Origin of the sequence: Leptolyngbya sp. Cla-17, from assembly GCF_016807185.1 — a bacterium.
Lineage (GTDB): Bacteria > Cyanobacteriota > Cyanobacteriia > Leptolyngbyales > Leptolyngbyaceae > ULC077BIN1.
In genome coordinates this window covers 805,860-1,036,545 of sequence record NZ_JAEVYN010000001.1, presented here as the reverse complement: position 1 = coordinate 1,036,545, position 230,686 = coordinate 805,860, and the positions used below count along the sequence as shown (strand labels likewise).

General features: G+C 47.6%; 203 protein-coding genes, 1 tRNA gene and 2 pseudogenes (2 of these 206 only partly in view). 89 read left to right on the top strand and 117 right to left on the bottom strand.

Going from position 1 to position 230,686, the window contains the following annotated elements:
• Together JOY44_RS04705 and JOY44_RS04700 are read left to right on the top strand one after the other, a co-directional pair.
• A protein-coding gene (locus JOY44_RS04705) for an Npt1/Npt2 family nucleotide transporter (RefSeq protein WP_171572551.1) crosses the window boundary here: on the top strand, positions 1-2,873 show its 3' portion. Its footprint begins 175 nt before the window's first position; 2,873 of the gene's 3,048 nt are visible here — the last part of the coding sequence; its start codon lies beyond the left edge, outside the window; its stop codon occupies positions 2,871-2,873.
• A 124-nt stretch (positions 2,874-2,997) separates the two neighbouring features.
• Complete coding sequence (locus JOY44_RS04700) at positions 2,998-3,486, top strand: Crp/Fnr family transcriptional regulator (RefSeq protein ID WP_171572550.1); 489 nt, start codon at positions 2,998-3,000, stop codon at positions 3,484-3,486.
• Here the strand turns inward: JOY44_RS04700 and JOY44_RS04695 are convergent.
• A complete protein-coding gene (locus tag JOY44_RS04695) occupies positions 3,483-3,686 on the bottom strand; it encodes a DUF2949 domain-containing protein (protein ID WP_171572549.1) in 204 nt (67 codons plus the stop codon). The two genes, JOY44_RS04700 and JOY44_RS04695, sit on opposite strands and share 4 nt — an antisense overlap.
• A 245-nt stretch (positions 3,687-3,931) precedes the next feature.
• Here JOY44_RS04695 and JOY44_RS32310 point away from each other — a divergent pair, with 245 nt between their 5' ends.
• The 6 genes from JOY44_RS32310 to uvrC all read left to right on the top strand — a co-directional run bounded on the left by JOY44_RS32310 (position 3,932) and on the right by uvrC (position 10,015).
• Positions 3,932-4,066 (top strand): hypothetical protein, encoded by a 135-nt coding sequence (locus JOY44_RS32310; protein ID WP_281063278.1) that lies wholly within the window; start codon positions 3,932-3,934, stop codon positions 4,064-4,066.
• A gap of 426 nt (positions 4,067-4,492) precedes the next feature.
• Entirely contained in the window at positions 4,493-5,563 is a 1,071-nt protein-coding gene (locus tag JOY44_RS04690; protein WP_171572548.1) for an Mrp/NBP35 family ATP-binding protein, read from the top strand.
• 72 nt (positions 5,564-5,635) lie between these two features.
• Entirely contained in the window at positions 5,636-6,892 is a 1,257-nt protein-coding gene (gene rodA / locus JOY44_RS04685) for a rod shape-determining protein RodA (RefSeq protein WP_171572547.1), read from the top strand.
• A 121-nt stretch (positions 6,893-7,013) separates the two neighbouring features.
• Complete coding sequence (locus JOY44_RS04680) at positions 7,014-7,211, top strand: NAD(P)H dehydrogenase subunit NdhS (RefSeq protein WP_171572546.1); 198 nt, start codon at positions 7,014-7,016, stop codon at positions 7,209-7,211.
• 83 nt (positions 7,212-7,294) lie between these two features.
• Positions 7,295-7,963: an HAS-barrel domain-containing protein gene (locus JOY44_RS04675; RefSeq protein WP_171572545.1), complete on the top strand. Its 669-nt coding sequence runs from the start codon at positions 7,295-7,297 to the stop codon at positions 7,961-7,963.
• 45 nt (positions 7,964-8,008) lie between these two features.
• On the top strand, positions 8,009-10,015 hold the full coding sequence (uvrC, locus tag JOY44_RS04670) for an excinuclease ABC subunit UvrC (RefSeq protein ID WP_171572544.1): 2,007 nt from the start codon (positions 8,009-8,011) through the stop codon (positions 10,013-10,015).
• A 35-nt stretch (positions 10,016-10,050) separates the two neighbouring features.
• Here the strand turns inward: uvrC and JOY44_RS04665 are convergent, their stop codons facing one another.
• Complete coding sequence (locus JOY44_RS04665) at positions 10,051-10,596, bottom strand: GIY-YIG nuclease family protein (RefSeq protein ID WP_171572543.1); 546 nt, start codon at positions 10,594-10,596, stop codon at positions 10,051-10,053.
• A gap of 82 nt (positions 10,597-10,678) precedes the next feature.
• Positions 10,679-11,902, bottom strand: coding sequence for a geranylgeranyl reductase (chlP, locus tag JOY44_RS04660; RefSeq protein ID WP_171572542.1), 1,224 nt, complete (start codon positions 11,900-11,902; stop codon positions 10,679-10,681).
• Positions 11,903-12,181: 279 nt separating this feature from the next.
• On the opposite strand from chlP, the gene JOY44_RS04655 reads away from it, so the two are divergent.
• The 3 genes from JOY44_RS04655 to JOY44_RS04645 all read left to right on the top strand — a co-directional run bounded on the left by JOY44_RS04655 (position 12,182) and on the right by JOY44_RS04645 (position 15,033).
• Positions 12,182-12,499 (top strand): hypothetical protein, encoded by a 318-nt coding sequence (locus tag JOY44_RS04655; protein ID WP_203031933.1) that lies wholly within the window; start codon positions 12,182-12,184, stop codon positions 12,497-12,499.
• A 149-nt stretch (positions 12,500-12,648) separates the two neighbouring features.
• Complete coding sequence (locus JOY44_RS04650; RefSeq protein WP_171572540.1) at positions 12,649-13,839, top strand: sigma-70 family RNA polymerase sigma factor; 1,191 nt, start codon at positions 12,649-12,651, stop codon at positions 13,837-13,839.
• Positions 13,840-13,854: 15 nt separating this feature from the next.
• Positions 13,855-15,033, top strand: coding sequence for a DUF1822 family protein (locus tag JOY44_RS04645; protein WP_197984954.1), 1,179 nt, complete (start codon positions 13,855-13,857; stop codon positions 15,031-15,033).
• Positions 15,034-15,094: 61 nt separating this feature from the next.
• On the opposite strand, the gene JOY44_RS04640 is transcribed toward JOY44_RS04645, so the two are convergent.
• Positions 15,095-16,273, bottom strand: a complete 1,179-nt coding sequence (locus JOY44_RS04640; protein ID WP_171572539.1) for a glycosyltransferase — start codon at positions 16,271-16,273, stop codon at positions 15,095-15,097.
• Positions 16,274-16,785: 512 nt separating this feature from the next.
• Here JOY44_RS04640 and ahcY point away from each other — a divergent pair.
• The gene (gene ahcY / locus JOY44_RS04635; protein ID WP_171572538.1) at positions 16,786-18,072 is read left to right on the top strand and encodes an adenosylhomocysteinase; all 1,287 of its coding nucleotides are present in this window, start codon (positions 16,786-16,788) and stop codon (positions 18,070-18,072) included.
• A gap of 607 nt (positions 18,073-18,679) precedes the next feature.
• On the opposite strand, the gene JOY44_RS04630 is transcribed toward ahcY, so the two are convergent.
• Positions 18,680-19,228: a hypothetical protein gene (locus JOY44_RS04630; protein ID WP_171572537.1), complete on the bottom strand. Its 549-nt coding sequence runs from the start codon at positions 19,226-19,228 to the stop codon at positions 18,680-18,682.
• A 263-nt stretch (positions 19,229-19,491) separates the two neighbouring features.
• On the opposite strand from JOY44_RS04630, the gene JOY44_RS04625 reads away from it, so the two are divergent.
• A protein-coding gene (locus JOY44_RS04625; protein WP_171572536.1) for an IS1 family transposase occupies positions 19,492-20,321 on the top strand; the annotation gives its coding sequence in 2 pieces (ribosomal slippage) (positions 19,492-19,833 and positions 19,836-20,321; 828 coding nt in all).
• A 108-nt stretch (positions 20,322-20,429) separates the two neighbouring features.
• Positions 20,430-20,813, top strand: a complete 384-nt coding sequence (locus JOY44_RS04620) for a DUF4346 domain-containing protein (RefSeq protein ID WP_171572535.1) — start codon at positions 20,430-20,432, stop codon at positions 20,811-20,813.
• Positions 20,814-20,844: 31 nt separating this feature from the next.
• On the opposite strand, the gene JOY44_RS04615 is transcribed toward JOY44_RS04620, so the two are convergent.
• From JOY44_RS04615 to JOY44_RS04585, 7 genes are all read right to left on the bottom strand, one after another.
• The gene (locus tag JOY44_RS04615) at positions 20,845-21,969 is read right to left on the bottom strand and encodes a glycosyltransferase family 2 protein (protein WP_171572534.1); all 1,125 of its coding nucleotides are present in this window, start codon (positions 21,967-21,969) and stop codon (positions 20,845-20,847) included.
• Positions 21,970-22,168: 199 nt separating this feature from the next.
• Positions 22,169-23,221: a glycosyltransferase gene (locus tag JOY44_RS04610; protein WP_171572533.1), complete on the bottom strand. Its 1,053-nt coding sequence runs from the start codon at positions 23,219-23,221 to the stop codon at positions 22,169-22,171.
• Positions 23,222-23,291: 70 nt separating this feature from the next.
• Positions 23,292-24,386, bottom strand: a complete 1,095-nt coding sequence (gene rfbB / locus JOY44_RS04605) for a dTDP-glucose 4,6-dehydratase (protein ID WP_171572532.1) — start codon at positions 24,384-24,386, stop codon at positions 23,292-23,294.
• Between the two features lie 222 nt (positions 24,387-24,608).
• The gene (locus JOY44_RS04600) at positions 24,609-25,643 is read right to left on the bottom strand and encodes a glycosyltransferase family 4 protein (protein WP_171572531.1); all 1,035 of its coding nucleotides are present in this window, start codon (positions 25,641-25,643) and stop codon (positions 24,609-24,611) included.
• Between the two features lie 361 nt (positions 25,644-26,004).
• Positions 26,005-27,078, bottom strand: a complete 1,074-nt coding sequence (locus JOY44_RS04595; RefSeq protein ID WP_171572530.1) for a glucose-1-phosphate thymidylyltransferase — start codon at positions 27,076-27,078, stop codon at positions 26,005-26,007.
• A 51-nt stretch (positions 27,079-27,129) separates the two neighbouring features.
• The gene (gene rfbC, locus JOY44_RS04590) at positions 27,130-27,675 is read right to left on the bottom strand and encodes a dTDP-4-dehydrorhamnose 3,5-epimerase (RefSeq protein ID WP_171572529.1); all 546 of its coding nucleotides are present in this window, start codon (positions 27,673-27,675) and stop codon (positions 27,130-27,132) included.
• A 577-nt stretch (positions 27,676-28,252) separates the two neighbouring features.
• On the bottom strand, positions 28,253-29,362 hold the full coding sequence (locus JOY44_RS04585) for a D-alanine--D-alanine ligase family protein (protein WP_171572528.1): 1,110 nt from the start codon (positions 29,360-29,362) through the stop codon (positions 28,253-28,255).
• A gap of 356 nt (positions 29,363-29,718) precedes the next feature.
• On the opposite strand from JOY44_RS04585, the gene JOY44_RS04580 reads away from it, so the two are divergent.
• Positions 29,719-30,168 (top strand): tetratricopeptide repeat protein, encoded by a 450-nt coding sequence (locus JOY44_RS04580; protein ID WP_171572527.1) that lies wholly within the window; start codon positions 29,719-29,721, stop codon positions 30,166-30,168.
• A gap of 3 nt (positions 30,169-30,171) precedes the next feature.
• Here JOY44_RS04580 and argF read toward each other — a convergent pair whose 3' ends face one another.
• The 3 genes from argF to JOY44_RS04565 all read right to left on the bottom strand — a co-directional run bounded on the left by argF (position 30,172) and on the right by JOY44_RS04565 (position 34,321).
• Positions 30,172-31,098: an ornithine carbamoyltransferase gene (argF, locus tag JOY44_RS04575; protein WP_171572526.1), complete on the bottom strand. Its 927-nt coding sequence runs from the start codon at positions 31,096-31,098 to the stop codon at positions 30,172-30,174.
• 333 nt (positions 31,099-31,431) lie between these two features.
• Entirely contained in the window at positions 31,432-33,741 is a 2,310-nt protein-coding gene (gene glgB / locus JOY44_RS04570; protein ID WP_171572525.1) for a 1,4-alpha-glucan branching enzyme, read from the bottom strand.
• Positions 33,742-34,021: 280 nt separating this feature from the next.
• Positions 34,022-34,321 (bottom strand): 30S ribosomal protein PSRP-3, encoded by a 300-nt coding sequence (locus tag JOY44_RS04565; RefSeq protein ID WP_171572524.1) that lies wholly within the window; start codon positions 34,319-34,321, stop codon positions 34,022-34,024.
• A gap of 170 nt (positions 34,322-34,491) precedes the next feature.
• On the opposite strand from JOY44_RS04565, the gene JOY44_RS04560 reads away from it, so the two are divergent.
• Positions 34,492-35,364: a TIGR01548 family HAD-type hydrolase gene (locus tag JOY44_RS04560; RefSeq protein ID WP_171572523.1), complete on the top strand. Its 873-nt coding sequence runs from the start codon at positions 34,492-34,494 to the stop codon at positions 35,362-35,364.
• A gap of 3 nt (positions 35,365-35,367) precedes the next feature.
• Here JOY44_RS04560 and JOY44_RS04555 read toward each other — a convergent pair whose 3' ends face one another.
• Both JOY44_RS04555 and ruvB read right to left on the bottom strand, forming a co-directional pair.
• Entirely contained in the window at positions 35,368-36,219 is an 852-nt protein-coding gene (locus JOY44_RS04555) for a tetratricopeptide repeat protein (protein WP_171572522.1), read from the bottom strand.
• A gap of 85 nt (positions 36,220-36,304) precedes the next feature.
• A complete protein-coding gene (ruvB, locus tag JOY44_RS04550) occupies positions 36,305-37,462 on the bottom strand; it encodes a Holliday junction branch migration DNA helicase RuvB (RefSeq protein WP_171572521.1) in 1,158 nt (385 codons plus the stop codon).
• 88 nt (positions 37,463-37,550) lie between these two features.
• Between ruvB and JOY44_RS04545 the strand changes: the two genes are divergently transcribed.
• Positions 37,551-38,084, top strand: coding sequence for a hypothetical protein (locus JOY44_RS04545; protein WP_171572520.1), 534 nt, complete (start codon positions 37,551-37,553; stop codon positions 38,082-38,084).
• A 208-nt stretch (positions 38,085-38,292) separates the two neighbouring features.
• Here JOY44_RS04545 and JOY44_RS04540 read toward each other — a convergent pair whose 3' ends face one another.
• From JOY44_RS04540 to JOY44_RS04495, 10 genes are all read right to left on the bottom strand, one after another.
• A complete protein-coding gene (locus tag JOY44_RS04540; RefSeq protein WP_203031932.1) occupies positions 38,293-38,526 on the bottom strand; it encodes a hypothetical protein in 234 nt (77 codons plus the stop codon).
• A gap of 366 nt (positions 38,527-38,892) precedes the next feature.
• Positions 38,893-39,084: a transposase gene (locus JOY44_RS32770; RefSeq protein WP_415881104.1), complete on the bottom strand. Its 192-nt coding sequence runs from the start codon at positions 39,082-39,084 to the stop codon at positions 38,893-38,895.
• 41 nt (positions 39,085-39,125) lie between these two features.
• Positions 39,126-39,425, bottom strand: a complete 300-nt coding sequence (locus JOY44_RS04530) for a transposase (RefSeq protein ID WP_171572518.1) — start codon at positions 39,423-39,425, stop codon at positions 39,126-39,128.
• Between the two features lie 20 nt (positions 39,426-39,445).
• A complete protein-coding gene (locus JOY44_RS04525) occupies positions 39,446-39,862 on the bottom strand; it encodes a helix-turn-helix domain-containing protein (RefSeq protein ID WP_171571820.1) in 417 nt (138 codons plus the stop codon).
• Positions 39,859-40,185 (bottom strand): hypothetical protein, encoded by a 327-nt coding sequence (locus JOY44_RS04520; RefSeq protein ID WP_171572517.1) that lies wholly within the window; start codon positions 40,183-40,185, stop codon positions 39,859-39,861. The genes JOY44_RS04525 and JOY44_RS04520 overlap by 4 nt, the downstream gene beginning before the upstream one ends.
• Before the next feature lie 31 nt (positions 40,186-40,216).
• Complete coding sequence (locus JOY44_RS04515) at positions 40,217-40,855, bottom strand: hypothetical protein (RefSeq protein WP_171572516.1); 639 nt, start codon at positions 40,853-40,855, stop codon at positions 40,217-40,219.
• Positions 40,852-41,340 carry a hypothetical protein gene (locus JOY44_RS04510; protein ID WP_171572515.1) on the bottom strand — a complete coding sequence of 163 codons (489 nt, stop codon included), beginning with the start codon at positions 41,338-41,340 and terminating at the stop codon, positions 40,852-40,854. The genes JOY44_RS04515 and JOY44_RS04510 overlap by 4 nt, the downstream gene beginning before the upstream one ends.
• 400 nt (positions 41,341-41,740) lie before the next feature.
• Positions 41,741-44,377 (bottom strand): CHAT domain-containing protein, encoded by a 2,637-nt coding sequence (locus tag JOY44_RS04505; RefSeq protein WP_171572514.1) that lies wholly within the window; start codon positions 44,375-44,377, stop codon positions 41,741-41,743.
• Positions 44,378-44,637: 260 nt separating this feature from the next.
• Positions 44,638-45,987: a glutathione-disulfide reductase gene (gene gor / locus JOY44_RS04500; RefSeq protein WP_171572513.1), complete on the bottom strand. Its 1,350-nt coding sequence runs from the start codon at positions 45,985-45,987 to the stop codon at positions 44,638-44,640.
• Between the two features lie 100 nt (positions 45,988-46,087).
• Positions 46,088-46,633, bottom strand: coding sequence for a peroxiredoxin (locus tag JOY44_RS04495; RefSeq protein ID WP_171572512.1), 546 nt, complete (start codon positions 46,631-46,633; stop codon positions 46,088-46,090).
• A gap of 208 nt (positions 46,634-46,841) precedes the next feature.
• Between JOY44_RS04495 and JOY44_RS04490 the strand changes: the two genes are divergently transcribed.
• The gene (locus tag JOY44_RS04490) at positions 46,842-47,261 is read left to right on the top strand and encodes a Fur family transcriptional regulator (protein ID WP_171572511.1); all 420 of its coding nucleotides are present in this window, start codon (positions 46,842-46,844) and stop codon (positions 47,259-47,261) included.
• A gap of 19 nt (positions 47,262-47,280) precedes the next feature.
• On the opposite strand, the gene JOY44_RS04485 is transcribed toward JOY44_RS04490, so the two are convergent.
• The 4 genes from JOY44_RS04485 to JOY44_RS04470 all read right to left on the bottom strand — a co-directional run bounded on the left by JOY44_RS04485 (position 47,281) and on the right by JOY44_RS04470 (position 52,281).
• Positions 47,281-48,144 (bottom strand): DUF928 domain-containing protein, encoded by an 864-nt coding sequence (locus JOY44_RS04485; protein WP_171572510.1) that lies wholly within the window; start codon positions 48,142-48,144, stop codon positions 47,281-47,283.
• A 25-nt stretch (positions 48,145-48,169) separates the two neighbouring features.
• Positions 48,170-50,650, bottom strand: a complete 2,481-nt coding sequence (locus tag JOY44_RS04480) for a CHASE2 domain-containing protein (protein ID WP_171572509.1) — start codon at positions 50,648-50,650, stop codon at positions 48,170-48,172.
• 66 nt (positions 50,651-50,716) lie between these two features.
• The gene (locus tag JOY44_RS04475) at positions 50,717-51,628 is read right to left on the bottom strand and encodes a DUF1822 family protein (RefSeq protein ID WP_171572508.1); all 912 of its coding nucleotides are present in this window, start codon (positions 51,626-51,628) and stop codon (positions 50,717-50,719) included.
• A gap of 23 nt (positions 51,629-51,651) precedes the next feature.
• Positions 51,652-52,281 (bottom strand): sigma-70 family RNA polymerase sigma factor, encoded by a 630-nt coding sequence (locus JOY44_RS04470; protein ID WP_171572507.1) that lies wholly within the window; start codon positions 52,279-52,281, stop codon positions 51,652-51,654.
• 298 nt (positions 52,282-52,579) lie between these two features.
• On the opposite strand from JOY44_RS04470, the gene aspS reads away from it, so the two are divergent.
• The 11 genes from aspS to JOY44_RS04415 all read left to right on the top strand — a co-directional run bounded on the left by aspS (position 52,580) and on the right by JOY44_RS04415 (position 65,032).
• Positions 52,580-54,373 carry an aspartate--tRNA ligase gene (gene aspS, locus JOY44_RS04465; RefSeq protein WP_171572506.1) on the top strand — a complete coding sequence of 598 codons (1,794 nt, stop codon included), beginning with the start codon at positions 52,580-52,582 and terminating at the stop codon, positions 54,371-54,373.
• Between the two features lie 113 nt (positions 54,374-54,486).
• Positions 54,487-55,404: an abortive infection family protein gene (locus JOY44_RS04460; protein WP_171572505.1), complete on the top strand. Its 918-nt coding sequence runs from the start codon at positions 54,487-54,489 to the stop codon at positions 55,402-55,404.
• Between the two features lie 394 nt (positions 55,405-55,798).
• Positions 55,799-55,939, top strand: coding sequence for a BrnT family toxin (locus JOY44_RS32135; RefSeq protein ID WP_197984953.1), 141 nt, complete (start codon positions 55,799-55,801; stop codon positions 55,937-55,939).
• 118 nt (positions 55,940-56,057) lie between these two features.
• The gene (locus tag JOY44_RS04450) at positions 56,058-56,276 is read left to right on the top strand and encodes a hypothetical protein (RefSeq protein WP_171572504.1); all 219 of its coding nucleotides are present in this window, start codon (positions 56,058-56,060) and stop codon (positions 56,274-56,276) included.
• A gap of 502 nt (positions 56,277-56,778) precedes the next feature.
• Positions 56,779-58,230 (top strand): xanthine dehydrogenase small subunit, encoded by a 1,452-nt coding sequence (gene xdhA, locus JOY44_RS04445; RefSeq protein ID WP_171572503.1) that lies wholly within the window; start codon positions 56,779-56,781, stop codon positions 58,228-58,230.
• Positions 58,227-60,557, top strand: coding sequence for a xanthine dehydrogenase molybdopterin binding subunit (gene xdhB / locus JOY44_RS04440; RefSeq protein ID WP_171572502.1), 2,331 nt, complete (start codon positions 58,227-58,229; stop codon positions 60,555-60,557). The genes xdhA and xdhB overlap by 4 nt, the downstream gene beginning before the upstream one ends.
• Positions 60,558-60,677: 120 nt before the next feature.
• Positions 60,678-61,007, top strand: coding sequence for a hypothetical protein (locus JOY44_RS04435; protein ID WP_207211156.1), 330 nt, complete (start codon positions 60,678-60,680; stop codon positions 61,005-61,007).
• 181 nt (positions 61,008-61,188) lie between these two features.
• A complete protein-coding gene (rpsP, locus tag JOY44_RS04430; RefSeq protein WP_171572500.1) occupies positions 61,189-61,449 on the top strand; it encodes a 30S ribosomal protein S16 in 261 nt (86 codons plus the stop codon).
• 5 nt (positions 61,450-61,454) lie between these two features.
• On the top strand, positions 61,455-61,859 hold the full coding sequence (locus JOY44_RS04425) for a KH domain-containing protein (RefSeq protein ID WP_171572499.1): 405 nt from the start codon (positions 61,455-61,457) through the stop codon (positions 61,857-61,859).
• A 47-nt stretch (positions 61,860-61,906) separates the two neighbouring features.
• The gene (locus tag JOY44_RS04420; protein ID WP_171572498.1) at positions 61,907-62,863 is read left to right on the top strand and encodes a PhoH family protein; all 957 of its coding nucleotides are present in this window, start codon (positions 61,907-61,909) and stop codon (positions 62,861-62,863) included.
• A gap of 207 nt (positions 62,864-63,070) precedes the next feature.
• Entirely contained in the window at positions 63,071-65,032 is a 1,962-nt protein-coding gene (locus JOY44_RS04415) for a CHASE2 domain-containing protein (protein WP_171572497.1), read from the top strand.
• Positions 65,033-65,071: 39 nt separating this feature from the next.
• On the opposite strand, the gene JOY44_RS04410 is transcribed toward JOY44_RS04415, so the two are convergent.
• The gene (locus JOY44_RS04410; RefSeq protein WP_171572496.1) at positions 65,072-65,239 is read right to left on the bottom strand and encodes a hypothetical protein; all 168 of its coding nucleotides are present in this window, start codon (positions 65,237-65,239) and stop codon (positions 65,072-65,074) included.
• Between the two features lie 554 nt (positions 65,240-65,793).
• Between JOY44_RS04410 and JOY44_RS04405 the strand changes: the two genes are divergently transcribed.
• Positions 65,794-66,771, top strand: a complete 978-nt coding sequence (locus tag JOY44_RS04405; protein ID WP_171572495.1) for a DUF1517 domain-containing protein — start codon at positions 65,794-65,796, stop codon at positions 66,769-66,771.
• A 9-nt stretch (positions 66,772-66,780) separates the two neighbouring features.
• Here the strand turns inward: JOY44_RS04405 and JOY44_RS04400 are convergent, their stop codons facing one another.
• The 11 genes and pseudogenes from JOY44_RS04400 to JOY44_RS04355 all read right to left on the bottom strand — a co-directional run bounded on the left by JOY44_RS04400 (position 66,781) and on the right by JOY44_RS04355 (position 79,150).
• Positions 66,781-67,506, bottom strand: a complete 726-nt coding sequence (locus JOY44_RS04400) for an SH3 domain-containing protein (RefSeq protein ID WP_171572494.1) — start codon at positions 67,504-67,506, stop codon at positions 66,781-66,783.
• 162 nt (positions 67,507-67,668) lie between these two features.
• A complete protein-coding gene (locus JOY44_RS04395; protein WP_171572493.1) occupies positions 67,669-68,274 on the bottom strand; it encodes a DUF3318 domain-containing protein in 606 nt (201 codons plus the stop codon).
• 619 nt (positions 68,275-68,893) lie between these two features.
• Positions 68,894-68,974 (bottom strand): annotated as a pseudogene (locus tag JOY44_RS32765) (hypothetical protein); the annotation flags it as partial.
• Between the two features lie 279 nt (positions 68,975-69,253).
• Complete coding sequence (locus JOY44_RS04385) at positions 69,254-70,813, bottom strand: NupC/NupG family nucleoside CNT transporter (protein ID WP_171572492.1); 1,560 nt, start codon at positions 70,811-70,813, stop codon at positions 69,254-69,256.
• Positions 70,801-71,592: a polysaccharide deacetylase family protein gene (locus JOY44_RS04380; protein ID WP_171572491.1), complete on the bottom strand. Its 792-nt coding sequence runs from the start codon at positions 71,590-71,592 to the stop codon at positions 70,801-70,803. Before JOY44_RS04380 ends, JOY44_RS04385 begins: the two co-directional genes overlap by 13 nt.
• Positions 71,585-72,493, bottom strand: coding sequence for a glycosyltransferase (locus JOY44_RS04375; protein WP_171572490.1), 909 nt, complete (start codon positions 72,491-72,493; stop codon positions 71,585-71,587). Before JOY44_RS04375 ends, JOY44_RS04380 begins: the two co-directional genes overlap by 8 nt.
• 137 nt (positions 72,494-72,630) lie before the next feature.
• A complete protein-coding gene (locus JOY44_RS04370; RefSeq protein WP_171572489.1) occupies positions 72,631-74,382 on the bottom strand; it encodes a DUF2079 domain-containing protein in 1,752 nt (583 codons plus the stop codon).
• Between the two features lie 85 nt (positions 74,383-74,467).
• A complete protein-coding gene (locus JOY44_RS04365) occupies positions 74,468-76,108 on the bottom strand; it encodes a DUF2079 domain-containing protein (protein WP_171572488.1) in 1,641 nt (546 codons plus the stop codon).
• 24 nt (positions 76,109-76,132) lie between these two features.
• Positions 76,133-76,264 carry a hypothetical protein gene (locus JOY44_RS32305; RefSeq protein ID WP_281063277.1) on the bottom strand — a complete coding sequence of 44 codons (132 nt, stop codon included), beginning with the start codon at positions 76,262-76,264 and terminating at the stop codon, positions 76,133-76,135.
• Between the two features lie 574 nt (positions 76,265-76,838).
• Complete coding sequence (locus tag JOY44_RS04360) at positions 76,839-77,240, bottom strand: hypothetical protein (RefSeq protein WP_171572486.1); 402 nt, start codon at positions 77,238-77,240, stop codon at positions 76,839-76,841.
• 224 nt (positions 77,241-77,464) lie between these two features.
• Positions 77,465-79,150: an NAD(P)H-quinone oxidoreductase subunit 4 gene (locus JOY44_RS04355; RefSeq protein WP_171572485.1), complete on the bottom strand. Its 1,686-nt coding sequence runs from the start codon at positions 79,148-79,150 to the stop codon at positions 77,465-77,467.
• 182 nt (positions 79,151-79,332) lie between these two features.
• Between JOY44_RS04355 and JOY44_RS04350 the strand changes: the two genes are divergently transcribed.
• The 5 genes from JOY44_RS04350 (at position 79,333) to JOY44_RS04330 (ending at position 86,504) form a co-directional block, all read left to right on the top strand.
• The gene (locus JOY44_RS04350; protein WP_171572484.1) at positions 79,333-79,782 is read left to right on the top strand and encodes a hypothetical protein; all 450 of its coding nucleotides are present in this window, start codon (positions 79,333-79,335) and stop codon (positions 79,780-79,782) included.
• Between the two features lie 514 nt (positions 79,783-80,296).
• Positions 80,297-83,491, top strand: coding sequence for a GAF domain-containing protein (locus JOY44_RS04345; protein ID WP_197984952.1), 3,195 nt, complete (start codon positions 80,297-80,299; stop codon positions 83,489-83,491).
• Positions 83,492-83,557: 66 nt separating this feature from the next.
• On the top strand, positions 83,558-84,871 hold the full coding sequence (locus tag JOY44_RS04340) for a response regulator (protein ID WP_171572483.1): 1,314 nt from the start codon (positions 83,558-83,560) through the stop codon (positions 84,869-84,871).
• Between the two features lie 301 nt (positions 84,872-85,172).
• Positions 85,173-86,084: an allantoinase PuuE gene (gene puuE, locus JOY44_RS04335; RefSeq protein WP_171572482.1), complete on the top strand. Its 912-nt coding sequence runs from the start codon at positions 85,173-85,175 to the stop codon at positions 86,082-86,084.
• 177 nt (positions 86,085-86,261) lie between these two features.
• Positions 86,262-86,504 (top strand): hypothetical protein, encoded by a 243-nt coding sequence (locus tag JOY44_RS04330; RefSeq protein ID WP_171572481.1) that lies wholly within the window; start codon positions 86,262-86,264, stop codon positions 86,502-86,504.
• A 95-nt stretch (positions 86,505-86,599) separates the two neighbouring features.
• Here JOY44_RS04330 and hisG read toward each other — a convergent pair whose 3' ends face one another.
• Positions 86,600-87,244: an ATP phosphoribosyltransferase gene (hisG, locus tag JOY44_RS04325; protein WP_171572480.1), complete on the bottom strand. Its 645-nt coding sequence runs from the start codon at positions 87,242-87,244 to the stop codon at positions 86,600-86,602.
• Between the two features lie 186 nt (positions 87,245-87,430).
• On the opposite strand from hisG, the gene rppA reads away from it, so the two are divergent.
• Both rppA and JOY44_RS04315 read left to right on the top strand, forming a co-directional pair.
• Positions 87,431-88,117: a two-component system response regulator RppA gene (rppA, locus tag JOY44_RS04320; RefSeq protein WP_171572479.1), complete on the top strand. Its 687-nt coding sequence runs from the start codon at positions 87,431-87,433 to the stop codon at positions 88,115-88,117.
• A gap of 161 nt (positions 88,118-88,278) precedes the next feature.
• Positions 88,279-88,740, top strand: a complete 462-nt coding sequence (locus tag JOY44_RS04315) for a hypothetical protein (protein ID WP_171572478.1) — start codon at positions 88,279-88,281, stop codon at positions 88,738-88,740.
• Between the two features lie 114 nt (positions 88,741-88,854).
• On the opposite strand, the gene JOY44_RS04310 is transcribed toward JOY44_RS04315, so the two are convergent.
• The 7 genes from JOY44_RS04310 to JOY44_RS04280 all read right to left on the bottom strand — a co-directional run bounded on the left by JOY44_RS04310 (position 88,855) and on the right by JOY44_RS04280 (position 97,830).
• Complete coding sequence (locus JOY44_RS04310; protein ID WP_171572477.1) at positions 88,855-90,642, bottom strand: glycosyltransferase family 2 protein; 1,788 nt, start codon at positions 90,640-90,642, stop codon at positions 88,855-88,857.
• 50 nt (positions 90,643-90,692) lie between these two features.
• On the bottom strand, positions 90,693-91,679 hold the full coding sequence (locus JOY44_RS04305) for a glycosyltransferase family A protein (RefSeq protein ID WP_171572476.1): 987 nt from the start codon (positions 91,677-91,679) through the stop codon (positions 90,693-90,695).
• Positions 91,676-92,659, bottom strand: a complete 984-nt coding sequence (locus JOY44_RS04300; RefSeq protein WP_171572475.1) for an NAD-dependent epimerase/dehydratase family protein — start codon at positions 92,657-92,659, stop codon at positions 91,676-91,678. Before JOY44_RS04300 ends, JOY44_RS04305 begins: the two co-directional genes overlap by 4 nt.
• 33 nt (positions 92,660-92,692) lie before the next feature.
• A complete protein-coding gene (locus tag JOY44_RS04295; RefSeq protein WP_197984951.1) occupies positions 92,693-94,036 on the bottom strand; it encodes a UDP-glucose dehydrogenase family protein in 1,344 nt (447 codons plus the stop codon).
• 23 nt (positions 94,037-94,059) lie between these two features.
• Positions 94,060-95,025 (bottom strand): hypothetical protein, encoded by a 966-nt coding sequence (locus JOY44_RS04290; RefSeq protein WP_171572474.1) that lies wholly within the window; start codon positions 95,023-95,025, stop codon positions 94,060-94,062.
• A gap of 207 nt (positions 95,026-95,232) precedes the next feature.
• The gene (locus JOY44_RS04285) at positions 95,233-96,924 is read right to left on the bottom strand and encodes a hypothetical protein (protein ID WP_203031931.1); all 1,692 of its coding nucleotides are present in this window, start codon (positions 96,922-96,924) and stop codon (positions 95,233-95,235) included.
• Between the two features lie 171 nt (positions 96,925-97,095).
• Positions 97,096-97,830, bottom strand: a complete 735-nt coding sequence (locus tag JOY44_RS04280) for a class I SAM-dependent methyltransferase (RefSeq protein WP_171572472.1) — start codon at positions 97,828-97,830, stop codon at positions 97,096-97,098.
• A 399-nt stretch (positions 97,831-98,229) separates the two neighbouring features.
• Between JOY44_RS04280 and JOY44_RS04275 the strand changes: the two genes are divergently transcribed.
• A complete protein-coding gene (locus JOY44_RS04275; protein WP_171572471.1) occupies positions 98,230-99,033 on the top strand; it encodes a class I SAM-dependent methyltransferase in 804 nt (267 codons plus the stop codon).
• Between the two features lie 182 nt (positions 99,034-99,215).
• Here JOY44_RS04275 and JOY44_RS04270 read toward each other — a convergent pair whose 3' ends face one another.
• From JOY44_RS04270 to JOY44_RS04240, 7 genes are all read right to left on the bottom strand, one after another.
• The gene (locus tag JOY44_RS04270; protein ID WP_171572470.1) at positions 99,216-100,463 is read right to left on the bottom strand and encodes a hypothetical protein; all 1,248 of its coding nucleotides are present in this window, start codon (positions 100,461-100,463) and stop codon (positions 99,216-99,218) included.
• 115 nt (positions 100,464-100,578) lie between these two features.
• Complete coding sequence (gene rffA / locus JOY44_RS04265) at positions 100,579-101,718, bottom strand: dTDP-4-amino-4,6-dideoxygalactose transaminase (protein WP_171572469.1); 1,140 nt, start codon at positions 101,716-101,718, stop codon at positions 100,579-100,581.
• Positions 101,706-102,326, bottom strand: coding sequence for a class I SAM-dependent methyltransferase (locus JOY44_RS04260; protein WP_171572468.1), 621 nt, complete (start codon positions 102,324-102,326; stop codon positions 101,706-101,708). The genes rffA and JOY44_RS04260 overlap by 13 nt, the downstream gene beginning before the upstream one ends.
• Positions 102,327-102,464: 138 nt before the next feature.
• Positions 102,465-102,866 (bottom strand): DMT family transporter, encoded by a 402-nt coding sequence (locus JOY44_RS04255; protein ID WP_197984950.1) that lies wholly within the window; start codon positions 102,864-102,866, stop codon positions 102,465-102,467.
• 112 nt (positions 102,867-102,978) lie between these two features.
• Positions 102,979-103,746: a class I SAM-dependent methyltransferase gene (locus tag JOY44_RS04250; RefSeq protein ID WP_171572467.1), complete on the bottom strand. Its 768-nt coding sequence runs from the start codon at positions 103,744-103,746 to the stop codon at positions 102,979-102,981.
• Positions 103,743-104,675, bottom strand: a complete 933-nt coding sequence (locus JOY44_RS04245) for a glycosyltransferase family 2 protein (protein ID WP_171572466.1) — start codon at positions 104,673-104,675, stop codon at positions 103,743-103,745. The genes JOY44_RS04250 and JOY44_RS04245 overlap by 4 nt, the downstream gene beginning before the upstream one ends.
• A gap of 19 nt (positions 104,676-104,694) precedes the next feature.
• Positions 104,695-105,510, bottom strand: a complete 816-nt coding sequence (locus tag JOY44_RS04240; protein WP_203031930.1) for a phytanoyl-CoA dioxygenase family protein — start codon at positions 105,508-105,510, stop codon at positions 104,695-104,697.
• A gap of 467 nt (positions 105,511-105,977) precedes the next feature.
• On the opposite strand from JOY44_RS04240, the gene JOY44_RS04235 reads away from it, so the two are divergent.
• The 5 genes from JOY44_RS04235 to JOY44_RS04215 all read left to right on the top strand — a co-directional run bounded on the left by JOY44_RS04235 (position 105,978) and on the right by JOY44_RS04215 (position 109,901).
• Positions 105,978-106,670 (top strand): WbqC family protein, encoded by a 693-nt coding sequence (locus JOY44_RS04235; protein WP_171572464.1) that lies wholly within the window; start codon positions 105,978-105,980, stop codon positions 106,668-106,670.
• 49 nt (positions 106,671-106,719) lie between these two features.
• On the top strand, positions 106,720-107,355 hold the full coding sequence (locus tag JOY44_RS04230; RefSeq protein ID WP_171572463.1) for a class I SAM-dependent methyltransferase: 636 nt from the start codon (positions 106,720-106,722) through the stop codon (positions 107,353-107,355).
• Complete coding sequence (locus JOY44_RS04225) at positions 107,352-108,017, top strand: acetyltransferase (RefSeq protein WP_171572462.1); 666 nt, start codon at positions 107,352-107,354, stop codon at positions 108,015-108,017. Before JOY44_RS04230 ends, JOY44_RS04225 begins: the two co-directional genes overlap by 4 nt.
• Before the next feature lie 11 nt (positions 108,018-108,028).
• Positions 108,029-108,937, top strand: coding sequence for a hypothetical protein (locus tag JOY44_RS04220; RefSeq protein WP_171572461.1), 909 nt, complete (start codon positions 108,029-108,031; stop codon positions 108,935-108,937).
• A gap of 91 nt (positions 108,938-109,028) precedes the next feature.
• Complete coding sequence (locus JOY44_RS04215) at positions 109,029-109,901, top strand: class I SAM-dependent methyltransferase (protein WP_171572460.1); 873 nt, start codon at positions 109,029-109,031, stop codon at positions 109,899-109,901.
• A gap of 112 nt (positions 109,902-110,013) precedes the next feature.
• Here JOY44_RS04215 and JOY44_RS04210 read toward each other — a convergent pair whose 3' ends face one another.
• The gene (locus JOY44_RS04210) at positions 110,014-111,822 is read right to left on the bottom strand and encodes a hypothetical protein (protein ID WP_171572459.1); all 1,809 of its coding nucleotides are present in this window, start codon (positions 111,820-111,822) and stop codon (positions 110,014-110,016) included.
• A 225-nt stretch (positions 111,823-112,047) separates the two neighbouring features.
• Between JOY44_RS04210 and JOY44_RS04205 the strand changes: the two genes are divergently transcribed.
• Together JOY44_RS04205 and JOY44_RS04200 are read left to right on the top strand one after the other, a co-directional pair.
• On the top strand, positions 112,048-112,608 hold the full coding sequence (locus JOY44_RS04205) for an NUDIX hydrolase (RefSeq protein WP_171572458.1): 561 nt from the start codon (positions 112,048-112,050) through the stop codon (positions 112,606-112,608).
• A gap of 119 nt (positions 112,609-112,727) precedes the next feature.
• A complete protein-coding gene (locus JOY44_RS04200; RefSeq protein WP_171572457.1) occupies positions 112,728-114,731 on the top strand; it encodes a DUF3747 domain-containing protein in 2,004 nt (667 codons plus the stop codon).
• Between the two features lie 86 nt (positions 114,732-114,817).
• Here JOY44_RS04200 and JOY44_RS04195 read toward each other — a convergent pair.
• The 3 genes from JOY44_RS04195 to JOY44_RS04185 all read right to left on the bottom strand — a co-directional run bounded on the left by JOY44_RS04195 (position 114,818) and on the right by JOY44_RS04185 (position 116,388).
• Positions 114,818-114,890 (bottom strand) — tRNA-Arg (locus JOY44_RS04195).
• Between the two features lie 64 nt (positions 114,891-114,954).
• Positions 114,955-116,163: an 8-amino-7-oxononanoate synthase gene (gene bioF, locus JOY44_RS04190; protein WP_171572456.1), complete on the bottom strand. Its 1,209-nt coding sequence runs from the start codon at positions 116,161-116,163 to the stop codon at positions 114,955-114,957.
• A 6-nt stretch (positions 116,164-116,169) separates the two neighbouring features.
• On the bottom strand, positions 116,170-116,388 hold the full coding sequence (locus JOY44_RS04185; RefSeq protein WP_171572455.1) for a hypothetical protein: 219 nt from the start codon (positions 116,386-116,388) through the stop codon (positions 116,170-116,172).
• A gap of 315 nt (positions 116,389-116,703) precedes the next feature.
• Here JOY44_RS04185 and JOY44_RS32300 point away from each other — a divergent pair, with 315 nt between their 5' ends.
• Positions 116,704-117,282: a substrate-binding domain-containing protein gene (locus tag JOY44_RS32300; RefSeq protein WP_197984948.1), complete on the top strand. Its 579-nt coding sequence runs from the start codon at positions 116,704-116,706 to the stop codon at positions 117,280-117,282.
• Between the two features lie 7 nt (positions 117,283-117,289).
• On the top strand, positions 117,290-117,943 hold the full coding sequence (locus JOY44_RS32295) for a sulfate ABC transporter substrate-binding protein (protein ID WP_197984947.1): 654 nt from the start codon (positions 117,290-117,292) through the stop codon (positions 117,941-117,943).
• A 110-nt stretch (positions 117,944-118,053) separates the two neighbouring features.
• Here JOY44_RS32295 and opcA read toward each other — a convergent pair whose 3' ends face one another.
• The 6 genes from opcA to JOY44_RS04150 all read right to left on the bottom strand — a co-directional run bounded on the left by opcA (position 118,054) and on the right by JOY44_RS04150 (position 125,778).
• A complete protein-coding gene (gene opcA, locus JOY44_RS04175; protein ID WP_171572454.1) occupies positions 118,054-119,394 on the bottom strand; it encodes a glucose-6-phosphate dehydrogenase assembly protein OpcA in 1,341 nt (446 codons plus the stop codon).
• Between the two features lie 90 nt (positions 119,395-119,484).
• Positions 119,485-121,017 (bottom strand): glucose-6-phosphate dehydrogenase, encoded by a 1,533-nt coding sequence (gene zwf / locus JOY44_RS04170; RefSeq protein WP_171572453.1) that lies wholly within the window; start codon positions 121,015-121,017, stop codon positions 119,485-119,487.
• A 370-nt stretch (positions 121,018-121,387) separates the two neighbouring features.
• Positions 121,388-123,469 (bottom strand): NACHT domain-containing protein, encoded by a 2,082-nt coding sequence (locus JOY44_RS04165; protein WP_171572452.1) that lies wholly within the window; start codon positions 123,467-123,469, stop codon positions 121,388-121,390.
• A gap of 81 nt (positions 123,470-123,550) precedes the next feature.
• Complete coding sequence (locus JOY44_RS04160; RefSeq protein WP_171572451.1) at positions 123,551-124,012, bottom strand: hypothetical protein; 462 nt, start codon at positions 124,010-124,012, stop codon at positions 123,551-123,553.
• Positions 124,013-124,120: 108 nt separating this feature from the next.
• On the bottom strand, positions 124,121-125,320 hold the full coding sequence (locus JOY44_RS04155) for a 1-acyl-sn-glycerol-3-phosphate acyltransferase (RefSeq protein WP_171572450.1): 1,200 nt from the start codon (positions 125,318-125,320) through the stop codon (positions 124,121-124,123).
• Positions 125,321-125,448: 128 nt separating this feature from the next.
• Entirely contained in the window at positions 125,449-125,778 is a 330-nt protein-coding gene (locus tag JOY44_RS04150; protein ID WP_171573691.1) for a hypothetical protein, read from the bottom strand.
• Between the two features lie 171 nt (positions 125,779-125,949).
• Between JOY44_RS04150 and JOY44_RS04145 the strand changes: the two genes are divergently transcribed.
• Both JOY44_RS04145 and aat read left to right on the top strand, forming a co-directional pair.
• Positions 125,950-126,510, top strand: a complete 561-nt coding sequence (locus tag JOY44_RS04145) for a DUF2059 domain-containing protein (protein WP_171572449.1) — start codon at positions 125,950-125,952, stop codon at positions 126,508-126,510.
• An 11-nt stretch (positions 126,511-126,521) separates the two neighbouring features.
• Positions 126,522-127,106 (top strand): leucyl/phenylalanyl-tRNA--protein transferase, encoded by a 585-nt coding sequence (gene aat, locus JOY44_RS04140; protein ID WP_171572448.1) that lies wholly within the window; start codon positions 126,522-126,524, stop codon positions 127,104-127,106.
• Positions 127,107-127,263: 157 nt separating this feature from the next.
• Here the strand turns inward: aat and JOY44_RS04135 are convergent, their stop codons facing one another.
• On the bottom strand, positions 127,264-128,937 hold the full coding sequence (locus tag JOY44_RS04135) for a tetratricopeptide repeat protein (RefSeq protein ID WP_171572447.1): 1,674 nt from the start codon (positions 128,935-128,937) through the stop codon (positions 127,264-127,266).
• 440 nt (positions 128,938-129,377) lie between these two features.
• On the opposite strand from JOY44_RS04135, the gene purD reads away from it, so the two are divergent.
• Positions 129,378-130,700, top strand: coding sequence for a phosphoribosylamine--glycine ligase (gene purD, locus JOY44_RS04130; RefSeq protein ID WP_171573690.1), 1,323 nt, complete (start codon positions 129,378-129,380; stop codon positions 130,698-130,700).
• Between the two features lie 347 nt (positions 130,701-131,047).
• Positions 131,048-133,057 carry a two-component system sensor histidine kinase NblS gene (gene nblS / locus JOY44_RS04125; RefSeq protein ID WP_171572446.1) on the top strand — a complete coding sequence of 670 codons (2,010 nt, stop codon included), beginning with the start codon at positions 131,048-131,050 and terminating at the stop codon, positions 133,055-133,057.
• A 6-nt stretch (positions 133,058-133,063) separates the two neighbouring features.
• Here the strand turns inward: nblS and JOY44_RS04120 are convergent, their stop codons facing one another.
• Genes JOY44_RS04120 through JOY44_RS04110 form a run of 3 tightly spaced genes read right to left on the bottom strand, consistent with a single transcriptional unit; the run spans position 133,064 to position 134,908 of the window.
• The gene (locus JOY44_RS04120; RefSeq protein WP_171572445.1) at positions 133,064-133,417 is read right to left on the bottom strand and encodes a zinc ribbon domain-containing protein; all 354 of its coding nucleotides are present in this window, start codon (positions 133,415-133,417) and stop codon (positions 133,064-133,066) included.
• A gap of 53 nt (positions 133,418-133,470) precedes the next feature.
• On the bottom strand, positions 133,471-134,355 hold the full coding sequence (locus JOY44_RS04115) for an S-methyl-5'-thioadenosine phosphorylase (protein WP_171572444.1): 885 nt from the start codon (positions 134,353-134,355) through the stop codon (positions 133,471-133,473).
• A gap of 52 nt (positions 134,356-134,407) precedes the next feature.
• On the bottom strand, positions 134,408-134,908 hold the full coding sequence (locus JOY44_RS04110; RefSeq protein ID WP_171573689.1) for an FAD-binding domain-containing protein: 501 nt from the start codon (positions 134,906-134,908) through the stop codon (positions 134,408-134,410).
• A gap of 51 nt (positions 134,909-134,959) precedes the next feature.
• Between JOY44_RS04110 and JOY44_RS04105 the strand changes: the two genes are divergently transcribed.
• Positions 134,960-135,853: a transposase family protein gene (locus JOY44_RS04105; RefSeq protein ID WP_171572443.1), complete on the top strand. Its 894-nt coding sequence runs from the start codon at positions 134,960-134,962 to the stop codon at positions 135,851-135,853.
• A 48-nt stretch (positions 135,854-135,901) separates the two neighbouring features.
• Here JOY44_RS04105 and JOY44_RS04100 read toward each other — a convergent pair whose 3' ends face one another.
• Positions 135,902-137,068, bottom strand: coding sequence for a deoxyribodipyrimidine photo-lyase (locus JOY44_RS04100; RefSeq protein ID WP_197984943.1), 1,167 nt, complete (start codon positions 137,066-137,068; stop codon positions 135,902-135,904).
• A gap of 142 nt (positions 137,069-137,210) precedes the next feature.
• On the opposite strand from JOY44_RS04100, the gene JOY44_RS04095 reads away from it, so the two are divergent.
• Positions 137,211-137,378, top strand: coding sequence for a hypothetical protein (locus tag JOY44_RS04095; RefSeq protein WP_171572442.1), 168 nt, complete (start codon positions 137,211-137,213; stop codon positions 137,376-137,378).
• On the opposite strand, the gene msrA is transcribed toward JOY44_RS04095, so the two are convergent.
• The 7 genes from msrA to JOY44_RS04060 form a co-directional block, all read right to left on the bottom strand.
• Complete coding sequence (gene msrA, locus JOY44_RS04090; RefSeq protein ID WP_171572441.1) at positions 137,372-138,094, bottom strand: peptide-methionine (S)-S-oxide reductase MsrA; 723 nt, start codon at positions 138,092-138,094, stop codon at positions 137,372-137,374. The two genes, JOY44_RS04095 and msrA, sit on opposite strands and share 7 nt — an antisense overlap.
• 207 nt (positions 138,095-138,301) lie before the next feature.
• A complete protein-coding gene (locus JOY44_RS31260) occupies positions 138,302-142,357 on the bottom strand; it encodes a glycerophosphodiester phosphodiesterase family protein (protein WP_171572440.1) in 4,056 nt (1,351 codons plus the stop codon).
• Between the two features lie 400 nt (positions 142,358-142,757).
• Positions 142,758-145,160: an alkaline phosphatase gene (locus JOY44_RS04080; RefSeq protein ID WP_171572439.1), complete on the bottom strand. Its 2,403-nt coding sequence runs from the start codon at positions 145,158-145,160 to the stop codon at positions 142,758-142,760.
• A 546-nt stretch (positions 145,161-145,706) separates the two neighbouring features.
• Positions 145,707-146,843 (bottom strand): glycosyltransferase family 4 protein, encoded by a 1,137-nt coding sequence (locus JOY44_RS04075; RefSeq protein WP_171572438.1) that lies wholly within the window; start codon positions 146,841-146,843, stop codon positions 145,707-145,709.
• 23 nt (positions 146,844-146,866) lie between these two features.
• Positions 146,867-147,151: a hypothetical protein gene (locus JOY44_RS04070; RefSeq protein ID WP_171572437.1), complete on the bottom strand. Its 285-nt coding sequence runs from the start codon at positions 147,149-147,151 to the stop codon at positions 146,867-146,869.
• 5 nt (positions 147,152-147,156) lie between these two features.
• Positions 147,157-148,308, bottom strand: a complete 1,152-nt coding sequence (locus tag JOY44_RS04065; protein ID WP_171572436.1) for an NAD-dependent epimerase/dehydratase family protein — start codon at positions 148,306-148,308, stop codon at positions 147,157-147,159.
• A gap of 205 nt (positions 148,309-148,513) precedes the next feature.
• A complete protein-coding gene (locus JOY44_RS04060; RefSeq protein WP_171572435.1) occupies positions 148,514-149,200 on the bottom strand; it encodes a class I SAM-dependent methyltransferase in 687 nt (228 codons plus the stop codon).
• Positions 149,201-149,502: 302 nt separating this feature from the next.
• Here JOY44_RS04060 and JOY44_RS04055 point away from each other — a divergent pair, with 302 nt between their 5' ends.
• Both JOY44_RS04055 and JOY44_RS04050 read left to right on the top strand, forming a co-directional pair.
• Positions 149,503-150,018, top strand: a complete 516-nt coding sequence (locus JOY44_RS04055; protein ID WP_171572405.1) for a helix-turn-helix domain-containing protein — start codon at positions 149,503-149,505, stop codon at positions 150,016-150,018.
• Positions 150,015-150,581, top strand: a complete 567-nt coding sequence (locus JOY44_RS04050) for an IS630 family transposase (protein WP_171572406.1) — start codon at positions 150,015-150,017, stop codon at positions 150,579-150,581. Before JOY44_RS04055 ends, JOY44_RS04050 begins: the two co-directional genes overlap by 4 nt.
• 152 nt (positions 150,582-150,733) lie before the next feature.
• Here the strand turns inward: JOY44_RS04050 and JOY44_RS04045 are convergent, their stop codons facing one another.
• The 3 genes from JOY44_RS04045 to bioU form a co-directional block, all read right to left on the bottom strand.
• Positions 150,734-152,011 (bottom strand): aspartate aminotransferase family protein, encoded by a 1,278-nt coding sequence (locus JOY44_RS04045; protein WP_171572434.1) that lies wholly within the window; start codon positions 152,009-152,011, stop codon positions 150,734-150,736.
• A gap of 180 nt (positions 152,012-152,191) precedes the next feature.
• Complete coding sequence (locus JOY44_RS04040; RefSeq protein ID WP_171572433.1) at positions 152,192-154,099, bottom strand: serine/threonine protein kinase; 1,908 nt, start codon at positions 154,097-154,099, stop codon at positions 152,192-152,194.
• Positions 154,100-154,271: 172 nt separating this feature from the next.
• Positions 154,272-155,291: a (S)-8-amino-7-oxononanoate synthase BioU gene (bioU, locus tag JOY44_RS04035; protein WP_242541711.1), complete on the bottom strand. Its 1,020-nt coding sequence runs from the start codon at positions 155,289-155,291 to the stop codon at positions 154,272-154,274.
• A gap of 481 nt (positions 155,292-155,772) precedes the next feature.
• Between bioU and JOY44_RS04030 the strand changes: the two genes are divergently transcribed.
• The 4 genes from JOY44_RS04030 to JOY44_RS04015 all read left to right on the top strand — a co-directional run bounded on the left by JOY44_RS04030 (position 155,773) and on the right by JOY44_RS04015 (position 157,450).
• Complete coding sequence (locus JOY44_RS04030; protein ID WP_171572431.1) at positions 155,773-155,982, top strand: DUF2997 domain-containing protein; 210 nt, start codon at positions 155,773-155,775, stop codon at positions 155,980-155,982.
• A 59-nt stretch (positions 155,983-156,041) separates the two neighbouring features.
• Positions 156,042-156,428 carry a DUF1257 domain-containing protein gene (locus JOY44_RS04025; RefSeq protein WP_171572430.1) on the top strand — a complete coding sequence of 129 codons (387 nt, stop codon included), beginning with the start codon at positions 156,042-156,044 and terminating at the stop codon, positions 156,426-156,428.
• 137 nt (positions 156,429-156,565) lie between these two features.
• Positions 156,566-157,012 carry a ferredoxin gene (locus tag JOY44_RS04020; protein ID WP_171572429.1) on the top strand — a complete coding sequence of 149 codons (447 nt, stop codon included), beginning with the start codon at positions 156,566-156,568 and terminating at the stop codon, positions 157,010-157,012.
• A 117-nt stretch (positions 157,013-157,129) separates the two neighbouring features.
• Positions 157,130-157,450, top strand: a complete 321-nt coding sequence (locus tag JOY44_RS04015) for a hypothetical protein (RefSeq protein WP_171572428.1) — start codon at positions 157,130-157,132, stop codon at positions 157,448-157,450.
• Between the two features lie 85 nt (positions 157,451-157,535).
• Here the strand turns inward: JOY44_RS04015 and JOY44_RS04010 are convergent, their stop codons facing one another.
• The 3 genes from JOY44_RS04010 to JOY44_RS04000 form a co-directional block, all read right to left on the bottom strand.
• Positions 157,536-158,291 (bottom strand): hypothetical protein, encoded by a 756-nt coding sequence (locus tag JOY44_RS04010; RefSeq protein WP_197984942.1) that lies wholly within the window; start codon positions 158,289-158,291, stop codon positions 157,536-157,538.
• Between the two features lie 85 nt (positions 158,292-158,376).
• On the bottom strand, positions 158,377-158,703 hold the full coding sequence (locus JOY44_RS04005; protein WP_171572427.1) for an MgPME-cyclase complex family protein: 327 nt from the start codon (positions 158,701-158,703) through the stop codon (positions 158,377-158,379).
• Positions 158,704-158,842: 139 nt separating this feature from the next.
• Complete coding sequence (locus JOY44_RS04000; RefSeq protein WP_171572426.1) at positions 158,843-159,565, bottom strand: pyridoxine 5'-phosphate synthase; 723 nt, start codon at positions 159,563-159,565, stop codon at positions 158,843-158,845.
• Between the two features lie 190 nt (positions 159,566-159,755).
• Between JOY44_RS04000 and JOY44_RS03995 the strand changes: the two genes are divergently transcribed.
• Positions 159,756-160,622 (top strand): hypothetical protein, encoded by an 867-nt coding sequence (locus JOY44_RS03995; protein WP_171572425.1) that lies wholly within the window; start codon positions 159,756-159,758, stop codon positions 160,620-160,622.
• An 88-nt stretch (positions 160,623-160,710) separates the two neighbouring features.
• Here JOY44_RS03995 and psaK read toward each other — a convergent pair whose 3' ends face one another.
• Positions 160,711-160,962 (bottom strand): photosystem I reaction center subunit PsaK, encoded by a 252-nt coding sequence (gene psaK / locus JOY44_RS03990; RefSeq protein ID WP_171572424.1) that lies wholly within the window; start codon positions 160,960-160,962, stop codon positions 160,711-160,713.
• A gap of 399 nt (positions 160,963-161,361) precedes the next feature.
• Here psaK and JOY44_RS03985 point away from each other — a divergent pair, with 399 nt between their 5' ends.
• The 3 genes from JOY44_RS03985 to JOY44_RS03975 all read left to right on the top strand — a co-directional run bounded on the left by JOY44_RS03985 (position 161,362) and on the right by JOY44_RS03975 (position 164,672).
• Positions 161,362-161,841 carry a tetratricopeptide repeat protein gene (locus JOY44_RS03985; protein ID WP_171572423.1) on the top strand — a complete coding sequence of 160 codons (480 nt, stop codon included), beginning with the start codon at positions 161,362-161,364 and terminating at the stop codon, positions 161,839-161,841.
• 27 nt (positions 161,842-161,868) lie between these two features.
• The gene (locus JOY44_RS03980; protein WP_171572422.1) at positions 161,869-163,431 is read left to right on the top strand and encodes a DASH family cryptochrome; all 1,563 of its coding nucleotides are present in this window, start codon (positions 161,869-161,871) and stop codon (positions 163,429-163,431) included.
• 197 nt (positions 163,432-163,628) lie between these two features.
• Positions 163,629-164,672 (top strand): adenylate/guanylate cyclase domain-containing protein, encoded by a 1,044-nt coding sequence (locus JOY44_RS03975; protein WP_171572421.1) that lies wholly within the window; start codon positions 163,629-163,631, stop codon positions 164,670-164,672.
• Positions 164,673-164,715: 43 nt separating this feature from the next.
• On the opposite strand, the gene JOY44_RS03970 is transcribed toward JOY44_RS03975, so the two are convergent.
• From JOY44_RS03970 to JOY44_RS03955, 4 genes are all read right to left on the bottom strand, one after another.
• Positions 164,716-165,846, bottom strand: coding sequence for an ATP-binding protein (locus tag JOY44_RS03970; RefSeq protein WP_171572420.1), 1,131 nt, complete (start codon positions 165,844-165,846; stop codon positions 164,716-164,718).
• Between the two features lie 273 nt (positions 165,847-166,119).
• Positions 166,120-167,004 (bottom strand): hypothetical protein, encoded by an 885-nt coding sequence (locus JOY44_RS03965; protein WP_171572419.1) that lies wholly within the window; start codon positions 167,002-167,004, stop codon positions 166,120-166,122.
• A gap of 12 nt (positions 167,005-167,016) precedes the next feature.
• Positions 167,017-167,517 carry a hypothetical protein gene (locus JOY44_RS03960; RefSeq protein WP_171572418.1) on the bottom strand — a complete coding sequence of 167 codons (501 nt, stop codon included), beginning with the start codon at positions 167,515-167,517 and terminating at the stop codon, positions 167,017-167,019.
• A 30-nt stretch (positions 167,518-167,547) separates the two neighbouring features.
• Positions 167,548-168,168, bottom strand: a complete 621-nt coding sequence (locus tag JOY44_RS03955; RefSeq protein WP_197984941.1) for a hypothetical protein — start codon at positions 168,166-168,168, stop codon at positions 167,548-167,550.
• Between the two features lie 486 nt (positions 168,169-168,654).
• On the opposite strand from JOY44_RS03955, the gene egtC reads away from it, so the two are divergent.
• Both egtC and JOY44_RS03945 read left to right on the top strand, forming a co-directional pair.
• Positions 168,655-169,440, top strand: a complete 786-nt coding sequence (egtC, locus tag JOY44_RS03950) for an ergothioneine biosynthesis protein EgtC (protein ID WP_171572417.1) — start codon at positions 168,655-168,657, stop codon at positions 169,438-169,440.
• Positions 169,409-170,698: an SUMF1/EgtB/PvdO family nonheme iron enzyme gene (locus JOY44_RS03945; protein ID WP_197984940.1), complete on the top strand. Its 1,290-nt coding sequence runs from the start codon at positions 169,409-169,411 to the stop codon at positions 170,696-170,698. Before egtC ends, JOY44_RS03945 begins: the two co-directional genes overlap by 32 nt.
• Positions 170,699-170,719: 21 nt before the next feature.
• Here the strand turns inward: JOY44_RS03945 and JOY44_RS03940 are convergent, their stop codons facing one another.
• The 4 genes from JOY44_RS03940 to JOY44_RS03925 form a co-directional block, all read right to left on the bottom strand.
• A complete protein-coding gene (locus JOY44_RS03940) occupies positions 170,720-171,229 on the bottom strand; it encodes a helix-turn-helix domain-containing protein (RefSeq protein ID WP_171572416.1) in 510 nt (169 codons plus the stop codon).
• Positions 171,230-171,338: 109 nt separating this feature from the next.
• A complete protein-coding gene (locus JOY44_RS03935; RefSeq protein ID WP_171572415.1) occupies positions 171,339-171,695 on the bottom strand; it encodes a BON domain-containing protein in 357 nt (118 codons plus the stop codon).
• A 165-nt stretch (positions 171,696-171,860) separates the two neighbouring features.
• A complete protein-coding gene (locus tag JOY44_RS03930; protein ID WP_171572414.1) occupies positions 171,861-172,913 on the bottom strand; it encodes a threo-3-hydroxy-L-aspartate ammonia-lyase in 1,053 nt (350 codons plus the stop codon).
• Between the two features lie 152 nt (positions 172,914-173,065).
• Entirely contained in the window at positions 173,066-173,887 is an 822-nt protein-coding gene (locus JOY44_RS03925) for a hypothetical protein (RefSeq protein WP_171572413.1), read from the bottom strand.
• A gap of 266 nt (positions 173,888-174,153) precedes the next feature.
• Here JOY44_RS03925 and JOY44_RS03920 point away from each other — a divergent pair, with 266 nt between their 5' ends.
• From JOY44_RS03920 to JOY44_RS03900, 5 genes and pseudogenes are all read left to right on the top strand, one after another.
• On the top strand, positions 174,154-174,981 hold the full coding sequence (locus JOY44_RS03920) for an ABC transporter permease (protein ID WP_171572412.1): 828 nt from the start codon (positions 174,154-174,156) through the stop codon (positions 174,979-174,981).
• A gap of 2 nt (positions 174,982-174,983) precedes the next feature.
• A complete protein-coding gene (locus tag JOY44_RS03915) occupies positions 174,984-175,382 on the top strand; it encodes a DUF2809 domain-containing protein (RefSeq protein WP_171572411.1) in 399 nt (132 codons plus the stop codon).
• 126 nt (positions 175,383-175,508) lie between these two features.
• A complete protein-coding gene (locus JOY44_RS03910) occupies positions 175,509-176,114 on the top strand; it encodes a glutathione S-transferase family protein (RefSeq protein ID WP_171572410.1) in 606 nt (201 codons plus the stop codon).
• A gap of 522 nt (positions 176,115-176,636) precedes the next feature.
• On the top strand, positions 176,637-178,016 hold the full coding sequence (locus JOY44_RS03905) for an oligosaccharide flippase family protein (RefSeq protein WP_171572409.1): 1,380 nt from the start codon (positions 176,637-176,639) through the stop codon (positions 178,014-178,016).
• A 181-nt stretch (positions 178,017-178,197) separates the two neighbouring features.
• Positions 178,198-179,068, top strand: a pseudogene (locus tag JOY44_RS03900) (IS630 family transposase).
• Between the two features lie 175 nt (positions 179,069-179,243).
• Here the strand turns inward: JOY44_RS03900 and JOY44_RS03895 are convergent.
• Positions 179,244-180,440 (bottom strand): glycosyltransferase, encoded by a 1,197-nt coding sequence (locus tag JOY44_RS03895; RefSeq protein WP_171572408.1) that lies wholly within the window; start codon positions 180,438-180,440, stop codon positions 179,244-179,246.
• A gap of 301 nt (positions 180,441-180,741) precedes the next feature.
• Here JOY44_RS03895 and arsS point away from each other — a divergent pair, with 301 nt between their 5' ends.
• Complete coding sequence (gene arsS / locus JOY44_RS03890; RefSeq protein ID WP_171572407.1) at positions 180,742-181,806, top strand: arsenosugar biosynthesis radical SAM (seleno)protein ArsS; 1,065 nt, start codon at positions 180,742-180,744, stop codon at positions 181,804-181,806.
• 120 nt (positions 181,807-181,926) lie between these two features.
• Here the strand turns inward: arsS and JOY44_RS03885 are convergent, their stop codons facing one another.
• The 6 genes from JOY44_RS03885 to JOY44_RS03860 all read right to left on the bottom strand — a co-directional run bounded on the left by JOY44_RS03885 (position 181,927) and on the right by JOY44_RS03860 (position 186,967).
• The gene (locus JOY44_RS03885) at positions 181,927-182,493 is read right to left on the bottom strand and encodes an IS630 family transposase (protein WP_171572406.1); all 567 of its coding nucleotides are present in this window, start codon (positions 182,491-182,493) and stop codon (positions 181,927-181,929) included.
• Positions 182,490-183,005, bottom strand: coding sequence for a helix-turn-helix domain-containing protein (locus JOY44_RS03880; protein ID WP_171572405.1), 516 nt, complete (start codon positions 183,003-183,005; stop codon positions 182,490-182,492). The genes JOY44_RS03885 and JOY44_RS03880 overlap by 4 nt, the downstream gene beginning before the upstream one ends.
• A gap of 30 nt (positions 183,006-183,035) precedes the next feature.
• Positions 183,036-183,953, bottom strand: a complete 918-nt coding sequence (locus JOY44_RS03875; protein ID WP_171572404.1) for an FTR1 family iron permease — start codon at positions 183,951-183,953, stop codon at positions 183,036-183,038.
• A 7-nt stretch (positions 183,954-183,960) separates the two neighbouring features.
• On the bottom strand, positions 183,961-184,989 hold the full coding sequence (locus tag JOY44_RS03870) for a helix-hairpin-helix domain-containing protein (protein ID WP_171572403.1): 1,029 nt from the start codon (positions 184,987-184,989) through the stop codon (positions 183,961-183,963).
• A gap of 148 nt (positions 184,990-185,137) precedes the next feature.
• Complete coding sequence (locus tag JOY44_RS03865; RefSeq protein WP_171572402.1) at positions 185,138-186,145, bottom strand: multicopper oxidase domain-containing protein; 1,008 nt, start codon at positions 186,143-186,145, stop codon at positions 185,138-185,140.
• A 90-nt stretch (positions 186,146-186,235) separates the two neighbouring features.
• Positions 186,236-186,967 carry a pantothenate kinase gene (locus tag JOY44_RS03860; RefSeq protein ID WP_171573686.1) on the bottom strand — a complete coding sequence of 244 codons (732 nt, stop codon included), beginning with the start codon at positions 186,965-186,967 and terminating at the stop codon, positions 186,236-186,238.
• 144 nt (positions 186,968-187,111) lie between these two features.
• Here JOY44_RS03860 and JOY44_RS03855 point away from each other — a divergent pair, with 144 nt between their 5' ends.
• The 3 genes from JOY44_RS03855 (at position 187,112) to JOY44_RS03845 (ending at position 191,634) form a co-directional block, all read left to right on the top strand.
• A complete protein-coding gene (locus JOY44_RS03855; protein ID WP_171572401.1) occupies positions 187,112-188,839 on the top strand; it encodes a diflavin flavoprotein in 1,728 nt (575 codons plus the stop codon).
• 363 nt (positions 188,840-189,202) lie between these two features.
• A complete protein-coding gene (locus tag JOY44_RS03850; protein ID WP_171572400.1) occupies positions 189,203-189,772 on the top strand; it encodes a phosphate-starvation-inducible PsiE family protein in 570 nt (189 codons plus the stop codon).
• A gap of 77 nt (positions 189,773-189,849) precedes the next feature.
• The gene (locus JOY44_RS03845) at positions 189,850-191,634 is read left to right on the top strand and encodes a diflavin flavoprotein (protein ID WP_171572399.1); all 1,785 of its coding nucleotides are present in this window, start codon (positions 189,850-189,852) and stop codon (positions 191,632-191,634) included.
• Between the two features lie 73 nt (positions 191,635-191,707).
• Here JOY44_RS03845 and JOY44_RS03840 read toward each other — a convergent pair whose 3' ends face one another.
• Both JOY44_RS03840 and JOY44_RS03835 read right to left on the bottom strand, forming a co-directional pair.
• Positions 191,708-192,244, bottom strand: a complete 537-nt coding sequence (locus JOY44_RS03840; RefSeq protein WP_171572398.1) for a phycobiliprotein lyase — start codon at positions 192,242-192,244, stop codon at positions 191,708-191,710.
• Between the two features lie 295 nt (positions 192,245-192,539).
• On the bottom strand, positions 192,540-194,690 hold the full coding sequence (locus JOY44_RS03835) for a polyribonucleotide nucleotidyltransferase (protein WP_171572397.1): 2,151 nt from the start codon (positions 194,688-194,690) through the stop codon (positions 192,540-192,542).
• Between the two features lie 249 nt (positions 194,691-194,939).
• Here JOY44_RS03835 and JOY44_RS03830 point away from each other — a divergent pair, with 249 nt between their 5' ends.
• Positions 194,940-198,401: a DEAD/DEAH box helicase gene (locus JOY44_RS03830; RefSeq protein ID WP_171572396.1), complete on the top strand. Its 3,462-nt coding sequence runs from the start codon at positions 194,940-194,942 to the stop codon at positions 198,399-198,401.
• Between the two features lie 421 nt (positions 198,402-198,822).
• Here JOY44_RS03830 and JOY44_RS03825 read toward each other — a convergent pair whose 3' ends face one another.
• From JOY44_RS03825 to JOY44_RS03815, 3 genes are all read right to left on the bottom strand, one after another.
• Positions 198,823-201,975: a UPF0182 family protein gene (locus JOY44_RS03825; RefSeq protein ID WP_197984938.1), complete on the bottom strand. Its 3,153-nt coding sequence runs from the start codon at positions 201,973-201,975 to the stop codon at positions 198,823-198,825.
• A complete protein-coding gene (gene thiL / locus JOY44_RS03820) occupies positions 201,947-202,960 on the bottom strand; it encodes a thiamine-phosphate kinase (RefSeq protein WP_171572394.1) in 1,014 nt (337 codons plus the stop codon). Before thiL ends, JOY44_RS03825 begins: the two co-directional genes overlap by 29 nt.
• Positions 202,961-203,061: 101 nt before the next feature.
• On the bottom strand, positions 203,062-204,177 hold the full coding sequence (locus JOY44_RS03815) for a peptidylprolyl isomerase (RefSeq protein ID WP_171572393.1): 1,116 nt from the start codon (positions 204,175-204,177) through the stop codon (positions 203,062-203,064).
• Between the two features lie 217 nt (positions 204,178-204,394).
• On the opposite strand from JOY44_RS03815, the gene efp reads away from it, so the two are divergent.
• The 5 genes from efp (at position 204,395) to pyk (ending at position 209,401) form a co-directional block, all read left to right on the top strand.
• Complete coding sequence (gene efp / locus JOY44_RS03810; RefSeq protein ID WP_171572392.1) at positions 204,395-204,952, top strand: elongation factor P; 558 nt, start codon at positions 204,395-204,397, stop codon at positions 204,950-204,952.
• Between the two features lie 58 nt (positions 204,953-205,010).
• On the top strand, positions 205,011-205,505 hold the full coding sequence (accB, locus tag JOY44_RS03805) for an acetyl-CoA carboxylase biotin carboxyl carrier protein (protein WP_307821843.1): 495 nt from the start codon (positions 205,011-205,013) through the stop codon (positions 205,503-205,505).
• 130 nt (positions 205,506-205,635) lie between these two features.
• Positions 205,636-205,986 (top strand): ArsR/SmtB family transcription factor, encoded by a 351-nt coding sequence (locus JOY44_RS03800; RefSeq protein WP_171572390.1) that lies wholly within the window; start codon positions 205,636-205,638, stop codon positions 205,984-205,986.
• Positions 205,987-205,999: 13 nt separating this feature from the next.
• On the top strand, positions 206,000-207,298 hold the full coding sequence (locus JOY44_RS03795) for a HEAT repeat domain-containing protein (protein ID WP_171572389.1): 1,299 nt from the start codon (positions 206,000-206,002) through the stop codon (positions 207,296-207,298).
• Between the two features lie 312 nt (positions 207,299-207,610).
• Positions 207,611-209,401 carry a pyruvate kinase gene (gene pyk / locus JOY44_RS03790; protein ID WP_171572388.1) on the top strand — a complete coding sequence of 597 codons (1,791 nt, stop codon included), beginning with the start codon at positions 207,611-207,613 and terminating at the stop codon, positions 209,399-209,401.
• Between the two features lie 37 nt (positions 209,402-209,438).
• Here pyk and JOY44_RS03785 read toward each other — a convergent pair whose 3' ends face one another.
• The 4 genes from JOY44_RS03785 to JOY44_RS03770 all read right to left on the bottom strand — a co-directional run bounded on the left by JOY44_RS03785 (position 209,439) and on the right by JOY44_RS03770 (position 213,981).
• Positions 209,439-209,933 carry a GNAT family N-acetyltransferase gene (locus JOY44_RS03785; RefSeq protein WP_171573684.1) on the bottom strand — a complete coding sequence of 165 codons (495 nt, stop codon included), beginning with the start codon at positions 209,931-209,933 and terminating at the stop codon, positions 209,439-209,441.
• Positions 209,934-210,235: 302 nt separating this feature from the next.
• The gene (locus JOY44_RS03780) at positions 210,236-210,814 is read right to left on the bottom strand and encodes a Uma2 family endonuclease (RefSeq protein WP_171572387.1); all 579 of its coding nucleotides are present in this window, start codon (positions 210,812-210,814) and stop codon (positions 210,236-210,238) included.
• Positions 210,811-212,718 (bottom strand): tRNA uridine-5-carboxymethylaminomethyl(34) synthesis enzyme MnmG, encoded by a 1,908-nt coding sequence (mnmG, locus tag JOY44_RS03775; protein WP_171572386.1) that lies wholly within the window; start codon positions 212,716-212,718, stop codon positions 210,811-210,813. The genes JOY44_RS03780 and mnmG overlap by 4 nt, the downstream gene beginning before the upstream one ends.
• Positions 212,719-212,886: 168 nt before the next feature.
• Positions 212,887-213,981: a sensor histidine kinase gene (locus JOY44_RS03770; RefSeq protein WP_171572385.1), complete on the bottom strand. Its 1,095-nt coding sequence runs from the start codon at positions 213,979-213,981 to the stop codon at positions 212,887-212,889.
• Positions 213,982-214,141: 160 nt separating this feature from the next.
• Between JOY44_RS03770 and JOY44_RS03765 the strand changes: the two genes are divergently transcribed.
• Positions 214,142-214,333, top strand: a complete 192-nt coding sequence (locus JOY44_RS03765; RefSeq protein ID WP_171572384.1) for a heavy metal transport/detoxification protein — start codon at positions 214,142-214,144, stop codon at positions 214,331-214,333.
• 47 nt (positions 214,334-214,380) lie between these two features.
• On the opposite strand, the gene JOY44_RS31255 is transcribed toward JOY44_RS03765, so the two are convergent.
• Positions 214,381-215,160, bottom strand: a complete 780-nt coding sequence (locus JOY44_RS31255; RefSeq protein WP_197984935.1) for a peptidoglycan-binding domain-containing protein — start codon at positions 215,158-215,160, stop codon at positions 214,381-214,383.
• A 183-nt stretch (positions 215,161-215,343) separates the two neighbouring features.
• On the opposite strand from JOY44_RS31255, the gene JOY44_RS03755 reads away from it, so the two are divergent.
• Positions 215,344-216,273, top strand: coding sequence for an ADP-ribosylglycohydrolase family protein (locus JOY44_RS03755; protein ID WP_171572383.1), 930 nt, complete (start codon positions 215,344-215,346; stop codon positions 216,271-216,273).
• A 138-nt stretch (positions 216,274-216,411) separates the two neighbouring features.
• Positions 216,412-218,946 carry an HD family phosphohydrolase gene (locus JOY44_RS03750; protein WP_171572382.1) on the top strand — a complete coding sequence of 845 codons (2,535 nt, stop codon included), beginning with the start codon at positions 216,412-216,414 and terminating at the stop codon, positions 218,944-218,946.
• 29 nt (positions 218,947-218,975) lie between these two features.
• On the opposite strand, the gene JOY44_RS03745 is transcribed toward JOY44_RS03750, so the two are convergent.
• On the bottom strand, positions 218,976-219,194 hold the full coding sequence (locus JOY44_RS03745) for a DUF2945 domain-containing protein (protein ID WP_171572381.1): 219 nt from the start codon (positions 219,192-219,194) through the stop codon (positions 218,976-218,978).
• Between the two features lie 144 nt (positions 219,195-219,338).
• Positions 219,339-220,541 carry an alanine racemase gene (alr, locus tag JOY44_RS03740; RefSeq protein WP_171573682.1) on the bottom strand — a complete coding sequence of 401 codons (1,203 nt, stop codon included), beginning with the start codon at positions 220,539-220,541 and terminating at the stop codon, positions 219,339-219,341.
• Positions 220,542-220,733: 192 nt separating this feature from the next.
• Here alr and JOY44_RS03735 point away from each other — a divergent pair, with 192 nt between their 5' ends.
• The 3 genes from JOY44_RS03735 (at position 220,734) to sixA (ending at position 223,435) form a co-directional block, all read left to right on the top strand.
• Positions 220,734-221,231: an HNH endonuclease gene (locus tag JOY44_RS03735; RefSeq protein ID WP_171572380.1), complete on the top strand. Its 498-nt coding sequence runs from the start codon at positions 220,734-220,736 to the stop codon at positions 221,229-221,231.
• A 272-nt stretch (positions 221,232-221,503) separates the two neighbouring features.
• The gene (locus JOY44_RS03730; RefSeq protein WP_197984933.1) at positions 221,504-222,796 is read left to right on the top strand and encodes a DHH family phosphoesterase; all 1,293 of its coding nucleotides are present in this window, start codon (positions 221,504-221,506) and stop codon (positions 222,794-222,796) included.
• Positions 222,797-222,940: 144 nt separating this feature from the next.
• Positions 222,941-223,435, top strand: a complete 495-nt coding sequence (sixA, locus tag JOY44_RS03725; protein ID WP_171572379.1) for a phosphohistidine phosphatase SixA — start codon at positions 222,941-222,943, stop codon at positions 223,433-223,435.
• 123 nt (positions 223,436-223,558) lie between these two features.
• Here sixA and JOY44_RS03720 read toward each other — a convergent pair whose 3' ends face one another.
• Together JOY44_RS03720 and JOY44_RS03715 are read right to left on the bottom strand one after the other, a co-directional pair.
• Positions 223,559-224,041 (bottom strand): glutathione peroxidase, encoded by a 483-nt coding sequence (locus JOY44_RS03720; protein WP_171572378.1) that lies wholly within the window; start codon positions 224,039-224,041, stop codon positions 223,559-223,561.
• 110 nt (positions 224,042-224,151) lie between these two features.
• Complete coding sequence (locus JOY44_RS03715) at positions 224,152-225,648, bottom strand: hypothetical protein (protein WP_171572377.1); 1,497 nt, start codon at positions 225,646-225,648, stop codon at positions 224,152-224,154.
• Positions 225,649-225,855: 207 nt separating this feature from the next.
• Between JOY44_RS03715 and JOY44_RS03710 the strand changes: the two genes are divergently transcribed.
• The 3 genes from JOY44_RS03710 to JOY44_RS03700 all read left to right on the top strand — a co-directional run bounded on the left by JOY44_RS03710 (position 225,856) and on the right by JOY44_RS03700 (position 229,901).
• Entirely contained in the window at positions 225,856-226,494 is a 639-nt protein-coding gene (locus JOY44_RS03710) for a hypothetical protein (protein WP_171572376.1), read from the top strand.
• 70 nt (positions 226,495-226,564) lie between these two features.
• On the top strand, positions 226,565-227,365 hold the full coding sequence (locus tag JOY44_RS03705) for a pentapeptide repeat-containing protein (protein ID WP_171572375.1): 801 nt from the start codon (positions 226,565-226,567) through the stop codon (positions 227,363-227,365).
• 322 nt (positions 227,366-227,687) lie between these two features.
• Positions 227,688-229,901 (top strand): ATP-binding protein, encoded by a 2,214-nt coding sequence (locus tag JOY44_RS03700; RefSeq protein ID WP_171572374.1) that lies wholly within the window; start codon positions 227,688-227,690, stop codon positions 229,899-229,901.
• A gap of 207 nt (positions 229,902-230,108) precedes the next feature.
• Here JOY44_RS03700 and JOY44_RS03695 read toward each other — a convergent pair whose 3' ends face one another.
• A protein-coding gene (locus JOY44_RS03695) for a N5-glutamine methyltransferase family protein (RefSeq protein WP_171572373.1) crosses the window boundary here: on the bottom strand, positions 230,109-230,686 show its 3' portion. Its footprint extends 166 nt past the window's final position; only the last 578 of its 744 coding nucleotides appear in the window; its start codon lies beyond the right edge, outside the window; it ends in the stop codon at positions 230,109-230,111.

Below are 230,686 nucleotides of genomic sequence, written 5' to 3'. Positions count from 1 at the left end.
AGTATAAGGCAGAGGGATTGCCCTGGATTTATATTGCCAGTGCGGGAATTGGCTCAGGGCTAAGTTTTATTTATTCTCAACTTCAAAAGATATTACCGCTGCGCCGTGTAATTGTAATTATTGCGCTGCTGATGGCGGCTCCATTGGTGCTATTTTGGCTAGGATTAAGTGCCCAGGCAATTTACCCGCTTGAATTTTGGAAGGTGAGTACGGTTGGTATCACCATTTTTTTGATGCGGCTGTGGGTAGAAGCGCTGAATGTCCTGAATGATCTGAACACCGCAATTACTGCAAATCAGTTATTCAATATCCGGGAAATTAAGCGCACCTATCCGTTGATCAGCAGCGGGATCTTAGTGGCGGATGTGATTAGTGGCTTTTCCCTGGGTTTCATGATCAAGCTGGTGGGCAACCTGCAAAATATGGTGCTGTTGTCGTGTGTGATGATGGCGATCGGGGCAGGGATTCTTTTTTACCTGAGTAGTGCGTATCAACAAGCGTTTCCAGATTTTTTGCGCCGGAGATCGGGATCAGAGGAGCAAGCCTCGGAATTTTCAACTAATCGCTCGGTGCAAGGCTCTCTGCGCCGCTATATCATCCTGCTGTATTTATTTTTTATCTTGTCCCAGATACTGTTCCTGTTGATTGATTTCCGCTTCTTAGGAGCGCTAGAAGAGTTTTCAACTTCAGAAGGGCAAATAGCTGCATTTCTGGGCGTTTTCAACGGCATTCTGGGGCTTTTTGAGGTCGCAATGCAGTGGTTGGCTTCAAGCCGTCTAATTGAAAGGGTTGGTGTATTTTTTGCTTCGCTGCTATTACCAGGTGGAATCGGCATTTTAAGTGCTTTTGCAATTTCTAGTTTGGCATGGCAAGAGCCGTTAGTTAGCCAGTGGGCATGGACATTACCACTGTTTCTGATTCTGCTTGCCCTAAAATTTTATGATGAATTACTGCATTACACGTTATTTGCTAGTGTGGGTCCAGTGTTATTTCAACCCGTCCCTGATGGGGTTCGGAGCCACGTACAAGCAATGGTGCGGGGGGTTGCGGAGCCGTGGTCTACGGGTGCGACTGGGATAGCGTTATTAACGTTGGGCTGGTTTTTGGGCGATCGCCAGCTCGATATTTTGTTTCCAGTCATGCTGGTTTTGGCATTGGTTTGGGTTGCAGTAATCCTCCTTCTGCGAGCAAAGTATGTCAACCTCCTAGTGATTAGTGCCGATCGGGGACAACTGACCCGGGATGTCGATGAGCTAGAACTGCGGCGAAAACTGCTGGAAACCCTTGAAAAGCCAGGATCAGAAAAACGTAAGGAATCCTGCATTGATTTTTTAAGTAAGGTTTATCCCAAAAGCGCGTGTGAATTGCTGGCAACCCGATTGGTAGATTTCTCACCTGCCTTACAGCGAAAAAGTCTGGAGGCAATGCTGCTTTATCCCAGTGCTGTATCTCTGAGTCAGGTAAAAGACCTGATTGAGCAAGCTCCTTCTGCGAATGTTCTTGCTTTGGCGTTGCGGTTTGTTTGGATTACGGAAGAAGACCCCGATATCCGCCGCTTGCGAGTGTATTTGAAATCGGAAGTTGATCCAGTGGTACGAGGAACCGCTTCCTCTTTGATGATGCGTCAGGGTGATTCCACACAAAAGGCAGAGGCAACCAATACTTTGCGGCGAATGCTCACCCATAAATCTGAGAAAGAGCGGGTGATGGGCTGTCGGGCATTGGGCGAGGCGGTCTATTTACAAGCGCTGCGAATTTACATTCCTAACTTGTTGCAGGATGAATCACTGCGGGTGAGGTGGGCAATTTTGGATGCGATCGCGGCGACACATTTAGAAGAGTTTTATCCATCATTACTGCGGGGATTGCAGTACAAATCCACGCGGGAGGCTGCGTTGAAAGCAGTGGTACGGTTGCACAATGAAGCATTGCCCATGCTAGTTAAACTGGCAGAGGACATACAAAAGCCAGATATTGTTAGGCTTCATGCATGGCAAGCGATCGGCTTAATCGGTACTCCAGAGGCGTTGGATGCCCTGATTTCCCACTTAGTAATGTCATGGGGCAACAATCGCCGCAATATTCTCAGAATCTTGCTAGAGATACCTGAAGAAACAGGCATTGAAAGTACCTTAAAGCAGATGGGGCGACGTGGCGTAGAACAGTTTATTGACCAAGAACTGATGTTTATGGGTCAGATATATGCTGCATTGCTAGATTTGTCGCCCCAAACAATGTGGATGCGAGAGGCAGATTTACTGAAACGGGCGCTAGAGGGTTTGCTGTTGGATGCTCAGGAACGACTATTTTTGTTGATGCAGTTTCTGTATCCAATTGGGGCAATTAAGGCGGCGGCGTTTAATCTCCAGTCTGCTTCTCGCAGTAATATGGCGCGGGGCTTAGAAATTTTGGATAACACTTTGGATATTCCCAATAAACGAGCGTTGCTCAGCCTTTTGGATCGCAATTCTGAGGAAGAAAAGCTGAGGAATTTATCAGAAATTTTTGACGATCAGAGATCGCTGCCCAGCGATCGTTTGCGCCAATTACTAGAACTGCGCCACTTTTTATCTGATTGGGCGATCGCCTGTTGTTTTCATCTGGCAAAGCAAGCACATTGGAGTTTGACAAGCGAGCAAGTAATATCGTGTTTACGTCATCCCAAAGGGTTTGTTCGAGAAGCGGTGCTATCCTACCTATGGATGGCTTCTCCAAGGGCAATACAAACCTTACTGCCACTTTTACAAAAAGACCCTGATCGTTTAGTAACAGCCCAAGTTAAAAAGATGCTCAGAGAACTTGAGCTAAAAAGAGGAAATTCTGCTGAAGTTGCTGGAAACCCCTCAACAAAGTTACTAAATATCTCAAGTTAGCCTGGATTTGAGACAATTTAGTAATGCACTCTCCTGGTTTTGGGAATTCTGCTAACAATGGCTTTATTGCGTAGGTTATCGCTCTTAAAACCAGGCAATTGCTCGCCTCATTTGCATCGCCGTTATGCTTTCTAGTTTTGAACGAGTTCTATTTATCCGAGAAGTCCCGATCTTCAAAGAACTGCGGGAAGAGTTTTTAGTGCGCTTAGCCTCCGTAATGGATGAGCTTGTCTTTCCAAATAGCCATACTATTTTTACTCAAGGGCAAGAAGGGCGATCGCTTTACATTGTTGTGTCGGGTAAAGTGCGCGTTCACATTGAAAGTCAAGAACTTGTGCAGCTTGAGCAAGGGGCTTGTTTTGGAGAAATGTCTTTGTTTGATGCCGAACCTCGCTCTGCATCAGTGACTACGCTTGCTTCCTCAGAATGCCTCATACTCACCCAACAGCAGTTGTATGAGGCAATTGAAGAAACTCCAGGAATCGCTGTGAATATTATTCGGTTGCTATCCCGCCGGATTCGCGAACTCAATCAAAAAATGAACGCCATACAAAGCTCAATTGGTGCGCCACCGCCACCAACCCGGCTTTATAAGCCTGCTCAAATGCGTTAAGCAGTTTCCATCCAGTCAAAAATTCGGTCTAAGTCTTCTAAGGTGACTAGCCCGTATTGCCACAAGATCATTGGCAATAGACTTGGGGTAAATTCCTGATGACGTTGCGCGATCGCGATCGCACTCTCTGAAACCGACAGCTCTTCCTGCAAAAACTGGATCAATCGAGCATTCACAATTCCTCCTTTCTTTACTTCCATTTTTTAATCAAGATAACAAATTTTGTAAAATTATGTAACAAACTCTCAGTTTTCTTTTTTGTCTAATTAGCTTACTCGAAGGTTTACCTTAAAAACAGCAGAATGCTATGAATTTTCGTTAAATAAATGTGTTTACTGTAGTGCTTCTAAGAGTGCTCTGCTTGGTAATGGGCAACATCAAGTTGAATAGCAATCTATTTTCCAAGAATTAAAGCAACTTCAGCTGGTGCAAACCGAAAAAATGTTTGCCCTTGGTCAACCAGTGGCAAGCATTGCCCAAGAAATTGATGCTGCCATCAACTTATATTTATGGCAGCATCAACTACGTGGATACTTATACTCGCGACTTGTTGGAAGTGTTGCAGCTTTATGCACAGTAAGATACTTCTGACAGCGTAGAAGGCAGGAAAAACTGAAGTTGATGGACCTCGCTATCAGATGGTTGAGCGCCATAGTGGTACACCTAAACGTTTTTCGCGGCCTATTTGGTGCCTAATTGAGGAGTGGATTTTCTAATCAAAGATTCCTATTCGGCAGAAGCCTTCTGGCTTAAAAGATGGCTTACATATAGGAGCTCCAGCAATGCCAGTATTAATAAAGCAATAGTTCGCGACATCTTCATTCAAGTGATTTTACTTAAAATACTGCGTCAGGGCGTTTTACAACATGCTTTAACCATCAGTCTAATCAATTAAGTCAGTCGGGCGATCGCGGAAATACTCAGCAGTTCTACCAAAATGGCTAACGACTGGCTCTAAGATCGAAGAAACCGATCCGTCTCCCGTTGCTTTAGTCAGAGTGAAGAAATGCTTGATACCTTAAGTGCCAGTTCTGTTTTAGAAGTTTTAAAGCCTGTGCAAGATCCCGAACTGCAAAAAAGTTTGGTGGACTTGAACATGATCCGCAATGTTGAGGTTGATCAGGGCATTGTTCGCTTTACCCTCGTGCTCACAACTCCAGCCTGCCCGTTGCGCCAGTTCATTGTGGAAGATTGCGAGAAAGCAGTTCGCACGCTGCCTGGAGTGAAAGAGGTGCTTGTAGACGTGACGGCTGAAACGCCTCAGCAAAAAGCGTTACCCAATCGCCAAGGGATTAGCGGTGTGAAAAACATTTTGGCAATTTCCAGCGGCAAAGGGGGCGTGGGCAAAAGCACGATCGCCGTCAATATCGCGGTAGCTTTGGCACAAACAGGCGCAAAAGTAGGTTTAATTGATGCCGATATCTACGGTCCTAACGCTCCAACAATGTTGGGTTTAGCAGATGCTACGGTGACGGTACAACAAGGCGCTGCTGGAGATATTCTGGAACCAGCCTTCAACCACGGCGTAAAACTGGTTTCCATGGGCTTTTTGATTGATAAAGATCAACCTGTGATCTGGCGAGGTCCGATGCTTAACGGTGTGATTCGCCAGTTTCTCTATCAAGTGGAATGGGGTGATCTAGATTATTTGATTGTGGATATGCCACCTGGAACAGGCGATGCTCAACTGACGATGGCGCAGGCAGTTCCCATGGCGGGGGTTGTAATTGTAACGACTCCTCAAACAGTCGCTTTGTTGGATGCGCGGCGGGGCTTAAAAATGTTTCAGCAGCTTGGAGTTTCAGTTTTAGGGATCGTGGAAAACATGAGCTACTTTATCCCGCCGGATATGCCAGATAAACAATATGACATTTTTGGTTCGGCAGGTGGCAAGAAAACCGCAGATGAGCTTCAGGTGCCTTTGTTGGGCTGTGTGCCGCTGGAAATCCCTCTGCGAGAAGGCGGCGATCGCGGGGTGCCCATTGTTTTAGCTGATCCTGAATCTGCTTCAGCAAAAGCGCTAACGGCGATCGCCCAGCAAATTGCTGCGAAGGTTTCCATTGCCGCGTTGACATAGTTTTTTTTTCAGACTTAACTGAGGACGAGAGACTTCAAGAAATGTGACTGATTAGTGGGTTCTTCCTGATTCATGCTACAAAAAACGCTGCCCAAAATTCGCTGGAAAGACCTAGTTCAGCCCTGGCAAAATGTAGACTGGTGGCTGTTTGTATTACCCCTTGGACTGACCATTTTGGGTGGTGTGATGATTCACAGCATCGAGTTGAGCCAAGAAGGAGCAAACTGGGCATTTCAACATTTGATCACCTGTGGAATAGGACTTGTGCTGGCATTGGCGATCGCCCGTTGCCGATATGATCAATTGCTTCAGTGGCACTGGATCATCTATGGCGTAACCATTTTGCTGCTGCTAGCGGTCAAGTTCTTTGGCACCGAAGGGTTAGGCGCTCAGCGCTGGATTACGATCGCAGGCTTCAATCTACAACCTTCAGAATTTGCCAAACTGGGAGCAATTATCACGATCGCGGCCTTACTCAGCGATCGTCCTGCTTCAACGATTCCGGCCGCTTTACGCGTTATGGCAGTGGTAGCCGTTCCTTGGATGCTCGTTTTTTTAGAGCCCAACTTGGGGACCTCCCTAGTCTTTGGTGCTATCACGATGGGCATGTTGTACTGGGGCAACGCAAATCCGGGCTGGCTCTTGCTTCTCCTTTCTCCATTTATTTCTGCAATTATATTCAACACTTTCCTGCCGTTTTGGTTCGTTTGGATTGCAGTGGTTGGAGTCGTTGCATGGCGCAGTCTTCCCTGGTATCGCCTAGGAACCTTGGGTGCCGTGGTCATCAATCTGGTATCGGGAGGTCTAGGGCATTTACTGTGGGGGTTGCTCAAGGAATATCAAAAAAAACGCCTGATTCTCTTTCTCGATCCAGACCAAGAACCCCTGAAAGGGGGCTATCACCTAATTCAGTCCCGCATTGCCATTGGTGCCGGGGAAATGTGGGGCAGAGGGCTGTATAAAGGAACGCAAACGCAGTTGAGCTTTATTCCAGAACAACATACCGACTTTATCTTTACAGCTATTGGCGAAGAGTTAGGCTTTGTGGGCGGTATTCTGGTTCTATTTGCCTTTTGGCTGATTTGCTTGCGGTTGGTGATCATCGCTCAAAATGCGAAAGATAATTTTGGCTCACTGATTGCGATCGGCGTTTTCTCAATGATTGTTTTCCAGGTTGCCGTCAATGTTGGCATGACGATTGGCTTGTCGCCAGTGACGGGTATTCCTTTACCCTTTTTGAGTTATGGAAAATCTGCCCTACTGATGAATTTTTTAGCGCTCGGCGTCGTGCAATCTGTTACCAATTTCCGACAGCGGCTGAAGTTCTAGCTAAAAAGATTATCCATTGCCAATTTTCTGTTTTAGAGATAATCACAAAATAAGCAAACGACATACCATTCTTGTCTTTCACCTTGTAAGCTGGTCTAGTGAATACATCTGAGCAAGCGCTATGATTTTTCCGGGTTCAGTGGTTCGAGTGACCAACTCTCAAGATACTTACTATCAATTTCAAGGGTTAGTGCAGCGGATGAGCGATGGCAAAGCACTGGTTCTGTTTGAAGGCGGCAATTGGGATAAATCAATCACGTTTAAGCTTTCAGAACTGGAGGAAGTAGACTTGGCAGCCGCAAAGAAAAAAGCGAAATAACTCAGGTTTAATCTTTAAGGTTAAGCTTAGGATTAAGCTATAAATGAACGTAGCTTAGAAGTTAAAGCTTTCCTGCTTGCCTCATGCGTCTTCCTCTTCCTCAGTTTACTGCCCAAAATCGCCAGCCCAATCATATTGCAGAGGTGATTGAAACTTCCACAGCCGAGTTTTTGGCGCAGTGCTTAGATCCAGATGATCTAAGCTTTCCTATCATGCCGCCTTTTGGCAGTTGGGTGAAATCGGCCGAAGAAGAGTCAGGCAATCAAGTTTATGCGATCGTATACTACGCTTCCACCAGCCCAATCGATTCGGTGCATCGGGCGCGGGCACTAGGTTTATCGCTGCAAGAATTGCGAGAACAACAGCCTCAAATTTTTGCCATGCTGAAGACTGAGTTTCGGGCGGCGATCGTTGGGTTTAAACCGTACTCAGCAAAAAGCAATGGCGTAAAGCCAGATGCTGCCCTAATCTATCAACATTTGCCGCCCCGCCCACCTCAACTTCACCAAGCGGTTTATCAATGTGACTCTGATGAAATTCTTCGCTTCACTGATCGACTAGATTTTCTGCGAACCTTGCTGCAAATGAACGGCGTGCCTGTGGATGCATTGGTCGCTGCGATGCTGCGGGAAGTGTATGGGTTGAGACGGGCAGACCGAGAATGGTTGGTGCGGGCAGGACGGATGTTGAGTCTTTACTTAAAGGATGATTACGATCGCCTTCGCACAATTTTGAGTCAAGTACATATTTAAAATTCGCACTAAGATCGAAGAGTATAGTGCGTTGTGTGCCTGCGTGTGACTTCAACCAAGATTTTGCCTTTACTTCACGATCCAGAGCGCTTAGAGAATCGCTTGAAAGAGATTCCTCCAGAGCCGGGAGTCTATTATATGAAAGATGCCACCGATCAGGTGCTCTACATTGGCAAGTCGAAAAAGCTGCGATCGCGGGTGCGATCGTACTTTCGCGATGATCATCACCACAGTCCCCGGATTGCAATGATGGTGCGGCAAGTGGCAGATATCGAGTTCATTGTGACTGATACTGAAGCCGAAGCCCTTGCCCTAGAAGCCAACCTGATTAAGCAGCACCAACCGTACTACAACGTGCTGCTGAAGGATGACAAAAAATATCCCTGGCTCTGTATTACCTGGTCTGAACCCTATCCGCGTATTTTTATTACGCGCAAACGCCATTTAAGTAAAAAAGCCGATCGCTTTTATGGACCCTATGTGGATGTAGGCTTGCTGCGCCGTACACTGCACTTGGTGAAGCGGGTGTTCCCTTTGCGGCAACGTCCTCAGTCGCTGTTCAAGGATCGCCCTTGTCTAAACTACGATATTGGGCGCTGTCCGGGTGTTTGCCAGCAGCTGATTTCCTCGGAAGAGTATCACAAGATTGTTCGCAAAGTGGCGATGGTGTTTCAGGGGCGAATTGATGAACTGGTCGATATTTTGTCGATGCAAATGGAAAAAGCGGCGGATGAGTTGAATTTTGAGGTGGCAGCCCGAATTCGCGATCAGATTGTCGGAGTAAAAACCCTAGGAGCGGATCAAAAGGTGGATCTGGCGGATGATACCGTGTCGCGGGACGCGATCGCCCTCGCTGCTGATGAGAATCATGCCTGCATCCAGCTATTTCAAATCCGCACAGGTCGGTTGGTGGGTCGTCTTGGTTTCGTTGCCGATGCCCAATCGGGTACTTTTGGAGAAATTCTTCAGCGTGTTTTGGAAGACCATTACCAACACATTGACCCGATTGAAATTCCGGCAGAAATCTTGGTGCAGCATGAACTGCCCGAAACAGAAATGTTAGCTGAGTTTCTCAGTACGGCTAAAGGGCGCAAAGTGACGATTATTCATCCTCAGCGTCAAACTAAGGCTGATTTGCTCGAAATGGTAGAACGCAATGCTGGTTTTGAGTTGGCACGCGCTCAACGCTTTGCAGATCGCAACACCCAGGCAATGCAAGATCTAGCGGAACTGCTGGATATGCCCGATTTTCCGCGTCGGATTGAAGGCTACGATATCTCCCATATTCAAGGGTCAGATGCGGTTGCCTCGCAGGTTGTTTTCATGGATGGAATGCCTGCTAAACAGCACTATCGTCATTACAAAATCAAAAACCCTAAGGTGATGAGCGGGCATTCAGACGACTTTGCATCGATGGCAGAAGTGATTACTCGTCGCTTCCGCAAGTATGCTGCCCTCAAAGAGCGGGGAGAACTAGTGAAAAGTGACGAGGCCTCGGTACTCGATCGCCATGTGAGTGCCACCTCAGATTTTCCCGATTTGGTGATGATTGATGGGGGCAAAGGTCAGCTATCCGCTGTGGTCAGCGTTTTGCGAGAAATGAACCTATTAGAAGATGTGCGGGTGGTCAGCCTCGCGAAGCAGCGGGAGGAGATTTTTTTGCCGGGTGAATCGCTGCCGCTGGAGACGGAGGCAGAACAGCCTGGAGTTCAGCTTTTACGCCGCTTGCGAGATGAGGCGCATCGATTTGCGGTCAGCTTCCATCGTCAAAAACGCACGGAACGGATGCGGCGATCGCGCCTCGATGAAATCCCTGGATTGGGTTTCCATCGTCAAAAGCTGTTGCTCTCCACCTTTCGGTCGATCAATTACCTGCGCGAGGCTAGCCCTGAAAAAATTGCCACAGTTCCGGGGATTGGTCCCCGATTAGCCCAGCAAATTTATACCTACTTCCATCCTGCTCACGATGACAGTCCCATTGAAGAGCCCCTCGTTCGTCCACTGGAGCACCACGCAGCAACCGACACTGAGGAGAATGCGGCAATCCCTTAGATTCACCACCCGTAATCTTATGAAAGATGCCGATACTACTTCAAATCCAACAACCCTGATTCCTTTAGCTTGGGGTTAAACCGAATGTCCTCTTGCACTCCGCGAGTCTTTAAAAGCTCAAGCACACTTGATTCCACCCGACGCGCTACCTGCTTCAAAACTTTAACTTGAGCAGATTCATTGATGGCATTGGCAAAACTTGCTTGTTCCTCAGCAGTCATCATTCCTTTCACATCAATCGGCTGATTCCATCCATCAGCAGCATCCCCGTTCCCTGTAGGCAACGAGTTATTCTCGGTAATCCAGGCATCCCGAATGCCTTCTAATACGGTGCGACTGGGGCGATCAATGGTCTGCACTTTCAGCCAGTGGCAAGACTGTGGTTGCCGCACGAGATGCTGCTTCAAGCTCAAGTAAATGTCTCGCGAATAGCCGATATATTGCAAAATCTGGTAGGCGTCGAAAATGGCATAAACCCCAACTTTGCCCTGAAATTGGTCGGGCACCAAGCCGTTATCGCTCAAATAGCTAACAAATTCCAAAGTGTTTAAGGGGCAGATATCAGTCTGAGAAGTGGTCATTGTGATGATTCAATTAACCCTTAAAAGGCAGCAAGGGCGCAGAAAATACGCCCTTGCGATCGCATGAAACCAACCAACCCGCTTAAGGTGCAAGTGCGTTGCCGCGAATTAGGCTACCAATTGTTTTTGCCGTAATTTTCAACTGCACCAACGGATTAGCTGGAACAACAGTCTTGTAGAGGTAGCTATCAAAGGTGAGCTTTTGCACATCCATATCAGCGCACATTTCTACAAAAGCCTCGCGGGTAGCATCGGTGCGATAAAAAACCCGTTGAAGCAGGTCTAGCACTAGGTAGGTGATGCCGTATTGCTTATCCCACCGCTGAATGTAAACCTTGAGGTCTTTCTCAGTAGGGGTGCGAGTGCCTTGTTCTGAAAACTCGACGATCGCCTCAGCGCACATCCGACCCGACTTCGCCGCAAAATAAATACCTTCGCCAGAGGATTTGGTCACGGTGCCAGCCGCATCGCCAACCAATGCCACCCGACCCACTACTCGGCGAGGTCTAGGATGTTCAGGGATGGGGTGTGCTTCTACCCGAATGATTTTGCCGCCGCGCAGTTTTGCGGCTGCCCGGTTGCGGATACCCTTTTGTAGCTCCTTAATCCGAGATTGATTCGGCTTCATGGTGCCAGTTCCAACGGCAACATGGTCGTACTTAGGGAACACCCAGGCGTAAAAGTCTGGGGAGACATCATCACCCACATACATTTCTGCCAGGTCTTCGTAATACGCCATTTTGTCGTCGGGAATGCGGATGCGTTCTTGAAAGGCGATCGCGTAGTTGTAATCTCCCGCATCAATCGCTTTCGCAATTCGCGAGTTCGCTCCATCTGCGCCCACGACCAAATCCACTTTCAGTTTCTTATGTTCCCCTTCCAAAGTGCCATTGGAATGGTCGGCATAGTGCAACACATAGGGATCTGTATCGTTGCTGGGAATTTCAAGCTTGTGTAGAGTACCGTTAATCACCTTGGCACCCAGTTTTTCTGCGCGATCGCGCAAAAAGCCATCCAGCACTTCCCGACGGCACATGCCAATGTACTCGTCATCCTTCAAAGTGCTACCAATGTTCACTTCAACATTGGAGGGAGAGATCATCTTCATCTTTCGCACGCGGCGATCAATGATCTCTGGGGGCAAGTCAAACTCGCTGACCATACACAGCGGAATGGCACCACCGCAGGGTTTCACATTGTCTAATTTGCGTTCAATTAAATAGGTTTCAATCCCAGCTTTTGTTAAAACTTCCGCAGCGGAGGAACCCGCAGGTCCGCCACCGACAACTGCAACGCGTAGTGCCAAAGCTTTTCTCCTAAATCGTTGTAAAAGCTACACAGCATACTATCACGGACTTTTCATTCAAAGGGCGCTGTCAGCACTAGATTCGACCATTTGAAATAGAGTTTAACAATTACCGTAACGCAGCTTAATGAAAAGATAGACAAGATACCAGATAAAGCTCATGTGCAGATTGCGGCTGATGGAGATTCCTAGCCATATCGTAGTGATTTACGCAATTTTACGGCTGTGCGGTCTTCACCCAAGAAGGGAAGACTGGTTATGTATCCCACAGGAGCTTCTATGCGTTCCCCACTTTCTCAAAATCTAAATCCTCCTAAAATCAGTACGATGCCTCGCCCAAAGACAGAAGCGGCGGCGTACTTGGATATTTATAAGCTGATTACTGAAAAAACTCGACTAGAGCGTGAACTAGAAACCCTGGAACAACGACGCGATCGCATCGTTCAGCGTCTCGAAATTTTAGATACTCAAGTGGAAACTCTTGAAAATAGCGCCCACCAATTGCGGAACATTATGTCTCCTCAGCCGATTTGCCCGCTGCCGAAACCTAAAACGGTGCAATCAAATGATTTCAAAACTGTGATTTTGGAGTATTAAAGTGCTATTTACCCCAAGCGACCTGGGATGAGATAAATAAACTTCGTTAAATATAGAAACTAATTTTGTGAGCGGAGCGCCTCGCGAAACGTCCTATCATCTAGATCAGCTTTGATGGATAGCTGAAACATACCTGATTAAGACGACTCATGCGTTCTCGCCAGACCCTAGTTGACCTTTTCTCAACATTTGTTCAATTTGAAGCAGATGCCTTCAGAGGTTGGATCAGCGACCCAAAATTGCGACGCAGCATGGAGCAGTTAATAAAATCGGCAACGGAGGACACCTCAGAACGATTCTGGGTGTTGTACTGGCATAAATCATGGCATACTCAGCCGACCCATTTGGCGACCAATCACATTACGGCATACTTGCAAGAAACCTGTTATTGGGTAGCCCGCAAAATGACGCTGAATCTAGCGAGTCGTCAATCTACCGCAGATTTGTTTCAAACAGCGATCGCCCGTATCAGTCATGTGCTGAAGGGTTTTAATCCTCAATTTAGTTCCAATTTAAAAAGCTATGCCGAATTTGCCTTTAGCAACGTAATCAAAGACACGCTGCGTCAGCAACAAGAGGCAGATATTTGCACCGATTGGGCGCTACTGCAAAAGGTAAGCCAAAAACGGCTGGTAGACTCTCTGACACATGCTGGAATTGATGCTCAAACGATTGCGGCTTATGGGCTAGCGTGGAAGTGCTTTAAGGAAAAATATGCTCCCAATGACCGTGGCACCGCTCGTAAATTGGTCAAACCTGATGGGGCAACCTGGCAAGCGATCGCTCAGCTTTACAACGCCGAGCGCAGCAGCCAACTCAATTCAAAAATAGTAGGTAGCCCCGACCAAGTGGAACAATGGCTGCTAAGTGCTGCCCGTGCAGTGCGAGTTTTCTTGTATCCTGCGCCAATCTCGATCGATGCACCCCTTGCCGGACAGGATAATACTGAACTTGTCGATTTCTTACCCAACACAGCGCAAGAATCGTTACTCGCCACAATGATCGCTCAAGAAGAGGTGAGCGATCGCCAAATGCAGCAGATCCAGTTGAGTCAGGTCATATCAACCGCGATCGCCCAATTAGAAACTCCCATGCAAGAAATTTTGCAGTCCTATTACGGGCAGCAAATGACCCAGCAGGAAACCTCCCAGTTGTTAAACGTGCCGCAATATACGATCTCTCGTCGTCTTGCTAGCCTTAAAAAAACCTTGCTCATAGCCCTGGCACGTTGGAGCCAAGAAACCCTGCATATTTCCATTACATCAGACGTACTCAGTAGTATGAGCGCTGTGCTAGAGGAATGGTTGACGGTTCACTACCAGCCTTCCGACCGTTCTTGACCTCGGAGTGTATCTATGATGTCTTTTGATTCTGCACCATCTACCTATTCAAACCGCCAGGTGCTTCACTTGGAAATTCCGCCAGTGCCAACCACCGCCGCTGCATTCTCTACGCCTGGTTGCCGATGGAGAGCGGATCTTAACCAAATGGTGATCGCTGCTTTTTTGCCTTGGCTACGCGATGAATTCGCTGCTAACGCAAAAGTGTGGATGGAGACCACTCTGCCCAGCATTTGGGAATTTGCAAATGGGACTGCGATAGCTTTGCACCCAGAGTCGGCGATCCGAGAAGTGCGACTGGTGCTGATTCCAGCAGAGACACTTGACACCGACGAATTGCGTGTACCCCAAGAATGGGTAGACCTTCCCTCTTGGGCAGCAGATTACTATGTGGCAGTACAGGTCAACCCCGATGAAAGCTGGATAGAAATTTGGGGTTACGCTAGTCACGAACGACTTAAAACACGCGGGGTGTATGATGCCAGCGATCGCACCTACTCCCTTGCTGAAGAAGATCTGGTTCATGATCTAACAGTGCTTCAGGTGGCCCAAGAGTTATGCCCCACGGAAACTCGCCGAGCCGCGATCGTCCCTATTCCGACAATAGAACTAACGCAGGCAACCAACTTGATCGAGCGGCTTGACAATCCCGACCTCTCTTTTCCACGTCTGGCAATTCCCTTTTTACTCTGGGGCGCATTGCTGGAGCATGGCGGTTGGCGCAAGCGGCTGTATGAGCACCGTCAAGGTCTGGCTGAATCTTGGTCAGTCGCTCACTGGTTACAGGCAGGAGTCTCGAATTTGGCAGCACAAGTTGGCTGGCAGCAAACTACACTTCAGTTCGCCACGGTCCGCGGGATGCGAAGCTTACCTATCACTGGTTTGGTGCGATCGCTCACTATTGCAGGAGCAGCCTATCAACTTCAGATTGCTCCTCTGGGCGATCGTTCCACTCCGGAAACCGCTGTTTGGCAGTTTGAGCTACGGTCTGCTGACCCCAGAGGCACCATACCCGCTGGAATCACACTGCGCTTGCTGACAGAAGATTTACAGCCCTTTGAAAACAATGAAGACATGGCACAAGACGCTGTGGAAAGGCTTTATATCAATGTGGCAATACAAACCGCAGAAGGTTTAGTGTGGGAAATAGAGCCAACTCCAGAGGGATATGATCGCGAAGTGCTGAGATTTTAAGCAATCATTTTTGACTAATGTTACACCCTAGTTCACCAGTTGCGGAGAGTAAGAGGGTCTATCACCCGCGATCGCTCAGTGAGACTACTTGGTGCATATCTCTTAATCCAGTACGTTCCACTTCGACTCCCCTCATCATCGTATCCAATTGACTTCTTTCTGACGGATGCTGTCTATACCGTTGCAACTGTTCAATTTGCTCGACTAGTCGGTCAGGAAGCGGTAGATTTAACACGTTGAATAGATCTCGAAAGCGATACCGCCAATCATGGCGTAGGCGACATTCCACATAGTTGCGCCTAGAAATTTCTTGGATACGAGGCTCATCTTGTAACAACGCTTCAAAAAACGGAATCACTTCATCAGGGTCATCGGGAACATCTATGGCGCTATCTTGCCAATCCATTAACTTTTCAATTCCCTTACCCGAAGGCTTTTTGCCCGCAATTACACAGCCTGCCGCCCAGCCTTCAAACCAACGATATAAGAGCGGCGATCTCCCTCGAAATCGCTGTAGGTAGCTTCCTTCAAAACACAAGCTAATTCTAGATCGGTGTAATAGGCGGTTAAGTAGCGCACGGTGTTCTCCCACGTCATGCACCTCAGCCCCACAAAAGGTGGAGTGCATATAGAGTCGTTGACTCTCTGGTTTGTTGAACTGCTGTAACTGAGCATGAACTTGTTCGTTCGTCCTGCCATAACTCAGAATATCGATTGAGCGGTGAGGTTGATACTCATTTAAGGGAAACGTATCTGTGGCTAACGACAAAAATGATGAATTGATCGAATGAAGCTGACATACTTCAGTTGCCAAGCTAGGGGTAATCACAAACAGATGATCAAGCTTTGGCAGAGCAGGACGATTTAATTGACTCGGATCAAACCCGTCTAATAAATAACCCACCCGCAGATCGAACTGATCCAACAAATGCCCCAACGTAAATATAGACAACAAAAAACGTGGTTTCATCCCTATTACCAGCAAGACATTAGGACCCTCTCCTAAAGTTGGTAACTCATCAGGCGTATACCAACTCTTAAAAAGAGACTGCCGGGTACGAGTAATCATGTCTGGGCGATCAGGTTCCTTAGGCTTAAGCCAAGCAATTCCTTCATTTTGAATTGGGTATAAAAAGTGAACGTTACAAACCGCTGATAGGGCTTCCTCCAAGCTATGGCTTACTGACCAGCCAACATGATTATGGTTTGGATGAAGCTCTGATAGAACAAACAGATTCATAAGACAGTAAATGCGCTAAGTGAGTGAGATTTTCTAATATTGGAACTCATCTATGAAACGTTGAGGATACAAGAAAACACTTAGGAACACACACTTTTGAAGACGCAGTTTATGAAAACGTTAAAGAAAACTAATGTGAAGTTAACTAAATCTGGCGAAAATGAGAAATGCGCTTTATGAAATCATTAAAATAGCGGAAGTCAACTAAATCTATATAAAAAGAGGCTTGGATCGTATAATAACTTTTGCTCTACCTAAGCCAACAGCGTAGGATTAACGGTCTTTGCTAGTAATGTATCCTTGGTAATAGTTCTTTGCGATCGCAGTCTAACTGAAGTTTCCCTTTTAAGCAGTTGTTAACTACAAGCATAAAATTTTGGAATTCCATACCAGCTACACTATAAGCTTAAGGCTGTTTTGTGCAGTGTAAGAGGTTGCTCATAAAACACCTTAGGTCCATAGTCAGTATTCTAAGGTTTTCATCAGTTCACTCGTTTTGAGGAAGTCCATTCATGACCGTTACTCCCATTCGTGCCAAAGAATTAAAACACGAAGTCAAAGATTTATCCCTTGCACCGCTTGGACGGCAACGGATTGAGTGGGCAGGGCGGGAAATGCCTGTCCTCCGCCAAATTCAAGATCGCTTTGCCAAAGAAAGACCTTTAGAAGGGCTTCGTCTAGTAGCCTGCTGCCATGTCACGACTGAAACGGCTCATCTAGCGATCGCAATCAAAAATGCTGGAGCTGACTCTCTGCTGATTGCTAGTAATCCCCTCTCTACGCAGGATGATGTAGCGGCTAGTTTAGTTGCTGATTATGGCATTCCTGTTTTTGCTCAAAAGGGGGAAGACAACGATACCTATCACCGTCATGTTCAAATCGCGCTAGATCACCGTCCCAATATCATCATTGATGATGGTAGCGATGTCGTCGCCACGCTAATTCAGCAGCGCCAACATCAAATTGCTGATCTAATTGGCACTACTGAAGAAACCACCACAGGCATTGTTCGTCTGCGTGCCATGTTTAGAGATGGTGTACTTACGTTCCCTGCGGTCAACGTCAATGATGCAGATACCAAGCACTTCTTTGACAACCGCTATGGCACTGGGCAATCCACATTAGACGGTATCATTCGCGCCACCAACATTTTGCTCGCCGGTAAAACCATTGTGGTATCTGGTTATGGCTGGTGTGGTAAAGGGACTGCTCAACGAGCTAGCGGCATGGGTGCTAATGTGATTGTGACTGAAATCGATTCCGTGAAGGCAATTGAAGCGGTCATGGATGGGTTCCGAGTATTGCCAATGGCGCAAGCGGCTCCTTTAGGCGATATCTTTATCACTGTGACTGGAAACAAGCATGTAATCCGGGCAGAACACTTTGAGGTGATGAAAGACGGCGCGATCGTTTGTAATTCAGGACACTTTGATATCGAGATTGATCTCAAGTCTTTGGGTGCTCAAGCCACCGCTGTTAAGGATGTGCGGAACTTCACCCAAGAATATCGTTTGAAAAATGGTAAGTCAGTCGTTGTGCTGGGTGAAGGGAGATTAATCAACTTGGCGGCAGCAGAAGGTCACCCTAGCGCGGTCATGGATATGAGTTTTGCTAATCAGGCGCTTGCCTGTGAGTACTTGGCTACCAACAAAGGAAAATTGGCACCTGGGCTACATTCCATTCCGGCTGAATTAGACAAAGAGATTGCTCGCCTAAAACTTCAGGCGATGGGAATTCAGATTGACACCCTGACTTCTGAGCAAATTGAATATATCAACTCTTGGACTGCGGGTACTTAACTCTATCTGATAGTTGCAATCAAAAGGGGAGAGGCGATCGCCTCTCCCCTTTTGATTGTTAGATGAAAATTAGTCAGTGTAAGGCTGAGATGTGCAGGGCATTTTCAAGCAACGCTCCAGTACTTCAATTCGATGCGATCGCCAAAAGTACTGAGGATTTAAGCTCACTCTATATCGTGCGTCAAACACTGGTTGAGTCAAAAACTTCCACACAGGAAACCGAATAGAACAGTGCTTTGAATACATAACTAAAACTTTGGGGTTACTAAAGTGGGCAACATCAAAACCAAATAGGAAGCCTAATTAGCGCTCAATTATGCCGATCTAAGGACTGTATTCTCAAGAACGATGCAGATCCGTACGAGAAACTCCAGTTTTAGAAATTGAGTGCTGGGCAATCTGCTATTTATAAAATGACAAACCTAAAAGTAAAAACCCTGGTGAAGATTGCGGATTCTTTGTCCACACTATAGCGGTGGCATCGGTAATTCTATGGAGGACATACAGATCTACTTAATCGTCAAGTCTATTTAAGAGAAAACTGCTCTTTTTCATCGCATTTTGTAGAGTGATGAGCATGTCTTTGGTAGCAGTGCTACGGACACCACTAGGCATAGCGCATTCCAACTGTGGCAGGTGAGATCACCTTAGTTGTTGGTTGCCCATAGGTAATTGATAAATGAATTGGCAAAGTTTTAACACTGTAGCCGCGATCGCTCTGATTTAGTTCCAAAAAGAAACTTTGCCAGGTAGACGGGCGAATAGTCCAAGCATTTGGCATCTCATCCTCGCTATTAGTTGGCAAGATTGCTTGGGGATGATACTCTACTGCGATCGCATCAAACCGCATTTCAGCCTGACACATCGAATTAATTAAACTGCGCCAGTCATAATACTTCTCTTGAGAATGAACAGAATTATGAATATATAACGCTGCCCCAAAAAGCCAGGTCAACTTGCCGCAAATCTCTTCTAGGCGGGGGCGATCGTCCATTAAGACCTGAGCTTCTTCAGGAATTAAAATACTCTCTTTAGCAGGCATCCATAGTTCGAAGGATGTAAATGCATCAATCGGAATTGTTCTTAGCATCAGGCTGGAGGCAAGCCCAAACGGATTTGGAGCAACTGCCAAATCTGGTGGAATAAAAGAATTCATCGTTTGATTCATTAATCTTTTAAGTATTTGTAAAGGGGCTAATTTAGGTTTCCAGGAACGCTCTTCTCCCAACAGAATGCTTCATCACCAAACAATTATGCAATCTGTTGTTCACCCTCACTTGTTAGCACTTTGTTATAGAAAGTTCAAGATACGCTCCGACGATTAAAGAAGCTTAATATCTTCGTAAGCTAAAAAAGGTAGTAAATCAAGATGTAGTGGGTTGGGTAAAGTAGAGGGATAACTACTCCCCAGCAAGACTTATGGAATGCCGTCTGTGCAGTCATCCCAGCACTCATAAACATGGTAGAGCACCCAATGGTAGCCAACGGTATTTCTGTCCGCAATGCAAGCAAACATTCAATGAACGGTTTGACACCTTGTATTATCATCGCCACATCACGCCTGAACAGATTCGGCAGGTGCTACAGGCGCATAGTGAGGGTAGTAGTTTGCGAGGAATTAGCCGAACGAGCTTGCTTGCCTACAACACTGTCGTGAGCATTGTTCGCGCTGCGAGTCAGCAGGCTCAGTTGGTTCACAACGCCGAGGTGCAAGCTGTACAAACCGGGGAAGTAAGTGCGGATGAGTTGTGGTCGTTTGTTTCAAAAAACAGAAGCAATGCCTGCCCCAGGAGCTAGAAGCGGGAGATTGTTGGATTGCAGTGAGCTTGGCAGATTCGAGTGGGCTAATTCTGGCCGCTAGAGTAGGAAAGCACACGGATGAATTGATCGAAGAATTAGTGGTCAGCAGTGAAGGAAAAACCGCTTGTAAACGTTTCAATAGCGATGATTGGGGAGGCTATGTGCGAGTCTTGCCTCCCGAAATTTTGCACCATATTGGCAAAGACAAGACCCAACGCTTGGAGAGAACCAATGGCATTGTTCGACAACAAACCGGACGATGGCATCGCAGACAGAATAAGTTTGGCAAGCTGTGGGAGCAAACGAAGGTAACAGCGCGATTAGTGGTGAGTTATTTCAACTGGATTTGGCAGCATAGCCGATTGAAGACGACCGCAGCGCCACGAGCAGGATTAGCCCACACATCTTGGACGTGGCACGAACTCGTTACCTACCCCACCATTATTTGATGCACTACCCTAAAAAACTTCTAACTCTTTTCTCAAGCTTGCCTCGATGTCGTTTTAGAAACGTCTAAGATAAGAATCAATGACACAGCGACAGAGTTACTAGAAATTATGAATCAGACGCTTGCAGAGGCAACTGCAATTGATCAAGAGCTTTCCAAACGTTTCATTAATCTTGATCCCAGCGGTTATTTTGTGATTCACGTAGATGTGAACGAAAAGTTAATCTGCGCTAGATATTACACAAATTTCATTAATGAGCATGGGCTAGCGTGTGATCCTGAGACAGGTAAGCCAATCCCATGTGATGGCAGCGTTTCACGTCTACCTACCTGCTTGTTCACTGGCAGAACTGCAAAAGAAATTTGCGTCCAAATTTTTGAACAATCAACTATTCGCTCAGTCACACAGCTTGACCATGCTGCTTATCTGGGGCGTGAATTTCAGCGGGCAGAAGCGGCAATGATAATGGGGCGGGACTATATTCAAGATTAATAGGGTGGTTGGGACGTGGATTCACCGATGGCTAAAGGTTTTCGGTGATAGGCTGAGCAACAGCAGTTTGAGCTAGGGTAGGTGGCTTACCTGAGACGATTAGCTCTTGTTGAAAATGTGGATACCAGTGAGTAAGTTCTTCATCAGACAGGTCAAACACGTGAGACGCATATTTGAGGGCAAGCAGCAGTCCGCGAACTTGAGGAAAGCTCCAGCGGCGGCTCAATGCATCTTTGAACACTTCGGCAACAACGCGCCTTGCTGTGAGTTGATAAAAGCGATCGCGATCTCGCTTTAAATCATTAGAATATCGTCGAAGACAAACCGCCTGATTCATTGCTGATAGAACAGACACTACATACCGAGAAAGCCTGCCACTGTTGCTTTGAAAATGATGGAGCTTCGCGTCAGAGGCTTCTAGTAACATGCCCTGCCGTGAAACACGGTAGCTAGCATCCATATCTTCAAGCAGTGCATAGAACAACAACAAAGGTTCAAACTGCTCTTGGGCGATCGCTTCTCGTCGGAAAGTCATCCGGCAGCCATGAAATATCTTGACTGGGCACACATTCAGGTGATTCATAGAACTGGGAATGGTATAACTAGGAAAATGCCCATCGTAGGGGATGCACAAGAAGTCTGAATCCATCAAAAAGAGATGTCTCCAGATAAATCGTTGGAAAGGCGCAATTCCTGGAATCCATTGGTCTCGATAGGAACCGACTGCTTTACGCACATCGTCTACAGTAATGTCTGAAGGCAAAGTTGAAGCTAGGGCACTTTGAACCCCTTTAACAAGCCCTTCAGTATCTGTCTCATAAACGCGCATAATCTCTTCAGCACAGGTTGGATACATCAGCGAATCATCATCAAAAAGGAATGTGATGTCTGCGGTTGCTAGTTCCAGCCCCTGATTACGTTGCAAAGTTAACCCTCGCTGAGAAGCCGCCTGATATGTCCAGCGAATCTCTGGATATTTTGAGGCAATTTCACCTATGACCTGACTGCGAGTGCTTTGCCAATCATCACTGGCATCGATCACAATAATCTCACTAGGCCTCTGGGTTTGCTCTACCGCCAATTGAAGACATTGGGAAAGAATCTTTTCCCGCCGGTAAGTTGCAATTACTAAGCCCCAAGAAAGTGGTTTATTCATCGCTATCAATCAACTCCAAGAGCATAGGAAAGATGGGTTGACTTAGTATTGCCCAATGAATAAAGTTTAGTAACTGTACTTTTGTTAAAATTTGAAGCAAAAAGAGCTAACTCTTGCGAAACAGGTGGGTCTAACTCACTCATCAATCCTGAGTAAGTAGATCATCAGCAGTTTATTCATTGCAGGGGTAAATCTCTATTTATCGCTTGCGACCAGTTACCCTGTTGAATCGCCGTCTTTCTGTTTCCTGCTGAATCATGCGATAGCCAAATTGTAGGGGGCGTCCGGTTAGTTTCCACAGGAGCGATCGCTTTTGCCACTGAGTGTAGCCTGTAGAAATAGAGCCAGCCAGTAAATTACGCCAATTGAGCGAGATTTGATCGGGTGTAAATTCTTGGGAGCGCTTCCAGCCATTTTCAACCATTGCTTGGTAGAGGTCTGGATTGTTGCGTAAGTTTTGCAGAGCGGCAGTCACATCATCAGGATTGTGAACTTCAATGTAATCAAGACTGGACTTTCGCAGGGCTTGATAGGCAGGTTCAGGACCTAATAGGGCAGGGCAACCCGCAAACCAAGCATTAATTAGCTTAGAAGCAGGCTTTGATTCTAAGTATTCTCGGTTTGAATACCGAATTGCCAGCACAACATCTGTTTCAGAAAACTCGCTCCAGTCTGAGAGACTCACCTCATAATCTGGCAAGGTTGTGAAAGTAAATCCCTGTGAGCTTAGCTGGGAGACAAACTCAGAGTTTTTAAATGCTTCGGGCAAGTAGTACCAGCGCCCTTTGAATGCAAGGGTGCTGACTTGAGTGCCACGCTCAGGATTGCGCGATCGCAACTCTGGTTGAACCCAAAACTGCATCAGGTGATCCGTTGAAGTCAAAATATTCAGTGGATTTTGCACAATTCGATGGGCGCAAATTTCGGGGCGCGGTCGATCTTGTTGACACACTACTAGATAGCTACTGTAAGGTAACGATTGCCAAAGACTGCGCTGCATCAACTCTTCTCGCGACACTACACAGATGCAATTAGGAATGAAGTGATCAACTAAATGCACATCTAATCCACGCAGCTTTAACTGTAGATAAGTTTGAACAATCCACGAACTGCTGCCGCCCCACTCAGGACGATAATAATCAGCAAACGGCGGCATTTCAGTAATGGTCTGAAACTGCTCACACAGAGCTGCATCATTGCGTACAAAATAAACCGGATAGGGAAGGGCATCGAAAGTTAAATAGGTATTCATATGAAGACGGCAGGGGCGTTTTGAGAGGTAAAAGTCTCTCAAAACACCGATAGTATTTTAAGCGTGAATTTTAGGCGTAGACTTTGCGGTAGTAGGCTTGATATTCCTCAGAAAGCAGAGGTTTCCACCAATCTTCGTGGGCTAAAAACCATTCCACTGTTAGCCGCAACCCTTGCTGCACAGTGACCGAAGGAGTCCAGCCGAGTTCGGTTTGCAGTTTGGTAGAGTTGATTGCGTAACGGCGATCGTGTCCTGGACGATCTTTGACATAGGTGATTAACTCTTGGGCAGGGCGAACAGGCAATTTGGGGGCTAGTTCATTCATCAAGTCGCAAAGCATGTGAACGAGGTCAATATTTTTCACTTCGTTGTTGCCGCCTACATTATAGGTTTCGCCTACTGTTCCTAAGTGCAGCACAGCATCAATCGCACTGCAATGATCACCCACATACAGCCAATCCCGAATGTTCTGTCCATCCCCATAAACGGGCAAGGGCTTACCCATCAAGATATTGATGCACATTAAGGGGATCAGCTTTTCGGGAAAGTGGTATTGACCGTAGTTGTTGGAACAGTTGGTGATTGTGGTTGGCATTCCATAGGTGTGATGATAAGCCCGAACAAGGTGGTCGCTTCCAGCTTTAGAAGCAGAATAGGGACTGTTGGGAGTGTAGGGAGTGGTTTCAGAAAAGGCTGGATCGGTTGGGCTCAAGCTGCCGTAAACTTCATCGGTGGAAACATGGTGGAATCGATAATCAGTCGGTCGTTCTGCTGATTGACAATGCTGACGAAACGCTTCTAGCAGAGTGAAACTGCCAACCACATTTGTGCGAACGAAGGCATCGGGTCCCAAAATAGAGCGATCAACGTGAGATTCTGCAGCAAAGTGGACAAGAGTATCGATAGCTTCTTCTTGCAGGAGTGCATCGACCAGTGGGCGATCGCAAATATCACCTTTAACAAAACGAAAATTTGGATGATCATCCAACGCCGCTAAGGTTTGACGGTTGCCTGCATAGGTGAGTGCATCTAGTACCACAACGCGATCAACAGGATATTTTTGACACCAATAGTGAACAAAATTAGCTCCAATAAATCCGGCACCACCAGTCACAATCAGTCTACGGGGCTTTCTCAAAGGCTGATTCGATTCAAAAGAAGTCATTGATCTACCTGTTCAAAATTTGCTAATTACTACAAACCAAAATTAAACGTCAACACCATCTCAATCACGCACATGATCTTCAATGTTGACCATCTCAATCACGCACATGATCTTCAATGTTGGCTTCCCCCTGATCAACTTTACTTCGAGTATTACTGCTGTTATAGAATATTCAGGATGCGAATGAGTTCCGTAAAATCCCTTACAATACCGCCTCTAAGATTACTTCTGATTGATTGAATTCCCTACTTCATCCAGTATTTTGCTCAACGCCACCCCAGCCGCTTCATCTGAAAAATGTTGAGCGGCATATTTCATAGCATTCTGCCCTAACCGATTTCGCAGTTCTTTATCATTCCATAACAAATCCAACGTTTGTACTAAATCTTCAACAGATTGAGGCTCCACTAATAATCCTGTTTCTCCATGAATGATGTAATCCTCAATGCCATTACAGCGGGAAGCAATCACTGCTCGCCCCATTCGCATTGCTTCCACAATCGTCACTTGACCTGCTGCGGTCACCCGCTCATTAGGAATTAGTGGCACTACGTTAATGCAAGCTTCTTGGGCTAATTGAAGACAATCGGCTTTGCCAATGCCTAAAGGCGCTTGAGCACAGGTGGGAAGTTCTAGCCCTGCTAAGGCGCGGGGACCAGACGCAATAACTGTTGATAAATTTAGCTTTGCGATCGCGGTAAATAAGGTTGAAAAATCTCGATGAGCCGACCCAATCGCCGCCACAAAAGGCTGCGTAGTGTTCTCTTGATAAGTAATCGGAATTTCTGAGACTTGATAAGGAAAGAATTCAAACCGCTCTTTAGGTATTCCTAGCCACTGGCTATACATATCGCGTTCGCGACGAGTATGAACAACAAAACGGTCAATATCCTGCAAACTAACCTGTGCTAGCCAACGACGCATTCCATTTGGACAGGTGCCCACGTTAAAAAGCCAGGCTACAACCGGAATTCGCCTACCAGAGAGACGTTGTTGAATGCCTACTGCCGAAGCCAACTGCGGAAAAACGGTAACCACCCCTCCCTCAGAGGCTTTAACAGCATCTTTACCGTGCTGCAAATAGATTAGCCATTCTTGATAATCTGTAGCCGACGAAGACCGAGTATGCCAGTTTGCTAAAGGTTTTGTGCGTGGGATAATGCTGAACTGATGGCGATCGCCATCAATATAAGGAATTAACCATTCTCCATCGATCTTCAAATTATGAATAAAAGGCGCTGCAAGAGTCCAATGCATAGGTGAATTCCAGATGAGACGCACCGAATTAACCGCCAATTCTTTAGCGCGAAGTTCAGGAACTCCCTATAAACGATAACTACAGTTGAGCATTCATTAATAGGGAGTCTTAAACCTGAAAACTGGATTTGGCAAAATTAAGTACGCTGTGTCAGCAGATTACTTAATGATTTAAGTTTGCAAGATATATGTAAACAATTAAATCGTCAATCACGGAGCTGGTAGTGGTGTGGGTAGAAGCACCGCTTATGAGCATCCTCGATTTATAGCGGGCATAAGACCCGCCCCTATGAGTCGTTATCGGTCATTCGGTGATTTAAACATTCGTACAAACAAATATTGCTGGGGGCATAGCATAGATCTATGCCAACTCGATCTGTGAGTCATCGCCAATCATAAAGCGTAGAGCTTTAGGACGTTTGGGCGCTACCTTTAATTGGGCGCGCTGTCCAATTACACTATCTACAATCCGTTGGTGAATTCCAACAATGCTGGCACCGCGTAAAATAACGCTGTGTTCCAGATCAGCTTCAATCAAGGTAACTTGGTTATCAACGCTGCTATAAGGACCAATAAAACAGTTTTCCAGGTGACAATCTTCGCCAATAATCACAGGTCCGCGAACCGTACAGTTGATCAGTTTCGACCTGACTCCAATCTGCACCCGTCCAGAAATCTGGCTTGTGGCATCGACTTCACCCAAAATATTTGGCTGCAGACAGGTATCTAAGACGATTTGATTCGCCTCTAAAAGGTCGTCTTTTTTCCCTGTATCAAGCCACCATCCTTCAATTTGGCGGGCTTCAACCTGCTGCTGGTGGTTAATCAAGTTTTGAATTGCATCGGTGATTTCAAGCTCACCTCGAGGAGATGGCTGGATGCGATCAATCGCATCCTGGATCGTTGGCGCAAAGAAGTAAATTCCTACGAGCGCTAAATTTGAAGGAGGAACTTTAGGTTTTTCAACCAGTTTTATCACCCGACCCTGGTCATCGATTTGAGCAACCCCAAAAGATGTGGGATTTGGCACAGGTCGCAGCAGAATTAAGGCATCTATTTGGCTTTCTTTAAATTGAGTGAGGAAACCACCCAATTCATTCTGAATCAGGTTGTCCCCTAGATACATTACAAAGGGAGAGTCGCCTAAAAAGGGGCGGGCAACCTTCACTGCATGGGCAAGACCTGCAGGTTTGTCTTGCAAAATGTAGGTAATATTGGCACCAAAGCGATCGCCATTTCCAGTTTTCGCCTTAACCTCTTCACCGGTTTCAGGGCTAATAATAATTCCAATATCTGTAACCCCTGCTGCAACAATCGATTCAATTCCATACCAAAGAATTGGCTTATTTGCTACCGGAACTAATTGCTTGGCTCCAGTGTAGGTTAAAGGGCGTAGTCGTGTTCCCTTCCCACCACTTAAAATGATTGCTTTCATTAAAAGATTCTCGATACTGGTGAACAGTTGACTTGAAACAGTTGACTTGAACTATGGATACACATCGGCAAGCTTTAGAGGCTTTCCTACTTGATCTTTCGCAGACAAAATTGGCTCTCCATCTAAGGGCCAATTAATTGCCAAATCTGGGTCATTCCAGAGAATAGAACACTCATGCTGAGGAGCGTAGTAATCGGTTGTCTTGTAAAGCACCTCAGCCACCTCAGAGATCACCATAAAGCCATGGGCGAAGCCTGGGGGCACCCAAAGCATCCGCTTATTTTCAGCAGTTAATGTGCAGCTTACCCATTGTCCAAAAGTTGGAGAGTGCTTACGGATGTCAACTACAGCATCAAAAATAGCGCCTACGGTTGCTCGCACTAACTTTCCCTGAGCGTGTTCGATTTGATAATGAAGACCACGCAAAACATTTTGATTGGAGCGAGAGTGATTATCTTGCACAAACGGCTCTGTTATCCCAGCTTTATCAGCAAATGCTTTACAGTTGTAACTTTCCAGAAAAAAACCACGATCATCTTGAAAAACTCGTGGCTCAATTATTAGGACATCAGGGATTTCTGTAGGTAAAACATTCATTTCAACTTCCTTCGCCGATTAACTAACTAAATTTGGAGTGTTCTAGAGACTTTTCATCCAGCATTGAATTTTTGTTCTCCGTTAACTTCTAAACCCTATTAAGGTTTATAGCGCAAAATGAACTGGGCATCATCTTGATCGAAAGTAGCTTTACCAAAAAATGAAGTACGAGAAGTTGAATAAAGCTGTTGTCTCGGCTCATACCTACTTACTGATATTTTGAAGATGTATCCGGACATAAAATTAATACGTAGACATTAACTGAGAGGCAAAAAACTAGAAGGTTTAGATTGATAGCTTCATGCTTGGAAAAAACTTAAGACTGAAAAATCTAAGGATTTCGCGACTGAAATTATTATAAATAAGTAAATGAATTGACTGACCTTTTTCAATTTGCCTTGGCTTTTTCTAACAGAAAAAAGATCTAGTACTAATGCACCGAGAGTTCAAATTACCCTGCTTTAATCAAAGCAAAATTCTGTTATATGACATTTTTACCTGATAGTTTTATCCGTTAGCAGGGGCAGATTTTTTATTTGAACTCATTCTTCATTAGAGTTCCCATTTCCTTGCATAACTAACTTTGTTTAGGTTTAGAGGTAGAAACTTCTGAATTAGAGGGGCTGTGCCGTCCGATCGCAAATTGAATGAGTTGATGGACTAGCTCAGAAAAGGAAACTCCAGCCGCCGCCCACAGTTGGGGATACATGCTGGTCGCCGTAAAACCAGGCAGCGTGTTGACTTCATTAATCAAAATTTCTTGAGTCGATTCAACGTAGAAAAAATCCACTCGCGCCAATCCGGCTCCATCAATTGTGGTAAAAGCGTGAATTGCCATGTCTTGGATTTGTTGAGCGATCGCAGCCGGTAAAGCGGCGGGAATAATTAATTCTGCTTTGCCAACTGTGTATTTGGTTTCGTAGTCATAAAAATCACTTTGATAGGTGATTTCACCCACCGTAGAAGCTTTGGGCTGGTCGTTGCCTAACACCGCGCACTCTACTTCCCGTGCAAACACCCCTGCTTCAACGATGATGCGACGATCATAAGTAGCAGCGCTATCTAAAGCAGCTTCTAGCTGAGAGCGATCGCGGACTTTTGAAATTCCGACGGAAGACCCCAGGTTGGCTGGTTTAATAAAGCAGGGATAGCCAAGGGTCGCTTCAATTTGATCACACAATTGGGTGTAAACGCAGGGATCAGACCAAATTTGCGATCGCGTGACTGCCATATATTGAACTTGTGGTAAACCAGCTTGAGCAAATATTTGCTTCATCGCAATTTTATCCATACCAACGGCAGCACTCAGCACTCCTGATCCTACAAATGGCACTTGCATCAGCGTGAGTAAGCCTTGGACGGTGCCATCTTCACCATTGGGGCCATGTAGTACTGGAAACCAAACATCCACATCACTCACAGCAGGGGGAAACTGCCAGCGCTGGTAAGCCTCTGAGCTATCGGAAGAAGTTTCAAGTTGGCGTACGGTAACGGATTCAAGCACTTTTTGAGCGATCGCAGTCTCACACCACACTCCGTTTTTCTGAATATAGAACGGCAGCAACTCATAGCGGCTTTGGTTTGCATCGCTGCTTAGCGCTTGTGTGATCGCTCTAGCTGAGATGATTGACACATCATGTTCGCCCGAGCAGCCACCAAACAGCAGTCCAACTTTAAGTTTTTGCATAAGGACGCGATCCTAATTCTGGTTTATAGCGCTGGGACTGACTTTCCCTCATGTGGGACTGACTTTCCCTCATGATTGAGGTTTTTTCAGCGCGCTGTTATGTATGGTTACAATCCTAGTGCGAAAGGGGATGATGGCTACTAGAATTGCTCAGCTAATCTAAAAAAAATTAAAGCAGACTTTAATAGGGTGCAAGTTTAAAAATCGTCTGCTTTTAGTCATTGCTTTCCTATCGTTTGCCTACGCTGTAATAGCAAGGCTGCTCCATGGGCAATCTACAATATTGCTCAATTACTTAATGTGGTGCAGTACGGACAACAACTTATTGCAAAGTAGCCTATCAATATGACGCAAGTATGAGATTGCACAAATCAAAAATCACAGCAAAATCAGAGCTTGATACGGCAAATCCGTTGATTCTTCACGGTATGGCGTTTGTTGCAGATGGCTCTTATCAAGAAGGTTTAACTGTTTTGGATCAGGCGATTCATCTCCAGCAAAATAATGGTGCCACTTGGTATCATCGCGGGGATGCGTTGGCAAACTTAGGTCGCTATGATGAAGCTCTAGAAAGCTTCGATCGAAGTCTTGCGATTAATCCTGACAGCTCCGATGGTTGGGTATTTCGTGGCGTTGTGTTGATTCACTTGGAGCGATATTTTGAGGCACTGGAAAGCTACGATCGCGCGATCATGTTGCAAACAAGCAATCGAGAAGCCTGGACTTTTCGAGGAGTTGCTTTGCAGCGTTTAGGGCAGCATAAGAAAGCCTACGCCAGCTATCGAAAAGCTACAAATACTAGATAGGGATTAACTATCTACTCCTAACAGGCTGGCAATTAGCGCTTGTTGGGCATGCATTCGATTTTCTGCCTGATCCCAAACGCGAGATTGAGCACCTTCCATGACATCATCGGTAATTTCCTCTCCACGATGAGCAGGTAAACAATGCAGCACGATCGCAGATGAATCTGCATGGCTCAGCAGTTCGTCATTCACCTGATAAGGCTGAAAGATAGGAATCCGAGAAGTTGCAACATCTTCTTGTCCCATGCTGGCCCACACATCGGTATAGAGCACCTGAGCGCCCTTGACCGCAGCGATTGGATCAGCTGTCGTAGTAATTTCAACGCGATCGCCTGCAATTCTCTTCGCTTGCTGCACAATTACATCTAACGGTTGATATTCGTTTGGAGAACTGATCCGTACATTGATACCCACCAGCGCACAACCCAATAACAAAGAATGCGCCATATTATTGCTGCCGTCACCCACATAAGTAAGTGTCACGCCCGCTAGACCATTAAACGACTCCTGAATGGTCTGTAAATCTGCCAACACTTGACAAGGATGTTCTAAATCACTCAACGCATTAATGATCGGGATTTTGGCATACTGGGCAAAGGTTTCAAGGTCACGCTGATCAAAGGTACGAATTGCCAGAACATCAAGGTAGCGATCGAGAACCCGTGCAGTATCAGCCAGTGGTTCGCCTCGGCTAACTTGAGTCACACTGGGGTTCAAATCTAGCGCTTGTCCTCCTAAGCGAGTCATTGCCGCAATAAAGCTGACGCGAGTGCGGGTTGATGCCTTATAGAACAGCAATCCCAAAAGCTTTTGACATTGTGGGTAAGTTGCGCCAGCCTTGAGTTGAGCAGCAAGGTGCAACAAATCTTGTAGCTCCTCCGCTGTCAAATCCGCCATGCTGAGTAAATCCCGCCCTTTCAGTGCCCCCATTCTGATTCATCCATAATCACTGTGTAAAACCCTATCAAATTCAAGTAGCTAAGCCTAGCGCGTGTCATCAAACAAAGACCCTAAAATCAAATTGCCCAAGCGAGATGGGTAAATCCAGGAAGGGCAACAGGTCGATTGGGATTGCTGAAGTTGCGGTAAGTCTGCCCTGATATTAACTCGCAGCCTTTGATAGTTAGTCACTAGCCTGTCAACTTCAATTTGAGGGGCAAAAAGGTATAAGAGCGCAGACATAGAAGCAGATGCAGCTGGGCTCCTTAACTTTTACTTCTCAGATTCTTGACTGCTTGCTATCAATTATTGTTCGAGTCACCACTAGGACTCTGCACCTGCCGCTTGCAAAGCGGCCTGAGTCTTCTCCTTATCCAGCTTTAGCACTAGCACTCCTAAAGGGGGCAAGCAGAGATCAATCGAATAAGGACGATTTTGGTATGCCCATTCCTCAGTCCATTTGCCGCCTAAATTACCCATATTGCTGCCGCCAAATTCCCGGACATCACTGTTAAAGATTTCCTTATAGAAGCCTAGGAAGGGCACACCAACTCGATAGTGGGAATGGGGCTGAGGGGTGAAGTTACAGACCACGATCGCAAACTCTTCGTGATTTTTTGACCAGCGAATAAATGACACCACACTATGGCGGTTATCGCTGCAATCAATCCATTCAAAGCCGCCTTGCCCGCCAAAATCCCACGAGTAGAGCGCAGGTTCACTACGATACAACTGATGAAGTGCGATAAAAAAGCGCTTCAACTGTTGATGAGACTCATGCTGAAGCAAATGCCATTCCAAATCTGCCCAAACATTCCACTCGTTCCACTGTCCCAACTCCATGCTCATGAAAATGGTCTTTTTACCTGGATGGGTAAACATGTAAGTAAACAAACAGCGAACATTTGCTTGTTTCTGCCACTCATCACCCGGCATTTTGCCAACAATGGAACTCTTGCCATGCACAATTTCATCATGAGAAAGAGCCAGCATGAAGTTTTCACTGTGGTGATACATCATGCTGAAAGTGAGGTTATTTTGGTGAAACTGCCGGAACCAAGGGTCCATGTGGAAGTAATCCAGCATGTCGTGCATCCAGCCCATGTTCCACTTCAGGTTGAAACCCAATCCCCCCACGTAGGTAGGCCAAGACACCATCGGCCAATCGGTTGATTCCTCAGCAATAGAAAGCACACCAGGGAAGTAGCTGAAAATAACATGATTAGTTTGGCGTAGAAAATCTGCGGCTTCGATGTTTTCACGCCCGCCATATTGATTGGCAATCCATTCTCCATCAGGACGCAGGTAATCGAGATACAGCATCGACGCTACTGCATCGACTCGAATGCCATCGATATGATATTTGTCAAACCAGAAGAGGGCATTGGCAACGAGGAAGTTGCGGACTTCGTTACGTCCGTAGTTAAAGACCAGTGTGCCCCATTCTTTATGCTCTCCATTCCGTGGATCGCCGTGCTCATAGAGGTGGGTGCCATCAAAAAATGCCAGCCCATGACCATCCTTAGGAAAGTGACCCGGAACCCAATCGACTAATACTCCAATGCCGTGTTTATGGCACTCATCTACAAAGTACATGAAGTCTTGGGGGGAGCCAAAGCGAGAGGTGGGTGCATAGTAACCGGTAACTTGATATCCCCAAGAGCCGTCAAATGGATGTTCAGCGACCGGCAACAGTTCTAAGTGAGTAAAGCCCAGTTCCTTCACGTAAGGAATCAGCTTAGCTGCTAATTCGCGATAGGTAAGAAAGCGAGTATCAGGTTTCAACTCAGAAACCACGACAACGGGTTCTGTTTCACCGTTAGGGAGGCGTGCAGGCTCAGAAGTCGCGGCGTGCATCCAAGAACCCAAATGGACTTCATAAACGGAGATAGGTTTAGTAAGCGGATCAACATGGCGGCGTTCTTCCATCCACTCACTATCGTTCCATGTGTAGGTAGTGAGATCCGCGACAATGGATGCAGTTTTGGGTCGAGGCTCTTGATAGAAGCCATAGGGATCAGATTTTTCGTAAATGTGACCTTCCCAATTTTTAACTTCGTACTTATAGTGAGCACCAACACCCGCACCGGGAATAAAGAGTTCCCACACGCCGTTTGTGCGTTTACTCATTTGGTGTTGTCGTCCATCCCACTGATTAAAATCACCCAAAACGGAAACGTTGCGAGCGCTCGGTGCCCAAACTGCAAAATACACGCCTTTTACGTCGTTGAGTTCCGCTGGGTGGGCACCGAGTTTTTCATAAATTCGGTGGTGGTTGCCTTCACCAAACAGGTGAATATCAAGATCGGTTAACCAAGGCGATTGAAAGGCATAAGGGTCGTAGGAAACTCGTTCATGCTCCCCTTCTTTAATGCGAAGTTGATAATTTGGCAGGTTAGCAGTAGTTAGGGTAGCTTCAAAAAAATGGGGATGGTGCGTTGATTGCATTTGCAGTTCTTCCCGCTGTTCTGGAAAAACAATCCATACGGCATCTGCTTTCGGTTGGTAAACTCGCACGACCCAAACGATTTTTCCATCTTGCTCAGCTTGATGGGGTCCCAACACCTCAAACGGATCATGATGTTGATTCCAAACGATCCGTTCAACTTGATCTGGGCTAATCGTTGCTGTCATGAAGCTACCTACCTAAATCCTATAAATCTAATCAGCTAAAAATGTAAAGATACTATCGATAACTGTAGTAAACCGTAGCAAATCATGGGCAAACTCTCAAACAAATAATTTTGCCGCGATCGCACCCAGCACTTTAGAAATGCAGCATCTGTAAACTCTTTAAATTAAAAGCGCCCTAACTACCGTTTGGCTTGTTAGGGCGATAAGTGACTATATGCTACACCATTCACCATAGAATCACGGAATGATTCTGAGGCAATAAATAATTTACGACGCAGCCTTAAGCGCTTCCTGTAAACGCAATGTCAGGAAACTTCGCCTGAGCTTCTGCCATGGGACGTTTTTTGCCTTCCTCTTGCCAATAGTTAATCACTTCTGTCGCTTGATTGAGCAAATCCACTCGATCTACCTCAGAGATCCAGTGTTTTGCTTCCATCTCAGTCTTTAACTGCTCCCAAGCATCATTGCGGGGCCAAAAAAAGTAAGATGTCAGCGGGCTTGCGCCCTTGCCCACCACTTGATCTACTGCTAATGCAACGTTCTCATCTAACCAAAGAACTTTTAATATAAATTGTGCCAACCCAAAAACCTCCAGCGCCAACCCAAATGGTCGATAATCTACAGCCTTCTATAGTACCTCACTGCTTTTAATCATGCACGACCTTGAGCAAATGACGAATTGCAATGTTCGTGGCTGGCAGTTCGCGGCTGGCAAACTGCAAACTTAAAGAAATTATTGGAAAGGAGTGTATGACGATTCAATCGGTTAACCAACTATTGGCGCTGGTGATATTTGATATTGACGGGGTGATTCGAGATGTGGGTGGCTCGTATCGGCGGGCGTTGGCGGACACGGTGGAGCATTTGACCGCTGGAAATTATCGTCCCTCTCAGGAAGATATTGATGGGCTGAAGGCGGAGGGGGTTTGGAATAATGATTGGGAAGCCTCTCAAGAGTTGGTGTTTCGATATTTTGAGGCGCAGGGTGGGGAATGGTTGCCAACGATCGCCCAGATGCACGCCCAGATGCAGGACAGGATTTGGGGGGATGAATGGGGGCGCGGCGGGGTAGCGATCGCCTATGACGAGTTGGTGGCGTTTTTTCAGTCGCGCTACCGGGGCACCGATCCTGATCGGTTCACGGGCTACATTTGCCAGGAGCCGCTGTTGGTTGAACGTGAGTATTTTGACCAATTAACCGCTGCACAGATTGGTTGGGGATTTTTTAGCGGGGCAACTCGCCAATCTGCTAGCTATGTATTGGAGAGGCGCTTGGGACTTCAGGCTCCGGTGTTGGTGGCAATGGAAGATGCCCCTGGAAAGCCTAATCCAACGGGGTTATTTGCAGCAGTTTCCCAATTAGAAGCAGTGGATTCTAAAAGTCCGGTACTATACGTGGGCGATACGGTGGCAGATATGTACACGGTGGTAAATGCGCGTCAGCAACAAGGCGATCGCCATTGGATTGCGGTAGGTATCTTGCCCCCCCATGTGCAAGAGACAGAATCATCAAGCCAGCAATATTCCACTACTTTGAAACAAGCAGGCGCAGATGCCGTTTTGTCGAATGTGCAAGAGTTAACTCCAGACGCGATCGCTCAATTAGTGCAGTCTAGAAAATGATTACTAGCTAGACTTTAGCGTTAAAAATTTCTCCATGGCAGCAATCATTTGGGGAGGCCAGCGACGGGTTTGTGTCAGCCATTCAATGTTTTTGTAGCGAGAATCGATACCCACGGCGGCAACCCATTCGCTTTCTGCTTCGCCTAGCTTGCCCTGTGCCCATAATGCAGCGGTCAAAGCGGCACGCATGTCGGCAAACTTAGGATATTTCCGTACCAGGTTTCGCATCATGCGAATTGCTTCGTCGGTTTGCTCGGTTTGGTAGAGAGCGAGGGCATAGTTGGCACGGGCAAAGGCGTACTCTGGAGCCAAATCGCAGGCGTGCTTAAAGTCAGCGATCGCGGCTTGCCACTGTCCCAATCCGGCTTCAGCATTGCCGCGATTGTTAAACGCCAGTGGATCTTTGGGGTCTAATTCCAAAACGTGATTATAATCCGCGATCGCCTGATCCCACTTGCCTACGCCTTCTAGCGCTGCCCCGCGATTTAGATAAGGATCGGGCGCGTTGGGTGCTAGCTCAATCGATTTATTGTAGTCAGCGATCGCGCCTTCCAGTTTGTTTTGGCTCACCCGCGCATTTCCTCGATTGCTCCAGACAGCCGGATTTTGGGGAAATCGATCCAACATCTGCGTCCAATACGTCTCCGCTGTCCCAAAATCTCCTTGATTTGTGGCATCCAGCGCTTTTTGGTACAGTGCATCCAAATCTTGCATTAAATCCACCACCGAAGGCTCCACTATTTTGGATTGTGCGGGTGGGGTGGGAGAGATCTGTGCAGCAGCTACAGGAGGCACTAACCAGGTAATCATCGTGACAACAAATAAGCTGAGAACCGTGGCGAGAAGGCGAATCATAGGTTAAGGATGGGGTACAGAACGTGGAGTGGGAGTAAGAAGTTATGAGTTTTGAGTTTCTGACCCCTCGCCTCTAACCCCTAGTTTAGAGCATTGAAAGCTGGGCATCAGGGGGCGTGTAGCCAAGATGTTTCCAGGCGGCGGCGGTGGCGATGCGTCCGCGTGAGGTGCGGTTGAGGTAGCCAATTTGCAATAAATAAGGCTCATACACTTCTTCGATGGTTTGGGCATCTTCTCCGGTAGCCGCCGCTATGGTTTCTAAACCGACAGGACCACCATTGAAGTTTTCGATCATCACGGTCAGCAGGCGGCGATCAGTCCAATCTAAGCCGAGCGGGTCGATGTTGTAACGTTCTAAGGCTTCGGCGGCGATCGCTTCTGTCAGGTTTCCCAGGTCTTTCACCTGCACATAGTCCCGCACTCGTTTGAGCAAGCGATTAGCAATTCGAGGAGTGCCGCGCGATCGCCGCGCAATTTCAGTTGCGCCTTCATCAGTCACGGGCATCTTCAAAATGCCAGCCGTTCGCAGTACGATTTGCAGCAACTCATCAATTTCGTAAAAGCGTAGCCGTTGGATTAACCCGAAGCGATCGCGCAGAGGTGAGGTGAGCGCTCCAACGCGGGTGGTGGCTCCAACGAGCGTGAAACGTTTGAGTGGCAGCGATCGTGTGCGGGCACTAGACCCCTTACCCAACGTTACATCTAGCCGAAAATCTTCCATCGCCGCATACAGAATCTCTTCAGTCACTTTGGGCAATCGATGGATTTCGTCGATGAACAACACGTCTCCTGGTTGCAACCCCAACAGCAATCCTGCAATGTCTCTCGGACGCTCTAATGCAGGAGCCGTCGTCATCTTGCAGCCAACGCCCATTTCTTCCGCCAAAATGAGGGAGAGAGTAGTTTTTCCCAAACCAGGCGGTCCATACAGCAGCAAGTGATCCAGGGTTTCCTTACGGACTTTGGCAGCCTGGATGGCAATATCCAGCACTTCCTTTAAATCTTTTTGCCCAATGTATTCTGCCAAGCGACGAGGGCGCAGACGTTCTTCCTGCTGGCTGCGTTCCTCCGGTTTTGCCTCTGGTTCTAGCAGAGGCTCTTTGGCATTGCTTGAGTGCGGCGACTTGCCGTTTGATGAAGTGCGCTTAGCAGAAGGTTCTTTTGGCATTCCATCGGAAAACAGCCCCGGTTGCAACGAATCGCCGGGTTCGAGAGGCTGTGGTTTAGATGAAATGATTGCCATATTTTTGAGGAGCTTGCTAATCGCTAAGCGCTTAACAGCTTATGATTAGTACGAATGCTTTCGTTAATCATACCCAGGATTTGGAAAGATGACGGTGGAGTCTACGTTTACAGTTCCAGAGAAGGTGACGTTTGAACAGGCGATCGCTCTGAGTCAGGCATTGGTTGATCAGATGGCGCAGGGCACGATTGCTGATAGTTCTCTGGAGCAGGCAATTGCAGAGTTGGTTGCCAGCGAAAACGGCGCACGCGGTTTTTTTGTCACCTATCTTAGCGATGAACGTCCGATTGCCGATCCACCCTCCACTTCTGTGATCACAGCGCTCAAAACGGCTCCGGCGGTGGTTGCGCCGCTGATAGTAAAAAATTTGGCGATGTCTACAGCGACAGCAATCGCCCATCGTCGCAATCAGAATGAGGCATTGGCGCAGGGATCGGATCGGGTGAAGGTACGATCGACGTATATTCTTCAGGCAATTCAGTCTGATGAAACTAACGCTCAGATCCAAGCGCTGATGACTAGCATTAATACTCAGGCTGGAGACTACTCCGCCTTCCTCAAACGCTGGGGCTACGACTCAGAGCAACAGCAGGCAATCCAGCAAGCGTTTGAATCGCTGTGACTTTTTGCCGGCGGCGATCGCGTCTTGCTGATTAGGCAACGCTTTCAATGGTGCGATCGCGGTTTAAGTCATTCAGTCACCACGCCTGCTACCGCACCCCCACTTGTAACTGCTAACGATGAAGTTGTAGCGGCGACAGATAGCCTTGAACTCCCACCGATAACCTCTGTACCATCTACACCAACGCGGTGTTAGCTTGCCGATCAGATCACAGATTAGAGGCAGAAGGCTTCTTCCTTGTTGCATCAACAATAATTACCTGACCCTGCAAAGCACCCTGCTTAGACTGGATCTCCTCAAACACTTTTTCTACCCGCTCTAGTTCTTTATTAAAATAGAGGACAACTACGTAATAGCCATGCTTTAACTGCTGTGCCTTTAAGTAAGCAGGAAGCTGATGTTCAAAGCCTTGTTTCAATTTGCTGCTTTTTGCCAACTTCATCTCTATCAAAGCACGGTAGCTGTGACCAGACGAAAACTTAAAGTCAACTGGACCTCTACCAGTCTCAACCTCTCTAGATAAATCAATATTATTAGCCTGACAATAACTCGAAACTATACCTAGAAAGAGACATTGCACAGCACTTTCATCCCGGGGAGTTGGCTCAGCCTTCCCGGAATCACTAGAAATATCATTCCAGAGAAGTTTGTATCCACCCTGCTCCTCTACATATAAACGAAATTGAGCAATTATTGATTCAACACAGTTGTTAAATTCATCTTCAGTAGATGCGGCTAAGTATGGCAGTTTATGGACATTGACAAACTCGTAGGCTTCTTTTTGCGGACGATACGGCGGATTGCAGTGTTAAGAGGGACAGTAACAGCAGTGTGCAAACCAGTTGTGCAAATGTTGAGGATCTATCAAATCCATCGCTGTGGCAATGAGGGTATCTACCCTTTTCGAGGTTGTCGGCGAGAACTGTCTTAGGAAAGCCTTTAACTGTGACCACCAATGCTCAATCGGATTAAATTCGGGAGAGTAAGGAGACAGATACAGAACCTTCGCTCCAACCGCCTCAATTAAAGGTGCAATGGCTTTTACCTTGTGAGCAGGCGGTTATCCATGACCACGACAGCCCCTTTCCACAGTTGAGGCACAAGACACTTTGAGACGTACACCTCAAAGACAACCGCGTCCATCGACTGATCTATCGTCATCACAGCCAGCACCTTTGAGACGGTAATCGCGCCCATGACACTCACCTTCTTGCCCCGATAAAAAGGTTTGAAGTCATACGCTCGTTCCCCAGGTGCAGCACGGGCATGGGTTCGCATGAGTCCCAGTAGAACACCCATCTCATCGAGAAACACTAAATCTTTGAGTTCTATACTCGTCACCTGTGCCCAGTACTCCTGTCTCAGGAGTTGGACTCGTTCGCTGGTGGCTTGGCTGGAGCGGAGCGTTTTTTTTTGCGCGGTAAATTGAGTCTCTGAAAGGTTCGGCACATAGTACTTTGGCTAACCCATAGCCCAGTCTCATCAAAGAGTAGCTCACAATATTCCGCTAAGGTCGCATCGCGCTGGTTCTCGAAGATCGCCACTAACTGGTCTTTGTGCTCCATCACAGGACTCACCGAACCACCCTGCTTATGGGGAACGACGTGACCTTCTGTGCGCTTCTGAATCATCCATCTCTCGACGCAACTCTTGCTGACAGCAAAGCGGGCAGCAACTTTTCGGATCGAGCTATCACCCTTCTCCATAGCACTTACAATCTTCTCTCGAAAGTCTATGGAATACGGCTTCATTTTTGACCCAACGTTGTAATCCTTCATTGTCCTCTATCTGACTGCAATCCGCTGTATAGATTTTTCTCGTCTTTTCCCAAATCATATGGGGCAATAGTTTCATCTTTTTCCCTTTCTTCTACATACTCCTCAACCCAATCTGGGTATCTTTCAGCGATTTCTATAATTGTTTTTCTATCAAGGCTTTTTTCAATCTCGTAATTCAGTTCCGTTCTGAGTTTACTGCTTTTATTTCTAACAACATAGTCAGAAAAGCCATCAGAATTTATCGAATGAATTTTACATATAGCAACGGACGGAAGACTTAGGACAAGGGTCAATTCACAAAGCTCACGGGTGTTGATGTTCATCACCAATCTGTCCTAACACACCCGGCGACAGCTATAAAAATTCTTTTGGGACTAAGATAATACCTTTTTTATCAAGAAAAGGATTTACGGGCAAATCAGGTTTGCCATGATACCATCTTCTATCTTCAAAATCGAAGACAGCTTTTTCAACTGCACAAGGCAAGGAAGGAATGTCGAGTTTCTGACATACCTCTTGTGTGTATTGAATCAGTTCTTCTTTAAGAATGTTAGCTGTTGTGTCACTAATTCCATCTGCTCCAATACCTGATGAAAATATTTGTATTTTTTCAAAATGTTCAAGTTCTTTATATCCCCTGCTTGCAAGTTTAATTAGAGCATTAGTACAAGCCTTAGAAAACTTTTTCCCTGGACCTGCACCATATTTGCCCTCAGACTCTCCTAAACGGATTTCCATTGGTTCAGGAAACCAAAGTACATTCTCTTCAAGCTGCTCCAGGGCATTACTATTTCTTTTACTTTCAAAAACCAATTCTAGAGCTGCTTTAAAGAACTCACGAAACTTTTCTTTTGAGTTTTTGAAAGCTGGAATTTTAGATCTGAAAACAAGGAAGGGATCAATATATAGATGAGTATCTTTATCTAGACGAAGGTCGAACCAACTTTCACTACCATCTATAGAAATATTATAGTGGTGAGAAAAATACTTCATCTATTCTTAATTTCATTAACTACTTCTAGTGCTTGCTCGACAATTAAGCGAGCCGTTTCAGCATCAATTAGTGCCTCTTTATAACGAAGATTAGCTAATCCAAACTCTTTGATTACCTTGAGGCTATCTTGTATTTTTTGGAAATCTTCTTTAGATGTCCTATCCTTTCCAAACAATATATCTATGTGTCTATATGCTTCTAGAAAATTTTCGTGTAAATCTTGAACTGTTTGCCTTGATGTTGCAAGCTTGCTGAGAACTTTAACAGCATCAATTAGTTTATCTTCATTGTTTGCCATTAAGTCTTTCTCTGTAAGCTCGATAAAACTTTTAGAATTAAATTCCTTAAATCTTCCTGAATCTAAAGTCCCCTGATTAATTAAGCTCACAAGTTGTTGTAAGGCTTGAAAAGTAGCCTTATCTCGATTTGAGCCTCGCACATTAAAGATAAACTCAGGATATTGAGGAGTCGTATAAAGTGGCATCTATCATGATTTTTTAGTAACTTGATGCACATCTACGAAGTAGCTCTAAATTCGCTTTAAGCAGACTTACCTTTTCTACAAATATTACCATTTTGTTCTTAAGTGTCTAGATAACGCACAGTTGATTTGTGGGTAGTGTCTCTGCCAAAGCTTAAGGCAAGATAACAACTTGTTCCACTGAAAATTTTCGCACGACGCTCTAGATTAGAGACTTATGCAGAAAATTTCCGTATAACAATCAACCTCAAATTAGAAATAGACGAAGATTGCAGCATTATGCATGGTTTGGCTGAATGGGCACAAACTATGCCACGGTATGGCAAAAGCTAGCAACTGAATTGGTTAGTGCTGGGTGATTTGTGGTGATCGGGGAACGTGCGATCTCCGAACGGTCCAGGCACTACAGCCAGTTGCCAACTAGCACATAGGGTGCCCAAAAGAAGGGATGGCGGAATTCGGGGCGTTGCAGCAGTTTAAGCTGAGATTGGCGCAGGGCTTCGGCTTTGGTAGTGCCCGATCGCGCCAATTCCTGATAAAAACCCACCATCAGCGATGAGGTAGATTGGTCGTCCACTGCCCACAGCGTGGCTAAGGTACTCCGGGCACCCGATCGCACTGCCACTCCTGCCAATCCTAAGGCGGCTCGGCGATCGCCGGCTGCGGTTTGGCAAGCACTCAACACCAGCAGTTCAATCGGGATCTGAGTTTCCTGCGCTCTTGCCTGCAATAGTTCACCCAACTGTTTCACATCGATCCTGCGATCGTAGGTAAGGATAAAAGTGTTGTCGGCATCGGAGCTAAATTGCCCATGAGTCGCCAGATGAACCACCCGAAACGGCGAGCCGCTAATCTGAGTTTGAAAGGTATCCGTGGTAAAAGTTTGATTGAATAGGACTTGGGTGGGTACTTCGGCAGTAATCTGCTGAACCTCAGCTTCTACACCGGGAAGCGCAGAAAATCCTTGCCGTTCTTCGCTCAACCCGCCGATTAGCACTTTTAGCTGCTGACTTTGCAACGGACGCGGATCGAGCAGTTGTAAGCCAGGAGTCAGCGCCACGCTATATTTTTCGATCAGATATTGGCGACCATCGTATAGGGCTGCCATCGGCAAATTTTTGATGGAACCATCCAGCACAAATGCCAGGGTTTTAACATCGCTTGCAGCTAAATCTGCTTCCGCAGGACGGATCAGTAGGTCATATAGTTGGGATGCGATCGCCAATCGTTCGCGGGAAGAAGAAGTGCGCCGGAGCGATCGCTGCATTCGATCAACTAAATTCTCCAGATTTTTTTGAGAAATTTGAGTGGCATAGTGACGGAGCGGTTGCTTGGGAATCGATAGCACCACTTCCAAACGATTCGGCAGAATGATGGGATAGACCACCGCACTTTTAGGATCAACTTGATCAACCTGAGCCGGACGACCTGTGAGGCATGCTTCTTTGAAAAAGTTATCCAGTTCTGCCAGTTGCAATGACTCAATCACTTCCCGCGCCTTTTGCAGATTGGCCTGGTTTACCCCTTGTCCACTTACGGGGTCTAGCAGCAAGGCAACAAACTCGCGATAGACTGGCTCAACGCTTTCTCGAAACGAAAACTGAATATCTGGGCTGCTAGCAACCAAATCATTCCGAATTGAGTTGAGCGTGACGACGGCTTGGCTGTAGGCAGCGATCGCCTTTTCCTGCTGGCCCTGTTCCTTTAATGCGCGCCCAAGTTGCCACTGCCAGCGATAAGCAACATCCGGTGCATTCACAGCTTGCGCCAAAATCAACGCTTGCTCAGTTAGTTTTTGGGCTTCAGTCTGCTGCTCAGTGCGTTCATAAAGTTCCCCCAAGTATCCCAATGCATAAGATTCTGCCCGCTGATCGCCAATTTGCTTGGCATAGTTGACTGCGGTGGCTAACAGTTTAGCTTCTGGAGTTAACGAAGATGGCTGAGCCGTTCCAAGCCCTTTTATCAAGCTTTGAACAAAATTAACCCTCGCATAGATCGTTGTGCGGTTCGGAGGCAGCGTTTCCAGTTGGGGACGGATTTCGGCTGCCAAGGATTGAACCGATTGGGTTTGATTTAGCTCTGCAAGTAACCGCAGTTGGTTCAGCTTCGCCTGCACAGTGGTTGCGGGATTGTTAGAGGTACTGGCTGCCTGCTGATAGTATTGCAGGGCGGCTGCGGAATCTTGACGAGCGCGGGCGGTGTTGCCCAAACCCATCAATGCCAGCGTGATGTCAGAGGGAGATTGTAGCCGCTGAGCAATCGCTAAACTTTGTGCCAGCACTTTTTCGGCTCCTGTCAACTCACCCGCTAAGCGCAACGCATCACCATAATTAAGCAGACCAGCTGCTTTTAGCAGCGAATCAGTCTGAGTGATCAGGGTTTGGTTAACCTGCTCCAAAGTCGATTTTGCACGGGGATATAGTCCTAATGCCCTCAATGCCTGACTTTGATTAATCTGGCTGCGAATAATGCCGTTGGGTTCCTTAGCGCGCTGATAAGCCGCAGTCGCCATTTGCCAGGAAAGTAGCGCAGGTTCTGCCTGCCCTTGCGCCAATTGCAAGCTACCTCGAATATTAAACGCTTGGGCAAGCAAAGCAGGTGCCTCGGTGATACCTACCTTCGCTTGTTCGGTGTTGAGTATCGCTATGCCGTCGGCGATCGCCTGATTGCCTTCGCTCCACTGTCCCAATTGCTGATACGCCAGTGCCAAATTGCTCAGCACCACTGCTTGGTTTACGCGATCGCCTCTACTGGCAAACGCCTGAGCCGCTGGCAACCATTCCCCCACCGCAGCAGTGTACTGCCCAGACTGATAGTAGGCTTTGCCCACCTGCACTTCCTTAAGCGGCTCATCCGTTGCAGCATTGAACTGCACAGAAGTTATGGACGTTGCAGCCTCGAACTCCTGGGGCGAAGCTATCGCTCCAGTTTGAGCAGGTGCAGAAGCAACTTTAATACTAGAAAGTAAGGCTCCCAGCATCACGCAAAGGCTGAAGCGCAGGATTCGCCGAATTATAGGACTCACTCTAGGAACCACCATGAAGATCTTCAAACAGCGTCAGAACAAGCTGTCGCCATTATCGCCTGCATCTTTACCATCGTCGAGAAGTGCATCTGAGCAAAGAAAGAGTTTCACCAAAAGGTCTATTCTTCTCCCCCTCATCTCATGATTTAAAGACCGTCCTGCTGACCTAACTAATTCTGAGCAAACGCTAAAATCTGCTCTGACAAAGTGTTCAAGACAAATATAGCTGAGCTGGACTTAACTCACTTAAAAATTGCTGTAAATCTGCCCCATGATTACCGCATGGTGACAAATTCTTCGGCAGAACTGGGATGAATCCCAACTGTGGCATCAAAGTTAGCTTTGGTAGCTCCCATTTTGAGGGCGATCGCCACGCCTTGGATAATCTCGGCAGCATGATCACCGACCATATGAGCGCCTAGCACCTTATCAGTTTTTTCATCCACAATCAGCTTCATCAAAGTCTTTTCGTCTTTGCCAGCCAGGGTGTAATACATTGGGCGAAACTTCGAGCGATAGACTTTGATTGAGTCGCCATATTGCTCACGGGCTTGGGCTTCAGTCAGCCCAACCGTTGCTGCTTCTGGTGAGGTAAACACAGCTGTAGGGATATTGTCATAGGTTGTGAAACGTGACTTGCCGCCAAATACGGTATCCGCTAAGGCGCGTCCTTCGTTAATTGCAACCGGAGTCAGATTAATGTTGTTGGTGCAGTCGCCAAGGGCAAAAATATTAGCTTCTGAGGTGTGGCTATATTTATCAACCGCGATCGCGCCATCATGCAATTTCACCCCTGTGTTTTCCAATCCCAGGTTGTGCAAATTAGGTTTCCGTCCCACGGCTGCCAAGCTTACAGCATCCGCATAGACGGTCTCTGTAGTGTCTCCCTTGCCCACTGAAACGGCAACACCATTGTCTGTTGTTTCGATTGCAATCAATTGAGCGCCTGTATACAGTTGAATGCCGTGATCAATCATTCCCTGTTGAATTTCAGTTCTAATGTCATCATCAAAGCCGCGCAGGATTTTGTCGCCGCGAATGATTTGGATGACCTCTGTACCCATTCCATTCAAGATGCAAGCAAACTCACATCCAATATATCCACCGCCTATAATGACGAGTCGTTTGGGTTGCTCTTTTAGATTGAAAATATCATCTGATACGATGGCGTGTTCAATGCCTAAAATGTTTGGTCTGTAAGGTCTGCCACCCACCGCAATCAAAATCTTCTCAGCAGTGATTTGTTTGTCGCCGATCGCGACCGTGTGAGATGCGACAAAGCTAGCATGTCCATGAAACAGTTCCACTTTGGAACCATCCAACATGCGCTGATAAATCCCATTGAGACGGGTAACCTCGTCGTTCACCGCCGTGATCATCATGTCCCAATTGAGGGAGCTTTTTACCCCACTCCAGCCGTATCCCTTCGCTTCTTCAAACAGTGCGGGAAAGTGAGAGGCATACACCATCAATTTTTTTGGGACGCAGCCCCGATTCACGCAGGTTCCGCCCAAGCGATCGTACTCAGCAATTCCGACCTTCGCGCCATATTCGGCTGCCCGTCGGGCTGTGGCAATTCCACCAGAACCCGCCCCAATCACAAATAGGTCAAAGTCGTAGCTCATAGTTGTTTCTCTAAAATGACTTTATATAGGAGCGTTTCGTGAAACGCCCCTACAAAATTGCAAAATATCCTTGATTACAGGGTAACGCTACCACTACTGCTTATGCAGCGACTTTGGCAGTCTTCAAATAGTTCAGCATGGTGTCTGCATCAGACACTTCAAATGGATCAAAGAGGCAATTATCGCCAAAATCATCCTCGATGAACATCTTTTCAATCACGCCGTTATCCACAACCATGGAGTAACGCCAAGAACGCATCCCAAAGCCTAGGTTTGATTTATCAACCAGCATCCCCATTTTGCGGGTGAACTCGCTATTGCCATCGGGCAGCAAGAACACACGCTCAGCGCCAATATTTTTGCCCCATTGGAACATGACAAATGCATCATTCACAGAAATACAAATAATGCTATCAATGCCAAGTGCCTGAAATTCGTCATAAAGCTCCTCATACCGAGGCAAGTGACTAGTAGAACACGTGGGTGTAAAGGCACCAGGCAAGGAAAACAAAATTACTCGCTTATTACTAAATAGATCCTGAGTTGTGGTGTCTTGCCAGCGGAACGGATTTGGACCCTCGACCGACTCATCACGAACACGGGTTTTGAATACAACATTGGGAACTTTTTGTCCGATCGCTACCATGAGTACCTCTTTGTTTTGAATTTTCTGGCTAGTGGATCAAGCTGAACAGCTAGTTCTAAGTTCGCTTTTCTTAAATCAGAATAATTCTTATTTAAGAATAAGTAAATTGTAATAAATACCTAAATGAAAGTTTATTTATTACATCAGATAAGTTCTTTTGAGAGAATGGTTACAATTAAGAAGACATTTTTAGGCTGTGGATGTGGATATGCATCAACAAACAAGCGATATTACTCAACTACTCAAATCTAAGGGACTGAGAGTTACGCCGCAGAGATTTGCGGTGTTTGCTAGTTTGCTGAAGCGAACCGATCATCCCACTGCTGACCAACTGTTGCAGGATTTGAATCAAGATTTCCCGGTGTCTTCTCAGGCAACGATTTATAGCTCTCTGCAAGCTTTACAAGCGGCGGGTCTAGTGCGGGAGGTGCTATTAGAAGCAGGAATCACCCGCTATGATGCCCATGTTGAAGAGCATCACCATTTTCGCTGCCGAAGCTGTGGTGCGATAGAGGATATTCCATGGAATTTATTTAGCCCTTTAGATTTTCAACAGTTGCGCCCAGGGCTTCAGCCGGATGGGTATGAAGTGACGATTCATGGAGTGTGCGATCGCTGTAGCTCTTGAAGCCCAAATTGCGCTTCTCTTACTTAGCAAAAGGCTGATCTGCCAGCTCTTCTGGCCTGAACTCCTTAGATGAACCTGACAGCATCATGCTGTCTAATAAACTTTGCCAATCACTTTTTAAGGTAGTGTCTGCGAAGTCCTGTTGACGCAGTTCTGCCAAGATGGTCAAGGCATCATGCCAAAACCCATTCTTTGCGTATATCCCAGCTCTTTGAACTCCCTTGGCAATTGCTAATTCTGCCATAGCCGCAGCACTAGGCGTTTCTCGCACAATCACGCCCTCAGGCTGAATTTTGTCGCTCATAGTGGCATCAGATGCACAGTTTAAAGTCAGCGCCCAACGATAGCGTTTGCCAACTTTTAATTCAGCGGAGGTAGGAATGCGGACTGCCATGATGCCTGGTTTATTGGGCAATTGGATTGGCGTTGAGGGCAGGACGATCGCTAATGAATCGTCATCTACCAAGCTCAATGTAGTTGGGATAGCTTGGGTTTTGGTGTAAGGCATGTAGAACCACAAGGTTGGATGTGCCGCGGTCGTAAAGCTCCACACATTGACTTGAGGGGGAAGACTACCTGAGCGCTCTTGCTCTTCAAAGGGAACTAATGCCGTTAGCGCAGGTTGAACGTTGGGACAAACAAGGGGTTTCTTTGGATCTACAATGTTGCGGGAGCCGCCACCCCGATAACGTCCACCGGGTGCAGGTCCTTTAAGAACTCGTCTGACTAAGCGAACGTTACCGGTCGGTTTTTGAGCGATTTTTACCGACGCTAGCTGGATTGGCTGGATTGGCACAGTGGCGTTGCCGTTGTCTAGTTGAATTGCCATACTGCTGATCAGCGCGATCGCCACTTTCAAGTTCCATCGGTGAATGCCCCTCATGACGCTGCTCCTAAGTATGAGTAATCTATTGCAAAGATCGATCTGAAATACGGCTTAGTACAGTTACACCACTACCTGCAATTAAAAGCCCTAACCCGGACGGAACTAAAGGCATCCAGACAGCCAGAACCATTAAACAGCCAGCGCAGACAGCGTAGAGTACCCCTAGAGAGACTCCCAGCACTACGACAGGCCACAATGGCGCTTTTGAAGACGAACTGCGGAGAGCACCCCATGCCAGCAGCCCTCCAATAGAAGACCAGCTAGCAATCCAAGCCCAATCGCCCCAAGGAGACCATGCCCACAGCAGCGGTCGCCCATCCAGCACAGCGCTAAGCAGTTGACTCAGCATATGGGCATGGATGAAGACTCCAGGGACGCGATCGTCCAGGGTATTGCCATAGGGTGTTTTATGATAATCATCCTTTTCGCGTGCAGTTACGCCGATTAGCACCACTTTTCCTCGGATCAGTTGATTAAGCTCTTGGGTTGAAGGAGGGTTGTCTTGAGAAAGAAACCAACTCAGCGATTTTTGAGTGGCAATACTCCGCAAATCATTTCCGGCGCGGTAGTTGAGCAAAATCTGGCTGCCTTTGCCATCTAACCCTTGTCCTTGATAACCACCTAACCGCAATGGTAAAGATGGAAAAATAACTTCATCCATGGGTTTAGATAAGGCCGTATATCCATGGGGAACCGCGATCCAGTCTTTGGACCGTTGCTTTAGCCGGATTTTGAAGGTTTCGTTTCCGGCAGGTGGAAAAAATCCGGTTTCAGCCGACTCTAAATCGGTGTATAGATACCGCAGCGCTAATTCTATGCTGAAAGCGGTTAAAACCTGACAGCGAGATTCCGACTGAAGCTGAGAGTTCATACCAAGTAAATGGCGACGAACCACTTCGTCTCCATCCACCATAAAGTCGCTAAATCCGACCCGAAAACTTTTGGGAGGAATGTCAGGCGGTGGGGCAATGCCGTAAGGATTGGCTTTGTCGTAGCCCACTTTGCAAATGCTAATTAGGTTTTCGTTATTACGAAATTGGGCAGTCAGGGCAAGCTGTTGAGGAGTACCCTGATTGGCATAACGGTGGAAATAGAGATCAAGCCCGATCGCCCGCGGTTGATGTTTGGTTAACAAATCCAGCAGTTTCGTCAGGTTTTGGTCTGAAATAGAACCTTTCAGGTCTTCTTGTTGGCTCTGTTGTCGCAAGTCTTCATCGTCGATCGCAACCACGAGTAGACGGGAGTCTGGAGGTTCTGGAGGGCGCAGCCGCATCAGGTGATCGAAGGCGGCAAGTTCGATTGGCTGCAACAGTCCGAAAAATCGCACCACTCCAACTAGGGCAGCGGCGGCGAAGCTCGTGAGCAGGGCGATCGCCAAACTGCGATGAGCAGGCATCGATGCGCGCGTTGGCGCTTGAGGGGGTTCTGGCTGCAAAAAGTCTTGCCACATCGGCGGGAAGACCGTGGGGTTTTGGCAAATCAGCGGCAACCAAGTCGCGCAGGGAAAGCGGTCTTCCATGCCCTGCAAGCGTTCTCGTGCCGCACGTACCGCCAGATAAAGGGATTTGCCCTGAGCATAGTCACTCAGGAAATATTCCAAAAACTCTTGGGCAACCAAATCGGGTACCGGTTCCCGCATGACGATAATTTGGGGAATGTTGAGTTCTGCCAGTTCCCGCGCAATATCCAAGCCATCGCAGGAGTTAAAGACGGCCAGCTGTAAACCATTGGCTACCGATTTTTGCAGAGCATATTTAAGCTCACCCATGGTTAAGCTATCGGTTTTGTTAAGAAAAATCCGTCCTTTACCGTCCTGACTGGTGCTGTGTCCGGCGAAGAAAAGAATATCCCAGGCAGTGTTCCAAAGTTGATCGGTCAAGATTTTGCGATCAGGGGCAATCAATCGCTCAATATAGGTTTGAGGCAGTTGATCAAGCAGTACTTGATCAACATTGGTATCAATGCCGTCGCTATTGCCAACAATCGAGAGGATATTAACGCAGGATTTTGGCGCACAGTTCCGCTGTTGAAGTGGTTCCAGGTTCAGCGCACTGAGGGCAACTTCAGCGTTGGGATAGTCTTCTAAAAATTCCAGCAAGTTCCAGGGCAGGGCGCGCATCTGGCTATCTTCGGTCTGAATCAGAATACGAATTTCGTCTTCAGGCGACAGTAGCTTGAGCCATTGCTCTCGAATGCTGCGATAGTCTTCTGCAAGTAGCCAGGTGTTGAGCCGTGCCCGTAGCATTTTTGAGGCGTTGTCGCAATCGTCCAACACCGATACGTTTGGTCTTTGACCTTTTTTGACGGTAATCCGGTAGCGCGACTCTAGCCGCCAGTAGCTTTCCTTCCAACGGCTATAGTACAACGGCATTTCGGGCAAGGGTGGCAGTTTCCCTACGGTGATGCTGGAGGGGCGTTGATTGTCTTCCCCGATTTCCTGCATGACGGTAAAGCCTTGCTCAAAACTGCCGTCGATAATTTTTAGAACGACTAACTTAGCCATATGGAAGGCGGAGTGCGGGACGCGGAGTCAGGTTGATGAGGCTGGGTGGTCGAATTCAATTACCAACTAAATTACAAAGTCTTGGGTGAAATGGGTTTGATGGAGGGAGACTTCGACGGTGAAGCGATCGCCGGGGGTGCCGCCAATCTGCCACTCTAGAAAATCCTCGGTGCCTGTGGCAGTAGTTTCTAGCTCCACTTCACTGGCTTCATTTAAGATGGCAAATCGGGTGCCAATGGGTAGAAAGTAATCAATTGGCGGGTGCAGTTGAATAGCAATATCGGTTGAGCCATCGGATTGAGAACGCGCATCTACTGCTAGAGCTACGGTGATGCCATCCAGCTCAATTTGCTTGGCTGGGCTTTGGGTCGCCAAACGATTACGAAAGGCGATCGCGGGGCTGAGTTGAGCCGGATTCAAAAGTTCTTCTAGAGTTTGCCAGCCTTCATCAATCGCGCCTTGAAGCCACTGGCTGAGGTTTGCAAGAGGGCTAGGCTGGGGATAACGCAAGGCCGCTAGATGATCCAGCAAATCTTCGGGCGATCGCAACTGACTGATGGGCAACTCTTCCGTGCTAGCTCTAGGCACAAATCCCAGTAGGTGAGCCGATTCTGCGGTTTCATCCACCTCTACCACCACATAGCCAATGCGGTCTGTCCAGGTTTCGGGCGGCACCGGGCAGAAGGTTTGATTGGGTAGTACTGGACGACATTCCAACCGTCCTAATCCCGATACCTGCAAATCCGCCACATCTGCACACAGGCGCAACACCCGATTCCAGCTATCGCTTGCAGTCAAACTGCTGGGAATCTCCATTAGCTGAAGATAGTCATGCACCACTAGCACTGCTAGAGTATTTAGCCTTACCTGATCTGATTTTTCAGCATTTGGCTGCTGACTAGCAAACTCTCTCGCTGTTTGAACGGTTGCTTGGGTCAGAGGCAGGGGCAGGGCAAAGTCATCGATTAATTGGGTCATACTGTTTTCTCCGAGGCGAAACCTTACTTACTGTCGATATATCCCTCGGACTCACCAAAGTTACGCAAGCGGGGCAGACATTGTCGTTGATAAAAGCTGCTAAGGGTTGAAATGGTGACTCCAAACTCGTCCGCTAGATCCTTCAACTTAGTTTCTGAGAGCAGCCGCCGTAGAATCAACACCTGAGCATTAATCTCTGGATGTCCTTTAATATGCAGGCTTTTCAGTTCGCCAGTCACATCTGCTCTTGCCCAGTTTTCCACGATTTCTAAGAGTGGCTCTGTGGGAGGTGGTGCGGGAATAGTTTCAATCCGATCAATCAACTCACCATCCCGCTCTGTTTGGGAAGGAACTCGCGTTATTGTGTCGTTTTGCGTGGCATTTCTAAAGTCCAATAGGCGAAACTTGAGAAATGCATTTAACCAGGTCGGCACACTGCCCAATTCAGGATTGTAGCTGCCGCAGATGTGCTTGCAAAAATAAACCCAGGTTTGCTGCACAGCATCTTGATAGTAGGGAACGCTCTCCCGCCAGAGTTTGGGCGACACTAGGCGAATCACCCGCGTTAGGTTGCGCTGCCGGGGAGCGCTTCCTGGAGGGTGCTTGCAGGCTTCGATGACCAGCTCACGGAGTTGTTGATCCAGTTCGCTCATGCTGGTTTGATTAAGAATAAAGTTTGAAAAAGCAGCGCTATTATCTTACCGTTCTATTTTCAGCCGCCGTTATTGTTTTGCCAACTTTTTGCGTTTGAAGTAATGTGATTTCCCAGGAGAAAGGCTGTGCGATTCTCCATAGGAGAGGCTGCGCCAACGCCCAAATTCTCAAATTCTATTGCCATGCGCCCCTATCAGGCATAATGAAATTTGCTTTAGCGCTCAGGTAACCCGGTAGACTGCAATGCCGTGCTTGGGCGTTAGACTGAACCATAATCCCCACTCACGTTCAACAGCCATGCGAACCCATTACTGCGGTCAAATCCGTGCCGAACATATTGGAGAGACAGTGACCCTCTGCGGCTGGGTGGATCGTCGCCGAGATCATGGGGGCGTGATTTTTATTGACCTGCGCGATCGCGAGGGCATTGTGCAAATTGTCAGCGATCCCGTTCGTACTCCTGCGTCTTATAACCAGGCGGGCGATCTGCGAAATGAGGATGTGGTGCAAATTACAGGTCGTGTGACCCAACGTCCAGAGGATTCGCTCAATCCCAAGCTGGGCACCGGCGCGATTGAAATTTATGCCGATGATATTCACATTCTCAATGCCGTTCGCAAACCGCTGCCATTTCAAATTTCCAGTGCGGAAAGCGAAACCGTGCGGGAAGAACTGCGCTTGAAGTATCGCTATTTGGACATTCGGCGAGAGCGCATGAGCCGAAATCTGCGGCTGCGTCATGAGGTAATCAAAACCCTGCGTCGCTATCTAGAAGATGAGCAGGGCTTTATGGAAGTGGAAACGCCGATTCTGACCAAATCCACGCCGGAAGGAGCGCGGGATTATTTGGTGCCGTCGCGGGTGAATCCGAATGAGTGGTATGCGCTGCCCCAATCACCGCAGTTGTTTAAGCAGTTGTTGATGGTGGCAGGCTGCGATCGCTACTATCAGATCGCTCGTTGTTTCCGTGATGAGGATCTACGCGCTGATCGCCAGCCCGAATTCACTCAGCTAGACATGGAAATAAGCTTTTTGGATCAAGAAGCCCTGCTGGAACTGAATGAAAAGTTGATGGCGCATTTATTCAAAGTGGTCAAAGGCATTGATTTGCCGCGGCCTTTCCCCCGCCTCACCTATGCAGAGGCGATGGGTCGCTATGGCTGCGACAAGCCCGATACCCGCTATGGGCTAGAGCTGGTGGATGTGTCGGATGTGGTCACGGGCTGCGGCTTCAAGGTTTTTGCAGATGCAGTATCGAAGGGCGGCATCGTCAAAATTTTGCCGATTCCCGGTGGCAATGATGCGATTTCTAATGTGCGGATTAAACCGGGCGGCGATCTGTTTAAGGAAGCTGAAACCGCTGGGGCTAGGGGGCTTGCCTATATCCGTGTCCGCGATGGCGAAATCGACACCATCGGCGCAATTAAGGACAACCTCAGCGAGGAGCAGAAACAGGAAATCCTCACCCGCACGGGCGCACAATCTGGACACTTGCTGCTATTCGCTGCCGGAGATACGGCGACGGTGAACAAAACCCTTGATCGCCTGCGCCAAGCGATCGCCCGTGAACAAAACCTGATTGATCCTGAGAAAATCAACCTGCTCTGGATCACTGACTTTCCGATGTTTGAGTGGAACGCCGATGAAAAGCGGCTGGAGGCATTGCACCATCCCTTCACTGCGCCCTTCCCCGAAGATTTGCACGACCTCAAGACCGCCCGTGCCCAAGCCTACGATATCGTCTTCAATGGCTTTGAAGTTGGCGGCGGCAGTCTACGGATCTACCAACCTGACGTGCAGCAGCAGGTGTTTGAAACCATCGGACTTTCCACCGAAGAAGCCCACGAAAAATTTGGCTTTTTGCTAGAAGCCTTTGAATATGGCGCACCTCCCCACGGCGGCATTGCCTATGGGGTCGATCGCCTGGTCATGCTGCTAGCAGGAGAAGACTCCATCCGCGATGTCATTAGCTTCCCCAAAACCCAGCAAGCCCGCTGCCTACTGACCACCGCACCCTCTACCGTGGATGATAAGCAACTTAAGGAACTACACGTCGCCTCCACCTACAAACTTAAAAAAGAGCCAACTTGATAATTTGGTTCATCCGTTCTGCACTGAGCAACATCTACATCAACAGGATCAGTGTCTTTCTTGCCAACTTGATAATCTAGTTCATCTATTCTGCACTGTTATTCGAGACTGCAATGGCAATTAAGATATCGGAAGTTACCAGAAGAGATATCGTAGATTCAATCTCTTTAGAAGAAATTAACTTATATGGTCGTCTTGAAGAAATTGATTTTCTCTCAAGGATTTGGGATTTAGATTCTTTGCAATCTTTTGATAGCAGGTTCAAAACTGCAACAGGAGATATCTTGCAACATACTGTAAACAACGAGGACTGGGAACCTGGATGGATTTTCTCTGACTCAAGATTTAACCTATTAAGGGGGGATGATGAAACCTTTCTAAGATTTCTTTGTGAAACAATTCATCCTGTTATAAGGCCTGACGTAACTGAATGTGAAAAGCTCTGCCAACTCTACAACAAATTTCTAAACAATGATGGATATCAAATAGCTGAAAAAACACGACTTTCAGGAAAGCCTGTCTTTATAGGTCGCTTTGTAGGGACTGCAATGTTGCCAGGAATAACTTCGGCTAAAGCAACACTCTCAGGTACAGATGTTGGATATGTTTCACAGCAAATCACTCGTATGGAAACGGCTGTTAATAATGATCCGGAGCTAGCAATAGGGACAGCAAAAGAATTAGTTGAAACTTGCTGTAAAAGCATATTAAACGAATGCAACGTATCATTTTCAAAAAACGATGACCTACCAAAACTTGTCAAGCTTACTGTGAAGCAATTAGAACTAACTCCAGAAGACATTCCTGATAAAGTACAGGCAAGTGATTCAATTAAACGTCTGCTAAGTAATTTAGCGACAATTACTCAGGGAATAGCTGAGTTAAGAAACCACTATGGCACTGGTCATGGCAAATTAAACGCCAGCAAAGGATTGCAGCCAAGACACGCTAAATTAGCAGTTGGTGCTGCATCTACACTTGCAGTTTTTCTGAGTGAGACGCATAACGTAAGAAAATTGAGTGAAAGTTAGCAAGCATTCTAATTGGCTAGAACTACACTGTGTCTCCAAGTCTAGTTTGGTCTGCGTTATCTAACCGTTTGCTGTAATGGACAGGTATGACATTTGGATAGCGATGCAGAAGATACGTGCCGTCGCACAACTCACCGTTAGACCGCTTGGTTGCCTGTCAGTTCCAGTTGAAATATGTATGCGAGTATTACTATTTTTCAGAAAAATTCAGCGTAAATTGGTGCAAACAACTTCTAACTGAGTTTTGTTTCAGTAAATGAATCAAATGGATGAGCGATCCTTGTATCGATTTGAGTACTATGATTTCTTGTTTGAGAATGGGGAGCTATTGATGAGATGGCAAACTTCTGTGCAAGGCTACTACGCTCTTTGAGCCATCAGGTATGATTTAGGCATGGAGTTTGAGTGGGATCAATCAAAAGCAATTGCCAATCTGAAGAAGCACGGTATTAGCTTTGAAGAAGCCAAAACCGTATTCGCTAATCCTCTGGCAGTTATCTTTGATGATGAGGCTCATTCCATAGATGAGCGGTGAGAAATTATCATTGGTCATTCTCAGCAAAATTGATTTCTGTTAATTGCTTTTACTGAGCGATCTGGTCGCATCCGTATCATTAGTGCCCGTCTAGCTACTCGCAAGGAGCGTGAGGATTATGAGCAAAACGCCCTCTGACCAACCACAAAATCTTGAAGACGAGCTTCTAGCTGAATATAGCTTTGATTATCAGAAGGCGAAACCCAATCGATTTGCTGTCCGCAATGAGACGCAAAAGTTAACGGTTGTAGTTTTAGATGAGGATGTGGCTCAAGTTTTCAAAACGCCTGAATCGGTTAACAAAGTGCTGAGAGCATTGATTGAATCGATGCCATAGTCAGAAAGCGGCGAGACAGCCTAACATTGCGGCGCAATGTTAGGCAGAAAATTTTGGTGGTGTCTCAAGGGTTACTTACCACTGTTGAGCTTTGCCGTTAGCTCGCTTGGTTACCTGGCAGTTCCAGTTGAAATATGTATGGGAGTATTACTATTTTTCAGAATAGTTAAGTGTAAGTTGGTGCAAACAACTTCTAACCAAGTTTTGCTTAGTAAATGAATTAAATAGATGAGCGATCGCCCTACGGATTGAAATCTCCTGTGGGTTGAAATGTAACCCAAACCACATAAAGGTGACGCTTGAAGTGTATACAGTATTCAGAGGCTGCGGACGCACGGAGAAATCAGACTTCATCTTCCACAGCCATCTTCAAAGTCTCTTTCAAGCTTGGGAGGCAATTTGGGGCAAGGATTGATACAGTAGCCATTGGTAGGGTTTCTCACACTGATCTTTTTCCTTGCCTTGCTTGTTCCTCTCATCATTCTTTGCATGGACGACAACGGTGACTCACGGAAGTACTAATCAACTCACATTCACGATTAATGGTGAGTTAGTTTGCCTCAAAGATATCGACCCCACCTGTACGCTGCTAGAATACTTGCGGCAGAGCGATCGCATGGGCACCAAAGAAGGCTGCGGCGATGGCGATTGTGGCGCGTGTACCGTTGCACTGATTGGCAAAGGGGCGGATGGCAAACCTCACTATCAAGCGGTCAATAGTTGCCTGATTCCGTTGGGTGCGATCGCGGAACGTGAAGTGATCACGGTGGAAGGTGTGGCAAATGGACAACTGCATCCCGTGCAAGCTGCAATGGTGCAACTGGGTGGTTCCCAATGTGGCTATTGCACTCCTGGCTTTATCATCAGTCTGTTTGCTGCCTATTACGATCGCGCCCTGGATGATATGGCAATTGAAGGAAACCTCTGCCGCTGCACAGGCTATTTGCCCATTCGTCGCGCTGCTCAACAGATGGCGGCCCATTCCAATGAAGTTGGCGATATCTTCAGCCATACTTTAGAACGATCATCGATTGAACTTTCGCCGTTCAACTATGGCAATGGCGATCGCCAGTTTTATCGTCCGGCTCGGCTGGTCGAGGTGTTTGCTTTACTGCAACAGCACCCCAACGCAACTCTGGTTGCTGGAGCGACCGATTTAGGGCTGGAACTGAGTTGGCATCGGCAGCAGTATCCCGTACTGATCTCGTTGGAAGCAGTTGCTGAGCTGCAAGTTCTTGAGCAAACGGATGAGTCGGTTGAAATTGGTGCTGCCGTACCGTTGAGCCACATTGAAGCGATCCTGCACGGCGTGTTTCCCAGTTTGGATGAAATGCTGCACTGGTTTGCCGCGCGACAGGTGCGAAACCGGGCAACGTTAGGCGGCAATATTGGCACAGCGTCTCCTATTGGTGATTTGCCACCGGTGCTGTTGTCGTTGGATGCTGAGTTGCGCCTTGCCAGCGCCCATGGCTCACGGGTCTTGCCCCTAGCAGATTTTTTTAAGGGCTATCGTCAGACCGATTTGCAGCCAGGGGAAGTGATTGTTTCCATTTTGATTCCCAAAGCGATCGCTGCTGGAGCGGTGCGCCGTTTAAGCCAATCCTATAAAGTTGGCAAGCGCGGCACGGATGATATCAGTATTGTGGCGGCAGCATTCACAATTGATTTGGACGATCGCAATCAGATTCTCCATGCTCGACTTGGTTATGGTGGTGTGGCAGCAACTCCTGCACGGGCGATCGCCGTGGAACACTTCCTCATCGGCAAACCCTGGAATATCGCCACTGTGCAACAGGCGAAAACGTTGCTGAACAAGGCATTTACGCCGCTCACCGATTTACGCGGCAGTGCCGATTATCGCCAGCGGCTGATTGTTAATTTATTTGAAAAATTCTTTGTTGAGGGCTGGGCTGATAGTGATTTAACCCGTGATTGGGGAGAGGTTTCGTCATGAATATGCCCAGCAAGCCGAGTCGCAAACGAAGCCATGAAAGTGCTGAACATCACGTCAGCGGTAAAGCTGTATACACCGATGATCAGAGATCGCCCGCCGGAATGCTTTCGCTCTATCCGGTGCTGTCTCCCTACGCCAGCGCCAAAATTCTTAAGATTGACCCTCAGCCTGCCTATACCGTGGCTGGAGTAGTGACCGTGCTGACAGCGACTGATATTCCGGGTGAAAATGACACAGGCACGATTGTTCATGATGAGCCACTGTTGCCGACGGAGATCGTCAGCTACTGGGGGCAAGCGGTGGTCTGGGTCGTTGGTGAGACGGAAGACGCGGCACGCCAGGGCGCAGAAAAAGTGGTGATAGAGTACGAGCCACAAACGCCAATCGCCAGCATTCAGGAGGCGATCGCGCTCAATAGTTTTCACAATCAGCCCCAAGTATGCCGTCGCGGCGAACCAAAAACTGCCTTGCTTAGCGCTAACCATGTGCTAGAAGGCGAACTGGAAATGAACGGGCAAGATCATTTTTATCTGGAAACTCAAACCAGTTGGGTGATTCCTGATGGCGAAGGTAACTATCAGGCATATTGCTCGACCCAACATCCCACTGAGACACAAATCATCCTGGCGCGAGTGCTGGGCATTTCGAGCAATCGTATCGTGGTTACCTGTTTAAGAATGGGTGGCGGTTTTGGCGGGAAGGAATCTCAGGCAAACCCGACAGCCGCGATCGCGGCAATTGCTGCCCATAAAACGGGTCGTCCAGCGCGAGTGCGGCTACGGCGACACCACGACATGATCTTGACAGGTAAACGTCATGGGTTCTTGGGGCAATACAAAGTGGGCTTTGATGCAGAGGGTAAACTGCTTGCCTTAGACCTCGACCTTTATTCAGACGGCGGCTGGAGCCTGGATTTATCGCCACCCGTGTTGTTACGGGCAATGCTGCATGTTGATAATGCGTATTACGTTCCCCATGTCGAAATTCGGGGGCAAATTGCCAGAACTAACCGGGTTTCCAATACTGCGTTTCGGGGCTTTGGCGGTCCTCAAGGCATGTTGATGATCGAGGAAATTTTGGATCGGGTGGCGCGATCGCTCGGTCTGCCGCCTGATGTCGTGCGAGAACGCAATTTCTATCACGGTACGGGTGAAACCAACACCACATTTTATGGACAAGAAGTGCTGGACAATCGGATAGCACGCGTCTGGAATGAAGTAAAAGCGAATGCCCAGTATGCTGAGCGGGCGATCGCCATTGAGCAATTCAACCACGCAAATCCTTATAAAAAGCGCGGGATTGCCATTACGCCCGTTAAATTTGGCATCTCCTTTAATAAGGTGCAATATAACCAGGCAGGCGCGTTGATTCTGGTGTACACCGATGGCAGCATTCAGCTAAACCATGGCGGCACTGAGATGGGGCAAGGGCTGCATACCAAAATGCTGCAAGTAGCAGCTAAAACCTTAGGGGTGAACATTGATCGCTTCCGCCTCATGCCCACTAGCACCGATAAAGTGCCCAACACTTCTGCAACGGCGGCATCCAGTGGTGCCGATCTGAATGGGCAAGCCGTGAAAGATGCTTGCGAAACCCTAAAAAAACGATTGGCACCCATTGCAGCAAAACTACTCAATCTTGATGCAGCCGACGACTTAATGTTTGAGAATGATTGGATCTATTGCCGTACCGATCCTAGCGTTTCCATTTTGTTTAACGCAGTGGTCAGAGAGGCATATAGCGATCGTGTCTCCCTCTCTGCCACAGGCTATTACCGCACTCCAGACATTCACTGGGATTATCAAACTAACCAGGGCAAACCGTTTTACTACTTTTCTTATGGAGCCGCCGTTAGTGAGGTAGAAGTGGATGGCTTTACAGGTACCTTTAAACTGCGGCAAGTCGATATTGTGCATGATGTCGGGGAATCTCTCAATCCCCTAGTCGATCAAGGACAGGTGGAAGGTGGCTTTGTCCAAGGGTTGGGCTGGCTGACCATGGAAGAACTCGTTTGGGATGACCAAGCTCGACTCCGCACCTACGCCCCCAGTACCTATAAAATTCCCACAGTCAGCGAAATTCCAGAACACTTTAAAGTGCATCTGCTGGAACGAACCTCTCAGGATGGCACTATTTACGGCAGCAAAGCCGTAGGAGAACCGCCCTTGATGCTAGCGTTTTCAGTGCGAGAAGCAATTCGAGCAGCAGTAGCGGCATTTGGCGATCGCCCAACCCAAGTAACCCTCGCCATTCCCGCCACACCCGAAGCCACTTTAAAGGCAATTGATCGGGTGCGATCGCTAGCCGCTGTATACATCCAAAAATAGGCTAGAAGCCTTTAACATCATTAAAGACGGCACATTACAGGAACTTCTGTCCATTTCGATTAATGACGGGTCGGCGGCTTAGAGGCACAGATGCGTTGGTATAGATTCTCAGTAAGTTGCTTGCTCATCGGGATTAGCGTCGCCGCCAGCTTTTGGTTTAGTCCATCTGGAACCGGCGAATATCAAACCTCGCCAGATGGCAAATTCACAGCCCATGCCTCAAATATGAGTCGAGGCACGTTCATCGGTCGCCTCCAATATATTGAACTGCGGGTAGTAGAGTCCGTCACTCAGCGTGAAGTTTGGCGCGTGGAGTTCCGCCACGAGGTAGTCACAGTTCCCGATTACGGCGATCGCTCCAAACAGTCATTTGTTGATTGGGCGCAGGATTCGTCTTCAGTTACAATTTCGGTTGGGGGCAAGCGGCAGGTCACGATTCCAATGCAATAGCCGCTAAACTATTACTGAAAGCCAACTTTGGGTTTTACCTGCTGTGGTGCTATTTTTTCCTTAACTCAATCGCTAGCACCATTCTTTAGCGTGATATGATTGTAAATCTGTGATTGCATGCAGAATTTTTGTGTGCCAGTAAAAACTGACCAGATTGTTTACCTAGAAACCTGAAACCAGCATGATCAAATTGCGCCTGAAACGATTCGGAAAAAAGCGGGAAGCTAGCTATCGGATCGTAGCGATGAATAACAGCGATCGCCGCGATGGCAGACCTTTAGAAGAACTGGGCTTTTACAATCCTCGAAAAGACGAAGTTGAGTTAAATGTGCCTGGTATCATCAAGCGCTTGAAAGAAGGCGCGCAGCCAACTGATACAGTGCGTGATATTTTGCGTAGAGCTAACGTGTTTGATCAACTCAAAGCTGAGATTCAAGCTTAAACTTCATGCCTGAACCCGTTGCAGTTAATTCTTCCGCGACAACGCCTCCAGATTATGAGAGCTTGATCCGATTTTTGGTTCAGCCTTTTTTGGAGTCGCCCGATGCTCTGCGACTGGATTGCGAAACTTCCCCCAACAAAACAAAAGTTTGGGTGCGGCTAGCGTTTGAGGGAGTTGATAAAGGGCGCGTGTTTGGTCGGGGTGGGCGTAATATTCAGGCAATTCGTATTGTGTTGTCTGCGATCGCTCAATTAGCAGGTCAGTCCATCCATTTAGATGTCTACGGTAGCCCATCCTCTACGGCGGTGGATGAGCCTGAGCGAGAAGCAAGACCTAGCGCCCCTCGTCGCGTTTTACCTAGCCCTAAGCGAATAGCACCTCGCAACCCAGATGTGCAGGTTGATGAATGAACATGTTAGGATGCGCCCTTACCCCTTAGAATAGCTAACCCGACTGCATGGTAGAGGCATTAAAGATCGAGTTGCCCAGTGCTGGAAGTGCGATCGCCTTAGCAGGCGACCGGGAAGGAAACCTAAAGCTGATTGCTAAGCAAACGGGCGCAAAGCTAGTTTTACGAGGACAAGAGCTTCTCATTTCAGGAACTCCTGCCCAAGTTTCGCTGAGTCAGCGTTTGATTCAAGCATTAGAGCAGTACTGGGGACAAGAAAAACCTCTTTCTAGTGCTGATATTTTGACTGCACAGCAGGCGATCGAAACTCAGCAGCAAGCTGAGCTACAAGATCTGCAAAAAGACGTTCTTGCTAAAACTCGTCGTGGATATGACATTCGCGCCAAAACTTTTAGACAGCGGCAATATGTTCAGTCTGTTCGCACCCACGACCTCACTTTTTGCATTGGTCCTGCTGGTACAGGCAAAACATTTCTGGCGGCTGTTCTTGGCGTTCAAGCTTTACTGAATAATGAATTTGAACGCTTAATTTTGACCCGCCCCGCCGTGGAAGCTGGAGAAAAGCTGGGGTTTCTGCCGGGAGACTTACAGCAAAAAATTGATCCATATCTGCGCCCCCTGTATGACGCGCTATATGAATTCATCGATCCTGAAAAAATTCCTGGCTTGATGGAACGTGGAGTAATTGAAGTTGCACCGATCGCCTACATGCGTGGGCGCACCCTTAACAACGCCTTTGTGATTTTGGATGAAGCCCAAAACACCACACCTGCCCAAATGAAAATGATTGTGACTCGGTTAGGCTTCCGCTCTCGGATGGTGGTGACGGGTGATGTGACTCAAACTGATTTGCCGCAAAATCAAGCATCGGGTCTGGCGATCGCCCAAAAAGTATTGCACTCCGTTGAAGGAATTGCCTTTTGCAACCTAACCACAGCAGATGTGGTGCGTCATCCATTGGTGCAGCGGATTGTAGCCGCCTATGAACAACATGAAACGCCCTAAAATCTTTGCGAAGGCTTGCTGCAATAACCCTAAAAATTTTAGTCCAATAGAGTTAGAACTAAAGAGTTCACTGTCATCTAACGGTGCTGACTATAATTGCAACATTGTTGAGTTAGCGATTGCCTAACTCAATCGGGCTGAGTCAGCCCAAAGAGGATTTCCTTGATAGTTTGGTTTCGTCAAGTTTTTTCACAGTGGTGCAAGTTTTTGCCACAAAGCACTTCTACAGAACTAGGAGTGCTAGTCCTTGCTGGAATTAGCGTTACTGGCTTAGTGTTAGGAACTCGGCAGTTAGGGCAATTAGAATTCTTAGAATTAGCAGTTTACGACGCAATGGTTCGGGTGCGATCAGAGGTACCTGTCGATAATAGGTTGCTGATTGTTGCTATTACCGAAGATGATATCCGCACCCAAAAGCGTTGGCCGCTTCCTGATCGGGTGTATGCAGAAGCACTTAGCCAACTTCAACAGTACCAGCCACGGGTGATTGGGTTGGATGTTCTACGCGACATTCCCGTCGAGCCAGGACATGCGGCTTTAACCAAAGAACTGCGGCGTTCTAATGTAGTTGCCATTCAATCCTTAGGAAATACCCCAGAAGAAGCGATTCCCGCCCCGCCTAACGTGTCTGCTAACCAGGTTGGATTTAACGACCTAATTCTTGACCCCGATGGCGTTATTAGGCGAAATCTCATGTTTGTCTCGGATGGTGCCACAGAGTCCGTCTCTTTTGCCACCCGGCTGGCAATGCAATATCTGAATAATTCTGGCGATCGCTTACCCAAAGGAGACTTTGTATTGGGGGCAACCTTTTCGCCATTGAGAGCCAATTCGGGCGGTTATCAACGGATTGATGCGGCAGGAGAGCAGATATTACTGAACTATCGATCGGCTCAGTATCCTTCAGAAGTGGTCACTTTGAATCAGGTTTTACGAAAGCAGGCCAATCCTGCTCTGATCAAAGATCGCGTTGTTTTAATTGGAACCACAGCTCCTAGCGCCAAAGATTTATTTTTCACTCCTTTTAGTGCTGCCAAAACCGCAAATCCCAAAATGCCAGGAGTGGTTATTCATGCTCAAATGCTTAGCCAAACACTAACGGCTGCAGCAGAAGGGCGATCGCTGTTTTGGTTTTGGTCTGAGCCGATTGAAGTGCTGTGGATTATAAGCTGGGCGATTGCCGGGGGAGTGCTTGCCTGGTGGGTTCAGCGTCCATTGCTACTCATCCTGTCGGGAACTGGGCTGCTGTTGCTCTTGGTGGGTACGGGCTATAGTTTGTTCTTACATCAAGCCTGGGTTCCTGTTGCCGCCCCAGCAATGGCAGCGATCGCGGTTGGCAGCTTTGTCGTCGCCTACCAGACGCAATATGCTCGGCAACAGCAGCAGATTGTGATGAAGCTATTAGGACAGCAAACTTCACCTGAAATTGCGTTAGCCCTATGGAATTCTCGCGATCGATTACTTCAATCAGGCATGTTAGCAGGGCAAACTCTAACGGTCACCATTTTATTTATTGATATTCGCAACTTCAGCGGCATTTCAGAGCAACATCCGCCCGAAGTGATGATGGATTGGCTGAATGAATATATGTGCAGCATGACTCAAGCCGTTCATCAACACCATGGCATTGTCAACAAGTTTATGGGTGATGGACTGATGGCGGTGTTTGGTGTGCCTGTACCCCGTTTAACAGTCGCTGAAATTGCCGAAGATGCAAGACAAACAGTTGCCTGTGCAGTCGAAATGGGCGATCGCCTACAAACGCTTAATCAGGATTGGCAGCAAAGAGGATTACCTGTCGTGCAAATGCGGGCTGGAATTTACACTGGAAACGTAATGGCAGGCAGCTTAGGTGGAAAAAATCGCCTGGAATATGCGGTGATCGGAGATAGTGTCAACATTGCTGCTCGTCTGGAAGCGTGTAAAAAAGACAATCAAATGGGTCTCTGTCGAATTTTGATTGCTCGTGAAACCTTGGATCATTTGCAAGAGCAGTTTTACGTAGAATCGTGGGGACAGGTCCAACTGCGCGGTAGACAAAGCCTGGTTGAGATTTTTCAGGTCTTAGGCTACGCTGATTCGTCGAATCGACCTAATGAACTCGATAAACCACAACCAGAGCTTTATCGCGATCGCCTAATTACAGAAGATACCTTTGAAGCACCTTAAAACTAGAGGTGACAGGGAAAAGTGGTAGGGTCAGAAAAACTAGTCCAAACCCAGCCATGCTAGTAAACCTTGACCACTGGCATACTCGATCGCCAGCATTAGAGCAAAGCCAATCATGGCAGCACGACCATTTAGGCGTTCAGCATACTCGTTAAAACCAAACTTAGGTTCGCCAACTTTAGGCGTTACAGAGGGTTGTTGAGTCATATTAGTGAACCTTGTTATTAATTAGAAAAAATCATGCAATAGAAAAGTGCAAAGCAGAATAGAACCGTTCCGTTACATTTCTTTACTGCAAAACCATTGTAAGGAGAAACTACTTTTCGTCAAGGCTGCACGCAACAGTAAATCTGTCTTTTGCCAGACATTTTTATTGCTTTTCTTTGAGAGGATAGAACTGGAAAAGTTGATTTTTAGAATCGTAAAACTTGATTACAGCAAAGCCAGCAAGCGCGAGTTATGCGACTACAGTGTATTTTGAGTAAGAGAGAGAACCGCCTGTCAAGCTACGGCAATCACCCCTCTTTTACTACTCTTATTACCTCTTCAGACAACGCGAAAGGCGGTAGATTATATAGGTAAGAGAATTTATAACTCTTAACAAAGGGTGAACAAACTTTTGAACTCAGGCGTTAGCCCAGACAATCACATGAGATTGTCTGATGTGCTTACAAGATGGAAATACCAAGACGCTGAGGTGAATAGTTCCCAACACTCCTTAAAATCATTTCACGTTGAATAAAGTCTAGTAGATGCCAGTTATGAAAAAGAAGTTCGTTTCCTATATCAAACCGCTGTTGAAGCCGTTCATTCTCTTAGTTTTGGTGCTGGGTTTAGCGCTAGGTCAGGCAAATGACGCTTTTGCAGCACCTTCGCGGGGTGGCGGCAGAATTGGTGGCGGTTCGTTCCGTGCGCCAATGCCTAGCCGTGGTTACTCATCTCCTCGAAGCTACGCGCCTCCAATGGGGGGTGGCGGCTACTATCCAGGCGGTGGTTTTGGTTTTCCTTTTATTGCGCCGACCTTCTTTTTGGGCGGTGGTGGTAGTTTGGTGTCGATCCTGGTTTTCTTTGCGATCGCCAGTTTCCTCGTTCAGACATTTCGCCGCAGTCAAGTAGAGGGTTCTGATTACGATGCTGTTGCGAACCCAACTGTCAGCGTTGCCCGACTCCAAGTTGGCTTGTTGGCTAACGCTCGTGGGCTTCAGGTTGACTTAGACAAGTTAGCAGCTAGTGCAAACACGGGGTCAACCGCAGGGCTGGCTCAAGTCTTGCAAGAAACGACTTTGGCATTGCTTCGCCATCCAGAATATTGGACTCATGCCAACTCCACAGTGCAGCAGTCGCGTTTGGCAAGTGCAGAAGCAGAGTTTAATCGTCTTGCTTTAAGCGAACGCAGCAAATTTAGCCATGAAACCCTTTCAAATGTAAACAACCAGTTACAGCAAGCGCCCATAGATGCACTATTGATGGGTAGTGATGAAGGTGGCTCTTTAGTAAACCAAGAACTGCAAGACCCTGGCGAATTTATTGTCGTAACGTTGGTGGTTGGTGCTCAAGGCAACCTGAAACTACCTGCTGTCAACAATACTGAAGATTTGCGTCAAGCTTTGGGTATCTTGGGTGGCGTTGCCAGCGATCGCCTCTTGGCTTTAGAAGTTCTTTGGACTCCGCAAGCAGAAGAGGATGTCTTAACCCGTGATGACTTGCTGGTTGAATATCCATCTCTGAAGTTGGTTTAATCGTTCAGGCTAATTAGGGTTTTGAGAAGGAGGCAGTGTTGCCTCCTTTTTAATTTGAGATAACTTTTGCTGAGCGATCGCCTGCTTGACCAGTCCAGTTAGTTTCTCTTTCCAAAAGCGAATAGAAGGGTAATGTTTTACTTGGCTTAAAACATCATCCCATCTGCCATCTCTTAAAGCTTTTTGAGCGCTGTAATATTCTGACTGTGCTCGATTCCAATCCAGTTGCCATTGTGATACTGCACCTATCGCCATTGGGTAAACCGGACTGTCGGAAGACACCGTTTTGGCTAAGGCAATTGCTCCGTCTATGTTGCCAGCTTGATATTGCTGGGTAGCGATCGCCATTAAATAAGTACCAGAATCCGACTGTGACTGAGTAGCGACCGCAGCGCTATTTATTGAACCACAGCTAGTTACCGTCAACTCTTGATAAACCCAACCTTGAAGCGGGCTGCTGATCTTTAACCAGCCTTGATTTTCGTCGGTCACGCTCAACGGCACTCCATTAGGCAACCGACCTATCACATTGTCAGGAGCAACCACTGGGCTAGAGCGCACATTCATGGGTGGCTTGGGATCGGCAATAATTGTTTGACATCCTAGCTCAGGGGCAGTGGACACTAAAGAAGAGGGTTGCTGCCAGCGACTCACTGCTTTTCCTCCAACCGCGATCGCGATCGGCAGCGTAAAGCTAGCCAAAAACCACAGCCACGATATTGGAAGCCGTTTCATTGCTTGTTTCAACGAATGCACCTAGCGCATCTGATTTGAATATCAAAATTCTACTGACATTTACAAAAATGTCCAATCTCGCACCAACCGACTCAAACGAATTGCAGATCGTAGTGATGCCAGTGATCGGAGAAGCTTTGTCAGACTAGGTACTGAGATGAGTTAGTGTTTGCGGAGGTTTGCAGGAATTCCAATGGGAGATATTTGCGCGATCGCCCGCAAATTTTGGCTCCGCAATAAGTCATTCAAGGTAAGGTTTCGCCCTTCAATTTGAGCGACGGCTTCAATGGCGGAAAGCAATGCCTGCACAGCCTCTGTTTCCGTATAACCTCGCCGCTGCGCGACCTGAAGTGCCGTTTCATCCGCATCCAGTTCTTTTTGGGTGCTATGGTTTTCGCGCCAAATCTGTGTCCCTGCGATCGCGCTCAAGGCTCCAGCCGCAATCATGCCCACGGCATCCGCCTGCACCGCCTCCACCGTAATGCCCATCAATCCTGCTAAAACAGCTGCTTGATACCAATTGGGGCGAAACCATTTGATGCTAGTTATCCAACTAACAGTACGCAGCACCAGCAAATCGCATTCAGGACGAGACAATTGGCTAAGCAGATTAAAATTTACCCAAACTGGACGAGCGGTCATCCAGGGCATGGGAAACGGATGATCAATCACATGCCGCTGTTCTGGCTTACTCATCAGCTTCGTCATCATGCGACCAGAAGCTGGCAACAAATCCATTAAACGGCGAATTTCTGAATCTGAGTACATGGGCGGGGACGTGTCGAGTGTTGAGCGCATAGTCAAAGACTTAAAGAAAATCTATCACCTAACTCCTGACACCTGACACCTATTTTTCTGACACCGGACACCACCTTTCTAAAGTGCCTCAAGGCTATTGGCTAAAGCGGAAACCGCACCCGGTACCCGGTTGGCTCCGGCTTGAGTCGCAGCAACTAGCATCAGCAAAACATATTTGGAGGAGGGGCGCACCAAAATTACGCCGCTCACGGGCTGAGTCGCACCTGCCAGAGTGAGGGTGCCTGACCAATTCATCACGGCTCCACCGCCCTCTTCCAATTGGGCAGGAGCAGGCTGGAATCCTTCGCCGCGCTGGAAAGCAGCGATCGCGATTTTAGCAAGGCTATCGCTATTGTCATAGCCAGCGTTCAGCCCGATGGGATTGCCCAAAGGTTGAGATTGAGGCACAACGATATATGCCAAGTTGCTATCCAAGGATTCAACCAGCACAGAACCTGCCAGGGGACTAATTTTATAATCTTGCAAAATGCCAACCCGGAAGCGTCCACCTGGGTCTTGATACATGCCGCCCATGGGTAAGGGCGGCGCAGTCGATGCGGGGGGAGCGAATGAGGGAGAACCCGGTGGATCAACTGGGATAGTAGGTAGAGCACCAGGAGGAGAAGTTAGAGGAGGAGAAGTTAGAGGAGGAGAAGTTAGAGGAGGAGAAGTTAGAGGAGGAGAAGTTAGAGGAGGAGAAGTTAGAGGAGGAGAAGGTGGGGAAGGGATTTGAGCAGGAGGAGCACTAGGGGAAGAGTTTGTCGATGGAGCGACAGGTTGAGCAATCGCCGCAGGTACTTGAAAGGCGCTTTCCGAGGGCTGGTGTTGATGATAGCCGCTGAACATAAAGGCGATCGCGCTAAGGATTGCCAAACTGATCAACCAGAGTCGTTTTCGATTCATACCTATGGTTCCTGTCTCGCTTCAAATCTCTAAATGGCTCAAACTGCTATCTTCCTAAAACGGCTGGGTTTCCAGTGTCATAGACCCCTGCGATACAGCCAATCATCAGCGTTGCCAGAGTCGCAGCCCACAGAGCCTTCCAACCCAGTTCGGTAATATCTCGGCGACGTGATGGCACTAAACTAACCAAGCCGCCGACAAAAATGCCGACTGAGGGCAGATGGGCAAATCCACACAGGGCATAACTCACCACCAGCAAAGCGCGAGGACTGAGAATACCCTGATTTGCTAACACTGCGAGCTGTTGATAGGAAGGCACTTCCGTTAAAATCAGGCGTTGCCCAATCAAAACGGAGGACTGCCACAGTTCTTGCCATTGCAGAGAAACTCCCGTTAAAAATGTCAGCGGCAAAAATAGCGCACCTAAAATATTTTGCAGGCTGACAATCTGAAACACCCGACCGATACCGCGAATGAAGGGTTGAGAACTGGTTGCTAAAGACGCCAGGTTTGCGAAAAAGAGGTTGATCAACGCCACCAATCCCAGAATCGCAATCAGCAACGCGGCGATCGCCGCTGCCAACTTCACTCCATCCAGGGCACCCAACACCACGCTTTCCATCAGATTCAGCGGCGCAGGCGGGTTATGATCTCGCTGATTCACACGGACCGGCTCAATCTCTTCATCACTCAACGCATCACGCCGGTCCACAGTCTCAAATTCCTTCTCTGGCTCTAATTCTTCCTCCACTACCGCATCTGTTTGAGTCTGCTGGCGTCGCAACGATCTCCCCATCGTTTCGGGCACTGCCGTTTCGGGCACCACAATTTTAGAAATGACAAAACAGGCAGGAATTGCCATGATCGACGCTGAAATCAAATGTCCAGTAATGTTTGGGAATACGGGACGCAAGAAGCCCACATACAGCGCTAAGACCGTGGAGGCAATGCTACCAAAACAGGATGCCAAAATGGCACAGAGTTCACTGCGGGTCATGCGCTCTAGATAAGGACGCACTAAAACAGTCGCTTCAATACCCACAAAAATATTGCTAGCGCCACTGAGAGCTTCAGCACCACTAAGGTTCATCGTGTGGCGAAAAATTCGCGCAAATCCGTTTACTAAAGGCTGAATCAAGCCCAGGGTATAAAGCAGTGCCATTAGCGCTGAAAAGAAAATGACGCTGGGCAATGCCCGAAAGGCAAAGATATAGCCCAGACTAATAAAATCGCCGCTGGAGCCGTTGGACAGGAGGAGATCGCCCGGAACAGGCACATAGGGCGGCGTAACGGCACGGGCAATCCACCGACCTGCCAATAAAGGACTAGCTGGTGCGCTGATTGGGTCAGGCACCAATAACGAACCAAAGACAAACCGAGAGCCTGCTTCCGTCGCTTGCAGAATAGAATTTACGCCATCACTCAGCAGTTCCATTAAACTGCGGGTGGCAGGAATCAGAAAAACCAGCAACCCTAGAATGAGTTGCAGCCCAATTCCCCAAAAAATGGTTCGCCAGGGAATGATGCGGCGGTTCTCTGAGGTGAGCCACGCAATCCCACAGAGCGCAAAAATTCCAATAAATGATAAAAAATTTAGCCCAGACATGAGAATTTTGGGTGAACAAACTGCCTGAAATCAGCGTAGGTAACGAAGTCTGCCTGGGAATGCAGCCAGATTAGATAGCGCTCTAAACGCAAAAGCATCGATTGCCCAGAGTGGCGTTTTACATAACTCGGTAGCCCATAGGCTGAAAGGTCGGTAAACTCCCACGGGTGAAAGTATAAACTTAAATAGCGATCGACTCGCAGAGTGAATAGGCTTGCAAGTTTGTAAAGCGGTAGCGGAAGATTTTTGAAGCTCAACCAAAACAGTGGAAATCGAATTAGTGGCGTGACAGATACAGGGATATTCAAAAGCTGCTGCGAGTAATAGGCAGTGCGCTGGGTGAAAAAATTGTTATATCGCCCTGGAAGATAAGTCGGATTCATGGATGAATTATAGGCATATCCGGCGCGCTCAATCGCACAATCATTCACTTTTTGGAGACGCGCCATACGAAACCCGGTGATGGGTACTTGAATAATTTGTTCAAGCGCCTGTTTGGATGCAGCTAGGTCTGCGGGTTCAAACGACGAATGATAGAAGCCATGAGAAGCGATTTCGTGAGTCTGGGCAATCGCTCTAATTAAGGGTTGATGGTGGAGCGCAAAGTTGGCAGTCGTAAAAAAGGTAGCTCGGATATTAAGCCGCTCCAACAAGTGCAAAATCGGTTCTAAACCTTTGAGCGACACCCGAAATTTCTCTCGCTCATCCAACGTTTGACCATATTCCTCGGGAATATCAAACTCTTCCACATCAAAACTGAGCAGAACCACTTTATTCATAACTTCCGGTCACATCATTCCAGCGAATTTTGAACAGGTCGCGCAGCATTTTAAGTGAATCTGCTAACAGGTTCACTTTAGATGGTTTGGTAGCGTGGCTGCTGGAAACATAGGCCGGAATTTCTGCGATCGAGTAACCCAACTTCTTTGCTAAGTAAATTAGCTCCACATCAAAGGAAAAACCAATTAATTCCTGTCGATCGAATATTTCTTTGGCTGCCTTGCCTCGAAAGCCCTTTAAGCCTGCTTGCATATCCACATAGGGCAAGTTCAAAATTTGCTTAGATAGAGCGTTAAAAACTTTTCCAGCGATTTTTCGAGAGAGCCTCAGCCCTTGGTTGCCTTCGGGCATCATGCTTCGGCAGCCGATCACCACATCGTATTGCGTTAATTTCGCTACGAGCCTATCTAAATGATCCAAAGAATAGGCGAGATCTCCATCTAAAAAGCAAACCTGGTCTGCATCTGCTAGATGGACTCCCATTTTGACGGCATGTCCTTTGCCACCGCGATCGCAGTAGGACAGCAGTTGAATTTGCTCAGTTTGGGCATCAGCGATTCGCTGCTCTAAAATCTGCTGGGTGAGATCGCTGGAGCCATCACTAACAAAAATAAAGCAGTAATCAGGATGGCTTTGGCAATACTCCAACACTGCATCAAATGTAGAACCAATACAAGTTTGCTCGTTGTACACAGGCATAATGATCGCCACCTGGTGAGGCTGCTGCCGACTGGTCGCCCTGCTGCCGTACAGATCACTTTCAACCCAATCCATAGCAGTGGATCGATCACTCGCAAACGCTAATCCTGGTTCTCGCCTTTGGTGGGTTGCCTCGCGATCGCGGCTAAACTGAACCCACTTCAACCCAGAGCTTAACGACTTTCTAGGCAATCGACTCATGCTTGTTCTCCTCAACACCACACACCGGGTATCAGACATAACCTTTACCATATAAGACAGTCAAAAATTGAACTATCGCATGGAATGATTTCGGCTTACGTCCAAACTTGTTTTGTCCAGTGAATTTGACACTGCCACTATTTTTTTCGTCGTCTGAGCGTTGTTTTTTCTAAAGACATCAGCAACTTTTGCCGTAGAGGAATCCAGGCTGCTAGGGGCGCGGGTTGAGATGGCACTCCCTTTTGCAGCAGCACGACTTCATCCCTCAATTGCAGCAGTCCATAGGTTTTCTGGGCAAGGATCTGATCTATCGCGGCGATAATCATACTTAAGCGCTGATGTTCTGGCTTAAATAGATTTTGGTACTGATTCAACCGCCATAGATCCACCACGGCATATTCCATCATTTTTACCTGCCCTTGCTCATCTCTTAGCTGTAGTCTTGGAAATCGAATAATTTCGCGTCGGGTTGAAAGGGGTGGAATTAGGTGAGTAGTGGCGGCAACGCTGGCATCGGCAGGAATCATCCGGATCGTCTCGCGCAGCACCTGGCTATGTTCCCATTGGCGTGGCAGGGTGATATGCAGCCAAGGATTAAAGGATTCGGGCAACAAAAAGTAGAATGCCTGATTAGGACTAGAAAGAGTTACCAAGATAACCGACAGGGCAATACAGGCTATCCAAAAGCGGCGAAAGGTGGAAGTTAACTGACGGGTACGATAGGTGAAGCCGAGCGTTTGCCATAGCGATCGCGGGGTCGGCGGGTTAGGAAAAGACCGCTGAGACGGAGATGACCACCATAAGATTGCGCCATAAAAAATGCCAGGAACTACTGCAACCGAATATCGCAGAGTAATCATCAAGGCAGATAATCCCGACTGTATGAATAACGACAGTAAAGGAACCCCCGCAATTACCCAGCTTGCCGGAGATAGAGCTGGCACAAACGCCAACGGTAGCCATTGACCCAGGAGATACCAAACTCTGCGATCGAATGGAAGAAATAGACTTTTCAACACTTCTAAAGGATGGGTTAGCATTCCCCACAGCACTTGTAGCGTAGTAGGCGATTCGTTACCGGGCACATACTGACCAAAGCGTCCTGCCATATAGGGGGGAGGCATGTCACCTGAAAAGTGGAGTGACACCACGCTGGTGATAATTGCCACATAAGCAAAGCTAATCCCGCAAAGCGCCACTCCGACCCAGGGATGGCGACGGCTCAACACTAGATATAATCCAATCCCAAACAAAATAATTCCGGTATCTTCCCGAATGCCTAAGGTGAAAGCGACCATGAGCCAAAATAGTCCCCAGCGCTGTTTTTCCATTGCCAGCAAGGCGATAAACACAAATAGCGGAATCTGACAGTGTTCATAGAAATTGGCAAAAGTGGGACCCACTACGGCATGTGCCCCAAAGTAGCCCGCTGTAATCAGCAGCGATAGGGTCGGTTCCAAATAATGCCGCGCTAAGGCGTATAGCACCACGCCACCTGCCGCCATCAAGCCAATTTGCAAAACGATTAGAGTGACGGGGGAAGGGAAAATCGCATAAATCGGCAGCCAAAGTAAAAAATCAGGGATAAAATGCTGTCCTAAATGATTGAAGTTAACGGGCGGAATAGTGTTATTTAGCTCAACTGCCGTTGAATGTTCCCCTGTGAGAGAGCTTTGAAACCATCGCCCATGCAGGTTGTTCCAAAAAACTTGATTAAATAGCCCGTGATCATAGGACGCATAAAAGGTGTAATACCGATGGAGCGAAAAAATCAGCATGAAGCTGCAAAAAGCGGCGGTTAAAATCAGCAGCCACTTGAGCCCTGCTGGATGATTTCGGTTTAAGCTACTCCAGTCAGATAGTGATTTTTTGGGTGATGTTAGCGCCATAGGATGTGACTACTTTCTCGTTGCGGGGAGGTGGTTTTAACAGGGTTGGGCGATTCCCGTAGGGATCGTTTCACGAATCGCGAAATCAATTGGGTCTAGGCGTTGGCACGTAAGTCGGGCGAAGCGCCTTCCACTGGGCTAAGGCCGCTGGCTGCGACGGTTGTTCGCGCTGCATCAACACAATGCCGTCCTCAAAGGATTGAATGCCGTACTGATTTTGTGCGAGCAAGTCGTCAATCTTAGCGGGCAAAATTTCCATGTAGCCGCGCTCTTCCCGAAACGCAGGCTGATATTGCTGCAAATGCCAAAAATCCGCCACAATATACTCCACGTTTTCCACTTGATCCTGGTCATTGCGAAACTGCAAAAAGGGCATTCGCAGTGTTGTCCGACGACTTGATAAGGGCGGCACCAGATAGGTCGTGGCGGAGACGCTGGCATCGGTCGGAACTTGTCGAAGGAGCGATCGCGCGGATGCCACATGACTCCACTGCCGAAGCAGCGGCACCTGCACCCAGGGTTGAAACGAATCTGGCATGACAAAATAAAACACGCGATGAGGGCTTTTCAAAAGCACAACCAAGAGCGACAGAATAATAAACCCCAGCCAAATCTTTTTGAATCGCGGTCTAAAAGCCTTGGGATGGGCTGACCACCACAGAATCGCTCCATAAAACAAACCGGGCACTAGCGTAATCGCATAACGGATATACACCGAGAATCGAGAATCTCCCCCTTGTAACAGCAGTTGTGCCAAAGGTGCGCTAATCATCATCCAAGCACTGGGTGAGATCAGCGGCACAAAAGCAAGGGAAAGGGTTTGTGCCAGCATGTAGGACAGTTTCAGATCAAACGATGAAAAGACGTGGGCAATTAGCCGCAACGGATTGCTAAGAATGCCGCCCAGAATGTCGAAGGTGGAGGCTTCGTTGCCAGTGGCAAAATGCCCAAATCGCTCCACCATAAACCGCTGAGAAATATCCCTGGAAAACAGCGGCATAAACACATTGGTGGCTGCCATCACATAGGCAAAGCTGACGCTGCACAAAACAATGCCCACGATGGGAAATCGCCGACTCAGCGCTAAATACAGCCCAATGCTAAACAGCAAAATGCCTGCGTCTTCTCGCACCAGCAGGGTTAAACCTGCCGTTAACCAAAAGAGCCACCACCAGCGCTTTTCCAACGCTAAGAACAGGCTAAACAGCAGCAGCGGAATCTGGCTCAGATCGTGAAAGTTGGAAAAAGTCGGTCCAATAACGGCAACCGATCCGTAGTAGCTGGCGGTGATCCAATACGCCAAAGCGGGTTGCAAATACTGACGCGCCAACGCATACAGTACTAACCCTGCGACCGCTACCTGCGTCACTTGAATGACAACCAACGTCGCTGCATAGGGAAACAGCGCGTAAATCGGCAGCCACAGCAGCAACATTGGGTCAAAATGCTGCCCCAATCGGTGATAGGACACAGTAGGCACTTGCTGATCGATCACCACCGCACCTGATAGCACCGACGACAAGGAACTTTGAAAAAACTTTCCGTGAATCCCATTCCAGAAAAGCTGATTAAAAATTCCCTGGTCGTAGGACGCATACAACGTTAGGTGGCGATGCAGGGCCAACAGCAACATCACAACAAAGAAAAATGCTGCCAACCGCAGCACAGGCTGCATTTCCAAATGGCGTTTTGCCCAAAATTCTCTGAATCCCTGGAACTGAAGCATGGATGCAGGCAACGACGAAACCAATTAGAACGCCAGAATACCATGCGCCTGCAAATAGGCGATCGCTCGTCCAGGATTCACCGCTAACGCAGTAGCTGCGATCGACCTATCTGACGCTTGCACTAGAGCGGTCGCGGTTTGAACTGGAACAATCACCTGTAGAGGGACGATTCAACTGCGATCGCTGCGCAAGACCCGCCCTTACCGGGCTATTTCTCGGTTATTCTACGGGTAGCAAAGAATTATTCTTCACCGTTTACGCTCTGAATGCCCCACCGCATGAAAGCCAGCGAAGTATTACGCCGCTATGCCAACGGAGAGCGAGACTTTCGTCGCACCAATCTGCGGGGGTAATCCTTCAAAGGTGAAGATTTGACGGGGGCAGACTTCACGGAGGCAGACATTCTCAGCGCTAACTCTACCAGTGCCATTCAAACGAGGGTAACCTTCACCGGAGCACCAGCAGGAGTGCAAAAGTGCTGGTGGATAAGTCAAATCATCATTGCATTCCTGCTATCAACCCTCATGAATTCCAGTTTGGTATTTATAAATGCAGGTTTTCTAGCCTACTTTTTCAGTCCGGACGGTATCAAACAATTTACGCTCATCCTTGGGTCATTAATGCAACGGTCTTATTCGCGATCACTAAACAAGGGCTTACTGCTAAGGCGGTGGCTACAAGCTGCTTAACTGTCGCTATTGAACACCAAAAAATATGCCGAAAATATGCTTAATCAGAATTTTCGTTTGGGCTATTTTCTGGTAGTTGATTAATAATTTCATCAACCAATTGTGCATTGTCATCAGATCCCTGCCGATGATGCTCGAGTTGCGATCGCATTAGCTGCACTTGGTAGGAATCAAGCGCAATCGGCACAGACTGAGTTAAATTTGGATCCCCACTCCATCCATTCAGCTTGGTTTGCAATTGCACCTCAACTTCTTGAAGGCGACCCTGCGCTTTAGGAAAATCACTTGCTCCGTAAGTTAGTAGATTTTGTTCTTGTTGACCGCTATCGGGGCTGAAATCTCCCGCTGCATTTCTGTTTTTCAGCTCTTCAATCGCTTGATTGATGCTGTTGTGCATCAAGTCAAGCTGCGAGCGATTGATGGTCAGTGGTAAAGGATCCATAAAACTTGCCTGCCAGTCGTGTGCATCCCTAGCTTATCGCCCTGTATTTAGGCAATGCTCCATCCTAAGACAGAAGAGATGTTTTTAAGGCGCAAGCTTCCTAGCAAACGTCATGAAATAGGACAAGCCTATTGCTACGAATACCAAACGTGAAAATGTGGCTTGTTTGAGCTGCCATATTGACTGATTTCACGAAAAGCACGACTGTTAGCTTGAAAAGGCAACTACTTGACTAATCCCAGAACGGGAGCGAGTTCTGGTTCACTAATAGATGGCACCAGAAAACCCTGAGCATAAACATGAGGATTGGTTTGAGCCAGTTGAGAGTAAGACTGCTGTACATGATCATTCACTGCAACCATCTTCGCGTCATACAAGTCGGTAGTCAGCTTAGGATAAACTCCAATACCAATAATCAGAGCAATAAAGCAAGCAGCGATAAACACTTCACGCGGCTCTGCGTCTCTAAATACAGCATCAGCTGGCAACACACAACTGGTACCAAAACAAACGGCTTCCTGTTGCGCTGTGCCAATCAGATCATTCTCAGTCACGCCTGCGAAAGGCACTTCGCCAGAGTTGTAAAACACCTGACGCAGCATCGAAAGTAGATAAATGGGGGTGAGAATTAAGCCTACAGCGGCAAGCAAAATGGTTCCGGTGCGAAAGATTGAACTATAGCTGTCGCTGGTTGCCATGCCGACAAAGATTGCCAGTTCGCTTGCAAAACCGCTCATCCCAGGAAGCGCTAATGATGCCATTGAAGCGACAGTAAACAAGGCGAATACTTTAGGCATCGCCTGACCCAATCCACCCATTTCGGTCATTGTCATCGTATGAGTGCGATCGTAGGTGACTCCAGCCAAGAAGAACAACACGGATGCAATCAAGCCATGAGAAATCATTTGCAACAACGCACCGCTAATCCCCAAATCAGTAAAGGAGGCAATGCCCAACAATACAAACCCCATATGAGAGATGGATGAGTAAGCGAGACGGCGCTTCATGTTAATTTGGGCAAAAGAGCTAAAGGCTCCATAGATGATGTTAACCACTCCCAAAATCGCCAAAACTGGAGCGAAGTAAACGTGAGCGTCGGGCAGAAGTTCCAGGTTAAGGCGAATCAGCCCGTAGCCACCCATTTTGAGCAGCACGCCCGCCAAAATCATTGACACAGGCGCAGACGCTTCACCGTGAGCATCGGGCAGCCAAGTATGCATCGGGAAAATAGCCAGCTTGACCCCAAAAGCAATCAATAGACCCGCATAGAGCGCCAACTCTAGCGGTAGGGGATAATCCTTTAACCCTAGCTGCACCATATCAAAGGTAATGGTGTCGCCAGAAAATGCCATTGCCAATCCAGCAATCAAGATGAAGATGGAAGCAGCAGCCGTGTAAATCAGAAACTTAGTAGCGGCGTAGCGGCGTTTCTGTCCACCCCAAATGCAGATGAGTAAGTAGACGGGCACTAGCTCCACTTCCCACATGATGAAGAGAAGGAGTATGTCTTGGGCGACAAAAACCCCTATCTGAGCGGCATACAGTACCAACATCAATGAGTAGAAAAGACGGGGGCGGCGATCAACGCGCCAAGTGGCAAAGATTGAGAGAGTAGTCACTAAACCTGCCAACAACACAAGTGGCATCGATAAGCCATCGACTGAAACAGACCAATTCAGCCCTAATTGGGGTATCCAGGCATAGGTTTCAACGAGTTGGAGCGAAGCACTACTTGCGTCATAGTGATTCCAAAAGGTGTAACACATCAACATAAAGTCTGCGAGACCCACACCAAGGGCATACCAGCGAACATTTTTGCCTTCTTTATCAGGCAATACTGGAACAAGCGCAGCAGCAATGAGGGGAAGCAGGATGATCGCGGTTAGCCAAGGAAATTGATCCGCTTGCATGGTAATAAGAATAAATACTTAGTTGTGAATGACTGTATCTTACTAAACTCTGTAAAGTTTTGTGCATCGATATTTACTTAAACTCAGCGCTCAATGGATCTATATTTCAGATTTATCCAATGATTTTTTAAGTTGAAATACTGAATTAGGAGTTAACTGAGGGCGAATCGCTCACTTTCACGATGGATTTTATCAATATTGATTTTTTGCTATCTGCTGTTTTGCCCAAACTCATCAAGGGCACGTTTCTTAGCCTCGTAGTCGGTGCGGTGGTGGGTGGTATTGTGGGGCTAATTATTGGGACGATCGCAAAGCGCAAAAGCAAAACGTTCTTTCCTGCACTCTTCGGGTCTTTTTTAGGTACGCTACTACTAGCATTTTTGCCAGTGCTTGCAAATCGAGAGCTAGATAGTGGTGGCGCTTACGGCTTGCTCACTGTCCTAAACCTGTGGGTCGTACTCATGCCCCTAGGTTCGATTGGGGGCGCGATCGCGGGTAGCTTGTTAGGACTTGAACTATCTTCCAAGCGCCAGCAGCAGGTGTTATGGATTTCGCTGGGACTGGCCTATAGCATCATGATTATCGGAATTTATCTTGGCACAGCACCCTCCTTTAGCAGTTCGTCAAGCTAAGATCCACGTTAGCGATCTGCCAGCAGCTCAAGGCAAGATCGCTGTCAAACCCTGCTGATAAGTCCTAAGCTAAAACGAGGATTTCTGTGATGGCGATCGCGAATGCCGTCACAGAAATCCGCATCAGGTGTGCACCTTAAATCGAGCTAAGACCCAGGCAATTCTGCTGAAGTTTTGCAAAAGTTTTCTCGTTAATATTTAGTTACAATTAAAAATCAGCCTCAAGGTTTAACCCAGCAGATAGTTATTCCCAAGTATTTTCACCTAGCATCTCCCAAAGACGTGTGTACTAGTCTTTTTGGACGGCTTTACATTGAAAGGATGTTGGGGAACCTTAAATGTAAAAGCAATTGATCCTAATGCAAATGCAAGCGTTTTCAATCATTTTTTCTCAAGAGAGCTGATTTATATTCAAACAAATATAAGGAGTTTGGAATTTAGGCGAGTCAACAGTCAAGTTTGAAAAGTCAATTAAGAAAATACATTAACCACTGTCGTTGAATAACTAACACTAGTGTTTAACACCTTACTAAGTCATGAATTGCTGCAAATTGTAGTGCGGAAAAAACTGATGCTGGAATTGCTTCAAACTTTATTCTCTTCGGATTTGTATATGCCCCATGGGCAGTGCTACCTCTGGCAAACTCCATTGGTGGGGCTGTATGTGGTGAGCGATGCCCTGATTGCGATCGCCTACCTTTCCATTCCAACAATGCTCATTTGCTTTGTGAGGAAGCGGGATGACATCCCTTTTTCCAAAGTATTTGTGATGTTTGGTGCGTTTATCATCCTTTGCGGCGTTGGGCATCTGCTGGATATAGTCACCCTGTGGTATCCCATCTACTGGATCTCTGGATTGGAACGGGCACTCACCGCACTCATTTCTGCCTACACCGCCTTACAACTGGTGGAACTGCTGCCTCAATTTCTTGCCTTAAAAAGCCCCATTCAGCTAGAGGTGATCAATCAAGAATTAGAGAAGCAAATCGCTGAACGACAGCAAACTGAAACACTACTGCGGCAAATCGTCACGGGAACCGCTACTGCGACGAGCGAGGAGTTTTTTACTGCCTTAGTGCGAAATCTTGCGACTGCCTTAGGGACGACTTATATCATGGTGACTGAAGCCATGAACGATCCAATAGAGCAAATTCATACTCTTGCCTTTTGGTCAGGTGATCATTTGGCAGAAAATATTCAATATTGCTCTTCAAACACACCTTGTGGCTTAGTGATTAAAAGCAAGCAAGTTTGCGAGTTTTCAGACAACTTGCAAGCATTGTTTCCCCAAGCTCAAGAGCTAGTGCAAATGGGTGCAGTTAGTTATCTGGGGGCACCCTTATTAGATGAGGATCAAACTGCAATCGGCAGTCTTTGCATTTTGCATACCGAGCCATTACCAAAGGACGAAAATAGAACTGTTCTAATACAGGTATTTGCAGCACGGGCAGCAGCAGAACTACGGCGAAAACGGGCGGAAGATGCCAGAAATCAGGCTTATGACGAGTTAGAGTTTCGGGTAGAGCAACGCAACGCAGAATTGATTCAGACCAATAACACCTTGGCAGCAGAAGTTGAGGAACGAACAACGGCAGAATTCAAACTGCGGCAAATAGCAAATCGGGAGCGGGCAACTACAAAAGTGATTTTGCAAATGCGTCAAAGTTTGGATTTGGATGCCATTTTCAGCGCGACCACGGCAGAGTTGCGCCAAGCCCTTCAGTGCGATCGCACCCTAATTTACCGCTTTAACCCAGACTGGAGCGGCGTAGTAGTTGCCGAATCAGTTTCAGAAGGTTGGAACGGAATTGTGCCTGTCCGGATGAATGACCCAAAATTAACCAGGCTTGCGGTTGATAAAGCGAACTGCGTGGTCAAACGCATGGATGATGGAGCTGAAATTCTGATTCGCGATACCTACTTACAAACCCAGGCGGGTGGACTGTATCGCGATAAATCAAACTACTGCTGCATTGAAGATGTTTATGCTGCTGGGTTTGATGACTGTTATTTAGAGCTGTTGGCATCCTTGCAAGCGCGTTCCTATGTGACCGTCCCGATTTTTTGCGGTACTCAGCTTTGGGGCTTGTTGGCAAACTACCAAAACGCAGCTCCCCGCCAATGGCATGAGTCTGAAATTCAAATTGTCGCCCAAATTAGCACTCAGCTAGGAGTTGCCGTTCAGCAAGCTGAGTTGTTTAATCAAACTCAGCAGCAGGCAACCGATCTTCAACAAGCCAAAGACCGCGCCGATGTAGCCAATCGCGCCAAAAGCGAGTTTTTGGCAAACATGAGCCATGAACTTCGCACCCCGCTAAATGCCATCTTGGGCTTTACTCAACTAATGGCACGCGATCGAGCCTTACCCTCCACTCATCAAGAGCATGTCAGCATTATCAATCGCAGCGGTGGTCATCTGCTTAAGCTGATCAATGATGTTCTCGAAATGTCTAAGATTGAAGCGGGGCGGATCTCTCTAAACGAAAATAGCTTTGATTTGTATGCGCTTTTGGATAGTTTGGAGGAGATATTTCGGCTGAGAGCAAAAGCAAAAGGATTACAACTGATATTTGAACGCTCAGAAACCTTGCCCCAGCATGTGATCGCCGATGAAAATAAGCTGCGCCAAGTTTTGCTGAATTTATTCAGCAATGCTGTTAAATTTACCAGCCACGGCAGTATTACTCTGCGATCAAACTTTAACGTTAAAGAAAACTCTGTCGCCTGTCCGCTGATCCATTTTGAAATTGAAGACACCGGAGCAGGCATTGCCGCCGATGAACTCCACAAACTCTTTAAGCCGTTTGAACAAACCAATACAGGGATGCACTCTACAGAAGGCACCGGATTAGGCTTGTCGATTAGTCAAAAATTTGTACGCTTGATGGGAGGAGAAATTACTGTCATTAGTCAGCCGAATCAAGGCAGCAAGTTTAGTTTTGACATTGTCATGCGCAGTGTTGAACCGCCCTCAATTCAACCACGGAAAGCCGTTTATCAGCCAGTTATTGGGTTAGCGCCTAATCAGCCGATTTGGCGAATCTTAATCGCTGAAGATGACGTGACCAATCGGTTGCTGCTATCAGAAGTACTGAATCTGGAAGGCTTTGAGGTACGGGAAGCGGTTAATGGAGAAGAAGCGATCGCGATTTGGCGAGAGTGGCAACCCCACTTAATTTTGATGGATCTACGGATGCCAATATTAGATGGACTGGAAGCAACCCGCATCATCAAAGCTGATCCGCAGGAACAAAACACGATTGTAATCGCTCTGACTGCTAGTGCCTTTGTTGATCAACGTCAAACCTTTTTTGAAGTTGGCTGCGATGACTTTATTTGCAAACCCTTTCAAGAGCAAGAACTGTTTGAAAGAATCAGCCAGTATTTGGGGGTTCAGTACCTTTATGATGCATCTGCTGATAACCTTCAGGCTCAACAAGCGGCTAGCGAAAACAATGCGCAATGGTCTCAGAGTGGCTTAAAGGAAGCACTTGCCCAAATGCCAGAAGGTTGGAGAAATAAACTGAGGCGCTTAGCCCTAGAAGGAAATGATGCAGGAATTCCTAATCTCTTGGAAGAGATTGCTGAGGAACAGATTGGATTAAAGACTGCGATCGCACAACTAGCATCAGACTTTGATTTCGATCAAATTTTGACGCTGCTTCAAGTTCCTGAAACGTTATTTAACGAATCATCAGAAGCAACCTAAGCAATGTTATCAATCCTCTACATTTCGTGAACTAGCAATGCTGACCTTACAGTCTTGAAAGCAACCATGGACGCTCCCAAAAACCTCGTTGGATCTCAAAATTTTGATATTTTGATTGTTGACGACACTCCAGAAAATATTCGCTTTCTGTCTACGATGCTTGTAGAGCAAGGCTATCAAGTTCGTAAAGCCTTAACTGGAAAAATGGCGCTGACTGCGGCTCAAGCCACTGTTCCTGATTTAATTCTGTTAGATATAACCATGCCTCAAATGGATGGTTACGAAACGTGCAAACTGCTCAAACAAAATGAAAGCACTGCCTCAGTGCCAGTCATTTTTTTGAGCGCACTCAATGATGTAGTGGATAAGGTAAAAGCTTTTCAAGTTGGAGGTGTTGACTTTATCTCAAAGCCTTTTCAGTTTGAAGAAGTTTTGATGCGAATTCAAACCCATCTGCAAATTCAGGTCCTGCAACTTCAACTACATCTAAAAAATACTCAACTTGAAAAATCTTTAGATAGCTTAAAGCAACTGCAAACTCAACTACTTCGCAAGGAAAAACTGTCGGGTTTAGGGCAATTAGTTGCAGGCGTTTGTCACGAAATTAATAATCCTGTTAGCTTTATCGCAGGTAATCTTAAGCCTGCTAATGAATCCATTCAACTATTGATTCAATTAATTACTGCCTATCAGAAAGAATATCCAGAACCCAGCCCAGGCATTCAAGCATTACTTGAAGAAGCTGAGCTAGATTTTTTGGTTGCTGATTTACAAAATATTATGAGATCAATGAGAACAGGCGTTGATCGTATTAGTTCGATTGTTCTGGCATTGCGCATTTTCTCGCGGTTAGGAGAATCAGACATTAAATCAACGAATATTCATGAATGCATTGATAGTACTTTACTGTTACTCCATCATCGCTTCGCTGAAAAACCTACAATGCCGGATATAGAAATTATTAAAAATTATGGTGATCTGCCTTTAATAACCTGCCATTCAAGCGAAATGAATCAGGTGTTTTTGAACTTATTAACCAATGCGATTGATGCCTTACATCAAAAATCTACTCATTTCAATGCAGTCCATGAAACCCCAACGATTCAAATCACAACAGAGCTAAAGTCTCCAAAACAAGTTGTGATTCGCATCAAAGACAATGGAATTGGAATTTCAAGTTCGGTAGAAAAACATCTATTTGAACCTTTTTTTACGACAAAACCAGTTGGACAAGGAGTTGGCTTAGGGCTTGCTACCAGCTATCAGATTGTTGTTGAGAGGCATAAAGGAAACTTGAGCTATTCTGCGGATGAAGGCACAACAGAATTCATTATTGAGATTCCCACTACCTTGTCGGATAGCCTGTCGTCTGAGGAGTAGCTATTCTCATTCATTTGGGGCAATTAATAGAATTCACATGAAGTAGTCTAAATCTAAATCTCAAAGAAAAAAACCCGGCAGCCCCCCGCCGGGTTAGTTGCACTTGAGCAACTGTCTATATATTTAATCTACGCGCTGTCATCTTTTTAGTCCTCCTCAAAGAGTATGAGTTATCTGGATGATCTGACTAATTCAGTTGGGCTAATGGGAGGATGACAATTTGATCAGGTTCTATCCATAGGGAGATAGTTCTACAAAACTTTTCGACAATTGCTCAAGTAATTAGAAAGGAACGGATGCGATGTCTAGAGACTATCCAAGAGATATGGTGGGCTATGGTGGCAATCCTGTTCATCCCCAATGGGCTAACCAGGCACGAATCGCCGTACAGTTTGTGATCAATTACGAAGAGGGCGGAGAAACCTGTATTTTGCACGGTGATCAGGCTTCCGAAACGTTTTTGTCTGAAATTGTGGGTGCGGTTCCTCTAATGGGTTTGCGGCACATGAATATGGAATCATGCTACGAGTATGGCAGTCGGACAGGGTTTTGGAGATTGCATCGACTGTTTACACAGCGCCAGATTCCGGTGACGATTTTTGGGGTGGCGATGGCGTTGGCGCGGAATCCTGAGGCAGTAGCAGCAATGAAAGATGCAGACTGGGAGATTGCCAGTCACGGCTACCGCTGGATTGATTACAAATATTTTGGTGAAGCAGCAGAACGGGAGCATCTCCAGAAAGCGATCGCAATTCATACAGAAGTGACCGGCGATCGCCCTCTGGGCTGGTATACCGGACGCACCAGCCCCTTTAGCCGTAAGCTCGTTGTAGAAGAGGGCGGCTTTTTATATGATGCCGACAGCTATGCCGATGATTTGCCATACTGGACGACCGACTATGGCAAGCCGCATTTAGTAATCCCCTACACTTTAGATAACAACGATATGCGCTTTGCTTCTGCCCAAGGCTTCAACTCTGGCGATCAGTTTTTTGCTTATCTGCGAGATGCCTTTGATGTGCTGTATGAAGAAGGTGAAATCGCACCCAAAATGATGAGTGTAGGGCTACACTGCCGCTTAGTTGGCAGACCCGGACGTGCCGCGGCTCTGGCGCGATTTTTAGATTATGTGCAACAGCGCGATCGTGTCTGGTTATGTCGCCGCATTGATATTGCAACCCATTGGCATCAACATCATCGGTTTGAGGGCTAGTCATTGGGCTTGCAGGGACTTCATTGCGAAGCATGAGAGCGCTTAGCCAAATCTATTATTGACATAGAAAACGCTACCGTGTAAATTGTCTGTATTGTTGACGAGCTGCTAGCGCTGGCAATTCTGCAATTAGACTTTTGTTCACCCCCATTTCGCCTTGCTAAAAGGTGTCCATTTATGCCGAAAAATTCTCTAAAAACGACTGCGTCTGCTCCCATTGAAACTCTCCCTGAGGCACCCTTAGGCGATCGCGAATCTTTAAAGATTTTGATTATTGGCTCTCGTCGGGGCGTAACAGGCACCATTCAAACTCTACATCGGCTCCGATTTGCCGAAGTGAGAGAATGGAGTCCGCTAATTCCTACTGCCACTTCAGGCGAAGTGATGAGTATTCTTTCCCGCTACATTTTGGCAGAGTGAGAGGACGGAGAAAGGTTTCAGGGAAAAGATTTTGGGTTTAGAGGAGCATGTCGTACCTTTCCCCTTTTTTCCTGACCCCTGATTCCTCCCCTTACTCAAACTCCCGTTAATACCCGCGATCGCACTTGCTCGATTACCGTCTGAATTCCATCTGCATTCAATCGATAGCTCAAAGGATGGGCAATTAGCCGCGCCGTACTGTGATATAGCACATCAATTTCAACTAAGCCATTTTCTTTCAATGTGCGCCCAGTAGACACTAAATCGACGATCGCTTCCGCCATTCCGGTAATCGGTCCCAATTCCACCGAGCCATACAGCGGCACAATTTCTACAGGTAAATCGAGGGCATCAAAATATTCCCGCGCACACTGCACATATTTAGATGCAACCCGTCCGTAGAGCGGTAATTTCAAAGAGGAGCGGTAGGGGCTAGACTCTTTCACGGCTACAGACATGCGACATCCGCCAAAGCCCAAATCTACGACATGCGCCACTTGCGGCGTTTTCTCTCGCAGCACATCGTACCCTACTACGCCGAGCTGCGCTTGCCCATATTCTACATACACAGGCACATCTTGTGCCCTGACCAACAGCGCTTTGGCAGTTTCCGTTGGGTCTGAAATCTGGAGTTGGCGATTGGATTTATCTAAAAAAGCACTGAAGTCTAAGCCAATGGACTGAAACAAGCGAATGCTGTCATCTAAAAGTGCGCCCTTGGGCAAAGCAACAGTAATCATAAGGAAAGGGTGAGTTACGAAGGTCGAATGATGAGTAGCGTTTGGGTAGTGTCTCCGCAGAGTCGCGGCAAATGACGTTTCTTGAATGCTCGATAGGGCTACAGGGCAAATGACTGTACGCTATATTTTATCCCGCTATCTACTGCTCTCTACTTCGTATTTTGCACTTCGCACTCCATACTTTTTATGCGTATTCTCTTGGTTGATGATGAAGTGGAAATGACAGATCCTCTAAGCCGTTTGCTGATGCGGGAAGGATACGAGGTAGATGTTGCTTATGAAGGCGATCGCGGCAATCAACTTGCTCAAGAGAATCAGTATGATCTGCTGATTTTGGATTGGATGCTGCCACAAAAAACGGGTCTAGAAGTATGTCAAGCGCTGCGATCGCAGGGCAATATGACCGCAGTGTTATTTCTAACTGCCAAAGACACGGTTGATGATCGGGTTCAAGGTCTAGATGCTGGAGCAGACGATTACCTGATCAAGCCATTTGAGTTACGAGAGCTGCTGGCTAGAGTACGGGCACTGTTGAGACGACCCACCGCGGCTTTGGAGCCTTCCACACGACGGCTACAGGTTGGCGATCTAGAGCTTGATCCTGAAAACCAACTTGCGTATCGTGGCAAACGCGAAATTGAGCTTTCTGAAAAAGAAGCTCAACTGCTCGCCTACCTGATGCGATCGCCCAACCAACTTCTCACCCATGAGCAAATCTATCAACACATTTGGGGAGAAACCGAAAAACCAACGAGCAATACTCTGGCTGCGCAAATTCGCCTGCTGCGTCGCAAAATTGAGCAAGATAACGAATCACCGTTAATTAGTACGGTTTACGGCAAAGGCTATCGATTCAGTTGTTGTACTGCTTAAGTTTTTGGCTATGTAGCGATCGCAACCATAAAGTGGAATTCATCTACACAATCCTTGAATAATGCTCAACAAAAACAGCAGATATATACTCTACGAGGGCTGCAACAATCTTCACTGGGATGATATGCTTCCCCTCGTAGAATTTGAAATGAGGGAAACTAATGAATACATACACTTCTGAAGAAACAGCAGCCGTCATTAAAGCGGTTACATTGGCAGGCATGGCAGTCTCGATCGCCGATATGGGCATCGTTTCGACCGCCATCGAAGCCGGAGCCTTAGCTCAAGAGGTTGTGGGTGCCGCTAAAAAATATCCCACCAACAGCATCGTGCAATCGGTATTTTCAGCAGAAGCAGTTAAAAGCAACTCGCCCAAGGCCCCCGAAGGCATGACTCCTGACAACTTGATTGATATGGCAATGACGGCTATTAATGATGCGGTCTCGATCGTCACAGCCAAGGCAACCCCAGCGGAAGTGCAAGAATATAAGCAATTCATTTACACTGCTGCTGAACATGTAGCAAGTGCAGCTGGTGAAGGACTGTTTGGTACAGGCTCAAATAAAGTCAGCAATAAGGAAGCCGCTGCGCTGACCAAACTAAAAGCAGCTTTGGGCGTTTAAGCAACTATCAAAAAGCAGCCAGGTTTCGACTTTGCTCAATTCTCAAACCGCTCGATTGCTAATGCGGCTGAGTTGAGAAAAACGAAACCTGCGCTGATGATACAAATATTAGATCTAAAGCTCAAACATGACTTCATCCCTAGATAGGTTGGGATTGTAATAGGGATCATTGTGGTTTAATTGCTCAAAGTAGAGCTGCCACTTATTATTTAGGGTTTCCCATTCTTTGGGTTGCAATCCTGCTTGCCGACTCGCAGATTCATAGTGCACCAATTGGGCGTAAGGAGTCACAACCTGTCGATAGCCTGCTTGATGGGACTTGAGGCATAAGTCTACATCGTTGTAGTTGAGCGGGAACACTTCATCCATGCCGCCCAGCTCATTGTATAAACTGCGCCGCATCATTAAACAGGCTGCGGTCACAGCCAGATAGTTGCGGTTGACTAGATTAGAAAGAAAATAACCAGGATGGTCGCCTGCTACCTGATGAAAGGCATGTCCTGGATTACCGCCTAGCACCATTACACCCATATGCTGCACGCTACCGTTTGGATAGAATAACTTAGCTCCAACAGCTCCAACTTCTGGCTGTTGGGCAAATTCTAGCATCGACTCAAGCCAGTCTGGCGTGAGAACTTCCACGTCGTCGTTTAGCAGCAGAATAAATTCGCCTTGAGCGTGGGCAACCCCTAAGTTAATGCGCTGAGCAAAGTTAAAGGAATCGGCGCAACGCACGAGGTGGAGATCATTGCCTGAGATCGCCTGCACAATCCGCTCCGGCACGTCATAGCCATCGACCACAACAATTTCAATATTGCGATAAGAACTGCGATCGCGAATGCTGTGGATACAAGCTTCCAACAAGCAGCGATCTGCCTCGGTTATCAACGTTTTTCCCGCACTCGGAATGACAATGCTGATCAAAGGATTTCCCTGAATTTCGCGCCGAATCCGATAAAATCCTTGACGAGGACCTGCCTCTACTCGTCCGGGATAGTCACTCCGAATTAGCATGTCTTCCAATGCGCGACGGGCTGCCTCATATGCCCAGGGCTTTGCATCTGAACTAGAGGTAACCGATGCCGGAATCACGCGCCAATGATACAAAATCTTGGGAATATGATAAATCTGCTGGGTATGTTCTACTATACGCAGCACCAGATCGTAATCTTGAGAGCCGTCGTATCCTGCCCGAAATCCACCGATCGCCCGAATTAAACTGGTGCGATACACTCCTAAATGGCAGGTATACATGCAGGAGTGAAAATAATCAGGCGACCAGTCTGGTTTAAAGAACGGATCATGGCGATCGCCTTCAACACTCAACTTGTCTTCATCGCTGTAAATAAAGTCGGCATCAGGATGCTGGTTAATCAGCTTGGCATTTTCAAATAAAGCATCGATCGCCAATTCATCATCGTGATCTAGCAAGGCAAGATAGTCACCTGTCGCCAGTTCTAGAGCGGCGTTACTGGTCGCGACAATGTTGCCGTTGTCTGCGCGAAAAACAACCTTGATCCGTGGATCGAGCTTGTTGTAATGGAGTAGTAATGGCTGAATGTGCGCCGCACTTGAGGCATCATCGGCTATGCACAACTCCCAATTAGGATAGATCTGATTTCGCACTGACTCGATCGCTTTAGTCAGCCAGACTTCCTCAACGTTATACACGGGCAGAATCACCGAAAAAGTGGGGCGGTGCTGCCACTGAGCCATTTCGCGACTAGCATTCGCCAAGCCCGTTGGGGTCAGTTTTTGACGAGCCATCCACTCCTGATAATTCAGCCGTTTGCTCGCTTTGACGACCGTGCGATCAACCAAAAAACGAAATAATCCCCGCGTTCCCCGCTCACGCCAAACCCGATAAAGCTTGCCGAACTTTTTGACAATTGAGAAAGGCACAGTTCTAAATCTCACGAATAACGAAAAAACTGCCAACAAATCCACTGCAACTAGGAGATCAGTGCATCACCTGCATCAACTTTTATTCCAAGCTGTTGCTTTAGCTTTAGCCAACGCTTTCTAACCTTCCAAGCTTTACTGGTTTGCACTGTTGTCACAATTGTGTGCAATCGGCTGTGGACTTGGTGGACTTCGTTGTGAGCCTCGTGCAATTGACTGTGAACCTCGTGCAATTGACTGTGAGCCTCGTGCAATTGACTGTGAGCCTCGTGCAATTGACTGTGAACTCCATGTACTTCTCCTCTCAATTCAACAAGCTGTTTGAATAAAGTGCCGATATGGTTGAAGTAAAGTTGGGGATGATTTTGAAAAATTTGTGTATAACTTTTAACCCAATGCTCTTGGGTCATCTGCTGGCTTCTAGAGTTTTCCACTTCCCGATGAAAGTAAAGCACTTCAGGAATATAAAATACATCTCTGCCTAATTCAAGGATGGCTAGCCAAAAGTCGTAATCTTCCCATCCCCACACCATATTTTCGTTGTATCCACCCGCTCTCTCCCAGTCGGCTTTGCGATAAAGGCTGGAGTTAAAAATCATATTTCCTAACAAAATATCAGGAAATTGATAAGGAGGCAGATCAAAACTGCCAGTTTTTGCACCAAATAGTTCGGCTTGAGCATACACAATCCCCACTTCCGGCTGTGATTCTAAAATCGGAACGGCTTTTTCGAGATAGGTAGGCCCAATGCGATCATCTGCATCAACAGGCAAAATGTATCGTCCTTTTGCCTGTTGAATGCCCAGATTCCTAGCCGCCGAGGGACCCTGGTTGTCGGTATGAATCACTGAAACGTTCGGCTTTTGATAGTGCTTGAGAAGCCGAACAGTTTCTATGTCAGTTGAACCATCGTTGATGATGATGATCTCAACCGGGGTAAAAGTTTGAGCAATTACGCTTTCTACTGCTTCTTCAATAAATTGACCCTGATTAAAACAGGGCATAATTACAGAAACGATAGGAGGCAAATCGCTCATACGGTGCTAACAAGAACTTGCTTTTTCGCCATCTGATCGTAGATCCAGCGGAAGGTTTTCTCCATACCCGCTTCCAACTGAATATGAGGCTGCCAACCTAATAGTTCTTGAATCAGCGTATTATCACTGTTACGACCATTTACGCCCTTAGGTGCGGCAAGGTTATAGCGCCGCTTTAGCTTAATTTGAGCGATGTCTTCCACAATATCAACCAGTTGATTGATTGTGACCAATTGGCTGCTGCCTAGATTGAGCGGCTCAGCGATCGCGCTTGCCATAATATCTAGCGTTCCTTTCACACAGTCGTCAATGTACATGAAACTGCGAGTCTGATTGCCATCACCCCAAATTTCAATTTCGTGCGTTCCAGCCAGTTTTGCTTGAATCACCTTACGACAAATTGCAGCAGGAGCCTTTTCGCGACCGCCATCGTAAGTGCCGTGGGGTCCATAAACGTTGTGATAGCGGGCAATACGACTGATTAGTCCAAAATCTTCGGTGTAGTGACGACACATTCGTTCACTAAACAGCTTTTCCCAACCGTATCCGTCTTCAGGCATGGCGGGATAGGCATCTGACTCTTTCAATGCCACTACGTCTGGCGTTGTTTGACGGTAGGCAGGATAAATACAAGCGGAAGATGAGAAGAAAAACCGTTTGACTCCAAATTTTTGGGCTGCCATCAGCAGATGCGTGTTGATCAAAACAGTCAGCATGCATAGGGCTTTGTTGTTCTCAATAAAACCCATGCCACCCATGTCAGCCGCTAAGTTGTAAACTTCGCTGGCTCCGTAAAGCGCCCGCTCACAGGCAGTTTTTTCTGACAGGTCGAGCTGCAAGTTATCTGCTTCGGATGAAACTTGATACCACTCGTCTAGCGGTTTTATATCAACTGCTCTAACAGGGCGATCGCCCTGCTTCAATAAAGCTCGAACCAAATGACCACCAATAAAACCACCCGCACCACAGACTACAATCATATTGGGCACTCCTCACTACACTCACGAATTCAATTAAACAGTCGATGGACCTACTCCAAGCGCCAAGTATTCACACACGTGAGAAAACTGGCTGCGGTCTAACACACGCCAACAATCCAACAGTAGCTTAAGCTTAGTTGAACTGTTAGCGGATGCAAAATCCGCTGGCACAAGCGTTTGGAACTCTTTGGAAGACGTAGTGATGACGACTGCATCCGCTCGTTGAACGCAGTCCTTAGCAGAATCAGCATAGTCCGGCTGAGTTCCTAAGATCTGTCGGACGTTATCTAACGCTAGTGGATCGTAGAGAATAACTGAAAACCCTTGAGAGAGTAGCTCTTTTGCCAAAGCTAGCCCTTGCGATTGCTCAATGACATTAGTATCGGGTTTATAAGAAAGTCCTAAGATGCCGACTTTTGAGTTTGGCGTAAGTCTGGGCAACAAATGGTTGGCTAAACGAGAAGCTTGTTTTCGGTTAATTTCGTCGGTTGCTTCGGCGATCGCGGGGCTTGCGCCTACAGAATGTGCGATAAGAGCAAAAGCAACGTTATCACGGGGAAAACAGGGGCCGCCGTATCCGGTTGCACCTTTAAGATATTTTTTGCCAATGCGTGAATCTTGACCGATGGCATTTGTCACAACATCCACATCTGCACCAGGAATCCGTTCGCACATTTCGCCCAGCATGTTGGCATAGGAGATTTTAGTGGTAACAAACGTATTGACTGAGATTTTCGCCAATTCTGCATTCACCAAGTTCATGTGAGAAACGGGTGGATTGCCGTTGCTCAGCTGCAAATAAATCTCTTCAAGCATCGCGCCAGACTTCGGATCAGATTCGCCAATCAAAATGAAATCTGGATTAAGCATGTCATGGATGACATTCCCTAAGGCAATAAACTCAGGACTGTAGCAAAGCCCAAACCCCTCACCACAAGTTTTTCCTGATGCCGTCTCTAAAGCAGCTTTAATTTCACTACCCGTTGCCCCTGGCATAACGGTGCTAGTAATAACAACCAGGTGAAAGGTAGTCTTATGCCGAATACTTTTGCCAATTGGGTCAAGCACTGAGTGAATGTATTTCAGTGAAAAACCGCCGTCAGATTCGCTAGGAGTTGGAACGATGATGAAAGTTACGTCTGAATGCGCGATCGCATCAGAATAGTCGGCAGTCGCTCTAACGCGCTCCCGATTTCGATGTAGCATTTCATCCAAACCTGGCTCCTGCACCGGAGCTTTTCCTGCATTAATCTGGTCAATTGCGGATTGATTTATATCTACACCAATAACGGTAAAGCCTTTTTCAGCAAGGCAAGCAACCATCGGCACACCCAATTTACCCAAACCAATCACGGAAACAACACGTTTCTCCGCCACTTACCCACACTCCTCACTGCAACTTACTCATAAGACGATGGTTTACTTCGTCTTAACCCTTTTAATCTGGAGACGATTCTAACAGGAATTCTCAACAGTTTTGAGGGAACCGTACTCAATTGATCCCCAGAGCGTAGAAGACTCAGAAGTGTTTTGTACAGCAACCTAAGTTTTGGACGTGCGAGGGAAAGCATATCCAACCGTCGATCAAGACGTTGCCAACTCAATAAAGGTTTCCGCAATCCTTGGGGTGTTATTTGACAATCTGCCAAATCTAACATGAAGTAGGTATAGTGCTCGCCGCCCAGCAATTTTAGATTATTCTTAGCTTCCTCTCCCAAAAAGACTCCTTTTTTTCCGTCCGGGTGGTGATTGTAATCGTGGTTTTGGTGTATTGCCACAATGGCTTCAGTTGCGTCTATGAGGGGAATATTCAGATTTAAAGCTCTGTAAAGCATCCAATTATCCCAGCACAAGCGTCCAATAGCGAAAGGAGGAATAGAAGTGTAAGTATCGCGTGGAAAAACAAAGTAGTCCATCGCTTGGGGGCCTTCTAATCTACCCAAGGTCAGTGCGCGATCACGTAACTCCTCTGCCCAGCTAGTATTGGGCGCGATCGCTTCATTGAAATCCAGATTCCATCGTTGTCCGGTCATCATAAATTGCTGAAATGGAATCTGCTGAATCGTCGTCATGAAATCATTCAACAAGATAATGTCTGCATTTACATAGGCAAAAAGCGGCTCAACACCAACCCGTTGAGCAATCTCAAATATAGAACTCAGCAATGGCGTTCCGTATTCATTGCGCTCTATACCTGAAACATGCTTGACACCGAATTCTTTGGCAACCTCGGCAGTCCCCTCATCATCTCCCAGCAGAATGATTTCAGGTTTTGGTTCTAGCAACGTCCAGCTAGTAATGGCATTCCGCTGAATTTGATCAAACTCTCCACGAAAAGCTTTTGGAATCGCAAATAACGTCAGCATCTAATTTGCCGTTCAATACACAACACCACCCACACATAGCTACATTAAATCAAAAATCAAAAGAAGGCTATTAGATGTTCAGATTATGCCCTAATTATGAAAAAAGCTCCTAACGGTGCCTGAGCCAGGCTACTTTCTTATTCACCGGCTATCAATTAAATCTGTAAGAAAGTGAAAAACTGCTATGAGAATAGTTTCTAGTCTTGATTAGGTTCGGCGATATAAACGCAGCGTTAATGTGCGGCGATCTCGTACTCCGCCTGAGTAACGGTCATAAATCAGCGGATAAGCCTTTATTGGGCGATAAGGGTTATTGGGCTGACGAACCCAGTTTTGCACCGCTTGATAGACTGGGGCATGAAAAGGATGAATGTATAGGTAAGACTGGAGAATACTAACGGGTTCATCAAAAGCCAAAACGACCTTGCATTGAGCCATTTTTTTGATGTAATCATTAATTGCAGTATCACTGGGTATAGAGATAATTCCATCAAAAAACTTTGCATACGGAATCAAACCTTGCTTGCTTAGCATGTAATAGCGCATGCTGCCATAATTTGTGTCATCCGAAACCATGTAGCAGTCTTCTGGTGTTAACATCTGCTGCAAATCAGCGCCAACCTGAGCGACAGATGCCCGATTCTGTATTCCAGCTTCCTGATATTCCGGCAACCAGTAGGAGGAATACATATAACTCACTCCAACAACTATTGCTATAAAATATGAACCTGCTACTATCAACGGCATCATCTTATAACGCTGTGACACCCACAAGAAAACTGGCACTAAGGCTAACCAAGAAAAGATCCAAAGCAACAAATAATAAAGGGTGCCAGAAAACTGATCTTTGACAGCACTCGTCGCAACAAAAAGGAAATAAATGCTTGCCAACCCTAAATAAACAAGCAGGCGGTCATCGACTCGACGCAGCTTAAACCAAGCAATTCCAAAAGATAGCAGTCCTCCTCCCAAAAACAACCATCCTTCAATTCCCATATGTACTGAAAACAATATCCAGTAATGACTAAATTCAGAAGCAAAAGTACGGTTTAAGTTGCTCCATTTAGGTCCTTCCACGAAAATACTTACGTATATATAGGAAATTGTATTGCTCAGTCCGCCTAAAAATAGCCAGGGAGACATCAACACAAAGGGGAATAAAACCCAAAAACTCGTCAGGACAGTGGAGCGAATTTTCTTTCGGTTTATCAGTAGCAGATAAAGATAGGTTAAACCTACCATCATCAAAATCATCGGGGTATAGGTTGCTTTTGCTAAGATTGCCAAAACCAAGAAGGCACCTGCCCACAGCCAAGTTGCGCGAGTCAGATGACGACCTTTTTCAATGACTGGTACAAGTGCCCAGAGTAGCAACACATAACAAAAGACATTAGGTCGTTGATCAGCGATATAAAAACGTTCATCTGTAGAACTACCAAACAGCATTCCATTTGGCAGGTGATTTGATAAAGAATGAAACAGGATTGCCCGCAGGCTCACGCTCAGAATAGGCAGCAGTGCTGTGACTAAAACCGCTGCCCAGCCGAGTATAGTGCCGCCCCGCCGCCGCAAGACCCAAAACATTAATAACAACAGCAGAAATGTTGGCCAAAATCGAATGGTGTAACTTTGCCATTCCCCAACGCCAAATATTGCTTGTGAAAGTAGTAAAAGAGCCATCCATAAGGGATAGCGGCTATAGATCAATTCGTAAATGACCGAGGTTGGCGCGGCTGTACCATTTCCGTTTTTCAGTTGCAGCAGGATGCGTTTAGATTCTTGCATATATAACGATACGCCATCGTTAATTGGAGGGTTGGACAACAGCCCAAAGTGATTTGAAAACCAGATTTCTGCGGCGGTTAAAAAAATGGCAAGAAGAGCGATCGCGCAAATCACCTTAATTCCAGGAAAATCAGATTTCAATGCACCAGGTTTTGACGTACTTAGCATATGAGAGAATCTATTTTATAAATGGCATCACAAATTGAAAGGCGCACTTAAAAAGCTAACCAGATATTTATTAGGAGTGTTAGTGCTCTGCGACCAGAGAGCTTCTTTTGCTTTTAATTAATGCTTAGATAAAGAAAAGCAAGCAGTGATTGATGTGCCTGGCAAACCTAGAAAATGAGTGTAATTGGTAACTGTTAAAATATAGGAGATTAATGAATGAATCCGTTTGCTTACTCCTTCAGGAGCTTTCATCTCAATGGCTCTTTTTTGACCTGTCTTTGTGATGAGTCTTGCGGGTAAGTAAAGCAATTGAAAAAAGTAAAAGTTCCAGACAAGTTGCCAATTAAGTTGTTGAGATAATCTCTCAATCATGCTGATGCTATACCGCCGATAATGCCCATAAAACTCATCGTAGTTAGACCATAACTCAGGGCAAGCTGGAACCGTAATAATTACGTGAGTCAAATTAGGGAAAAGTGCAACTAAATCTTTTAAGAAAATGCCCGGATCGGCAATATGCTCAACTACATCTAGCAGGAGAAGAAGGCTATACCGATTGCGTTCTATTTCAGGTAAATCTTCTGCTTTCTTCCCAACATAAATATATTGATCCATATTTTTAAGAGGTCGAGCTTCAGCAGGCTCAACTCCAAAGCAATTAATTGCTTTGCTTCTTAAATACTTCACAGTGATGCCACACCCACATCCCACGTCCAAAATAGCCGCATTTTGCTTTGATAGCTTTCGGAGGTGTTGTTCGAGTAATCTGTTTCTTGCTAAATGCCACCAGTGATTTTCTACTCCTTCTGGATAACAAAGCTGATATTGATCGTCTCGAAATTCTGTTTTCATAGAGCTTTCTTAATACAGCGATCGCTTTAACTGAGGATGGCAGGATTTCCATAGATTAACTGAGATCCTGCATCAATCTCAATAAGAGATTGCGAAAAAGGCAAAAACCTGAAAGCGGAGGTACAGTCCCAGTCTCAAGTAGGCAGTTTTAGGAACCTATGCCTTACGCGAGGCACAGCTCTACTTTAAACGTCTACAGGTGGTTACAGGCGTCTGTGCCTTGCGTAGCAAGTACTAATCAGCACCAATGCTTTATCCAGTAGGTTTCAGAAGGCTTAAAAGCATTCCTTGTCGCAATGCACGCAAGTGAAAAACGATTTTCAGCATAAGACGGAAAATGATAACCTGATACTTTATTTGACTTCTGGGTAACTAATCATTGATGAATTATTGACTGTTATGAGCCAAAATGAAATTTTACGGAAAGAACAAGAATTTCACGATCAGTGGGCATCCATTATTGACGTGGACGGCATCCGTGTAGCAGATTATTTTGAAGCCTGCACTGCACCTGAAAATCGCTTTATTTTGCAGCAATTAGGCAATATGAATGGAAAATATCTGTTAGATCTGGGCTGTGGAGCAGGTGAAAATAGTGTTTATTTTTCTAAACTTGGGGCAGAATGCGTGGCCTCGGACTATTCCCCTGGCATGGTGGAAGTAGCGCTGAAACTGGCAGAAAAAAATAGTGTTCAAGTAAGGGGAAAAGTAATCAATGCAATGGATATTGATTTTCCCGACAATACTTTTGATATTGTTTATGCATCCAACCTGTTGCATCATATTCCTAATCCAAAACTCACCATTCAGGAAATGCACCGGGTGCTGAAACCAGGAGGAAAAGCATGTTTTTGGGATCCAATGAAACATAACCCGGTGATTAACATCTATCGCCGAATGGCAACTGATGTCCGAACAGAAGATGAGACACCTTTAGATTTTGAAATTGTTAATTTTGTGAAATCTCAATTTTCACACATAGATTACGACACTTTTTGGATTGCAACTCTGTGGATTTTTCTTAGTTTTTATTTAATTGAGAAAGTAAATCCTAACGACGAGCGTTACTGGAAAAAAATTATCACGGAGCAAAAACGTCTTGCACCCACTTATCAGCGCTTAGAAAACTTAGATGTGATGCTTAAGAAAATTCCAGGGATGAAACGTATGGCGTGGAATTTGGCAGTAGTAGCAACAAAGTAGATCTTTGAGCTAAGTGAATTAATTTTTCCATTCTTGGTGTGATGGATTAACCAGCATTCTAGAGTTTAGCAAACAGCTAGAGTCTATGCCTTACTTGTGTAGATCGCCTGTGCTTTTGAGTGAATAAAAACTATCTAGTCACGATTATCCTAGCCTCATCAAAACTTAAGGCACTTAAAAACTTAATGTTGCACCATAGTTGGAGCAATGACGGTTTCTGAGAGTGTGTGTTGGTTTAGCCCCCAATTTTCATCGTTGAACAGGATAGGCTTGCCAAGCTGTTCCATGAGCCGGGCGATCGCATCTAGTTGCTCCATGGTGAGCTTAGGAATTCCTAAGGATGATAGTCGATTGTCGAGAACTTGCGATCGCTCAGCTTCAGGTGTCCAGCCTGAGGAATGCTCAATATGGTAAGCCCGCATGTCATTATTCAAAATTTCTTCTTCAATTCCGGCATAGTGAGCCGTATAAAGAAGAATAGAATCTAAATGAAACGAATACATTTCCCACTCTGCATAACCTCGAATCGCAAACCAATCGGCTTTGGATAAGAGAGTAAAATCACCGCTGGTGTTTGTGTGCAGCTTGGCGTAAGGCAAAGGTTGTGTAGGCGGCAAGGTAATGATATCTGCTGCTGGTTCAGGTGGAATGGGAAGGGGTTGAGCCGTTAATAACTCCCGTTCGACTAACCAAAGTTGAAAGTCTTTAGGTAGAAAATTCAGAATGGTGTCTCTAACCGATGTTGGCAATAGCTGTTTATAGATTTGCCTAACCTTGGCAAGCTTTAACGTAGTTGACTCAGGCATCTTTTCGTACCACTTTTGGTTTAGAGGTACAGAGATAGCATCCTGTGGAACTTGCTCGATTTCAGGTATTTCAACTAATTTCTCTTCAATGCCATCTTTGTGGTTGATCCGAATGATTGAGCGATCGCAGTAAACAAACTGTTCCTCGATTGAGCTTTCCAAGGGGACTTCTGAAGCGACATCATAGCGATCAACTCGGTAAGATTTTCCTGGCTGCAACTGACGCGAGGCTAGAAACTCAAATAAAGCATCAGAAAACAGCAAATCGATATTAGTTGCTAAAACAAACTCTCCTGTTGCACGACGAATGCCAACGTTTTTTGCAATCATTTGAAACAGCGGCAAAGACGCAGAGTGCCGTAGCTGATGATGAAGCTCATTGGGCACTTCAATGACGCGCACAACGCAGGGACTATCACCTATCTCCCAACTCAACGCTTCTGAAAGCCTTAAATTATCTGTGGGTGGATTCCACTCCACAATGATTAGTTCAATTGGTACTTGATAGCGGCGTGCCTGAGTGATCACTCCATTAATAAATATCTGCATTCGGCGCAGCATGTTGCCACCGTGGTTGTCATTACGAGCAGCTGCAACAATGGATAGATAAGGAGCGCTAGTCATACTTTCTATTTTAAGAACCCACTGAAATAAATCGAACGCGATCCAGTCAGAATGAAATCGTAACTCTTGCAGGGATTATCATAAGCCAAAATCGGACGCCGCAAACAAGCGATGTTTAAGCTGCCAAATAATTGATGGCTGCTTGAATAACTTGGTTCACATCATTATCTGTCATGCCAAACCATAAGGGAAGTCGAACTAGACGTTCACTGAGCGCTTCAGTATGAACTAAATCAGCAGTTGATCGCCCATATTTTTTGCCTGCTGGAGAAGAGTGCAACGGGATGTAATGAAATACGGTTTGAATTCCTTGTTGTTTCAGTGCGTCTATAAATGCAGTTCGGGTTGCCAAACTAGGCAATAGTAGATAATACATGTGAGCATTATGTTGGCAATGCTGGGGCACAATCGGACGGCGAAGTTTGTTTTGAGCCTCTAAATCAATAAAGGCTTGATGATATTGATGCCATATTTCTAGACGGCGTTGGGTAATGCGATCGCACACTTCTAATTGCGCCCACAAAACCGCTGCGTTGATATCGCTGAGCAAGTAGGAAGAACCCACATCCACCCAAGTATATTTATCAACCTGACCTCGAATAAATTGGCTGCGATTTGTTCCCTTTTCCCACAAAATTTCTGCTCGTTCTGCCCACCCAGGATAATTCACTAATAATGCGCCGCCTTCACCCGATGTGAGATTTTTTGTCTCATGAAAGCTGAGGGTTGCTAGTTGTCCAAAACTGCCAAGTGGCTTGCCTTTATAAGTAGATGAAATTGCTTGGGCAGCATCTTCAACCACCCAAAGTTGATGCTGTTGAGCAATTTCCAAAATAGCATCCATCTCGCAGCCCACGCCTGCATAATGAACAGGGGCGATCGCCTTTGTATTTGCAGTGATCGCCGCCTCAATTTTAGATTCATCCAAATTCAGCGTATCCGGGCGAATGTCAACAAACACTGGGATTGCTCCACGCAGCACAAATGCATTGGCTGTGGAAACAAACGTATAGGAGGGCATGATCACTTCATCCCCCGGCTGCAAATCCATCAAAATTCCTGACATCTCCAACGCTGCTGTGCAAGAAGTTGTTAAAAATGCCTTGTTGCAATAGATGTTCTTTTCTAACCAGGATTGGCAATGTTTGGTAAACCTCCCATTTCCAGAAAGTTGCCCACTGTCAAGCACCTGCTGAATAAATAGGATTTCATTACCAGTAATCGCAGGTCGATTAAATGGAATTACTTTGTGCATTCTAAGATGATGTGAGTGTAGGGAATCCGTAGTAAATCATGGCGGATACTAACGACGACATCTTTTGAGAATACTTGGGAAACAATTTTTGTATAGCCATCTTGATCACGAACATTTTGCCCGCGATCGCGGGTTAGCAAGTAGTGAGCAATAGGGGATTGTCCTGTTAAGTAGCAGCCATCAAAAGTAATCAACCGACCACCTGGTTTCAATGCGGCTTGAGCTAAACGACAAAGCTGTAAGGCTTCTATATCGTCAAGGTGATGCAAAACACCCACTGCCAAAACTAGGTCAAACTGGGAATGCTCGGTTATGGCTTGTGTACTAACCTGCTTGCAATAGAACGTTGCGCGATCACCGTATTGCTCCTGAGCGGCTTGAATATATTCCTCGCTGGCATCAAAGCCGACATAGTCTACTGCTGGCAAATAGGGCACCAATACGCCCGGTCCACAGCCAATATCCAAAATGCGATCGCCTTGTCGAGGGCGAATGTGATCTTTAACAAATCTTTTGCGCCCAGATGCCCCACCAATTAGTTGCCCAAATAAGCGATAAGCAGTGGGAATAGACAAAACCGAACGGATTCCTTGGTTAACTTGAGGCATTACAATGGTCTACAACTTTTTAGCAATAAATTAAGAGTGAGGAAACTCCAGGGGGAAATCGCTGAATTAAATCACTGCCCCTCATAACGCGAGAATTCTTCCTAGGGCAGCAGTTACTTTGGCAAGTTGGTCAAGCCGTCACGTCTGACTACCAATGATAATTCCAGCCATAATTAGTCCCATACCAATAATCCTAGGTAGCGTGAGTGACTCTTTAAAGAAAATCGAGCTTAACAGCACAACTAACACGAAGGTAGAACTGATGAAAACTGGGTAGGCGTAGCTCAGGGGCAATTTAGCCATGGCTGCAATCCAAGCTAAACTGGCAAAAAAAGCACCTATAAATGAACTTATCACCCACGGGTTAAGCAGTAACCGAAAAATAAACCAAAGTTTATCAACAGTATTAGTTGGAAATGCCCCTGCGGCGTTAACCTGCCATTTATTTATAATCTGACCATATACCGTGAATACAACAGTTAAAAATACGTAAAAATAGCTCGAAACTTTAGCCGACAACATCATATTCAATAAATCCACTGAATTAAAACCTACTTTTGGACATCAAAGATTACAATTCTGCATTTTTCAAGATAGGCCAATAGTGACTAATTCGAGCAATAAAGAATAGTTGGCAGCTCAACATGCATTCCTATAGTTTGGCTTCTGCATATAAAATTAGCGCGTAAGGATGGTTCAAGTTCGACTTTTGCAACAGATAAAAGGGATACATTACAGCTTCATTTAAAATTAATTTCAGCAGAAATGGAAAACTGGTTTTGAATAAAACGCGGCGATCTCCTGACGCTTGAGTTCTCTGTTGTATCGTGCTTTTTAGCTTTTTTTGCTCTGCTTTTTCAACTAAAAAATTAGACAAAGGCAACAGCCAGTTTGAAAGAGGGTAAGTCAACCCGGCCAGATGAATTTGAGAGAAATTAAACTGCTCTAATTTTTGCTGCATATCTGAAGAGGTGTATCTTCTGTAATGCCCAGCAATTTCATCTTCGATACCCCAATGCTTCGGAGAACCAGGAACAAAAAGAATCATTCTTCCTCCTGGCTTCAGCATTTGCCGACATTTGTTGAAGTAACAAGACTCCTTGAAGTCATCTAAATGCTCCAAAACCAGGCAGGAGATAACTAAATCAACTTTGGAGTCTTGATTTGCGCTAAACCAGTCCTCATTGTTGACATTGTATTGACACTGGTCAATTGCTGCTTGATTTAGATGGGTTGCTTTTTTAACTACGCTGGGGTTCAAGTCATAACCCGTCCCCCGCCAGCCCAAATCGAGCAAAAGTTTTGAGATATACCCCTGTCCACAACCCACTTCAATAAACTCTCCGCATTTAAGCGATCGCAACCGTTCTTTGAGATACATCTGCTGCAAAATATTACCGGGTGGTAGCGGTATGTTCATGCTTCGATCCCATCTACAATCTGCTTATCGATAACATACTGAGGGCGGTTTTTCACTTGCTCAAAAACCTTGCCAATATAAAGCCCAGTGATGCCAGTGCTAATGATGGTAAAACCACCAATAAGCAGAATCAACACTGACAGACTTGTCCAACCAGGCAGAGAACCGTGTATTAGATATTGATAAACATAATAAATTGCTAGCAAAATTCCTAAAAAAGCCACAATAAAGCCTAAGTAAACAATAGACTTAAGCAGGGCTGTTGTTTGAAAGAATATTCCATCAAAAGCGTGTTTGAAAAGTTTGCTGAGGCTATAGGAACTTTTCCCGCTGTATCGTTGAGTGTGATTATATTCAATGGCGGTGGTTCTAAACCCAAGCCATTGCAGAATAAATAAATAGTGGCGGTTTACGTCGTTCATCGTGAGGTAGGCGTTTACCACCTTTTTTGAAATAATGCTGAATGTGCCGTAATTCCCCTCCAGCTTATTTTGAGAGAGCAGATTCAGCACTCGGAAATAGAGTTGTGCGGTAATTTTCTTAAACAGAGAATGTTGCCGTTGAATTCGTTTTGCCAACACAATGTCGCAGCCAGAGATTGCTTGCTCATAGAGAAAAGGAATCTCTTCAGGAGGATCTTGCAAGTCGCAATCCATGACAATCACCCAGTTGCCAGAGCTTTGAGCTAGCCCCGCTGTAATGGCAGCATGTTGACCAAAATTACGGCTCAGGCGGTAGACTTTTACTGTTTTATCTTGTCTAGCAATTTCGGTTAATACGTCCCAGGAGTTATCTCTACCGCAGTCTTCAACAAAAATCATCTCGAAGCTTGGTACTAAAGACTTTAAAACTGTTTTAAGCCGTTTATACAGTGCATTCAAACAGTCGGCACAGCAGTAAACCGGAACAACAACACTAATTTCAATCATGCTAATTGCCTCTGTTCACCTATCCCTGACCACTTCGGTATAGTCGCTCTGATTCTGGACGGTAGTATTCATCAGGATTACAGGGCAAACGGGTATAGTATCCGAGCAATTGTTGAGTTCTAGGTGCTTGCGCCATTATCACCTCGCTGCTGAGCGATCGCACATAGTCTACCTGCTGCTTAAAATAGGATCGGGTAAACTGATGGTTGATTGCTAAACGATCTTGCCCAGAAGTATTGACACCAGCAGCATGCCACAGGGTTGAATCAAACACTAACATCGAACCGGCGGGGCAAACAGCGGCGATCGCATTTTCCTGCATATACTCTGGGTCGAGTGATTCCAGCTTTTGATGGCTGCCTGGAACAACCAGCGTTGCGCCATTATTGTCGGTAAACTCATCAATGGCAAAGAAAATATTGATGGATGCAACATACCCATTTAGCACTCTGCGAAAATCTTGATGAAATTGATTTTGGAATACTTTGGGTGAGCGGTCGCCAGGAAAAGAAGGCAAGATAAACCCATTTTGCAAGTGAAGAATAGCCGTATTAGAAACAGTTTGATCAATAATCTGGAGAACTGCTGGAACCTCTAAAAACCTGAAGAAGTAAGAATCATACCTCGTCATGAAGCGTAAAACGCCCAATTCTCCTGCCTGATTCAGGCATTCTGCCCCAATTCCAGAAACAATCTGCTCTTGCACTTTATACAGAGCGGTTCGAGTTGCTTCTAAAAAGTAATCATCCAAAACGTCTTCAACAATTGCATACCCTACACATTTCAGCGCTTCTAACGTTTGTTTCAACCAGTGCTTATTGCTATTTATACTCACTCGCGGCATTGTGCTCCTTTTTCTGCCCATTAAGCGACATAATCGCTAAGCTAAACTCCACTTTTCCACGGCCGTTATCTCCACATAGCATAAACGCTTACTGAGCAGATTCAAACCTATGAGCGTATGAGTACTGGCAAAATTTTAGCCGCCTTTAGAAATGCCAATCCTAACAAATCTATTTATTCCAACCTAGGAAATTCCGTCGTCTGACTTTACATAGCCAGAGTGATAGTCAACACTCAACTTTTCCTAATTCTTGAGTTTGGAAATGCTGTAATTCTTTTATGGTTATAGCGGCTAACCCAGGTTTTGTTATAATCCTTTGCGTTTCTCTTGATCGACAACATGGTTAACATACTTTCTTGATCAATTTATTCCCCTACAATCTTGCGATTACTTCAACTCCCTAAGTTCCTAAAAAAATCTGCATATCAGACGTACACACAATTAGATCAAATCGTCTAATGAAGAAACTTGCCGTTGTTCAATCCAACTATATTCCGTGGAAGGGTTATTTCGATCTAATTGCTGCTGTAGATGAGTTCATCCTCTTTGACGATGTGCAATATACCCGGCGCGATTGGCGTAACCGGAACCAAATCAAAACACCACACGGTATACAATGGCTCACGGTCCCTGTCAAAGTGAAAGGAAAATACTATCAAACTATTCAGGAGACAGAAATAAACGATACCAACTGGACAGAAAATCACTGGAGGGCGATCGCCCAAAATTACTGTCGTACACCGTATTTTGAAGAAGTCGCAGCTTTATTTGAGCCGCTCTACCAACACCAGCACACACACTTATCAGTACTCAATCGCAAGTTTATTGAAACCGTATGCGATTATCTTGGCGTCACTACTAAAATTAGCAATTCTTGGGACTATACTCTGGTTGAGGGAAAGACTGAGCGTTTGGTCGATCTTTGCATACAGACCAACAGTACCGAATACATTTCTGGTCCCACCGCCAAAAATTATACTGACGAAAGCCTCTTTGCAAAGTGCGGTGTCCAGATCACGTGGTTTGACTACTCCAACTATCCAGAGTATCCGCAACTTTGGGGTGAATTTACCCACAATATTACCATTCTCGATCTGCTGTTTAACTGTGGACAGAAAGCACCCGCTTACATGAAGTATGTTCGGTCATGAAACCCTTTGAAAACCAAGCAACGCCATTACCCAATTGTGTGACAGGTTTATGGAAAACAAGATTGCTGATCTATTAGCAAACGTATCTCAATACTATTCAGCTAAGCTAGCCAAACATGGGGAAACTCCACGAGGTGTCGATTGGAATGGTGAAGAAAGTCAAACGTTGCGCTTCCAGCAACTAAGCAAAGTGATCCGTCCACTTGAAGGCTTTTCGCTCAACGATTTAGGGTGTGGCTATGGAGCTTTATGCGAGTATTTGGGCAGGTCTTACCAAAGCTTCACTTACAATGGCTATGACGTATCTGACAAAATGATAGGCGCTGCCCAAGTTCGCTATACCAACAGTTCCAATGTTCATTTCACTGTTGCCGCTGAACCACAAAAAATTGCGGATTACGGAATTGCTAGCGGCATTTTCAACGTCCGTCTTGAATACGGCAACAATGAGTGGCGCGATTATGTGGAGGCTACCCTCGACGTTCTAGATCGCACCAGCCGTCATGGCTTTGCTTTTAACTGCCTGACTTCTTATTCAGACGCAGACAAAATGCAAAATCACCTCTACTATGCCGATCCTTGCGTTTTATTCGATCTTTGTAAAAGACGATATTCGCGCAATGTAGCCTTATTTCATGACTATGGTCTTTATGAATTTACAATCTTGGTAAAAAAGCATTCATGAAACAGCCCCTCGTTATTTTTGGTTCGGGAGACATTGCTCAACTAGCTCACTATTATTTCTCTACAGACTCAAACTATGAAGTGGTAGCTTTCACAGTCGATGCAGCACATATCACTGCAACTGAATTTTGCGGATTGACTATTGTACCGTTTGAACAGGTTGCCAACGCTTACGCTCCTGCGACGCATGAGATTTTTGTAGCCTTGAGCTACTCTAAGCTCAATCAGCTTCGTAAAGAGAAATATCTTGCCGCAAAAGCCTTGGGCTACCGACTTGCTAGCTACGTTAGCTCCTCTGCAACAGTACTAAATAATGGCAATATTGGTGACAACTGCTTTATTTTTGAAGACAATACGATTCAACCTTTTGTCACAATCGGTAGCAATGTGACATTGTGGAGCGGAAATCACATTGGACATCATTCAATAATTCATGATCACTGCTTCATTGCGTCACACGTTGTCATATCAGGCGGTGTGGAAATTCATGAATCCTGTTTTATTGGTGTCAATGCTACTCTGCGAGACCACATTAAAATCGGTGAAAAATGTGTGATTGGTGCCGGAGCGTTGCTCTTAGCTGATGCTGAACCAGAAGGGGTTTATATTGGTCAAGCAACTGAGCGATCGCGGGTGCCGAGTACTCGGTTGAAAAAGATCTAGGGAGTTCATTGATGCACTGGCAAAAGCTTGGTCAACTTTATTCCCCCCTGCCTATTCATCCCAAACTCGCAAGTCATGCTGCCAACCCTCTCGCCCTGTTGTTAGAAGGAGATATTTATCGCGTTTTTTTTAGCGGTCGCGATGTTCAGAACCGTTCATCGATCGGATTTGTTGATATTGATATTCACAAACGTGAAGTCGTTTTTGTTTGTGAGAAACCTGTATTTGAGCATGGATCAGAAAATAGTTTCTACTCTCATGGTGTCAGTATTGGCAACTGGTACGAGGTAGAGGGTCAACGCTATATCTTATTCATGGGCTGGCAGTGTTCTCCTGGTAAACATTGGCGTGGCGATATAGGACGTTTGCGCTTAAATGATGACTTTTCTATAGAGTTAGATAGTGCTGAACCATTGATGGGTTCTGATGATACAGATCGATTTAGTTTGTCTTACCCTTGGGTAGTTAGAGAAAATGAGCTCTACCTCATGTGGTACGGCTCTACGTTGGCATGGGATGCAGGTAACGGGGAAATGCTCCATGTCATTAACTTTGCAACCTCTGCCGATGGTCATCAATGGCATCGACTTGGTTTGTCTATCCCTTATAAATTAGGCGTTGCTCAGGCATTTTCCCGCCCTACAGTTGTATCAGACCAAGCAGGTTACCATATGTGGTTTTCTTACCGCGGTGGTAAGCCTGGACGCGAGTATAGAATTGGCTACGCTCACAGTACTTTAGAAAAAAGGTGGAAACTCCAACTTGCCGATGCAGGCATTGACGTTTCCCAAACTGGTTGGGATTCTGAGATGATTGAATATCCTTTTGTTTTCGATCACAAAAGTCAGCGCTTTATGCTCTACAACGGTAATGGCTACGGGAAAACAGGATTTGGTCTTGCAGTATTAGAAAATAAGTGACCCATTTAGGAAAACGGAAGTTCGTGGATTAGCCGTACAGCTTTTACGATACGAATGGGTTTATTTAGTTGGCATTACACATAGCTCATTAATGAAAAGATGTCTCGCTTGCGGTGTAACTTTCCCTTCTGAAAGTTTATGTTGTTCAGCCTGCGGCGTTGAACCTAGTAACATAGACGGCTTTCCTGCTTATGCCCTTGATTTAGCGTGCGGTGGAGGTGGTTTTAAAGCGAGCTACTTTGGTGATCTTGCCCAGCTCGAAGCAAAACATTTTTGGTTTCAAATACGGAATCGATTAATTGTATGGGCGATCAAAACCTACTGCCCTGAATTTCAATCGTTTCTTGAAATTGGATGTGGCACTGGCTATGTTCTATCGGGCATTGCTGAGGCTTACCCTCAGGTGAAGCTTCAAGGTAGCGAAATATTTGCTGCTGGATTGGCTTTTGCTGCTGGCAGACAGCCAACAGTAAATTTTATGCAAATGGACGGCCGCAATATTCCGTTTGTTGATGAGTTTGACGCGATCGGGGCCTTTGATGTACTAGAACATATTGAAGACGACGAGCAGGTGTTAACTCAGATGCGTAACGCTTTGAAGCCACATGGAATCCTGTTGATTACGGTACCGCAGCATCCTTGGCTGTGGAGTGCGATCGATGAATATGCTTGCCATGTTCGCCGATATTCAGCCGAAGAACTACATAGGAAGGTAAAAGCAGCAGGCTTTGAGATTTTACGCAGCACTTCGTTTGTATCTAGTTTGCTCCCAATAATGCTTGCTTCTCGTGTTGCACAAAAACGTACGTTAGTCAAAGATATAGATCCCACGGCTGAGCTCAAAATTTCACCTTGGCTGAATCACTTATTCGCAAAGCTGCTAAGCGCAGAGGTTGACATGATTGACCGTGGCCTGAACCTGCCACTCGGTGGCTCTCGATTGGTTGTAGCCCGCAAGTTTTAACTGCTCTCCCCCACCTGTGCATCGATTGAATCTAACTTGCTTTTTGGGATATCAAAGCTTTTATAAAAACTATTTTAATTTGCACGGCAGCTATTTTTAAATCTGTATTTGTTCAGGGAAGAGATTTCTTACTGACCTCAATAATAGTCATCTTAAAGCGGATGTCGCCCTGGGCAATGTCATAGCTCGAAACCAAGTTAGAGGTAAAGCCAATGGATGAAAGGGCTGCATTTGCCTGCTGCACTACATTAGACTTTTGAGATAAAAGAACTACCTTAGGACTTTTATCAAACTGAAATTTTAAGTCCTGAGTCCGCACTTCTGAGTTAGGAGTCCCCTTAATAAAGTTTATGCTAGGAAACTCTCTGCCAATCAGTCGAAATGTTGCTGCGGAACTAGAGAAAACCATACTATACATCTGAAATTCGGGTTCATCGTTGAACCAGAAAAGGAATTGTCCTTTCGGGTCAATCTCTTTAAGAATGTTTTGAGCCTGAATCGTGGCAAGCATTGAATCTTCAGGAATGGAGCTATAGAACAAACGATTCCAAGCGCCATTACCTGAGCTAAATAACGTAAATAACGCCTGAAAGTTGAAGCAATAATAGAACCCCAATAAGGTCAAAACTAAGATTAACTTTGCACTTACCCATCGCTTATATTTTGTGGTATTCCCCTTTAGAATCAGTCGCAATCCCAACAATACAACGATGACAGCAATCACTAAAGCATATGTGCCGTGCATTAGGTTTTGAACATCCACAAGAGCGGCAGAGTAGGAAAAACCTTGACCCACCATGCGATAGAGCAGTTGACGAAACGTGAAGATTTGGAGAATTACAATGCCTGCAATTAAACTACCTGCTATTTGTTGATTCAGACGCTCCAACACAAGCGAAACTTGCTCTCCCAAAGCCAAAAACATGGGAGGAATCAGATAACTGGCATAATAGACAATCCGCAGAACCCCTTGCCCCTTTAGTTCCAGAAAAATACTGGGCAAAACGCAAAGGAGGAAAGTCACCGAAAAAATTGGTAAAGAGTGAACTAAAGTGCCCTTATGCTGAGACTGAATAGAACTCCACACAATGCAGATGAAACTGGTACAACTGATTAAGAACGGCAGCCACATCCACTGATGTTCGTTTAAGGAGACCACCCAACCCGGCGGCGAATAGCCATATCCATCTTTAGTAGAAGCAAAAATAAAGCGAACAGCAGGCATAAAGAAGAAAAGATTGCCAGTGATCACTTTGCTGATGGCACCAAAGAACAGAGTTACACCTACTAAGCCCAAGACACTATAGCCAATGCTTGCTAGAAGTGGATGCTTGCGATATCGATAGTTGCTCAAGAAATAGTAGGTCGTTAGGGCGGGAGTGAGAAAGACGGCAACCGTGTTGCTGAAGATCATCGAACCGTAGCAATAGCCCGCACCAAATAGGGCGAGTCTCCACCACTTCACCTGGATTGCCAGGGTCAGGAAGAACACAGTGAGAGAAAAATAGGCAAGCACGGCAACTTCAACGTAATCCCAATTTTGGCTGACTATGAAGTAGCCATAAGTGCCTAGGAGGACAGCTGCAATTAAGCCTGAGCGTTTACCAACAGTGTATTTGAGGGCACCGTAGACGGAGAGAATGGTAGCGTAGTAGAAGGACAGATGCAGAACATAGTTTGCTACTAGAGGTGGAAACAGGTGATAAATCAATGCTCCTACCATCGTCCACGGCAATCGGCTATCCGGATACATTACTTCTTTTGGGCTAAAGAGTTTAGCCGTGTCTGGATTAATAAACGGTGAAAAGAAATAGTGATATCCGGTATTTAGAAGTCGTGCTGGATGAATAAAATAGCCAAAGTAAGTCCAACTGTCTACAGGTCCAAGCCGTGGAAAGAGCCAGAGGCGAGTAATGGACAAAAGGATGAGTGGGAGTACTATCAGTAGAAGCAGCCCTAGGTCAACTTTTTTGATGCAGTTCCGAACTATTTGCATTCTTGAGTGCCATAGATTCGATTTAGCGCTGTCTATCATGTTGAGTTGGTCTAATCACTTCTTTGCCTTGAAAAGCTTATCAGATTGCTCCGCTGAAATCTGGTTCAGAGCTAGACTAAGATGCTGTGCAAGTCGAAATTTATTTAGCCCATGCATCCACGATCGCTTGAACCATGGAAAACCCTCACCACAGAAACGGTATTTGAGGCTCCACCCTGGCTAACGCTTTCGGTAGAGCAGGTTCAATTGCCGGACGGTCAACTTATTTCTGACTACTATCACATTCAACTACAGGATTATGTGGTCGTTTTTGCTCAGGTTCCTGATGGTGAAGTAATCCTGCTGCGGCAGTATAAGCATGGCGTGGGGAGGGTTAGCCTTACGTTGCCCGGTGGCGGTTTAGCAGCGGGTGAAACTCCCTTGGCAGCGGCTCAACGTGAATTATTGGAAGAAACTGGATATGAAGCTGAGGACTGGCAGTTGCTTTGTCCATTTGTCAGTAGCGCAAATTATCGATGCAGCCAGGGGTATATTTTTGCGGCTAAGAATGCGCGCCAAATTGCTGAACCCAATTCAGGCGATTTAGAAGAGATGGAAACCGTGTTAATGTCCTCTAACCAGGTGATTGAGGCTGTGCAGCAGGGTAAAATCGTCGTGTTGGGGGCATTAGCCGCGATCGCTTTAGCGCTGAACCCTTCCTTTAGCCGTTAGCATCGTCTAGCCGAATGAAATATTGGAGCAACTTTTCCTTTTTCCTGAACGTCAGGAGAACCAAGCGAATGAAATTGACAGGTTCAGACTATCATTGCAAGGAAAGTGGGCGCTGAGAAATGATGAAACGGATATTTAGCTGGCAGGGAGCGCTGCTTGTGGCAGCAGTTGGCGTTATTAGTACTGGACATTCAAGTTCTGTGGTGGCAGCGCAGTTTGACCATACAGAAATTAGTGACCAGAGTCGAATAGTTGTGATTGCTGCTCCTCTTGGAACCCAAGGAGGCAATCATAGGCTGCTGGTACTAGAGCAATTGAACGATCGCCGCCTTTGCTGGCAAGAATCTGGAAGTAGCCCCACTGCAATTAACCCGCTGCTTCTAGATTTTGACTTTACTGGAATTTGCGGTCGCGGTACAGACAGCAACAGCTATTCTGTGAGAGTTGCGGGGCAAGATTTGGCGGGTCGCTACAATTTACGAATTGTCCGGAAAAGCAACGATCTGATTTTAATTGCTTATTCGTTAGTGGACAAAGAGATTCAATCCTTTGAGATTGGCAGAACGAACGGCTTAACTGAGGGTTTTGCCAAAATCAACCTTGACCCTGGTTGGCGACTAGCACGGCGATCGTTTCAAGGTAAAAATGTAGGGCATATTTACCTAATTAACGACCAATCTTTAGCTGAGGTTGCTAAAAAAGTAGTGCCTCTTCAGCAACCAGTACCGCTTCAGCAACCAGTACCACTTCAGCAACCAGTGCCGCCTCAACTCGGTTCACCTGACCCCATGACTTCTCCAGCAGTGATACCAGCCCAGCCGCCTATAGAGCCTGTGCTCTCTATCCCTCAGCCGACTGGCGATCCAATCTCAGTGCCGCCTAAGCCACCCGTGGAGCCTCTGTTCTCTACTCCACTTCCTCCCTCTGTTCCGGCATCTCAACCGACTTTGAATCCTTTCGGGGCGGCTCCATCCCCAACGCAAAATCTTGTAGTGCCAACTGTTGCACCTCAAAATCCTGCCAGTTCTCCTTTCAATTCAGTCCCTCCGGCACCGCCTACCCTTACTCCTCCCCCTGCCGGATTTCCGCCTCAATCATTGGTGCCGATGGGCTCAAATTCTTGGGATATGAGCTATCGAGTGGTGGTTGATGCCGCTACGCCAGAACAGCAAGAGCAAGTTAAGCAACTGTTGCCGGGTGCTTTTCGGACATCTTTCAATGGACAGCCGGTGATGCAGGTGGGTCTGTTTCGCGATCGCGCTACCGCCGACTCATTGCAACAAAAACTAACTCGACAAAATCTGCAAGCACGGATTATTTCCAATGGGGCTACTGCAACCCGTCCCAGTTTGCCTAATCCATTAATCGCTAGTTCTTCTCCTAACACGCCGATTCTGACAACAGGCACTAATAGCGCATTTAATCTTCCAGAACCCAACTCAGCTTCTGCCTTGCAAAACTTGTCCATATGGGCAACGTATTATACGACTCACCAAGCAGAAAATCAGAGTGGTGGCTACCCGTTACTTGATCCGACAGGAACTAGCTTAGGCGTTTCATTGTCCGAACGTGACTGGTGCGCGGCGGCTTTAGAAGGAAGTGTGCAGATTACGAACAGTCAGAGTCTTTTGGGTGTTTATAACTTTGCAGGTCGTGGCGATAAAGACCAGGTAAATTGTTCTACCTACTACCCTACGCTAAAAAATATTAGCGCGACTAACCGGGTGCGCTTTAAACCTTCTAATACACTTTATGGGGAAGGGGCGAATGGCGCTCAACTCGTGCCCTATCGCACGATCGCAGTCGATCGCACCCTAATTCCTCTTGGCTCTGTTGTTTACATTCCAGAAGCGCGAGGAGTGAGCGTCATCTTACCATCGGGTGAACGAGCCATGCATGATGGCTACTTCTACGCAGGTGATGTGGGGAGTGCAATTAGAGGAAACCACATTGACGTGTTTTTGGGAATTGCCAAACAGAATCCTTTTCCGTTTGTGAAAAGCACAGCATCAGCAACTTTCACTGCCTACGTCGTGAATGATGCCTCACTTAAAGCAATGCTCATGCCCCAACAACGCTCAACAGTCTCATCTACAAGCCTATTGCGAGCTGGCAAAAATTAGCGACCGTTCAAAAAATATGGAGTGCAGATCAGTTTTTTAATCTACACTCCACCCAAACACTTAATTAGTCAAATGACAACAGACAACGAGCATGGAGGGACTCGAACCCCCGACCCTCAGGACCGGAACCTGATGCTCTATCCACTGAGCTACATACCCTTGCGATATAAGTATAACATGGCGAACTAATGAAACTGTGTATAACTTCACAGGCCAATCATGGCTAGGAAAAAATGCTGTGCAGCGACTCAACCAATTGTTCAAGCTGGGCAGGTTGGTGAGTTGCCATGACGGTGATGCGTAGACGACTGGTGGGCACCGTGGGCGGACGAATCGCAGGCACGAACAAACCCTGTTGGAGAAGATTGTTGCCGATTTGAAGAGCAGTGGAAGGGCGATCGACTTGCAGGCAAAGGATGGGGGAGTGCGAGGGGAGTAAGGTGTGCGGTGTGGTGCTGTTATCACTATTGAAAGCTGTGATGAGGTTTTGTTTGAGCCAATTTACGTTTTGCCAAAGAGCTGCACGGCGATTCGTAAAACGATCACTGAGGGAATCGCCATCTTGGGTAATCACGCGAATCGCTGCTAGGGCAGCCGCCGTATCAGCAGGAGAAAGTCCGGTTGTGTAAATCCAGCTAGCAGCGCGGTTTCGCAGAAAGTCGATGAGGGAAGCGGAACCTGCGACATAACCACCCAAACTGCCAAGAGCTTTGCTGAGAGTGCCCATTTGAATGATGGGTCGTCCGGTACAGCCAAAATGTTCAACGCTACCAGACCCAGTATCACCAAGAACGCCTGTTGCATGAGCCTCATCGACAAGCAACATACTGTCAAATTCATCAGCTAAATCAAGCAACTGCGGCAAGGGGCAGAGGTCGCCATCCATGCTGAAGATGCTATCGGTCAGAATCAAGCAGCGACGATGACGATCGCGCTGTTGCTGCAGAATTTCCCGCACATTCGCCACGTTGCAATGGGCATAATCTCGCAGGGTTGCACCGCTGAGAATGGAACCATTGCGCAGGCTGGAATGGTTATATTGATCGGATAGAATCAGATCCCGCTTGCCGACTAATGCAGCGATCGCGCCCAAATTTGCCAAATAGCCAGAGCTAAAAACGATCGCGTCTTCGGTTTGTTTTAACTGGGCGATCGCTCGTTCTAAATCTCGGTGCAGTGGGCGGTGCCCCGTAATCAGCCGCGATCCAGTACTGCCAGTCCCATATTCTTTAGTGGCGGCGATCGCCGCCTGGATTAACCGCTCGTCTCCTGCCAAGCCTAAATAGTCGTTGCTGGCAAAGTTGACCACTGATCGCCCGTCTAGCTGCACCACTGCATCTGCACGACCCGTGATGAGTTTAGGCGATCGATACCAATTTGCTCGATGAATCGCGTTTAAAGCCTCATCTATCCATCCGTAAGAATCGCTCACTGTTAGTTATTGATCAGCTTCTGGAGTGTCTTGAACTTCTGCACTATTGCCCCGCACGGGCGGCAATTTATCCACTAAGCCCATTTCAAATGCGGTGTCAGGCAACTCGCCAACCAAATATTTTCCCGGCTCAAAAAAGCGCCCCATCGTAAAACAAGGCTGGCGCAATTCTACCAACTCTCCAGGTGCAAACATATCCCGAGACAGGCGGCGTTCTAACGGCATTGTTTATTCCTCCATGATGGTTGATTGACCCGTATTCAACCATAACTTCTATCTCCCATTTCGGTTAAGCAACTCATTGAATGGCTCAAAGAGTGCGATCGCATCTGGTTGCTGATTCCCAACAAAGCCGCTCATATGCGACAGTTCAGCTATTTATTAATTTAACATCGCTAATTTGGTAGAGATTTAGATGTTTAGTTAAAAACTATTGATTTTATCCATTTCATGTGTCAGTCTCGTATTGTTCATTATTTAACGGTATTCCGATGTGAATACCGTTAAATAGCCTGTTATTTCGACAAGGTTCCCAGTTTTATGCAACACTCTAAGTCCCAAGCCGATTCATCTCAGCAACCATCAGGTTTGCCTATAGCGGCAAAACTAGTATCGTTTTTGCGTCCCACTCCTGTTCGTTTTACTGCTGTGGTGCTTGCAAGTGGATTAGGACTAAGCAGTACGCTTCCTGCCCTTTCAACAAATTTTTCTGCCAATGCACCTGCTCGCAGCCAACAGCCTCAATTGATCAGCCAAAAGCCTAGACAAGAAATTTTGTTGGTTTCCTACGCGGTCACAAAAGCCGCCTACGACAAAATCATTCCTAAATTTGTTGCCAAATGGAAAAAAGAGAAAGGTCTGGATGTCACGATTAGAACCAGCTATGGTGGCTCCGGTTCTCAAACACGAGCGATTTTGGATGGGCTAGAAGCGGATGTGTCGGCATTGGCATTAGGCGCAGATACCCAAAAGCTGCAAAAGGGTGGCTTGATCAAAGCAGGCTGGGAAAAAGAGCTGCCTAATATAGCGGTTTTCTGTCGGATGAGGTACGGGCAGAATAATAGAGAGCAAGGGTTTGAGCCTTTAGTTTGTACCTCACAGGAGCCGGAAACGCTATAATTCCATCGTGACGAAATCAGTGATTGCGATCGTGACTCGCCCAGGCAATCCCAAAAAGATTAAAACCTGGCAAGATCTGGATAATTCAGGCGTGAAAGTGATCACTGCGAATCCTAAAACTTCTGGTGGTGCGCGTTGGAATTTTCTAGGACTGTGGGGGTCGGTCAGTGAAACAGGCGGTAACGACGCAAAGGCTCGGGCTTTCGTTAGCAACGTTTATAAAAATGCGCCTGTGTTGCCCAAAGATGCGCGGGAAGCAAGCGACATCTTTTTTAAGAAGGGGCAGGGTGATGGGCTGCTTAACTACGAGAATGAAGTACTTTTGGAGCAACAGCAATTGGGTAGTAAATCTCCCTATGTGGTTCCCTCAGTGAATATTTCAATCGATAATCCGATCGCAGTCGTTGACAAAAATGTAGACAAGCGTGGCACGCGTGCAGTTTCAGAAGCATTTGCCAAATTCTTGTTCACACCAGACGCTCAACGAGATTTTGCGGCAGTCGGGTTTCGTCCGGTCAATGCCACCGTGGCGAAACAGGTGGGTAGCAAATTTCCTAAAGTAAGCAAGCTTTACACCGTTTCAGAGTTTGGTGGTTGGGATTCTATTCAAAAGAAATTCTTTGATGATGGGGGTGTTTTTGACAAAATTTATGCTCGTTAGCAGGAGGATGAATTCCACCATGGGGGCGATCGCGGGTGGATAATGCTTGAGCATAGGGTAAAGGCGCGAAATTTCGCGCCTTTACGTTGGGCGGCTGTGAAATTTTTTGCCTATGATTGCAGGGGTAAGGACAGAATCTGAACGACGATCGCAAGGCTTTCTTCAAACAGCACTTCCCGTCCCCAGCGTTGAAGCTGTTGACTCAGCAAAAACTCAGCTTTTTGGTCATTAATTGCCTTCACCATTTCGGTGTAGCCACCGGATGCTTGAGCCGCACCGCCTGCTTCCAGTCGCATACAGCCTGTAGTTTCAGAACACAAAATTGTGCCGCAGTTTGCACTGGGATCGGTAGACCCTAACCGCAAACCGATTAAATCTCCCACAATTTCGCCAACGTCGGCGGTAGGAATGGCAGCCAGTTCTGCTTCAACCTCTAACTGGTCAGAATTGACAAACTTGATATGTCGAATCTCATAGTCACCGCCAATGTCGATGAGGGCTGTTGGTTTCCAATCCAATCGACTGGCGAGCCAACCCAAAAATAGCAGCGCTTGAGCAGTATTTCCTTGTTCATAGTCAATCACGACGCGATCGACCTGGGAGAGGGATGTGCGGCGTTCTGGCGGATCAAAAGTCTCTGCGGTCAACTCTTGCCAGGGTAACAGCCGATGCCAGTTGAGATCTGCAACTGAAATGCCAGAATCAACTAAATCGTGCATTTTGACAAACTCAGCCTCTGGATCGCTGAAATAGGAGGAGTCTAAAATAATGCACTGAGCCGCTTCAGTTAAACGTTTGAATAACTCCTGTTCGGGGTTGGGGGTTGCTTTCCACCACAAAAACTTAGGCAAGTCTGGAACGAGCAGAGCCGAAACGAGATCGCCAATATGATTAAGGGCAGCTTTTGTTCCAGTCAGGGTGATGTACTCACTGCAAATAAGATGTTCGCTGGTGGCTTTTTGAATGGGGCAATAAGCGGAAACAACGGATGACACACCTTGATCTTCTCCTAAGACAGGGCTAAGGGTGATAATGCGACGAGGATTGCGAACCGCGATCGCATCACTCAAATTCGCCCCCCGCAGATTGATGTTATTCACCTTTAAGCGATCGCTCGGTAGCCCCGCTATTTCCTCTCGCAGCCGAGCCAACGTACCCGGATCAACTCGACCTGTAATGGGTAGATCATAGGCTTTCTGGGCTTTTTCAACTGCCACTTTCGTCTCAGAGCCATGGGTGCCATCAATGGCACCTTGATAAAACCCCAAGACTGCCAGCAGTTGCTGAAATTCCTCTGGCTCGTAAACAATCATGCTGAAGGTGGAAGCACGAGTAGCCGTAACTGCAACATCGCTACTTTGGCTATTCCACATCGCATTTAATTCTGCCTCAATCTCATGCAGCGAAAGATTTTTCGGCTGTTGAACTGCAACAAGGGGAGTAGTGGTCATAAGTCAGATTTTAGTGATTTGCTTAGTGATCAGTGAAAAGTCAGTAATGATCCGGCATTCGTTACCCGCCATCCCTAATTAATAACGCCTTTACAACAGTCTGCGCCATTTGCGCCCATCTCGTTGTAACAGCAATTCAGCCTCCACAGGACCCCACGTTCCGGCTTCATATAGCGGAACTACTTCTGGGGGAGCAGGCGCATCCCATACTTGCAGTAATGGAGTTAAAATTCGCCACGAGGCTTCCACTTCGTCGCCGCGAGTAAACAACGTTTGATCGCCTAACATACAGTCGATTAGCAACCGAGCATAAGCATCAGTATTAGGCTGACCAAACGCAGACTCATAGCGAAAATCCATTTCTACGGGGCGCGTGCGGAGAGAATTTCCGGGCGTTTTTACATCAAACCGCATGGAGATGCCTTCATCTGGCTGGATTCTCAAGGCGAGTACATTGGGGTTCATCTGTTGGGCTGCCGATTGAAACATTAAAAACGGCACTTCCTTAAACTGAATAGAGATTTCTGAAACCCTTTTGGGCATCCGTTTTGCAGTTCGCATGTAAAAAGGAACGCCCTTCCAACGCCAGTTATCGATAGAAAGCTTGAGCGCTGCATAGGTGGGCGTGATTGAGTCGATCGCTGCGCCTTCTTCTTCTCGATATCCAGGAACCTGCTTACCCTTCATCCATCCAGAGGTGTATTGCCCACGAGTCGCAGTTAAACGAATATCCTCAACGTTTGATAAATGGGTCGCTTGCAGCACCTTGACCTTTTCACCCCGAATGCTATCTGCATCTAGCGAGTTAGGGGGTTCCATTGCGGTCAGGCAAAATAGCTGCATCAGGTGATTTTGCACCATGTCGCGCAGGGCACCAGCCGTTTCGTAGTAGCCTGCCCGTCCTTCTAATCCCACCGTTTCGGCGACGGTAATTTGAACGTTATCGACAAATTGACGGTTCCAAAGTGGCTCAAAAATGGCATTGGCAAACCGAAACACCATCAAATTTTGAACGGTTTCTTTGCCCAAGTAATGGTCAATCCGATAGACCTGAGTTTCATCGCAGACTTTTTGCACGACTCGATTCAATGCTTGAGCCGAACTTAGATCGCGCCCAAACGGCTTTTCGATCACCATTCGCTGCTTTTTGGGATTTTCAATCATCCCAGCGGCACCTAGCTGAAGAATTGCTTCGGAGAAAAACCGGGGTGCCACAGATAGATAAAAGACCCGATTGCCGCGAGTGCCCCGTTGTTCATCCAGGGTGCTAAGAAAGGTTTTTAGATTTTGATAGCTTTCTGGATTGTCTAAATCGCCTGCAAAGTAGTAAAGCCCTTTGGCAAATTCGTTCCAGGTCGCTTCGGAGCCTAATCCACTGCCAAATTGCTCAACGCCTTCACGCATGTGGTCGCGGAAGTAGTCATGCGTCCATTCACGGCGCGCAAAGCCCACAATAGTGATTTCAGGAGGAAGCCTGCGCTCCCGTTTCATCTGATAGAGGGCAGGGATCAGTTTGCGCTGGGTCAGGTCGCCGGAGGCACCAAAAATGGTCAAAATTTGCGGCGCTGGTACGCGGTCTTGTTGCAAGCCAGAGCGGAGTGGGTTTTCGAGCAATGTAACCATGGGCAAAATGATGATAGAGGACTGAGGACTTTTAGCAAGACGAGGTGGAACGGATGAAGGCGTGGCGTGAGTGGGTCAGGTAGACAATTTGTGAGGAATGATCTTCTTATACCGCTGGTAGGCAATTTTGGCGCTAGCGATCGCTACTTTTACCAAAATTTATTCGACGCTTTTGGCGCGATCGCTCCTAAATAATGTCACGTTCAAGTTTGCTGTGAACGGGTGCATGTTGCTTAGCTCACCATTATCCTAACCAAGAGCATTGCTAGCTGTGGTTGCCAAGCGCGATCTGGATTCTCTTGGGGGTTCAAAACAGTCGAGTTTTGAACTCCAAGTTTCTTGGTTTGAACTGGAACGGTCAGGTTAGCAGTCAAATTCTCGGCTGCTGAGTTGCAAAGTGGTCGAGCAATTCTCGGTGCAGAAAGCGATAGCGCCCACCCACCCGCTGGAGCAAGCGACGCTCGACGCAGTAGTTGAGAAACCGCGCTAGATTCCAGGGGGCAACGCCACTCTGCCAGAGGACGAAGCGCAGGCAAACATGCTGAACGCAGGCAAGCCCACCTCCTACTACAAAGCCAAATAGCAGGGCACCAAAAATCCCGGTGAATAAGAATTCCGGGAAGGCGGCTCCTAGGGAACTAAGGATGACCCAACCACTTTCTCCCTGACTGATACCCTGGGCAACGATGCTGGGAAGTGCTGAGATTCCGAACGTCAAAAGAATGCCGAGGGGATAACTGAGGGCGGTTGTCCACAAGAAACTCTGCAGCGAGTTCCAGATGCCCTGGTTGGGGCGCGATCTCAGTTGTAAGTCTTGCTTCAGCCCAGCAATCAGACCAAAAATCAGTCCAAAAATCAGTCCAAAAATCAGCCCACCAATCAGACCAGCAACTAGACCAAAAATCAGCAGCCCACTCACACCACCACTCAGCCCAAAAATCAGCAGCCCACTCACACCACCACTCAGCCCAAAAATCAGCCCACCGATTAGGCTAACAATCGAGCCAACAATCAGACCAGCCTTCAAACTGTTTAAAATTTCTCGCCGCGCATCGCGCGACATCAAAGTTTTGAATGCCTCAATCGGTTTAATATCACTCAGCTTAATGAGCATCCCAATAATCAGACCACCAATCATCCCAAAAATCAGCCCACCAACCATCAAAATCATCAGCCAAACAATCAACGAAACAATCAGTCCACTAATCAGCCGATAGCGTCGTCGTGCCTGCTTTGTCTCCAACCAATCGGGCTGGATGCGCTCAATCAGCAGTTCCACGATGTTGTTTCGCTGCAACTGCCGTGCCAGCCAGCCCAACGTCCGTTGGGTTTGTTGATAGCTAGGTTCTTGTGCCAGAGTTTCGTACGCCCACTGTCGATTATCCTGGATACCCCTTTGTTTTCGGTCTGCGTCCCGCGTGTCATAGTGCAGTCGCTGTTCAATGTATGCGTCATACAGCGCAGCCCGCTTAGTAAATGCCTGCCCTTCATAGGTCACTGCCGCCATGCTCAACAGCAGCGGCACCCGCAAAATACCGGGGTTGCCGTCTGCATCGGGTTTCAGCATCGGCTGCATCGCTGCCTCAGTCTGAATGCCTTGCCACAGTGCCTCCAAGCCCAAGTCCCGCAAGTATTGCTCAATCTGGGCATCACTAAGCGGTTCCAGACACACCTGCCCCGGCAAACTGTCTAGGGTCACACCACCCTCGCGATACTCCTGTTCGCGACAGCACACCACCATTCGCGGATAGCTCTGCGCGAATGCATTGATGGCTGCAATGCACTGCCGCTGCGGCTCCATGCCCAACTCATCCAAGCCATCCAGCAAGGGCAGCAGCAACTCTTCCTCCAGCCATTGGGCACCCTCCTGGGGCTGGAGGTTATATAAATCCTGAAGTTGGGCAATCAGCCAGTGTCGCAGTGTGGGTGTTTGCTTATCTTGCTTCCATGCCGATAGTTCAAAGATTACAGGGATTGTCGTGCCCGGTGTAGTGAAGGCTTCATCCAGCAGTTCTTGAGCCAACGTCAACAGAGTGGTGGTTTTTCCGGCTCCCGGTGCACCTAAAAGCAGCAGCTTACCCCGAATATCTGAACGACAAAACACCGTTAGAATGGCTTGCTTCAGGTCTGATATCTGCGTCTGAGGGGTCACTAATTTACGTCGCAGCTTCAACGATGCCCGACTCACAGCTTTGCTCTCATCCTGTAGCCGCAGCGGTATCAGCACCTCCTCGTCATTGAGCGTAAACGAGAGCCTCGTTGCAACATCATCCTGTACTTTTTGGAGAATTCGGTGTTGGCGATCCGTCCATTGTGGATGCTTTTGCCCTACCAGATCGACATAGACCTTGGTGATCTGACTGCCATCGCCCTGGATTAGATCGCCGCCTGCTTGCCCCAGCCGCACATCGCTATCGTTAATCTCGCTGCGATCAATATTTTGATCTTGCACGCCAGTTCCTCACCGCAAAACACTCCGACTTTTCGAAAAAATCGGAGGTCTGAACCCCGACCCCTCCATTCACATGCCCAATCAGCCAAAAAAAGCAGCGGCGATTCCCAGCCACGGGGCAACAGTCTTAAAAACATCCGTCCCGGTTTGCCACAAACTTTTTCCCGCTTCGCTGGTGTCCTTCAAGGTTTTCATGGTTTCGCTCACCTGCTTCAGGTTTTGCCCCACCAATTCCTTACTGGGGGTTTCCTTTGCCGCCTCCCGTTTGGCAGGGCGCAGATAGTCGAGCAGTTCCTCTTGCTGAGTCGGATCAAGCGATGATCCCTTCACCGCTGCTTCCAACTGTTCCAACAACGTCACCACGTCTGCACTCGTAATGCCTTGCTGCTGAGTTTGCAACTCTCCCTGCTGGTGTTGCTGGAGGTCGCCTCCCGCCTGCCCTAGCTGCACCATGCCGCCCGTGAGTGTGACATTGCTGAGGCTTTGCGATTGGCTAGGTTGCTCAGATTTAGAAGGCTCGGACGGAGGCTTTTTGCCAAACATACCTTTTTCCCTGCTGAGATTTTCTCTATGATAAGCCGCTGCTTGGGCACTGCCAACATTCCCCTACTGTTGAGCTAGGGGCTAATGCGATCGCTACTTTTACCAAAATTATCGGGATTGATTCAACAAGTCCAGGTTCGTTTGAACCGCTCGCTGAATTGTTTGCATCGTTTCATTAACGGTCGCTATTTTGTTGGTTTGAAACGCCGTGAATGAGTCTTTTAAGTTAATTGGGGCGCCAATTTTTAGGGTTGCCACTCGATGTCCTTTGGGAGCAGGTTGATCGATGTTGAACACTTCTCGTTCTAGCCGAATCAAGGTATCCATAAACCGTTCTAGCGTGGGATTTTCTGCCACATAGCCGTCATACATTGCATCAAAATTCAGCACTCGTCTCATCGATCTCTCGACAAATTCCGCTGTCCATGGGCGATCAGTTTGCAATCCAACCTTTAATGGCTCTGCTTCGGTTTGTATTGCGTTCAAAACCCGATAAACGCGCTCTCGATCGAGGTCGGTTGCCGCTGAAGTTAACCCATACTGCTGTTCGCAGGTTTGCAAAACGTAGGCTTTCAGAGTTTTAATGCGCTGATTCCAAGATAGGGTCGAGTCAGCCGATGCCATGCCATAGTCTTGTTCAAGTTGAGTCAGCACTGTTTCGGCGATCGCTCGCAGCCGTTGATAGTTGCCCGCTCTCGTCGGCACTTTTAATTTTTGTTCAAGTTGAGTCAATAATTTTTCAACCGCGACCGTCATGTCTTGGGTATAGCGATACTTAATGCTGACTGGAACTGCATAGAGATCGATAGGATCATTACCCTGCCTCACCACACGGTTTATTGCCTGAAATGCCAACTGCACCGCACCTGTCCGAAAGTGAGTCACGATGTCGTTCTGAAACGAACACCCCCCTTCTGGAAAAATGACCAGATGACAACCGGGTTGCGCCAATAGCTCCATGGTTTGGATGATACTGGGGCGATCGGCTAATCCGCGCCGAACCGAATAGCAACCGATCGCTTGAAAAAAGCGCCCTAGCTTGCTTTGTAATTGCTCATAGGCTCCTAGATAATAAAATGATTGCCCTAATCTGCCAGAGAGTAGAAAGATCGCGATCACATCATGAAAGGTGGGGTGATTGGGCATCAGCAACACGCGATCGTTTCGCAGCGCTATCAACTGATTGAGGCTCTCATATTCCACCTCTAAATCCATTTGAAAGCCCCAGGGTGCAACTAGGGGAGCCAGCATTTGAATCAGCCGAACGAAAGGCACATTGCGACGAGGTGGATAAAAATCAATCGGCATATGAGTTCGGGGTTTGGGGTGCGGAAGTTCGGGTTTCAGAGTTCGGGTTTCAGAGTTCGGAGTCAAAGTTTTGCACTTCGCACTCCGTACTTCACATTTCGTACTCGGCACTCCGCACTTCGTACTTTTTACTGTCCACAGCAGCGATCAATGCCCAAACTGTCTAGCAGGAGGTCGCTAACGGCGTTGGCGATCGCAAATTGTCCATAAAAACTGTTGGAAAAATCAAAGGCTTCCATTTCCGTGACGATTGCCATCGTTAACGAGATTAAATCGTTTTCGCCTTCCATTCGCTGACGCATAAAAATTTGCGCGGCTCGTTTAGCAATCTGTTGATTCACCTGTTCTGGTAAAAATTCTGTGTCCAGCCAGTTCAACAAGGCAGTTTGCAGCCATTCCCCTTCCTGAACAGGGTTGTGGGCGGGGGGCAGCGTGATGTTTGGAATCGGTTCAACCATCGGCACGATTAAAAAGGTTCAATCACCTGTTCTACAGTGTAAGCCCGTCTTAACGACTCAATAGCGCCATAGAAACACCTCTACACAAATGTTTGCCCCGATCAATCTTGCTAGCAGGTCGGCTAAACCGTAGCCTATAGTTGAAATGCCAAAGATGCGATCGCCAAAACTATGCTGCAACCGATCATCAAGCTTGCGGGAATTACGCTGCTTATTACCAGCACATGGGCAGGCTCTGTTAGCGCCCAAGCCGTGCCATCTCCAAAACGCGCTCTAATTAGAGAATTGCTGGAACTCACCCAAGCTGGAGAGAGTGCTAACGCCATTTTGAGTCAAAGCTTAGCTCAAATGGAAGCTGAGTTACCTAAACTGTTATCGGGTTTTTTAAAGGATTCTGGTTTGCAGGGCGACGCATTGGAGAAACAGACCAACGACACGGCGCTGAGAATTATTCAGCGCTATCGAGAGCGTGTGCCTAAAGTGCTGGATATGAAACAAATTACTGAGCAAATCAGCTATTCTTTATACGAGAAATTTTATACAGAAGCAGAATTAAAAGATGTGATTGCTTTTTACAAAACTCCTACCGGGCAAAAAGTGATTACAACTACGCCAAGATTAATGTCTGAGTCAATTCGCCTGTCCAATCAGCTCGTGTTGCCCAAAATGACGAACCTGATTCAAGAAATTGTTAAAGAAGAAATAGGCAGACTCCCTGCAAAGTCGAAATAGGAACGCGATCGGTGAGCAGTCAGTTGGATGTTGCTTCCATTATTCACGGCTACGCCCAAGGCTATTTTTTAATGGCAGATGAAGCGGGCGACGATTTGGGCTGGTATTCGAGTCGGCAGCGGACGCTGATTCCGCTGGACGATCGCTTTCGCTATCCTAAATCGCTACAGCGCGTGCTCAATCAAGAGCGGTTCACTGTTGCCGTCAATCGGGATTTTGCTAGCGTTGTGGCAGGCTGCGCCGATCGCGAAACCACCTGGATTTCTGAGGAACTCAAAACCGTTTACTGGTCGCTGCATCAAGAAGGCTGGGCACATAGCTTTGAAACCTGGCAGGGCGACAAATTGGCGGGCGGCATTTTGGGCATTGTGATTGGCGGCGCATTTATTGGTGAATCGATGTTTTTTCAGATTCCCGATGGATCCAAAGTTGCCATGGTAAAGCTGGTGGAACACCTGCGAGATCGCCAGTTCACTTTATTCGATGCTCAAATGATGAACCCTCATTTAGAGCGCTTTGGTGCCTACGTGATCGACAATCGACAGTATAAGGATCTACTCCGGCAGGCATTGCAACAGCGATGCACGTTGGCATAGAAGAAGTGTGATTAACGAAAGACGCGTTACAAATGAAGTGCGGAGTTCTTGACTCCTTATTTCATCGTTCGGCATTCTTCATACTCACCATTTCTGCATTCGTTATTCTGCATTCGCCACACCCTCTGCGGAGACGCTGTGAGACGCTGTGCAAATGTCACTCGCTTTTTGATTCTGAGGCTTTTTGAATGCGGGTGGCAAAATAATCTTCGCGGAATTTGAGTTGCTGAGCTAAAGGTAAGGCTTGCTGAAAGGCGGCGATCGCTTCAGGATATTCTTTTCGCAACAAATGCACTTGCCCCGTTTGATCATAGGCATCCATCACGCCGTAGGTGTTGTACGCCTGTTGCTCAATTTCAACCAAAAAGGCATACATGCGCAATGCTGAATCGAGGCGATTGTTTGCTCGATACAAATCTCCTAGTTTTTTGAGCGCATCTGCCGCATGAGCAAACTGTAACAGTGGGATCGCGAGCTTGTATGCCAGCTGATAGTTAGTTTCGGCTTGATCGAGTTGTGCCAAACGGCGATGGTTGTCAGCAATTTTGAGGGTTAAGGCAGGAATGAGCTTCGCATCCCCCAAAGCAGTCTGATGAAAGGTGATCAGTTGCGCTTGATAGGGAATGGCTTGGGCTGGCTGCTTTGCCTGCTCATGAATGTAAGCAAGCCGATCAAGATACAACGGAAAATTGATTGGGTCACGCCGCGATCGCGATCTCGCCAATAACTCTTGATAGGGCTGCACAGCACTACCATAATCAAACCAAGCAAGATGAAGTTGCCCCAAGGTAATCAGTGTCGCTTCAAGTTTGAATGAATCATTGCGTCGTCGGGCTTCTGCCAGCAATTGCTGATAAACTTTGACCGCTGTTTGGGGTAAGCGCACCTGCTGATAGGCAAATCCCAGGGCATCCAGCAAAGAGACCTCTCTATTCAGGCTCCCCAAAATGACGAGCGCGTTCACTCCACCCACGGCTAAGGGATTGGTATCAAGAGTGCCAAAAAGCTGTCGGGCTGTCAGGGTTGGAGCCGTTTGAGTTTGCGCTTGAGGCTGATTGGATGAAGGGCTGCTCTCAGTTATTTTTGATGGTTGGCTGGGTTCCAGCTCTAGAGAAAGATCGGGGGGGAGCGTTTCAAGCTGAGCGGGCATAACGGGTGTCGCCAATTGCCCCTTGCTGGCAGATTGGTCTGTCTGCATCTTTGCCAAAATCTCATCCAGTCGTTTTGTGATCCAACGCAGTTGAGTTGTATCGCTTTCTCGCCATGCCACATCGCCCACTCGACCTAAGGTCAGCACTTCTTCCGTCAAAGGACCTGCCAAACGACGAAATCGCAATTCTCGGTTCCAAGCGTTGAAAGCAGCCACGCGATCGCCCTGTTCCAGTTTTGTTGCCCCAATGATGGCTAACCGATTTGCCCCCACTCGCAGCTGCCGAATCTCTTGAGCCGTCAAAGGACGATCTTTGTAATCGTATGGAATGAGAGGATCAGGCTGAGTAATTTCCAGAGGATTGGAGGGGAATTCTTCGGCAACGGGCTGTTTTTTCGTGTCTGCGGGCTTTTTGCTTGGAACAGGTTTGGGCGGATTGGCGGGAGCAGGCGGATTAACTGGAGCGGCTGGAGTGGTCTGAATGCTAGGGGGAAGTGATTGGGTTGGAGAGGCCGGTGAGATCGATTCTGGAGTATTTTGAGGCAGGGATAGCTGGCTAATTTGGGCGATCGCGTCGGTTTGCCAAAACAACAGCAAAATACTTGTGTTGATTCCTGTGACTCCCACGATCAGGCTGAGAAAAATTCCTGCTTTCAACTGACTCTTCCACAGCCACACCATTTCTTTCCCCCAGAACTGATTTGTTTGAAGCACTAAACCATCAGACCTGCATTTAGGCTAAAGGTTCCACTTCCTTCTGCCCTTACACCCTACCGTGTCCCGATGTTTTTCTAAAGTATTGGGCTTTCCCATTTTTGAGATTTTGTTTATGCTTGCAACGGCTACAAAGAAAAGATAATTCACTGCTGAAGCAAAGCCCACTCCAAACGACGTTTGTGTCATTTATCATCTTATTTAATTGCCTCTGCTTCATCGCCTCTGCGATCCACCAATGCCTATTCCCGCCAAATTTTGTCTGTTTTAGAGGGATCGGCAAGGCAAGACCATGACATAATAAAATGCGTTTAATGTGGATTGCGCGATTTACGTAGCGTTAGCGAAGCTTTCCACAGGAATTGCTTTGGAAATCGCCATTATCTTCGGTAAGGGGTTTGAAAACGGTGAAGATTTTGGTCGTTGGCAATGGAGGGCGCGAACACGCCATCACATGGAAACTGCTGCAATCAGAAAAGGTGCAGCAAGTTATTTGTGTTCCTGGCACGGGTGGCACTGCTTCGATGCCTCGCTGTCGCAATCTGGCAATGAACGTTTCAGATTTTGAGGGGACTGCTCGGTTTGCATTGGTGAACGGCATTTCGCTGATAGTGGTGGGTCCAGAGGTGCCGCTTGCAGCAGGTATCACCGATTTTCTTCAATCCCAAGGGCTGAACGTTTTTGGTCCAACCAAGCTGGGCGCTCAAATTGAAGCCAGTAAAGCTTGGGCAAAAGACTTGATGCACGAAGCTAAGATTCCGACTGCCAAAGCCGCTGTTTTCACGGCTGTTGACCCGGCGTTGGCGTATGTTCGCGCCCAAGGGTTGCCAATTGTGATCAAAGCGGATGGGCTAGCTGCCGGCAAAGGTGTAACCGTTGCCACCACATCTGAACAAGCGGAAACTGCGGTTCAAGCAGTGTTTAAGGGCAAGTTTGGCGATGCCGGACAACGGGTTCTAATCGAAGAATGCTTAACTGGGCAAGAGGTTTCTATTTTGGCGATCACAGATGGCATTACGATTCGCCCTCTGCTGCCAGCCCAGGATTACAAACGCATTGGAGAAGGAGATACGGGTGAGAATACAGGCGGCATGGGAGCTTATGCCCCTGCACCGGTGGTAACTCCAGCCCTGATGGAACGCATTCAGCAGGAAATTTTGGAGCCGACGATCGCTGCTCTTCGCGATCGCAACATTGACTATCGGGGTGTACTGTATGCGGGTTTGATGATTACGCCCCAAGGCGACCCCAAAGTAATTGAATTTAACTGCCGCTTCGGTGATCCTGAAACGCAAGTTGTGCTGCCTCTGCTGGAAACCCCATTAGATGAGTTGCTAGTTGCTTGTGCCCATCAGCGCCTTGCCGAACAGCCTGCGATCGCATGGAAACCGGGAGCGGCGGCTTGCGTCGTTATGGCATCCGAAGGGTATCCCGAAACTTTTCAGAAAGGAAAAGTGATCAGCGGCGTTGACCAAGCAGAGGTAGGCGGAGCAATGGTTTTTCATGCCGGAACTCAAAGTAAACCCCAGGGATTAATTACCGATGGCGGTCGAGTGTTAGGGGTGACCGCCGTGGGCGACAGCATAGATGAAGCCCTAGATAATGCCTATGAGGCAGTCAAACACATTCAGTTTGATGGCGCTTACTATCGGCAAGATATTGGACATCAAGCGCGCCGCACCAAGCAAAAAGTTGGCACTGAAAGCGACTCAATACTACCTGCGACCTAAGTTAAAAGTATCCTCCAATGGAAGCTTTCGACCAAAGTATTCAAGCCGAAGAACGCTCATCCTTTTGGGTCAGGAAATCATCATGCCTTGCGAGGGGTCGATTTGCCATGAGCAGCGCTATCTTTTGTAGATATGGTTACGCTATCTGCATCAAATGGGCTAACCAGAATTGTCTACGTCAGCGAAACTATTGGTCTAATAAGTCTTTTCCTATGCTGAATGTCGAGAAATTTGGATTCTCTTGTTTCTCTTAGGAAAATTGTTAGAGAATATATAGATAAACAGGACGAGATTATTCGTCTTAAAATTTATCTTTATTTTCTAATACAAATAGCCATCATTGACCTTTGATAAACTTCCTAAGGCAAATTCGAGAAACAATCGCCCGCTGGTGGTTAGAGTTTACCCTCCAGACCAAGCTCATGGCTGTGGCAACCCTCGTCGTTTCACTGTTGATGAGCGGCCTAACCTTTTGGGCGGTTAATATCATTCAAGAAGATGCGCGCTTGAACGATACCAGATTTGGCAGCGATTTGGGCTTACTGTTAGCCGCAAATGTGACACCGCTGATTGGCGAAAACAACAAAACAGAGCTTGCCCAGTTTTCTCACCGTTTTTACAGCAGCACTTCTAGTATTCGCTACATGCTGTATGCCGATGAGGAAGGAAGTATCTATTTGGGTATTCCTTTTTCAGAATCGGAAGTTCAAACCTCTTTGACCCTTCGCCGCAAAATTCATCTTCCCGATGATTACGCCCAACATACGGATGAGCCGATGGTGCGGCAACATTTGACCCCTGATGGAGAGGTCACCGATGTGTTTGTGCCAATTATTTATGAGGGGGTTTATAAGGGAGTCTTGGCGATCGGCACGAATCCCAATCCCACAGTTGTGACTTCTTCTAACTTGACTCGCGATGTAACGATCGCAGTGTTTGTCTCTATCTGGGTCATGGTGATCCTAGGAGCAGTATTTAATGCGCTTACCATCACGCGCCCGATCAAAGAATTGTTGGTCGGCGTTAAAAATATCGCCTCTGGCAACTTTAGACAGCAAGTGGACTTGCCCTTTGGTGGTGAGCTTGGGGAATTAATCCTCAGCTTCAATGAAATGGCAGAAAAGCTAGAGCGCTACGAAGAACAAAATATTGAAGAACTCACCGCCGAAAAAGCCAAGCTAGAAACTCTGGTAGCCACGATCGCTGATGGTGCGGTTTTGCTGGATACGGAATTGCATGTAGTGTTAGTGAATACAACCGCACGACGTTTTTTAAATTGGGAAGGATTGGCGATCGAAGGCAACAACGTGTTGTACTCCTTACCCAATGCGATTCAATCTGAAATTACTCGCCCGCTTTATCGCATGGCAAAAGGGGAAATGCGAGAAGGCGGTGAATTTCGAGTCACCCTCAAAGAACCTGTAGACCGCACCATTCGCATTTTGCTAACGAGCGTGCTCGACTTAGCGCGTGAAACGGTTAAAGGAGTGGCAATTACCATTCAAGACATTACCCGTGAAGCCGAACTAAACGAGGCGAAGAGTCAGTTTATTAGTAATGTCTCTCATGAATTAAGAACCCCTTTGTTTAACATCAAATCTTTTATAGAAACGCTGCATGAATATGGCGAGGATTTGAGCCGGGAAGAACAGCGAGAATTTTTGGAAACAGCAAACCGAGAAACAGATCGCCTGACACGCCTAGTCAACGACGTCCTCGACCTAACCAAACTGGAATCTTGTAGAACATACCGATTTGAAGCAGTAGATTTAGCCCAGCCCATTGAGCAAACGCTGCGAACCTGTCAGCTTAATGCCCGTGATAAAGGAATTGAGCTAAAACAAGAAATTCAGCCCAATCTGCCTTCCGTCTTGGGACATTACGATCTGCTCCTACAGGTATTTACAAATCTCGTTGGCAATTCGCTGAAGTTTACTCAATCCGGTGGAACGGTGACCATCCGGGCACACTTGCTAGAAATTGAGGCTAGCGAACCAGAACAGGACAATGAACTATTCAACGTTTTGGTTACTCCCAGAGTGCGGATAGAAGTTGCTGATACTGGCATTGGCATTCCTGTAGAAGATCAGCAGGCAATTTTCGATCGCTTCTTTCGAGTCGAAAATCGAGTTCACACCCTAGAAGGAACCGGATTAGGCTTGTCCATCGTTCGCAATATTGTCGAAAAACATCAGAGCCGCGTTCACTTGTCAAGCGAAGTGGGCGTAGGTACGACCTTTTGGTTTGATGTTGCCGTATTCCAAACTGCCAAACCCGTTTTGCCAGCAGATCACCTGCTGGAAGACCTTCCAGGTGATCTAGCGAAACTGGATGTTGCTGTCGGCATTGCTCAATAGTTCGCCCTAACGACGAACCAAAACAACGCCTAAGCTAATCATCAACAAACCTGCGACTAAAAGCAACGGTGTGTTTCGTTTGACCCACTGCTGCAAGCGAAAACTAGCTTGAGGCTGGGAACTCACTGCTTGAGGCTGCTCCACATCTTGATACAGCGTGCAGTCCATCGCATAAGGGCGCTTGGGAAAATTGCAGCTATTGTCAGCGTGATAAACACAGCTTGCACAAAGCGGCTCATCGTTTGTCGCTTGAAACAGCTTCATACCAGGATGCCCATGGGCCTTTAACGGCAATCGGCAATGAGGGCACGCGATCGCCTGAGATCTGACAAACTGATGACATTTAGGGCATTCAGGCATAAATAAGAGAACACATACAAAGGCGGGGCTAGAAGGACAAAACTTGCCACTCGTTACTCGTCACTCGTCAGGTATTTTTGCAGTAACAGGTGTAGGCGTTCTTTCGCTGCGTTGGCTATCTTGTCTTGTGGCGTGAGGATGGCGTATTTCAGAGCGGAGTGAGCGTCGGAATCCGGCGGATTTTCGGCAAGGCGACGCACGGTTTCTTGAATCACCTTTTGAGCGTTGATTGCATTTCGTTGCAGGTTGGCAATAACTAGATCGACCGTAACGCTGTCATGGTCGGGATGCCAACAGTCATAATCTGTGACCAAGGCTAGCGTTGCGTAGGCAATTTCGGCTTCTCGTGCAAGCTTCGCCTCTGGCAAATTCGTCATGCCAATAATGGTTGCGCCCCAACTGCGATGCAGATTGGATTCTGCCTTAGTTGAAAAGGCAGGACCTTCCATACAAACGTAGGTGCCGCCCCGATGTAGCGTGACATCCGTAAGATTGGAGCTTTCGACGGCATCTCCCAAAACTTGTGCCAATTTAAGACAGACCGGATCGCCAAAGGCGACGTGAGCCACAATGCCGTCGCCAAAAAAGGTGGAGATGCGATTTTTGGTGCGATCAATAAACTGATCCGGCACTACCATATCCAGCGGTTTGGCTTCTTCTTTCAAGGAACCCACAGCCGACGCAGAAATCAGATATTTTACGCCCAAGCTTTTCATCGCGTAGATGTTTGCCCGAAACGGCAGTTCCGAGGGCAGCAGGTGATGATTGCGCCCATGCCGTGCTAGAAATGCGACGCGCACACCGTCTAAACTACCCACAATCAGCGCATCCGAGGGTTTACCGAAGGGCGTTTCGATCTGCACTTCTTCTACCTGTTTGAGCGCCTCCATTTTGTAGAGTCCGCTGCCGCCAATAATCCCGATCGCCGCTTCTGTCATTGTCTTTTATCCCTACATGCCGCCGAATAACCCTCGTTATTCTACTATTTTGTTAAAGCAGGCTGAGTTGAATATCGACTGGCTCTAGTTTTGGTTTAGATTTGCGACGGTAGGGCTGGCGCGGTTTGACATTGACATGGGCAACAAACCAGGTTCGCAACGCCGCTGCCTGAGCCTCATCCAGCGCTTCCAAATTGAGGGGTGGTGGAAACAGATCAAGATTGGGAGTGGCTGCCCAAGTGACTTCACTGAGATAGCGATCGCTGCCAAAGGGGGTGACATCTTGGGGCATTCGTCCCAAATAGGGCACGATATTGTCCTGATGCAGAAACTTTTGGCGCTGCGCTTCCAGGTGTTTCACTCGTCGCCGTCGCGCTTTTTTATAGTCCAAAATGGGTGCGGGATAGCCGTTGAGTGTGGGTGGCATTCCTAACTGGCTGGGCGGAACCTGTTCTAATTCAGGAATCCAGCGTTTAATGAACAATCCATCGGGGTCACAGCGATCAACGGCAGTTTGCTCAGGATTATAAATCCGCGTCCAGGTTTTATCAATAGACTTGTTTGGGAATAAGGCGAAATAGCAAGTTAGTGATTAGATAGGATAATGCTGAACATCGAACGGGCATTGAAGCAAGACCGACTGCTCCGGGCAATGATTGGGTTGAACCGGAAAGCGTTTGATGCGCTCTTGCCACCGTTCAGTGGGGTCTATGAGCAAATACAACTTCAACAACCTCGCCAACGTGCTCTGGGAGGTGGACGTAAAGCTCGGTTACGCACGTTTCGGGACAAATTGTTTTATATCCTGTTCTACTTCAAAAGCTACCCTACGTTTGATTTGGCAGGACTGTTATTTGAGATTGACCGCGCCCAAGCGCACTACTGGATGCATCGTTTACAACCGATTCTCGAGGCTACCCTGGGTGAAAAGCTGGCATTGCCAGAACGCAAACTGACGAGCGTTGAGGCGTTTGTTGAGCGATTTCCTGGTGTGAAGCGAGTCATGGTGGATGGCACCGAACGTCCCATTGCCCGTCCTCAAAACCCGGAAGCACAAAAGCTGAATTACTCCGGTAAAAAGAAACGGCATACTCGTAAACATCTCGCAGCCGTAGACCAAGGCAAGCGGGTATTGGTGTTAAGCAAGGCACGGGAAGGGAAACTGCATGATAAAAAGTTCCACGACGAAGACGACATCGTGGGCGGTGTGCCCGATGAGATTCCCGTTGAACTGGATTTGGGGTTTCTCGGAGTTCAGAAGCAGTATGACAACATTCGCATTCCGCATAAAAAAACGAGGGGAGGCGAATTAACCCCAGAGCAAAAGGCTGACAATCGAGCTTTGAGTCAATCGCGTGTCGTTTGTGAGAATGCCTTTGCTGGGGTCAAACGTTATGGTGCAGTCAGTGCGGTTTATCGTAATCGCATTGAGGCGTTTGACGATCATTTAATGTTGACTGCGGCTGGATTATGGAATTTCTACTTGATGGCAGCATGAAAACTACTTTAGAAACCAAGAAAGTCAGAATTTTAACTGAACTCTAAGCTATTTCCCAACAACTCTAATGCAGTGGGTTACGCCTGCCTGCATTGCCCATTGATAGTGATCGATCGGGCAGTCGCCATCGATTAAATGACGCATAAAGTGAAGCGCGCCATACCGCCAATCCATTCCTAACAGGTTGCTCAGAAAGCTTGAGTAGAGCGCCCGCGATCGAAAGTTAAGTGCCAGCCAGCCGCCCGTCGCCTTTAAACATCGTGCGGCAGCATCCACAATCGGGAAGCCTGTATATCCTTCTTGCCAAGCTTGATAGAGTTCTTCGTCGAAGCCCCAGCCGTCTTCATCAAAAACACTGTAGAGCGATCGCACCTCTAGCTGAGGCATATAGCGAAATCGTTGGGCAAACCCGCTCCCCCACCGCATTCGTGCAATTAATTGCTGCTGACTGCGCGCCACCTTCCAATTTCCTTGAGGATCGTGGGCCTTGGCAGTCATATAGCATTCCCGCACCGAAATCACGCCAAACTTAATATGGGGACTCAGCCCCGTGGTCGCTTCTGCACTGGGGTAAGAGAGCTGCCAATAGTAGCGATCGCTCTTTTCTGCTAAAAAATCTTGTAGCAGTTGGCGCGCAGCATGAATGCTGGCAGGTGGAATGGGTTTGCCATCGGGTAGATGTCCCAATTCTGCCAAGGTTGGCAGGGGTTCACCTGACACTCCATCGGGCAGATCAATCCGGCTGGGTGTGGGCAACACACCAGATTCCATTTGGGAATACCACAATGCCCGATAGTCAGGGTAGGGAATCAGATCGGCGGTCGTTCCAGCAGGCTCAAACCAGCGAATTTTTAACCCTTGTTCAGCCAATGCTTGGTTTAATTGGGCATCCCGCACCCGACCATAAATCCGTTCAAAATCGAGGTAGGCATAGATGCCCTCTGCCTGAGTTTCTCGAATGAGCTTTGGTAGAACGTCTACCGGATCGCCAAACCGAATAATCAGCCGCCCTCCGCGATCGCGCAACTCTTGATCGAGCGCCTTCAATGCCTCTAGCAAAAAAGCCACCCGCGCGACTGCTGTCTCAGGATGATGCAACAGCGATCGATCAAAAATGAATACTGGAATCACCCCGCCGCGCAATGCCGCCCGATAAATAGGGGCGTGATCCGCGATGCGTAAATCTCGACGAAACCAGACAATCGTATGGCTCACGATGAACTTCCTACCTTCGGTTGCCCTTCTCCATCATTGAATCTAGCGATTGTTGATATATAACTGACGACAGCCGATAAACCCTGTTCTGCTGACTTTACGCAAGGCGCAATTTTCTCAATCCGCTTCACCTTTTTCTTGAATGCCGCAGGCGCTAAGCCCTTTCCCTGGGCATGAGAGGGATTTTGATCAACAGTTGCTCCCCTTCTTATATCTTACGAGTAGACCGAAAGGATTGCGAAACTTGCGATCGCGATCGGTATGGAGCAACGGTTTTATGCAGCAATTTGCGCCGATTGCCGCTTATTGATATAAGTCTGGAAATTGCTGCTTCAAGTGATCGAGTTTTGGCAAGTCGTGGATCACGACATAGGGGTAGTTGGGATTGCGATCAATAAAATTCTGGTGGTATTCCTCAGCCGCATAAAAATCATCAGAAGGAAGCAACTGGGTCACAATTGGCGCACGGTAAACCTGGTTTTTATCAAGCTGATCAATATAAGCCTTTGCTACGCGCTTCTGGTCAGCCGTGTTTACAAAAATCGCTGAGCGATATTGAGTTCCCGAATCGGGACCTTGGCGATTGAGCTGAGTTGGGTCGTGGGCAACCAAAAAGTAAACCTTCAGGAGTTGTCCATAGGAAATCTGCGTGGGGTCATAGGTGATTTTCACTGCCTCGGCGTGCCCGGTTTGCCCAGAACTCACTGCGTCGTAATTTGCGGTTGCTGCATCACCCCCAGAGAAACCAGAAACCACATCAGAAACGCCTTTCAAATGCTCAAAAACAGCTTCTACGCCCCAAAAACAGCCCCCTGCAAAAATTGCGGTTTGCTCTCCTTTCACTGTAGAGGCTGAAATATCGATCGCAGGCTCAAGCGCTTTTCCTGCCACGATTAGAGCGGGGCGATTGCTGGCAGCACTAGAAAACGCCATGCGAGAGACACCATAGGCAAATGCCACCGCAATCAATGAAATCAGGGAGATATTGCGAAGCAAGCGACGGGAAGTTAAAAAACGATTTGGCATAGGTTTAATAATTTTTTGATAGCCTAAGCAGACTGAGTACTGGGATCGGCACTGTGCTTTAGTACCATTGTGATTGGTATACGCAGTCCATGCTCGAACGGATTAACTAACCGTCAATTAATCATAGAAAAAAGGCGATCGCGCCTTATAAAAGAACGCGATCGCCTCAGCTAGTAGGATTCCTACTCTAAAGATTGAAGCTGTCGCTTAAGCAACAACATCCCCGGTGTACCACTTCAAGGTTGCCAGCAAGTCACCATTCTTGCTGATCGTGGTGTCGAACTCACTCTTGGTGATGGTCAGCATGTCGCTAGCCACCAATCCAGAACTGCGTGTGATCTTATCGTTGGAGTCAAAGCCAAAGATGGTGACCGACCCTACGCCAGCATTCAGCGCAAAGGTATCCACACCGTTGCCAGTCCAGCCTTTGATCACGGTATCGTTACCAATTCCCGCGTTGATAGTGTTGATGCCGCCGCCACTGACGTAGATCAGGTCATCGCCAGCACTGGTGGTAATGGAGTTGTTGCCCATACCGGCCCAGATGGTGTCATTGCCAAGCCCCGTTGCCACACGGTTGTTTCCTTCCCGGGCAAACACCGTGTTATTGCCATCACCTGCATTAATCCAGTCATCGCCCAGATCGGCATAGATGGTGTCGTTTCCTAAGCCAGTGGAAATGCGATCGCTGCCGGCATTGGCAAATACCGTGTTGTTGCCGTTACCCAACAAAAACACATCATTGCCGCCTTCTGCATAAGCGGTGTCATTGCCATTGCCAGCAATCAGGATATTGTTTCCGAGCAAACCATGCAGAGTGTTGTTGCCTTCGCCTCCATTGAGTTCGTCATTGCCGTTGGTGCCAACGAGTACGTCGTCACCCGCTCCGCCTTGCAGCAGGTTTTTGACGGTGCTGCTGAAGATAGCGTTATCTACATTCAGAGGCTTAGATAGTTCTAAAGTGACGATTTCGGTGTTGTCGATCGCGGGAGGACGACCGAGAGAAAACGGATAGTTGTTGTCGTTTGCAACCAAAATGGTTTTGCTGTCGAGTACCAAAACATTTTCGATCGTCACAAAAGGCATGGTGTAAATAGTTTTGCCATCGCCATTCAAATCTTGAGGATCTTGAATGTTCAGCAAATCTGCCACTTCTTCTTTCGCCACAAACCCAGCCGCATCGATTTTAGAAAGATCCACCTTGAAGATCTTCTTGAACTTAGCAGCGTCGCCTTGCCCGCCATCCCGCTCAATCACTAGGTATTCGTTGGCGTTGATCACAGCAAAATCCCCGATCGCGTTGCTGGCGCTTTCCATGTGGTAATAGCCAACCAAGCCTTCATATTTTTTGGATGCTACATCAAACTCGTAGATCCGCAGAGAACCTGCTGGATCACCGACTACAGTTTTCTCTAGGAGTGGGTAAATTGTGGACTTGTCCGGGGTGATTGCCATGCCTTCAAAACCACCCGAACCGGCAAGATTAGCAACGGCTGGAGGTGTGATGAAGGTGCTACGGGCATCTTCGCCTGTGCCAGGGAAGTCGGTAAAGTAGCCATCGATACCCAGTTCAATGAATTGCTTGAACTCAGCCAGCGGGTCGCCATTATAGCTGTTGGGCAGGAAGAAGCTTTCGTCGCGGAAGGTGTAGGGATGCACCAGCAAGCCAGCCGTATGAGCATCGGCAACCAGCGAGGTGGGTGTGCCTGTGATGCGATCGCCATCGCTGATTTGTCCATCACCATTCAGGTCATCGGGACGACCATCATTGTTGCGATCGACGGTGGCTAGCGGCACAATCCGCTGCTTGTTGGGACCAATGCCCTGGGCATACGTGGCAATGTCTGCCAGTCCGGTTGGGGTCGAGAGGTCGGTGTAGGTGCGCGTATCGCCACTCACGACAAAATCATAGGGGCGACCAGAACCGCCAAACAGTTGCACCAGGGGAATATCAATGTTGGCGTTGGGCATAATCGTCGCGTTCAATGCCTTCAGGTTGGCAACCTCAAAGGATTGAATGTAAATGCGCGATGGGTTGGTGAAGTTCTGTCTCACTAGGGTATCAACGAGCAATTGGCTGGTGTTGAAGCCCTGTGCTGCAAAGAAGGTGGGGTGCTTGGTTTCGGGGTAGATGCCGATTCTGCGTCCGGTTTCGGCTTCCACTTGCTGCACGAGGTCGATCACTTCGTCCAGAGTCGGGACTTTTAACCCATCGTTGTCGAAGGCGGTGCCGCGAATAGCAGGAATGCGTTCGATCGCGTTCAGGGTTTTGATTTCTGCCAGGGTGAAATCTTCGGCAAACCAGCCTGTTACCGTGTTGCCATCTAAAACCTTGGTGGCTTTGCGATCAGCAAACTCAGGACGCAGGTGAATATCGGTGCTGGTGTCGGTGGTGTTGAGCGTACCATTCGCATTCAACACGGCTAACATCGGCTCGTGACGGGCGATTAAAATACCATCTTTCGTGACGACCAAATCGGGTTCGATGAAGTCTGCACCATCGGCGATCGCTTTCTTGTAAGCCGCCAGCGTGTGTTCGGGACGTTCGCCACTCGCGCCGCGATGACCAATCACAATGGGCTGGTTGCCGTTGAGCGTGTTGAATGGTGTTTTGGCGGTCACTTCAACATTGTCGGGTGAGCGAACAAACGGTGAGGTAATTTGGTCGCGCACCAGGTCGCCCGTGCCAGGAAAATCGGTAAAGTAACCATCCACGCCCAAGTTGATGAATTGTTCAAATTCGCGGTTGGGGCTGCCGTTATAATCTGATGCTAGAAAACGTCCTTCGTTGCGGAAGGTGTAAGGATGCACTAACAAGCCATTGGCATGAGCATCAGTTACCAGGCTGGTGGGAGCCAGGGTCACGCGATCGGCATCGTTAATCGTGCCATCATTATTCAAGTCGTCGGGTTTGCCGTCATTGTTTTTGTCCACATTTTTGACGGAAACGATCATGCGCTTCCAAGGACCAATGCCATCCGCGTAGGTGGCAATTTCGGCCAGTCCTGCGGGAGTTTGCAAATCGCCATAGGTGCGAGTGTCGCCCTTAACGGTGAAGTCGTAGGGACGGGCATATTCATCCTGATACAGCAGAGCGCCCGTGGCGTAATCCACATCATAAGCATCTAGCAGTTGTACCAGGGGAATGTCAGTCTTGGTGTTCAGTTCCTTCAGATTGGAGACTTCAAAGGACTGGATAAAGACGCGGTTGGGGTCGGTGAATCCGGTATTTTGCAGGGTCGCCAGCAGGGGTTCTTCTAGGGATAGACCCAGGTTGTCATGGTAAGTAGGGTGCTTGGTTTCGGGGTAGATGCCGATCTTTTTGCCCAAGTCTTGCTCGACTTGCTGCACCAGTTCGATCACTTCTTGCAGCGTGGGAATTTCAAACACGCCGTTGAATGCCTGGGTGCGGAAACCTTGTGGCATGATCGCCCGGAGGGTTTTGATTTCCGCCAGGGTGAAGTCAGACGCAAAAAATTCGTCTTTGTAGAGCACGCCGTCAATGGTGCCACTGCGCTTGCGATCAGCAAACTCAGGACGGCTAGCCACATCAGTCGTGCCGCCCAAAATGGGTTCGTGACGAGCAATCAACACGCCGTCTTTGGTGGAAACTAAGTCAGGTTCGATGAAGTCGGCTCCACGCTCGATCGCCAGTTTGTATGCCTCTAACGTATGCTCTGGCAGTTCACCACTTGCGCCCCGGTGTCCAATCACCAATGGAGCTTTGCCGTCCAAGGTGTTGAGTGTCGTGTAGTTGGGCGTAGGAATCGGTGCTTCCAGCAATTTGCCTGTGGCATCAAAGTGGAGCAGGTAAGGTCCAAATTCATCGCCGATCCAGATGGTGCCATCTTTCGCCAGCGTAAACGATTCAATGTCAAAGTCGGCTCCGGTGAGGTTGCGATCGCCCGTCGTTTCATTGACGATTTTGAACGGAACTTTTTTGTCAGGGTCAGATAGTTGGGTAAACCCAAGAATGTTTAAGCCACCATTGCCCGATTCGGTGCCCTTAAAACTAGGATCAGCCTGATAAAGTCTGAGCAAATAGTCAGAACTGTTATTTTTGGCACCGAAACCGTTGTCACTTAGGAACCAATATAGACCTGTGGTTGCAGACTGCACTCCACTAAAGCCTTGAACAGGTTGACTCGAGAAGGGAATGGGTCGTCCGTTTGTGGTGCCCGTAATCGTGCTGCCAGAGGAAGGACCTTCAGCAAAGGTATCGGCAGGAAGTGAGGCAAAGCCTTTAAGTGTTACGTCAGTCATAGTATTAGCGGGAAAACACCAAGATTTGGATAGTTGGAGCAACTAAAATGAGCGTGAAAACTCTCTGGGTTCAAGAACTTTTCACGCTAAAGCGGGGACACAGCAACGTGCCCTTTCACGAGTTAAGGAAGAATTAGCGATTGTCTAAAATATCGAGCGCATAACGGATTACACGCTATTAGCTGCAAGTGCAAGAGCAGACTACCACTCGCACCACAATTCCACTAAGTCCTACACGCTACAAGAAGTATCAAGATTGTGTAAAGTATTGTGGATTTTACATAGACAGTTTTTGATGGCATTAGGAAAGATGCGGTAAAAAAGGCGATCGCGCCTAGGGTGATAGGAACGCGATCGCTTGAGCGAATAGACTGCTTACTCTAGAGATTGAAGCTGTCGCTTAAGCAACAACATCTCCGGTGTACCACTTCAAGGTTGCTAGCAAGTCACCATTCTTGCTGATCGTGGTGTCGAATTCGGTCTTGGTGATGGTTAGCATGTCAGCAGCAACCAAGCCAGAACTGCGTGTGATCTTATCATCGGAGTCAAAGCCGAAGATGGTGGTAGATCCAGCACCTGCGTTCAGGGCAAAGGTGTTTTTGCCACCACCCCAAACATAAACGGTATCTTCGCCAACGCCTGCATTGATGATGTTGTCACCAGCACCCGCATGGATGGTGTCGTTGCCTGCACCACCAAAGATTTCATCATTACCTGAGCCAGTAAACACGGTGTCGTTACCAGTTCCAGCATCTACATAGTTGATGCCGTTGCCAAGCGCGATGTCGTCGTTGCCTGCACCTGCATAGATGACGTTGCCGCCGTTGCCAGCCCGGATGTAGTCGATGCCTGCACCCGCGAAGACAGTGTTGTCACCGCCGTTCACAAAGATGCGATCGTTGCCCGTTCCGGTATACACCAAGTCATCACCATCTTCGGCATACACCAGGTTGTCACCATTGTTAGCATAGATGTAGTTCTCGCCAACGCCGCCATAAACGGTGTCATCAAATGCGCCCGTATAAATGGTGGCATCCTTGCCAGGTCCAGCGACAAAGTAAGCATTTACCACCTGAGGACCTGTAATTTCGGGTCGCTCAGCAGAACCGGTGATTGCTGCCAACTGAGTTTGGTAAATCTGGCTTTGGTCAACTCCAACAGCGTATCCAGGAATTTGATAACCGTAGCTGTTAAAATCTTGACCTATAAAGCTCGTCAAAACCTCAGAGCCAGCACCTTGATAGTAAACAGGCACAGTACGGTTGGAGTGGTTGCCCCAGCCATACTTTGCATCAATGTTAGAACCCCAGAAATTTCCTGCTCCAGCCGGGTCATCGATGTCGGTTAAAGCCTCAACACCCAAGGTTCGCACTAGCGAAGGAAAGTCAGGATTCAATGTTAAATAGTGGTCATGGTCAGCGGTAATAATCAACTGATTATTTTCCCAGCCGCCGTTTGCCAAAATCCAGTCAACGGTAGACTTAACTGACTTATCAAAATCGAGAATCGTGCCGATCAGGTTATCGATACTGTTGTCATGAGCAGCCCAGTCAATGTCGCCGCCTTCCACCATCAGCCAGAAGCCATCCTTATCTTTACCCAACACGTCAAGCGCCGCACTGGTCAAGTTTTGAAGAGTGGGATTTTCGTTGCGCTCTCTCGCGATAAAAGAGGCATCGGTTTCTCCAGGTAGCAAAGGACGTTCCCTATCTGGGTTTAAACCTTGGGTGCTGTTGATGCGGAACATATCTAGACCCGTGGTGCTGTAGTCACCGTTAGCAGAACTTACGGGTAGATTGCCGTTTTGTCCACGGGCACCATATAGACCCAGCAAACGCTCACCGCTGTTGGGATCGATGCTCGCTGCGGCGCTTGCTAAAGTTTGAGCTGCGTTATTGCCACGCTCTAAAAAGGTATACCCGTAGCGATTGTCATTAGGATTGGCTACGAGATAGTCATAGGTGTCTTTGGTGACAAAGCCATAATCACGGGCATTTTCAACGCCTGAGGGCAAAGGAGCAGCAGTGTTGGACAGGGGATGTCCGCCGCCTAACAATACGGTGGGCTGATAAATCGATAGTTCTTGTTGCAGAATGCTGTCGAGATCAGGAAACTCGCTGTCGTACTTACCGCGACGGTTGACAGTGGCAGCAGCAGCACCAGGAGTAGCATGGTCAATTGGCACCGATGTTACTATGCCAGTAGATCGACCCGTCATGGCAGCAGTCGCCAAAATGGTTTCCAGGGGTTGCTCAAAAATGTCAACACCGATCGCGTTGTTGTAGCTTTTGACTCCGGTGTACAAAGTTGTTGCGGTATTAGCCGAGTCAGGATAGCTCAGTTTAATGTACTCCTTGTCGAAGCCAGGAGACGCGATACCACCGTAGTAGCCAGGGTCCCAAGGATACAGTCCACCTCGAACTACATCATATCCAACCAGGTTTCCTACAGCACCGCTGGCAACAGTCGCACCACCAGAAGCATTGATGCCGGGGTTGAAGTTGGGGTTAAACTGGAAACCAGGAAGTACAGGGCTGCCAGCCGTTACTCCATCAGAACCAGTCAGTGCAGAGTTGCCAGTGTTAAACACACCGTTGGCTCCAGCAATCGTTGTGCCGTAGGTTGTTGCAAGAGTATATTCTTTCAAACCCTGGAGAGTAAGTCCTGTACCTACACCTGAGGTGTAGAAGTCGCTTAGCTTTGTACCTGGGTTACCGTTCTGAATTTGCTGATAGATGGCAGCCGCACGAGCCATTTCCCAGCCCAAACCGTCGCCAATCATAACAATGACGTTCTTAGCCATGAGAGCAATAATCCTTCTTTACGTGTGAATGAGCGGATGGAGCCTAAGCAACAAGGGTGAATTTGCAAAACAAGCGATCGCTTCCGAACAATTCCGTTACGTGTGAAGGAGCAGATGGAACCTAAGCAACAAGGGTGAGTTTGCGAGCAAGCGATCGCTTCCGAACAATTTTGTTACGTGTGATACGTGATATCCCTTAGACACCATCCCACTTGAAGGTTAAGGAGAGGTCGAATTTCCGTTAAAATACGGTATATCAAATATGTAGAAATGATGAAGTAGCAAGGTTTTCAGCCAAACAGCGAAGTAAAAGTGATTTAAATCACTTTTACAGGCGTAGCTTTCAGATATAGAGCTGCATCATTTCAGAAATTAAATTTGATATCTACTTTCAAATTCTTTAGCACTTCTTGGAGATTGCAGATGATGAGTAGCAAGAAGCTAGATTTAAAACTCACAGCTAACTTTCTTTAAAGAAACTCACCAGCATTTTCAAACAACAGCAATTGTTTTCGCCTCATCCGCCTATCTAAATGTTTTTCGGAGTTAAGAGGCGGCAGCAGAGTAAACCTGAGAATCTATCACCGCTTGATAATAGTTGTGCAGTTGGTGAGTTGCGGCTGACCAACTCCAACATTCAGCCTCCCGACGGGCATTGTGGCGCAGCATCTCTTGCTCTTGAGGATTGGCCAGAAGCCGCTGAGTCGCCGAGATCGCCCCTTGCTCATCCAACGGATTAAACAGAAAGCCATTCACCCCATCTTCCACAATATCGGGAATCCCCCCCGATCGGGCTGCCACAACGGGACAGCCTGCCGCCATCGCTTCCAGCAGAACTAATCCCAACGTTTCGGTGCGCGAAGGAAAAACAAATGCATCCGACGATGCAAAGGCTGCACCCAGTTCCACTCCTTGCAAGTAGCCTACAAAATAAGTAGCAGTTCCTTCAAAGTGTTTTTCTAGTGCTTGCCGATGCGGTCCATCACCAACTAAAGCCAATCTGGCATTTGGGATGGACTCTAAAACGGGTTTAATTCGTTCAATTTCTTTTTCGACAGAGAGGCGACCAACATACAGCAACAGCGGATAATCAGGATTGCCTTGAGACAAACGCGATCGCATCTCTCGGTTTGACATGTGGGGTTGAAACATTTCCGTATCAACACCCCGCTGCCATAAATCCACTCGCTCAATCCCGTGTTCGGTTAATGCCTGCATCATTGCCGTCGAAGTGCAAAGATTCAGTTGCGCCTGGTTATGTCCCGCTTTGAGTAGCTCCCACACCAAGCCTTCTAACATGCCCAGCCCATAGTGCTGGAGATACTCTGGGATATGGGTGTGATAGGACGCAATCAGTGGAATATGTAGCGTTTTGCTATAAAAAATACCCGCTAAGCCCAATACGGCAGGATTCACCACATGGATAATATCTGGCTTAAATTGGGTCAATGCATCCCCGATCGCCGGTCGAGGCAATGCCATCTTTAGCTCTGGATACAGCGGCATCGAAAAGCCGGACACACCGTATATCTTGGCTCCTTTGTATTCCGTCAAGCCACCGTCTGGAGAAAAAACCAATACCTGGTTACCCATGCGCTGTAGCTGCTCCACAGTGTGCCGCAGCCGGGTTACAATCCCATCCACTTTGGGCAAAAAAGTTTCGGTGAACAGAGCAATGCGCATAGACAAATACTTTAGTAATGGTACTAACGTCGAGGGCTGCAAAGACCGTGAACACCAATCGATACCATAATACCGCCCAACAAAACCCCGATTCCTTCTGCAAAGCAGTTTATTCGGTGCCGATTTTCAGCGGCTTGAGCAATAGATAGCTCGCGAATGGCTGCCCCTGATGTTGCCAACTTCTGGTAGTTTTGATAACTCCTGTCTAGCGCTGCCCATTCTGGAAACAGGAAAAATACACAGAGCGCGATCGCACCCAAGCCTGGGACGATCGTAGTCGATACTAACAGCAGCGCACGACCACCCATCAGGATTACCGTTTCCAGGTAACTTTGGGCATAATTTGCGATTCATCGACGCGGGTTTTGTATTTGACCGCAACATTTAATAGGGAATCTAATAGTGAATTAGAGAGATAATGAGGCTCCAATCCTAAATCGAGCAAGTTTGTGTTTTTGGCGTTGAAGTAGTGTTCTTCTTTCTCAATTCGAGGATTTTCCAGGTGTTTCACCTGAACCTGCAAACCAATCTCGCTACCTGCTTTTTCGACCATTGACGCTAAATCGCCAACGCTAAATAGTTCAGTGAACTGGTTGAAGACTCGAAACTCACCGGGAGCAGCCGGAGTCGCGATCGCCAACTCTATACAGCGCACCGTATCTCGAATATCCAAGAAGCCGCGAGTTTGCCCACCTTTGCCATACACCGTTAGGGGATGTCCCACAGCCGCTTGAACACAAAAGCGGTTTAGCGCCGTACCAAATACGCCATCATAATCCAAGCGATTCACCAGCAACTCATCCATGGCGGTTTCATCGGTTAGCACGCCGTAGACAACACCCTGGTTTAAATCGGTTGCTCGCAAACCCCAGATGCGACAAGCAAAATGGATATTGTGAGAATCATGCACCTTGCTCAGGTGATACATGCTGCCGGGTTGCTTGGGATAGGGCAGCGTATCTTTGCGCCCATTATGCTCGATGGTGATGTAGCCTTCTTCAATATCAATGTTGGGAGTACCATATTCTCCCATCGTGCCCAACTTGACCAAGTGGCAGTCGGGGAAGTCTTCTTTCATGGCGTAGAGGATATTCAACGTGCCTACAACGTTGTTCACTTGAGTCATGACGGCATGTTCGCGATCGATCATAGAAAAGGGCGCAGATCGCTGTTCACCAAAATGAACGATCGCTTCGGGTTCAAACTTCTGTAGAGTTTTGCTCAAAAACTCGTAGTTTGTAATATCGCCAATGAACAGGTCAATATTTTTACTCGTCAACTCATGCCAGCGCTTGAGACGTTGCTGGATCGGCGCGATCGGCGTGAGAGTGTCAACGCAAAGCTCATTATCCCAATGCCGCCGCACCAAATTATCGAGAATACCAACCTCATATCCTCGTTTGTTGAGGTAGAGCGCGGTTGCCCAACCGCAATAACCATCGCCACCAATTACTAGGACTTTCATCTTGCACGCGCTTGCGAATACTCTGCCAAATCTACCAGACTTAGGCGCATTCTGAGCTACGAATTTGGGCTAATCCCTGTGAGGCTGAAAAATCTGTTCTGTTTCGGCTCACGAAATTGGCACAGCCTAACGTTCCCAATCGACCGCCGCAGTTAACCTCGAACATTCAACAAGAACCTCTCACAGTCGGTGTAGATTGAGGTTGTTATGCCGCTGCTGACTTCTCCCAAACTACTGAATAACGCCAAAACAGGTGTTTCCTAACTTTTGCCCTCCTCAATGAGCTTGTGTAAATTCGTTGTGCTTGCGAAAGGGTGAGGTAGTGGTCTGTACGAAGATGTTCTCTCATCGCAGCAGCGGCTTCAGGTGATTGTTGAAGATGTTTATTGTTGAGCACTTGAAATAGCCAATTTAGGGGAATAGCAACAAAATCGCTTACTTGATCTCGCAGATTCTCATGTTCTAGCAAATCCAGGATCACCAACCTACCGCCAGGTTTCAGAGTAGCTTTCAGGTTAGGCAACAAGCTTTCAACTGGTAAATGATGAAGTGTAGCAATAGACACGATCAAATCAAATTGTTCAACTATTGGTTCCCAATGCAAAACATCAGCGACTTGAAAATCAATGTTTGAAAACATTCTTGAACGCTGCTTAGCAACCTCGATCATATTTGGGGATAAGTCGATCGCAAAAACCTTTTCCACACGCTTAGCTAGAAGACGTGAAAATTCACCTGTTCCACAACCAATGTCAAGTGCAGTTTTGCATTGGGCTGGTAACTGTTTGAGTAGAAAGTGGTGATAGTGATTATTGTGATCCCATCCTTCCCGGTCATGCAGAGCGATGAGATCGAAATCATTCCGGATTTTTTGTGTCAGGCTATCAGACATACCCATTTGTTATTCAGCAGCACAACACTGAATCTAACTTAACTTCTCTCGCCATCAACCCCAAATCACTCCACCACCGATAACCTCAAGGTAACTTAGCTCTAAACACAGACAGACAATCTTGAAGCACAGTCTCCACCGAGGACTGGCGGCATAACAAGTTGCTAGACTGCCAAACAACCTTCTGCATGGGAATTTGATGATGGTTTCCAACAATACAAGCTGAAATTGGCTGATACCAAATTAAATTGGAGCCATTACAGATCAGATAAACTGAGCGATGTAGAGGTGAGAGTCTAACAATGGCTGGAGTAAGCGCAATCGCAATTAAAGAAAGTCTCGAGGAGCTAGGCACCCGTTTGCGAGCGGTTGAACAGCCGATACTCAAAGAGCGATTGCAAGTGTTGTACTGGCTCAAACAAGCGCACGCACCGAGTGTCAGTCAGATTGCGATTGCAATTGGCAGGCATCGGGGCACGGTGCAAAAATGGTTAGCCCTGTACCGAGCGCAAGGATTAGAAGCATTGCTGGTGGTTAAACCCACTCCAGGAGGAGGCAACCGGGTGATTCCAATGTGGGCGGAGGTTGCCTTAGCCAAGCGATTGCAGGAACCGAGCAATGGGTTTAGCAGCTATGGGAAGGTGCAGCAGTGGCTGTTAGAGAGTTTAGGGGTAGAAGCCGAGTATCATGCGGTCTACCAGATGACGCGCTATCGACTCAAAGCGAAACTCAAGGTCGCCCGTCCTCAAAACATCAAGCAGAACCGAGTCCAGCGAGAGGCATTTAAGCAAACCTCGCAGACGACCTCGACTTATTGAGTCAGTACTATCGGCAGGTGCGCCAGGATGAGCGACCGATTCGTTACTTCGCACAAGATGAGAGTCGCTTTGGACTTCACACGCTCATCGGACGATTAATTACGGCAGTTGGGGTTAAACCCATCGGGGCGTGGCAATGGATATTCAAAGCATTCTGGCTATACGGTGCTGTGGAACCTACCACAGGAGAGTCCTTTTTCTTGCAATTCTCCCATGTCGATACCGCATGCTACCAATGGTTCTTAGATGAGTTCTCCAAGGCTTACCCCGATAGTCTCAACATCCTGCAAGTGGATAACGGACGGTTCCACAAAGGCAAAGACCTTATTGTGCCAGAGAACATTATCTTGGTGTTTCAACCGCCTTACTGCCCAGAGTTAAATCCTATCGAGCGTTTATGGGAACATCTCAAGGCGGATCTCAAGTGGGCTGCGTTCAAAACGCTTGACCAACTGCAATCCAGGGTTGATCAACTCTTAGCCCAGCTAACCCCTCAAGTGATTGCTTCCCTTACAGGCTACCCCTTTATCCTCAATGCACTATCTGTCATTGACACCATTTAAATTGGTATGAGTATGCGATCGCGGAGTTTCAACCTACAGCGTTGCTGAATTTAGGCACAAACCTCAGTAGAGGCAACCCAGAAGGATCGCCTCTACTAAGAGCTATGGATTCATACACTACCCCTGTTCAATCCACGACAGGTCATTACAAGCTACAAAGTAGCAAAGGCTTGATCGACGGCTTGCAGGGCTTGATCGATTTCAGCCGCAGAGACGATCAGTGGTGGCACAAAGCGAACCACCTTGGGTCCAGCAGGAACCATTAACACGCCCTGATTAATGCCCGATTGCACTACCTGAGCGGAAGTCAAATCGATCTCTGCTTGAATCTCCAGACCGTTGATCAGCCCCCAACCGCGCACGTCTGCTACTTTTTCAGGGTAGCGTTGGGCGATCGCTCGTAATCCGGTTCGCAGTTGCTCTCCTCGTTCTTGGGCATTCTCAAGCAGATGGTCAGATTGCAACGTTTGGCAAACCGCTAACGCCACCGCACAGGCAAAGGGATTGCCGCCAAAGGTGCTGGCATGATCACCGGGCTGAAAGATATTGCAAGATTCTTTACAGAGCAAAGCACCGATAGGAATGCCACCACCAAGACCCTTTGCGGAAGTGAAAATATCCGGCTCAATTCCCAGATTTTCAAAGCCCCAAAGCTTGCCAGAGCGACCCATGCCCACCTGCACTTCATCGCAGATGAGGAGAATGCCTCTCTCATTACAAATCTCGCGAATTCGCTGGAAGTAAGCGCGATCGCCCGGACGCACCCCGCCTTCACCCTGAAGTGCTTCTAGCAAAATTGCAGCCACTCGCGGTTGATCTTTATCTAGGTCTGCGATCACCTGCTCCAACGCGGCAATATCGTTGTAAGGCACATACTCAAAACCCGGCACCAATGGGCTAAAGCCTTTTTGATACTTGGGTTGCCCCGTTGCGGTGATTGTGGCTAAAGTTCGCCCGTGAAAACTGGCATGAGCCGTGATAATGACAGGATCTGCAATTCCTCGAACGGTGTGGGCATATTTGCGCGCTAGCTTAATCGCGCCTTCGTTAGCTTCCGCTCCTGAGTTGCAGAAAAAGACGCGATCGGCACAAGAATTTTCGACTAACCACTTTGCCAACTCACCCTGAGGCGCTGTGTAATAAAGGTTAGAGACATGATGCAAAGTTTGAATCTGTTTTGTTACCGCTTCCACCATCGCTGGATGGGCATGTCCTAAGGTGCAGGTTGCAATTCCAGCCACACAATCCAAATACTCTCGTCCTTCCGAATCCCAAACTCGACACCCCGCTCCACGTTCCAACGTAATGGGGTAGCGCGCATAGGTTTTCATCACATACTCGTCAAACTCTTCCGGTGTGAATGCGCTACCAGCATCCAGTAAAGATTCAACGAAAACAGGCGAGACTTGGAGTAATGATTTTGGACTCACTGGAACTAATCCTTAAAATGCTTAAGAGACTACAAAATGCAGTTAAACTTTGAACTGACACAGCTTGCTTATAAGAAAGATGTTTGTGTCCATAAGTTTTTCGTTCTTAGCTTTTACAATAGCCCATCCGTTCTGATTCAGCCGCAATCAGATGGGTCAGTCAAGTTCTGATGACAATGGCTAAAAAATCTCAAACGATAGGGCATAGTCACCCAATTGATTGGCAGAAAGCTCAAATACATAATCTCCATCGCTGGGCAATCGTCCTTTCCAGTCTGGATTAAGGGTATTGGTGTCAAGCCGCTGACCATTTGGGGCGATCGCGCTTAAGCTCACGTTTCCCTGTAACTTTTTGACTAATACCAACTGTCCTTGTTTTGCCCGGAGTAGATAGCGTCGAATTTGCTGAGGCGCGATCGTTCCAGTGACGGTCGTGCCATTGGTGCCTCTAGCAAAAGTTACCCGCTCTATGATTTCTTGGGTGGGGCGAGAAATCGGTGTCGTTGCCACATCCAGCATATAAGCACCTGATCCAGATATTTGAATGAAGTATTGATCGTCCGTTGGTAGCTGCCCCGTCCAACTGCGGGTTTGATAGGCAGCAGCATCGATACCATCCTGGTTCGATCGCAGCAGATTCATTATCACCCCCGACCCTGCTAATGTTGCAGTCAGCACTTGCCCCTGAGACGCTTTAATTGAATAGGATTGCACTCCTTGCTGTTGCAGCGTTCCTTGCACTGTAGCCGAGAGTTTGCCAGGAGGAAATTGGATGGGTTGAGGCTCGGAAGCGGCTTGCTTTACTGAAGCAGAATTTGAAACTAGTTGATTAGCAGAAGGTACTGCTTGCAAGGCCAAATTCAAATCTCCTTGACCTCCGATAATTCGTGACGCTTCTGCGTGGGGGAGTTTGGCTCCAGAAACCCACACCTCGCCGTGGGAGGCTGCTTGATCATTTTTTGCTTGCCACAAAAATGAACTAGCAACTCCAGTTCCCAATAAAAATGCTGCCCCCATGCCAAGCCATAGCCGATTTTTTTTACGAAGTTGAGATGGCTTTAATCGTTTGGTGGTTTGACGAACGGGGTGACCCTGAGCAGCAGATTTTGATGAGCCACGCTGCTGAATGGAACCACGAGTTGCTGTGGCGACTGGCTGATTTGTGCGCGATCGCTGGGTAAGATTGACTGCGTTCATATTCAGTTGGGTGGGATTTAATTGAGGCATTACCGACTGCAAATCAACCCAAACCTCTTGAGCCGATTGATAGCGATCGCTGGGATAGACGGATAGCATCCGCTCAAAAATCCGGGTCAGTTTATTGCTAAGAGTCGCATAAGGCTGCCAGCGCCAAACCAAGCTTTGACTATCGAGTAAGGAGTGTGGCTCTTTGCCAGTTAGCAACACTAGGCAAGTAGCTGCCAACGCATACAAATCACTATTGGGGTAAACTCGCCCCGTTTGTAGCTGTTCTGGGGGTGCATAGCCTACTTTGCCAACCCGCGTTACAGCAGAGGTAATTGAAAGTTGGCTGGTCGCTTCTTTGACCGCTCCAAAATCAATCAGAACCGGAAGCCCCGCTTCGGCGATGGGCAATTTACGTTGAGACGGCTCATGCAGCGATTTTAGAATGATGTTTTCTAAGGAAATGTCGCGGTGAACAATGCCGCGATCATGAATATGAACCAAGACAGGCAGCAGTTGTTTGAGCAGGTGGCAAACTTCTGCCTCGGTGAAGGTTAATCCTTGCGATTTGCGATCGCTCAGCAAACGTCGGTAAGTCTGCCCTTCGACAAAATCTTGAACTAAAAATAGCCGCTGTCCTTCTTCAAACGCTGCCCAAAAACGGGGTATCTGGGGATGGTGAAGCTGATAAAGGGTGCTGGCTTCACGCTGAAATAATAATTGAGATTTTTTTAACAGCGCAGTGTCTTGATAAGTAAAGAAGAACTCTTTCAACACACAGCGTTCGTTAAAGCGCTCTTGGTCAGTTGCCAAGTAAGTACGCCCAAAGCCTCCTTGTCCTAAAATCTGCCGAATCAAATATCGTTGGCGAAGCAGAGTTCCCAAAGAAATGGGTGCAATCATAGGTCAAACTAAATCCAAAAAAATCACACCAACGGGTGTATCAATCCTCACTTTAAAGTGAGGAAGTTTCCACAGTGGGTTACCCCCCATGGGCAAACACCCTAAGGGGGGAAAGCAATATCGGATTAGGTTGACCCGCAATAGCGAGTACTTAAGAATCTATCGGAAGCACCTATCGCACAAATTTAGGCATTACTTCAGCAGCGGTGAACACGCCATGTAGCCCTCGACGATGCAGCTCAATCCCTGCCTTGAGATAACCAAAAGCTGGACCGCAGACATTAGCTGCCATGCTAGTTTCATCCCCTAGAGTAAATGTATTGGTTGACAGCTTTCCTTCAAAGGTACGCCCCGTCACCCGCACATTCGTGCTGAGTGGTTTTTTGGGATTGCGCGTATCGACGACACCGCCAACTGTGACGCGATCGCGATCGCAAATTCCAGCCAATTCCAGCATCACATCATCCGCATGTTCCATATTTTCTAGAGTTAACAACCCATTTGTCCGAGCTAAGAGCGCTGCCACTTCATCATCCGTCATCGCTCTAGCGGCTTCCACGTCGTATCCCGGCATGTGGGCAATGTCTTCTCGGATTGTGGCTCGATAAGCTTCCCAATTCGCAATGCCAACACCAAAAGTAATTTGAACGCTATGAACTTCGCTAAAGCTTTGAGCTGCCAGTGCAGCGGCGGCGGTTAGCAAACCCGGTGTGGCACCACAGCCCGTCATGTATGTAATGCCGCAGGCTTTCAACTCATCCGATAGTGTCAGCAATTGTTCCACAGCGCTCGTCCGCTTCATGGCGTCAACCAACACACCTTGCCAACCCGCTTCAATAAATTGCTGGGCAACCGATGCCATAAAGGTGTTGGGCAAATTAGGCAACGCCAAAAAGTAGCCTTCAACGCCAGAAGCACGGCGAATTAGTTCGTGAATAGTATCGTTGCTCAAGATGTCATCATCTAGATATCCAATTGAGCCATGAGCATGGCAGGATGCAATACTGATATCGGCATTTAGCCCTTGGGGATTATAGGCATAGCCTTTTTGATCCGCGATCGCGGTCAACTTCATTTCTGTTTTGAGCGCCAATACTCGGCTAGCGGCTTGCCCCAAACCACCAAATCCTAATATCCCAACTTGAACTGGTGCCCCCAATGGATTATTTGAGGATGCGAGGACTTGTGTCATATGTTGCTGAACCATTTGTTACGTGCTACCCAAAGTAAATAGATTCTCATTATCCAACTGAATCTTGGTGGTTATCCATCCAACGACAGAGGAATTTGAGGACCACAAATCTATAAAATTTTAAGAAATATTACTAAGATGGCTAGAAAATTAATTTTCAATTTATTTCTTAGCCATTGATTGTTTCATAGCAGTCCCGTGTCATTTATCAGAACGGTGTGTTTTAGTGCGGTGTTGCTTCTTCACAGCTCTCTGATTCTGGCTTGACTGCATTTTGAAGTTAAGGGAAAATAACAGACAGCTCAGTTTTTACATATTGTGACTAGGACTTCTATTAAGTTTTAATATCCACTGGTTTAAGTTTATTTCTTAGCTTTAGCTTAGTTAATAAGCAATTTAGTTGAATTTAGATACTAGTAGGCGAGTCTGGATGAATCACGACATATCGGTTATGCCTTGGCACAAAAGCAGAGATTAAAATATGGAAACTCTAGAGTTTATTATTTATCCAGATGGTCGTGTACAAGAGACAGTAACGGGGGTTGTGGGGGCATCTTGTGCCGAAGTAACTGCTGCTATTGAAGCTCAGCTAGGGCAGGTTTTGAGCCAAGAGCAAACCTCTGAATATTTCGCCCAGAATATTGAACAGTCAGTGGCTACAAATACCCATTTCACCGCCAGTGAATGGTAGTTATTGACAGCCTTTAAGTTTTTGAATTTTTGTCTAGTTCTATAGTTTATAAAGTCGCAATGTCACACTTTAGCCAAATTAAAACTCAGATTCGGAATCTCCCTTCCTTACAAACAGCTTTGACTGATCTTGGAATTGACTGGCAGCCAGGACCTCAAGAGGTACATGGTTATCGCGGACAAACTCGTACTGCTGATGTGGCGATCGCCCAAGCGAACGGTTATGACATTGGCTTTAGCTGGAATGGCAGTGAATATGAGTTAGTTGCCGATTTACAGTTTTGGAATCAGCCCATCCCGGTTGAATTATTTCTAAGCAAGATCACCCAGCGTTATGCAGTCCAGACCGTATTGACCGAAACAGCACAGCAGGGCTTTCAAGTTTCTGAACAACAGCAAAACGTAGACGGCTCAATTCGTTTGGTTCTACAACGGTGGAGTGCCTAGTTCTTCAAAGCGAAATTTTTAAGGCGAAGCATTAACCCCGACCGTAGTAAAGCGATCGCGCCCTATGCTAAATGCTTCGCTTTTGCGTATTTAGATTGAACCCCTTCTCTCTGCTGCCTTAGAGGTAAGTCTCCCCTATGGATGATGCAACAAACGGTACAAGTTTCAACGAATTAAATCGATCAGGGTTGGAACCTGAACTGGGTGGGCTGTTGAGAAATGAGCCTGAGTTGACTGGGCTGGAGCCAGAACTAGGCGGAGTTTTACGGCAAAAGGGAGTTTATGTAGATGAAATTACCTGTATTGGTTGCAAACATTGCGCCCATGTTGCTCGAAATACTTTTTATATAGAGCCAGACTATGGGCGATCGCGGGTGATTAGTCAAAACAGTGACTCAGAAGAGGTCATTCAAGAAGCAATAGAGACCTGCCCTGTAGACTGCATTCACTGGCTAGACTACACCGAACTCAAGCAACAGGAAGAAGAGCGGAAATATCAGGTTATCCCTGTGGCTGGATTTCCGATTGATCATGCATCACTACGCCGTAAAGCGAAAGATAAGAAGAAAAAGGCTATGGGATGACGAAGCTCCTGCATCTTTTCAAAAACGCTTAGCCTGATTAAAAAGGAGCATTTGCAAAAAGTATCAGCTAGACTGATGTCGAGGTGAAATCACGAGCTTTCAGGACTCTTAAAGGTTGTGAAATACTTTTTTTTGTCGGATGGTTGGACAATCGGTCGAGTCTGGGAATTAAGCGGGTTGTGGAGCGACAGCGCTTGGCGGCGAAAACCCTACATTGAGCAAATGAAGCTTTTTATTTGGGAAAATGGCGAAAAACTATGTCTCTATCGCGTTGAAGAGGCGGTGTTAATGCTAGAGGTCAAGCCTACTGAACGGATTCAGCTAGAAGCCGAAGGGAAAAATATTGGACAGGTAGTCCTAAAGCGCTTGATTACCGCAGATCAGGCGATCGAACGACTTTGCGTTGAAGCAGAACCCGCGCTACAAGTTGGCGGCTAAATCATAGAATGTAGAACGCTATTTTGACCTGTAGCTGAGCGGCAATTGGTGAAGCGAAGCTCTCTACAGGAATCGCGCCTTAAATCTATCGAGTAGTAGCCGTAGCCGGGAGCGCAACGCTGCGCCGCAGCAAAATCACGCGACGGCTATCTACGAGAGTTGCCCAAAAGCCGCGATCGCTCAACAGTTGCAGCGTCGTATTAGCTGCATTTGAGTCAGTTGTGTAGACCGCCAATAGGTAGGGGCGTTGCCCATAGGAGACCAGCCCAACATCTTTTCCAAGGGCTTGCCGAGCTTTGACCGCCATTTCTGGTTGGTTTTGATAGTCCACCAGCACCGCATAGCCAACACCTAGCGGCTTGGGGCTATAGCTAGCTGAATCATTCAGCTTAGCCGTCGTGGACGGTGAGGTTGTTGACGTTTGTGGTTTTGCGATCGTGGATGTTGAAGCAGTGGGTGAACCTTGAGGAATTTCCGCAGGACGAGCCACAAAGGCAGCCAGACCAGTCGTTTCCGTCACATATTTCGCCCAAGCATTGGCCCGGTCAACCGTTCTAAAACCACCAACGCGAGTCACTGTATCTTCCAAGTAACGGCAGGTATCAACAGAAGTATTGGGCGGTAAAAGCTGTTGCGCTTGAGTTTGACTGTCGGGCGTGCGGGTTACAATCAGCAATAGATACTCACTGGGCGCTGGTGGCTGACAAATTGCGTAATTTGCCGGTTGGGGCACAGGGATTTGGGCAGGAGGCAAAGCCTGAGCGTCGGCTTTTGCGCTTGCCGACAGCAAGATAAAACCTGTCAACAAAAAGCCGCATTGATGATGGAAGGCTTGAATCATTATGTGCATAACCGTTAAACGAGGAAGGGGTGCAGCCGGAGTTATACTTCCATTGCTTGGGACAAATGAAAAGCCACGAGGCACTTTAGGATGCAGGTGCCAAAGAAGCGATCGCTTGGGGAATTTTTTCTGAAGGAGCTTGAAACTCTCCAGTAATGACGAATTCTAACCGTAGTTTCAGCCAGTTAATAAACTGAGGGTTAGTTGAAATGACTGCGCTGGCGGGTTGAGGGCACTGATTTTTGAGAGTCGCCATATCGGGAGACTCCAGAAAAGCAGGTTGATGGACTAGCCAAAAATCTATTTCTTTTTCTTGCTCTTGATAATACCGAGTGCGCTCTTTCAGCACTTCATCCAGGGCTTCTCCATCTAAAAAGTTTCGACTAGCCAATATGAAATAGTAAGTTTGCATGGTAAACCCGTTTTAACTGAGTAATTTTAGAGATTTCAATTTAGATTACAGGATTTAGATTACAGGATTTAATCTTATCTAGAAGCCTGATGGATTACAGATCCAATCCAAAGCTCATAGCTGGAAAAATTCATAGTTTCTATGAACTGCCGCGAATCACAAGCTTCATTTCACGAACGGCACGTTCTATACCAATGAGCGCTGCTCGACTAATGATCGTGTGCCCAATATTCAACTCTTCCATTCCTGGCAAGCAGGCAACAGGATAGGCATTCCAATAGGTCAGTCCATGTCCTGCATTGACTCTCAGCCCAATCGAGATCGCCCGCTCACACCCATCCCCTAATACTTTTAGTTCTTTTTGTTGCGCTGCCTCCCCTTGGGCTTCGGCATAGCGCCCGGTATGCAGTTCAATAAATTTGGCTCCTACCAACCGGGAGGCATCAATTTGAGCAACGTCTGCATCAATAAATAGGCTCACAGGGATTCCGGCTGCTTGCAGCTTATCCACCACAAGAGTCATGCGTCCAGCTTGTCCGGCAATATCTAATCCGCCTTCTGTGGTCACTTCTTCGCGGCGTTCTGGAACCAGAGTCACGTAGTCAGGCTTAATCTCCAGGGCGATCGCCACCATTTCATCCGTTGCCGCCATTTCCAAATTCAAATGGGTTCGCACGGTCTGGCGCAATAGTTGCACATCCCGGTCTTGAATATGCCGTCGATCCTCTCGCAAATGCACCGTGATGCCATCTGCTCCACCCAGTTCAGCCAATACCGCAGCGGCGATCGGGTCAGGTTCTACCGTTCGTCGCGCCTGCCGAATGGTGGCGATATGGTCAATGTTGACACCGAGTGTAACCACTCCAAAATTCCTTTGCTGTAAGCATGTGACCTCGATTGTACCGAATCATCCTAAACTCGTCACCGCATCTCAACATCGATTTTCCTAGACGATCGTAGGCACTGTGTTCCAGTTGTAGAATCTATAGATGCTACGTTGGTAAAGTATGGATTGATTTTTGCTTGCAATATTTTTTAGGCGGACTAGCACGGTGATAAAGGCTTCATCTCATGCAGCAAAAGATGCATTTCGCTGGCAGTTTCTAATCAGCGCGATTCAAGATTTGCCATTGGAAAAACTCAAGACTCAAACGCTTAAACGGTTTTTCTCGCGGCATGGGGTGGGATCGGGTGGTTGGCTGATCATTGCGGCTGGCGCGGTCGCCTTGCTGTATTGGCATGGCAGGCTAGTCTTTGCCACGGTCATTGGAGTGGTGGTGATGCTGCTAGTGTATTTGATGCACGACTGGAAACCATCCATCAACGCTGTGGAAGTGCGTAAGCTGCTGCAAGGCTGGAATCAGCCATTTGTGGTTTCTGTGGGTGCAGGGGCGATCGCCACCTTCAGCACTTATCTTGCGATCGCAATTTGGGCAGAGTCTGACAGCGCTTGGATTGCATCCGGGGCAATTTTACAGGGAATGGGAACGCTGATTGGGTTAGGACTGTTAATGTGGCAAATTTGCAATCGCCAAAATCCGCAGGCTCAGATTCCAATTAATCAACTGCTGTTTGATTTGGCGCACAAAGATCCCTTGAAGCGTTTATTGGCAGTCCGACAACTGACCGATTCGGTTTCTGTATTGGATGATGAGTATCGTTTGGAGCGGCGATCGCAGGGGGCAAATCGTCCGCATAATTCTGCCAAAATCCCTTCTCGCCGTCAAATCGCTGACTACTTTCGGGTCATGCTACAGCGCGAGGAAGACCCGATTATTCGGGCAGCCGTTTTAGATGGTCTACAAACGTTGGAAATTGTTTATCAATTGCAGCAAGCGACTGAGCCAATGATTCGAGTCAGTCAGCCGCGATCGCCGACTAGAGTTAGACGGGTAGCGCCGGAGCGTTTAATGCGATAGTCCCTCGCACTTTCTTCAAGACTGCATTAATTAAAAAAGCCAGAGAATTTAAATTCTCTGGCTTTTTCGTTGATTAGCTCAAGGGTGATTACAAAACACCTAGATTAGAAAGTCCTAAAATCGCACCTGCTCCCAAAATGTGCCCCAGAGAAGCTGAGCCGATTAAAGCAGCTAAACTCATGCCACCAAAGGTCGTCGGTGCAGGACCAACGTTTTTTCGACTTATGGTAGCTCGACCGATTGCAAACGCCAAGACATTGCAGACTATCATCACGATTGCGACATTAGGACCCCAATTCACCGCTCTTTCAGCAACGGCAAGTAACGGCATATTCAACATTAGGTTATCTCCAAAAAATCTAAGTTGGCGATATTGTCTAACTGCCACTTCCACTTTGATAGGAATTGCAGCAATAGTTTACATTCTGAAGCACGGGTTGGGTATGTGAGTGCCGTTAAAGGCTGGAGAAAGGGGTGCAGAAATCACTCGGAGCAGAACCGCATCCAATATTCTCATCACCCAAGGGCTTAAACCCCCCATCCTGATTCAACAAAGTACGGCTATGGTTAAACGCGATCGCTACAGGTTCATATATAGAAATAGCTTCTATATATATTCAAAGTTGAGCACAATGGCGGATAAGAAGGGTGGGTTGTAAAAGCCAGAATGATGTGTGTATCAGAGTGTAAACAGCTACGTTGACGAACCTGAAGTCTTCAATCTTACCAAGAACTACCTATGGGTCCATCTACCGTCGTTCCCTCATCAAACCTTCATTCTGTATCCAAGCGCTGTACTCAACGGGTATCTCTCAAAACGAATAGTCTATTAACCGCCAAAACGCTTCATCGCCTGTGGTGCAGTCGGGGTGCCGTTCTCACCAAGCAAGGCTATTACGAGGCTGCTCTTGCCAGTTTTGAAGCAGCCCTCCGCATTCAACCGAATCGTTCTAAAACCTGGGTGTTTCATGGGGTGGCGTTAGTACACCTTCATCACTACAAAGCTGCCTTGGCGAGTTTTAACCGAGCCTTAGATTTATCTAACACGAATCGTGAAGCTTGGCTGTTTCGCGGGTCTGTGTTGAAAGAGTTGCAGCAATATCAAGAAGCGCTGTTTAGCTACAGTCAAGCGTTAAAGTTGCAAAAGCAAAATTCTGATGTTTGTCGGGACTATCCCATGTGGAACTCATCCAAAATCGATTGGACATTGGTAGAGTAACGGGACGTGTAGCTTAATCCTCCCATCATGACTGATCAGCGAATCTTGATTTGGTTTCGTAGCGATTTGCGATCGCACGACCATGAACCCCTGCACCGTGCCATTCAAGCAAACCCTGATTTTTTGCTGCCGCTCTATTGTTTCGAGCCGCGTCAGTTTGGGCAAACCTCCTTTGGCTTTCCTAAAACGGGCGCATTTCGGGCACAATTCTTGCTGGAAAGTGTGGCAGATCTGCGGCGATCGCTCCAGTCCCTCGGCAGCAATTTGATTATCCGTCAGGGCACCCCAGAATCCGTGATTCCTGACTTGGCGAAACAGTTAGGCATCACCGCAGTTTACTACCACCAAGAAGTCACCTCAGAAGAAGTTGCGGTGGAAAACTCAGTACATCGGATGCTAGAGGCGATCGGGGTCAAGTGTCACCGCTTTTGGGGACACACGCTGTATCATCCCGATGATCTGCCCTTTGAAATCAGCCAACTGCCAGAAGTATTTACCAATTTTCGCAAGCAGGTCGAAAAAGAAAGCACAATCAATCCTGCCTTTCCCACACCCAAAAGTCTTCCCCCTTTGCCCTATGTGCCCGCTGGCGATTTGCCGACCTTATCCACCTTTGCGCTAAACCCACCTGCCTTTGACAATCGTGCTGTCCTGAAATTTGAGGGCGGCGAAACCGCAGGTAAAGCCCGTCTTGATCACTACTTTTGGCAACAAGATTGCCTCAAGACTTACAAAGAAACTCGAAATGGCATGGTGGGGGCCGATTATTCCTCAAAGTTTTCTGCATGGTTGTCGTTGGGCTGTCTTTCGCCTCGCTATATTTTTGAGCAAGTGCAGGAATATGAAACTAAGCGAGTGCAAAACGATTCAACTTACTGGCTGATTTTTGAACTGCTGTGGCGAGATTATTTTCGGTTTATCTGTGCCAAACATGGCGATCGCATTTTCCGGTTGTCTGGGCTGCAAGGAATGTCTATTCCCTGGAAAGAGGACTGGCAGCGGTTTGACCTATGGCGCGAAGGTAAAACGGGCTTCCCGCTGGTGGATGCCAACATGCGAGAAATCGCGGCTACCGGATTTATGTCTAATCGGGGGCGGCAAAATGTTGCTAGTTTTCTCACCAAAAATTTGGGCATTAACTGGCATATGGGCGCAGAGTGGTTTGAGTCGCTGCTGGTTGATTACGATGTATGCAGCAATTGGGGCAACTGGAACTATACGGCGGGTGTCGGCAATGATGCCCGTGGCTTCCGCTTTTTCAACATTCTCAAGCAATCTACAGACTACGACCCCGATGGCAGCTATGTAAAACACTGGTTGCCCGAACTGATACAGGTTCCCGCAGGTAAAGTGCATGAACCGTGGCAGCTTCTCCCCGTAGAACAGCAGCGTTTTAATGTGAAGCTTGGCGTGGACTATCCTAATCCGGTGGTGGATTTGTTTAAATCAGCGGCGGCAAATGAGGCAATTTACAATGCAGCGATGCAGAAAGCTGGGATGGGTGCTAAGGGGGAATTTAGCGGAGCATGGGAGCGCGGCAAGAATAAAAATAAGCTAGGGAAAGACAAGCCAATTAAGCGGAAAGGGTGAGAAAATGGCGAGGAACGCGATCGCGCCCACCCGTTACAATAACGATAGATTGGGGTGCTACTGATAGTGTTTAAGGTCTGTTTTGAGAGGCTGCCTATCTCAAGGAGACTTGCTATTCTCATGCTTGGCTTGTTTTAATCCGGGCTTTTGAGTGGGTTCAGTGTAGATTCAACCATACGGTGACATCAGCCCACACTATGACGCAGATCTTTTATTTACCCGATGAAAATCTGATCGAAACAGAAAACGCCAATACCTTGCTTACAGCGGCTTTGGAAGCGGGAATTCCTCATACACACGTCTGTGGCGGCAATGCTCGTTGTTCTACCTGTCGAGTATTGATTTTAGACGGGGAAGAATTTTGTGCGCCTCGAACCCCAGAAGAACAGGTTTTGGCAGATCAGTTGGGCTTTGAACCCTGCATCCGCTTAGCGTGCCAAACGATGATTGCCCGTAAAGGCAAAATTACTCTGCGGCGGCTGTCTCTGGATGCCGATGACATGGCAATGTTTTTTGACCAGGCATCTAAAAAATCAGCTCCTTCTTTATTGGGGCAAGAAAAGCACGTCGCCATTTTGTTTGCAGATATTCGAGGGTTTACTACTTTTTCAGAAGCGCTATTGCCCTACGATGTGATTTATGTTTTGAATCGCTACTTTCAGCGGATGGCAGAGGTGATCAATCGCTATGGTGGCACGATTAATGTCTACATGGGCGATGGGTTTATGGCGCTATTTGGGCTAGATAATCCCGATCGCGCAGCGGAACGAGCCATTCGAGCAGGAGTGGCAATGCTGTCAACGTTGGAAGAACTAAATCCATCCTTGGAAGGCTTATACCAACAGCGGTTACGAATTGGTATTGGAGTGCATTACGGCGGCACTGTGATTGGCACCATTGGCGATCCTAAAAATCCTAAAATGACCGCGATTGGGGATGCTGTGAATTTGGCAAGCCGGATTGAAGCTGCCAATAAACCTTTAGGAACAACCTTTCTCGTTTCCGAAGAAGCATATATCGAAGCTAAAGACCATGTTCTAGTAGGGCAATCGTTTCAGGTAGACATTCCGGGTAAAAGCGGAAAATATACCCTTTACGAAGTCAATAATGTTACTCCTTCTACAAACGGCAAAGAGTTTGGCATACTGCCTTCCGTCCCAGAAAAGCGCCACCATTTAAGCTCAGTTAAACGATTGATGACGGCTTTGGGATCGTGGTTGAAACGGTTGATTGGGAAGTGAGCGCCAGTGGGCTAATCTGAAGCTTGAAAAATCTGATAGCCCACTACTTCTCCTGCTTTTCTCTGGGCAAGGTTACGGTAAAGGTGGTGCCTTGCCCAAGGGTGCTACAAACGCTGAGGCTGCCGCCTTGAAGTTCTGCACATTGTTTGGCGATCGCTAAACCGAGTCCAGTTCCAGGAATTTGCCCAACGTTACCAGCACGATAAAAAGGTTCAAATAAATGTGCCAGCGTTTGTGGAGGAATGCCAATGCCTTCATCAGAGACGCTCAGACTAAAGCGATCGGTTTCACACTGCAAACTTAAAGACACAGTGCCGCCGTCAGGAGAGTACTTCACTGCATTACCGAGCAAGTTGTTTAATAAGTGCCACAGGAGTTTTTCATCTAGAAACGCCTGATAATGCTCAACGTTGGTGGAAAAAAGCAGCGTGTGGTGGTCATCGCAGTTTACCTGTAGCACTTCTATCAGTTCTTTACAAAAATCGACTAGATCAACCTTTAAAGGAGACCATTGCAAAGTGCTAGCGTTTGAATGCTCTAGGGTTAGTACATCTTCTAATAATTTATTCAGGCTGTTCGTTGCCGTTTGAATCCGCTGGACATAGCGCATTTTTTTATCATCAGGCAATAGGTGGGTATTTTGACTTTGCAAGACTTCTGCAGCAAACTTGATGGCAGTTAATGGATTGCGGAGTTCATGCGCCAGCAGACAGAGGTACTCTGATTTTTCTTGCGCCAGTTCTTCAGCGGCAGTTTTTCCGGCTTGAACCGTTTTCAAGGTTTGATGCACTTCCAGTTCTGATTTGTGGCGAGCGAGTGCAATTTCAATCGTGGTGGTAAGGGATTTTTCACTGAATGGTTTCATCAGATAGCCAAACGGTTCAGATTGCTTAACCCGCTCTAAAGTGGCGTGATCGGCGTTGGCAGTCAGGTAAACCACAGGTAATTGAAAATCTGTTTGGATGATTTGAGAGGCTTCAATGCCATCCATTTTGCCTTCCAGCCGAATATCCATCAATATTAAATGGGGACGGGTGATAGCGACTTTTGCGATCGCCTCTTCGCCAGAGACTGCCAATCCCGCTACGTCATATCCCAAAATTTCTAAAGTTTCTCTCAGATCATCCGCAACGAGTTGCTCGTCTTCCACAACCAAAATTCTGGTACGCGCCATGCCGAAATCCCAAGTAGTGCAGTGATCCTGTCAATCAATATCGAAAGCAGCGTTGATTAATTAACAGTGATGGCGAAAGATAGTAGTGAAAAAGGGGCGATCGCCGCAAGATATAAAAGCTGATATAAATTTTGCAGATTCTATCAATAAACTAATAGACGTAAATAACAATGGTTGTAACAGGTTTACCGACAAAAAGGCAATTAACACAAAGACGGGCTGGTTTAGATTAAGTCAATCTAAATCAGCCCACTCTAATGATGAATGCCCCAGTTAAATTTCAGCGACAGCGCGTTCAATCAAGCGCCGTGCCAAAGTTTGCACACCGGTATGACGGTAGTACTTCACATTCATATCCAGCAATGCGCCCAGGTAATCCGCTTTGTCGTCGGTGAATTCAATCACACCCTTGAGATTGTGCATCAATCCACTCTGGGTCGCTCCTGTAGAAGAGACGAAGTTTTTCATCCAACCTTTTGTGGAATCAAAGCTTTTGGTAATAAAGCCCAGCTTGTCACTAGAGTTGTTGCCAGGAATCAGATCCTTGACGCTTTTGTAGGTTTGATTTCCTTCCAAATCTGAAGGATTGCTGCCTTGGACATTGCCAAGCGCTTTCTCAGCAAACTCGGGACCCAAGGGAATTAGCCCATCGAAGCAGACCAATGCCGCCATCCGCATGAGCGACTCGCCACTGTAATCGCCTAATGCTCCAAGAAAGTCACCAATGCTGTCGCCGGGGATGCCGTTAATTTGGCAGAATGCAACCAGCTCAGTCACCAATTTGACAGATAGGTCAATGCTTTGAGCTTTTTCTGGTTTTGGACTGATATTTTTGAGAAATCCCAAAAATGTATCTTGTCCAATGCGGTTGGCGAGGGCACCCGCTCCTAGCAAGCCAGATCCTCCTTGGACCGTGTCATACAGCCAGTAGGCGCGCTGATAGCCCTGGGATTTGTCGTTGTACAACGCGACTGCCCGTTCACCAATTTGCTGAATCAGCGCTTCATCAGTTTCGCCGGTGACTGCGCGAATAGTGTTGTCGAACCCAGTCAAATTTTGCCATTGTCCAGGAACGAGCGTATCTAGCGACTTCATCGCCATCACGGTAATGCCGCCACTGGGGAGGTCGTCAACGAGTTCAAAAATCGATTTACTCACAGATAAGACTCCTTATTTCTGTTTGGACAGACCGTTTAGATTAAATTTTTGGATCCAATTTACGCGGTCTTGCTTGGTAAAGGATGGATCACGAGATTGAGCTTTGACTTGAAAGCGATCGCTCACCAAAACGCCCGTCCCGTTTTGCCCTTGGTCAACACTGGGGAAACCAGCAATTTGGGAAGTACTTTGTTTATATTTACTGGTAGACTCTGGCGTGCTAACCGTATCGCTGATGGAAAGCATCGCCACATTTTTGCCGCCTTTATTGACCTTATGTTCTGCAAAACCTTTCTTTTCTTGAGCAGCCACGACCGAAAAGCCATCGGCTGACCTAGGAAAATATTTGTTGAGCTGAGTTCCGTTGACGGCTTGTTTAGAAACTGCTGATTGACCCTGAGTTTCTTTTTGAACCTGGTCATAGCTGGACGGAGGCTTATCCCCACAGGCAACTGCAACCAGTGACAGGCTTAATAAGGCAGGAACGAGAAGTGTACGGGAAAAAGCAATCATGGCACTCTCACTAAATACGAAAAATGGGGACTAGCCAGCAGGCTGAGGCACCAATGTTGGGTTAGGCGCTCTTTGAGGAAGTGGCGGCAGTTTGGTCACTTGAGTCACAGGCTTTTGAGCCGCAACCGGCGCGATCGCTGGCTTCATTTTTGCCAATGCTTTCAGGTCAAACTTTTGTAGCCACTGCACCCGATCTGTCTTAGTAAAAGAGGGATCGCGGGAAAGGATTTTCACCTGATAGCGATCGTTGACCAGAATTCCGGTAGCATTAGCGCCTTGCTCGACTGCTGGATAGCCTGCTACTTTCTCGGTTGCTGCTTGATACTTAGCAGCCGCAGAAGGAACACTGGTTGTATCACTAATCGACAGCATGGCAACGTTTTTGCCATCTTTGTTCACTTTATATTCAGCGAATCCTTTCTTCTCTTGGGCGGGAACCACTTCATAGCCCCTGATGCCATCGGGAAAAATCTTGTTGAATTTTGCGCCTTGTTCCGCTTTTTTAGCAACTGCGGAAGATGCACCCCGTTGGGTCGTGTCTTTTTGAACCTGAGAATAGCGAGATTGTTGAGTAGGAGCGCAGGCTGAGATAAACAGCACTAGGCTAAGCAACAAAGGGGCAAGAATTTTGCGCCAGCGAGCAGAGTTCATAAAGGTCTCCTTAAAAGAATAGGACAATTGAAAATTTTGTCGTAACTTACCTTTTTCTGTAGCAAAATACTCAAAAATCTTAAGACAAATATTTAAGAATCGCGAGCGGAAATCTACAGTAAAAAGTTTTGCATATTAGGCGTATTGACCTGTAATTCAAACCTGAGATCCATCATTAAAAACTTTTGCCTCTGTTGTCTTCATCCTTAGTGCATAAGTACGCGATGTAGGCTCTTCTTAAACAACGCGATCGCCCTTGTTATTTAATTTCTGTCGCCTATCCTTTTTCTCCCAAAATTAGGAGAATTCTTTCCGAAATAGGAGAAGGAGATACGGATTGAAGTCTGTATCCGCAATGGGGAAGGGATTTAAGCTAAGAGTCGCACAGATAGGATGCACTCCAAACAGTACTTCAAGGTTGGGTGCTAAGCAGCCATTTAACAATTTGTGTAAAGATTTGGAAAACCCACTTTTTGTTTTTAATCCATGTGCCGCTTACTGGGCTATTTTGGCGCTTCTGTGCCCCTCGATCAACTCCTGTATAAGCCTGAACATTCTCTGATTGTGCAAAGCTATCAGCCCCGTGAGATGACTGCGGGATTGCTGAATGCCGATGGGTTTGGAGTCGGCTGGTATCATTCGCAGCGTGATGTTGATCCGTTTTTCTACAAGAACACGCTGCCCATTTGGAATGATATTAATTTGCCTAGCCTTAGCCGTTATGTCGAATCGAGCTGTGTGTTAGCGACTGTTCGTAGTGCCACAGCGGGCATACCCGTTGATTTAAGTAACTGCCAACCCTTTCAATCTAAGAAAATTTTAGGCATTCATAATGGTTTTATTGCCAATTTTCGCCAAACGCTTTATCGCCCGATTCGAGAACATCTGAGTGATGAGGCGTATCAATCAATTCAAGGCACAACTGACTCTGAACATATTTTCGCGCTGATAGTTCATGAGCTGCAAGCTTCACCGATCTCATTAACAGAGGCTGTGAGGCGATCGCTGGAGCTACTTTCCAAACTTGGCGAGAAACATGGAACCGATTTCTCTGCAAATCTAATCATCACCGATGGACAGCAGATGGTTGCCGTTCGGTATGCTAGCCGAGATCCGGTGCCCAGTCTCTATTGGCTGAGAGATGATCTCCTGTTTCCCGATGCCGTTTTGATTGCTTCCGAGCCGCTATTTGACAGTGATTGGATTCCTTTTCGCGATCGCAGCATTCTTACTATTGCCCATGACCTCACTATCGAAACCCACGATCTCTAGCCGCTCACTCCCGCTTGTGGGTTCTCGGCTCCTCACTTCTCACTTGCGCCAATGCATGACAGAATGCCGCGAGTCTACTCTGTCTTTGTTTAAAGGCATGGATTATGAAACTCTGTGTTGTCATGCTCATCCAGATTTCAGTCCGGTGGGCTGGCATTTGGGACACATTGCCTACACCGAATCACTTTGGCTGCTAGAGCGCTCCGCCGGATATCTCCCTCAGTTCCCTGAATATCATCGCCTGTTTGCAGCGGATGTTTTGCCAAAAGTCGATCGCGTTAAACTACCTAACCTGGCAGAAATCGAAGATTATTTAGGCAGTATTCGAAAACAGGTTTTTGCCTATCTGGTGATCGCGCCCATTGAGCAACAAGAGCGGTTGTGGCGATGGTTATTGCAGCACGAAAGCCAACATTGTGAAACGATCGCCTTAGTGTTGGCAATCAAAGCAACGCAAGAAACAGCCCAATCTTCATCCTTTATCTCTTACCCCTTGCCTCCCATCCCTGACTCTGCAATGGTGCAAATTCCGGCGGGTGCTTTTGAGATGGGACATGAGGCGATCGCGGCGCTGGATAATGAACGCCCCAGTCATCGGGTGAATCTGGGAGCATACTGGATTGATCAGTATCCAGTCACTTGTGAGCAATACCGTTTGTTCATGCAAGCGGATGGATACAAAACTGCTGCCTACTGGTCAGTCGAAGGTTGGCAATGGCTACAGCAACGTCCAGTGACTCAGCCGTTTTACTGGTCAGATGACTCAGCTTGTGACCTACATCCCGTTTGCGGGGTCAGTTGGTATGAAGCGGAAGCCTATGCCAACTTTGTTGGTAAGCGATTGCCCACAGAAGCCGAATGGGAAAAAGCAGCGGCATGGAAAAGCGCTGCCCAACCACCGTTAATTTATCCTTGGGGCGATGAAGCTCTGTCTCCATCACTCTGCAACTACGGTCACGTTATCGGGCAGACCACTCCGGTAAATACTTACCCCCAGGGAGTTAGCCCCTTTAGCTGCCACGACATGCTGGGGAACGTGTGGGAATGGACTAGCTCATGGTTTAAGGGCTATCCAGACTTTGCTAGCTACCCTTACCAGGGTTATTCCCAGGTATATTTTGATGACCAGCATCGAGTGTTGCGGGGCGGCAGTTGGGCAACGCGATCGTGGGCTTTACGCAATACCTTTCGCAACTGGTATCATCCCCATGTGCGAGAGATCTTTGCAGGGTTTCGCTGTGCCCAAGATGCTTACTAAACACTCAAAACTTTTTTCCGGCTACATAAAACGACTGGCTAATCGCATGGCATCGCCTAAATCGACGTTGCCATCGTTGTTGGAATCTAAAAAGTTGTTGAGCAGCGGATTGGAGTTTCCTTCAAGGGTTTTGCCAGAACCCAGCAAATTGAGCAAGATTGGAATCAGTGAAGCCAGTAATCCTTGAACAGTGCCAGCAGGCAATCCTGTGCGCTGGGCGATTTCTGTGGCAATCTGAGCTTGTTGATCTGGAGAAAACAGGGCAGATACAGCGGCAGGGTTGGAGCCAATGCCGCCAAACTGGTTGACGATCGCCGCTACTTGAGAGTCTCCGCCTGCTGCTTGTTGTTGCTGCAACGCCGATCGCACATGCCCGCCCAGCATGGATACCATCGTTTCGCCTGTTCCGGCATCAAGGTTGTTGTTGCTAGCGATTTGTTGCACCGTGCCCAAAATATCGCTCATCTGATCAGGATTCGCTTGTTGATTAGGGTTAGCGATCGCGCCCATAATTTGGTCAAAAAGTCCCATCGTTCCACACTACTAAACTGCCATCATCATACGCAAAAGGCTCAGTCATTTTGTACTGAGCCTTCTTCTTCAATCTTTTAGGAAACGGCTCAACGAATCAAACTCGCTATTAACCGATTTCTACTCCGCTGGTGTCAACCGAAGTTGCACCGCTCACGCTGGATGCGACAGACGTTGCCTTGGTTAAAAAGTCCTGGCTAGGCACTTTCCCCTTTAATACAACAGTGCCACCTGTTTGAGCAACCCACAGCGTTTCAACATCATCAATTTGTCCATCGTCATCAAACGCTTTAGCAACGCGCTTCGCCAAACCACTTTGGTCATATTCTCCATCCAAACCCACACGCTCAGCAGGAATAGCACTACCTGTAGGAGCATTTGCAGGAGCCGCTTCCGCAGGAGCCGCCGCTTCCGCAGGAGCAGATTCAGCCTTCTTTCCACCAAAAATTCTTTGTAAGAAACCCATAGGTTCAGCAATCTCCTAATATTATGATTCACAATGCAGGTTAGCTTAAACAAGCTGTTCAGCACATTACCAAAAGATAGAGAAAAATTAGCGTTATGCAAATGACAGGGTGAGACAACTTAAGGAAGATTCCCACTGGAAGAAAGTAGCATTGAGGTTAGCCCACTAACTTAACTCCTGGGCTAACGGCTTTTCAGACACCGCTTTTTTAGATTGCGATGCTCTGGATAACAACTTTCCTGCCTGTTTCAAATCCACATTGCCGCCACTAATAATCACACCAATGCGGGCGTTAGGCAACCGAAGCACGCCTTCTAGCAGAGCGGCGGCGGCAAGCGCTCCAGTCGGCTCCACCACAATTTTCAAACGTTCCCATAAAAAGAACATGCTGCGAAGAATTGCGGTTTCGGAAACAGTGACCATATCGGCTGCATAGTTGAGGACAAGGGGAAAGGTGTAAGTGCCTAGGCAAGGGGTTCGAGCGCCATCGGCGATCGTGTCAGGATTATGCACTGTTTGCAGAGTTTTGCTGTAGAACGATCGCGTGGCATCATCGGCTCGTTTTGGCTCCACCCCCACCACTTGGCATCGGGGTGATAAGGTATGAGCCGCGATCGCACAGCCAGAAAGCAGTCCACCGCCGCCACAGCACACCAGCAGCACATCCAATTCGCCCACCTCGTCAATCAGTTCTTTTGCGGTGGTTCCTTGTCCGGCAATTACAGCCGGGTGATCGTAAGGTGGAATTAAAGTCAATCCGCGTTCAGCCGCCAAGGTTTTTCCCAGCTCTTCTCGGTTCATCGTTTCGCGATCGTAGAGCAATACTGACGCACCATAGTCACGGGTGGCAGACTGCTTCACCGCTGGAGCATCCGCAGGCATCACAATCCTGGCAGGAATGCTAAGCAATCGACTGGCTAACGCGATCGCCTGAGCATGGTTGCCCGATGAATAAGCAATCACTCCTCGCTGCCGTTGTTCTGGCGACAACTGCGCCAACGCATTATAGGCTCCGCGAAATTTGAAGGAACCCGTCCGCTGAAAGTTTTCGCATTTAAAAAAGACCTGACTGCCCACCCGGCGATCAACCGTCGTTGAAGTGAAAACGGGAGTGCGATGGGCGTGCCCCTGAAGTCGAGTGGCTGCGGCCTCAATATCTGTGTAAGTCACTGCTAACAAAGGTGATGCGGCAGGTGGGAATGATTCAGAATCACTCATGGTGAAGGGCAAAAAAAGAAATTGCCTTCATGCTATCGCTTTGACGCACTCAGTTTGACAAGGGTTCAGTCCCCCAGTTGGATAATACAATTCAACAAAGCTCCCAATTCCCATGAATCAGGAGCCTTGTCTAGATGTTTATAAGGGAATAATTACTCAGCAGACTCGATCGCCTTGGCTGCTTTGCTCAACTGTTTGCCCAGCTTTTGCACCACAGTTTTAAAGCCGAGAGGGGCTTCAGAAGCGATTTCAGCAGTTTGCTCACCCAGACGAGCTAGCACTTCCGAGATCTCTTCAGGCTTCGCTTTACTGCGTTTTAGCACTTGCTTCAGTTCTTTCAAACCGCTGGCGATTTCCTTAAATTGCTCACCTTCGGCTTTGTGTACCATGCCATACCACATATCAATGGCAGCAGCAGAATCTTCAGATTTCAGAGAGGCAATTTTCTCGCCGTCTAGGGTTTCAATCAAAGAATTGATCTCATCCAGATGTTCTTGGTTGTCTGCCTTGTTAATTGAAGCGCCAACGTGGGCGAGTTGCTTACCCAGCTTTTGCAGGGTTGGTTTTGCACTCTTATCTGCTTCAGAAACACATTCACTAGTTTGCTCACCCAACTGCTCCAATATTTCACCGATCTCGTGGGCATCTGCCTTACCACTTTTCATCAACTTTTGAAGCTGTTTCAAGCTACTAGCGATTTCCTTTAACCCTGGCTCTTTTGCTTTGTTGAGAAATCCATGCCACTGATCAATAATGCCTAGTGCAGCTTCTGGCTCGACGCTGCTGAGATCGCCGTTGAGCGTCTCGATTAGTTCATTCAATTCTTGGTTGGTGTCTGATTCACTTTCAGCGTCACCCGCGATCGCTTTGGAAGAATTTTGTTGCTCATGCTTGCTAGATTTTTGCTCCTTAGCATCTTCTTGATGAGCCTGCTTCTGCTTTGTATCCGTTTCTTTAGATTGCTTGCTAGCCATGGGATTCATCCAAACAAATATGAGATGTACAGCCGTTAGCCTACAAAGCCAAACTTTGGGAGACCTCTTTCATAAGAAGCAACCTGAATTTACGAAGGTAATTCCCTAGAGGGGTGACTCATACCGAGTCATAGCTGGGTTGCTGATTTTGAGATCGATGATAGTGAGTGAGTTTTGGTACAACGCCTTAGAAAGCGATTGGGTTTTAGAAGAAGTGGATTCTCTAGTGGCACAATGATGGAAACTTGACCTGATGAGGCATAGCCGTGGGCGATCCGTTTTCTACTGCAATCCGCAAAAACACTCCGCGATCGCGCTGGCAAACTCTGTGGAATGACACATTGACCGTGTTTTGGGGCGATTGGCTAGATTTGCGGGTGCGTTTAGTGCAAGTCGCCGCATCGGGTTTGGTATCGCCGTTGATTTATATTGTTGGATTTGGCTTGGGCTTAGGCAGCGCTTTAGATGCCACTGTCAAACCGAGTGCTGGCGATAATTACCTGCAATTTATCTTGCCAGGAATGGTGGCACTGTCGTCGATGGTGATTAGTTTTGGAGGAACGACCTTCTCGATTTGCGGCGATCGCCTTTTTACCAAAACCTTTGAAGAACTGATGCTGATGCCTGTCCATCCGTTAGCATTGCACATGGGTAAAATGCTGGCAGGCGTGGTGCGGGGGATGCTCACGGCTGGGTCAGTTATTCTCGTGGCGATTCTGTTCACGGGCAAAATCTGGAGCTTTTTGAATCCGCTATTTTTGGTAGTGGTGATGCTAAACTGCGCTGTTTTTGCGGGATTGGGCGTGATTGTCGGGTTAAACGTGAAATCGTTAGAAAGTGTAGGCATCTACAACAACTTTGTGATTGTGCCAATGTCGTTTTTGGGCGCAACCTTTTTTGATCCGGCAACGCTGCCACCCGTGCTGAAAGTAGTTGTGTATCTGTTGCCCTTAACCTATGCCAGCATTGCCTTACGATCTGCGGCATATTTACCATTGGCTCAGTTTCCCTGGTACTCAATTGTAATTTTGCTGGTGGTGGCGATCGCGCTTTCCATTGCTGGAGCTTATCAATTTTCCCATCAGCAAGATTGAACATGTCTCGCCGCGCTCAATATTTTCCTTACCGAATGATATTGCTAGTCAGCATTTTTATCATTCTGCCCTTGGGCTACGGGGTACGATTTGCTGCTGACACATGGCTGAATGACTTTTTTGGTAGCGTTGCTTACGAGATTCTACTCATATTGCTCGGAGCGTTTCTCTTTCCAGCTATTCGTCCTATTTGGGTTGCCCTATGGGTCTGTCTGGCAACTTGCATTCTGGAGGGTTTACAGCTTTGGCAGAATCCATTGTATTTGGCTGCCAAAGCGACCTTTTTAGGACGGCTCGTGTTGGGCAACACTTTCGTTTGGTCGGACTTTCCAGCTTATTGTGTGGGCAGCTTTGCAGGCTGGGCATGGGTCACGCTGCTGCGCCGACGCTGGGTTCGATGAGCGATCGCGCGCCCATACACACTCCGCACTCTGCTATACCTGTCAATCTGAAGCGGTCGCGCTACACTGCCATCAAGCTCTGTTGCAAGCGTTCAGTGCTATTTTATTCCTTACCTTTTAACCTAAATGATTGACCTTTATACTTTCACCACACCCAACGGTCGCAAAGCCTCCATCATGTTGGAAGAGGTGGAGCTGCCCTACGCCGTCCACAAAATTGACATCACCAAAAGAGATCAATTTACGCCGGAGTTTGTTGCAATCAATCCCAACAGCAAAATTCCCGCGATCGTCGATCATGAAACAGGGATCACAATGTTTGAATCGGGCGCAATTTTGATTTACCTTGCCGAAAAAACTGGAAAACTGATGCCAACAGAACCCAAAAAGCGCTATCAAGTGCTGGAGTGGCTGATGTTTCAAATGGCAGGTGTGGGTCCGATGTTTGGACAGTTAAACCACTTTAAGAAATTTGCGCCAGAAAAAATCCCTTACGCGATCGATCGCTACGAAAAAGAAACGCTCCGACTCTATAGCGTATTGAATCAGCAGCTAGAAACCAACGAATTTATTTGTGAAGAGTACTCCATTGTGGATATTGCCACATTTCCCTGGGTTGCCACATATTCTTTCCAAGGATTAACTCTAGACAATCATCCCCACTTAAAGCGCTGGTTTGAAAGCATTCAAGCTCGTCCTGCCGTTGTAAAAGGAATGGCAGTTCCTTCCTAAACGTTGAGCCGAACTGCGACAGCTTTGAACTGTTGCAGCAGCAGATTCGCTTAGGTTTTATTCAGCTTCAAACAACTCCGCGATCGCGCTCATTGCTGATGCCAGCAAACTTGACCAGCAGCAAGCATTAACCAGAATTTTAGTGTCATCTAGCCAAACCAATCGATCCAAAAACTTTGGTCAAGACAGTAGCACTATTGACTCAAGTCTCTAGGTAGGTGAAGGGCTAAATGTGAGCCACTTTTTATCGCTTGCTGGGCGCGATCGCAAAATTGTTTGAAGTATAAGTAAGGATGATTGCTGATTTAGCGTAGCAACTGTGAAGGGTTAAGAAAAATGGGAAAACTAAACGCAAGTTCATCGATCAATGTGGTCATACTAGAACGGAGGATTCATTTCTATCCGGTATCACCTGATACCTGATTGATTGAGGATATGCTACTTTTAGCTAGCATTCCTCAATCTCGCCTGCCTGATAGCGCGCCTATTTGAGAAACACACTAAAAGCTTAGGATTATACCAATGACTGAAGGTTCTACCGATAAACAGCCGGATGAACTGCTGACTAATCAGTCCAAGTCTTTGATGCAACGAGTCATTAAAGGCTCAGTTTGGACTCTCGGGGGATATGCAATTAGTCAAGTTGTTCGTTTAGGAAACAACTTTCTGTTGGCACGGTTACTCTTCCCTAAAGCATTTGGGTTGATGGCGTTGATTTACACCTTTATCACCGCTCTTCAAATGTTTTCAGATATTGGCATTAATATCAGCATTATTCAAAATAAGCGTGGGGATGATCCTAAATTTCTGAACACAGCCTGGACCATGCAAGTTATTCGGGGCTTGGTTCTATGGATTTGTGCTTGCTTAATTGCAATGCCAGCAGCTTCTTTTTATAAAGAACCCCTGTTGCAATACTTACTGCCAGTCGTTGGTTTTACAACCGTGATCGACGGCTTGCTCTCAACAAACATGGCAACAGCAAACCGTCAGCTTTCATTGAAACGGTTGACTCTATTAGATTTGAGTACTCAACTGATAGCGATGCTCGTAACCGTTGCGGGAGCATGGATAGCTTATACAGCCAAAGCTCCACAAGAACTTGCAGTTTGGGCGTTAGTGCTAGGCACGTTTACCAGTTCAATCATTAGAACTAGCCTAAGCCACACCGTTATGGAAGGAATCCGCAACCGCTTTGAGTTGGAGCAAGAGGCGGTTAATGAAATTTTTCGCTTTGGTCAATGGATATTTTTCAGTACGGTACTAACCTTTTTTGCGCTTCAAGGCAACAACTTAATCATTCCGAGCTTGTTAGGCGTTGGCTTTTTTGGAATTTTCACTCAAGCTCAAACTCTGTCACGGGCGGCAAATGAGGTGATCCTGGTTTTAGGGTCTCGGGTTTTGTTTTCATCCTATTCAGAGTTGGTGCGCGATCGCCCCGAACGGCTGCGTCCTGTTTTAAGGCGATCGCGCCTTGTTTTGAATGGCATCAATCTGCTTGCCTGCCTATTTTTTATCTTTCTGGGTAAACCTTTAATTCATTTTTTGTATGACGATCGCTACGCTGATGCTGGCTGGATGCTGCAAATTTTGGCAGTCGGCGCACTGGTGACTGTTCTAGGCTACACGTACATGGATGTGTTAATGGCTCAGGGCAGAACTTCTCTCCTTCCCTTGCTGCACGGCACTCAGGTTGGCATTCAGCTTATGACTGTGTTTGGAGGCTACTACTTTGGGGGTGAATTTGGCGCGATCGTAGGGATTGCTGCGGTTGGTTGGTTTCTGTATCCCATTCAAGCCTTTATCTTTGCCCGCTTGCACCTTTGGCAACCAGAAATTGATCTACCAATCATTGGCATTGCATCTGTTATGGGAGCGTTGGTATTAAAGCAAGTCATTTAGACAAAGTTTGCAGTCCTTTCTTCAGTTCCACTGAAAATCCACTAAATCAACCGACCCGTCCGCTTGCGGACGGGGTATGGAAAACATTTTGCTTCCGAATACCAGATTCGGATATATAGCAATCGAGAGGATAGTTAAGACAGGATATACAGATACACCTAAGTAGTGGATAGCTATTCCCATGCCTGCTCCTTACAGCGACGACCTGCGCCAAAAAGTACTGGACGCGATTGCTAGTGGACACCGTAAAAGCCACGTCAGCCAACTGTTTAACATTAGCCGCAACACGATTGACCTGTGGCTCAAACGACGAGACGCAACAGGTTCACCCAGTGCTATTCGGCACTATCCACGCGGTCCCCAAGGCAAGATCACTGATTTGGAGCAATTTCGAGTCTTTGCCAAGCAGCATGGACATTTGACGCAGAAGGAGATGGCAGAGCAGTGGGGTCAACCAATCAGTGACCACACCCTGGGTAAAGCCTTAAAGCGGATTGGTTTCACTCGAAAAAAAAGAGCTATGGCTATCGGGAACGGGATGAAGCGCAACGGCAAGTCTGCTTAGCCCAATTGCAAGCCTACCTTCCGGAGCAACTTGTTTATGTGGATGAAGCCGGTGAGGATGACACCGAAGACTATGCCTATGGATGGTGTGAGCAATCCAAGCGATTTGAGGCCCTGAAATTAGGGCATCGAACGGAGCGCATCAGCATGATTGCTGGATGTGTGAGCGTCAAGTGATCGCGCCGATGACCTTTAAGGGCTATTGCGACAGTGTGTTATTTGAAACCTGGGTACAGGAGTTTCTCGTGGCTCAGTTAAAGCCAGGACAAGTGGTCGTGATGGACAATGCCAGTTTTCACAAATCGAGGGTAATTCGAGAGCAGATTGAGCAAGCTGGGTGCCTTGTTCTATTTCTGCCACCCTATTCCCCGGACTTGAACAAGATTGAAAAGTTTTGGGCGCGGCTGAAGCACTACTTACGTAAAACCCTCAATCAGTTTCAAACCCTTTGGGATGCAGTCGATAATGCCTTCAAAGCATTGTCCTAACCAACTGCTCGATTGCTATATCCCTACTCGATTTAATTAGGTAATAATTACTATTCGATAAGGGACTTAAATTCCTTGCTCAAACGGCTAGTTATGCTGGATTAATCTCTAAACCTCATAGGTCTCTTGATTTTTGAAAATTTGAATTCACGTTAGCTTATTGCAGAAAATGCCATTATTGCGGAAACAGAGCTTTAAGAGTTTTTGCTTCGGTTGCGGCATTGTGGTTTTGAGCCACCAGTTTTGCCCCAGTTTTGCCCATTTCCTCTAGCTGGTCATGCGGAGTGTGAATAGCAACTTGCATTGCTTCTTTTAATGCACTTACTGAGCCAGAAGGAACTAGCCAGCCAGATTTGCCGGGTTGAACCAGCTCAGGAATGCCTGCAATGTAAGTGCTAATAACAGGGCGACACAGTGCCAAAGATTCCATAATCACAACGGGCAATCCTTCCGCGAAGCTAGGAACTAGCATTACTTGTGCCGCCAAGATTTGCTGCTGAACCTGTTCGTTGGTTGCCCAGCCTGTGATTTCGACATGATTTTCCAGGCGGAACTGACGGATCATGGATTCAATTCGTTCTCTTAATGGACCATCGCCCACTAGCACCAGTTTGAAATCATGTCCCTCGGCTGCTAGGTGACCGGCCGCCTCAATCAAAAGGAGGTGCCCTTTCTGCTCACTCAAGCGCCCAATGCAAACAAAGTGTGGCTGCATGGGCAGGGGTGTGTAGGGGTGTTTCAAAAACATTTCATCAACCCCACAATGAACTACGTGAATTTTTGACCACTGGGGATAATCGCACCAGCGATACAGTTGACTTCGACCGAAGGAGCAGACAGACACCACAAAAGCAGCACGTTCAATCTTCTCTGTTAAGCCAATCGCTTGGGGCTTATCAAATTCTTCAGGGCCATGCACAGTCAGGCTGTAAGTTGGACCACCTAACTCACGACACAGCATGGCAACAGTTGCTGAATTAGTGCCAAAGTGCGTATGAACATGGGAGATTTTTGCTCTGGCAAACCAACGGAGTAACACACAAGCTTCTGCCAGATAAGCTAGATGGTAGACTAAGCCGCGATCGGACGAGTGCCCAACTGTGTAAGCTAACTTGGTAGCTTTTAAGAAGCGCAACGGATGTTTTAACGCCACAGCGATAGTGCTGCCAAGCAAGCCAGAAACGCCTTTTCCCAGCACATATTGAGTTTTGCTAGCTTCTTTTTTGTCAGCTTCATCAATGATTTCAGCCGCTAGCGATCGAATGGAAAAACGGTTGATTGGCACTCCAGCCGCTTCTAGAGCCACAATTTCTCGGCGAATGAAGCTGTGGCTGGTTTTGGGGTATTGATTAACAAGATAGGCAATAGTCATCGCAAGGGTGTTAAGGGGGAACAGACAGATCCGTAATTGCGCTTTTCTAAAAACTAAGGAAGATGCAATATAAGTGGCAACTTTTCAGAATGCTTGATTTTGAGAAGTTGTTCAACGTTCTAACAGTTTTCTTTTGGAGTGGCATCGTCAAATACCGAGGCTTAAGGAAATAAACATCTTCTCTACAGGTAAAGTTACGGAAATGAAGTAACGCCTCAACTATGCACTTGATTACCAGGGGTAATTCCCTTTTTTAGGAATCATTTATCGTAGTAGTCTAAGCACTTTTAAGAGAAATTTAGTGACTACTTCTCTACAAGAGCGGCGATCGCCTCTCGCATCGACTGATTATCAACAAGCACTCTTGAATGCGCTGCCCTTATCGACCGCACCCTATCAGGGCAACTTTGACACCGCCCTTTTTGCCCACAACTGGCAAACTTTACAGCCTGCGTCTCTAGAGATTTTTCAAATTAATCTTGGCAAATTATGCAATATGACATGCCGTCATTGCCATGTAGATGCCGCCCCTGATCGCCGAGAGGTAATGGATCGAGATACTATCAACGCTTGCCTTGCTGCGATCGACCAGACCAATGCCCATACGGTTGATCTGACGGGTGGTGCCCCAGAACTCAATCCTCATTTTCAGTATTTGGTAGATGAATGCACTCGGCGCGGCAAAAAGGTAATTGATCGCTGTAACTTAACTGTGCTGCTGTTGCCAACGATGCAGGAGTTGCCGGAGTGGTTAGCAAAACGCCAGGTTGAAATCGTTTGCTCTTTACCCCACTATCGTCAGCGCAATACGGATGCACAGCGGGGAGACGGCACCTTTGAAAAATCGATCACAGCGCTAAAAAGGCTGAATGCAGTTGGTTATGGAAAAGGAGACCCCACCCGCTGTTTAACCCTAATGAGTAATCCTGTAGGGGCGTTTCTATCCAGTTCGCAAGCCAGCCTAGAACAAGAGTGGAAAACGGGATTGTCGAAGCATCAGGGGATTACCTTCGATCGCCTAATTACCTTGAACAACATGCCAATTTCGCGTTATTTGGAATGGTTAGAGTCATCGAATAATTTGAAGCGCTATATGGAACTGCTAGTGAACTCTTTTAATCCAGACACGATCGCGGGTCTAATGTGTCGCAATACCCTCTCCGTTTCTTGGGATGGTCGGCTGTTTGACTGTGACTTCAATCAAATGTTGGAGTTGGATTGCCAGCCGGACAAGGTGAAAGCGATGCACATTCGCGACTTTCATCCAGAGTGGTTATTGCAGCGGCAAATCGTCACCGGACGGCACTGTTTCGGCTGCACGGCGGGTGCGGGGAGTTCGTGCGGTGGGTCAATCAAGGAGTCGTAAACAGTCGTAAACAAGAGGCGGTGCAAGAGTAGGGCGCTTCGTGAAGCGCCCTTACCGAACACAGATGATGCTTAAGACGACAACTGTTTTTTGGCGAATAGACTGCGACCTGATACCAATTTAAATGGTGTCAATGACAGATAGTGCATTGAGGATAAAGGGGTAGCCTGTAAGGGAAGCAATCACTTGAGGGGTTAGCTGGGCTAAGAGTTGATCAACCCTGGATTGCAGTTGGTCAAGCGTTTTGAACGCAGCCCACTTGAGATCCGCCTTGAGATGTTCCCATAAACGCTCGATAGGATTTAACTCTGGGCAGTAAGGCGGTTGAAACACCAAGATAATGTTCTCTGGCACAATAAGGTCTTTGCCTTTGTGGAACCGTCCGTTATCCACTTGCAGGATGTTGAGACTATCGGGGTAAGCCTTGGAGAACTCATCTAAGAACCATTGGTAGCATGCGGTATCGACATGGGAGAATTGCAAGAAAAAGGACTCTCCTGTGGTAGGTTCCACAGCACCGTATAGCCAGAATGCTTTGAATATCCATTGCCACGCCCCGATGGGTTTAACCCCAACTGCCGTAATTAATCGTCCGATGAGCGTGTGAAGTCCAAAGCGACTCTCATCTTGTGCGAAGTAACGAATCGGTCGCTCATCCTGGCGCACCTGCCGATAGTACTGACTCAATAAGTCGAGGTCGTCTGCGAGGTTTGCTTAAATGCCTCTCGCTGGACTCGGTTCTGCTTGATGTTTTGAGGACGGGCGACCTTGAGTTTCGCTTTGAGTCGATAGCGCGTCATCTGGTAGACCGCATGATACTCGGCTTCTACCCCTAAACTCTCTAACAGCCACTGCTGCACCTTCCCATAGCTGCTAAACCCATTGCTCGGTTCCTGCAATCGCTTGGCTAAGGCAACCTCCGCCCACATTGGAATCACCCGGTTGCCTCCTCCTGGAGTGGGTTTAACCACCAGCAATGCTTCTAATCCTTGCGCTCGGTACAGGGCTAACCATTTTTGCACCGTGCCCCGATGCCTGCCAATTGCAATCGCAATCTGACTGACACTCGGTGCGTGCGCTTGTTTGAGCCAGTACAACACTTGCAATCGCTCTTTGAGTATCGGCTGTTCAACCGCTCGCAAACGGGTGCCTAGCTCCTCGAGACTTTCTTTAATTGCGATTGCGCTTACTCCAGCCATTGTTAGACTCTCACCTCTACATCGCTCAGTTTATCTGATCTGTAATGGCTCCAATTTAATTTGGTATGAGAGGCTTTGGAAATAAAATCCGCCAACCGACAATAGGAACAGGATGTATGCGATCGCCTGCACCAAATAGAGCCGCTGAGTATAGCCAAACAAAGCGTTGAGAATCGATCCAGGAAAGCGATCATCTGGTAGCACCTGACCTAAATCCCACACCTTAGGACCCAAAATGCAAGAATGCAATTTTGCAAAGCGTTCATAGTAAAAACACATCGACTCTGAAGATCGACCTTGGCTAGCGAGGGTACTCATCACCGTATCGAAGTGACCGAGTGCTGTCACTGATAGTCCTGCCACCACCAGCAAGAGCAAAATTCCCATCGCTTTAAAAAACAAGCGCAAATTCAGCTTGACTCCCCATTTGAACAACAGCACGCCAACTACGGCAGCAGTTCCTAATCCGGTTAAGGCTCCCAGCGCAGGCAAAAAACCTTGCTCAAACTTTGCCAGGATAAAGACCACCGTCTCGAAGCCTTCTCGCAGTACGGCAATAAAGATCAGCCAAAAGATCCCTAAAGCACCCCTCTGTTTCAAGGCACTAGAAACCAATCCTTCGACTTGGCTCTTCATTGATCGTGCTTGCTGCGTCATCCACACCAGCATCCAACTCAAGAAACCGACTGCGATCAGGCTAAAGACACCTTCCAGCAAAGGTTCTGCCACTGGGCTGGCAGAACCAAGAACTTTGATGAGCCAGCCAAACAAGAACCCAATCAATGCGCTCACTGCAATCCCAGCAAGCACACCCAGATAAACCCAGCGGTTGAGTCGAGTTTGCTTTGCTTTTTTGAGGCAGGCAAGCACAATCCCCACCACCAGTGCTGCTTCAACGCCTTCTCGTAAGGTAATCACAAAAGCGGGTAAGACAGAGCTAAAGTCCATGACATCCTTATTTAGCGATCGAAGCTTGAATTACAGGGGCACTGATCATTTCAATCTGCTTTACTTTTGCAGCCACTTGATCTGCCGTCAGCACTGAGGTTGTAGGGGGAATAGCAGAGGGCCACGCTTTCCGTAATTCAGTGAAGGATGTAACTATTTGGTCGTTTACTTTTGGATCGGCTTGCTTGACTTGCTCTGCAATATTTTTGTAAACCGTATCTTGTGCGTAGGCAACAAAGCCACGGGAGTCTTGGTACTCGATTGGGGCACTAATTTTACCGTCGGAGATAGACGCTGTGTATTCAGCCGTTGCGGTTTCCAGCAAGCCATTAACCACTTGCAGCGAAAAGTTGGCAGATTGACGTTGAGTGTCGGGTAAGGCTGCAATCGCCTGATCGATCGCCTTCATTGCCTGATCGTATTGAATTTTGATTTGAGGATCGTTGGGCTTTGACTTCACCAGATCTTGTAGTTGGATCAGCACACCCTTAAAGTCTTCAACCTTGCGTTCTTGAAACTGATCCTCTAAATCCACATAAATTTCTTCAACTGGGTGTCCAATATGGGGTTCTGCCTGATCTGGTTTTTTCAATGCCAACAGCTCACCCGCGACAAGCATGTGCCCCTTCATCAAGGCTAATTTCGTCATGTAGTCCACCTCTTTGGCTTCGCCCGTCAACACAACTTCTTCGATGGTGACTTGATTTTTTATCTGGTCAAACTGCGCTTGACTAATCACCTTCTTGCTAACGAGATCTTCGATGCTGCCGTAGGGGCGACTGGCTTGAATTCTATTGGATAGCGCAGGTACGCCTAATGCCGCTTCTAGTTTGTCGAGTTCAGACAAAATGGCACTATTAATGTTGATTTTAGGTTTTCCCATAGACATTGACCCGCTCGGCGATATGGCAACAGGCGAGGAGGAAACCGTCGTTTGATTCGAGGCTGGGGGACTGCACGCTTTAATTCCAATCACGAGTGCGCCCATCGAAAGCGCCAAAACGACATATCGAATTAAGCGATGAAAAATTCCCATTGCCACGACTCCTTATAAATTCATTGATGCTTTCGATCAAGCCGACTCGGCACTCACAGGAGGCGACGTTTTAAGACAGCTTGTCAAAGCAAGTAAGCTTAATCCTGATGCTTTTGATTACTAATGTCAATAACTCTGCGAGTAATTCTCAACTGTTTTGTGAAATCACATCAAACAGTCCCATGCAGCCCGCTTCCGCGATCGCGTCCTGGTGGGGGTGAAACATATATTTACCAGCGTACGGATAGGCAAACTCCAAAATATGCCGTTCAGCCGTGCCCATCGTAATCACATCTGCCTCATAAGCAGGTTTAAGCACCATTCCGGTTGGATAGACTCGAAAGAAGTTGGCATGGATATGAAAAGTCAGTGCTGGATCGAATTCAACCATATTCAGCAAATATACGCGCACCAATTGATTTTTATAAATCGGGATGGGATGGTGCATATAGTAATGAGGCAAGCCGTTAAAGGCATATAAATCATTGCGCTTCTTGTCATTAATATCGTAAGCATTCATCACCAGCACAATCTCGTCGGCAGGTGGGCGACCTTCCTTGGGGTCAATGATCAACATGCCATGCAATCCCTTGCCGATGTGCCGAGTGACAGGGGCAATATGGCAGTGATAAAGATGTAAACCGTAGGGCACCGCATCAAATTCGTAAATAAAAGCTTTGTCATTGCTAATGGGGCGCACCCCATCCATGTTGCTAGGATGGATGCCGTGGAAGTGCATGGTATGAGCATGTCCACCCTGATTGAGAAAAAGGACTCGAATGCGATCGCCTTCCCGCGCACGCAGAGTGGGACCGGGCACCCGTCCGTTGTAGTTCCAAGTAACGTAAGAAACTGCGCTATTTAATTGCAGCGGTGTAGTACCGGCAATAATCCGAAACTCGCGAATTGTGCGCCCGTTTTCTTGCTTAACGGTGCCATAGTCAAAGTCCCGTAGCGCCTGCATGGGGTTCACACCATTGCCATAGGTGGGCGTATCCACGGGCAATGGGGGCACCCGCACCGGCTGGTGCGATCGCTGGTCTAGCCAGTAGTAGCTGCCAGCGGCTCCAGTCAAAGCCGCACTGCCTAACCCTGCTTGTAAAAGTCGCCGTCGCCCCCAGAACTTATCGCTGTCAAAATTTTTGAATGAAGACATTACAGATAATAAACGTCACTTTTGCATTTAGAGCTATCTCACTCTTCTAAAAGTTTATTGCAAATAGTTCTCATATGCTAAGTGTGATTCTCAGTTGCTAATGAAAAGTTCATTATTTTTGCGAATGGCTCGAATACCGTTAAAAGCTAGATGAGGATTCACTTTCACGGAACTAGCTAAATTTGGGTAGAGATCCTGGAAGTAATGATGTAAGAGATTGCCATCGCCTCCCGTGAATACAACAGCGCTGGTTGGATAGATCTGCCGCCAATCGTGAATAAAAGAGTGCAGCCCAGCAATCACCGTATGCAAGATGCCGCTGGCGATCGCAGTTTCAGTGGTCAGCGCCCAACGATGGGGAAGGGAAGAAGCGGAAAGAGGAAGGGAAAATAGGGGCAAAGCCGCGGTGCCTTGATTGAGGGATTGGAATTGTAGTTTTAATCCGGGTAGAATCGCTCCGCCAATGAGGCGATCGCCGTTCGATCCGGTCAACGTAAGGGCAGTTCCGGCATCGATAACTAAAACAGGGTCGCCCACGGTTTGGATGGCACCCCACACTGCTAAGGCGCGATCGATGCCTAAGGTGGGATACATTCCTTGCAGCGGCACTTGCTCCAGGCTTAAAAAGTGAGCACGATCATAAGCTTGCCAAAACTGATTTTGCGATGGCACAACAGACGCAATCCAAAGCTCGTGTAGCAACTGGACTTGATCCTGATTCACGTGGGGCGTATCCCAGGTTTTCTGGAGGCGATCGCTGCTAAACTCTGCCCAGTGAAGCCGGGAATTGCCAATGACAAGCGCTATCCACACATTAGTCACTTCCAAAAAATCAGCCTCTTAAAAACGATAAGCTATACTGATAAGTAACTTTGCCTAACAAAACTTTACAAAATTCAGATCCCCATTCAAGATAAGAAAATAGACAATTTTTTATTTTAAGTACTTACATAAGAGAGGTTAATCATGGTGGCACTTCGAGAAAAAACATCTACTCGGCTGACCATGCAAACCGTTGAGATTGCTGCTAATACAACAGCGATTCGATCGCTTGATTGGGATCGCGATCGGTTTGATATTGAATTTGCTCTAGAAAATGGCACGACTTATAACTCTTTCCTGATTCGCGGCGAAAAGGTAGCGCTGGTCGATACCTCCCACGAAAAATTCCGCCAACTTTACTTAGATACTCTGACTGGCTTAATCGATCCTGCCGAGATCGATTATCTCGTCATTAGCCACACTGAACCCGACCACAGCGGCTTAGTTAAAGATGTGTTGGAACTTAACCCCAACATTATTGTGGTGGGTGCCAAAGTTGCCATGCAGTTCTTGGATGATTTAATCCATTTTCCTTTTCAGCGAAAACAGATCAAGAGCGGAGAACGACTTGATTTGGGGAACGGACACGAATTGGAGTTTGTCGCCGCGCCCAATCTGCATTGGCCCGACACTATCCTCACTTACGATCACAAAACGCAGACCCTCTTCACCTGCGATGTTTTTGGGATGCACTATTGCGATGATCAAACCTATGACGAAGATTTAGAGCTACTGAACGCAGACTACAAAACCTATTACGACTGCTTAATGGGTCCCAATGCTCGTTCAGTGTTGGCGGCGTTGAAGCGGATGGGTGATTTGCCAACCGTTGCTCAAATTGCGACTGGGCATGGTCCTTTGCTGCAATACCACGTTGAAGATTTAGTCGGACGCTATCGCACTTGGAGCCAAGCGCAAGCAAAGGCAGCGACTACGGTCGCATTTTTCTATGTGTCTGAGTATGGCTGTAGCGATCGCTTGGTTCATGCCATTGCCCAAGGGGTCGGCAAAACAGGCGTTGTGGTTGAACTAATTGATCTGCTGGAAGCCGATCCGCAAGAAGTGCGGGAACTGGTCGATATTGCCGCTGGGATTGTGATTGGAATGCCGCCGCAATCGGGTGCCTCTGCTGCTCAAATTCAGCCATTACTCAGCACGATTTTGGCTGCAACCCATGCCAAACAAACTTTTGGTTTGTTTGAATCGGGCGGTGGCGATGATGAATCGGTGTATCCCTTGCGGAACAAGCTTCAAGAGATTGGCGTTGTGGAAGCGTTTTCACCCATTTTGATCAAGGAAACGCCAACGGAAGCGACTTATCAACTGTGTGAAGAAGCCGGAACTGACCTAGGACAATGGTTAACGCGCGATCGCAGCATCAAGCAAATGAAATCCCTGGATAATGACCTGGATAAAGCTCTGGGACGTCTCAGCGGCGGGCTGTACATCATCACTGCGAAAAAAGGCGAAGCCTCTAGCGCGATGTTGGCATCCTGGGTGGCTCAAGCTAGCTTGGAACCGATTGGCATCACCATTGCCGTCGCAAAAGACCGGGCGATCGAATCCTTCATGCATGTGGGCGATCGTTTTGTGCTGAATATTCTCGAAGAAGGTAACTATCAGCCCTTAATGAAGCACTTTTTGAGGCGCTTTCCTCCTGGTGCCGATCGCTTTGCTGGCATCAAAATCTACCCCGCCTCCAACGGATGCCCGATCCTGGCAGAGTCCCTCGCTTACCTGGAGTGTGAGGTGATTAGCCGGATGGAAGGCAGCGACCACTGGATTGTTTACAGCAGTGTGGATATGGGGCGTGTTTCCAAAGCCGATGGGTTAACTGCCGTTCACCATCGGAAAGTGGGCAATCACTATTAAACCAAAGCGGTCGAATAGCTGTAATCGCAGATTTCAACGATCTGCTTCATTCTATTGATTTGACTAATTCTGCCTAAATAATTGTCTTGGGGAAGCTTTTTTCAAACAGTTGCCTAGGGCTGATTAATTGACACCCCTTGCATTTGCCTGATTCTGCCATCAAATAGACCTCCCAACTCATAGAGAAAGTCCTAAAGAGTCCTGGGTGGAGATTTTAGTCCATTTCAGCACAATAGCTGAGGATGCAACTGCGTCAAGCTTACCAATCAAAACCATAGGTTTTTCCAATAGGATGGCTGCTTACATATAAGTTATTTTAAGAGTATTCTGACTCTATGAATGTACTGGACTAAGGATCTGCTCATGCAACCCTCTGTAAGCCCACCCACATCTACACAACCTACCTGGATTAATCGCGTTGTACACGCCTTAGAAATCGTTCAGGATTTAATTATTATTTCTCTCTGCATCGGTTTATTTTGTGTCATGGTGCTGCAACTACGCAGTATGTTTTTGTCGCTACTGCCACCCTTAGATTTTCAAGAAGTGACGGCTGATATTCTATTTCTGCTGATTCTGGTGGAATTGTTTCGCTTGCTGATTATTTATCTACAAGAACAACGGGTATCGATTGGGGTGGCTGTGGAAGTAGCGATCGTGTCTGTTTTGCGGGAAGTGATTGTCCAAGGCGTGTTGGAAGTTCCCTGGAATCAGGTACTTTCTGCCTATGCATTTTTACTGGTGCTCGGGGCATTGCTGATCATTCGGGTATGGCTACCGCCTACTTTTGAAGGCGTTGATCCAGAAAAACGACTATCCAGAAGAAGAAGCCTTTCGCGAGAGGTGGGAGCCGGGGAAAGCCATCTTTCTGAGCAACCCGACATTGCTTTTATGATGAAAGAAACTGCTGAGCTTTCTAGCTTAGAGGGTTAATTTTGATTTTTAGATTGTTTGATAGTTCGTGTCGCTTCTTTTTTTGATATTCGTCCCCTTGCTGCTATTCCCTACCTATGGCTGATTTCAAACCCCGTGATGTTCAAGTTGCTGAGATGGGTGCTGGTACGACTGTGCTGCGATCGCGCACCTGGGATCGGCTCAAATTTGAGACCGAATATGCCCGTCAAAAAGGCACCACGGCAAACTCTTATCTAATTCAGGCAGAACAAACCGTACTCATTGATCCACCAGGCGAGTCTTTTACCGAGCTTTTTTTAGAAGAGTTAGGACATCATCTTTACTATCAGCGGTTAAATTACATCGTTTTGAGTCATGTGAACCCTAATCGATTGGCAACACTCAAGCGCTTGTTAGAATTGGCTCCCTACGTCACCGTGATTTGTTCCAAACCTGGCGCAAATACACTGCGATCGGTGTTCGCCAATCAGCCAGCCCTGCCCTCGCCAAGAGACGATGAAGCCCACGATTTAGGAATTGAATTTGGCAATCAAACCCTAAAAGTGCACATTGTTCGTGATGAAGAAGTGCTGGATTTGGGCAATGGGCATGAACTCCAGTTTCGCTTTGTGCCTACCCCCCGCCATCCAGATGCACTTTGCATTTATGATCCAGGCACTCGCGTGCTCTATACCGACAAATTATTTGGCGCTCATGTTTGTGATGATGCCGTGTTTGATGAGCATTGGAAGGCATTAGATGGCGATCGCCGCTACTATTTTGACTGTCTCCATGCCGCTCAAGCACCCCAAGTTGAGGCGATTTTAGATAAGCTGAGGTCGGTTCCAGCCAAGCTGTATGCTCCTGGGCATGGTTCCATTGTGCGCCATAGCCTCAGCGTTCTCACCTTGGACTATCGCCAGTGGTGCCAACAGCAGCAGACCAAGGATTTGAATGTGGCGCTACTGTATACCTCTGCCTATGGCAATACCGCAACTCTGGCAACTGCGATCGCTAAGGGTGTAAGCCAATCCGGAGTTGCCGTTCAAGCCATTAACTGCGAGTTTGCCAACCCAGCAGAAATTACGGCAGCGGTTGAAGACTGTGATGGCTTTATCATCGGCTCCCCAACGTTGGCAGGGCACCCGCCAACCCAAATTCAGACCGCATTAGGGATTGTGCTATCCACTGCCACCCAAACAAAAGTCGCTGGTGTATTCGGTTCCTACGGCTGGAGTGGGGAGGCAGTCGATCTGATTGAAAGTAAGCTTCAGGATGCAGGCTACCCGTTGGGGTTTAAAACGATTCGCGTTAAGTTCACGCCCACAGAAGACACTCTAGAAAAGTGTGAGCAGGCTGGAGCAGAGTTTGCCCGTACCCTCAACCGCGCCCGTAAAATTCGGGCACCGCGACAAGCCAGTGTAGATGGGATGAGCGATCGCACGGGGCAGGCAGTCGGGCGAGTCACAGGTTCCTTGTGCGTGGTGACGGCTCAATCAAACGGGGTTCCTGTAGGATTCCTCACTTCCTGGGTCTCGCAAGCAGGATTTAGCCCACCTGCTATTACGGTGGCGATCGCCAAAGATCGAGAATTAGACTGCCTCGCCCATGCGGGTGAACACTTTGTGCTGAATATTTTGAAAGAAGGTAAAAATTTGCGCCGCTTCTTTGCAAAACCCGCCACACCGGATGAAAATCCTTTTATCAACTTGGCAACGGAACCTGCTGCCAACGGATGCTTGATCTTGACTGAGGCTTTATCTTACCTGGAATGCACCGTGCAAAATCGGATGGATTGCGGTGATCACTGGCTGCTCTACGCGCTAGTGGAGTACGGCAAGATGTTGGAATCAACAGGAGTTACAGCCGTGAACCACCGCAAATCTGCCAGCCAATATTAGTAGGGGTATCGCATCTGGCAACTGCCTTTGGATGAAATCTCAAGCATTCGAACCAGATGCGATGCCCTTTCTTCTACAAACGTTTTTCCAAGTATTGACCAATCATTTGTTGCTCACCCGCACGAGAAATAATAGTTTGGCGCGTGCGATACAGTTGCCCAATTAGCTTCAACTCTTCTTCAAAAGACGAGCCTTTGTATTCTGTTTTGAGGCAAAGGGTTTGCGGATTGGTGAAGTGATATTGAGCCGTGACAGGTTTTGTTGTGGCAAAGCCGCGATCGCGCAATAGGCTCGTGCCCAGCGCCCCAAACAAAGTAGAACCATTAGATTGCTGCTTGCCTGTCACCGATTCTTGGCTATCCCAACTGACCTCTGCTCCGCAGGTCAACGCCGTTTTATCCGCTAGCTCGTGTAATCCTGCAAGATGGATCAACTCTGGAGAACCCTGGGGCAAAAAGCGAATTTGAATGATGCTGACGACTTCTTTGGTTTCGCCATCAGGGAGCGTGTAGTACCGCCGCTCAGAGCGCCAACCGCCTTCGGATTGGCGAAAGAAATCAGCAATTAAGTTATCTTCGATCGTTTGAGAGAGTTGTAGCAGAGAAGTCACGAGATGTTTCCTCACTATCGAACAAGTAGACAAGCAGAACTCAAAGGTCAGCTTCGAAATGAATTGTTATTAATCTTAATAATCTTAACATTATTCATTTTGAAGGATTTTCAGCTTTGGCGAAACAAGCTTTGGATAGAGAACGTTTCCTTTCAATAAAAAACGAGGACTCCTGTAAAGAAATCCTCGTTGAGATTATGCGTGAATGGTTTAGCTAAAATTGTGAATCATGAACGATTTTTGCAAAAGGGCGCGACCTTAGAAATAAAGTGATCGCGCCTTTTAATCCATTCTCCTAAGCTTGAGTCGCCGCCTCACGAGCCGCAGTCGCCTCATCAGGATGGATGCCCAAACGCGTCAAGTTGATGCGCCCACGACTATCAATTTCCTTCACCTTGACAATCACCTCATCCCCAAGATTCACTTCATCTTCCACCTTGCCCACCCGGTAGTCAGCGAGTTGAGAGATGTGAACCATGCCTTCCTTACCTGGAAGAAACTCCACAAAGGCCCCAATAGGGATAATGCGCGTTACTTTCCCAGCATAGACATCGCCGGCATTGAGCTTGCGAGTCATGCCTTGAATAATAGAACGGGCACGTTTTGCTTTTTCACCATCGATCGCCGAAATTGTCACAATGCCAGTATCTTCGATGTCGATCTTGGCACCTGTTTCTTCGGTAATGCCCTTAATGGTTTTCCCGCCAGGACCAATAATCATGCCGATGAATTCAGGGTCAATCTTAATGGTGAGCAGACGAGGCGCAAAGGGCGACATCTCTGTACGATGCGTGTTGATGGTTTGCATCATCTTGTCGAGAATAAACAAGCGAGCAGGTTTTGCCTGATTAATGGCTTGGGCAATCACATCCATCGGCAAGCCGTGAATTTTCATGTCAAGCTGCAAAGCGGTGATGCCAGTATCGGTGCCAGCCACTTTGAAATCCATGTCTCCCAGGAAATCTTCAATGCCTTGAATATCGGTGAGGATGCGGATTTCTTCCCCTTCCTTAATCAGACCCATGGCGGCTCCGCTGACGGGTTTGAGGATGGGAACACCTGCATCCATTAGCGCCAAGGTGGAACCGCACACAGAACCCATAGATGTAGAGCCGTTGGAAGATAACACTTCAGAAACGACTCGCAGCACATAGGGAAAATCTTCTTTCTTCGGCAGGATGGGAACTAAAGCTCGTTCTGCTAGGGCACCATGTCCCACTTCGCGCCGTCCGGGCGATCGCATGGGTTTGGTTTCACCCACCGAGTAGGGCGGCATGTTGTAGTGGTGCAGGTAGCGCTTTTTCTCATCTGGATGCAGATCATCCATTTCTTGAGCATCGCCGGGAGTGCCTAAGGTAACTACAGACATTACTTGAGTTAAGCCCCGATTAAACAGAGCGCTGCCATGAACGCGGGAGGGCAATACACCAACTTGGCAAGAAATAGGACGGATTTCATCCAGTTTGCGACCGTCAATCCGCACGCCATCTTCCACGATTTGGCGACGCATCAAAACTTTGGTCACATCTTTAAACACATTGCCCACCGCTTTTGAGTTCGCTGCGGCTGCCAATTTCACCGGGTCTTCTGCGGGTAGTTCAGCGATCGCAGCAGTCAAAGAACCTTTGACCTCATCTAAAGCTGCTTCCCGGACTTTTTTATCTTTTTCAAACCGTCCGATCACTTCTTTGACTGGAACGGTGACGCGCTCGCGAATGAAATCTTCTAGCGTTTTATCCACTTCCGGCGTTTCTGCTGTGGCGATTTCAATGCCCAATTCTTTAAGGATATCGCGTTGCGCCTGAATCAAATCACGCACCGCTTCATAGCCAAAATCGATCGCCTCAATCATGTCTTGTTCGGGCAATTGATTTGCGCCTGCCTCCACCATGATGATGCCTTCAGGAGAACCCGCAACGATCAGATCTAGGTCACCGCTCTCAATTTCTTTGTAGGTTGGGTTGATGATGAAGTCATCGCCCACGAGACCCACCCGCACGGCTGCCATCGGTCCATTAAAGGGAATTTGCGCGAGCAATACCGCCAGCGAAGCACCTGTTACCGCCAGCACATCGGGGGGCACCAGTTCGTCAAGCGATAGCGTCGTAGCAACTACTTGAATGTCATCCCGCATCCAGCCCGGAAACAAGGGACGCAAGGGACGGTCAATCAAACGGCTGATCAGGGTTGCTTTTTCGGGAGGGCGACCTTCACGGCGAAGAAAGCCTCCGGGAATGCGTCCGGCTGCATACAAGCGCTCTTCATAATCGACCAACAGGGGTAGAAAATCGATTCCTTCTCGTCCTGATGCGCGGGTAGCGGCAACTAATACTGCGGTATCTTCCGACTGGACTAAGACTGCACCGCCTGCTTGTGGAGCGAGCAGACCAATCTTTAGTCGAATATCCCTACCATCAAAGGATATTGACTTTTGAATTTCTTCCATGTAACGTGGTATCCTTTTCCATCTTTTATTCTCTGTCGCAATCGTAGCATTGATGTACAAAGAGAGAATTTTTTGGGCGATCGCAATCTCTCAGACCGGAGTTTGCAGCTTGTACAATGACAGTGTTGAGATGCGTTTATCGCCGTCAGGGTGGCAAATTTACCCGGCAATTGCCATGCTCAGGGCATAGAATAGCCTCTATAGCGATGAACTCATCCGATTAGCGACCCCCGAAGGCTTTAAACGAGAATGGCAATCTTACACGGTAGCTGGCTACTGTTGCCGCAACAATCCGATTCAAACCAAGATAAATTCGTGCCTGGGCAGGCGAGTTGCCTAATCATTTGGGGAGAAATTTGGCGCAAGGTCACTCCGCAGGCAGCGGTGCCAACAGAAGCGGCTGAGCTTGCGGTTGTTCAACCCAACCCCTATGGGATGACGCAGCTAGAATTGATGGATTTTCTCAAAGGCTTACAAAAGGAGCATGGCATTTATCTGCCAGCCTTAGCTCCCGTGGCGGCAACATTGGAGCCAGATCCACCCAAAAGAACCCGTAAAACTGCCAAATCAACCCCAACCATAGAGGCGATCGCTCCCAATCTACACGGTGCAACCTGGCAGATCCAAACCGTCGGCTTACCGACTGCTGTGTTGGAAGGCGATTTGGCAGTTCCCAGCAGTGCAGTCCTGTTGCCGCAACTATCCGCCACTTCCGCTGGTGATCTCCCCCTGGTCGTTTACCCCTGGCACGTTGGAGGGTTATGTTTATCGGCGACTGAGGCACTTTTATTCCTCAACTCTTTGCCATTGGGCTATCAGCAAGTCGAGGAATCCTTTGTCAGCGGAGATTTGCGCTTTTGGAGCCATGTTGCCCGTTGGAGCCTAGATTTGTTGGCACGGGCAAAATTTTTACCCGGATTGGAGAAGCGCAACGAGGGGCAAACAGATTTTGCAGTCTTTGCCGAATGGGAGCCATTGTTGGATAGTGCCGTTGATCAGGCTCGTTTAATGCTGTTTGGCGATCGCATGCCTGCCGCTTGTCGGATGTATGAGGGGCAAGGGGCGGGTGCATGGCGAGGAGATAAGAAAGAGAAGATAGAAGACAAAAATGACCCAACCTCGCACTCTCAACTCCCAACTCCCAACTCCCAATTCTTCCTCTCTCTTCCCCCCGATCCTCAAGTCTTGCTGCTCGACTTCTTGCAATCCACGCTAGATGCTCAGATTCGGCAAGCAGCTCAGACTGCTGGGCTGCCCATACCTGAAAAAGAAACAACGCAAACGGGAGCGATCGCCCCGGTACTAGAGGATTGGTTACATGCCTTGAGCAATTCTGCGGCTCAACTGCAAACAACCGCGATCGAAGCGTTGGAAACCTCCCTGCAAATCTGGACGACTCCGCTGCAACATCGCCGCGCAGAAAATTTGTTCCGCATCTGCTTGTCTCTCTATCCACCTAGCTACGGACAAAGCAACTGGCAGTTAGAGTATGGCTTACAGGCTGTAGATACGCCCAATTTCATTGTGGATGCTCCAACCATTTGGAATAATCCAGTGGAGCGTTTGAATGTCCAAGGACGAATGATCTCCCAGCCTCAAGAAATTTTCTTGATGGGCTTGGGATTAGCCTCTCGCCTTTACGCCCCAATTGAGCCGAGTCTGCAAGCACCGCGCCCTCAGTTTTGTGCGTTGAGTTCAATGCAAGCCTATGAGTTTCTCAAAAGCACCGCCTGGAGACTGCAAGATAGTGGATTGGGGGTGGTGGTGCCGCCTAGTCTCGCCAGCCAGGACGGTTGGGCAAATCGACTGGGACTAAGAATTCAGGCGGAAACTGCCAAGTTGAGAAAAGGGCAGCGCCTTGGTCTGCAAAGTTTGCTCGATTTTCGGTGGGAACTCACCATTGGTGGGCAAAGTATCTCTAAGGAAGAGTTCGATCGCCTGGTGGCGTTGAATATGCCGCTCGTCGAAATCAATGGTGAATGGGTGGAACTGCGATCGCAAGATATTCGCAACGCCCAAACCTTTTTCGCCAGCCGTAAAGATCAGCCTGCGCTGTCCTTAGAAGATGCCTTACGCATCAGCACGGGCGATACCCAGATGATTGAAAAGCTCCCAGTGGTTAGCTTTGAGGCAGCCGGTGCCTTAGAAGGGCTGATCAATACGCTTAGTGGCAATCAGGCGATCGCAGACATCGAAACGCCAGCCAGCTTCCAGGGCGAGCTGCGTCCTTATCAATCCCGTGGCGTGGGTTGGCTCTCATTTCTAGAGCAGTGGAGTTTGGGCGCTTGTCTTGCAGACGACATGGGTTTGGGTAAAACCATTCAATTGATTGCCTTTCTACTGCACTTGCAGGAACAAAACTCGTTAGATGCTCCCACCCTGTTGATTTGCCCAACTTCAGTCCTCGGCAACTGGGAACGAGAAGTCCAGAAGTTTGCGCCCAGCTTGAAAGTGCTGGTGCATCATGGCGATAGTCGCCCGAAGGGAAGAGACTTTGCTAGAGCGGTTCAAGAAATTGACCTGGTACTTTCTAGCTATGCGCTGGTGCATCGAGATATCAAAGACCTGCAAACCGTTTCCTGGCGGGGCGTGGTGCTGGACGAAGCGCAAAACATCAAGAATCCAGAAGCAAAACAATCGCAGGCAGTCCGGCAATTGTCAGCCCAGTTTCGCATCGCAATGACGGGCACTCCGGTGGAAAATCGTTTGTCTGAGCTATGGTCAATTTTGGATTTCCTCAATCCCGGCTACCTGGGACCCAAAAACTTCTTTCAGCGCAGATTTGCGGCCCCGATCGAACGGTATGGCGATACGGCATCCTTGCAAACTTTGAGATCGCTGGTGCAGCCCTTCATCCTCCGGCGACTGAAAAGCGATCGCACCATCATTCAAGATTTGCCCGATAAGCAAGAGACGACCATATTCTGCGGCTTATCCTCTGAGCAAGCGTCTCTCTACCAACACTGGGTCGAGAAATCACTGTCCGATATCGAAGCCGCTGACGGCATTCAGCGGAAAGGCATCATCCTCGCACTCATCACTAAACTGAAGCAAATTTGTAACCACCCTGATTTATTTTTGAAAGGAGCCACCGCTGAGGAAAGTGAAGCAGTCGAGGGTCAAGACAAAACTAAAAATCCTGATCTAGCCTCCTTTCAATCCCGTTCTGGCAAACTGCAACGCTTGGAAGAGATGCTAGAAGAAGTAGTGGCAGAGGGCGATCGCGCGTTGATCTTTACCCAGTTTGCCGAATGGGGAAAATTGCTCAAAGCCCATTTAGAAAAGCAGCTTGGCAGAGAAACCCTATTTCTCTATGGCAGCACGTCTAAAAAACAGCGTGAGGAAATGGTTGATCGCTTCCAGCTTGATCCTCAAGCCCCTCGCATTTTCATTTTGTCGCTCAAAGCGGGCGGGGTTGGCTTAAACCTGACCCGCGCCAATCATGTGTTTCACTTCGATCGCTGGTGGAACCCGGCTGTAGAAAATCAAGCAACCGATCGCGTCTTCCGAATTGGACAGAAACGCAAAGTACAAGTCCACAAATTCGTCTGTAGTGGCACCCTGGAAGAAAAAATTCATGCCATCATCGAAAGCAAAAAAGCTTTGGCGGAACAGGTCGTCGGGGCAGGCGAAAGCTGGCTGACTGAGCTGAATACCGACCAGCTGCGTGATCTTTTACTGCTTGATCGGAGCGCAATTATTGACGAATAACGGTCAGATCCCAAGGGCAACTTTTCAAGGACAACCTTTAACGAATCATCTCGAGCCACGTTTTTGAACCGATGCAAGCAATAGCGGACGGACTTGCTTGACCCATTGCTCAAAATTCAACTCAGTTTCACCGCTATCAGATTTAGCAGAAGACGATCCTTGCTTGTTTTCAATTTGCATTTTCATATTGGTTTAATAAATCTCTCTACTTAGTTGAAACACAAATGCTTATCTTTTGCTATCCGCCATTAGACGTTCGATGGGCATCTAATGCGAAAAACGCAGCGAAAAGATGCCATTCAGGAATCAGTATGTTGATTTCAAAAAACTTACATTTATAGCCAACTTAAAGTTCCCAAAAAATGAGTCAAGTGGTTAACTAAGCAATAAATTGACAAGTATCTTTTGGCATAGATTAGGTTTACTCGACAGGGCGGACGATCGCTGGAGTTACGGGTTGTTGCGGTTGAAAAATTGCTTTTAGGGCTTCTGCAAAACTGTCTGCGATCGCGATCCGGTTTCCATAAGCAACAATCACGCTGACTAAAGTGGGCAAGCTATTCTTCTCAGCTTCTAAATAGAGCGGTTCCACATAGAGCAATGACTGCTCAATGGGCACCACCAGTAAATTTCCCTGCAACGCTCGTGAGCCTACGCGATTCCACAGCGTGATTTTTTGCGAAATGACTGGATCTTGATTGATCCGCGCCTCGATTTGTTCAATTCCATAAACCAATTGTCCCTTGGGAAAAACATAGAGCAATTGCTTGCCATAGCTGGCTCCATCCGATCGTGCTGCTAGCCATGCCGTTAAGTTGGTTCGCTGGCGAGGTTTAAAGGGCAACAACAAAATAAACTCTTCCGCCTCTTCAACCGTTGGCAAGTTGGTGATCAAAAAATATGGATCAACGGGCTGAGTCTCATCTCGATAAATTTCATCGGGAATTTGCCACTGATCTTCCTGGTTATAAAACACTTTTGGATCGGTCATGTGGTAAGTCATCAGCCGTTCAGATTGCACCCCAAACAAATCAGCAGGATAGCGAAGATGGCTCTGAAGTGCAGCAGGCATAGCGCTGAGCGGCTTGAACAAGCCAGGAAAAATCGCTGCCCAACTTTGAATCATTGGATCGGACGGATCAGCAATATAGAAATTGACGGAGCCGTTGTAAGCATCAATCACAACTTTGACCGCGTTCCGCATGTAGTTCAACGGCGGCTGTTTAGCATCGTTGGTTGCTTGGGCAAGATGCAGACTGGGTTGAGAGTAGGGGTAGTGATCGCTAGTGGTGTAAGCATCCAACATCCAGTACAGATAATTAGGAGTGGCAGATGAAGTGGCTGTGGAAGTTGGGGTTGGGTTTTGACAGTTCAGGTTTAAGCCCTGGCACCCAATATCGGCTGTGACGATGTAGGGATCGTGGTCGTAGTGTAAAAAAGGAGCGATCGCCTGCACCCGGTCCAGGATGTTGCGGCGAAACAGCAACTTCGTCTTCGGCGTGAAATAGTTGGTCAATACCATTTGCCAATCGTTGAGATAGCGAGCAAACAGTAGGCGCTTCCAAAAGGGCGCGATCGCCACACCTCCCTCGCCAGCGTACGTGTTGTAAACATTCTCACTACCGCTGGGATAGTCAAGCTCTTGCAACTGTCCGCCAGTCATGACGTAGGTATTAGAAATCTCGCCATAATAAATGCGCGGCTGACCGATTGGAATATTAGCCCGGATAGCAGGATTAGAAGTGTTGAGCGCTCCTGTCGCTGCCTGAGCATTCGTGCCAATATCTTTCACAAAATAGTCGGGTAAACCACCCGGCGCGACCTCGTTCACGGGACTCATGGTAAAGCCATAGCCATGGGTATAAACCAAATGTTCATTGACCCAGGTTTTTGCTTCCGTTGGCACGGCGCTATAATCCAGTTCTCGTGCGGCAATGAGCACCTGCTGTATGGCGGCGGGTTCGTTGGGTTGGCTAGCCAGGGTGTAGCGATCGATGTCGGCATCCGCAAAGCGATAGTAAGGGCGAATTTGCTGGAGTTGGCGGTTAGTCGCCAGCAGCGGTCGAGTATCCCATAAGCGAATATTCCCAATGGTCGGCTCATTTTTTTCAATATCAGCGTAGGTCAGTTTGTCGGACGGGTTAAACGTCTCTACCTGAATATTTTCTAGACCAAACGCTGCTCGCGTTAAGGAAATGTTGCGGCTAATAAAAGGCTGCTCGCGGGCAAGTTCGTTGGGCTGAACGATAACGTTTTGAACGACCATTGGCAGCACCGTCGTCAGCGGCACCAGCAGAAAGTAGCTAACGAGTAATAGAAAGGGAAGGGGAACTGACGAGGGGCGATCGCGCGTTCCCGCAGAAGATTTGGTGAGGGGCGAATCAGAAAAGTGAGGAGCAATAGCAAACAGGCGATGTTTGGGCAGAGCATACCCGAATAGGGGGAGAGCGATCGCGATCGCCAACAGTGCCATACCCAGGCAGACGGGCAGATTCACCCAAACATCGGTATAACCTGCGCCAAATACAACACCCTGAGTTGAATACAGCAATTCATAGTGACTCAGCCAATAACCCAACCCCACGACTAGCAGCCAACAACCCGCCAAACCACACAGATGGCGCTGTTGCCGCCCAGAAATTCCGATAAACCGTCCCTGACTGAGACTGTTGCCAGATAGTAAATAGATCAAACTGACGGCAAGCAAGCTATAAGCACTTAAGCCAACGAGCCAAAACTCCAACAGTTGCCAGATGGGCAGTGAAAATATATAGAACCCAATATCTTTGGAAAATAGCGGATCTGCTCGGTTGAAAGGACTGGCATGGAAAAACAGAAGTATTCTGCTCCAGTTGGCAGACAGCACAAATCCAAATCCCACGCTGAGGGCGATCGCAAGGAGGCTGAGCAGAAATTGGGGGAAGATCAGCAGGGCGATAACCAGCGCAATCCAGAACCCAAAATTACTGTAAGGAAACGGAACTTCAGATTGCAACAGCGTTTTGCCTACATTCCAGATAGCCTTCAGTTGAAAGCGATCGGGCACAGGCAGCAACGTTTGAGTTGCCTTGGCTTGCCACAGCGTTACCCCAGTTTGAACCTGATGAAAAACTAACACGGCGATCGCGATACTCAATCCCAACGCCAGCAGCACCAGCCGGCCAAAGGAAATCGAAGGGGAGTCGATTGTCTCGTGCGGCGCAGCACGACGTTTTTGACGCTGTGCTAAGGGATTTGGAATCGTGGAGAGTTGCGTTTCCCATTTCCATTCTGCATTCTCATTTTTCGGATGCTGCAATCGCTTTGCTAGCCACAAATTGCCTAACAGCCACAACAGGCTAACGCTAGTGACCGCGCTCCACACCGCTGATTTGGTGCCCAGTCGGACCCATAGAGCTTCGGCATAGCCGACCTCTTTGAACCACAGGCTTTCGGCAACAATCTGACAGCCAATGCCCAACAGGAACCAACCAACCGTCAACAGCACCAGCAGCCATCTGAGTAGGCGCAGCAGCCGAGGCGATCGCATTCTAACGGCGATCGAGTTAACAAAAGTGCTGAAATCCTTGTTCAAGGCTCAAACGCTCATCAGGATAGGTGTGACTCGAATCGACCAACCATACATCCGGCTGCGTGGTGGTCATCCCAATCATCGCACTCTGTTCCAATTGGTCAACCAATTTCACTGCCAAATCGGTTGGCAAACATAGCACTAGCTCAAAGTCTTCCCCGCCATACAGCGCCCATTTTATTGCTTGCTCGGCACCCACCCAGCCAGATAATGCGGCTGGAATGGGAATTTGGCAGCGATCGATCCAGGCACCCACACCACTGGCGCGGCAAATTTGCAGTACGGCATCAGCAAGTCCATCGCTGCTATCCATTCCAGCAATAGAGGAAATGGAGGGATAGAGGGGTGAGAAAAGCAAGGGCAACACATCTAGGCGGGGGATAGGGCGTTGATGGGCGCGAATCAGAGCGGCGCGATCGCCGGGAGTCAGATCGGTTCCCTGCTCCGCATGGAGCAATAGTTCCAAGCCAGCGCGGGATGCTCCATGCACACCCGTCACCACGATCGCCTGTCTGGGTTGGGCGGCTGCCCGACGAATCAACTGGTTTGGGTCAGCTTGCCCAAAGGCAGTGATGGCAACCGTTGTCACCGGCGATCGCACCACATCCCCACCGACAATCACGGCGTTGTACTGGGTCAAACACTCCGTTAGGCCTTGATAGAGACGTTCTACCCAGGCGATCGCTAGATTTCCCGGCACACCCAAACCAACGGTGATGCCGATTGGAGTTGCCCCCATGGCTGCTAGATCGGATAAGTTTGCCGCAGCGGCTCGCCAACCCGCATCTTCTGGGCTGGTGGTGCGATCGCTAAAGTGAACTCCATCCACCAGCACATCCGCCGTCACCACTAACGATTTGTCTGGCTGAGTCGTCAATACTGCCGCATCATCCCCCACCAGCTCAGCCGGACAAAATGCTTGCAGCCGTTTCAGCAAGCCCTGTTCCCCCAATTCACGAACGCTGAGTTCAGAGTCCAAATTGTTCATCTTCTTCCCTCCAACTCTTCTAGCGGAAACTAAAAACCCGCTAAGAAACTGAGCAGTTTCTTAGCGGGTAGCAACTTTAAATCGCAGGTTCAAACCTAAGACTATGCCGAAGCAGGCTCTTGAAACTTGTCCAAGCCTTCAATCACCTTGGCAGACTCAATCTTGTCGCCTGCTCGAAGTTCCTTTAGCACCTCTTTTCCTTCCACCACAAAGCCAAAAATGGCATAGCGCCCGTCTAGCAAGTTGGCTCCAGCAGGAGTGAGCTCTGAATCAAACAGGAAGAAGAAAAACTGGGATGAGCCACCGTTCGGGTCAGTATCAGGACGCGCCAAAGCCATTGCGCCATAGGCAGAGAACGGCAAAACAGGCTGCTCACGAAATCGTCCCGCATCTTCTAACGTAATGCCATATACCGGAACTGGATCAGCCTTGACTTTTACTTCTAACGGAATCGCACGGTACTGTTTTGTTTGGGGATCTACAAAGCCGACTTCCGCCCCAGGTGGATCGCCCACTTGCAGCACATAGGATTCTTCTGCACGAGTAAAGGGCAATCCGTTATAAAATCCACGCTGCACCAGATCGATGAAGTTTCCAGCGGTGACGGGGGCGCTGTAGCCGTCGATCACTGAAACAATTTTGCCTTTATTAGTGGTAAATTCCACCTTCGCCCGTCCTTTTAGCTGAGGCAGATTGCTATAGGTTTCAGGCACCTCATAGGGAAATTGCTGCACCATCAGTTCTTCAATTTGCCCAACCAAATTCAGGACTTTGCCTCGTTCAGCCATCACCTGCACTCGGTCTTTTGCTTCGTTCGCTGTTTGTAAAGCGGGCAAACCTGCCTTGATCTGGTCGAGTAAAGCGATCGCACCGGGCTGGCGATCGCTAGGAATGCTCGCCAAAATCGCCGCCTGTTTATCGGTTGCGATGCGGGTAGCACGGCTAATATCGCCTGTAATCGCGCCCCAACGACTCTGTGACCGCAGTTTTTCAGTAATATCTTCCAGGCTTTCTTGCAAATCTCGAATTGCAGTGTTATCGATAGGCAAGGCATCGCGCAATAGGGCACTACCGTCGGTAATTGCGTTCCCTGCGGGTAGGCGACTAATTTGAACTGGCTTCGCGGCGCTTAGCCCGATCGCAAGGGTGACCAGCAGGCACAGGGTCAGCCCCATTTTTAACCAGTGCTTCAGGAGATTGATTCCAGAGTATTGCATGTCTACTGCTCGCTAAATTGGCACAACGTTTGAGCGCTTAGACCAGCCGCATCAACTTCCTATCTTGCCATAGGGCGACGCTGAAAACGCTCATAGGAAACTGGTGATTGCAAGAATTAGTTGGTTTTTCTGAGGTTCCTTGAGCTTGATTGATGGATTGCGCTCATCTGAGCGGTAAAATAAATTGCCAATCATTATTTGCTAAAGCTCTAGACCAATGATTTCCAGTAATGATTTTCGACCAGGCGTGAGTATTGAACTGGACGGTAATGTCTGGCGAGTAGTGGAGTTTCTCCATGTCAAGCCAGGAAAGGGAGCCGCTTTTGTTCGTACAAAGCTAAAGAATGTGCAGACAGGTAGTGTGGTTGAAAAAACGTTTCGGGCGGGCGAAACGCTTCCTCAAGCTAATTTGGATAAAAGTACGATGCAATATACCTATAAAGAAGGAGATAGCTTCGTCTTTATGGATATGGAGAGCTACGAGGAAACGCAGTTAAGTGTGGCTCAAATTGGCGATCGCGTGAAGTATCTCAAAGAAGGTATGGAAGTCAACGTGGTTCGCTGGGGTGACAAAATTATGGAAGTGGAACTGCCCAATTCTGTAGTTCTGGAAGTTACCCAAACTGATCCGGGTTTTAAGGGGGATACTGCCACGGGTGGAAACAAGCCTGCCATTGTGGAAACGGGTGCCCAAGTCATGGTGCCCCTGTTTATCACCACAGGCGAGAGAATCAAGATTGACACTCGCACGGATAGCTATTTGGGTCGTGAGTAAGACGAGTTAAAATTTCTAGCTCCTATCTAAGAGGTCTGCACGTATTGTGTCGTTGAATTTGAATGAACTCCGTGAACTGCTAGCAGCGATTAATCAGACGGATATTGCAGAGTTGACGCTGAAAAGCTCCGATTTTGAGTTGATCATCCGTCGAGGGCTGCGGGGGGATGATCAACTTTTAGCAGGGGTAACCCGTGTGGTCACTCCTGAAGTGGTTCCAACGCCATCGGCAACAACCGGGGGGGATACTAAATCTGTAGAGACTTCGCCGTCGCCATCGACAACCGTGGCGCTGCCACCCAACAGCGATCGCCGCTATCTCGAAATTTTGTCTCCGATGGTTGGAACATTCTATCGTTCCCCCGCACCAGATGAACTGCCATTTGTTGAAACGGGCGATCGCATCCGGTCTGGACAAACCGTATGCATTATCGAAGCCATGAAGTTGATGAATGAAATTGAGGCAGAAGTGGCAGGAGAGATTATTGAAATATTGGTTCAGAATGGGGAACCAGTGGAATATAATCAGCCATTAATGCGAGTGACTCCGTAACAAATTAATAGTTCTGGGACAACCGAGCACCCTTGAAGTTTAATTAAGGTTGTTCTCCTACCTTGCGATGTTCCGGGTGACTCGTTAAAATCTGGGGATCAGTGCTCCTCACATCATTTCACAATTGCTCATGAACTCTTCCCAGCCGGTTCCGCCAGAAGTTGTTCAACAACTGGCTGCTTACTTCAGTGTCTTGGGTGAACCAACCCGTCTCAGAATATTGAACTTGCTTCGAGATGGTGAAAGATGTGTGCAAGACTTAGTTGAAGAGATGGATACCAGTCAGGCAAATGTTTCTAAGCATTTGAAGGTCATGGTACAAACTGGCATATTAAGCCGCCGCAGCGAAGGAACGCTGGCATATTACAAGGTAGAAGATGAACTCATCTTTGAACTCTGTCATTTAGTCTGCGATCGCCTTGCAAGGCGAATCGAAATACAAGCGCACAAGTTTCGTGCCTTTAGCTTTTTAGGAAAGTGATAGTGCCACTGCAATGGTGAGTTGGGTCAGCCAAATGCAAGCCACTGCCCAGCAGGGCGACTGGTCAGCCGTGGCGCAAGAGCTACAGCAGCGCTACCATGCGGGCAACTGGACCCAATTATCCACAGATGAAATTGCAGCGTTAGTTCACATGGCGATCGCGGTGCTGAAGTTAGGCGACTTTCAAGAACGTTGGGACGTTGCTAAAGTATTTCCTGGCTTTGGTGAAGCAGCCATTTCGCCATTGATTACGCTGGTGAAAGATGAAGACGAAGAGCCAGAGACTCGCTGGTTTGGTGTTCGGCTTTTAGGCGATGCCAATCATCCTGCGGCAATTCAGGCATTAGTGGAACTATTAAACGCCGAAGAAGAGGACTTGCGCGAAATGGCATCTGGAGTGCTGGCAAACTTTGGTACTCGCGCGATCGCTCCCCTGACCGATTTGTTGAGCGTGCCGGAAAACCGCTTACTCGCCGTCCAGGCTTTAGCGCAAATTCGCCATTCTGCAACGATCGCGCCCTTGCAAACAGTGGTGCATGATGACGATGCCACCATTCGAGCGATGACAATTGAGGCACTGGGCAGCTTCCATGATCCGCAAGTGCCGCCGATTTTGATTCAAGCCTTAACCGATCCGGTTGCGACCGTTCGTCGCGCTGCGATCGCTGGGTTAGCCGTTCGCACCGATTTGACTGATGATTTAGGTCTGGTGGATCGCTTCGTTGACCGCCTGTGGGATCTAAATATTGGCGTTTGCCAACAAGCCGCGATCGCCCTTGGACGCATCGGCACGGAGGCTGCGGTCGGTGCCCTCAGTCGCGCGATCTCCGCCGTCAACACGCCAGAAATACTGCAAATAGAGATCGTTCGAGCGCTGGCATGGATTGGCACGCAGCCTGCATTTTACTCGCTGCAAAATTTGTTACAGCCGAGCCATAAAACTGATCGAGTGTATCAAGAAATTGTGATTGCTTTGGGCCGGTGGACTGATCCCACCCTGAAAAGTGCTGCGGCTCAAGTCTTGACTCAAGCTTTAACCCAGGAGTTTGGGCAAACTCCCCTGATTCAGCAGGCGATTGCGGTGGCATTGGGGCAGTTACAGCAGCCTGCCGCCATCCAGCCATTGATCCAGCTTTTGGCAAGTCACGATGCAGGAGTTCGACTGCACGTGATCGCCGCATTAAAGCAAATTCAGCCCCAACAAACCCACCAACAGCTCACAGCCTTACAGGTTAACCAGGATATTTCCCCTGAGTTGCGCCACGGGATCGAGATCGCACTGCAAGAATGGCAGATTGAATTGCCCCAATAATATGCCAATAACGTGATAGTATCCCTTTGCTGACTTCAAACACTGTCTTTCATGACCCGTTTCGCTGTTACCCCTATTCCTCAATGAAATCTTTCAGATTTCGCCACCCTACTTTTCCCAGTCCCGTTTCCATATATTTGTCTCAGCGCTACATTTCCCTTAAACTCCTTCATAGAGTTTTTTAGTGCTAAGAAGAGACCGGAAACTCAGAAGAAATACGGAATAGAGTAAGAAACCAGGGGAACGCTTTAGCAAAGTGTTCCAAAGTAGAAGTATTTGAACTTTAAGTAATCTTTACCCTCACAGTCATCCATGCAATTGCAAGCATCCCAGCGCCGAACGAAGATTGTTGCAACGATTGGTCCCGCGACAAGTAGCCCTGAAGTGCTGCGATCGCTGATTGAGGCTGGCGCAACCACTCTCCGACTCAATTTTTCCCATGGCACCCACGACGACCATCAACGTAGTATTCGGTTGATTCGGCAACTCTCTTTCGAGTTGAATCAGCCCGTGGGGATTTTGCAGGATTTGCAGGGTCCAAAAATTCGGCTGGGACGCTTTGAAGATGGCTCAATTGTTCTAAAAACGGGCGATCCCTACATCCTCACCAGCAACTTAATGACGGGTAACCAAACCATGAATTGCGTTACTTATGACCTGCTTGCCGATGAAGTGCCCGCAGGTGCCACTATTTTGCTGGATGACGGCAGAGTGGAAATGCGCGTGGAAGAAGTGAAGCGATCAGCAGGCGAACTGCACTGTCAAGTCGTGGTGGGTGGCGTACTCTCCAACAATAAAGGAGTAAACTTTCCCGGTGTATATTTGTCCATCAAAGCGATCACTGATAAAGATCGCAAAGACCTCACCTTTGGGTTAGACCAAGGGGTTGATTGGGTTGCGCTCAGCTTTGTCCGCAATCCGCAGGATGTGCTGGAAATTAAAGAGTTGATCTCCGCCGCTGGCAAACAAGTGCCTGTAATCGTCAAGATTGAGAAGCACGAAGCGATCGAGGAAATGGAAGCAATCCTCGCCATTAGTGATGGGGTGATGGTAGCGCGGGGCGATCTGGGCGTAGAATTGCCGGCTGAAGATGTGCCAATTTTGCAGAAGCGCCTGATTGCAACAGCAAACCGTCGTGGCATCCCGGTAATCACCGCAACCCAAATGCTCGACAGTATGGTTCACAGCCCTCGTCCGACGCGCGCCGAAGTTTCGGATGTGGCAAATGCTATTTTAGATGGCACCGATGCGATTATGCTATCGAACGAAACTGCTGTGGGCAAATACCCGATCGAAGCAGTCAAAACCATGGCGCAGATTGCCTTACGGATTGAGCAAGAGCCACCGATTCGGCAGATGACTGACAGTGGGCGATCGATCCCCAATGCCATTAGTCAGGCAGTCGCACGGATTGCCGGACAACTGGATGCGGCCGCCATCATGACCCTGACTAAAAGCGGTGCAACGGCTCGGAATGTTTCAAAGTTTCGTCCCCAAAAACCGATTTTAGCGGTGACTCCTCACGTGGATGTGGCGCGACAACTGCAACTCGTTTGGGGAGTAAAACCCTTATTGGTACTGGATCTTCCCTCCACTGGACAAACCTTTCAGGCAGCCGTCAGTGTTGCCCAAGAAAAGCAACTGCTGCAAGAAGGCGATTTAGTAGTGATGACGGCAGGTACACTTCAGGGTGTGTCAGGCTCCACAGATTTGGTCAAGGTAGAAATCGTTACAGCGGTGCGCGGTAAAGGGATTGGCATTGGGCAAGGTGGGTCAGTTAGCGGCAGAGCTAGAGTCGTACATAATGGCTTTGAAGCCAGCAACTTTAATCCAGGAGAAATTTTAGTCGCTTCTAGCACGAGTGCTGATTTGATCGAGGCAGTGCGGAAAGCCTCTGGAATTATTACGGAAGATGCGAGCTTAACCAGCCATGCTGCTGTAATTGGTTTAAGGCTTGGAATTCCGGTGATTGTGGGCGTGAAAGATGCCACCTCAGCAATCCGGGAAGGCGAAATCATCACGCTAGACATGCAGCGCGGTTTAGTCTACTCCGGTGCCAGTGCCAGCCAAACTGATGCCGCTCTCTCGCCAGCTTATCCTTGATGTTGATTTAAGGCATATTTTAAATATGCTGTTAATCCTACACAGGAGGAGTACAGAGTTTTTTCTCCCAAAAAAGTGCTTTACCCATCTGAGGATCTAGCTCATAGCCACTGAATCCAAAAGCCTCATATGCTTGCTGAGCAATATGGTTTCCTTCCAGTACTTCTAAAGTAAGCTTACAACAGCCTAAATCAAGAGCGATCGCTTCTGCCTCTTGCAACATCAGTTTCGACAAGCCGTTGCCTCGATGAGGTTGAGCGACGATAACATCATGGATATTGAGTAATGGCTTACACGCAAATGTAGAGAACCCTTCTAAGCAGATGATGAGTCCGGCAGGTTCAGCATCAACGAATGCAAGAATGACATGCGCTGTTCTTCTCTTTGCAAGTTCTGCTGGAAGGTTGGCTTTGACATATTCGGATAGACCTTTACCACCCCCCATTGGATCAAGCGCATACTGATTCATCAGTTGCACTACTGCATTTGCATGATGAGGCGTAGGAAGATCTGCATTAACAACTTCGATCATCGATTGGTTCTGGGTTTCTGTTTTGTCAATCATAAAAGATTAAGCGCTTTTCCCCCTTGCTTATAGGGACTGATTATTCTTCGACTAATTTCTGCGTTTTGATGCGTCGTGATCGCGCACAAAAGATTGTGCATTCAATCCGCTTCTAGTTCGGTCAGCCAGTTTTCGCTTACACTAAGTGAATTTTTCTTCTAGGATAGAATGACCTACAATTTTCCAAATCGGCGTTCGCGCTGTTGATAGTCGCGCAGCGCATAATGAAATTACTGTGAACGCCTCCTTAAACTTCAGTCTGATTCCAATCACTTCCAAATTGAATCCACGTTCAAGATAAATCCGGGAAGCACGTCTTCATTGGATAAGGTGTTTGGATGCGACAATGTCCCAACAGACTGCCCTTGGCGATAGACTTCGACCTGTTTCGTTTCTGGATCAATTAGCCAGCCTAGACGCACGCCGTTGTCTGAATACTCGCGCATTTTGGCTTGAGCATCCGCCAAACTGTCACTGGGAGACAGCAATTCCAACACGAAATCGGGCGCGATCGCTGGAAATTTCCTGAGACTCTCAAGGGTGAGTGCTGTCCAACGTTCTTTTGCAATCCAGGAAACATCGGGCGATCTCTTGGCATTATTGGGCAAAACAAAGCAGGTGGAAGAGTCAAAAACAACGCCTAACTGGGTTCGACGATTCCACACAACAAAATCTGCGTTCAGTTCTGAGTTATAGCTGCCTGTTTCTCCGCCCGTAGGTGCCACAATAATCAGTTCTCCCTGCGCAGTTTGCTCAAATTTAACCTCTGGATTAGCGCGACAGACTTCCACAAATTGCTCATCGGTGAGTTGCGAAATGGGGTTGAGTTGGACAGTCACCGATGTCATACTAATGCCTCCGATTTTTGACGGGATTGGATTTCCAGATGAACGAGCAGGGCGTTGATGTCGGCAGGATTGACACCACCGATGCGGGTTGCTTGCCCAATCGTGAGAGGGCGCACTTTGGAAAGCTTTTCACGAGATTCTTTGGAGAGAGTCGCGATCGCGTGGTAGTCCATATTGGCTGGCAGTTTGCGATGTTCCTGACGGGCAATCGAGTCAATTTGGTGCTGTTGCCGCTGGATATAGCCAGAATATTTGATATCGATTTCGGCGGCTTCTTTTTCAGCGCGATCGAGGATAGGATTGCCCAGCCCAAACTGCACCAGATTAGCGTAATGAAATCCAGGTTTCCGCAGTAAATCTGCCAGGGTGATGGAGCCTTTGATCAATTGCTGCGTATGGGCGGCGATCGCTTTACCCAACTCGTCATGCTCCTTCACACGAGTCACAAGCAGCCGCTCCTTTTCAGCAGTAATATTCACCTGTTTTTGCTGAAACAGTTGCCAGCGGCGATCATCAATCAATCCAATGTCTCGCCCTAAAGGGGTGAGGCGTTGATCGGCATTATCCGATCGCAGCAGCAGCCGATATTCGGAACGGCTGGTCAACATCCGATAGGGTTCTCGCAGATCTTTAGTACACAGATCATCAATCAAGGTGCCGATGTAGCTGTGTTCGCGGGGGAAGTTGATCATCTCCTGACTCTGACAGAATCGGGCGGCGTTCAATCCGGCGACAAAGCCTTGGGCAGCGGCTTCTTCATAGCCTGTGGTGCCGTTAATTTGTCCAGCGCAAAACAGCCCCTCGATTTTTTTGGTCATTAAGGTGGGGTAGCACTGGGTTGCAGGCAAATAGTCGTATTCCACAGCGTAGGCAGGACGCAGCAGGGCGCACTGTTCTAAACCGGGGAGCGATCGCAGCATAGCAAGCTGAAGCGTTTCGGGTAACCCTGTAGAAAAGCCCTGAACATAGATTTCAGGACTGTCGCGACCTTCCGGCTCCAGGAAGATCTGATGGCTTTCCTTATCGGCAAAGCGGACAATTTTGTCCTCAATGCTGGGGCAATAGCGCGGACCTTTAGCATCTACCCAGCCTCCGTAAACCGGAGACAGGTGCAAGTTTTCTTGAATAATTCGGTGAGTTTCGGTTGTGGTGCGAGTTAGGTGGCAGGGCATTTGTTCGCGCTCAACCCAGGCGCTCGGATCAAAGCTAAACCAGCGCACCTCTTCATCGCCGGGCTGTGGTTCTAGCACGTCAAAATTAATCGAGCGGCGATCAACTCGTGCAGGAGTTCCCGTTTTCAGTCGCCCGGTTTCAAAGCCCAAGCGGTTTAGGGTATCCGTCAGACCCACAGCAGCAAATTCTCCGGCACGTCCGGCTTCCATCGATTTGTTGCCAACCCAAATGCGTCCGCCCAGAAAGGTGCCCGTGGTCAAAATCACCGTTTTGCACTGAAACGCCACACCAAAGTAGGTTTGAACGCCCATAACCTCGTCGTTTGCGCCCAACACCAAGTCTGTTGCCATGCCTTCCCGCACGGTCAAATTTGCCTGATTTTCCACAATGCCTTTCATCACGGCGGCATATTCGCGCTTATCGGTTTGCGCCCGGAGTGCCCATACCGCCGGACCTCTGGAGGAGTTCAATATTCGCTTTTGCAGATAGGTGCGATCGCTGACTTTGCCAATCTCACCGCCTAATGCATCCACTTCATGCACCAGTTGAGATTTTGCCGGACCGCCCACCGCCGGATTGCAGGGTTGCCACGCAATCTTGTCCAAATTTAGCGTTAACAGCAGCGTCCGACTACCGAGCCGAGCCGCTGCCAGAGCCGCCTCGCAGCCCGCATGTCCGGCTCCAACCACGACCACATCATAGGCATCCAAAAATTCAACGGGCGTAGTCATAGCAGCGGTTGTACAAGGGTTCCATTCTTCATTTTAGCGGGTTAGAAGAATGAACATACGCGACGTTAGAGTAATTAAAATCTCATTCAATCAACCCGCTACAAGCTGATGTTTACCCGAAAATCTCCCGCTATGTATCAGGATCAGGTCTGTAAGCCACTCACTTACCTAAAGAGATTTAGGCAACATCATAATAAAGCTTGTCCCTTTGCCTTCTTCACTTTCAACTTCAATTTTTCCTTGATGAGCTTCAACAATACTCTTCGCCAAAAATAATCCTAATCCCCAACCCGTTTGATCTTCCGCACAGGTGGTTCGACGAAATTGTTGAAACAAGATTGATTGAGCATCTAGAGCGATCGGAGCGCCTTCATTATGAACAGTAAGGCTGATTTGTGTTTCAGTTTGCTGGAGGGTCACAGTAATTGGCGTGCCAGGCGAACCATATTTGACGGCGTTAATCGCTAAGTTTTCAATCACCCGCCGTATTTCTTTAGGGCTGCAACTGCTCCTGATTTGAGACTCAGAGACCACCACAAACCGCTCTCCATAGGCAAAGTTTAAATCCTCCATTAAGTCTTGGACTAGCTTCTCAAAATCACAGTTTTCAAATTTAAGCTGCAACTTCTGTCCGGTTCGCAGCCGACTCGCATCGAGTAGATTTTGAATCATCGAATCTAGTCGATCAATCGAACTCATCATCCTCATCGCCACCTTCGCGTGGGTGTCTCCTCTTTCCAACCGGCGCAGGGTCAATTGAGTTCCCATTTTGACTACATTAATCGGTCCTCTAAGATCATGAGTTATCGTCACCATCAGGAGTTCTTGGATATCTTGCAGCGTCTCAGAGAATTGAGTGGCAGCGTCATTCACCGCTTGTTCAATAGAGCCGATGATAATATCGCGATCGCGCACATTTAAAGGGGCTTCTTCCTCTAAAATCTGAAATATGATTTGGCGGAGAATATGGTACTCAAAAATGAGTTGATTCATTGAATAATCCGCATACCCCGCTCGTTCATGCCCATGCTTCTTGCCAGTTCGAGTGCTTTCTATCTCATCGGCTATAACTTGGTTAGGTGTCTTGTCAATCTGCATAGAGAGTTCACCGACCAATTGACTTAGATATAAAGGCAGTGAATCTCGCAAAACAAGCGAGTCTTGATGCATTGAGGCATAGACTTCATCACGTGCCCGCTCTTCCCACCGCTGCATGATTCTTGAAATATTTTGCTGAAGCAGCTCGGCACATTGACTAGACATACATTACGGCAATACAAGATACATCGCAGAAATCAAGCCAAAAAAATAATATCTTACCAAAGAGTAGTGGACATACTCAAGTGAGGATCTATCGATGGATATATGCGAACGGCGCTAGTTTTCTTCAACAATGAACTAAGTTCTAAATATACGAAATATCATGGCGCTTACAATAAACGTTCCAACAATTGATGCGGAATCCGCACAGATTTTGAAAGAGACAATTCGGACTTCTGAGCCAGATGCCAGAATTGATATTGATCTTGATGCAAAGACGGTAACTATTGAAGCACAGGCATCCGAAGAGACCTTTAAGCAACTGATTGAAGCGGCAGGTCATCCCATTCGATAGTAGATAACATCCCATTTGATTGTTGGTGCTTATCTCCAATCAACGACTCAACGCATGAGTACCAGCCATGTTCCGGTACCAACAACCCCATCTGGCTCAAGGCTAAATCGCTTTTGGGCAGCTTTAACAGCGGCTTGAGTTTCAGCGCCAAATACGCCATCTGCTGAACTTTTCAAATAGCCTAGCGCTCTTAAACGTTCCTGCAATCCAGTGACAGCTGAGCCTTGGGTTCCAACTCGCAAAATAGGTAAAGCAATTAGTTCTTGCTTGGCGGCTGATTCACTAGTGGGTGATTTTGTTGCTGTGCTTTTGGCAGGGGTAGCTGAGGTGGCTGGCTTAGCAGGAGCGCTAGTGCTGGCTTGACTACTGGGAATGGGAAATGAGGTGGTCGGTTTAGAAGGTGGGGCAGCAGTGTTTGTAGTGGGTGAGGCGGTGACAGTGGGTGAAGGTGGCAGCAGCCGATTCCAAGTTTCCGAACCTACTACGCCATCGGCAGGCAACCCAGCGGCTTTCTGAAATTTAGTGACCGCGATCGCCGTGGTTTGCTCATAGGAACCATTCGTTGCTCCGGCGTAATAGCCTAACAGCTTCAGAACTCCTTGTAGTTCAATGACTTCTGATCCTTGGCTGCCTGCTTTTAGTAAGGGTCGGCTTGGAATGCCAGAACTTGTGGGTACTGGTCTAGTAGTAGGCGCGTTAGGTGTTTGGCTAAATGTTGGGACTGCGATCGCCAGACTAAACCAGCTTCCTACTCCAATAGCGACGGGAGTCAAAAAACAGAATCGCCAGATTTCTAGGTGCCGTAGCATTTTATGGAGACCAACCATAGAGGACATCCCAAAGTGATCGATTAAGCTGATTCATTACCAGAGACTAAAGCGAGAGAAAGTAGCTTTCGCCAAACGAGTTTAACCTATATAGATGAAGCATCGTGTGCCATCAGACTTGGATATTTAGCGCTACTATACAAAACCAGAGTCAGAATTCAAAGCGAAAGTTGCTCAAAATCTGTGAAACATTCACTCTTCAGTCGGTTTCAGGGTTGTTTCCTCGGCATGGCAATGGGAGAAAGCTTTGGAAGTGAGGCACATCGCTTGTTGCCACATCGATCCAATTCTGAAACTGCTGCTTGCTCCCCGTTTCCATGGACAGTCGCAGCGATTGGGCAGGGAGAAAAGCTAGCTCAGGCAGGACATATCGTTGCGCCAGAATTGCTGTCAGCCACCTTGGCGGGGAAATCCACGGGTAAGTTGTCCCCTGGAGAGCTTGCGATCGCAACCCTACCGATCGCACTGTTTTATTACGACAATCTGACGCAGCAACGTCACTATTTAGTAGAGGCAGTAGCGGCAGGGGGTGGAGATCTGATCACAGCAGATGCAGTCATTGTTTTTGGCTATGCGATCGCCCAGGCAATCAAAGAGCAACTGACCCCAGCCAGTTTTACTACCCAAATCTTGACTTATCTTCATGTTTCTTTGCCTGAGTCGGTTGTTCGCTCAGCCGAGCTAATTAGCACTCTAGAAATCTTGAAAAGGCTGATAGCAAACGGCTCGGAGTTGCAAGGTGTGATTGCGGCATTTCAGTTGGATGCTGAAACTAAACCAATGTCCATAGAGATTGCGATCGCTCTCTACTGCTTCTTGCAAACTCCAGATAATATATCTTTGGCACTGAATAGAGCAGTTCAATTAGGAATAAAGCTTGATATTGTAGGAGCGTTGATAGGGGCGTTGGTTGGAACCCATAGCAGCACCGTTGGCATTCCAGCAGAATGGCAATGTGCTTTACAGACTCAGTTTGCAACTCCTGAGTTCTCTCAGCGAATTGATCACCTGTCTGCTCAGTTGGTCTCTGCTTGGTCGGGCGTTTATAATTCCTTTATTCTTCAAGAAAAGGAGCTTCCTATTGCAACGGTTCCCTGGGTCGTTCGCTCTTAGCGAATTGTGAGCTAGATTGAGAGACGATCTTCTGTAATGGGTTGTGCTTTTCGTAATTGAGTTTGCTTTTAGAGTTCTGCTTAATTTTCTGCCTGATCGATACAACGCTCCTATTTGCTGAGGGATTCGTGGCAAGTGATGAAAGTCCTTCAATCACTGATGCATCGTTTGGAAAAAGCTCATCTCCTGGATAATCTGCGTCCATTGAGTAAATATTCCAGCGTTTTTCACCAGGCAGTTCGTTCCTATCAAAATGCCTCCAATACTACTGAAAGTCGGAAATTGCAGCCATCTATAATCGATTTAGAGGCAGATTATCAGGTCATTCCAGCCATCCGTTCACCCCGCGCTAAACAAAGCTTGCTAAAAAAGGCAGGGCGATCGCCGCTCGTTTTAGGAATTGCCATTGTTAGTTTAACTAGCGCCTTTGGCTATCGCTTTTATAATGCGCCTAAGCTAGATATTGGCAAAGCTGCTCCCCAAACTCTCTATGCGCCAGTGTCAGCCAATGTGATGGATAAAAGCGCAACGGATATTAGCCGAATTGCGGCTCGTAAGGACACGCTATCCGTTCTGATGCTAGATCAAGCCGTCAACCAAACAGTAATGCGATCACTGCAACAGCAGCTTCAACAGGGCAGCGATTTGCGCCAAACTGCTGGCTCCTTTCCCTATGTTCGCACCAGTATCCTTACGCTTTTTACTCAAGCTTACCTCCGCAAACTGCCTGAATCGCAGTGGCAAGCGTTATTAATTGAGGCCGATCGCGGCTTTTCTCGAAACCCGTCTGTTCCAAGTTTGAAGGCTGGAATTCCCGCCTTTTCCCCAACGGATGCAGGGTCTCGAACGGCGATCGCTGAACTCCGCAACTATCGCCGTTCTATAGACATGAGCAGCTACTTAAGGCTCGTTCAATCTGTCAGCGAAGCTCAATTGAAATATGTTGCAGCTCTGGCTTCATCCACAGAACCATCACCCGACTTGCCGGACTCACTGAATACGGTTCTGCTTGATTTAACCGATGCTGACTGGCAATCTCTGCGATCGCAGAGTCCAAAAATCGCTGAACGGATTTTGGCTCAAGGCATTTCTCCAGCATTGCCGTCCCCGGTGTTAGCAACAGCGATTAACCTTCAGGTTAAAGGTGAGCTACCCAACACGGCTGAACCGATCGCGATCGACCTTTTGACATCGCTGTTACAGCCTAATTTAATTCAGGATGAAGCCCAAACACAGTTAAGGGCAGAGCAAGCCGCCCAAGACATTCAACCCGTAATGGTGTCCATCAATCGCGGCGAGAAAATTGTGCAGGTAGGCGACACGATTGACTCTAAAGAGTTTGCCCTGCTTGACCATTTTGGCTTAAGTAAGCGCGGTATCGACTGGTTTGGGCTAGTAGGATTTGGAGCCTTAGTAAGCGGCTCAGTGATACTGGTATGGTTTGTAAAACGCCGATTTCATCCCTCTCTGCGGCGACGAGATGGAGTGTTGCTTGGGCTTTTGAGTTTAAGTACGCCGCTATTAATTGCGCTCCAAGTTCCATCGATTAATTTAGCCACCATTGGGCTGTTAGTCGGCGGCTTTTACGGCGCACCGTTGGGGCTGACTGTAGCGGGCTTGCTAGCGCTCCTGGTGAGTGTTGGCATGGAAATCACTTGGAGTACTTTAATCGCCAGTGCAACAACCGGGCTGCTGTGCGGTTGGCTGGGGGGCAGATTGAGATCGCGCGAAGAATTGGCATTGCTTGGGGTAGGCGTTGGTCTTCTGCAAGGACTGATCTACCTTGTGCTCAACGTTGCAACAGGCGTTGCTTGGTATACCTTGCTGAGTGCTAGCGGCATTCAGGCACTATTAGGGCTGGCATGGGTCATTGTGGCACTGGGCATTAGTCCCTATTTGGAGCAACTGTTTGATTTGGTGACCACCATCCGACTGGTGGAACTTGCTAACCCCAACCGCCCTTTACTCAAACGGCTTGCCTCTGAAGCTCCTGGCACTTTTCAGCACACGTTGTTTGTTGCAACCCTGGCAGAAGCTGCCGCTCGGGCGCTGGGGGGCAACGTGGAATTAGTTCGGACTGGAACGTTGTACCACGACATTGGTAAGATGCACGATCCGCAAGGGTTTATTGAAAACCAGATGGGTGGACCCAACAAACACGACTTAATTGATGATCCCTGGATCAGTGCCGAAATTATTAAAAAGCATGTGAGTGAAGGGATCATGATGGCACGGAAAGCCCGCCTTCCTAAAGCAGTCCGGGCATTTATTCCAGAACACCAGGGCACTATGCTAATTGCCTACTTTCATCATCAGGCACAGCAGCAGGTAGAACAACAACTGAACGGTGGTGGCACCACCCTCAGCGTGAATGATGGCGATTTTCGCTACGACGGTCCGATTCCGCAATCGCGTGAAACGGGAATTGTAATGCTGGCAGACTCCTGTGAAGCAGCACTGCGATCTCTTAAAGATGCCACCCCCGAAGAAGCTCTTGCCATGATCAACAAAATTCTTCGCGCCCGCTGGCAGGATGAGCAACTCGTGCAATCGGGTCTGACTCGCAGTGAAATGACTGAAATTGCCACGGTTTTCGTTCAGGTTTGGCAACAGTTCAACCACCAACGAATTGCTTATCCGAAGCTAGCGATCGCGGCGCAACCATCCCCCTAATATCCGATTGTGTGGTCTAAACCTAGCCATTATTCCTTTTCAATTTTCTTCAGCGATTCTGGCTTGTGGGCGGCTTCCTTACCAGTCTTGTCACTTTCCACCAAATATTCAGGGTTATCTTTGCTGGCCGCAACGTGGTGTCCTTTAATGTCGATCGGTGCAGTCAACTTTTTCTTAACTGTCCCTTCAATCTCACCCTGAGAGCTTTTCCACTCAACCTTGTCGCCTTTCTTCAGTTCGTCAGCCACCCTAGTACCTCGTTTTATATTTCTCCTTCAAGTTATAAAGTCCATTTGATTGCAACCTCTCTCAAAAGTCGTGATTTACCGATACCTTCAAGCTGACCGACTGTTTTCTTTCGCATCCCCCACTCCAAACTCCCCACTCCAAACTCATTGACACTTAGTATCTAAAGCAAAATCTGGCAACGCGCGAGTGATTGCAACTCGCGGTAGACGATGTTTGAAGCTGCAAAGAATCTCCCAGGAAATGGTGCCTAGCGTTTCTGCCCAGTCCTCTGCCGAAATGGACTCTTTGCCGTCGTGTCCTAACAGGGTGACGACATCGCCTTCTTGCAGATGGGGCACTTGGCTCACGTCCAGCATCAGTTGATCCATGGTCACGGCTCCAATTTGGGGCACGAGTTGCCCTTGGACGATCGCCGTCATCTGGTTCGATAAATTGCGCGGAATCCCATCTGCGTAGCCAATGCCAACAACCGCGATCGCCAGTTCGCGATCGGCGATAAATCGATGTCCATAGCTCACCCCTGTTCCTGCTTGAATGGTTTTTAGCTGCGTAATTCGCGCCTTTACTTGCAGCACGGGCTTGAGAGCTAAGACCGATTTCAAGTGAGCAGCGGGATACAGTCCATACAATGCAAGTCCGACCCGCACCATATCGTAATGCAGGTTGGCATCAGTTAGGGTGCCAGCGGAGTTTGCCAGGTGAAGTTTGGGCGGGGTGATACCTGCTGATTTAATCTGGGCGATCGCGGTTTCAAATCGCTGCCGCTGCTGATTGACCACCGTTCGATCCAAACTTTCCGCCGTTGCCAAATGGGAATAAATACTCGCGATCGATAAATGCGGCAAGCGGTGAACCAGTTGAGCAAACTCCGTCGCCGCTTGCCAATCCGTGCCCAAACGAGACATACCTGTATCAAGCTTGAGGTGAACAGGCAGCGGTGAGGCATTGGGTAAGTTAGCAATGGTTTCGGCAAACACAAGCGCTTGTTTCGGCGTGCAGAGGGTGGGTTGCAAATTCCACCGGGCGATCGCTCGAATTTGCTCTGGCGTGTAGGTTGCACCCAAAATTAAAATGGGAGCTTGAATGCCCGATTCTCGCAGTTCAATCCCTTCAGGAATGGTTGCTACGCCTAACCAGGTTGCCCTCGCTTGCAGGGCTGCTTGGGCAATCGCGATGGAGCCATGCCCATAAGCATCGGCTTTGACCACCGCCATGAAGGCAGTCCGATTTTGAAGTAGTCGCTTTATTTGGGTGACATTGTGAGCGATCGCCGCCAAATCAATCTCCACCCAAGCTCGTTCTCGCTGCATTTGCGCCAAACTTGAACTTTGCTCCCAACTCAGCATGTCATTCTCCTGATTCACACCACATTCATTGCACTGAATCTAATATTCAATACGCTGAATTATCTATTGAGAGCAGGATAGATGTCCTTTGAAAATAGGTCAATCAGGCAGGTTCAGCCTCTCCGTAATTTCCCACCCTCCAGCCATAGCTGTGTTAAAGTTTATGAAAACCTTCCTAGCAACTGAATCCTGATGAGTAAGGTTCTGGTGCTTAACGCTTCTTACGAACCGCTGAACATTACTACTTGGCGCAGGGCGGTCGTGTTATTGCTTAAGGGCAAAGCGGAGCAAGTTGAACACAACGGCAAGTATCTTTACTCCGGCTTTCCACTGCCCACAGTGATCCGGCTACGTCACTACGTGCGTGTGCCCTACAAAGAGATTCCGCTCACCCGCAAGAATCTGCTGCATCGCGATGCCTATTCTTGTCAGTATTGCAGCGCCACTGGGGACAATTTAACGTTGGATCATGTGATTCCGCGATCGCGAGGTGGCGGTGATACGTGGGAAAATATTGTGACGGCGTGCGTGCGTTGCAATGTTAAGAAAGGCAGCCGCACCCCCAAAGAGGCAGGTATGCCGCTTATTACCCTACCCCAAAAACCTTATAGTGGACTTTATTTTGAAGTAACTAAGCACGTCAAAAATGGCTTAAATCAAGAGTGGCGTAAATACGTCATCGGACTGTAGTGGGTGGGAATAAATCTAAAGCGATTGTAAGGTATCTTCTTTGGCGATCGCAGCCGTTCATCCCTTTCACCGATTCCCTGAGAGGTCGAAATCGCTTCAGCGTCAATTCACAAAGATCGCACTAAAGATTCATATCGTCTCCCCCTTTTATTTGCCAAGATCTAAAGACTAGCAAGCTATTTATTTCCAATCTAATAATCACTGCATCACTTGCTTAAGCAATTCCCCTCGTTACTGGTTTAACTAACCCCTTACTTAGAGCAGCCTAATCCGTGACACCTCGCAATACCACATCCAATAGTGTTCTAACTGCAACAGAAGATGCCCAGCCACCCGGGAGTCAACAAACCCCTGTTGATCGTGATCCGGTTGAACCGCTGCTGAAATCGCTGCAAGACTCTCCAACGTATCGACCACAGTTGTCTTCCTACGATACGTCGCGATCGCGTGAGCAGCTTCAAAAAGTAGAAGTGTTGCAACAATTGCTAGAACGCCATCAGGGAGAACGCCAATTAATCGTTCTGCAAGATTTTCCTGACCCTGATGCGCTGTCTTCCGCTTGGACTTATAAGCTGATTGCACAAAAGTATGACATTCAGTGCGATATGGTCTATGCCGGAACCTTGAGCCATCAAGAAAACATTGCTCTCGTCAAATTAACCAGCTTGCCAGTGCAACGCTGGGCATTGCCAACGATTAAAAACCGCAATCTCGCAGCTTATCAAGGGTGTGTCTTCATTGACAATCAGGGCACCACTAGCCAGTTAACTCCTTCTCTACAGGAAGCAGGAATTCCCATCGTGGTCGTGATTGATCATCACAGTGCCCAAGGGGATCTCAACGCAGAGTTTACTGACATTCGTCCTTATACTCGGGCAACTGCCACAATATTGACTCAATATCTGCAAGCAGGTCTACTGAAGCTGGATAACAACTCCAGCGAGCACGTCAAGTGTGCAACGGCGTTGATGCATGGGTTGAGATCGGATACCAACGCGCTTCGGCAAGCTCAAGAAGAAGACTTCTTAGCAGCGGCTTACTTGAGTCGCTTTTATGACGCTCAATTGCTGAATGCGGTATTACAGTCTTCCCGCTCAAAGCAAGTCATGGATGTGATTGAGCGATCGCTCAAAAATCGCGCCGTTCAAAACAACTTTTCCATTGCCGGAGTAGGCTATTTGCGATATGACGATCGCGATGCAATTCCGCAAGCCGCAGACTTTTTAGTTACAGAAGAAAACGTGCATACCGCAGTAGTGTATGGCATTGTACACGACGAAGACGAAGACCTTGAACTGGTCATCGGCTCACTTCGCACCAACAAAATCACCCTTGATCCCGATGAGTTTCTGAAAGAAGCCTTTGGTCACGATTCTCAAGGACGATTCTTTGGCGGTGGGCGATCGCAAGCAGGCGGTTTTGAAATTCCTTTGGGCTTCCTTTCTGGCTTTGCTGAAAGTGCCGACTACGCAAAAATGAAGTGGACTGTCTATGACACTCAAGTGAAACAAAAACTGTTGCGTCTGATTAATCCTGATCAGCACTATCGAAATGGCATGAGTTAGTGTCCGTCAGGAAAATCTTGATGTTTTTCGGACTCTCAAAACTCAACTCAAACAAGCTCTCCAGGCTTCATCAAACTGTCATTAGTAATTGATAAATCGCTGGGGTGACAGGCTAACGACAGGCTATAGATTAGCAGTAACACAATGATTGAACTGTATTTGGTTCGGCATGGCTTAGCAGGTGAATTTGGCACCTATACCAATGACGATGAACGGCCGTTAACGGAAGATGGTAAAAAGAAAACTCGCTCGGTTGCCAAGCGGCTGATAGATCTGGGGTTGCAATTCGATTTAATCCTCACTAGTCCGCTAGTCCGCGCCCGACAAACCGCAGATATTCTGGTAGACGTTGGCTTAAGCAGCCAACTGCAAGAGGCAAGTTATCTGGCTTCTGGAATCATTACACCGTGGTTAGATTGGCTGCCAGATTGGACACCCGGCAGTCAAGAATGCTTGGCACTGGTTGGACATGAACCCAGCCTTAGCACTTGGGCAGAGTTATTAGCCTGGGGTGAAGTGAGAGGCGCAGTTGAGCTGAAAAAAGCGGGAGTCATCGGTCTGTCCTTACCCGAAACTGGATCTCCCATTGGGCGAAGTACTCTATTTTGGTTGACTCCACCTCGGTTCTTATTGAGCTAGCGATCAAGATAGGTTTAAAAAGTCTTGTAAAAACAACCTGAGCAAACAAGGGACTTAAGCCCCTTGTTTGCTCAGCAGTTAATTTGTCCTAGTCCTTATGCCAACTGATGGCTTTATAGGCAACTAAGCAGCGAGTTCTTTTTCGATCGCGCCGATCAGTTCTGCCGCATCCGGAGCCACTGCACTTTTGTAGCGACCTACTACTTCACCGTGTTTATTCACCAAAAACTTTTCAAAGTTCCAGGATACATCCCCAGCAGGAGCGGTTTGGGTCAGACGAGCATACAGAGGATGCTGCTCCGCACCTTTGGCATGAACCTTGTCAAACAGTGGAAAAGTCACGCCGTAACTGGTTTCGCAGAATTGTGCGATTTTATCGGTACTGTCCGGTTCTTGGGCACCGTAGTCATTGCAAGGAAACCCCAAAACCTCCAATCCTTGAGCGTGATACTTTTGGTACAGCGCTTCTAACCCTTTGTATTGGGGCGTGTAGCCGCAATAGGATGCGACGTTGACAATTAGCAACACCTTGCCTGCGTAATCTCCTAATGATTGCTCGGAGCCTGTGATAGTCTTGACCGAAATATCTGAGATCGCGTTGCTCATATCAATTCCTGAAATCGTTTACTGCCAATTATCCTAGCGGTTTGAGGGCATCTAATACCGTTTCAAAAATCCTTGCACATCTGTAGATTCGCAAAGATTCTCTACGGGAGTTATCGCTTAGGAGCAAGTTTCAGTAAGCCATTCCACAGCACACGAATAAATTCTTCGATCGCAAAAAAGCAAAAATCCAGCAATCGCATAATTCGTTCTAGCAGGCTTTGCTCGTAGCCCATCAGCGTGACTTCTGTATCAATAATCTCTGAAAGGGGACTATCTGGGAGCGTTGCTCCATCGGGCGATCGCGGTTCTTTGATAAGCGGTTGAGCCACCTTCTCAAAAGTTACCTGAGTAGAATGATCAGCTGTCATCTCTAGCGTTTTGCGCTCAGAAATCGTCAGTTCAGCATTGAGCGATCGCCCAGGTTGATGGATGATCGGTGACAGGGCAGCAGTAACGAGATTCGTGAAACGATCCCTACGGGAATCGCGAATTTGAGCAAACTTAATCGGAGGGGCAGTCCGCAGTCTCATCGGTAGTTCCGCCAGATCGGCTTCCTCAAAAAGGTTGGTGGCGATCGCCACAGAACCCTGTTGCATCCATGCCATCAACTGATAAAACGGACGAACACCAGGGAAAACTGGACTGTTTGCAGGGGGCGATCGCACGGGGTCAAGCTGAGCCGAACCCTGGCGCAAACGTAAATAACGGCAATAGTGAGCCACTTGCCAGATAATTCGCTGCTGCACAATCGTTTGTTGGTCAGCATCCAGAATCTCCAGAATCTCGTTGCGGTTCGTTACCAATACCAGCGATCGCGTATCCAGTTGCGTTGCCACCCCACGAATAAAAATGGAGGCTGGGGCTGACAGGCGGGTAGCTGCAACGTTTAACAGTGACGGATAGCTGGAAATATCCACCTCTGCCAAACAGTCGCGTACTGCCAGCATGGACTGCCGGATTGGCGCATCTACAGATGGTAAAGATGCCGCAGGCAAGGCGTGCGTGGCAGCTGGGCGCAGATTGTCGAACAACCACGATCCCACTCCTTGCAATGCCCCAATAACTCGATTAAGTAAGCTTTTAGGACGACGCGATTGTGCGGAAGCTGCTATTTCCCAACTAATCCGCTGCGCTAGTTCATGCTGCTGATGCGGAGACAGCACATCCAATATTTGATTAAATTGAGTCACCAATACGAGAGCTTGGGTTTCCATTAAACACGCCACTGCCCTCACCCGCACCGCCTGTGGCTCTAGCCCAATGGGTAACCGTTCTGGCAAAGAAAAGCGCTCTATCGTGTGGAGAACTTGCTGTAAAGCAGTTTCCGCTGTTAACTGCAACGGGGCAGATTGTAGTGGAATTTCAATCTCGTCGGGATTTTCCGCTGGTAGTAGGCTAATCGGATCGGGCTGGATCGCCTTACCCAGGGTTTTGCCCAGAGATCGCGCCGATTGAAACAGGGCATACACCGGATAAACCAAAATCTGCGCGCTCCAGCTGCCAGCCACTTGTAGCCGTCGTGCTGTTTGCTGACGGCGATCAAGCCAGTGGCGTGTCTGGCGCAATAGCTTGCGAAAAACCTGGCTTTGGTAAGGATCAGATGGCATAACAGGTATGGCGATTCGTGAAACGATCCCTACGGGAATCGCCTAGTTCCCAAGTGACAGCCGGTCAGAGGGTTGGTGGAGAGTAAGCAATCCAGCCGAACTTCCCCATAGTAAAACCTAACGCAATCTTTTCGTAGCGATCTTTCGTAGCGATCGGCAAACTCAACACCGTATACTAGATGAGTTTACCCGGACTAGATTAAACTCTTGGGCGTTGACCTGCGTAGCTACGTTTATATTGATCGGCTGCAAGCTCAGCACGCCGCTTACCTAGGAACCGTTTCGATTGGGTTTCTTCCCCTTCCGGGCGATGCTTCCTTATGGATTGAAATTTCCCCCGGCATTGAAATTAACCGGATTACCGATGTGGCACTGAAGTCGGCGGTAGTGCGTCCTGGTGTCCTGATGGTAGAACGTCTCTACGGTTTGCTAGAGCTTCATTCCACCAATCAAGGGGAACTCCAGGCAGCAGGCAAAGCCATTTTGGATACCCTCGAAGTGCGCCGACAAGATTGTCTCAAGCCCCGCGTTCTTTCTAGCCAAATCATTCGCAATATTGACCCTCATCACGCTCAATTGATTAACCGGACCCGACGTGGACAAATGATTATGTCAGGGCAAACACTTTATGTGTTTGAAGTGGAACCCGCAGCCTGGGCAGCGTTGGCAGCCAATGAAGCGGAGAAAGCCGCATTGATTAACATTTTGCAAGTGTCTGCGGTTGGCAGCTTTGGGCGCTTATATTTAGGTGGCGAAGAACGCGATATTTTAGCGGCTTCTCATGCGGTATTGTCGGCGATCGAAAGTGTGGCTGGGAGATCGCCCGATACCGGAAGATTAGAATAATTAGACGGCATTCGATGCAAAAATAAACTTAGAACAAAGGCGCTTCCGGTGAATAAAGGGCAAAAAGCGGATGGCGGACGTTAGATATTTGACGGAGTTAAAGCGGCACTTAACAGAATCTTCGCAACGCAATAGATATTATCCCGTTGAAGATGCAGGGAAGTATGGTGGCACTGAACGAGGGCGATCGCTTGATTTCTCCAGGGTTGACCTCAGCCACGCCGAATTGGTTGATGCCAATCTCAGCCACGCTAATTTCAGCTATGCCAACCTCAGCCATGCCAACCTGATTGGAGCGAATTTGACTCAGGCAAACCTGCGCGGAGCCGACCTCAGCCATGCCAACTTAATCGGTACCGAGCTATACCAAGCTGATCTGCGCGAAGCCGACCTCAATGGGGCATACCTGCAACGCACCGACCTGAGCAGAGCTTGGCTGATGGGGGCCGAGCTAGGAAACGCCAACCTTAGCGATGCAAATTTGCACCAGGCAGAACTCAACCAGATTCATTTTTATCAAGCAATCCTGCATCGGGCGATTCTCACTCAAGCTCATCTGTGTGGCGCATATCTCTTTGGAGCCGATCTCAGCGGCGCGAATCTAGCAGGCGTAGATCTGCGGTGGGCAAACCTGCGGAAGGCAAACTTGGCAGATACAAACCTGCAAGGAGCAACTCTGCAAAGCGCAAATCTGAGTGGCGCTTGCTTGCATCGCGCCAATTTACAGGGAGCCAGCTTGCAAGAGGCTGTTTTCACGAATGCAGAACTCACCGAGGCCAATTTGCACTGGGCAAATGTAGACGACTGCTACTTTCATCCAGCGGCAGTACAAGGGGTCATTTGGGGCGATCGCCCGCCCTCCTTCCGCTAAATGCCATAGGGCGAATTTTTAGCGAAAACAATGGAAATGTATGAGGCATAGGGCATTCAAGGATTTCTCGCCATATTTTCTAACCACTCTATTCTCTAGCTAGCGTTCAATGGCTATAGCGTAGTTTTCTGCCCAGGTAGCTGACGCAATGCCAACTTCTCTGGGATCAAGAAACCACACCTTCTTAAAAATTATTAGAATACTTACTTTAAGTCTTGAGCAATATTAGCTCTAATGCTCCCTTGGCAAGAAATAAAGCGATAAGCGATTTTTGAAACTTTACTTGCTTTCTGACATAACTTGCTGATTTCTCTAAAAAACTATGCAGATAGCACCGCTTCCCGATAATGAACTTACCAGGCTGAGTGCCCTCTGCCAATATCAAATTCTAGATTCCGAACCAGAAGTTGCATTTGATGACCTGACAAAATTAGCTGCTAGCCTCTGTGCTACCCCGATCGCTCTCATAAGCTTGGTTGATGCTGAACGTCAATGGTTCAAATCCAAAGTAGGATTGAGCGCCGTAAGCACATCGCGTGACATTTCATTCTGTAGTCATACAATTTTGCAATCCGATATTTTGATCGTGCCAGACGCCTTGGCGGACGAACGGTTTGCAACTAATCCCTTAGTGATGGGTGAGCTTAGCATTCGATTTTATGCTGGAGTTCCCTTAGTGACGCCTGAAGGTCATAGTCTTGGAACGGTTTGCGTCATCGATACGGTGCCACGAGAACTCAGTCATCCTCAGATTGAGGCCCTGCGTGCTCTTAGCCGCCAAGTTGTTGCCCAACTTGAGTTACGCCGAAAGCTAATAGAGGCAGAGATCCTGACCCGTGAGTTACAGCACAGAGAAGCTGCTCTACGGGAGAGTGAAGAACGGTTTCGGATAATGGCAGATAGCGCTCCTGTGCTGATTTGGGTGGATGATCTTGATCAACAGACCATTTTTTACAACCAAACCTGGCTTCGATTTACTGGGCGATCGCTGGAACAGGAAATTGGAAAAGGTTGGCAACAAGGGCTGCACCCAAACGACCATCAACACTGGTCCAGCAATTACGCTGCTGCTTTTGCCGCTCAAGCGCCTTACACAGTTGAATATCGATTAAGAAGGGCAGATGGTGAATATCGCTGGATGCTAGAGACCGGAGTGCCTCGTTTTCAACCGGGTGGGACATTTGCGGGCTTTACCGGGTCTTGCGTAGATGTTACTGATCGCAAAGCAATAGAGGAAGATAGTCAACTCCTTCAAACAGTCACTCAAGCAGTTGTAGATTCCCCCGATTTCCATTCTGCCATGCAGGTTGCCATTGAAAAGGTTTGTGAAGCGACGCAATGGGAATTTGGAGAGGCATGGGTTCCTAGCTTAGACAAGATGGTAATGGAATGCAGTCCCGCCTGGTATAGCAAAACCGAGCGGTTAACAGAATTTAGACGACACAGTGAGGCATTGACATTCCCGCCCAACGTTGGCATTCCGGGTCGAATTTGGATCTCAAAGAAAACCGAGTGGCATCAAGATGTCTCTACGGACAAAACTTATCTCAGGGCCCCGCAAGCGTTAGCCTCAGGACTGAAAGCAACGTTGGGGATTCCGCTTTTGGCGAACGATGAAGTCATTACCGTCCTCGTGTTTTATATGTTTAAAGCCCGTCAAGAGGATCAACGGATGATTGACTTGATTTCAGCCTCAACTGAACTGGGTTTGTTCATTCAACGCAAGCAAGCCGAAGAAGAGGTTCGCAAATCCCTAGCCAAAGAGCAAGAACTGAATCAATTCAAGTCGAACTTTATCGCTAGCGTCTCCCATGAACTGCGAACACCCCTAACTTCAGTTCTGGGTTTATCAGGTGTTTTGCTGAAGCAACATTTTGGTGCCATCAACGCTAAGCAAGAGCAATATCTGTCTATGATCCACAGCAGTGGTGAACATTTGCTGAAGCTGATCAATGATTTACTAGACCTTGCCAAAATAGAAGCAGGTAAACAGGAACTTTACAAAGAAGTTGTTGATGTGGAGGATCTCTGCCGAAGCGCGATCGAGGTCATTGAAGTGCAAGCGGTTGCCAAACAACAAACGCTCTCCTTGAAAGTACCCGTTGCAGTGAAATCTATCGTGGTCGATCAACAGCGAATTCTGCAAATTCTGCTCAACTATCTATCCAATGCCGTGAAGTTTACGGCAACGGGTGGAGTGATCACACTGAGTAGCCGATTAGCACCAGGATCGAAATTAGCAGCAACTGCTTTACCAAAGGAAACACCCGATCTACTGCCTGACATCCTGCCTAATTCGTGTTTCCTTATTCTCGAAGTTAGCGATACAGGAATAGGAATTCCGCTAGATAAACAACATTTACTGTTTCAGTCCTTTCAACAAATTGATTCCGAAGAGGGTAAACATCAGTATGCAGGATCAGGTTTGGGACTTACGTTAGCCAAACAGCTAGCCGAACTGCATGGAGGGCGGGTTTCTTTCACTTCAACTGCTGGCAGTGGCAGCACATTCTCAGTTTGGTTGCCCGTCGAGTGAGCAATTTCAATGGCTCATTCCTAAACGCTTTTGCTACCCTTTAACACTTGGAACACTGAGTTTTGCGTTGGGAGTCATTGTCTGTGTGGCGTTAGGGAAACGGACTCAGATTAATGCTAAACAATAAAAGTATCTGTACTTGTCAACTGTATAAAAAGAAAGCTACACCCTGTTTCTCCCAATTAGTTGGTTGCGTAAGATTTACCCTTATAAAGCAGTTACTACTCGAACCAGTTCGCTCGACAAATCTACACCGGTCAACTCACGCTTTCTAAATAGCACTCCTGCCAAAAAGTAGGTGCTGCCGAAATAGAACGCCTGACGGTTTTTGCGTAATTCTGCGATGTGGTTCTTTACTTTCGGCTCAGAACTGTAGTAACCAAATTGCAGCGGGGTCACCATAAAATCTTCAACGCTATAGCCGTGCCTTAAGCCATGCTCAATCGTCCCTACCGGATTAGAATAGCCAGACACCAACACCATGACATTGGGATAATCTAGCGTTAGCAACGAATTGGTAATGGTGGCACCATCGAAGCCTCCATATAACAAGGGCATATAAATATCCTTGTCAGGTGCGGGTAAATAAGGAGGATTGGCAATTAAATACTGAGCTGTTGGTCTAGGAGTCTCAAAAAATGACCCGTTGTGAATGAAATACTGATGATCTAAGCCATAATCTTCAATTCGGGACTGAGCCACTTTACAGGCTGAAGGATTCAGGTCATATCCATGAACTTTGCCCACAAAATCGGTTCTGACTAAAGAATTAATGACAGGAGTAC

What these genes read in the sequence shown, in the direction of transcription:
- JOY44_RS04700 (WP_171572550.1), top strand. Translation starts at nt 2,998, where the DNA reads ATGCTTTCTAGTTTTGAACGAGTTCTATTTATCCGAGAAGTCCCGATC.
- JOY44_RS04695 (WP_171572549.1), bottom strand. Translation starts at nt 3,686, where the DNA reads ATGGAAGTAAAGAAAGGAGGAATTGTGAATGCTCGATTGATCCAGTTT.
- JOY44_RS04690 (WP_171572548.1), top strand. Translation starts at nt 4,493, where the DNA reads ATGCTTGATACCTTAAGTGCCAGTTCTGTTTTAGAAGTTTTAAAGCCT.
- rodA (WP_171572547.1), top strand. Translation starts at nt 5,636, where the DNA reads ATGCTACAAAAAACGCTGCCCAAAATTCGCTGGAAAGACCTAGTTCAG.
- JOY44_RS04680 (WP_171572546.1), top strand. Translation starts at nt 7,014, where the DNA reads ATGATTTTTCCGGGTTCAGTGGTTCGAGTGACCAACTCTCAAGATACT.
- JOY44_RS04675 (WP_171572545.1), top strand. Translation starts at nt 7,295, where the DNA reads ATGCGTCTTCCTCTTCCTCAGTTTACTGCCCAAAATCGCCAGCCCAAT.
- JOY44_RS04665 (WP_171572543.1), bottom strand. Translation starts at nt 10,596, where the DNA reads ATGACCACTTCTCAGACTGATATCTGCCCCTTAAACACTTTGGAATTT.
- JOY44_RS04655 (WP_203031933.1), top strand. Translation starts at nt 12,182, where the DNA reads ATGCGTTCCCCACTTTCTCAAAATCTAAATCCTCCTAAAATCAGTACG.
- JOY44_RS04650 (WP_171572540.1), top strand. Translation starts at nt 12,649, where the DNA reads ATGCGTTCTCGCCAGACCCTAGTTGACCTTTTCTCAACATTTGTTCAA.
- JOY44_RS04645 (WP_197984954.1), top strand. Translation starts at nt 13,855, where the DNA reads ATGATGTCTTTTGATTCTGCACCATCTACCTATTCAAACCGCCAGGTG.
- JOY44_RS04640 (WP_171572539.1), bottom strand. Translation starts at nt 16,273, where the DNA reads ATGAATCTGTTTGTTCTATCAGAGCTTCATCCAAACCATAATCATGTT.
- ahcY (WP_171572538.1), top strand. Translation starts at nt 16,786, where the DNA reads ATGACCGTTACTCCCATTCGTGCCAAAGAATTAAAACACGAAGTCAAA.
- JOY44_RS04630 (WP_171572537.1), bottom strand. Translation starts at nt 19,228, where the DNA reads ATGAATTCTTTTATTCCACCAGATTTGGCAGTTGCTCCAAATCCGTTT.
- JOY44_RS04620 (WP_171572535.1), top strand. Translation starts at nt 20,430, where the DNA reads ATGAATCAGACGCTTGCAGAGGCAACTGCAATTGATCAAGAGCTTTCC.
- JOY44_RS04615 (WP_171572534.1), bottom strand. Translation starts at nt 21,969, where the DNA reads ATGAATAAACCACTTTCTTGGGGCTTAGTAATTGCAACTTACCGGCGG.
- JOY44_RS04610 (WP_171572533.1), bottom strand. Translation starts at nt 23,221, where the DNA reads ATGAATACCTATTTAACTTTCGATGCCCTTCCCTATCCGGTTTATTTT.
- rfbB (WP_171572532.1), bottom strand. Translation starts at nt 24,386, where the DNA reads ATGACTTCTTTTGAATCGAATCAGCCTTTGAGAAAGCCCCGTAGACTG.
- JOY44_RS04600 (WP_171572531.1), bottom strand. Translation starts at nt 25,643, where the DNA reads ATGCATTGGACTCTTGCAGCGCCTTTTATTCATAATTTGAAGATCGAT.
- JOY44_RS04595 (WP_171572530.1), bottom strand. Translation starts at nt 27,078, where the DNA reads ATGAAAGCAATCATTTTAAGTGGTGGGAAGGGAACACGACTACGCCCT.
- rfbC (WP_171572529.1), bottom strand. Translation starts at nt 27,675, where the DNA reads ATGAATGTTTTACCTACAGAAATCCCTGATGTCCTAATAATTGAGCCA.
- JOY44_RS04585 (WP_171572528.1), bottom strand. Translation starts at nt 29,362, where the DNA reads ATGCAAAAACTTAAAGTTGGACTGCTGTTTGGTGGCTGCTCGGGCGAA.
- JOY44_RS04580 (WP_171572527.1), top strand. Translation starts at nt 29,719, where the DNA reads ATGAGATTGCACAAATCAAAAATCACAGCAAAATCAGAGCTTGATACG.
- argF (WP_171572526.1), bottom strand. Translation starts at nt 31,098, where the DNA reads ATGGGGGCACTGAAAGGGCGGGATTTACTCAGCATGGCGGATTTGACA.
- glgB (WP_171572525.1), bottom strand. Translation starts at nt 33,741, where the DNA reads ATGACAGCAACGATTAGCCCAGATCAAGTTGAACGGATCGTTTGGAAT.
- JOY44_RS04560 (WP_171572523.1), top strand. Translation starts at nt 34,492, where the DNA reads ATGACGATTCAATCGGTTAACCAACTATTGGCGCTGGTGATATTTGAT.
- JOY44_RS04555 (WP_171572522.1), bottom strand. Translation starts at nt 36,219, where the DNA reads ATGATTCGCCTTCTCGCCACGGTTCTCAGCTTATTTGTTGTCACGATG.
- ruvB (WP_171572521.1), bottom strand. Translation starts at nt 37,462, where the DNA reads ATGGCAATCATTTCATCTAAACCACAGCCTCTCGAACCCGGCGATTCG.
- JOY44_RS04545 (WP_171572520.1), top strand. Translation starts at nt 37,551, where the DNA reads ATGACGGTGGAGTCTACGTTTACAGTTCCAGAGAAGGTGACGTTTGAA.
- JOY44_RS04540 (WP_203031932.1), bottom strand. Translation starts at nt 38,526, where the DNA reads ATGAAGTTGGCAAAAAGCAGCAAATTGAAACAAGGCTTTGAACATCAG.
- JOY44_RS04525 (WP_171571820.1), bottom strand. Translation starts at nt 39,862, where the DNA reads ATGAAGGATTACAACGTTGGGTCAAAAATGAAGCCGTATTCCATAGAC.
- JOY44_RS04520 (WP_171572517.1), bottom strand. Translation starts at nt 40,185, where the DNA reads ATGAACATCAACACCCGTGAGCTTTGTGAATTGACCCTTGTCCTAAGT.
- JOY44_RS04515 (WP_171572516.1), bottom strand. Translation starts at nt 40,855, where the DNA reads ATGAAGTATTTTTCTCACCACTATAATATTTCTATAGATGGTAGTGAA.
- JOY44_RS04510 (WP_171572515.1), bottom strand. Translation starts at nt 41,340, where the DNA reads ATGCCACTTTATACGACTCCTCAATATCCTGAGTTTATCTTTAATGTG.
- JOY44_RS04505 (WP_171572514.1), bottom strand. Translation starts at nt 44,377, where the DNA reads ATGGTGGTTCCTAGAGTGAGTCCTATAATTCGGCGAATCCTGCGCTTC.
- gor (WP_171572513.1), bottom strand. Translation starts at nt 45,987, where the DNA reads ATGAGCTACGACTTTGACCTATTTGTGATTGGGGCGGGTTCTGGTGGA.
- JOY44_RS04495 (WP_171572512.1), bottom strand. Translation starts at nt 46,633, where the DNA reads ATGGTAGCGATCGGACAAAAAGTTCCCAATGTTGTATTCAAAACCCGT.
- JOY44_RS04490 (WP_171572511.1), top strand. Translation starts at nt 46,842, where the DNA reads ATGCATCAACAAACAAGCGATATTACTCAACTACTCAAATCTAAGGGA.
- JOY44_RS04485 (WP_171572510.1), bottom strand. Translation starts at nt 48,144, where the DNA reads ATGAGGGGCATTCACCGATGGAACTTGAAAGTGGCGATCGCGCTGATC.
- JOY44_RS04480 (WP_171572509.1), bottom strand. Translation starts at nt 50,650, where the DNA reads ATGGCTAAGTTAGTCGTTCTAAAAATTATCGACGGCAGTTTTGAGCAA.
- JOY44_RS04475 (WP_171572508.1), bottom strand. Translation starts at nt 51,628, where the DNA reads ATGACCCAATTAATCGATGACTTTGCCCTGCCCCTGCCTCTGACCCAA.
- JOY44_RS04470 (WP_171572507.1), bottom strand. Translation starts at nt 52,281, where the DNA reads ATGAGCGAACTGGATCAACAACTCCGTGAGCTGGTCATCGAAGCCTGC.
- aspS (WP_171572506.1), top strand. Translation starts at nt 52,580, where the DNA reads ATGCGAACCCATTACTGCGGTCAAATCCGTGCCGAACATATTGGAGAG.
- JOY44_RS04460 (WP_171572505.1), top strand. Translation starts at nt 54,487, where the DNA reads ATGGCAATTAAGATATCGGAAGTTACCAGAAGAGATATCGTAGATTCA.
- JOY44_RS32135 (WP_197984953.1), top strand. Translation starts at nt 55,799, where the DNA reads ATGGAGTTTGAGTGGGATCAATCAAAAGCAATTGCCAATCTGAAGAAG.
- JOY44_RS04450 (WP_171572504.1), top strand. Translation starts at nt 56,058, where the DNA reads ATGAGCAAAACGCCCTCTGACCAACCACAAAATCTTGAAGACGAGCTT.
- xdhB (WP_171572502.1), top strand. Translation starts at nt 58,227, where the DNA reads ATGAATATGCCCAGCAAGCCGAGTCGCAAACGAAGCCATGAAAGTGCT.
- rpsP (WP_171572500.1), top strand. Translation starts at nt 61,189, where the DNA reads ATGATCAAATTGCGCCTGAAACGATTCGGAAAAAAGCGGGAAGCTAGC.
- JOY44_RS04425 (WP_171572499.1), top strand. Translation starts at nt 61,455, where the DNA reads ATGCCTGAACCCGTTGCAGTTAATTCTTCCGCGACAACGCCTCCAGAT.
- JOY44_RS04420 (WP_171572498.1), top strand. Translation starts at nt 61,907, where the DNA reads ATGGTAGAGGCATTAAAGATCGAGTTGCCCAGTGCTGGAAGTGCGATC.
- JOY44_RS04410 (WP_171572496.1), bottom strand. Translation starts at nt 65,239, where the DNA reads ATGACTCAACAACCCTCTGTAACGCCTAAAGTTGGCGAACCTAAGTTT.
- JOY44_RS04405 (WP_171572495.1), top strand. Translation starts at nt 65,794, where the DNA reads ATGAAAAAGAAGTTCGTTTCCTATATCAAACCGCTGTTGAAGCCGTTC.
- JOY44_RS04400 (WP_171572494.1), bottom strand. Translation starts at nt 67,506, where the DNA reads ATGAAACGGCTTCCAATATCGTGGCTGTGGTTTTTGGCTAGCTTTACG.
- JOY44_RS04395 (WP_171572493.1), bottom strand. Translation starts at nt 68,274, where the DNA reads ATGTACTCAGATTCAGAAATTCGCCGTTTAATGGATTTGTTGCCAGCT.
- JOY44_RS04385 (WP_171572492.1), bottom strand. Translation starts at nt 70,813, where the DNA reads ATGTCTGGGCTAAATTTTTTATCATTTATTGGAATTTTTGCGCTCTGT.
- JOY44_RS04380 (WP_171572491.1), bottom strand. Translation starts at nt 71,592, where the DNA reads ATGAATAAAGTGGTTCTGCTCAGTTTTGATGTGGAAGAGTTTGATATT.
- JOY44_RS04375 (WP_171572490.1), bottom strand. Translation starts at nt 72,493, where the DNA reads ATGAGTCGATTGCCTAGAAAGTCGTTAAGCTCTGGGTTGAAGTGGGTT.
- JOY44_RS04370 (WP_171572489.1), bottom strand. Translation starts at nt 74,382, where the DNA reads ATGGCGCTAACATCACCCAAAAAATCACTATCTGACTGGAGTAGCTTA.
- JOY44_RS04365 (WP_171572488.1), bottom strand. Translation starts at nt 76,108, where the DNA reads ATGCTTCAGTTCCAGGGATTCAGAGAATTTTGGGCAAAACGCCATTTG.
- JOY44_RS04360 (WP_171572486.1), bottom strand. Translation starts at nt 77,240, where the DNA reads ATGGATCCTTTACCACTGACCATCAATCGCTCGCAGCTTGACTTGATG.
- JOY44_RS04355 (WP_171572485.1), bottom strand. Translation starts at nt 79,150, where the DNA reads ATGCAAGCGGATCAATTTCCTTGGCTAACCGCGATCATCCTGCTTCCC.
- JOY44_RS04350 (WP_171572484.1), top strand. Translation starts at nt 79,333, where the DNA reads ATGGATTTTATCAATATTGATTTTTTGCTATCTGCTGTTTTGCCCAAA.
- JOY44_RS04340 (WP_171572483.1), top strand. Translation starts at nt 83,558, where the DNA reads ATGGACGCTCCCAAAAACCTCGTTGGATCTCAAAATTTTGATATTTTG.
- puuE (WP_171572482.1), top strand. Translation starts at nt 85,173, where the DNA reads ATGTCTAGAGACTATCCAAGAGATATGGTGGGCTATGGTGGCAATCCT.
- JOY44_RS04330 (WP_171572481.1), top strand. Translation starts at nt 86,262, where the DNA reads ATGCCGAAAAATTCTCTAAAAACGACTGCGTCTGCTCCCATTGAAACT.
- hisG (WP_171572480.1), bottom strand. Translation starts at nt 87,244, where the DNA reads ATGATTACTGTTGCTTTGCCCAAGGGCGCACTTTTAGATGACAGCATT.
- rppA (WP_171572479.1), top strand. Translation starts at nt 87,431, where the DNA reads ATGCGTATTCTCTTGGTTGATGATGAAGTGGAAATGACAGATCCTCTA.
- JOY44_RS04315 (WP_171572478.1), top strand. Translation starts at nt 88,279, where the DNA reads ATGAATACATACACTTCTGAAGAAACAGCAGCCGTCATTAAAGCGGTT.
- JOY44_RS04305 (WP_171572476.1), bottom strand. Translation starts at nt 91,679, where the DNA reads ATGAGCGATTTGCCTCCTATCGTTTCTGTAATTATGCCCTGTTTTAAT.
- JOY44_RS04300 (WP_171572475.1), bottom strand. Translation starts at nt 92,659, where the DNA reads ATGATTGTAGTCTGTGGTGCGGGTGGTTTTATTGGTGGTCATTTGGTT.
- JOY44_RS04290 (WP_171572474.1), bottom strand. Translation starts at nt 95,025, where the DNA reads ATGCTGACGTTATTTGCGATTCCAAAAGCTTTTCGTGGAGAGTTTGAT.
- JOY44_RS04280 (WP_171572472.1), bottom strand. Translation starts at nt 97,830, where the DNA reads ATGAAAACAGAATTTCGAGACGATCAATATCAGCTTTGTTATCCAGAA.
- JOY44_RS04275 (WP_171572471.1), top strand. Translation starts at nt 98,230, where the DNA reads ATGAGCCAAAATGAAATTTTACGGAAAGAACAAGAATTTCACGATCAG.
- JOY44_RS04270 (WP_171572470.1), bottom strand. Translation starts at nt 100,463, where the DNA reads ATGACTAGCGCTCCTTATCTATCCATTGTTGCAGCTGCTCGTAATGAC.
- rffA (WP_171572469.1), bottom strand. Translation starts at nt 101,718, where the DNA reads ATGCACAAAGTAATTCCATTTAATCGACCTGCGATTACTGGTAATGAA.
- JOY44_RS04260 (WP_171572468.1), bottom strand. Translation starts at nt 102,326, where the DNA reads ATGCCTCAAGTTAACCAAGGAATCCGTTCGGTTTTGTCTATTCCCACT.
- JOY44_RS04250 (WP_171572467.1), bottom strand. Translation starts at nt 103,746, where the DNA reads ATGAACATACCGCTACCACCCGGTAATATTTTGCAGCAGATGTATCTC.
- JOY44_RS04245 (WP_171572466.1), bottom strand. Translation starts at nt 104,675, where the DNA reads ATGATTGAAATTAGTGTTGTTGTTCCGGTTTACTGCTGTGCCGACTGT.
- JOY44_RS04235 (WP_171572464.1), top strand. Translation starts at nt 105,978, where the DNA reads ATGAAGAAACTTGCCGTTGTTCAATCCAACTATATTCCGTGGAAGGGT.
- JOY44_RS04230 (WP_171572463.1), top strand. Translation starts at nt 106,720, where the DNA reads ATGGAAAACAAGATTGCTGATCTATTAGCAAACGTATCTCAATACTAT.
- JOY44_RS04225 (WP_171572462.1), top strand. Translation starts at nt 107,352, where the DNA reads ATGAAACAGCCCCTCGTTATTTTTGGTTCGGGAGACATTGCTCAACTA.
- JOY44_RS04220 (WP_171572461.1), top strand. Translation starts at nt 108,029, where the DNA reads ATGCACTGGCAAAAGCTTGGTCAACTTTATTCCCCCCTGCCTATTCAT.
- JOY44_RS04215 (WP_171572460.1), top strand. Translation starts at nt 109,029, where the DNA reads ATGAAAAGATGTCTCGCTTGCGGTGTAACTTTCCCTTCTGAAAGTTTA.
- JOY44_RS04205 (WP_171572458.1), top strand. Translation starts at nt 112,048, where the DNA reads ATGCATCCACGATCGCTTGAACCATGGAAAACCCTCACCACAGAAACG.
- JOY44_RS04200 (WP_171572457.1), top strand. Translation starts at nt 112,728, where the DNA reads ATGATGAAACGGATATTTAGCTGGCAGGGAGCGCTGCTTGTGGCAGCA.
- JOY44_RS04185 (WP_171572455.1), bottom strand. Translation starts at nt 116,388, where the DNA reads ATGCCGTTAGAACGCCGCCTGTCTCGGGATATGTTTGCACCTGGAGAG.
- JOY44_RS32300 (WP_197984948.1), top strand. Translation starts at nt 116,704, where the DNA reads ATGCAACACTCTAAGTCCCAAGCCGATTCATCTCAGCAACCATCAGGT.
- opcA (WP_171572454.1), bottom strand. Translation starts at nt 119,394, where the DNA reads ATGACCACTACTCCCCTTGTTGCAGTTCAACAGCCGAAAAATCTTTCG.
- zwf (WP_171572453.1), bottom strand. Translation starts at nt 121,017, where the DNA reads ATGGTTACATTGCTCGAAAACCCACTCCGCTCTGGCTTGCAACAAGAC.
- JOY44_RS04160 (WP_171572451.1), bottom strand. Translation starts at nt 124,012, where the DNA reads ATGTTTGGCAAAAAGCCTCCGTCCGAGCCTTCTAAATCTGAGCAACCT.
- JOY44_RS04155 (WP_171572450.1), bottom strand. Translation starts at nt 125,320, where the DNA reads ATGCCGATTGATTTTTATCCACCTCGTCGCAATGTGCCTTTCGTTCGG.
- JOY44_RS04150 (WP_171573691.1), bottom strand. Translation starts at nt 125,778, where the DNA reads ATGGTTGAACCGATTCCAAACATCACGCTGCCCCCCGCCCACAACCCT.
- JOY44_RS04145 (WP_171572449.1), top strand. Translation starts at nt 125,950, where the DNA reads ATGCTGCAACCGATCATCAAGCTTGCGGGAATTACGCTGCTTATTACC.
- JOY44_RS04135 (WP_171572447.1), bottom strand. Translation starts at nt 128,937, where the DNA reads ATGGTGTGGCTGTGGAAGAGTCAGTTGAAAGCAGGAATTTTTCTCAGC.
- JOY44_RS04120 (WP_171572445.1), bottom strand. Translation starts at nt 133,417, where the DNA reads ATGCCTGAATGCCCTAAATGTCATCAGTTTGTCAGATCTCAGGCGATC.
- JOY44_RS04115 (WP_171572444.1), bottom strand. Translation starts at nt 134,355, where the DNA reads ATGACAGAAGCGGCGATCGGGATTATTGGCGGCAGCGGACTCTACAAA.
- JOY44_RS04105 (WP_171572443.1), top strand. Translation starts at nt 134,960, where the DNA reads ATGCTGAACATCGAACGGGCATTGAAGCAAGACCGACTGCTCCGGGCA.
- JOY44_RS04095 (WP_171572442.1), top strand. Translation starts at nt 137,211, where the DNA reads ATGCCGCAGGCGCTAAGCCCTTTCCCTGGGCATGAGAGGGATTTTGAT.
- msrA (WP_171572441.1), bottom strand. Translation starts at nt 138,094, where the DNA reads ATGCCAAATCGTTTTTTAACTTCCCGTCGCTTGCTTCGCAATATCTCC.
- JOY44_RS31260 (WP_171572440.1), bottom strand. Translation starts at nt 142,357, where the DNA reads ATGACTGACGTAACACTTAAAGGCTTTGCCTCACTTCCTGCCGATACC.
- JOY44_RS04080 (WP_171572439.1), bottom strand. Translation starts at nt 145,160, where the DNA reads ATGGCTAAGAACGTCATTGTTATGATTGGCGACGGTTTGGGCTGGGAA.
- JOY44_RS04075 (WP_171572438.1), bottom strand. Translation starts at nt 146,843, where the DNA reads ATGCGCATTGCTCTGTTCACCGAAACTTTTTTGCCCAAAGTGGATGGG.
- JOY44_RS04070 (WP_171572437.1), bottom strand. Translation starts at nt 147,151, where the DNA reads ATGGGTGGTCGTGCGCTGCTGTTAGTATCGACTACGATCGTCCCAGGC.
- JOY44_RS04065 (WP_171572436.1), bottom strand. Translation starts at nt 148,308, where the DNA reads ATGAAAGTCCTAGTAATTGGTGGCGATGGTTATTGCGGTTGGGCAACC.
- JOY44_RS04060 (WP_171572435.1), bottom strand. Translation starts at nt 149,200, where the DNA reads ATGTCTGATAGCCTGACACAAAAAATCCGGAATGATTTCGATCTCATC.
- JOY44_RS04055 (WP_171572405.1), top strand. Translation starts at nt 149,503, where the DNA reads ATGGCTGGAGTAAGCGCAATCGCAATTAAAGAAAGTCTCGAGGAGCTA.
- JOY44_RS04040 (WP_171572433.1), bottom strand. Translation starts at nt 154,099, where the DNA reads ATGATTGCACCCATTTCTTTGGGAACTCTGCTTCGCCAACGATATTTG.
- bioU (WP_242541711.1), bottom strand. Translation starts at nt 155,291, where the DNA reads ATGACACAAGTCCTCGCATCCTCAAATAATCCATTGGGGGCACCAGTT.
- JOY44_RS04030 (WP_171572431.1), top strand. Translation starts at nt 155,773, where the DNA reads ATGGAAACTCTAGAGTTTATTATTTATCCAGATGGTCGTGTACAAGAG.
- JOY44_RS04025 (WP_171572430.1), top strand. Translation starts at nt 156,042, where the DNA reads ATGTCACACTTTAGCCAAATTAAAACTCAGATTCGGAATCTCCCTTCC.
- JOY44_RS04020 (WP_171572429.1), top strand. Translation starts at nt 156,566, where the DNA reads ATGGATGATGCAACAAACGGTACAAGTTTCAACGAATTAAATCGATCA.
- JOY44_RS04010 (WP_197984942.1), bottom strand. Translation starts at nt 158,291, where the DNA reads ATGATTCAAGCCTTCCATCATCAATGCGGCTTTTTGTTGACAGGTTTT.
- JOY44_RS04005 (WP_171572427.1), bottom strand. Translation starts at nt 158,703, where the DNA reads ATGCAAACTTACTATTTCATATTGGCTAGTCGAAACTTTTTAGATGGA.
- psaK (WP_171572424.1), bottom strand. Translation starts at nt 160,962, where the DNA reads ATGTTGAATATGCCGTTACTTGCCGTTGCTGAAAGAGCGGTGAATTGG.
- JOY44_RS03985 (WP_171572423.1), top strand. Translation starts at nt 161,362, where the DNA reads ATGGGTCCATCTACCGTCGTTCCCTCATCAAACCTTCATTCTGTATCC.
- JOY44_RS03980 (WP_171572422.1), top strand. Translation starts at nt 161,869, where the DNA reads ATGACTGATCAGCGAATCTTGATTTGGTTTCGTAGCGATTTGCGATCG.
- JOY44_RS03975 (WP_171572421.1), top strand. Translation starts at nt 163,629, where the DNA reads ATGACGCAGATCTTTTATTTACCCGATGAAAATCTGATCGAAACAGAA.
- JOY44_RS03970 (WP_171572420.1), bottom strand. Translation starts at nt 165,846, where the DNA reads ATGGCGCGTACCAGAATTTTGGTTGTGGAAGACGAGCAACTCGTTGCG.
- JOY44_RS03960 (WP_171572418.1), bottom strand. Translation starts at nt 167,517, where the DNA reads ATGATTGCTTTTTCCCGTACACTTCTCGTTCCTGCCTTATTAAGCCTG.
- JOY44_RS03955 (WP_197984941.1), bottom strand. Translation starts at nt 168,168, where the DNA reads ATGAACTCTGCTCGCTGGCGCAAAATTCTTGCCCCTTTGTTGCTTAGC.
- egtC (WP_171572417.1), top strand. Translation starts at nt 168,655, where the DNA reads ATGTGCCGCTTACTGGGCTATTTTGGCGCTTCTGTGCCCCTCGATCAA.
- JOY44_RS03945 (WP_197984940.1), top strand. Translation starts at nt 169,409, where the DNA reads ATGACCTCACTATCGAAACCCACGATCTCTAGCCGCTCACTCCCGCTT.
- JOY44_RS03940 (WP_171572416.1), bottom strand. Translation starts at nt 171,229, where the DNA reads ATGGGACTTTTTGACCAAATTATGGGCGCGATCGCTAACCCTAATCAA.
- JOY44_RS03935 (WP_171572415.1), bottom strand. Translation starts at nt 171,695, where the DNA reads ATGGGTTTCTTACAAAGAATTTTTGGTGGAAAGAAGGCTGAATCTGCT.
- JOY44_RS03930 (WP_171572414.1), bottom strand. Translation starts at nt 172,913, where the DNA reads ATGAGTGATTCTGAATCATTCCCACCTGCCGCATCACCTTTGTTAGCA.
- JOY44_RS03925 (WP_171572413.1), bottom strand. Translation starts at nt 173,887, where the DNA reads ATGGCTAGCAAGCAATCTAAAGAAACGGATACAAAGCAGAAGCAGGCT.
- JOY44_RS03915 (WP_171572411.1), top strand. Translation starts at nt 174,984, where the DNA reads ATGTCTCGCCGCGCTCAATATTTTCCTTACCGAATGATATTGCTAGTC.
- JOY44_RS03910 (WP_171572410.1), top strand. Translation starts at nt 175,509, where the DNA reads ATGATTGACCTTTATACTTTCACCACACCCAACGGTCGCAAAGCCTCC.
- JOY44_RS03905 (WP_171572409.1), top strand. Translation starts at nt 176,637, where the DNA reads ATGACTGAAGGTTCTACCGATAAACAGCCGGATGAACTGCTGACTAAT.
- JOY44_RS03895 (WP_171572408.1), bottom strand. Translation starts at nt 180,440, where the DNA reads ATGACTATTGCCTATCTTGTTAATCAATACCCCAAAACCAGCCACAGC.
- JOY44_RS03880 (WP_171572405.1), bottom strand. Translation starts at nt 183,005, where the DNA reads ATGGCTGGAGTAAGCGCAATCGCAATTAAAGAAAGTCTCGAGGAGCTA.
- JOY44_RS03875 (WP_171572404.1), bottom strand. Translation starts at nt 183,953, where the DNA reads ATGGACTTTAGCTCTGTCTTACCCGCTTTTGTGATTACCTTACGAGAA.
- JOY44_RS03870 (WP_171572403.1), bottom strand. Translation starts at nt 184,989, where the DNA reads ATGGGAATTTTTCATCGCTTAATTCGATATGTCGTTTTGGCGCTTTCG.
- JOY44_RS03865 (WP_171572402.1), bottom strand. Translation starts at nt 186,145, where the DNA reads ATGTCTTCATTCAAAAATTTTGACAGCGATAAGTTCTGGGGGCGACGG.
- JOY44_RS03855 (WP_171572401.1), top strand. Translation starts at nt 187,112, where the DNA reads ATGGTGGCACTTCGAGAAAAAACATCTACTCGGCTGACCATGCAAACC.
- JOY44_RS03850 (WP_171572400.1), top strand. Translation starts at nt 189,203, where the DNA reads ATGCAACCCTCTGTAAGCCCACCCACATCTACACAACCTACCTGGATT.
- JOY44_RS03845 (WP_171572399.1), top strand. Translation starts at nt 189,850, where the DNA reads ATGGCTGATTTCAAACCCCGTGATGTTCAAGTTGCTGAGATGGGTGCT.
- JOY44_RS03835 (WP_171572397.1), bottom strand. Translation starts at nt 194,690, where the DNA reads ATGGAAGAAATTCAAAAGTCAATATCCTTTGATGGTAGGGATATTCGA.
- JOY44_RS03830 (WP_171572396.1), top strand. Translation starts at nt 194,940, where the DNA reads ATGGCAATCTTACACGGTAGCTGGCTACTGTTGCCGCAACAATCCGAT.
- thiL (WP_171572394.1), bottom strand. Translation starts at nt 202,960, where the DNA reads ATGAACAATTTGGACTCTGAACTCAGCGTTCGTGAATTGGGGGAACAG.
- JOY44_RS03815 (WP_171572393.1), bottom strand. Translation starts at nt 204,177, where the DNA reads ATGCAATACTCTGGAATCAATCTCCTGAAGCACTGGTTAAAAATGGGG.
- efp (WP_171572392.1), top strand. Translation starts at nt 204,395, where the DNA reads ATGATTTCCAGTAATGATTTTCGACCAGGCGTGAGTATTGAACTGGAC.
- JOY44_RS03800 (WP_171572390.1), top strand. Translation starts at nt 205,636, where the DNA reads ATGAACTCTTCCCAGCCGGTTCCGCCAGAAGTTGTTCAACAACTGGCT.
- JOY44_RS03795 (WP_171572389.1), top strand. Translation starts at nt 206,000, where the DNA reads ATGGTGAGTTGGGTCAGCCAAATGCAAGCCACTGCCCAGCAGGGCGAC.
- pyk (WP_171572388.1), top strand. Translation starts at nt 207,611, where the DNA reads ATGCAATTGCAAGCATCCCAGCGCCGAACGAAGATTGTTGCAACGATT.
- JOY44_RS03785 (WP_171573684.1), bottom strand. Translation starts at nt 209,933, where the DNA reads ATGATCGAAGTTGTTAATGCAGATCTTCCTACGCCTCATCATGCAAAT.
- JOY44_RS03780 (WP_171572387.1), bottom strand. Translation starts at nt 210,814, where the DNA reads ATGACATCGGTGACTGTCCAACTCAACCCCATTTCGCAACTCACCGAT.
- mnmG (WP_171572386.1), bottom strand. Translation starts at nt 212,718, where the DNA reads ATGACTACGCCCGTTGAATTTTTGGATGCCTATGATGTGGTCGTGGTT.
- JOY44_RS03770 (WP_171572385.1), bottom strand. Translation starts at nt 213,981, where the DNA reads ATGTCTAGTCAATGTGCCGAGCTGCTTCAGCAAAATATTTCAAGAATC.
- JOY44_RS03765 (WP_171572384.1), top strand. Translation starts at nt 214,142, where the DNA reads ATGGCGCTTACAATAAACGTTCCAACAATTGATGCGGAATCCGCACAG.
- JOY44_RS31255 (WP_197984935.1), bottom strand. Translation starts at nt 215,160, where the DNA reads ATGGTTGGTCTCCATAAAATGCTACGGCACCTAGAAATCTGGCGATTC.
- JOY44_RS03750 (WP_171572382.1), top strand. Translation starts at nt 216,412, where the DNA reads ATGAAAGTCCTTCAATCACTGATGCATCGTTTGGAAAAAGCTCATCTC.
- alr (WP_171573682.1), bottom strand. Translation starts at nt 220,541, where the DNA reads ATGCTGAGTTGGGAGCAAAGTTCAAGTTTGGCGCAAATGCAGCGAGAA.
- JOY44_RS03735 (WP_171572380.1), top strand. Translation starts at nt 220,734, where the DNA reads ATGAGTAAGGTTCTGGTGCTTAACGCTTCTTACGAACCGCTGAACATT.
- sixA (WP_171572379.1), top strand. Translation starts at nt 222,941, where the DNA reads ATGATTGAACTGTATTTGGTTCGGCATGGCTTAGCAGGTGAATTTGGC.
- JOY44_RS03720 (WP_171572378.1), bottom strand. Translation starts at nt 224,041, where the DNA reads ATGAGCAACGCGATCTCAGATATTTCGGTCAAGACTATCACAGGCTCC.
- JOY44_RS03715 (WP_171572377.1), bottom strand. Translation starts at nt 225,648, where the DNA reads ATGCCATCTGATCCTTACCAAAGCCAGGTTTTTCGCAAGCTATTGCGC.
- JOY44_RS03705 (WP_171572375.1), top strand. Translation starts at nt 226,565, where the DNA reads ATGGCGGACGTTAGATATTTGACGGAGTTAAAGCGGCACTTAACAGAA.
- JOY44_RS03700 (WP_171572374.1), top strand. Translation starts at nt 227,688, where the DNA reads ATGCAGATAGCACCGCTTCCCGATAATGAACTTACCAGGCTGAGTGCC.